The organism is Photobacterium ganghwense, from assembly GCF_003025595.1.
GTDB classification, from domain to species: Bacteria; Pseudomonadota; Gammaproteobacteria; order Enterobacterales; family Vibrionaceae; genus Photobacterium; species Photobacterium ganghwense.
Genome location: NZ_PYMI01000003.1, coordinates 519,043 through 749,728, shown reverse-complemented (window position 1 = coordinate 749,728; position 230,686 = coordinate 519,043). Strand labels below are relative to the sequence as shown.

The 230,686-nt window shown below is 50.1% G+C and carries 182 protein-coding genes, 7 tRNA genes, 2 pseudogenes and 2 riboswitches (2 of these 193 running past the window's edge); of the genes and pseudogenes, 82 read left to right on the top strand and 109 right to left on the bottom strand.

What is annotated here, in order from left to right:
- Positions 1–221, bottom strand: the 5' portion of a protein-coding gene (locus tag C9I92_RS13785; protein ID WP_053061824.1) for a hypothetical protein. 109 nt of this gene lie to the left of the window's left edge; the window shows 221 of its 330 coding nt (coding positions 1–221); the start codon lies at positions 219–221; the stop codon falls past the left edge of the window.
- Between the two features lie 231 nt (positions 222–452).
- Complete coding sequence (locus C9I92_RS13780; RefSeq protein WP_242551862.1) at positions 453–830, bottom strand: hypothetical protein; 378 nt, start codon at positions 828–830, stop codon at positions 453–455.
- A 244-nt stretch (positions 831–1,074) separates the two neighbouring features.
- On the opposite strand from C9I92_RS13780, the gene C9I92_RS25795 reads away from it, so the two are divergent.
- Positions 1,075–1,209 (top strand): hypothetical protein, encoded by a 135-nt coding sequence (locus C9I92_RS25795; RefSeq protein ID WP_282958009.1) that lies wholly within the window; start codon positions 1,075–1,077, stop codon positions 1,207–1,209.
- Between the two features lie 183 nt (positions 1,210–1,392).
- Here C9I92_RS25795 and C9I92_RS13770 read toward each other — a convergent pair whose 3' ends face one another.
- From C9I92_RS13770 to C9I92_RS13750, 4 genes are all read right to left on the bottom strand, one after another.
- Positions 1,393–2,016 carry an HAD family hydrolase gene (locus tag C9I92_RS13770; RefSeq protein ID WP_047885359.1) on the bottom strand — a complete coding sequence of 208 codons (624 nt, stop codon included), beginning with the start codon at positions 2,014–2,016 and terminating at the stop codon, positions 1,393–1,395.
- A 481-nt stretch (positions 2,017–2,497) separates the two neighbouring features.
- Positions 2,498–3,277 carry a carbon-nitrogen hydrolase family protein gene (locus tag C9I92_RS13760; RefSeq protein ID WP_084712558.1) on the bottom strand — a complete coding sequence of 260 codons (780 nt, stop codon included), beginning with the start codon at positions 3,275–3,277 and terminating at the stop codon, positions 2,498–2,500.
- 147 nt (positions 3,278–3,424) lie between these two features.
- A complete protein-coding gene (locus C9I92_RS13755) occupies positions 3,425–3,919 on the bottom strand; it encodes a GNAT family N-acetyltransferase (protein ID WP_047885356.1) in 495 nt (164 codons plus the stop codon).
- A 76-nt stretch (positions 3,920–3,995) separates the two neighbouring features.
- The gene (locus tag C9I92_RS13750; protein WP_047885355.1) at positions 3,996–4,838 is read right to left on the bottom strand and encodes a PhzF family phenazine biosynthesis protein; all 843 of its coding nucleotides are present in this window, start codon (positions 4,836–4,838) and stop codon (positions 3,996–3,998) included.
- 443 nt (positions 4,839–5,281) lie between these two features.
- Here C9I92_RS13750 and C9I92_RS13745 point away from each other — a divergent pair, with 443 nt between their 5' ends.
- Entirely contained in the window at positions 5,282–6,817 is a 1,536-nt protein-coding gene (locus C9I92_RS13745) for a Na+/H+ antiporter NhaC family protein (RefSeq protein WP_047885354.1), read from the top strand.
- Positions 6,818–7,043: 226 nt separating this feature from the next.
- Here C9I92_RS13745 and C9I92_RS13740 read toward each other — a convergent pair whose 3' ends face one another.
- Positions 7,044–7,811: a transporter substrate-binding domain-containing protein gene (locus C9I92_RS13740; protein ID WP_242551879.1), complete on the bottom strand. Its 768-nt coding sequence runs from the start codon at positions 7,809–7,811 to the stop codon at positions 7,044–7,046.
- A gap of 253 nt (positions 7,812–8,064) precedes the next feature.
- The gene (locus tag C9I92_RS13735; protein ID WP_242551861.1) at positions 8,065–8,778 is read right to left on the bottom strand and encodes a response regulator transcription factor; all 714 of its coding nucleotides are present in this window, start codon (positions 8,776–8,778) and stop codon (positions 8,065–8,067) included.
- An 857-nt stretch (positions 8,779–9,635) separates the two neighbouring features.
- A riboswitch (glycine riboswitch) is annotated at positions 9,636–9,762 on the top strand.
- Between the two features lie 27 nt (positions 9,763–9,789).
- Positions 9,790–9,894, top strand: a riboswitch (glycine riboswitch).
- Positions 9,895–9,995: 101 nt separating this feature from the next.
- Here C9I92_RS13735 and C9I92_RS13730 point away from each other — a divergent pair.
- Entirely contained in the window at positions 9,996–11,381 is a 1,386-nt protein-coding gene (locus C9I92_RS13730; protein WP_047885351.1) for an alanine/glycine:cation symporter family protein, read from the top strand.
- Positions 11,382–11,584: 203 nt separating this feature from the next.
- On the opposite strand, the gene C9I92_RS13725 is transcribed toward C9I92_RS13730, so the two are convergent.
- The 3 genes from C9I92_RS13725 to C9I92_RS13715 all read right to left on the bottom strand — a co-directional run bounded on the left by C9I92_RS13725 (position 11,585) and on the right by C9I92_RS13715 (position 13,606).
- The gene (locus tag C9I92_RS13725) at positions 11,585–11,998 is read right to left on the bottom strand and encodes an ester cyclase (RefSeq protein WP_047885350.1); all 414 of its coding nucleotides are present in this window, start codon (positions 11,996–11,998) and stop codon (positions 11,585–11,587) included.
- A gap of 141 nt (positions 11,999–12,139) precedes the next feature.
- Positions 12,140–12,772 (bottom strand): hypothetical protein, encoded by a 633-nt coding sequence (locus C9I92_RS13720; protein ID WP_047885349.1) that lies wholly within the window; start codon positions 12,770–12,772, stop codon positions 12,140–12,142.
- A gap of 159 nt (positions 12,773–12,931) precedes the next feature.
- On the bottom strand, positions 12,932–13,606 hold the full coding sequence (locus C9I92_RS13715; RefSeq protein WP_047885348.1) for an HAD family hydrolase: 675 nt from the start codon (positions 13,604–13,606) through the stop codon (positions 12,932–12,934).
- A gap of 410 nt (positions 13,607–14,016) precedes the next feature.
- Between C9I92_RS13715 and C9I92_RS13710 the strand changes: the two genes are divergently transcribed.
- Positions 14,017–14,322: a high-potential iron-sulfur protein gene (locus C9I92_RS13710; RefSeq protein WP_047885347.1), complete on the top strand. Its 306-nt coding sequence runs from the start codon at positions 14,017–14,019 to the stop codon at positions 14,320–14,322.
- Positions 14,323–14,441: 119 nt separating this feature from the next.
- Here the strand turns inward: C9I92_RS13710 and yegD are convergent, their stop codons facing one another.
- A complete protein-coding gene (yegD, locus tag C9I92_RS13705; protein ID WP_047885346.1) occupies positions 14,442–15,794 on the bottom strand; it encodes a molecular chaperone in 1,353 nt (450 codons plus the stop codon).
- A 164-nt stretch (positions 15,795–15,958) separates the two neighbouring features.
- On the opposite strand from yegD, the gene C9I92_RS13700 reads away from it, so the two are divergent.
- The 3 genes from C9I92_RS13700 to C9I92_RS13690 all read left to right on the top strand — a co-directional run bounded on the left by C9I92_RS13700 (position 15,959) and on the right by C9I92_RS13690 (position 20,107).
- The gene (locus tag C9I92_RS13700) at positions 15,959–16,582 is read left to right on the top strand and encodes a thiol:disulfide interchange protein DsbA/DsbL (RefSeq protein ID WP_047885345.1); all 624 of its coding nucleotides are present in this window, start codon (positions 15,959–15,961) and stop codon (positions 16,580–16,582) included.
- 666 nt (positions 16,583–17,248) lie between these two features.
- The gene (locus C9I92_RS13695; RefSeq protein WP_047885344.1) at positions 17,249–19,399 is read left to right on the top strand and encodes an adenosylcobalamin-dependent ribonucleoside-diphosphate reductase; all 2,151 of its coding nucleotides are present in this window, start codon (positions 17,249–17,251) and stop codon (positions 19,397–19,399) included.
- 18 nt (positions 19,400–19,417) lie between these two features.
- Entirely contained in the window at positions 19,418–20,107 is a 690-nt protein-coding gene (locus tag C9I92_RS13690) for a TSCPD domain-containing protein (protein ID WP_047885343.1), read from the top strand.
- A gap of 81 nt (positions 20,108–20,188) precedes the next feature.
- Here C9I92_RS13690 and C9I92_RS13685 read toward each other — a convergent pair whose 3' ends face one another.
- Positions 20,189–20,986 carry a hypothetical protein gene (locus C9I92_RS13685; RefSeq protein WP_047885342.1) on the bottom strand — a complete coding sequence of 266 codons (798 nt, stop codon included), beginning with the start codon at positions 20,984–20,986 and terminating at the stop codon, positions 20,189–20,191.
- Positions 20,987–21,755: 769 nt separating this feature from the next.
- Here C9I92_RS13685 and C9I92_RS13680 point away from each other — a divergent pair.
- The gene (locus C9I92_RS13680; protein WP_047885341.1) at positions 21,756–23,414 is read left to right on the top strand and encodes a putative transporter; all 1,659 of its coding nucleotides are present in this window, start codon (positions 21,756–21,758) and stop codon (positions 23,412–23,414) included.
- A gap of 115 nt (positions 23,415–23,529) precedes the next feature.
- On the opposite strand, the gene C9I92_RS13675 is transcribed toward C9I92_RS13680, so the two are convergent.
- The 3 genes from C9I92_RS13675 to C9I92_RS13665 form a co-directional block, all read right to left on the bottom strand.
- On the bottom strand, positions 23,530–24,276 hold the full coding sequence (locus C9I92_RS13675; protein WP_047885340.1) for a glucose 1-dehydrogenase: 747 nt from the start codon (positions 24,274–24,276) through the stop codon (positions 23,530–23,532).
- A gap of 126 nt (positions 24,277–24,402) precedes the next feature.
- Positions 24,403–24,654 carry a hypothetical protein gene (locus tag C9I92_RS13670; protein WP_047885339.1) on the bottom strand — a complete coding sequence of 84 codons (252 nt, stop codon included), beginning with the start codon at positions 24,652–24,654 and terminating at the stop codon, positions 24,403–24,405.
- 197 nt (positions 24,655–24,851) lie between these two features.
- Positions 24,852–25,394 (bottom strand): hypothetical protein, encoded by a 543-nt coding sequence (locus C9I92_RS13665; protein WP_053061822.1) that lies wholly within the window; start codon positions 25,392–25,394, stop codon positions 24,852–24,854.
- Positions 25,395–26,143: 749 nt separating this feature from the next.
- On the opposite strand from C9I92_RS13665, the gene C9I92_RS13660 reads away from it, so the two are divergent.
- The gene (locus tag C9I92_RS13660) at positions 26,144–26,779 is read left to right on the top strand and encodes an outer membrane beta-barrel protein (protein WP_047885337.1); all 636 of its coding nucleotides are present in this window, start codon (positions 26,144–26,146) and stop codon (positions 26,777–26,779) included.
- A 148-nt stretch (positions 26,780–26,927) separates the two neighbouring features.
- Here C9I92_RS13660 and C9I92_RS13655 read toward each other — a convergent pair whose 3' ends face one another.
- The 8 genes from C9I92_RS13655 to pcp all read right to left on the bottom strand — a co-directional run bounded on the left by C9I92_RS13655 (position 26,928) and on the right by pcp (position 37,133).
- Positions 26,928–28,757, bottom strand: coding sequence for a M3 family oligoendopeptidase (locus C9I92_RS13655; protein ID WP_047885336.1), 1,830 nt, complete (start codon positions 28,755–28,757; stop codon positions 26,928–26,930).
- A gap of 39 nt (positions 28,758–28,796) precedes the next feature.
- Positions 28,797–29,585: a vitamin B12 ABC transporter ATP-binding protein BtuD gene (btuD, locus tag C9I92_RS13650; protein WP_169776028.1), complete on the bottom strand. Its 789-nt coding sequence runs from the start codon at positions 29,583–29,585 to the stop codon at positions 28,797–28,799.
- Between the two features lie 13 nt (positions 29,586–29,598).
- Complete coding sequence (btuC, locus tag C9I92_RS13645) at positions 29,599–30,591, bottom strand: vitamin B12 ABC transporter permease BtuC (RefSeq protein ID WP_047885335.1); 993 nt, start codon at positions 30,589–30,591, stop codon at positions 29,599–29,601.
- Between the two features lie 143 nt (positions 30,592–30,734).
- Complete coding sequence (astE, locus tag C9I92_RS13640) at positions 30,735–31,778, bottom strand: succinylglutamate desuccinylase (protein ID WP_053061821.1); 1,044 nt, start codon at positions 31,776–31,778, stop codon at positions 30,735–30,737.
- A 290-nt stretch (positions 31,779–32,068) separates the two neighbouring features.
- Positions 32,069–32,365 (bottom strand): integration host factor subunit alpha, encoded by a 297-nt coding sequence (gene ihfA / locus C9I92_RS13635; RefSeq protein WP_047885334.1) that lies wholly within the window; start codon positions 32,363–32,365, stop codon positions 32,069–32,071.
- Between the two features lie 481 nt (positions 32,366–32,846).
- Complete coding sequence (pheT, locus tag C9I92_RS13630; RefSeq protein ID WP_047885333.1) at positions 32,847–35,234, bottom strand: phenylalanine--tRNA ligase subunit beta; 2,388 nt, start codon at positions 35,232–35,234, stop codon at positions 32,847–32,849.
- Positions 35,235–35,252: 18 nt separating this feature from the next.
- Positions 35,253–36,236 carry a phenylalanine--tRNA ligase subunit alpha gene (pheS, locus tag C9I92_RS13625; protein ID WP_047885332.1) on the bottom strand — a complete coding sequence of 328 codons (984 nt, stop codon included), beginning with the start codon at positions 36,234–36,236 and terminating at the stop codon, positions 35,253–35,255.
- A gap of 195 nt (positions 36,237–36,431) precedes the next feature.
- Positions 36,432–37,133, bottom strand: coding sequence for a pyroglutamyl-peptidase I (gene pcp, locus C9I92_RS13620; protein WP_047885331.1), 702 nt, complete (start codon positions 37,131–37,133; stop codon positions 36,432–36,434).
- Between the two features lie 362 nt (positions 37,134–37,495).
- Here pcp and C9I92_RS13615 point away from each other — a divergent pair, with 362 nt between their 5' ends.
- Positions 37,496–37,762, top strand: a complete 267-nt coding sequence (locus C9I92_RS13615; RefSeq protein ID WP_047885330.1) for a YiaA/YiaB family inner membrane protein — start codon at positions 37,496–37,498, stop codon at positions 37,760–37,762.
- Between the two features lie 11 nt (positions 37,763–37,773).
- Complete coding sequence (locus C9I92_RS13610) at positions 37,774–38,217, top strand: hypothetical protein (protein WP_047885329.1); 444 nt, start codon at positions 37,774–37,776, stop codon at positions 38,215–38,217.
- 305 nt (positions 38,218–38,522) lie between these two features.
- Here the strand turns inward: C9I92_RS13610 and rplT are convergent, their stop codons facing one another.
- The 4 genes from rplT to thrS all read right to left on the bottom strand — a co-directional run bounded on the left by rplT (position 38,523) and on the right by thrS (position 41,693).
- Positions 38,523–38,876, bottom strand: coding sequence for a 50S ribosomal protein L20 (rplT, locus tag C9I92_RS13605; RefSeq protein WP_007469869.1), 354 nt, complete (start codon positions 38,874–38,876; stop codon positions 38,523–38,525).
- Positions 38,877–38,915: 39 nt separating this feature from the next.
- Entirely contained in the window at positions 38,916–39,110 is a 195-nt protein-coding gene (gene rpmI, locus C9I92_RS13600) for a 50S ribosomal protein L35 (RefSeq protein WP_047885328.1), read from the bottom strand.
- A gap of 96 nt (positions 39,111–39,206) precedes the next feature.
- Entirely contained in the window at positions 39,207–39,758 is a 552-nt protein-coding gene (gene infC / locus C9I92_RS13595) for a translation initiation factor IF-3 (protein WP_084712557.1), read from the bottom strand.
- A 3-nt stretch (positions 39,759–39,761) separates the two neighbouring features.
- Positions 39,762–41,693 (bottom strand): threonine--tRNA ligase, encoded by a 1,932-nt coding sequence (gene thrS / locus C9I92_RS13590; RefSeq protein ID WP_047885326.1) that lies wholly within the window; start codon positions 41,691–41,693, stop codon positions 39,762–39,764.
- 364 nt (positions 41,694–42,057) lie between these two features.
- On the opposite strand from thrS, the gene hutC reads away from it, so the two are divergent.
- From hutC to C9I92_RS13545, 9 genes are all read left to right on the top strand, one after another.
- Entirely contained in the window at positions 42,058–42,765 is a 708-nt protein-coding gene (hutC, locus tag C9I92_RS13585; RefSeq protein ID WP_047885325.1) for a histidine utilization transcriptional repressor HutC, read from the top strand.
- Positions 42,766–43,098: 333 nt separating this feature from the next.
- The gene (locus C9I92_RS13580; protein ID WP_047885324.1) at positions 43,099–43,485 is read left to right on the top strand and encodes a hypothetical protein; all 387 of its coding nucleotides are present in this window, start codon (positions 43,099–43,101) and stop codon (positions 43,483–43,485) included.
- Between the two features lie 303 nt (positions 43,486–43,788).
- The gene (gene hutI / locus C9I92_RS13575) at positions 43,789–45,027 is read left to right on the top strand and encodes an imidazolonepropionase (RefSeq protein WP_047885323.1); all 1,239 of its coding nucleotides are present in this window, start codon (positions 43,789–43,791) and stop codon (positions 45,025–45,027) included.
- Positions 45,017–46,030 carry a formimidoylglutamase gene (hutG, locus tag C9I92_RS13570; RefSeq protein ID WP_047885322.1) on the top strand — a complete coding sequence of 338 codons (1,014 nt, stop codon included), beginning with the start codon at positions 45,017–45,019 and terminating at the stop codon, positions 46,028–46,030. Before hutI ends, hutG begins: the two co-directional genes overlap by 11 nt.
- A gap of 83 nt (positions 46,031–46,113) precedes the next feature.
- Positions 46,114–47,814, top strand: a complete 1,701-nt coding sequence (hutU, locus tag C9I92_RS13565) for a urocanate hydratase (RefSeq protein ID WP_047885321.1) — start codon at positions 46,114–46,116, stop codon at positions 47,812–47,814.
- Between the two features lie 25 nt (positions 47,815–47,839).
- Positions 47,840–49,372: a histidine ammonia-lyase gene (gene hutH / locus C9I92_RS13560; protein ID WP_047885320.1), complete on the top strand. Its 1,533-nt coding sequence runs from the start codon at positions 47,840–47,842 to the stop codon at positions 49,370–49,372.
- Between the two features lie 214 nt (positions 49,373–49,586).
- Positions 49,587–50,456 (top strand): fructosamine kinase family protein, encoded by an 870-nt coding sequence (locus C9I92_RS13555; protein ID WP_047885319.1) that lies wholly within the window; start codon positions 49,587–49,589, stop codon positions 50,454–50,456.
- A gap of 357 nt (positions 50,457–50,813) precedes the next feature.
- Positions 50,814–51,467 (top strand): hexitol phosphatase HxpB, encoded by a 654-nt coding sequence (hxpB, locus tag C9I92_RS13550; RefSeq protein WP_047885318.1) that lies wholly within the window; start codon positions 50,814–50,816, stop codon positions 51,465–51,467.
- Positions 51,468–51,816: 349 nt separating this feature from the next.
- Positions 51,817–52,020 carry a CPXCG motif-containing cysteine-rich protein gene (locus C9I92_RS13545; protein ID WP_047885317.1) on the top strand — a complete coding sequence of 68 codons (204 nt, stop codon included), beginning with the start codon at positions 51,817–51,819 and terminating at the stop codon, positions 52,018–52,020.
- A gap of 147 nt (positions 52,021–52,167) precedes the next feature.
- Here the strand turns inward: C9I92_RS13545 and C9I92_RS13540 are convergent, their stop codons facing one another.
- The gene (locus C9I92_RS13540; protein ID WP_047885316.1) at positions 52,168–52,785 is read right to left on the bottom strand and encodes a riboflavin synthase; all 618 of its coding nucleotides are present in this window, start codon (positions 52,783–52,785) and stop codon (positions 52,168–52,170) included.
- Positions 52,786–53,020: 235 nt separating this feature from the next.
- Here C9I92_RS13540 and C9I92_RS13535 point away from each other — a divergent pair, with 235 nt between their 5' ends.
- The 14 genes from C9I92_RS13535 to C9I92_RS13470 all read left to right on the top strand — a co-directional run bounded on the left by C9I92_RS13535 (position 53,021) and on the right by C9I92_RS13470 (position 64,260).
- Positions 53,021–54,844, top strand: a complete 1,824-nt coding sequence (locus C9I92_RS13535; protein ID WP_047885315.1) for a diguanylate cyclase domain-containing protein — start codon at positions 53,021–53,023, stop codon at positions 54,842–54,844.
- A gap of 232 nt (positions 54,845–55,076) precedes the next feature.
- Positions 55,077–56,447, top strand: coding sequence for an MATE family efflux transporter (locus C9I92_RS13530; RefSeq protein WP_047885314.1), 1,371 nt, complete (start codon positions 55,077–55,079; stop codon positions 56,445–56,447).
- A 115-nt stretch (positions 56,448–56,562) separates the two neighbouring features.
- On the top strand, positions 56,563–57,663 hold the full coding sequence (locus tag C9I92_RS13525) for a DUF3080 domain-containing protein (protein WP_047885313.1): 1,101 nt from the start codon (positions 56,563–56,565) through the stop codon (positions 57,661–57,663).
- Positions 57,664–57,755: 92 nt separating this feature from the next.
- The gene (locus C9I92_RS13520; RefSeq protein WP_047885312.1) at positions 57,756–58,016 is read left to right on the top strand and encodes a DUF5062 family protein; all 261 of its coding nucleotides are present in this window, start codon (positions 57,756–57,758) and stop codon (positions 58,014–58,016) included.
- A 66-nt stretch (positions 58,017–58,082) separates the two neighbouring features.
- Positions 58,083–58,883, top strand: a complete 801-nt coding sequence (locus C9I92_RS13515) for a ParA family protein (protein ID WP_047885311.1) — start codon at positions 58,083–58,085, stop codon at positions 58,881–58,883.
- 448 nt (positions 58,884–59,331) lie between these two features.
- Positions 59,332–60,450, top strand: a complete 1,119-nt coding sequence (locus tag C9I92_RS13510) for a NapC/NirT family cytochrome c (protein ID WP_242551859.1) — start codon at positions 59,332–59,334, stop codon at positions 60,448–60,450.
- Positions 60,451–60,452: 2 nt separating this feature from the next.
- On the top strand, positions 60,453–62,939 hold the full coding sequence (gene torA / locus C9I92_RS13505) for a trimethylamine-N-oxide reductase TorA (protein ID WP_047885309.1): 2,487 nt from the start codon (positions 60,453–60,455) through the stop codon (positions 62,937–62,939).
- A gap of 545 nt (positions 62,940–63,484) precedes the next feature.
- A tRNA-Val gene (locus C9I92_RS13500) sits at positions 63,485–63,561 on the top strand.
- A gap of 27 nt (positions 63,562–63,588) precedes the next feature.
- A tRNA-Val gene (locus C9I92_RS13495) sits at positions 63,589–63,665 on the top strand.
- 37 nt (positions 63,666–63,702) lie between these two features.
- A tRNA-Val gene (locus tag C9I92_RS13490) sits at positions 63,703–63,779 on the top strand.
- A gap of 28 nt (positions 63,780–63,807) precedes the next feature.
- Positions 63,808–63,884, top strand: a tRNA-Val gene (locus C9I92_RS13485).
- 37 nt (positions 63,885–63,921) lie between these two features.
- Positions 63,922–63,998, top strand: a tRNA-Val gene (locus tag C9I92_RS13480).
- Positions 63,999–64,047: 49 nt separating this feature from the next.
- A tRNA-Val gene (locus tag C9I92_RS13475) sits at positions 64,048–64,124 on the top strand.
- 60 nt (positions 64,125–64,184) lie between these two features.
- Positions 64,185–64,260: transfer RNA gene (locus C9I92_RS13470), tRNA-Val, on the top strand.
- 108 nt (positions 64,261–64,368) lie between these two features.
- Here the strand turns inward: C9I92_RS13470 and C9I92_RS13465 are convergent.
- Both C9I92_RS13465 and C9I92_RS13460 read right to left on the bottom strand, forming a co-directional pair.
- Entirely contained in the window at positions 64,369–64,773 is a 405-nt protein-coding gene (locus C9I92_RS13465; protein WP_047883594.1) for a bactofilin family protein, read from the bottom strand.
- An 8-nt stretch (positions 64,774–64,781) separates the two neighbouring features.
- The gene (locus C9I92_RS13460; protein ID WP_047883593.1) at positions 64,782–65,732 is read right to left on the bottom strand and encodes a M23 family metallopeptidase; all 951 of its coding nucleotides are present in this window, start codon (positions 65,730–65,732) and stop codon (positions 64,782–64,784) included.
- Between the two features lie 237 nt (positions 65,733–65,969).
- On the opposite strand from C9I92_RS13460, the gene C9I92_RS13455 reads away from it, so the two are divergent.
- Positions 65,970–67,145, top strand: coding sequence for an efflux RND transporter periplasmic adaptor subunit (locus C9I92_RS13455; protein ID WP_047883592.1), 1,176 nt, complete (start codon positions 65,970–65,972; stop codon positions 67,143–67,145).
- Positions 67,145–70,393, top strand: a complete 3,249-nt coding sequence (locus tag C9I92_RS13450) for an efflux RND transporter permease subunit (protein WP_084712443.1) — start codon at positions 67,145–67,147, stop codon at positions 70,391–70,393. The genes C9I92_RS13455 and C9I92_RS13450 overlap by 1 nt, the downstream gene beginning before the upstream one ends.
- Before the next feature lie 309 nt (positions 70,394–70,702).
- On the opposite strand, the gene cydB is transcribed toward C9I92_RS13450, so the two are convergent.
- Together cydB and C9I92_RS13440 are read right to left on the bottom strand one after the other, a co-directional pair.
- On the bottom strand, positions 70,703–71,701 hold the full coding sequence (gene cydB / locus C9I92_RS13445) for a cytochrome d ubiquinol oxidase subunit II (RefSeq protein WP_047883591.1): 999 nt from the start codon (positions 71,699–71,701) through the stop codon (positions 70,703–70,705).
- A 350-nt stretch (positions 71,702–72,051) separates the two neighbouring features.
- Positions 72,052–73,458 (bottom strand): cytochrome ubiquinol oxidase subunit I, encoded by a 1,407-nt coding sequence (locus tag C9I92_RS13440; RefSeq protein ID WP_047883590.1) that lies wholly within the window; start codon positions 73,456–73,458, stop codon positions 72,052–72,054.
- 244 nt (positions 73,459–73,702) lie between these two features.
- Here C9I92_RS13440 and C9I92_RS13435 point away from each other — a divergent pair.
- A pseudogene (locus tag C9I92_RS13435) lies at positions 73,703–74,950 on the top strand (NADH:ubiquinone reductase (Na(+)-transporting) subunit B).
- Between the two features lie 263 nt (positions 74,951–75,213).
- Here the strand turns inward: C9I92_RS13435 and C9I92_RS13430 are convergent.
- Complete coding sequence (locus tag C9I92_RS13430; protein WP_047883589.1) at positions 75,214–77,208, bottom strand: GGDEF domain-containing protein; 1,995 nt, start codon at positions 77,206–77,208, stop codon at positions 75,214–75,216.
- 770 nt (positions 77,209–77,978) lie between these two features.
- Here C9I92_RS13430 and C9I92_RS13425 point away from each other — a divergent pair.
- Together C9I92_RS13425 and C9I92_RS13420 are read left to right on the top strand one after the other, a co-directional pair.
- A complete protein-coding gene (locus tag C9I92_RS13425; protein WP_047883588.1) occupies positions 77,979–78,908 on the top strand; it encodes a carbamate kinase in 930 nt (309 codons plus the stop codon).
- A gap of 333 nt (positions 78,909–79,241) precedes the next feature.
- Entirely contained in the window at positions 79,242–80,549 is a 1,308-nt protein-coding gene (locus C9I92_RS13420) for a YjiH family protein (protein ID WP_047883587.1), read from the top strand.
- 162 nt (positions 80,550–80,711) lie between these two features.
- On the opposite strand, the gene C9I92_RS13415 is transcribed toward C9I92_RS13420, so the two are convergent.
- Positions 80,712–83,174, bottom strand: a complete 2,463-nt coding sequence (locus C9I92_RS13415) for an ATP-dependent helicase (protein WP_047883586.1) — start codon at positions 83,172–83,174, stop codon at positions 80,712–80,714.
- A 341-nt stretch (positions 83,175–83,515) separates the two neighbouring features.
- Between C9I92_RS13415 and C9I92_RS13405 the strand changes: the two genes are divergently transcribed.
- The gene (locus C9I92_RS13405; protein WP_047883584.1) at positions 83,516–84,622 is read left to right on the top strand and encodes a phosphoribosylaminoimidazolesuccinocarboxamide synthase; all 1,107 of its coding nucleotides are present in this window, start codon (positions 83,516–83,518) and stop codon (positions 84,620–84,622) included.
- An 87-nt stretch (positions 84,623–84,709) separates the two neighbouring features.
- Here C9I92_RS13405 and C9I92_RS13400 read toward each other — a convergent pair whose 3' ends face one another.
- The 9 genes from C9I92_RS13400 to xsc all read right to left on the bottom strand — a co-directional run bounded on the left by C9I92_RS13400 (position 84,710) and on the right by xsc (position 95,481).
- On the bottom strand, positions 84,710–85,591 hold the full coding sequence (locus tag C9I92_RS13400; protein ID WP_107193860.1) for a cache domain-containing protein: 882 nt from the start codon (positions 85,589–85,591) through the stop codon (positions 84,710–84,712).
- Positions 85,592–85,637: 46 nt separating this feature from the next.
- Entirely contained in the window at positions 85,638–86,978 is a 1,341-nt protein-coding gene (locus C9I92_RS13395) for a TRAP transporter large permease (protein ID WP_047883583.1), read from the bottom strand.
- Positions 86,979–86,999: 21 nt separating this feature from the next.
- Entirely contained in the window at positions 87,000–87,557 is a 558-nt protein-coding gene (locus C9I92_RS13390) for a TRAP transporter small permease (protein ID WP_047883582.1), read from the bottom strand.
- Between the two features lie 119 nt (positions 87,558–87,676).
- Positions 87,677–88,585: a TRAP transporter substrate-binding protein gene (locus C9I92_RS13385; RefSeq protein ID WP_373689495.1), complete on the bottom strand. Its 909-nt coding sequence runs from the start codon at positions 88,583–88,585 to the stop codon at positions 87,677–87,679.
- Positions 88,586–88,935: 350 nt separating this feature from the next.
- Complete coding sequence (locus C9I92_RS13380) at positions 88,936–90,435, bottom strand: NAD(P)/FAD-dependent oxidoreductase (RefSeq protein WP_047883580.1); 1,500 nt, start codon at positions 90,433–90,435, stop codon at positions 88,936–88,938.
- A gap of 61 nt (positions 90,436–90,496) precedes the next feature.
- Positions 90,497–90,910 carry a nuclear transport factor 2 family protein gene (locus tag C9I92_RS13375; protein ID WP_047883579.1) on the bottom strand — a complete coding sequence of 138 codons (414 nt, stop codon included), beginning with the start codon at positions 90,908–90,910 and terminating at the stop codon, positions 90,497–90,499.
- Between the two features lie 635 nt (positions 90,911–91,545).
- Entirely contained in the window at positions 91,546–92,523 is a 978-nt protein-coding gene (locus tag C9I92_RS13370) for an FRG domain-containing protein (protein ID WP_047883578.1), read from the bottom strand.
- 21 nt (positions 92,524–92,544) lie between these two features.
- Positions 92,545–93,585: a YeiH family protein gene (locus C9I92_RS13365; RefSeq protein ID WP_047883577.1), complete on the bottom strand. Its 1,041-nt coding sequence runs from the start codon at positions 93,583–93,585 to the stop codon at positions 92,545–92,547.
- Between the two features lie 84 nt (positions 93,586–93,669).
- On the bottom strand, positions 93,670–95,481 hold the full coding sequence (gene xsc / locus C9I92_RS13360; protein WP_047883576.1) for a sulfoacetaldehyde acetyltransferase: 1,812 nt from the start codon (positions 95,479–95,481) through the stop codon (positions 93,670–93,672).
- Between the two features lie 230 nt (positions 95,482–95,711).
- On the opposite strand from xsc, the gene C9I92_RS13355 reads away from it, so the two are divergent.
- From C9I92_RS13355 to C9I92_RS13345, 3 genes are read left to right on the top strand one after another with little or no spacing between them, the layout of a single operon-like run.
- A complete protein-coding gene (locus tag C9I92_RS13355; protein WP_047883575.1) occupies positions 95,712–95,975 on the top strand; it encodes a hypothetical protein in 264 nt (87 codons plus the stop codon).
- A complete protein-coding gene (locus C9I92_RS13350; protein ID WP_047883574.1) occupies positions 95,959–96,939 on the top strand; it encodes an AAA family ATPase in 981 nt (326 codons plus the stop codon). Before C9I92_RS13355 ends, C9I92_RS13350 begins: the two co-directional genes overlap by 17 nt.
- Positions 96,936–98,675 carry a cobaltochelatase CobT-related protein gene (locus C9I92_RS13345; protein WP_047883573.1) on the top strand — a complete coding sequence of 580 codons (1,740 nt, stop codon included), beginning with the start codon at positions 96,936–96,938 and terminating at the stop codon, positions 98,673–98,675. Before C9I92_RS13350 ends, C9I92_RS13345 begins: the two co-directional genes overlap by 4 nt.
- A gap of 119 nt (positions 98,676–98,794) precedes the next feature.
- Here the strand turns inward: C9I92_RS13345 and C9I92_RS13340 are convergent, their stop codons facing one another.
- The gene (locus tag C9I92_RS13340) at positions 98,795–99,553 is read right to left on the bottom strand and encodes a sulfite exporter TauE/SafE family protein (protein ID WP_047883572.1); all 759 of its coding nucleotides are present in this window, start codon (positions 99,551–99,553) and stop codon (positions 98,795–98,797) included.
- A 252-nt stretch (positions 99,554–99,805) separates the two neighbouring features.
- On the bottom strand, positions 99,806–100,846 hold the full coding sequence (pta, locus tag C9I92_RS13335; protein ID WP_047883571.1) for a phosphate acetyltransferase: 1,041 nt from the start codon (positions 100,844–100,846) through the stop codon (positions 99,806–99,808).
- A 174-nt stretch (positions 100,847–101,020) separates the two neighbouring features.
- On the opposite strand from pta, the gene C9I92_RS13330 reads away from it, so the two are divergent.
- The gene (locus C9I92_RS13330; RefSeq protein ID WP_047883570.1) at positions 101,021–101,848 is read left to right on the top strand and encodes an IclR family transcriptional regulator; all 828 of its coding nucleotides are present in this window, start codon (positions 101,021–101,023) and stop codon (positions 101,846–101,848) included.
- A 263-nt stretch (positions 101,849–102,111) separates the two neighbouring features.
- Here C9I92_RS13330 and C9I92_RS13325 read toward each other — a convergent pair whose 3' ends face one another.
- Complete coding sequence (locus tag C9I92_RS13325; protein WP_047883569.1) at positions 102,112–102,669, bottom strand: DJ-1/PfpI family protein; 558 nt, start codon at positions 102,667–102,669, stop codon at positions 102,112–102,114.
- 585 nt (positions 102,670–103,254) lie between these two features.
- Between C9I92_RS13325 and C9I92_RS13320 the strand changes: the two genes are divergently transcribed.
- Positions 103,255–105,123, top strand: a complete 1,869-nt coding sequence (locus C9I92_RS13320; protein WP_047883568.1) for a methyl-accepting chemotaxis protein — start codon at positions 103,255–103,257, stop codon at positions 105,121–105,123.
- 91 nt (positions 105,124–105,214) lie between these two features.
- Here the strand turns inward: C9I92_RS13320 and map are convergent, their stop codons facing one another.
- From map to C9I92_RS13260, 12 genes are all read right to left on the bottom strand, one after another.
- On the bottom strand, positions 105,215–105,991 hold the full coding sequence (map, locus tag C9I92_RS13315) for a type I methionyl aminopeptidase (protein WP_047883567.1): 777 nt from the start codon (positions 105,989–105,991) through the stop codon (positions 105,215–105,217).
- Complete coding sequence (locus C9I92_RS13310) at positions 105,984–106,190, bottom strand: ParD-like family protein (RefSeq protein ID WP_047883566.1); 207 nt, start codon at positions 106,188–106,190, stop codon at positions 105,984–105,986. The genes map and C9I92_RS13310 overlap by 8 nt, the downstream gene beginning before the upstream one ends.
- A gap of 183 nt (positions 106,191–106,373) precedes the next feature.
- Positions 106,374–107,921, bottom strand: a complete 1,548-nt coding sequence (locus C9I92_RS13305; RefSeq protein ID WP_047883565.1) for an alanine/glycine:cation symporter family protein — start codon at positions 107,919–107,921, stop codon at positions 106,374–106,376.
- A gap of 360 nt (positions 107,922–108,281) precedes the next feature.
- Complete coding sequence (locus tag C9I92_RS13300; RefSeq protein ID WP_047883564.1) at positions 108,282–109,475, bottom strand: efflux RND transporter periplasmic adaptor subunit; 1,194 nt, start codon at positions 109,473–109,475, stop codon at positions 108,282–108,284.
- 194 nt (positions 109,476–109,669) lie between these two features.
- The gene (locus tag C9I92_RS13295) at positions 109,670–112,783 is read right to left on the bottom strand and encodes an efflux RND transporter permease subunit (RefSeq protein WP_047883563.1); all 3,114 of its coding nucleotides are present in this window, start codon (positions 112,781–112,783) and stop codon (positions 109,670–109,672) included.
- Between the two features lie 471 nt (positions 112,784–113,254).
- Positions 113,255–114,703: a decarboxylating NADP(+)-dependent phosphogluconate dehydrogenase gene (gene gnd / locus C9I92_RS13290; protein WP_047883562.1), complete on the bottom strand. Its 1,449-nt coding sequence runs from the start codon at positions 114,701–114,703 to the stop codon at positions 113,255–113,257.
- Positions 114,704–114,715: 12 nt separating this feature from the next.
- Complete coding sequence (pgl, locus tag C9I92_RS13285) at positions 114,716–115,438, bottom strand: 6-phosphogluconolactonase (protein ID WP_047883561.1); 723 nt, start codon at positions 115,436–115,438, stop codon at positions 114,716–114,718.
- Positions 115,435–116,934, bottom strand: coding sequence for a glucose-6-phosphate dehydrogenase (gene zwf / locus C9I92_RS13280; RefSeq protein ID WP_047883651.1), 1,500 nt, complete (start codon positions 116,932–116,934; stop codon positions 115,435–115,437). The genes pgl and zwf overlap by 4 nt, the downstream gene beginning before the upstream one ends.
- A 228-nt stretch (positions 116,935–117,162) precedes the next feature.
- A complete protein-coding gene (locus C9I92_RS13275) occupies positions 117,163–118,755 on the bottom strand; it encodes an ABC transporter ATP-binding protein (RefSeq protein WP_047883560.1) in 1,593 nt (530 codons plus the stop codon).
- A 35-nt stretch (positions 118,756–118,790) separates the two neighbouring features.
- Positions 118,791–119,813, bottom strand: a complete 1,023-nt coding sequence (locus tag C9I92_RS13270; RefSeq protein WP_047883559.1) for an ABC transporter permease — start codon at positions 119,811–119,813, stop codon at positions 118,791–118,793.
- Complete coding sequence (locus tag C9I92_RS13265) at positions 119,813–120,898, bottom strand: microcin C ABC transporter permease YejB (protein ID WP_047883558.1); 1,086 nt, start codon at positions 120,896–120,898, stop codon at positions 119,813–119,815. Before C9I92_RS13265 ends, C9I92_RS13270 begins: the two co-directional genes overlap by 1 nt.
- 3 nt (positions 120,899–120,901) lie before the next feature.
- Positions 120,902–122,713: an extracellular solute-binding protein gene (locus C9I92_RS13260; protein ID WP_047883557.1), complete on the bottom strand. Its 1,812-nt coding sequence runs from the start codon at positions 122,711–122,713 to the stop codon at positions 120,902–120,904.
- Between the two features lie 790 nt (positions 122,714–123,503).
- Here C9I92_RS13260 and fusA point away from each other — a divergent pair.
- Entirely contained in the window at positions 123,504–125,591 is a 2,088-nt protein-coding gene (gene fusA / locus C9I92_RS13255; protein WP_047883556.1) for an elongation factor G, read from the top strand.
- 247 nt (positions 125,592–125,838) lie between these two features.
- Here fusA and C9I92_RS13250 read toward each other — a convergent pair whose 3' ends face one another.
- From C9I92_RS13250 to C9I92_RS13210, 9 genes are all read right to left on the bottom strand, one after another.
- Positions 125,839–126,519: a Crp/Fnr family transcriptional regulator gene (locus tag C9I92_RS13250; protein WP_047883555.1), complete on the bottom strand. Its 681-nt coding sequence runs from the start codon at positions 126,517–126,519 to the stop codon at positions 125,839–125,841.
- A gap of 438 nt (positions 126,520–126,957) precedes the next feature.
- Positions 126,958–127,689 carry a nucleoside phosphorylase gene (locus C9I92_RS13245; protein WP_047883554.1) on the bottom strand — a complete coding sequence of 244 codons (732 nt, stop codon included), beginning with the start codon at positions 127,687–127,689 and terminating at the stop codon, positions 126,958–126,960.
- A 2-nt stretch (positions 127,690–127,691) separates the two neighbouring features.
- Entirely contained in the window at positions 127,692–128,441 is a 750-nt protein-coding gene (gene pnuC, locus C9I92_RS13240; protein ID WP_047883553.1) for a nicotinamide riboside transporter PnuC, read from the bottom strand.
- 168 nt (positions 128,442–128,609) lie between these two features.
- On the bottom strand, positions 128,610–129,410 hold the full coding sequence (locus C9I92_RS13235) for a DUF4922 domain-containing protein (protein ID WP_047883552.1): 801 nt from the start codon (positions 129,408–129,410) through the stop codon (positions 128,610–128,612).
- A 444-nt stretch (positions 129,411–129,854) separates the two neighbouring features.
- Positions 129,855–131,030, bottom strand: a complete 1,176-nt coding sequence (locus C9I92_RS13230) for an amino acid permease (protein ID WP_047883551.1) — start codon at positions 131,028–131,030, stop codon at positions 129,855–129,857.
- Positions 131,031–131,506: 476 nt separating this feature from the next.
- Positions 131,507–132,589, bottom strand: coding sequence for an efflux RND transporter periplasmic adaptor subunit (locus tag C9I92_RS13225; protein ID WP_047883550.1), 1,083 nt, complete (start codon positions 132,587–132,589; stop codon positions 131,507–131,509).
- Between the two features lie 15 nt (positions 132,590–132,604).
- A complete protein-coding gene (locus C9I92_RS13220) occupies positions 132,605–136,018 on the bottom strand; it encodes an efflux RND transporter permease subunit (RefSeq protein ID WP_248827360.1) in 3,414 nt (1,137 codons plus the stop codon).
- A 353-nt stretch (positions 136,019–136,371) separates the two neighbouring features.
- Positions 136,372–136,830 (bottom strand): YeeE/YedE family protein, encoded by a 459-nt coding sequence (locus C9I92_RS13215; protein ID WP_047883549.1) that lies wholly within the window; start codon positions 136,828–136,830, stop codon positions 136,372–136,374.
- 9 nt (positions 136,831–136,839) lie between these two features.
- Positions 136,840–137,253 carry a YeeE/YedE family protein gene (locus tag C9I92_RS13210; protein WP_047883548.1) on the bottom strand — a complete coding sequence of 138 codons (414 nt, stop codon included), beginning with the start codon at positions 137,251–137,253 and terminating at the stop codon, positions 136,840–136,842.
- 154 nt (positions 137,254–137,407) lie between these two features.
- Between C9I92_RS13210 and C9I92_RS13205 the strand changes: the two genes are divergently transcribed.
- Complete coding sequence (locus C9I92_RS13205; RefSeq protein WP_047883547.1) at positions 137,408–137,608, top strand: YgaP family membrane protein; 201 nt, start codon at positions 137,408–137,410, stop codon at positions 137,606–137,608.
- Between the two features lie 62 nt (positions 137,609–137,670).
- Complete coding sequence (locus C9I92_RS13200) at positions 137,671–139,374, top strand: FAD-dependent oxidoreductase (RefSeq protein WP_047883546.1); 1,704 nt, start codon at positions 137,671–137,673, stop codon at positions 139,372–139,374.
- A gap of 149 nt (positions 139,375–139,523) precedes the next feature.
- On the opposite strand, the gene C9I92_RS13195 is transcribed toward C9I92_RS13200, so the two are convergent.
- Positions 139,524–140,633, bottom strand: a complete 1,110-nt coding sequence (locus tag C9I92_RS13195) for a hypothetical protein (RefSeq protein WP_157038300.1) — start codon at positions 140,631–140,633, stop codon at positions 139,524–139,526.
- Positions 140,634–140,946: 313 nt separating this feature from the next.
- Positions 140,947–141,333: a DUF805 domain-containing protein gene (locus C9I92_RS13190; RefSeq protein ID WP_047883648.1), complete on the bottom strand. Its 387-nt coding sequence runs from the start codon at positions 141,331–141,333 to the stop codon at positions 140,947–140,949.
- A 160-nt stretch (positions 141,334–141,493) separates the two neighbouring features.
- On the opposite strand from C9I92_RS13190, the gene C9I92_RS13185 reads away from it, so the two are divergent.
- The gene (locus C9I92_RS13185) at positions 141,494–141,859 is read left to right on the top strand and encodes a YcgJ family protein (protein ID WP_053061709.1); all 366 of its coding nucleotides are present in this window, start codon (positions 141,494–141,496) and stop codon (positions 141,857–141,859) included.
- Positions 141,860–142,032: 173 nt separating this feature from the next.
- Here the strand turns inward: C9I92_RS13185 and C9I92_RS13180 are convergent, their stop codons facing one another.
- On the bottom strand, positions 142,033–142,941 hold the full coding sequence (locus C9I92_RS13180; RefSeq protein WP_047883545.1) for a LysR family transcriptional regulator: 909 nt from the start codon (positions 142,939–142,941) through the stop codon (positions 142,033–142,035).
- A gap of 153 nt (positions 142,942–143,094) precedes the next feature.
- Between C9I92_RS13180 and C9I92_RS13175 the strand changes: the two genes are divergently transcribed.
- Both C9I92_RS13175 and C9I92_RS13170 read left to right on the top strand, forming a co-directional pair.
- Positions 143,095–144,783 carry an L-lactate permease gene (locus C9I92_RS13175; protein ID WP_047883544.1) on the top strand — a complete coding sequence of 563 codons (1,689 nt, stop codon included), beginning with the start codon at positions 143,095–143,097 and terminating at the stop codon, positions 144,781–144,783.
- A gap of 172 nt (positions 144,784–144,955) precedes the next feature.
- The gene (locus tag C9I92_RS13170) at positions 144,956–147,799 is read left to right on the top strand and encodes an FAD-binding and (Fe-S)-binding domain-containing protein (RefSeq protein ID WP_047883543.1); all 2,844 of its coding nucleotides are present in this window, start codon (positions 144,956–144,958) and stop codon (positions 147,797–147,799) included.
- Positions 147,800–147,894: 95 nt separating this feature from the next.
- On the opposite strand, the gene C9I92_RS13165 is transcribed toward C9I92_RS13170, so the two are convergent.
- The 6 genes from C9I92_RS13165 to C9I92_RS13140 form a co-directional block, all read right to left on the bottom strand.
- Positions 147,895–148,170 (bottom strand): hypothetical protein, encoded by a 276-nt coding sequence (locus C9I92_RS13165; protein ID WP_047883542.1) that lies wholly within the window; start codon positions 148,168–148,170, stop codon positions 147,895–147,897.
- Positions 148,171–148,341: 171 nt separating this feature from the next.
- On the bottom strand, positions 148,342–149,058 hold the full coding sequence (locus tag C9I92_RS13160; protein ID WP_053061708.1) for a DUF2799 domain-containing protein: 717 nt from the start codon (positions 149,056–149,058) through the stop codon (positions 148,342–148,344).
- A 254-nt stretch (positions 149,059–149,312) separates the two neighbouring features.
- Positions 149,313–149,561 carry a DUF3297 family protein gene (locus C9I92_RS13155; RefSeq protein WP_047883541.1) on the bottom strand — a complete coding sequence of 83 codons (249 nt, stop codon included), beginning with the start codon at positions 149,559–149,561 and terminating at the stop codon, positions 149,313–149,315.
- Positions 149,562–149,854: 293 nt separating this feature from the next.
- Complete coding sequence (locus C9I92_RS13150) at positions 149,855–150,244, bottom strand: HIT family protein (RefSeq protein ID WP_047883540.1); 390 nt, start codon at positions 150,242–150,244, stop codon at positions 149,855–149,857.
- A 284-nt stretch (positions 150,245–150,528) separates the two neighbouring features.
- Positions 150,529–151,416 carry a PhzF family phenazine biosynthesis protein gene (locus tag C9I92_RS13145; RefSeq protein ID WP_428838590.1) on the bottom strand — a complete coding sequence of 296 codons (888 nt, stop codon included), beginning with the start codon at positions 151,414–151,416 and terminating at the stop codon, positions 150,529–150,531.
- A gap of 46 nt (positions 151,417–151,462) precedes the next feature.
- Entirely contained in the window at positions 151,463–152,455 is a 993-nt protein-coding gene (locus tag C9I92_RS13140; protein WP_053061707.1) for an alpha/beta hydrolase family protein, read from the bottom strand.
- A gap of 112 nt (positions 152,456–152,567) precedes the next feature.
- Here C9I92_RS13140 and C9I92_RS13135 point away from each other — a divergent pair, with 112 nt between their 5' ends.
- Complete coding sequence (locus C9I92_RS13135) at positions 152,568–152,747, top strand: hypothetical protein (protein WP_047883538.1); 180 nt, start codon at positions 152,568–152,570, stop codon at positions 152,745–152,747.
- A 424-nt stretch (positions 152,748–153,171) separates the two neighbouring features.
- Here C9I92_RS13135 and C9I92_RS13120 read toward each other — a convergent pair whose 3' ends face one another.
- Together C9I92_RS13120 and C9I92_RS13115 are read right to left on the bottom strand one after the other, a co-directional pair.
- Entirely contained in the window at positions 153,172–153,984 is an 813-nt protein-coding gene (locus tag C9I92_RS13120) for a DUF2971 domain-containing protein (RefSeq protein ID WP_047883537.1), read from the bottom strand.
- Positions 153,985–154,176: 192 nt separating this feature from the next.
- Positions 154,177–154,410, bottom strand: a complete 234-nt coding sequence (locus C9I92_RS13115; protein WP_047883536.1) for a hypothetical protein — start codon at positions 154,408–154,410, stop codon at positions 154,177–154,179.
- A 94-nt stretch (positions 154,411–154,504) separates the two neighbouring features.
- On the opposite strand from C9I92_RS13115, the pseudogene C9I92_RS13110 reads away from it, so the two are divergent.
- Positions 154,505–155,518, top strand: a pseudogene (locus C9I92_RS13110) (IS110 family RNA-guided transposase).
- A 363-nt stretch (positions 155,519–155,881) separates the two neighbouring features.
- Here C9I92_RS13110 and C9I92_RS13105 read toward each other — a convergent pair.
- The 6 genes from C9I92_RS13105 to C9I92_RS13070 all read right to left on the bottom strand — a co-directional run bounded on the left by C9I92_RS13105 (position 155,882) and on the right by C9I92_RS13070 (position 165,188).
- On the bottom strand, positions 155,882–156,313 hold the full coding sequence (locus C9I92_RS13105) for a hypothetical protein (protein WP_047883535.1): 432 nt from the start codon (positions 156,311–156,313) through the stop codon (positions 155,882–155,884).
- A gap of 392 nt (positions 156,314–156,705) precedes the next feature.
- Positions 156,706–158,253, bottom strand: coding sequence for a long-chain-fatty-acid--CoA ligase (locus C9I92_RS13095; RefSeq protein WP_047883534.1), 1,548 nt, complete (start codon positions 158,251–158,253; stop codon positions 156,706–156,708).
- A 693-nt stretch (positions 158,254–158,946) separates the two neighbouring features.
- Positions 158,947–160,134, bottom strand: coding sequence for a nucleotidyltransferase family protein (locus tag C9I92_RS13085; RefSeq protein ID WP_047883532.1), 1,188 nt, complete (start codon positions 160,132–160,134; stop codon positions 158,947–158,949).
- Positions 160,135–160,813: 679 nt separating this feature from the next.
- Positions 160,814–162,031: a NupC/NupG family nucleoside CNT transporter gene (locus C9I92_RS13080; protein WP_047883531.1), complete on the bottom strand. Its 1,218-nt coding sequence runs from the start codon at positions 162,029–162,031 to the stop codon at positions 160,814–160,816.
- 288 nt (positions 162,032–162,319) lie between these two features.
- Positions 162,320–163,243, bottom strand: a complete 924-nt coding sequence (locus C9I92_RS13075; protein ID WP_047883530.1) for a LysR family transcriptional regulator — start codon at positions 163,241–163,243, stop codon at positions 162,320–162,322.
- 316 nt (positions 163,244–163,559) lie between these two features.
- A complete protein-coding gene (locus tag C9I92_RS13070; protein WP_047883529.1) occupies positions 163,560–165,188 on the bottom strand; it encodes a methyl-accepting chemotaxis protein in 1,629 nt (542 codons plus the stop codon).
- A gap of 379 nt (positions 165,189–165,567) precedes the next feature.
- Between C9I92_RS13070 and C9I92_RS13065 the strand changes: the two genes are divergently transcribed.
- The 4 genes from C9I92_RS13065 (at position 165,568) to pstB (ending at position 169,038) form a co-directional block, all read left to right on the top strand.
- Positions 165,568–166,386: a phosphate ABC transporter substrate-binding protein gene (locus C9I92_RS13065; RefSeq protein ID WP_047883528.1), complete on the top strand. Its 819-nt coding sequence runs from the start codon at positions 165,568–165,570 to the stop codon at positions 166,384–166,386.
- A 100-nt stretch (positions 166,387–166,486) separates the two neighbouring features.
- Positions 166,487–167,398 carry a phosphate ABC transporter permease subunit PstC gene (gene pstC, locus C9I92_RS13060; RefSeq protein ID WP_047883527.1) on the top strand — a complete coding sequence of 304 codons (912 nt, stop codon included), beginning with the start codon at positions 166,487–166,489 and terminating at the stop codon, positions 167,396–167,398.
- A gap of 5 nt (positions 167,399–167,403) precedes the next feature.
- Positions 167,404–168,270 (top strand): phosphate ABC transporter permease PstA, encoded by an 867-nt coding sequence (gene pstA, locus C9I92_RS13055; RefSeq protein WP_047883526.1) that lies wholly within the window; start codon positions 167,404–167,406, stop codon positions 168,268–168,270.
- An 18-nt stretch (positions 168,271–168,288) separates the two neighbouring features.
- Complete coding sequence (gene pstB, locus C9I92_RS13050; protein WP_047883525.1) at positions 168,289–169,038, top strand: phosphate ABC transporter ATP-binding protein PstB; 750 nt, start codon at positions 168,289–168,291, stop codon at positions 169,036–169,038.
- Positions 169,039–169,294: 256 nt separating this feature from the next.
- Here pstB and C9I92_RS13045 read toward each other — a convergent pair whose 3' ends face one another.
- Entirely contained in the window at positions 169,295–170,224 is a 930-nt protein-coding gene (locus C9I92_RS13045) for a LysR family transcriptional regulator (RefSeq protein WP_047883524.1), read from the bottom strand.
- Between the two features lie 157 nt (positions 170,225–170,381).
- On the opposite strand from C9I92_RS13045, the gene C9I92_RS13040 reads away from it, so the two are divergent.
- Both C9I92_RS13040 and C9I92_RS13035 read left to right on the top strand, forming a co-directional pair.
- Complete coding sequence (locus C9I92_RS13040; protein WP_047883523.1) at positions 170,382–171,521, top strand: efflux RND transporter periplasmic adaptor subunit; 1,140 nt, start codon at positions 170,382–170,384, stop codon at positions 171,519–171,521.
- 3 nt (positions 171,522–171,524) lie between these two features.
- Positions 171,525–174,707 carry an efflux RND transporter permease subunit gene (locus tag C9I92_RS13035; protein WP_084712440.1) on the top strand — a complete coding sequence of 1,061 codons (3,183 nt, stop codon included), beginning with the start codon at positions 171,525–171,527 and terminating at the stop codon, positions 174,705–174,707.
- Between the two features lie 200 nt (positions 174,708–174,907).
- On the opposite strand, the gene C9I92_RS13030 is transcribed toward C9I92_RS13035, so the two are convergent.
- The gene (locus tag C9I92_RS13030) at positions 174,908–175,237 is read right to left on the bottom strand and encodes a hypothetical protein (RefSeq protein WP_047883522.1); all 330 of its coding nucleotides are present in this window, start codon (positions 175,235–175,237) and stop codon (positions 174,908–174,910) included.
- A gap of 163 nt (positions 175,238–175,400) precedes the next feature.
- Here C9I92_RS13030 and C9I92_RS13025 point away from each other — a divergent pair, with 163 nt between their 5' ends.
- The gene (locus tag C9I92_RS13025; RefSeq protein WP_047883521.1) at positions 175,401–177,038 is read left to right on the top strand and encodes a mechanosensitive ion channel family protein; all 1,638 of its coding nucleotides are present in this window, start codon (positions 175,401–175,403) and stop codon (positions 177,036–177,038) included.
- A 225-nt stretch (positions 177,039–177,263) separates the two neighbouring features.
- Positions 177,264–177,710: an META domain-containing protein gene (locus C9I92_RS13020; protein WP_242551858.1), complete on the top strand. Its 447-nt coding sequence runs from the start codon at positions 177,264–177,266 to the stop codon at positions 177,708–177,710.
- Between the two features lie 170 nt (positions 177,711–177,880).
- Here C9I92_RS13020 and C9I92_RS13015 read toward each other — a convergent pair whose 3' ends face one another.
- Together C9I92_RS13015 and metE are read right to left on the bottom strand one after the other, a co-directional pair.
- The gene (locus C9I92_RS13015) at positions 177,881–179,500 is read right to left on the bottom strand and encodes a diguanylate cyclase domain-containing protein (protein WP_047883520.1); all 1,620 of its coding nucleotides are present in this window, start codon (positions 179,498–179,500) and stop codon (positions 177,881–177,883) included.
- Positions 179,501–179,671: 171 nt separating this feature from the next.
- A complete protein-coding gene (gene metE, locus C9I92_RS13010) occupies positions 179,672–181,963 on the bottom strand; it encodes a 5-methyltetrahydropteroyltriglutamate--homocysteine S-methyltransferase (RefSeq protein ID WP_047883519.1) in 2,292 nt (763 codons plus the stop codon).
- 287 nt (positions 181,964–182,250) lie between these two features.
- Between metE and metR the strand changes: the two genes are divergently transcribed.
- A complete protein-coding gene (gene metR, locus C9I92_RS13005) occupies positions 182,251–183,162 on the top strand; it encodes an HTH-type transcriptional regulator MetR (protein ID WP_047883518.1) in 912 nt (303 codons plus the stop codon).
- Between the two features lie 173 nt (positions 183,163–183,335).
- Here metR and C9I92_RS13000 read toward each other — a convergent pair whose 3' ends face one another.
- Both C9I92_RS13000 and C9I92_RS12995 read right to left on the bottom strand, forming a co-directional pair.
- Positions 183,336–183,524 (bottom strand): DUF4250 domain-containing protein, encoded by a 189-nt coding sequence (locus C9I92_RS13000; RefSeq protein WP_047883517.1) that lies wholly within the window; start codon positions 183,522–183,524, stop codon positions 183,336–183,338.
- A gap of 144 nt (positions 183,525–183,668) precedes the next feature.
- Positions 183,669–184,337: a hypothetical protein gene (locus tag C9I92_RS12995; protein ID WP_047883516.1), complete on the bottom strand. Its 669-nt coding sequence runs from the start codon at positions 184,335–184,337 to the stop codon at positions 183,669–183,671.
- A 303-nt stretch (positions 184,338–184,640) separates the two neighbouring features.
- Here C9I92_RS12995 and C9I92_RS12990 point away from each other — a divergent pair, with 303 nt between their 5' ends.
- From C9I92_RS12990 to glpC, 4 genes are all read left to right on the top strand, one after another.
- Positions 184,641–185,813, top strand: a complete 1,173-nt coding sequence (locus C9I92_RS12990) for a GGDEF domain-containing protein (protein ID WP_047883515.1) — start codon at positions 184,641–184,643, stop codon at positions 185,811–185,813.
- A 326-nt stretch (positions 185,814–186,139) separates the two neighbouring features.
- Positions 186,140–187,843: an anaerobic glycerol-3-phosphate dehydrogenase subunit A gene (gene glpA, locus C9I92_RS12985; RefSeq protein ID WP_047883514.1), complete on the top strand. Its 1,704-nt coding sequence runs from the start codon at positions 186,140–186,142 to the stop codon at positions 187,841–187,843.
- Positions 187,840–189,228 carry a glycerol-3-phosphate dehydrogenase subunit GlpB gene (glpB, locus tag C9I92_RS12980; RefSeq protein WP_047883513.1) on the top strand — a complete coding sequence of 463 codons (1,389 nt, stop codon included), beginning with the start codon at positions 187,840–187,842 and terminating at the stop codon, positions 189,226–189,228. The genes glpA and glpB overlap by 4 nt, the downstream gene beginning before the upstream one ends.
- Positions 189,225–190,436, top strand: a complete 1,212-nt coding sequence (glpC, locus tag C9I92_RS12975; protein ID WP_047883512.1) for an anaerobic glycerol-3-phosphate dehydrogenase subunit GlpC — start codon at positions 189,225–189,227, stop codon at positions 190,434–190,436. Before glpB ends, glpC begins: the two co-directional genes overlap by 4 nt.
- A 177-nt stretch (positions 190,437–190,613) precedes the next feature.
- On the opposite strand, the gene C9I92_RS12970 is transcribed toward glpC, so the two are convergent.
- Positions 190,614–191,828 carry an MFS transporter gene (locus C9I92_RS12970; RefSeq protein WP_047883511.1) on the bottom strand — a complete coding sequence of 405 codons (1,215 nt, stop codon included), beginning with the start codon at positions 191,826–191,828 and terminating at the stop codon, positions 190,614–190,616.
- Positions 191,829–191,923: 95 nt separating this feature from the next.
- On the opposite strand from C9I92_RS12970, the gene C9I92_RS12965 reads away from it, so the two are divergent.
- The 4 genes from C9I92_RS12965 (at position 191,924) to C9I92_RS12950 (ending at position 197,923) form a co-directional block, all read left to right on the top strand.
- Positions 191,924–192,793: a LysR family transcriptional regulator gene (locus tag C9I92_RS12965; protein ID WP_047883510.1), complete on the top strand. Its 870-nt coding sequence runs from the start codon at positions 191,924–191,926 to the stop codon at positions 192,791–192,793.
- 314 nt (positions 192,794–193,107) lie between these two features.
- Entirely contained in the window at positions 193,108–194,652 is a 1,545-nt protein-coding gene (locus C9I92_RS12960; RefSeq protein ID WP_047883509.1) for a methyl-accepting chemotaxis protein, read from the top strand.
- 145 nt (positions 194,653–194,797) lie between these two features.
- Positions 194,798–195,004 carry a hypothetical protein gene (locus C9I92_RS12955; protein ID WP_047883508.1) on the top strand — a complete coding sequence of 69 codons (207 nt, stop codon included), beginning with the start codon at positions 194,798–194,800 and terminating at the stop codon, positions 195,002–195,004.
- 537 nt (positions 195,005–195,541) lie between these two features.
- Complete coding sequence (locus tag C9I92_RS12950; RefSeq protein WP_047883507.1) at positions 195,542–197,923, top strand: YgiQ family radical SAM protein; 2,382 nt, start codon at positions 195,542–195,544, stop codon at positions 197,921–197,923.
- Between the two features lie 153 nt (positions 197,924–198,076).
- Here C9I92_RS12950 and C9I92_RS25435 read toward each other — a convergent pair whose 3' ends face one another.
- The 3 genes from C9I92_RS25435 to C9I92_RS12940 form a co-directional block, all read right to left on the bottom strand.
- Complete coding sequence (locus tag C9I92_RS25435; protein ID WP_047883506.1) at positions 198,077–198,235, bottom strand: hypothetical protein; 159 nt, start codon at positions 198,233–198,235, stop codon at positions 198,077–198,079.
- 70 nt (positions 198,236–198,305) lie between these two features.
- Positions 198,306–200,138 (bottom strand): sensor domain-containing diguanylate cyclase, encoded by a 1,833-nt coding sequence (locus tag C9I92_RS12945; protein ID WP_047883505.1) that lies wholly within the window; start codon positions 200,136–200,138, stop codon positions 198,306–198,308.
- A 248-nt stretch (positions 200,139–200,386) separates the two neighbouring features.
- Positions 200,387–201,142 (bottom strand): DUF2884 family protein, encoded by a 756-nt coding sequence (locus tag C9I92_RS12940; RefSeq protein ID WP_248827358.1) that lies wholly within the window; start codon positions 201,140–201,142, stop codon positions 200,387–200,389.
- A gap of 177 nt (positions 201,143–201,319) precedes the next feature.
- Between C9I92_RS12940 and C9I92_RS12935 the strand changes: the two genes are divergently transcribed.
- The gene (locus tag C9I92_RS12935; RefSeq protein WP_047883504.1) at positions 201,320–201,799 is read left to right on the top strand and encodes a LabA-like NYN domain-containing protein; all 480 of its coding nucleotides are present in this window, start codon (positions 201,320–201,322) and stop codon (positions 201,797–201,799) included.
- Between the two features lie 237 nt (positions 201,800–202,036).
- Here the strand turns inward: C9I92_RS12935 and C9I92_RS12930 are convergent, their stop codons facing one another.
- On the bottom strand, positions 202,037–202,717 hold the full coding sequence (locus C9I92_RS12930; protein ID WP_047883503.1) for a cation efflux transmembrane domain-containing protein: 681 nt from the start codon (positions 202,715–202,717) through the stop codon (positions 202,037–202,039).
- A gap of 188 nt (positions 202,718–202,905) precedes the next feature.
- Here C9I92_RS12930 and C9I92_RS12925 point away from each other — a divergent pair, with 188 nt between their 5' ends.
- The 3 genes from C9I92_RS12925 (at position 202,906) to aqpZ (ending at position 205,748) form a co-directional block, all read left to right on the top strand.
- Positions 202,906–203,784: a LysR family transcriptional regulator gene (locus C9I92_RS12925; protein ID WP_047883502.1), complete on the top strand. Its 879-nt coding sequence runs from the start codon at positions 202,906–202,908 to the stop codon at positions 203,782–203,784.
- A gap of 161 nt (positions 203,785–203,945) precedes the next feature.
- On the top strand, positions 203,946–204,815 hold the full coding sequence (locus tag C9I92_RS12920) for a UDP-2,3-diacylglucosamine diphosphatase (RefSeq protein WP_047883501.1): 870 nt from the start codon (positions 203,946–203,948) through the stop codon (positions 204,813–204,815).
- Between the two features lie 237 nt (positions 204,816–205,052).
- On the top strand, positions 205,053–205,748 hold the full coding sequence (gene aqpZ / locus C9I92_RS12915; RefSeq protein WP_047883500.1) for an aquaporin Z: 696 nt from the start codon (positions 205,053–205,055) through the stop codon (positions 205,746–205,748).
- A gap of 124 nt (positions 205,749–205,872) precedes the next feature.
- On the opposite strand, the gene ydiJ is transcribed toward aqpZ, so the two are convergent.
- On the bottom strand, positions 205,873–208,938 hold the full coding sequence (ydiJ, locus tag C9I92_RS12910; RefSeq protein ID WP_047883499.1) for a D-2-hydroxyglutarate dehydrogenase YdiJ: 3,066 nt from the start codon (positions 208,936–208,938) through the stop codon (positions 205,873–205,875).
- A 285-nt stretch (positions 208,939–209,223) separates the two neighbouring features.
- The gene (locus tag C9I92_RS12905; protein WP_084712438.1) at positions 209,224–210,735 is read right to left on the bottom strand and encodes a bifunctional NUDIX hydrolase/phosphatase PAP2 family protein; all 1,512 of its coding nucleotides are present in this window, start codon (positions 210,733–210,735) and stop codon (positions 209,224–209,226) included.
- Positions 210,736–210,921: 186 nt separating this feature from the next.
- Here C9I92_RS12905 and C9I92_RS12900 point away from each other — a divergent pair, with 186 nt between their 5' ends.
- The 5 genes from C9I92_RS12900 to C9I92_RS12880 all read left to right on the top strand — a co-directional run bounded on the left by C9I92_RS12900 (position 210,922) and on the right by C9I92_RS12880 (position 218,760).
- Positions 210,922–212,589 carry a VRR-NUC domain-containing protein gene (locus tag C9I92_RS12900; protein ID WP_084712437.1) on the top strand — a complete coding sequence of 556 codons (1,668 nt, stop codon included), beginning with the start codon at positions 210,922–210,924 and terminating at the stop codon, positions 212,587–212,589.
- 312 nt (positions 212,590–212,901) lie between these two features.
- Complete coding sequence (locus tag C9I92_RS12895) at positions 212,902–213,729, top strand: pirin family protein (RefSeq protein WP_047883498.1); 828 nt, start codon at positions 212,902–212,904, stop codon at positions 213,727–213,729.
- Between the two features lie 345 nt (positions 213,730–214,074).
- Positions 214,075–216,189 carry a TonB-dependent receptor plug domain-containing protein gene (locus C9I92_RS12890; protein WP_053061705.1) on the top strand — a complete coding sequence of 705 codons (2,115 nt, stop codon included), beginning with the start codon at positions 214,075–214,077 and terminating at the stop codon, positions 216,187–216,189.
- The gene (locus C9I92_RS12885; protein WP_047883497.1) at positions 216,186–216,767 is read left to right on the top strand and encodes a YfiR family protein; all 582 of its coding nucleotides are present in this window, start codon (positions 216,186–216,188) and stop codon (positions 216,765–216,767) included. The genes C9I92_RS12890 and C9I92_RS12885 overlap by 4 nt, the downstream gene beginning before the upstream one ends.
- On the top strand, positions 216,751–218,760 hold the full coding sequence (locus C9I92_RS12880) for a sensor domain-containing diguanylate cyclase (RefSeq protein WP_047883496.1): 2,010 nt from the start codon (positions 216,751–216,753) through the stop codon (positions 218,758–218,760). The genes C9I92_RS12885 and C9I92_RS12880 overlap by 17 nt, the downstream gene beginning before the upstream one ends.
- Before the next feature lie 91 nt (positions 218,761–218,851).
- Here C9I92_RS12880 and C9I92_RS12875 read toward each other — a convergent pair whose 3' ends face one another.
- Both C9I92_RS12875 and C9I92_RS12870 read right to left on the bottom strand, forming a co-directional pair.
- Positions 218,852–219,346 (bottom strand): DUF2947 domain-containing protein, encoded by a 495-nt coding sequence (locus C9I92_RS12875; RefSeq protein WP_047883495.1) that lies wholly within the window; start codon positions 219,344–219,346, stop codon positions 218,852–218,854.
- 256 nt (positions 219,347–219,602) lie between these two features.
- Positions 219,603–219,824 carry a hypothetical protein gene (locus C9I92_RS12870; protein ID WP_047883494.1) on the bottom strand — a complete coding sequence of 74 codons (222 nt, stop codon included), beginning with the start codon at positions 219,822–219,824 and terminating at the stop codon, positions 219,603–219,605.
- A 309-nt stretch (positions 219,825–220,133) separates the two neighbouring features.
- On the opposite strand from C9I92_RS12870, the gene C9I92_RS12865 reads away from it, so the two are divergent.
- Complete coding sequence (locus C9I92_RS12865) at positions 220,134–221,729, top strand: long-chain-fatty-acid--CoA ligase (RefSeq protein WP_047883493.1); 1,596 nt, start codon at positions 220,134–220,136, stop codon at positions 221,727–221,729.
- Between the two features lie 126 nt (positions 221,730–221,855).
- Positions 221,856–222,662, top strand: coding sequence for a DUF3108 domain-containing protein (locus tag C9I92_RS12860; RefSeq protein ID WP_047883492.1), 807 nt, complete (start codon positions 221,856–221,858; stop codon positions 222,660–222,662).
- Here C9I92_RS12860 and C9I92_RS12855 read toward each other — a convergent pair.
- The 5 genes from C9I92_RS12855 to C9I92_RS12835 all read right to left on the bottom strand — a co-directional run bounded on the left by C9I92_RS12855 (position 222,628) and on the right by C9I92_RS12835 (position 225,979).
- The gene (locus C9I92_RS12855) at positions 222,628–222,879 is read right to left on the bottom strand and encodes a hypothetical protein (RefSeq protein WP_047883491.1); all 252 of its coding nucleotides are present in this window, start codon (positions 222,877–222,879) and stop codon (positions 222,628–222,630) included. The genes C9I92_RS12860 and C9I92_RS12855 overlap by 35 nt on opposite strands.
- Before the next feature lie 47 nt (positions 222,880–222,926).
- Positions 222,927–223,478, bottom strand: a complete 552-nt coding sequence (locus tag C9I92_RS12850) for a gamma-glutamylcyclotransferase family protein (protein WP_047883490.1) — start codon at positions 223,476–223,478, stop codon at positions 222,927–222,929.
- A 124-nt stretch (positions 223,479–223,602) separates the two neighbouring features.
- Positions 223,603–224,538 (bottom strand): 5-oxoprolinase subunit C family protein, encoded by a 936-nt coding sequence (locus tag C9I92_RS12845; protein ID WP_047883489.1) that lies wholly within the window; start codon positions 224,536–224,538, stop codon positions 223,603–223,605.
- Entirely contained in the window at positions 224,520–225,242 is a 723-nt protein-coding gene (gene pxpB / locus C9I92_RS12840) for a 5-oxoprolinase subunit PxpB (protein ID WP_047883488.1), read from the bottom strand. Before pxpB ends, C9I92_RS12845 begins: the two co-directional genes overlap by 19 nt.
- Positions 225,239–225,979 carry a 5-oxoprolinase subunit PxpA gene (locus C9I92_RS12835; RefSeq protein ID WP_047883487.1) on the bottom strand — a complete coding sequence of 247 codons (741 nt, stop codon included), beginning with the start codon at positions 225,977–225,979 and terminating at the stop codon, positions 225,239–225,241. Before C9I92_RS12835 ends, pxpB begins: the two co-directional genes overlap by 4 nt.
- A gap of 552 nt (positions 225,980–226,531) precedes the next feature.
- On the opposite strand from C9I92_RS12835, the gene C9I92_RS12830 reads away from it, so the two are divergent.
- On the top strand, positions 226,532–228,142 hold the full coding sequence (locus C9I92_RS12830; protein ID WP_047883486.1) for a BCCT family transporter: 1,611 nt from the start codon (positions 226,532–226,534) through the stop codon (positions 228,140–228,142).
- 310 nt (positions 228,143–228,452) lie between these two features.
- Here the strand turns inward: C9I92_RS12830 and C9I92_RS12825 are convergent, their stop codons facing one another.
- The 4 genes from C9I92_RS12825 to C9I92_RS12810 all read right to left on the bottom strand — a co-directional run.
- Positions 228,453–229,235 carry a transporter substrate-binding domain-containing protein gene (locus C9I92_RS12825; protein ID WP_084712435.1) on the bottom strand — a complete coding sequence of 261 codons (783 nt, stop codon included), beginning with the start codon at positions 229,233–229,235 and terminating at the stop codon, positions 228,453–228,455.
- Positions 229,236–229,292: 57 nt separating this feature from the next.
- Complete coding sequence (locus C9I92_RS12820) at positions 229,293–229,706, bottom strand: SRPBCC domain-containing protein (RefSeq protein WP_047883485.1); 414 nt, start codon at positions 229,704–229,706, stop codon at positions 229,293–229,295.
- A 63-nt stretch (positions 229,707–229,769) separates the two neighbouring features.
- Positions 229,770–230,219: a hypothetical protein gene (locus C9I92_RS12815; RefSeq protein WP_047883484.1), complete on the bottom strand. Its 450-nt coding sequence runs from the start codon at positions 230,217–230,219 to the stop codon at positions 229,770–229,772.
- Positions 230,220–230,425: 206 nt separating this feature from the next.
- On the bottom strand, positions 230,426–230,686 hold the 3' portion of the coding sequence (locus C9I92_RS12810; RefSeq protein WP_047883483.1) for a GNAT family N-acetyltransferase. Its footprint extends 171 nt past the window's final position; the window shows 261 of its 432 coding nt (coding positions 172–432); its start codon lies beyond the right edge, outside the window; the stop codon is at positions 230,426–230,428.

Sequence of the window (230,686 nt, the reverse complement as noted above, 5' to 3'; positions counted from 1 at the left end):
TCATGCATATAAGCCAGTGTGTCTTCATCTTTTACTGAAAAATAGCTGTTGTTGTCGCAAACAATTCGGATTTTACCGTCGTCGCCCTGCGAATAAGAACGCACCTTGGCACCGCACAAGGTATAACTGACCTCGACGTAGTGATCCGCACGCTCATCGATAGATTGTGAACACCCCGTTACCACCAGCGGCAAAAAAAGCATACTCAGCAGTTTTTTCACAGCTATTCTCCTGTTTTCGTACGCAGTACACCTACTTATCAGTGTAGCGTCACCACAAAAAAGTGATGACATTTTGTACCCGTCACCAAGTACCCGTCACCAACCAAGTACCCGTCACCAACCAAGTACCTGTCAACAGCAAGGCTCTTCACTTGGGTAACGATGAACAAGGGCGGAACTGAAAATACAAGTAGTGACTGTGAACACAGGCAAGAGGGTTAATTTTTCTGACTAACCGTGCATCGACTTTTTTCTGCCTTTGGGTTCATCAATCCGACGCCGGTGCCAGATCGAATAATGCCGCAGTCCGGCCGGACCATGCGCGACGATGACGGACATCAGAATCACAACGACATAAAGCGCCGCTTTTTCCTCGGGGAGAATAAAGAAGCATGAAAGTAACCCAAGCTTCACCAGAGTGAGCACGCCTTTCAGCTGAATCAGCCATAATCGGGATTGCATCAATTCAAAGGTGATCAACAGGATCCCAGTCACCATCGCCATGATCCACCAGTGTATCCAGACTGCTTTTTCAAGCCCGTACAGGATCCCTCCTGCACTCCCCGCAACGCCCAGAATATGCAGAGCGCGTACTGCAGTTTTACTCAACCTCTGAATCCAGAATCGGGTTTCAGATAAGCCGTACGATGCTGACGGTTCCGTTTCTGATGTTGTGGACGAAGATGTTGTGGACGAAGAGCTTGCAAGTGAAGCCCTTGTGGTCAATGGTTTTATACGCGCAGGTTCTCTATAGGAAGAATTTGAACTTGAAGTGCCTGTAATCGAAGCATCTGTACTTAAAGAATCTGCACTTGAAGAAGCAGTCTGTGAAATATCAGTACATGGCGTATCAGTGTCAGAGCCTGAAATTTTCGCGGCAGGCATGTCGCTGCTATTGGTACAGGAGCGATTAGAACAGGTGCTGTCCGTGCTGGTGCTGCGCGAACCGTTATTACGGCCTTTGCTGTTTGTATGGGGTCGATTGTAATTGTTCATGGCTATCAGGGTATTCCGACGAGCATTAAGAATACCCTTTATATTACTATGTGTAATTCGTTTTATGCCTGAGTGCTTCGTGAATCTCCGTATTGGCGCCTTATGTCTCTTTATAGCCAGGGAGCGGCATGAATGACTCAGTCAAAAAGCAAACCATAGAAATAGACATCGTTTCTTACAGACTTCCGACCAACTCAGCTCGTGGTTTCGCTCGGGTCAGCGTTGTGATTTTACCGTCGACGACCAAGTAACAGTCCATCCCAGCCGACAACGCAGCGGATTGTCCTAATGCTGTATCTTCAAAGACCACACACTCATGTGGCTCCAAACCGATACGCTTGGCAGCTTCCAGGAAAGTATCCGGATCCGGTTTATAGTTCACAACATCATCGGATGTCACTAAGGCATCCAGCAACGGCAGAATCCCTGTTTGACGGAGTAATGGCTCGGCATTCATCATTGCACATCCCGTCCCTACCGCGATTTTCTTGCTGTCTTTGTGATCCAGCAAAACTCGGTGTGTCGCCGGAATCAAATCGCCTTGCTCATCCAGTTCTGCAAAAAAGGTGGATTTGGTTTTGGCCAGTCGTTCAACATCGAAATGCTGACGGAAACGGCGGTTAATTTCTTGAGCCGTGCGTAACGTCGGCATCCCGCCAAGACTATAAAACCACTCTCTGTCGAATGGAATTTCATGAATTGCACAGGTTTTTTCCCATGCTTCGAGGTGGGCAGGCATGGAGTCAATGAGCGTGCCGTCCATATCAAAAATAATGCCTTTATAGCGTGATAAATCCATAGTGCTCCTTGTTTTTTATAAGCGGTCTCTCTTTAATGTCACTGTCATTTTTGACAAAATCACAAGTCGTTCTCCGGTGCTCTGTCATCGGGAAAATAACGTCAGGGGTCAGGCGATGTACTATCAACGCCTTGTAATGTTCTAACAGTTACTGTCCAGGTTTTCCAGAGAAGAGGCGCTTGGCAGCTTGAAAAGCAACCCTTGCTTGCTCCCTCCATCCCCCCATCCTTAACCGTGACCTTTTCTTACTCTCGTCTTGTGTTCCCTTGGGGCCGGGCTTCACTGTATCTCTACCTTGTTTCACTTATATTGCAACGTGGCCCAATCTTTTGTCGGGCCTGCCTTAACTGAGCTTCTTGAACTGACCACCTTCTTTAACTTGGCTTCTTTCGCTAAGCTTCCTTTACCGGCCTTCCTCATCGCGTTTTCAGATGCGGAATGAATCGGCTTGCTATTATTGGATTGATGAAAAGCCAAGCCATTAAACACGAACTGCAAAAGTTTTCTCATTGAGGTCAAAAACACCGACAGCAACCTCATCACGAGGCATGGTATATAAAGTTTCACCATCAGAACCGTAGATGCGGCTACCTCCCATGCCTTTTATACCCGCATCGTTTACCGAGCACGGCCAGTTGCATTGAATAACCACGCTCTGTAAGTTCCTCGCAATGGATGAAGCGCCAGCAAAATAGCCGCTTTGGCTAGAACCATCATCGCTCCCTTCGCCGTCACCATGGCAGATGTAAGATGGCCAAAGGATAAAGTTCAACGGCGCATGACCGACAGTAGATATAAACCACTCATGATCGTCAGCTTCCCGGCACATAAATGATGTGACGTATGATGAACCCAGTTTGATGATATTCCTCGCTGTCCCCGCAGAGAAAATGCGTGCTTCACTGGGCGTCAATCCAACTTTGTCCCAACGGGTCAGGCATTTTCCTTCTGCGGATATGGCCAGATAACTGTTGTATATGGCTGACTCGACCGTGACCGGTGCACCGATAAAGGCGTTTACCTGATACTTTCGGCACGCCTGAGCAACTAAATTGATGGCGTTATCAACGGTATATTTATCAGACTGAGCGATAATATTCCGATGGAAACCACTCAAGCTCAGTTCCGGGAAAACCAGATAATCTAGATCTTCGTGCTGCGCTATGTACTGACAAATCGTTGTGCTATTTTCCTCTGTCGTCCACTGCATTGGCATTTGGACAATACCTATTTTCACTGAATCTCTTCCTTGTGATTTCATGTTTTTACTTTTTTCACTGCAACAAAACTGTTATGAATAAACAACTGAACGAAAAAGCGGTGTCCGAATAATACGCCCCCACAAGTAAACAGACGCCAGTATCAAACTGCACCGCGTTTACTCACTATCAGTAATGCCCTGTGATTGCTACCACCGTTTTTCAAAAAACTGAACCTGCATACCGTCAAAAATTCCGGTTTCTCTGGCAACAAAACCCAGCCTCGCGAGTATGTGTTTTGAGCGCACATTATCGTGTTCGGTTAACGCCAGTATGCGGGAATAACCAGCTTTTTTGGCAGATTCAAGCACGACCTGAGAGGCTTCCGTGGCGTAGCCATTCCCTCTGGCTGACCTTGCCAGCCGATACCCCAGTTCGACACACGGTTCCCCTTGGTATTCAAATGCCTCAAGTCCACAGTAGCCAATTAATTGGCCTGTCGATTTTTCGATCACCGCCAGTTTGCCTGTGCCGTGTAACGTGTAGGCATTCAACAATTGCTCAAAACGCAACTCGGCCTGTGCTGTTGTCATCGCACCCGACGGCGAATATGCCATAAACTCTGCATCTCCCAATAAAGCAGTCATGATCGGTTGATCCGGCCTTTCAAACTGTCGCAGCAATAGTCGAGGTGTGTGGATCATTCTTGTGTCCTTACTGAGTCATGTTTTTGTAACGTGTCGGCGTCTCTACTGCACAAACGATACGAAACGTTCGCCGTTAAAACAGATCGATTTCTGCCCGCTTTTTGACGAAGGATGACAATAAAACAGATTCTGAGCCTGATTTCTTGACCCGGAAAGCGCCGCCGCCGCTGGATACCTGGCGAACATTTAAGGTGTCTGCTTTAAGCCTGTCAAACCAGTATGGGGCCAGTGAACAGTGCGCCGAACCTGTTGCGATATCTTCCGGTATGCCAATTTTAGGGGCAAAGTAGCGTAATACATATTCATCAGGGGCACCCTGTGCCGTCACGATAAATGCGTGGTAAGGGTCAATGTCAGCCAGGCTTGAATAGTCGGGCACAAAATTCACAACGTCTTCTTCGCTGTTCACCACCACCACCAGATCTCTGGTTGTGAACACCTCTTGCGGTGAGGCATCCAGATTGACCGACAGCTCAGCCAGTTCGACATATTGTGCTTGCCAGGCCGGTAGCTCAATCTGATAGCGTTGATCAAATCTCGCTACGGTCAGGTTGCCATATTTACATCGCAACTGGGCAAGGTTGTCCCCCCAATGTTCCGCAATCGCGGCTCCCGCTCCCAGGCTGCCATGACCGCATAAGTTGATCTCTCCAGTCTGTGAAAACCAACGAATCAGGTACGCGCCGGAATCTGCCTCTGCTTCTGAATTAATCCCGACATCCTCCATCGCCTTTACACTACCATTCACTGCGTCAAAATGGTCCGCAATGACAAAAGCTGTAACCGGTTGGGCAAGCCGAGTGGCAATTTGAAGTAATGCCGTATCATCCAACCATGAGTCTAACATCACGACACCACACGGGTTGCCTGATGCGTTTTCACCGCAAAAGACATCATAAATAAATCCCTTAATGATTACTTACCTCGTTTTCTCTCTATGTCTCTTAATTTTCTCAAGTTATCCACTTTCTATTTAGCAGATTCTCGACCGTAGTTCGTCAGCCCTTGTATTCTGTTATCACATAGGAAGTGAATATAAATCAAGCATATAACCAACAATCTCACTCTCTATTTTTTATCTCTCGTCTCTCATGCCTTTTTCATCGTTGTTCACTTGAGCCGTTTAGCGCTCTCTTGGCAGACAGATACCTCAGCACATCAAGATGTACAAAAAACAAACAAATCATTTATGACTTTATGCTGTTCACTATGGTCTTTGGGTTGCTATCTGCTGTCCCCTGGAACTTTTTTGTTAAAAAATTTCTCACTCAGGGTATACATTCAGATTTTTTAAATTTATATTCACTTTATTGATGTATTTATTTTCCCGAACAAGCCCGCGACAGACAGGAAGGTTTTATGGCGCAACCAGAATTTAGCTCACTCATACCCATCATCATTACTCTCACTCTCTCTTTGAGTACACGAAACGTTGTTATTGGCCTGTTTGGTGGTGTATTCAGTGGCGTGGTGATGCTGAATGGTTTTTCACTGCTGGATAACTTCGGTGTCATGGTGAAGGGCCATCTGGTGCCTCAACTCACTGACAGCTATAACGCTGGGGTCATTGTACTGCTTGTCTTTATCGGGGGATTTGTTGCGCTGATGGAACAATCTGGCGGCGGATACGCATTTGCCAAGAAAGTGACGCACTGGGTCAGCACAAAGTGCCGGGCACAGATTTCATCCTGGCTCGGCGGCATTTTCATCTTCTTTTCTGACCTTGGTACGCCACTGATTGTCGGCCCGGTCTTTCGTCCGCTGTTTGATAAGCTGTCTCTTTCTCGTCAGAAGCTGGCATTCATTATCGACTCGACCGCTTCTCCGGTGGCTATTCTGATCCCTTTCATCGGTTGGGGGGTTTACATCATGGGTCTGCTGCAAAAAGAGTTCACGGCCTTGCAGTTGGAAGTGACCGACTGGGATGCCTTTATTCAGGCTATTCCCTTTCAGTTTTACGCGTTTCTGGCTATTGGCATTGTTCCTCTGGTTGCGATTAAAAAACTCGATTTCGGCCCGATGGCCGTGGCTGAAGCCAATGCCAAAGCCGGTATTCAAACCGGAGCAAGTACGGAAACCCTGAAACCCTTTACGCATAAAAATGCAAAAGCCTCTTTTGTGTTCGCACCACTGATTGTCATGGCATCAGTACTGCTCATTATGCTGGTTCCTCTGGGGTTTCCCTTCCAGAAAGTCTCGGGGTCTTTTTTTCGTGCCGCACTATCCAGTGCCTATTTCTTTGCGGCAATGACTGTGATTATCCTGATGGCGTATTACGGAGTGCGTAAATGGCAGGACGGTATCAGCGTGTACCTGAAAGGCATGAGCAATATGATGCAGGTAGCTGTCGTGCTGATTCTGGCCTGGACATTAAGCAGCATTGGCAAAGAACTGGGCGCGGCCGCCTACATTGCCGAACAGGCTCAGGCCGGATTTCCGTACTGGCTGGTGCCTGCTGTTGCCTTCCTGCTGTCTGCGATTATCTCTTTCGCGACCGGATCGTCATGGGGCACCTTCGCTATCATGATGCCTCTGGTTATTCCTACCGCAGTGGCGATTGATGCACCTTTATTTGCCTGCATTGGCGCGGTGTTGTCAGGTGGGTTATTTGGTGACCATTGCTCGCCGATTTCTGAAACCACAATCTTGTCCTCGACCGGCTCCGGGTGTGATCAGTTTGAACACTTTAAAACTCAGTTGCCGTACGCATTACTCAATGGTGGTATTGCCCTTGCCTGTTTCATCGTCGCCGGGGTGTTTGCAAATCCGTTAGTGCTTGGTATCGCATTAATCAGCCAGCTAGTTTTCGTCTATGTGTTGGCTAAATGGCATCAACACCATACCGAATTATCGCACACCACTACCCAGTCGGAACTGACGAGTGATAACGCCTAGCTAACTCGTGCAACTATGGTTCAGCAAACGGGAGTTCAAAAAGCTGGAGTACAGCAAAGATAAAGAGGACAAGACAGTGATCTGAGCTTGTTAACGCTCTTCCTTCAAAAAATAATCGCCACGTTAATTCGTGGCGATGACTTTCATACGGAGTGATGCGACAAGCGTTTTAAACTCAACCACGTAAAATCGCCAACCAGATTTCAATGAATACAGTTAGCCGCACTTATTTCACATCCAGTTTGACCAGCCCCCACTTTTGCGCAATCCGGTCAAAAAATCCCTGTGTTTTTTTCAACTCAATCCAATGGTTGACGAAATTAATCCACGCCTGATCATCCCGGGGCAATAACATGGCGATAGGTGTCGGACGCCGCATTCCATCCACACGTGCTATCGCCAGCTGTGGATATTGGCTGACCAATGTCGCCGCTTCGATGTTAGAGGTAATAATGGCGGTCGTTTTATTTTCCAGCAGAAACTGATGCATGTCAGAAGGACCATCGACGCTGTGCTGCCTGGCATTGGGCAGCAGATCTTTCACAATATTTTGCTGTACCGTACCGGCCTGAGACGTCACGATCACTGACGAGGAATTAAAGTCTTGCCATTGACGAAAACGAGGGGTGTTGGTTTTTTGGATCACCGGAACAAACGCCAGATAAAAGTAGGTATCACTATAGCCTGCCACTCTGGCACGATGCATATTGAGTGAAGCACTTCCTGTCATGTCATATTTTTCTGTCACCACACCGTGAACCAGTGTTTTCCAGGTAGTTGGCACGTATTCAACCGTCACCCCCAAATCTTTTGCCAGCTCAGTGGTGATGTCGATATCAAACCCTCGGTAGAAATTTGTGGCAGGATCACGCATCGTCATCGGGTTCCAGTCGCCGGTTGTGCCAACCCGCAACACACCACGATCTATGATTTCGGTCAGCCGACTTGACGCTGCGAAAGCAGAGACTGACGCCAATGAAAACATCACAAGCATTGCGCTGATTAACAATCGGACAGACCTTACTCTCATACCACCCTCTGATTACAACCAAGGATAAAGTTAAAGATAGCAGTAATTTGCGCTTCGTCTGGTAACTTTTTGCTCTACAGGGAGGATGTCTTAATTATGGTTCAGCCCTTCGATATAAGTCCGGACATACTCTAACGAAGCGCTGATAAGAAAGAAAAAAGCAGTCCGACTTGCGGACTGCCATAGCAATAATCGGGATATGTCAGGTCAGTTGATATTATGCATTCAGATTAAGCTTTCTCATTCTGAACTCACCAGGGGAGCAACCCATGTGTTTTTTAAAGACGCGAGAGAAATATGAAACATCTTTAAAACCGGCAGAATGTGCTATTTGAGAGATCTTTTCTCGGTCTGAACTTAATAATCCACACGCCAGATCCAGTCGCTTTTTAATAATGTACTGTTTTAGAGTGACTCCCATTACACTGTGAAACAACCGGGAAAAATAGGTTGGAGAATAATGACAAGCATTGGCCAGATCTTCCTCCCTTAACGGCGCACTGATGTTCTCTTCGATAATTTTCAGTGCCGGGCGAATGGACAGTTCCCGTTGCTCAAATCCCTGAACAGGTTCAGGTTTCACATTGTGCGTATGCAAGCGACTGAAGCAGGCATCTATCTCCTGTTTGCTGGCACTGGCTGCCAGTACATCTTCGCCACCCGCACGCAACACATTGAGGGCAAGGTCAGCATCAAGTGAATGATACACCACCACAACCTTCGCTTGTGGGAACCGACTTTTGACAGATCGAAGCAGCTCAAAGCCGTTGGATGTCGAGTCGATTACTTCCAGAAAAATCAGCTCCTGGCCGGTCATCGTCGACAATAGCTCAAAGGGAGATACATCAACCACGTCATGTGACAATTTGAGGTTTTCTTTGGCCTCTGCCACTTTATCGTAATGACTACAACTAACCCATATCACGAGCATTTACCTTATTCTTGATCTATGTGTACATACAATTGCGCATGCATCAAAACTCTCCATGTCGTAAATGATGAAAGTCACTTTGTTATATTTTTATAGCCGTCAAAAAAGTGACCACCTATGGATAATTAACGTCTAAAAAAACCAATAATGCCAGATGACAGAGTTGTTGCATCTTTAAGGCTATGCGTGAAGGATGTTCTGCTATTGCCCTGAGTTCAGTCAGTTATTTTCGCTTTCCTTGATAAATCCTCTCTTTTTCTATGTCATTTTTCTCTAATCACATGACACTTATATTTCAAAATAATCTATAAACATCAGTAGAAAGTGGTTGTTATTAAATATTATTCCTGACTTCCAGGTCTCGTCTACGCCGCGAAAAACAAGCAACGAAGACATATTTGCAAGATTAAGACCATCTCATGCTACACATATGCGCAACTGGTTGAGCATAAGATAAAACCCAAAAGGTGACACTGTCACCCACATTGAACTTTTTGTGAGCTTGTTTTTTACGCGAGCAGTACCTTTCATTGGTATATTACCTTCGCACTAACGCCCCGACATGACATCAATACTCCCTCAATATCCACTCAATCCGCCCTCAACACGCCTTAGCAGAGCGTTGAGAAATGACCTCGGGAGACCAGATGCCTTATTGCTCTCCATACAACGCCGCCAGTTCGAGAGCCACGATTGAAACGCTCACCCTGCTATGAATTGTGCAAAAAACAGCCGATAGATTGTCACTTACCACACAATGACTCTATTTCAATCTAAAAAAGCCCTTTTGAGCCGTATTTTTTTGAAGACAATCCCATTTTTATCCATTAGTATGAATCCGCAAATTTCGTGTTCCTATGAAGACAGCAGGAGAGTGGCAAGCACTAAACGTGTAAGCCCGCCGAAGAAGTAAGCAACTATGCCGTTTGTCGTCCCGATGAACTCTGGTTGTAAATCTTTCAGGCACCTTACTGATCGCCCTGAGCGAGTAGCAAGGTATGGACTGTTGTTGGAGGAGCCTCTGGAGAGATCCGTTAAATCGGACGCCGAAGGAGCAAACCTGATGCAAACACTGCTGAAGGTGAAACTCTCAGGCAAAAGGACAGAGGAGATAAGATCAGCAGCACAGAGTCGATTTTTCGCATTGTTCTGTCACCTTACCGAAGGGAAAAACTGTTGTTCTTTATCTCTTCCTTTGATGTTTAAAGGTAAAGAGAATGAATCCGCTTTATAACTTCCTACAATCTATTGATAACTTTATTTGGGGACCTCCCCTGCTTTTGTTGCTGGTGGGTACCGGTTTGTATTTAACAATCCGTTTAGGCCTGATCCAGATTCGCCACCTTCCTCTTGCGCTACGCTACCTGTTTAAAGGCGATAAAAACAGCAAAGCAGCGGGTGATGTATCCAGTTTTGCCGCCTTGTGTACTGCCCTTTCCGCCACGATTGGTACGGGGAACATCGTCGGTGTTGCCACTGCCATTAAATTGGGTGGACCGGGTGCACTCTTCTGGATGTGGCTGGCTGCTCTGTTTGGTATGGCAACCAAGTACGCTGAGTGTCTGCTGGCCGTGAAATACCGCGAGACTGATGCCAATGGCCAGATGATTGGCGGTCCGATGTACTACCTAGAAAAAGGTGCCGGACAAAAATGGCTGGCGAAGCTGTTTGCGCTATTCGCGCTGGGCGTGGCCTGTTTCGGTATTGGTACTTTCCCGCAGGCGAATGCCATTGTGGATGCGGCTGAGCTGTCGTTTGCAGTGCCCAAAGAAATTACCGTTGTTGTGCTGACACTGTTGGTTGCGACCGTAACGTTAGGCGGTGTGAAATCCATTGCCAGCGTGGCCAGCAAAGTTGTGCCATTTATGGCCATCTTCTATATCGTTGCCTGTCTGATTGTACTGGTGTCGCAATACAGCGCCCTGCCGGATGCAATTGCTCTGGTTATCAGTTCCGCCTTTACCGGCCATGCTGCAACCGGTGGTTTTGTCGGTGCCGGTATCATGCTGGCGATTCAGTCTGGTATTGCCCGCGGTGTCTTTTCCAATGAATCAGGTTTGGGCAGTGCTCCAATGGCCGCTGCCGCAGCTAAAACTGATTCGTGTGTTAAGCAGGGCCTGATCTCAATGACAGGTACCTTCTTTGACACCATCATCATTTGTACCATGACCGGTTTGACACTGGTGGTGACTAATGCCTGGCAGAGCGATTATGCGGGTGCGGCGATGACCAGCTATGCGTTCGCGAGTGGGATGAACTCCAGCTTCATTGGCCCGATGATGGTCACTGTGGGGCTGATGTTCTTTGCCTTCACCACCATCCTGGGCTGGAACTACTACGGCGAACGCTGCGTGACTTACCTGTTTGGGGTAAAAGCCATTCTGCCGTACAAAATGTTCTTCCTGATTCTGATTGCTTCCGGCGCTTTCCTGAAACTGGATATGATTTGGCTGATCGCCGATATCGTGAACGGACTGATGGCCATTCCGAACCTGATTGGCCTGCTGTTACTGCGTGACGTGATCATCAGCGAAACCCGTCAGTTCTTTCAGCAGTTATCGGCTACAAGCACAGAATCCGACGCTGAGCTGCAAACAGTGTAATTCCCAAGGGAGCACTGAAGACATTCGTTAGTTACATGTCTCTTTTTATGGCATGCACCAAAACGGCACCCAAAGGTGCCGTTTTTTATTTGGGGCATTGTTTAACCCGCGTCTGACCTGCTCTCACAGCACGCAAGCAACCTCAGTCATCTGTAGCCTTTGCGATACTCGTTCCGGCAGTACAGTCACTTGTCACTTGTCACTTAGTCGAGGTAACGGGTTAATTGCTGATACAGGTCAAAACTGCTGTCTTCAAGCCAGCAGTCAGTGATCAGTCCACCACACTTTTTGAAGTACACCATCCCGGTCATCTCAACTTGCTGTTTTTTCGCCGGAATGCGCACCCAGCCACCGCTGTAGGTTGCATTGCAGGAATACAATACCACCGTTTTGTCCCCCTCCTGAATCACATCACGGATCACAAAATCGACATCACGGAAGCGCTGGCACCAGATAGCGACAAAGTTCAGATATTCCGAGTGGCTTAACGTGTAAGACTTACCGCCTGGAAGATGAAAGTGAAACGGCTCAGCCGCCAATTGCTGCAACCATTCCCCGTCTGCATTTGCCCAAACGTCATGAAACCAATGAAGTATCCATTGTCTATCCTCATCCATGTGATACTACTCCACATTGTTTTGGGGCCCTTATAATGGATTAGCATAGTTTTGTGGTACTTTGCCACCTAATCCCGCATATTTTTGTCATAATGACGGACATTTCAGAGACAATTTCAACCAATAGGCTCAGTCATCGAACTAAATAGATAATCGCTCTTGATGAACTGCCAGCCAGCGTCTCGCCCGATTATCGTCCGTCGTTTTGGCCAGTTGCCGAGCACGTTGTTTCCACTCCGCACGCTCCTTTTCAGGCAGACGGGTAAAGACCACCCCGCTCAAATCCAGCGCAGTTTCTATCGCTACCTGATCGTACCCATGTTGCCGCGCTTCTTGCCAGGCTTTCTCCAGTAACCAGGCAGCTGCCTGAGTATCTTTTTGATAGGCCATCAACCGTGCTTTCTCACGCCAGTAATACACCTTCGCTCTTGGCTGTGCATGTTCCAGATACTGGCTTGCCTGATCCAGATAGAAGTTTGCTTCATCAAACTGTTGGCGTAGAACAAAAGTCCGGGCGATTTGACTGAGTAATTCGCTGAAAAAGGTTTTGTCAGCACTGGCCGCTGCCATATTGAGCATGGCAAAAAAGGCGGATGCCGTCAGCGCTGGCTCATCTTCGTCCCAAAGTGCCATATAATCCGGAAAATTGAGGTCAGCATAACGATGACAATACGGCAGTTGCTCCTCTACCGCTTTAACGCTAATGCTGAAGATAAAACCCGTTGAGAACAGAAGTGTAATAACGAAAGAGTGAATGGGACGCCAAGCTTGCATGTAAACCCCACGAAACGATAGAAACGCTACTATAAAACGATTTGTTTCGTGGGGGACTTTCAACATCCAGCCAGGTCTTGATTCTGGAAGGCTCTTCACATCGTGGGTGAAGCCAAAATCATGTCACGGTTACAGACCGTGGTCGTAAAGCGTGATGCACTAAGCGCACTGCAGTGACAGTTGCGAATAAACGGCCTGATAGTGAGCAAGATTAGGAATGTGGTTGCGACTGTAAGTCCCTCCACCAACTTCTACAAAGTCATAGCCCAGCTCCTGAGAGGCATGCCGGCTTTGAGTTCCTTGCCCAAACACTACGCGACGGCTGAATACCTGCCCGGAGTCCTGTTTGGAACGAAAAGCGGCCAATGCCATGATCTCTGTTCGGTTGAGCGCATCTGACGATGAAGCCATTGTCATGTTAGCGATATCCAGCCCGGCAGCACGAAGCTTCAGACGCGCCACTGATTCCCACGCGCCGGTTGCAATCGCAACATAAGTATCTTTGCGCTCACGAATGTTCGTCAAAAAATCCTGAGCACCCGGACTCACCACCAATGCCTGAGGCTTATCGCCCATTGCCGCATTCAGCCGGGCGAGATAACAACTTTCAACTTTACGATGAACCAGTGTCCGGCTCTCTCTGATTTGATATTTCATCATCAATTCATCAAGCCGACCGGCATCCGTCAGGCTTTTGTAATGCGCCAACTCATCATCTGATTCAAATTCAGGCCGGAACCCCAGAACATCTTCCACAGCCTTCGAGTAACAATCCAGATCGACACTATCGGATTTCACCAATGCACCATCAATATCAATCAAAAACAAGTTCATTACTCATACACCTTTTATTCTGAAACGACCCGTGTCGCTCACCCTGCGTGAGCCAATTCTGATCGCGACAAGATCATGCACTTGTAAACAAAATGTTTCAAGCAATAAATTGATAGTTTGTGTAAATCTTTCCGCCTATCAATCTATTTATTATCAGTGACTTATGTTTAACCCCATGATCGAGATCATGGACTGAACGGTCTTTATACAGTCGTCAACCGTTCTTTATTAACCCTAATCTAGCGTGAAAATGTATCAAAATTGTTAAATTCACATTCATTTTTCTTGACTGTTAACACGCCCGCTTTGACAAAACTCGTCTAGGATGAGAACGACCAATAATAAAAAGTAATGTCGTTTAAAAGATCGTCGTTTTAAAGCACGTCGTGATACAAACAAAGGAAGCAATCATGAATAGAACATCAAGCCGTCGCGGCTTTCTAAAACTCAGTCTTGGCAGCCTGATAGGGATCACTATTGGTAATCAGCTGCTGGTAAAACCTGCTCGTGCAGAAGACCTCCCGCACCTGACCTCCGATGACCCTCAGGCAAAGGCATTAAAATATGTCGAGCAAGCACCTGACAGTGAAAAACACTGCGGTAACTGTGCTCTGCTGCAAGGTAACGAGGGAGATGAATGGCGGCCTTGTGCCCTGTTCCCGGGTAAAGCCGTTAATGTGAATGGCTGGTGTTCAGCCTGGGCCAAAAAGCCGTAAATGAGCCCGTTTCCCGAAATCAACAAGCCTGGTGAAAACCAGGCTTGTCTTTATCTCACGGCGATGAGTGTTGTCCCTGCCCGGCTTGTTAAATTACCGGACAATAGCAACTGCTTAACTCATCGAAAGCAGTGTTCTGCCCAGCGGGCAAGACCCGCCGTAACCGAACCAAAGTAACTGCCACTGACAACCGGCGTTCCCGGCAACAACTGTTCGATACATTGGCGCAAAACCGGCGAACGGGCGGTTCCTCCCGTCATGTATACCACATCAGGCGTTACACCACTTTGCACCATTGCCTCTTCCACCAACTTGCTGATGTGGGCTTTCGGCGCTTCAATCGCGCTTGCCAGTTCATGCTGAGAAACATCCACATGAAGCTGATCAGACAGATACCCGAGATCAATACGATTCAGTGCCTGCTCTGATAATGCAATTTTGCATTCTTCAGCATTGCGCACCAACTGATAACCCAGGGTTTCATGATAAACCCGAATCAGTTTGGCCAGTTTCTCAGGTTCAGCAGCATCACGGCGCAGCTGATCAAGTGTCTTGAAGTTGGCTGATCCGTAAAAGTCTGACTGGGCAACTACATTGTTGATTGCAATCGGGTTCCAGAATTGGCTGACCGGCATGTCGATGCCTTTTTTGGTCTGACTCCCCATGCCCAGTAATGGCATAATCTGGCGAAATGCCAGATAAATATCCAGGTCGTTTCCACCAACCCTCAAGCCACTGTGAGCCAACAGGCTCGACTGACGTTCAGTTTTTCCCGCCCAGCTTGGTCCCATCTGGATCATCGAGCAATCCGTGGTTCCCCCGCCGATATCGACCACCAGCACCGTTTTATCTTCGTTTAGCGTGCTTTCATATTCCAGTCCTGCCGCTACCGGCTCAAACTGGAAAGCAATGTGTTTAAATCCGGCACGCTCAGCCGCCCGACGCAAAATAGTTTCAGCCTGCTGGTTGGCTTTCTCGCCACCGGTTCCCTGAAAGTTAATCGGACGGCCGATCATGGTGCTGTCGATACTGGCCGACAAACTCCGCTCTGCCTGCGATTTGATGTTAGCCATCATGGCGCAGACTAGATCTTCAAAAAAACTGATCTGAACATCCTGCAGACCATTCGCGCCGAGGAATGATTTGGGCGACTTTACGTAATACACTTCTTCCGGATCCGCGAGATAGAGATCCAACGCCGCCTGTCCGAACAGCAAGTCGCCTTTCTCAACCTCTATGTCCTCATCGCGGTTCATGTTGATCGCGCGACGCAACACCTGCTCACCAATCGAATCAGCCGGGCTGATACCCATGAAGCGGTAGAGGTACTCGCTTACCGCTTCCCGAGTAGGCGCACACAACGTCGAAGGGATAAAGGTGTTCTCGCCTTCTAACGGCAGCAGCGTCGGCTGACCGTTTTCCATAACAGCCACTGAACAGTTTGCCGTTCCGTAATCAAAACCGATAAACATCGTATCCTCCGCGCTGATAAAAGCGGGCGATCATACTGCATCTGTCGGAAACTGCAAACAGGATGCTAATCTGACCGTAAATTCACAATAATATTGATATATTTTCGCGTTTTACCGCTTAATATCGGCCATAATTACATTTTCTTTCTGATTAATGGAAAACTATGAAAAAGCACCTTACTCTCATTGGTTTTATGACCGCCCTATTCATCGCGGTGGTTGGTTGCAGTGAGCAGAACATTCCGCAGGAAGGCGTGAAATACACCGTTGTCAAAACCCCAACACCCGATGCCGCCAGCGTGGTTGAAGTGTTTTCCCTGGGTTGCGGTCACTGCCGAAACATGGAGAAAATGCTACCGGACATTCAGAAACTGGCTGGCGTTAATATTGAACAAGTTCATGTCACGTTCAACCAGGGGGCACAAGTTGCTGCCTACATGTATTACACAGCGTTCATCCAGACTGACGGTAAGCCGAGCCCTGAACTGAAAGAAGATCTGTTCCGTTTTATTCAGGAAGACAGCACCGCGTTGAGTGAAGATGAACGCCAGACTGCGTTAAATGCCATTTTCGATAAATACAAGCTGCAAAGCCCGTTTCAGCTTTCAGAGTCTCAGCGTGAAGAAGTCTATCAGCACCTGACTCAGGCCAACCAACTGGAAGCCAACGCCGGCATTACCTCGGTGCCAACATTCCTGGTGAAAGGGAAATATCTGGTGCAAAACAGCGAGCATGAAAGCCTGGAAGATCTGGCGAATACCATTCGCTACCTGTCTGAAAAACAGTAACTCGCGTCAGAGTTACTCCGGGTTAGGTTCATTTCAGATAGTTTTCTGATCTCACCGAAACAGATAACCAGCGGTCCCATTACGGCCCAGTGACTTTCATATCTCTGGGCCGATATTCCTTCCCTGCTGTTACTCTTCTCGACTGATGTTGCTCTTCTCACTGCTGCGTTTATCTATGCTTGTTTTCGGTTATTTCACCTTTATCTGCCCCTTATCTTTCAAACCTCAATACTCGGGGGGACATTCTGCCTGCGGCATTCATTCAGAGACATACCGGGGTGTACACAAACGGCCTAACAGCAAACACATCAAGCACACCTGTTCAGTCCCGTTATGGCCTATACTCTCAACGACTTGTGAACGACTTGTGGCAATTTCTCTGCGATGCGCATTTTTCCATCTGATGTCGTTACAATACGTCACAATTTTTACGAGTTATATACAACGATTTAATCTAATAAATTCTGCTGTTTTAACGTTTAGTTACATTGCTTGATTATCACCCTGTCAAGACTTGAAGATCATCAGTGTAAGTGGTTTGATCTGCCGCTTGCCAAAATGGTCCACGCCGCGACACTGCTGCGTGAATCCCATATTAAACCGGTTGTTCATGCGGTTTGAGATGGGATGGCAAGACACTACGACAAACATTAAGGTGCATTCATAATGGCGAAAACCCCTACGGCTTCGACAGTCTCTCAGGCAATGGATATTGCGTACCAATCGACGTCAATGGAGATTTGGGACAGCAAATATCGTTTGAAATCAAAGCATGGAGATGCGATCGATGTCACGCTGGACGACACATTCAAACGTGTCGCGCGTGCGTTAGCCGATCTTGAAGAAAACAAGGTCAAGGAACACTGGTACAACGAATTCCTGTGGGCGTTACGTAACGGTGCGATTCCGGCGGGTCGTATCACTTCTAATGCCGGTGCATTCGAGCACAAACCGGCAACGTCAACGATTAACTGCACCGTGTCCGGTACCATCGAAGACTCGATGGACGACATTCTGAACAAAGTACACGAAGCAGGTCTGACCCTGAAGGCCGGTTGTGGTATTGGCTACGACTTCTCTACCCTGCGTCCGCGCGGTGCTTTCGTCTCGGGTGCTGGTGCCTATACGTCCGGCCCGCTGTCTTTCATGGATATCTATGACAAGATGTGTTTCACCGTGTCTTCTGCTGGCGGTCGTCGTGGCGCCCAGATGGGCACCATGGATATTCGTCATCCGGACATCATCGACTTCATTCGCGCCAAACGTGAAGACGGTCGTCTGCGTCAGTTCAACTTGTCGCTGCTGATCACCGAAGACTTCATTCAGGCAGTCAAAAACGATCAGGACTGGCAGTTAATCTTCCCGGTCACCGCGAAAGAGGCCAAGCAGGATAAACTTGATCTGCACAACGACGAAAATATTGTCTGGGCGGACTGGCCGACCAAAGAAAATCTGGTTGAAGATGAAGAAGGCCGTGTCGCGTGCAAGGTTTACCGCACCATGCCTGCACGTAACCTGTGGAATGTCATCATGACCTCCACTTACGACTATGCCGAACCGGGCTTTATCCTGATCGACAAAGTGAACCAGATGAACAACAACTGGTTCTGCGAAGAAATTAGAGCTACTAATCCATGTGGTGAACAGCCGCTGCCACCTTACGGCGCCTGTCTGCTGGGCTCGGTGAACCTGACCAAGTTTGTCCGTGAACCTTTTACTGATAATGCGCATTTTGACTGGGATACTTATCGTCGTGTCGTGGCGATTTTTACCCGCATGCTGGACAACGTCGTTGAAATTAACCAGCTGCCGCTGGAAAAACAGCGTCACGAAATCAACCATAAGCGCCGCCACGGTATGGGTTTCCTGGGACTGGGCTCAACCCTGACCATGCTGAAACACAAATACGGCAGTGCTGCCTCTGTCGCCTTCACCGAACAGGTCGCGCAGGAAATGGCCCTGACCGGCTGGAAAGAAGCATTAAGCCTAGCGAAAGAGAAAGGCCCGGCACCGGTAATGGACGAAGAGTTCGAAGTCACCGCTAAGATGATGCGTCTGCGCCCTGAAATGGCGAAAGACGGCATTAACGTCGGTGATAAAGTCAAAGGTAAGGTACTGCACGCCAAATACAGCCGTTACATGCAGCAGGTCGCTGAAGTCGAGCCGCAACTGGTCGAAGAACTGGCGAAAAACGGTGCACGCTTTACCCATCACAGCTCAATTGCGCCAACCGGTACTATCTCGCTGTCTCTGGCAAACAACGCCAGTAACGGCATTGAGCCAAGCTTTGCGCATCACTACACCCGTAATGTCATCGTGCCGGGTAAGAAGTCGAAAGAAAGCGTAGATGTGTACAGCTTCGAACTGCTGGCTTACCGCCAGTTGATCAACAAAAAAGCCATGCCGTACACCACAGAAGAAGAATTCCAATTACCAGACTACTTCATCACGGCTGATGACATTACCCCAAGCCAGCACGTTGAAGTGCAGGCAGCGGCGCAGCGCTGGATTGACTCTTCGATTTCTAAAACCGCTAACGTCCCGACCGATTTCCCGTTCGAAGACTTTAAAGACATCTACATGGATGCCTACGATAAAGGTCTGAAAGGCTGTACAACGTTCCGTTTCAACCCGGAAGTCTTCCAGGGCGTTCTGGTTAAAGAGAAAGATCTGGAAAACACGACCTACGTGTTTACGCTGGAAGACGGCACCACCTTTGAAGCCAAAGGTAACGAGCAAATCGAATATGATGGCGAGATTCACAGCGCCGCAAACCTATACGATGCCCTGAAAGAAGGCTACTACGGTAAGTTTTAAGAGACAGGTTCAGAGAAAATGACCAGAAAAATTGACGGTAAAATCGTTGCCTTCAAAGTAAAGAGCCAGGAGCAGGAAGCGCCACAAGCCGCTGCCCCAGCTCAGCCTGCAGTAGAAGTTGAGCACATGCATGAAGACATGCAACGTCCTGAGAAGCTGTTGGGTACGACTTACAAACTGAAAACCCCGGAACACATTTCAGAGCACTCACTGTTTATCACGATCAATGACGTGGTTCTCAATGAAGGTACCGAGCACGAAGTTCGCCGCCCGTTCGAAGTGTTCATCAATTCTAAGAGCCTGGAGCACTTCCAGTGGATTGTGGCACTAACACGTATTATGTCAGCAGTGTTCCGTAAAGGTGGCGACTGTACTTTCCTGGTGGAAGAGCTGCGCTCAGTCTTCGACCCACGCGGTGGCTACTGGAACAAAGGAAAATACGTACCGTCTCTGATTGCTGAAATCGGCAATGTGATTGAGCAGCACCTGACAGAAATCGGCATGCTGGGCAAACCAGAAGTCGACGAGCACCAGCAGGCGTTTCTGGAAGCCAAAAAAGCAGAACTGGAAGGCAAAACAGAAGAAGTAGAGGAAAGTGGTAATTTTCCGCCAAGCGCAACCCTGTGTTACAAATGCCATAACAAGTCAGTCATCGTCAAAGACGGTTGCCAGACCTGCCTGAACTGTGGTGATTCCAAGTGCGGCTGAGTTAAACCAGACCGCCAAACGTAATAATAAAAAGCTGCCTTTGGGCAGCTTTTTATTTAGGTGATGCCATTTTGGAAAATATTATTGCTCAAAAACAGTTCCGACATGCGTCTGATAAGCTAACACGTGAAAATATATCTTTTCATCCATAAGGTTTACTGGCTTGATAGTTGTGTCCTTACCAAACGTGTTAAATTCGACAACGCACTTGCTATAACTCTCCTTGAGTTCTGAAATACGCTTTCCAAATAACGTCAACGCTGGAATCTCAAAGGGTGCGGTCAACTCTTGGTAATAACTGGTAGCTGGGAAAAAGAGCTCGCTATTGCCATCTGCAGCCGTACAAGTCATATATCTCACGTCGATGTCATAAACAAAGTCGCTATTATTGTTCCAATGAATGGAAAGGTTGTCCGTCGTTTGATCAGAGGAAACCCATACCCCATCAACAAGCTTAGGCAGCCTGTCAACAATCCCCTGCGCAACAACCGTATCATTTCGCCACCAATAAACCTCATAGCTGCTGGCATCGCTAGGTAATTCGTCATATGTATCGGCAGTCGCTGGGCTATGATGAACTGTTGGCTTATAAACCTGCCCCTGTGCATGGATTTCCAATTTATCGGGGGCGTGTAAATAAACCTCAACGCCATTCATATGAGCAAAATCTGACTTAGCTGTTAATTTATATTGTTCACCCACTTCCAACCAAACGTTTAACGTAAGGTCATCTAAGTTATGTGCGCATGACATCTCTGGTATATTTCCACACCGCTCTTGAACCACAGTCGTGGGTGTATCGTTATTGGAGCCGCCGCCACCTCCACCGCATGCAGTCAATACAACCAATGACAATAGCGAAATCAAAGACTTCTTCATTCCAGTAATTCCATTTAACCCTATGAAAATATGGGCTAATTATACTTACTGCTATTTACATCAGCTGAGTTATTAATATGAAGTGACTCGCATTACTGACACTAACAAACTTACCTGCAATGATGATAAGCGTGAGTCGCCTTCTCAGAACCAACTGTTAAGAGCTAACAGCAGTATGGAAATTATTCCGGCTCTGGCCATCGACAGCCTGCGCAACCTGATAAGCGAGTTCGACTCCCTCCCGTCATGGCATAACAAACAAAAATAACCGCAATAATTACAAGGCAATAACATCTTGTTTTCATGCGAAGGAAATAACCGCTCAAGTGCACAGTTTTCCTCTTTGCCCCTTAACACCTGATTTTCACAGGGGTATTTTGGTTTTCAGACAACAGGTTAAGCCCGATACAGATATACTGCATTGATAACGTTCTCACACTTTGCGTTCTCAATGTTGTATGACGAATGTTTTGGCTCCACCAGCCGTAGACACAACTCCCTAACCACTTCTCCCGTTAGCGGAACGGGATCAGTTCTTACCGAGTTTTACCGCCTACCCCTGGCGCTCCAAGCTACTCCTCTCGGGTACAACCCACCGCAACAGGACGAGCGTATTTCGCAAGGGATAATTTAGCCAAACGACAACACCCACACTGCCGTGAGCAACTGGCCTGAACATTATCAGATAAGGTGCATCCAGAGTATGCACCCGCCCTTCCTCGTCCTGTTATTGGTGAAAAAGGATTTTCATAAATCAGGAGGCTCTCTTATGAGTGACATTGCACTTTCAATCAGCATTCTTGCGCTGGTGGCAGTGCTGGGGCTATGGTTCGGAAACCTGCGCATCTGCGGGGTCGGACTGGGGATCGGCGGAGTGCTGTTTGGTGGCATTCTGGTCGGGCACTTCACCGATACCTGGGACATAGCACTGGACACCCACACCCTGCACTTCATCCAGGAATTTGGCTTAATCCTGTTTGTCTATACCATCGGGATACAAGTAGGACCCGGCTTTTTTTCTTCGTTACGCAGCTCCGGCCTGAAGCTCAACGCGTTTGCGGCCTTGATTGTGCTGCTCGGGTGCTTGGTCACCATTGCCTTGTATCTTATTTTTGATGTCCCATTGCCGGTAATACTCGGCGTGTTCTCCGGTGCTGTCACCAATACCCCGTCACTGGGGGCTGGACAGCAGATTCTGACAGAACTGGGGGCGCAGGAAAGCATGCTTGATATGACAGGGATGGGCTATGCCGTCGCCTACCCGTTCGGGATCTGCGGAATCCTGCTGACCATGTGGGTGCTGCGGTTGATCTTCAGAGTCAACATAGACCAGGAAGCAGATCAGTTCGAAGAAACAAACGGCCACAAGAAATCCAGCCTGCATACTCTGAACATTGCGGTCAAAAACCCAAACCTGAACGGTTTGATGCTTCAGGAGGTTCCGGCATTAACTGAAGGTGATATTGTCTGCTCACGGCTGAAACGTGATGAATCCCTCCACATTCCAAAGCCCGATACGCGCATAGCGGTCAACGATCTGCTCCATCTGGTCGGGGAAAAACAAGCGCTCGAAAAAGCCCGCCTTGTCATCGGCGAAGAAGTGGATACCTCGTTGTCTACACGGGGAACCGAACTTCGTGTCCAGCGTCTGGTTGTGACAAATGAGATTGTGTTAGGCAAAAAAATCCGCGACTTGGATTTGAAAGAGAAATACGACGTGGTCGTATCCCGGTTAAACCGTGCCGGGGTCGAACTGGTGCCAACCAGCCAATCGACTTTGCAATTTGGTGACATTCTGAATCTGGTTGGCCGCCAGGAAGCGATTGAAGCAGTTAGCGGTATTGTCGGGAATGCCCACCAGAAGCTCCAACAGGTTCAAATGCTACCCGTGTTTGTTGGCATAGGCCTTGGCGTGTTACTGGGTTCTATTCCCTTCTATCTGCCAGGTTTTCCAGCAGCAATCAAACTTGGGTTGGCAGGTGGTCCGCTCATTGTGGCCCTGATTCTGGCTCGAGTTGGCAGCATCGGTAAGCTCTACTGGTTCATGCCACCAAGTGCCAACCTGGCACTACGTGAAATCGGAATCGTGCTGTTTCTGGCTGTAGTCGGGCTGAAATCCGGCGGCGGATTTATCGACACGCTCATTAATGGCGATGGTCTGAGTTGGATGGGCTACGGCATACTCATCACCTTTTTGCCGCTAATGGCTGTCGGGGTGATTGCCAGAATGTTTGGCGGACTGAACTACCTGACAATTTGCGGCATGCTTGCGGGCTCGATGACGGATCCACCGGCACTGGCTTTTGCAAACAGCCTGCACAGCAGCAGTGGTGCCTCGGCGCTCTCCTATGCCACCGTTTATCCTCTTGTAATGTGTTTGCGTATCCTCTCTCCGCAACTCCTTGCCCTGCTACTTTGGGCACTTTGAAATGTTGCCAGGCCACTTCTCCGGCCTGGCCTTTTTTAACGGCTAACGGCTTAAACTTTACTCTGTCTTGATGCTTTCACGTTACGTGCCTGCCAGTGAAATTGGCCGCAGCCCGTTACCGGCCACCAGCAAGGTCAATAAACGTGCCCGTAACGTAAGACGCTTCATCGGATAACAGCCAGGCAATCGCTTCAGCCACCTCCTCCGGAGTACCTCCACGTTTCATCGGGATCATCGGACTCAGGCGTTCCACTCGTCCCGGTTCCCCGCCATCAGCATGCATCTCCGTATAAATACATCCTGGACGCACACTGTTAACCCGTATTCCCTCACTGGCCACTTCCAGCGACAATCCTTTGGTGAGAGCATCCATCGCCCCTTTCGACGCGGCGTAATCTATGTACTCAAACGGCGCACCTAATCTTGACGCCGCAGAGGACACATTCACGATCGAGCCACTGACCAATCGCCCTTTTTGCATCCGTTTAACGGCTTCACGACAACAAAGAAAACAACTGGTTACGTTCGTTGTCATTACCTGATTGAATCGTTCAACATCGATATCGACTAATCGAGATTGAGTGAATAAAATACCGGCATTGTTGACCAAATGAGTCACCGGCCCCAGCGCCCGCTCTGACTCATCAAACAGGCGAATCACATCCTGCTCATTGGCAACATTGGCCTGCACCGCTATCGCCTTACCACCGGCCTTAGCAATTTCTTCCACGACATCATTTGCATGTTCAGCTTTATCACGATAGTTAACACAGACTGAATAACCTTTTCGCGCCAGTAATTTTGCTGTTGCCGCCCCAATTCCTCGACTGCTGCCAGTAATAATGACTACTTTCTCACTCATAAATCGTCCTTGTTTTCGATGATAAAAAGGGAATACAAAAGTCTGTAAGCAGAATAACATCTATTTAATAAGATCTTCTATTTTTCAATGCTTTATAAGCAGTTTTACATTTTTACATCCCGACCATTAACCATGCACAGGTTTCTCTCGGGTCGACAAACCATTGTCATGCAAACATTGAGTGACTTGTGTCATTAACTCACTTGCTTTGTTGATATAGCCCGCTGACGCCTTCGAACCAAATTGTGATTCATATCGCCCGACGGAAATCGCCATACCCATGTACTCAGACACTAACTGGATATTCTCATCATATCGACAGTGGTGTTTAACGGCGATGACCTGCTCTGGTGAGGCAGGTTCTCCGGTGTTTAACATATATTCATATTCTTTTTACTCTCTGTGGCGTACCCAGTCAGCAGAATCATGGTTACAGCCAATATCAAACGCATTTGTACTTTTCCTGTTCTGTATTCAGATATTATCAATCGCGATTGATGATCAAAAATAAAGGCATATGATAATGCTCATATGCCTTTTAACGTCATCTGAAAATTGCGAACTATTTCTAACGCTTAGTTTGTTTGAATCAAACCAGAAAACGCAGGATTATTCACTGCAGTCTTGATGAGATCCTGTACTGCCGGCGTCAGGGCATCCGCTGTGGCATTACAAGCAGTAATGGCATCAAAACCACTTTTGAACGTATATTTATTGCTCACAGACATCGAGTTACCGTTTGACGAATTTAATACCACTCCAATATCCCAATACCCATTTGTCAGACCAGATGTTGATGAAAATTCAATATTGGTGATTTCACCCGTTATTTGGGTGCCATCAGTTGAATAAATATTTGCCATCTTGAATTCATCATTGATTGCTTTGGTGATAAATGCTGGAATGGTTAAACCATCAGCAGGCTCAATAGGCCCCATCAGGCGGCAGTTCGCGCTAAAATTCGACGTTTGTGTAAGCTCTGTAACACGAGCTTTAGCACCATCAAAAGTTTTAAGTTTTTGAATATTATCAACAGACGTTGAGTAACGTGGAGGCTGCATTGTAGAACACGCCGTCAGCGCCAAAGTGCAGACAGTTACAACAGCCATTTTTTTCATCGACATTTCTTTATCCTATATGAGTTTTAACTATTTTATATCAGTATCAGCTAATTAATTTATTGCTCATCCAATACCAGAAAGCATTATTTTTAAGTTATTAGCCTGAATTATGAGGAGGTATTAAATCGCTATAGAAACAACATTGAAAGCATAAAATTGAGTCACAAGCCACTAAATGACTGTCTTATGAGCTTATTCACATTTTCAAAATTTGGCCAATGCGATGTTAAGATCTAATTTTTAAATTATGAATCTAACTCATTCAATTTATTACATTAAGGCATCACTTTAAACAATAAATTCTTATAGGGAATTAGTCGAACACAATGTTTGCAATGCTTATGATGAATATTATTAATACACTGCTTTATCCATTTTTCATCATTAAAATCTGCGATACTCCAACCACACCTCAGACCAAGTAATGAAAACTTACATATAACAGGTACTCTTAGACGAAGACGAAGACGAAGACGAAGACGATAGTAAGTTAGACTATAGCCCCTAATAATGCGCTTCAAAATTAGCAGTCTGAGATTTACTTCCTATCTCCGAAACCACCTCGATATGCCACATAAATCATACATAAGAGCAAAAATTAGCCACTTAATAAAACAATGGTCAAAATTTTATTGCACACTATTTTATTTATGATTACTATCCTGCCAACAACATCAACGGTGAAATGCAAACATCAATTAAACACCGTTCACTATTGAATGAATATAGAAAAATAAGGTAAAAAAATGAAAAAGGTTATGCTTCTTCCGCTTGCTGCACTTCTGACAACCACTTTTGCCGCTCAGGCTGACAATGGTAACCTGACCCAGAACTTCAACTACATTTCTGGTGGTCTGTCTCACAGTGAGTTAAACGAAGATATCCACACTTCTGTAAATTTCAACGATTCTACAGACAGCATGACAGGTCTTTATCTGCGTGGTAGCTGGAACTTTACGGGTAATGTGTTTGTTGAAACGCGTGGTGAAGCACTGGTAAAAGATGACCTGACCGTTTCTCAGGGCCTGCTGGGTCTAGGTTACTACTTCCCGATTAACAATGATCTGACTGTGTACGGTCTGGCTGGTCTGTCAACAATCACTGTTGATTACGACGTGAACTATTTTGGCCACTCAGTTAATGTCAGCAACGATGACAGCGGCTTTACCGGTGAAGTGGGTGCACGTTACCAGGTAATGAATAACTGGACAGTAGAGCCTGCAGTACGCTTTGCCAACTATGATGAATCAATGACTGAACTGCGTCTGGGTAACAACTTCAAAGTATCTGAGCACATGAGCCTGGAAGCCAACCTGGCTCACCGCGACTTTGACGTGTTGAAAGAAACGAACTTCCAACTGGGTGCACGCTACAGCTTCTGATCACGTCGGTAAGACAATCAAAAAAGCAACAACATGTACTTAGCAACAGCCCGGGTAACTCCCGGGCTGTTTTTCTTTCTGCTAGTCTGAGTTTACACAAAACATCAGAAACGAAAATAGAGAATGAAGAACGCTAAAAGGCTGACTGTTATTTACTCTCTGTCTGATAAGCTGCCAGTAACCTTTCGAACTCGTCGATCTGTTTCGCTACCATATCCACACTCTGCTGCCAGAATTCTGGCTGGCGAATGTCCATGCCCAAGTGTTTTTCAACTACCTCTTCAGCCATCATAGAGCCGGTATCACGCAGTAAGGCTTTGTAGTCTTCATAGAAATGTTCACCTTTCGCAGCACGTTGCGCATAAACACCTTTACTGAACAAATAGCCGAACAGGTATGGGTAATTGTAGAAACTGATGTCAGCGATACTGAAATGGAGCTTGCTGGCCCAGAACATCTCACTGGTTTCGTCCATTGCATTGCCATACCAGTCACGCCAGGTCTCAGACATTAACGCCTTGAGCTGATCCGGAGTGAACTCCCCTGCCGAACGCTGATCATAAAACGCTTTTTCGAATTCGTAACGCACCGGGATATTAATAAGCAGGGCCAATGCCGACTGGGCTTCTTCCCATAGCATCAACAGCTTGTCCTGATCGCTCTGGGCTTTATCCATTAATGCATCGCGAACCACGTTTTCAGCAAAGATCGATGCGGTTTCAGCCAGCGTCATTGGATATTGCGTTTTTTGCAACGGCATATCACGCATCACCCAGTTATGGAAAGCATGGCCAAGTTCATGTGCCAGTGTCAGCACATCGGACATACTTCCACCCCAGGTCATAAACACCAGCGGCGTACGGGTATCGGCAAGTTTGGTACAGTAAGCCCCCAAGCGCTTGTTTGGCTGTGGCGCGGCATCAATCAGCTTGTTTTCGACCATCATATCGACAAACTCGCCCATTTCCGGATTCACTCCAGCAAAGGCTTCACGAATAATGTCGATACCTTGCTCAAAACTGTATGTCTGACCGTCATTCGAGGCCGTAGTTTCTGTCGGCGACTCTGCCGACAGCAATGCCGGCATAGAGGCAAGCTCATCCCAGGGCTTCAGTTTCTCAGTCCCAAACAGACGCGCCATCAGCAAACCGGCTTTCTGCCCGATTGGGCGGCTGTCTTTTGCTACATTCATCATAGAATCCAGCGTCTGTTTCTGGATGCAGCTAAGATGCAAGCTTGGATCAAGAAAATGTACCTGCTCGGTATGACTGCGTTTGTCATACTCAGTCAGACGCGCACCGGCCAGGGCATTCAGAATCGCCGCAAAACTTTCCTGATGAACCGTCATCGCTTCTGAAATCGCGCGCCAGGCTGGTTCACGACGCAGGCTGTCTCCGCCATACAAAAGGCTGGCCGCCTGTGACAGCCCCATGGTTTCTTTTTTGCCATGAGGCAAAGTCAGGGTAACCGACAAACTGCCGGTGATGTTGTCATACAACCTTCCCCACGCTTCACGTCCGTCCTGATCCAGAGCTGTCATCAACTGCTCTTCTGCGATGGACAGCTGACGATTTTTCAGCATACGGGCACATTCCAGTCTGAAACGCCATTCCTCGATGCCGTAGGTTGTCATCAGCAGGTTGAAGTCACTGTCTTCAAGATTAACGATTGCCTGGTTATACGGTGTGATGGCCTGCTCTAGTTGTGACAGCAGCTTGTTGACCTTACCCATCACTTTCTTGGCAGCAACATCAGATGCATCCACAGAGAGCAGGCAGTTCACATATGTAGACAAGGTATGAATTCGCAGCTTGACACTGGCCAGAAGTTTTAGGGCACCAGCCAGCCCTTCCGGCGTCCCGGTTTCAAATTTTACCAGTTCAGGCAATTTTTCTTCCGCGAAGGCCAGATCCTGTTGGATCTTCGGATCATCCAGATCACGATAAGCAATGGAAAGATCCCAGCTCGGTATTGTCATTTTTCCTCCTTGACGATCCGGGTAACACCCGGAACCCTATTAATCATTAAACAGCAGACAGGCGCGCCCATCATGCTCTATACGCTGAATACGGGTCGCAAACACCTGCTCCAGCATCTCAACCGTCATAACTTCTTTGGGCTGCCCCTTGGCAACACAGGAACCGTTGTTCAGTAGCAACACTTTGTCAGCTTCGCGCAGAGTACGATTTAAATCATGATTGGCCATCACCACAGCTATGCCCATGTTGGCCACTTTACGGATCAATTTGTACATCACCGCTTCCTGGCCGATATCCAGCGCTGCCGCCGGCTCATCCAGCAACAGAAGCCGAGCATCCGGATTGAGATCCGGCCACACCTGAAGACACGCCGCCGCCAGCCTTACCCGTTGCCACTCGCCGCCTGAAAGCTGCTGAATACTTCGGTTCAGTTTGTCTCTGATTTTCAGCGCGGTACAAATTTCGTTAACAGCCGCTTGCGCATGCTCTTCATCAACCTGCCCAATCGCCGAGAGAGAAAGTGACAGATAGTGATACACCGCCACAGCAAAAGCGGGCCGGTCCTGTTGAGAAAGATAGCTCCTGTTCCGGGCCAGTGTGGCCAAATCAAACTGCACTAGTGCTTTCCCGGAGAACTGAATCTCTCCCTGGTAATCAACCAGCCCCGATAGCATGGCAATGGCGGTACTTTTACCGCTGCCGTTCGGCCCAATTAAATGCACAATTTCCCCGGCTTTCACGTCAAAAGAAACCGGAAGTAAACGATGTGGCATAGCCAGATTGTGCGCCTGAATCACCACAGATGCATGTGTTTGAGATAACGTCATCAAGCTTATTCCATCAATCTAGCTGAGATCGGAGCAACATCCAGATAAACAATGGCGCACCGAGCGTTGTAATCACCACCCCCACTGGCAACTCGGCTGCCGGAAGCAGCACTCTGGCCAAAGTATCTGCCAGTGCCAGTAACAAAGCGCCAAACAAAGCCGAGAGCGGCAACAGAAAGCGATTTTCCGCCCCCAGTGCGAGCCGGAGCAGATGCGGCACCACTAACCCGATAAACCCAATAATGCCCCCAAGGGCAACGGAAGCGCCGACTAACAGGGATACAATCAGAATCAGACGCCAGCGAAATGCCGCGACATCCAGCCCCAGTTGTCTGGCCTGGTTTTCGCCCAGCATCAGTAAATCCAGCTTTTTGCCCTGCAAGCAGAGCCAGACAAGAACAGGCATCATCGCGACCAGCAGCACCAGTTGCGGCCAGCTCACACCGGCGACACTTCCCATCAGCCAGTACATCAGCATGCGTAAATTCAGATCATCACTGAAGTAGAAAGCCCAGGTCACCATAGCACCGGATAAAATCCCAAGTGCAACACCGATCAGTAATAGCCGTGCCGTTGACACTTTGCGTCGCTGAGACAACCCGACCAGAATAAGCGTAAAACAGAACGCACCAACCATTGCCGCTGCCATCATGATCAATGGCGTCGGTGCGAGTGGCAGAGCAAATAGGACGACAACCAAAGCCAGGCTGGCACCACCGGAAATGCCTAATACGCCGGGTTCTGCCAGCGGATTCCCCAGTAATACCTGCAACACAGCTCCAGAGGCCGCCAGAGAGGCACCAATCGCCAATGCCGCCAACAAACGGGGAAAACGTAATTGTGTCAGTAACTGCTGTTCCAGCAGACCGTCAGGTGACCACGGCCAGATAAAAATTTCACCGACCGCAAGGGAAAAAAAGCAGGCCGCCAGTAGCAAGACGCCTGCTATCAAGATTGCCAGTCGCCATCTGGACTCGTGGCGAACTCTTAGTTCATTCAGTAGCATCAGGAGTACACAATAATGAGGTTTAAACCAAACTGACCAGCCAGTTTGGTATTACCATACTCGCTCAGTCAGGAAATGGAAAGCAACCCTCACTAGCCCAATGATTATTCAGACAAAAGTGACTCCGATTTAATCAATCCGACTTACTTCACGGTGATTTGCTCACCCAGATTCACCTCTGTTTTACGCACCAGCAGACAAGCTCGCTGACCCAGAGCAACATTGGCATTCGGAAAGACAACGGCTTCTCCGCCTTCTAACGCGAAGTATTCAACCCCTTCGTCACTGCCAAGCAGCTTACCTTGATCGAAAAAGGTGAAGTTAGCCTGATCATTCGGGAAGTTCAGCTTAAACTCATCGGTCTGTTTAACCAGGGTCCGAGTGACCTTATAAATACTTAGCAGATCACCCTGCCAGTGGTATTCAACTTGCGGTACGGTCACCAGCTCCAGCATTGCCTGATCAAAAGCGGCCAGACGCTCCAGGTCATTTTCACCAAACTTCGCCACTTTCCCCAATTCTACCGTCAGTGCTTGAGCAGAAAATTTCTCCGCGCTGAACCAGCTAAACGTCGAAGACGAGCTGCTTGACAGCAGTACCGCTTCTAACTCAGCACGCTGCATAAATGAAAACAGGGCTTTGCTGCGGGTAGGATTTTCCGTAAATGGACTAACGGCAAAAGTATAGTGCTCTGAATCGCGAATCGCACAGTGTAGATCCAGATGCCAACGTGAAGCCTGTTGGCGATCAGGGTGAGAATAGAAATTAATAACCGCTTGCTGCAATTCGTTTGCACGCAGGCAATCAGGATTTTCTGTTGGATTTTCGGTATTGAACAGTCGGTTCATGTTTTCGACCACAAACCGCTTGTGCAGATTGATCGCCTCAGGATGGCCAATAATCAGCAATAAACGGTGGGCAGGTACCAGACCATCAACCAGAATTCGTCGTGCCAGTTGCTGAACCAATTCAATCGGGCTGGTTTCATCACCGTGAACCCCTGAAGACAGCACGATATCTTTTGTATCTTCAGCGAGGTCCGGCGGGGTGATTTGCAAAATCCCTCGCCCAAGAAGCTCACATTTTACACCGCTGGCGGTATGCCACTTTCCTGTTTTTACTGACAGCTCCATATTCAGGCTTGCTGCCAGAAAGTCTCCGCTTTTCACCAGCTTTAACATTCCCATTGAACTTCTCCCTGTTAATCAGTATTTCTCAATCGGGATGCCGACATTTTAGCGCTCTCCCCTTGTAAATCAAACCGCAGAAAAACATATATTTAACATCAACATCACACATCTGATGCGTTTTAAGTAAATTTAATCAGAAAAAGCGCTGTAATTGGAGGTAGGCTAAGAATTTTTCGCTAACCTGAAGTGGAAATGTGGAACGAACAAGTGAAGCAAATAACAGGCAAAGAAAAACCCAGGTAAGTTCTACACACCTTACCTGGGTTCTTATCATCCGGTCCCGCGTTTTACTCTTTGATTTCGATATTTTCTACGCGAGCTTTCAGTTTTTGACCTGGTCGGAAAGTCACAACCCGGCGGGCAGAAATCGGAATATCTTCACCCGTTTTTGGATTCCTTCCAGGACGCTCATTTTTGTCACGAAGGTCAAAGTTACCAAAACCTGATAATTTAACTTGTTCGCCACACTCAAGCGCCTTTCTGATCTCTTCGAAGAAGACTTCCACCGTATCCTTGGCGTCCCGTTTGCTTAATCCAACATTCTCAAACAGGTTCTCAGCCAAATCGGCTTTTGTGAGCGCCATAGATAATTCCCTCAAGACTATGTTGAATGGATCGCAGCTATAACAAGGGCTATACCTGCAGCGTATTAGTCCAGTAAGACCCTGTGCGTCAGAAAACTGGAGGACGTTTTCGACACTGGATATCCTAGCTAGAGACAAGTTTATGCCAACTTCCTGATTTCCGCCAACTTTTTTAAGTGAACTTGCTGTCAAATTATTGATTTTTGCATGTGCCAAACCGTCAAAAACATGCATCAGGTTGTGCTTTAGATGAATGGATAGCAATAACATTTGCTGCAAAGTTGATAATTTACAAAATATCCAACTATCAATTTATGGACATATAGGAATAACCGCTAACTATCAAAAAGTTAGATAAATTAGAGTTAGATCAAAAAAAGCAGCCCCGAAGGACTGCTCTTGATAAAACAATTACTTAAAACATCATGAAGGCTGGTTGTTAATCGATCGATGAACACCCCTTCGCGATGCTGGATTTGCATTAATCGCGCAGGCTGGCACCAAATTGCTCAGACAGTGCTGTAACAATCTTCTCAACCGCTGCGGCAATATCGGCTTCTTCCAGGGTACGTTCTGCTGACTGCAGTGTCAGAGCAATTGCCAGGCTCTTCTGACCTTCTTCAATGCCCTTACCGCGATAAACGTCAAACAGGTTAACGTCTTTCAGCAGCTCACCACCGTTAGCATTGCATGCCTCAAGAATGTCACCAGCTGCAATGTCTTCATTTACAACAACCGCGATATCACGACGGTTAGATGGGAACTTAGACAAAGCTACAGCTTCCGGAATCACACGAGAGTCGATGGCTGACCATTCGATTTCGAACACGATCGTACGGCCATTCAGACCAAACTTGCGCTCCAGTTCAGGGTGAACAGTACCGATCACACCCACTTCTTTACCGTCAACGATGATGGCAGCAGACTGACCTGGGTGCAGTGCAGGATGTTTAGCCGCCTTGAAGCTGTATGCTTTCTCGTTAGAAGTTAGTTCCAGAATGGCTTCCAGGTCGCCCTTCAGATCGAAGAAATCAACGGTGTTCGTCGCGATATCCCAGTGTTCTTCACTGCGAGTACCTGCGATAACACCTGCCAGCATCGGCTCCTGACGCATGCCATTTTCAGCAGACTCACAAGGAATGAAACGCAGACCGTATTCGAACAGGCGAACACGCGGCTGTTGACGTTTCTGGTTGTGAACTACGGTATTCAGCAGCCCTTGAAGCAGACCAAGACGCATTGCTGACATTTCTGCCGAAATCGGGTTTGGCAGTACCAGCGGCTCAACATCCGGTACGATCAGCTTTTGCTGCTCAGGCTCGACAAAACTGTAAGTGATCGCTTCGTGGTAACCACGATCAACCAGCAGATGACGAACACGTTTCAGAGGCAGGTTGGCTTCCTGGTGATCGTGCATCTTCAGTGCAGCAGCCGGAGACTGATTCGGAATATTGTTGTAACCGTAGATACGGCCAACTTCTTCAATCAGATCCTGCTCAATCGCAATGTCAAAACGCCAGGTTGGCGCAATCGCAGACCAACCTTCTTCGGTTGTCGCAACAGCCATACCCAGACGCTCAAGGATTTCAACCACATCTGCATCAGCAATGTGGTGACCCAGCAGGCTGTCCAGTTTTGCACGGCGCAGTGATACAGTATTTGCCTTTGGCAGGTCTGCGTCAGATTCAACCGCGACCACAGGGGCCACTTCGCCGCCACAAATCTCAACCAACAGCTGAGTGGCTCGCTCCATCGCGCTGTGCTGCAGTGCGTAATCCACACCACGCTCAAAACGCATAGAAGAATCAGTGTGCAGACCGTAGCTACGCGCACGACCACGGATATGGTCAGGTGCAAAGAATGCACACTCAAGCAGCACATCTTTTGTTTCGCCAGTAACACCAGACGCTTCGCCACCAAAAATACCGGCGATTGCCAGTGCTTTGTTGTGGTCTGCGACAACCAGTGTATCGGCGTTCAATTCTGCTTCTGTACCGTCCAGCAGAGTCAGCTTCTCGCCTTGCTCAGCCATACGAACGACGATGCCACCTTCGATCTTCGCCAGATCAAATGCGTGCATTGGTTGACCTTGCTCCAGAAGCACGTAGTTAGTGATGTCTACAACAGGGTCAATTGAGCGAATACCACAACGACGCAGTTTTTCTTGCATCCATAGTGGTGTTTCCGCCTGAACATTTACGTTCTTGATGATACGGCCCAGGTAACGAGGACACGCTGCTGGCGCTTTCACGTCAATCGAGACGGTGTCATCGATAGAAGGCGCAACTGCATCAGCTTGAGGCTCAGTCACGTCTGCACGGTTCAGTACGCCCACTTCACGCGCCATGCCACGAATGCTGAAACAGTCAGCGCGGTTAGCCGTCAGGTCAACGTCAACAGTTACGTCATCCAGACCCAGGAACGCACGGAAGTCAGTACCTATTACTGCGTCTTCTGCCAGCTCCATGATGCCATCAGACTCAACGTCAATACCCAGTTCAGTGAATGAACACAGCATGCCGTGAGAAGGCTGGCCACGCAGCTTCGCTTTTTTGATTTTGAAATCACCCGGCAGTACTGCGCCAACAGTCGCTACAGCCACTTTCAGGCCCTGACGACAGTTTGCCGCACCACAAACGATGTCCAGAAGCTCTTCTTCGCCCACGTCAACTTTCGTTACACGCAGTTTGTCAGCATCCGGGTGCTGGCCACATTCAACAACGTGACCCACTTTTACGCCAGTGAAAGAGCCGGCAACAGGCAGCACGTCGTCTACCTCAAGGCCAGCCATAGTAATTTGGTGAGTCAGTTCGTCAGTAGTAATCGCAGGATTTACCCACTCACGAAGCCATGATTCGCTGAATTTCATTGTGTCTAAACCTCTGGATTACTTGAACTGTTTCAGGAAACGAAGGTCGTTCTCGAAGAACGCGCGCAGATCGTTTACACCATAACGAAGCATGGTCAGACGCTCTACACCCATACCGAATGCAAAACCAGAGTATTTCTCAGGATCAATGCCTACGCTGCGCAGTACGTTCGGATGAACCATACCGCAGCCCAGAACCTCAAGCCACTTACCATTTTTACCTTTCACGTCTACTTCTGCAGAAGGCTCTGTGAACGGGAAGTATGACGGACGGAAACGGACTTCCACTTCTTCCTCGAAGAAGTTACACAGGAAGTCATGCAGAATGCCTTTCAGCTGTGCGAAATTTACATTCTCGTCTACCAGCATACCTTCTACCTGATGGAACATTGGGGTATGAGTCTGGTCGTAGTCGTTACGGTATACACGGCCCGGTGCGATGAAACGAAATGGTGGCTTACCATTTTCCATCGTACGAATCTGAACCCCTGAAGTGTGAGTACGAAGCATCAGATCTGGGTTAAAGAAGAAGGTATCGTGATCCGTACGTGCAGGGTGATCTGCGGCAATATTCAGCGCATCAAAGTTGTGGAAAGCATCTTCAATTTCAGGGCCAGACTCCACATTGAAGCCAAGTTCACCAAAGAATTGCTCGATACGTTCAACCGTACGGGTAACCGGGTGCAGACCACCGTTTTCGATGCGGCGACCAGGCAGAGTCACATCAACCATTTCTGCGGCCAGTTTCGCTTCCAGCTCGGCACTTTGCAGTGCGTCTTTACGCGCTGCAATAGCCTGCTGTACAGCACCTTTCGCTTTGTTGATTTCCTGACCTGCTGAGCGACGCTCTTCCGGTGGAAGTTTGCCCAGGCTCTGAAGTTGAAGAGTCAGTTCGCCCTTCTTGCCCAGATATTGGACGCGGACTTCGTCCAGAGCGACTAATGATTCAGCCTGCTCAATAGCTGCCGTTGCGTTGGCAATAATCTCGTCTAGATGTTGCATCGTTTCCTCATCCACCTACAGGTGGCGTCCTTTAGGGAGATATAAATTCGCGTAACGATACATACTAAAGAAACATGCGTCTAAATCCAAATCCAATCGCACTAAAAGCGTGGGATTGGGCGAAAAAAATCGTCTTTAGCCCATTGATCCCGCGATTGTTATTGGGTGTCCTATTAAAGGCTCATTTCACCGGCATTAATGAAGATTTCCCCCTTGTGACCGGATGTCGTCACCTGTCACCGCAGCACAGACAATTGCGGCGCAGATTCCCTCCGTCATCTGCGTCAGCGTCAGTGAAGGTTTGTGACCATCACCCATGGTCTGCTCCGGCAAAAAAGGGACATGTACAAAGTCGGCCCGAATGTGCAGATCGCTCTGTTCTGAACGCGATAGGTTACGGTTGAATTGAGCCAGGTAGTGCATGACGCCATAAAACAGGTGGTTACATACAAAAGTGCCGGCGCTGTAAGAAATCTCAGCCGGGACACCTACCCCATTCACCGCCTGCACCATGGCTTTAACGGGCATAGTTGTAAAATAGGCGGCCGGTCCATCTGTCACCACAGGTTCATCAACTGGCTGGTTACCGGCATTGTCTTCAATACGAAAATCATCAAGATTAATAGCCACTTTTTCGAAGCTAATGGCTGGACGCCCCCCGGCCTGCCCCAGCATGATCACCATATCCGGCAGATACTTTTCGATAGCAACAATACATTGCTCAATTGCACTGCGACGTACCACAGGCAGCTTTTGGGTAACAAGAACCACGCCAGCCTGATGCAGCCTGGACTGCGCTTCCGGTTGGGCTAACTGCTCAAGAATCAATGCTGATGGATTAAGTGCTTCTCCGCCAAAAGGTTCAAAACCTGTCACCAGCACCTTTCTCTTCGTCATGTTGTCTGCCTCTGTCACTGTGGATAATCGTTCGCTTGCCACCCTCACATCCTTTTAAACCTGATTCGATCATGCAGGCATCATAATCAGACGCAAAGTTTGTCGAAAATCCAATGACATAAAACCGTGAGTCTCATCGCATGATCTCAATCCAATCGTTCTGTTTAAACATTTTATTAAAAACAATGTTGCATTAACCGAAATATACCACTAAATTAAAAACACTGTTCGATTGATGAGTTATGTATTCCAACTCTCTTAACTATTCGTTTTGTTTCAATGTGATAACCGAATGACTATGAGGCTGTAAGTCTTGGTATCACTCACCAGACCCTAAAAGTTAATGCATAAGGAGCAATACAATGAATACACAAGAAAAATACTGGTTAATTTATGCCAAAGCGACATTTCTGATTGCCGTTGTGGCGATGGTCATCAGCATCATCAAATTACCCGGCGACCTGCTGATTAAAGGTTACTACAGTATCTGCAGCCTTTTCCTGGTCAGTGCGACCATTACGCTGAGTAAAGCGGTACGTGATCAGGTTGAGTCAAAACGATTAATGAACAAACTTGAAGAAGCCAAAACCGCGCAACTGTTAAACGATTTGGATGAAAGCCGACTATAACTTTGTTTGTGATGAACACGCATTTATATTCCCTTATAAAACAACAGCGGCAGCTTCGGCTGCTGCTGCGCCAACTCAACCGCCAAAAGCAACAGCTTGAAGGAAAACAAGCTCAAGTGGCCCAAGACATTTTTAGCCGCGAGTCCGCTATTGAATCTGCCTTGGAGCCAGCTCCCCAAACAAATACAAGTTCAACCAGCTTCATCAAGATGATTGAACAAACAATGACAGCTAAACATCGCCTTGCTCGGTTAAGAGGCAGAGAAAAAGCGTTGCTAAAACAGATAACCAAGACAGAAACCCAATTAAAGACAACGCACGATCTCATTAAATTAGGTTGCCTACAGCAACGTCGTACCATCCCAACGGCTCAGAGCTCTCTGACACTGGTTCTGGAAACTAAGCTTGAATGCTGCCTATTACAGAATGCGGCGCTACTAGCGCGTTTTATGTAAGTTCTATCTATCAGTTTTTTATCAGTAAAGGGAGTGCGTGATGAATGACTGAATACAGTCCGCAGCAAAACGGTAAGGATACAAGCGGCCTGCTTTACCGGCTTATCAGAGCGATGCGTAGAAGTTTAGACCGACGCGTAAAAACATCGGGTAAAAAGAAGAGATGAAACTCAGGGGGAGCGGAACTGCTCAGGGAAAACACAGCAGAGATAACTGAATGCTTAATGCTGCTCTGCCAGTTGTACAAAGCACAAAAGAAAAAAGGAGAGCCGAAGCTCTCCTTTCCTCATCAAAACTGACTGAAATTACAGTGCAGCTTTCGCTTTTTCAACTAGAACAGTGAAAGTCGCTTTGTCGAATACAGCGATGTCAGCAAGGATCTTACGATCGATCTCGATAGATGCTTTCTTAAGACCATTGATGAAGCGGCTGTAAGACATACCGTTCTGACGAGCTGCAGCGTTGATACGTGCGATCCACAGTTGACGGAAAGTACGTTTCTTGTTGCGACGGTCACGGTAAGCGTACTGACCAGCTTTAGTAACTGCTTGGAAAGCTACGCGGTAAACACGTGAACGTGCACCGTAGTAACCTTTAGCTTGTTTAAGAACTTTTTTGTGACGTGCACGTGCTTGTACACCACGTTTTACGCGAGGCATAGGAGACTCCTAACTAAATAAATTTATAACTAAAAACGATTAAGCGAACGGAAGCATACGTGCAACTGCTGCCACTTCACATGCAGGAAGGATAGCGTTTGGACGAAGCTGACGCTTGTTCTTAGTAGTACGTTTAGTCAGGATGTGACGTTTAGTCGCGTGCTTGTACTTAAAACCACCAGCAGTTTTCTTGAAACGCTTAGCAGCACCTTTGTTGGATTTCATCTTAGGCATGATGAGACTCCGCATTGTTGATTGTTAATAACATAGTAATCAGGCGAACAAAAAGCGCTGCGGTTAAGCAGCGCCTTTGCTACTTGAATGCCGTAATTACTTCTTCTTAGGGGCAAGCATCATCGTCATTTGACGACCTTCAACCTTATTCGGGAAGCTCTCAACAACCGCTAGGTCGCCAAGGTCATCCTTAATTCGGTTAAGAAGCTCGATACCAAGACTCTGGTGGGCCATTTCACGACCGCGGAAACGCAGTGTGACCTTACCCTTGTTGCCCTCTTCCAAAAAGCGAGTCAGGTTGCGCAGTTTTACCTGATAATCGCCTTCGTCTGTACCAGGACGGAATTTAACTTCCTTAACCTGGATTTGTTTTTGCTTTTTCTTTTGCTCTTTAGCAGCCTTGCTCTTTTCGAACAGGTACTTGCCATAGTCCATCACACGACAGACAGGTGGCTCGGCATTAGGGCTGATTTCAACCAGATCCACACCTGCTTCATGAGCAGTAGTAATTGCTTCTTCGATGGAAACAACACCAATTGATTCGCCATCGAGACCAGTAAGACGAACTTCACGTACGCCACGGATTTCGCCGTTGATACGGTGTGGGTTTTGCTTTACTGGTGCTTGTGTTCTTCTTCCGCCTTTAATACCTTAGTCCTCCAAAACGTTGAGCTTGCGACTGCTAATCTCTTGCTGCAGGTAAGCAACAAGATCGTCAATCTTAAATTTACCCAAATCTTTACCCTTGCGAGTACGTACCGCTACTTCGCCTGCTTCGACTTCTTTGTCACCGCAGACAATCATGTAAGGTACTCGCTTCAAAGTATGTTCGCGGATTTTAAAGCCAATTTTCTCATTTCTCAAGTCTGCGTTGACTCGAATTCCACTTTTTTGCAGTTTTTCGACCACTTGTTGTACATATTCAGCCTGACTGTCCGTGATATTCATCACAACGGCCTGCTGAGGTGCCAACCAGGTCGGGAAGAAACCTGCATACTCTTCGATAAGGATACCGATGAAACGCTCAAGAGAACCAAGAATCGCACGGTGAATCATAACCGGCGTGTGACGCTCGTTATCTTCACCTACGTAAGTTGCGCCAAGACGCTCAGGAAGTGCGAAGTCTAACTGAACTGTACCGCACTGCCAAGCTCGATCTAGGCAATCATGCAAAGTAAATTCAATCTTAGGACCGTAGAACGCACCTTCCCCTTCCTGAATCTCGTAAGGAATCTCCATAGATTCTAGCGCAAGTTTCAGATCCGACTCAGCTTTATCCCACATTTCGTCAGAACCTACACGCTTCTCTGGGCGAGTAGACAGTTTCACAACGATGTTGTCGAAACCAAAAGTCTGATATGTGTCGTAAACCATCTTAATACAAGATGTCACTTCCTGCTGTACCTGAGCTTCAGTACAGAAGATGTGTGCGTCATCCTGAGTAAAGCCACGTACACGCATAATGCCGTGTAGTGCGCCTGATGGTTCGTTACGGTGACAAGAGCCGAATTCCGCCATACGCAGCGGCAGATCTCGGTAAGACTTCAGACCCTGGTTGAAGATCTGAACGTGACCCGGACAGTTCATTGGCTTGATCGCGTATTCACGGTTCTCAGAAGACGTGGTGAACATCGCATCTGCATATTTGTCCCAGTGACCTGAACGTTCCCACAGAACGCGGTCCATCATCAGCGGACCTTTCACTTCCTGGTAACCGTATTCGTTCAGTTTGTCACGAACGAAAACTTCCAGATCACGGAAGATAGACCAACCGTTGTGGTGCCAGAACACCATACCCGGAGCTTCCTGCTGCATGTGGAACAGGTCAAGCTGTTTACCCAGTTTACGGTGGTCACGCTTAGCGGCTTCTTCAAGACGAGTCAGGTGCGCCTTCAGGGCTTTCTTATCGTGGAAAGCCGTACCGTAGATACGCTGCAACATCTTGTTGTCGCTGTTACCACGCCAGTAAGCACCGGCTACGTTCAGCAGAGTAAAGTGCTGACAGAAGCCCATATGTGGAACGTGTGGACCACGACACATATCGACGTATTCTTCGTGATGGTACAGGCCAGGACGATCATCGCGAGATACGTTTTCATCCAGGATTTCCATCTTGTATGGTTCGCCACGTGATTCAAACGTATCACGCGCTTCCTGCCAGCTGACTTTTTTCTTAACAACTTCGTACTTTGTCTTCGCCAGCTCCTGCATACGCGCTTCGATCTTTTCCAGATCTTCTTGCGTCAGCGACTCGTCCAGATCAATGTCGTAGTAGAAACCGTTGTCGATGGTCGGACCGATAGCCATTTTGGCTTGCGGGTACAGCTGTTTCAATGCGTGGCCAAGAAGGTGCGCACAAGAGTGACGAACGATCTCAAGACCGTCGACTTCATCTTTAACGGTGATGATTTCAAGGCTCGCATCTTCTTCGATCAGATCACACGCATCAACGCGCTGACCATTCACACGACCGGCGATGGTTGCTTTAGCAAGGCCAGGACCGATTGATGCTGCGACTTCCATAGTTGAAACTGGGTTGTCGAAATGACGCTGACTGCCGTCAGGAAGAGTAATTACAGGCATGTATTTATCCTTTAACAGTGGTCTTGCACACCAAGCAAGACATGTTCAATTTAAACGTAAAGCTTTGATAAGCTTAATGAGTGAAGGCCAATTACACCGATACCGCAATACTGAGCAATATCCCAATGCAAAGGCAGAGCGCCACTATAACAAACGCCTGTCACAGAATGCAAAGCCAGAGCGGAAATAATTAGACATAATTTCACCCTTATACCCACGAAAGACGTAATGTTATTATTTCTCAACAAATCAAGTCACTTTTCAGTTACATAGCCATGACAAACGCCCCACTTCGAGGCATTATTACTTGCTATAGCGAAAGAAACTTGCTTTCATTTGTATAGGCAATTGGAAAGTTACAGTTATGGCTCAGTCACCGCGTTACCTTCAAATCAAGCAATACCTATTAGATAAGATCCATTCTCGGCAATGGCCGCCGGGATATAAGCTGCCGACCGAAATCATGTTGTCGGAGCAATTCTCCGTCAGTCGGATGACCGCCAATAAAGCGATTCGCGATTTGGTGAACGAGGGCTTACTTGAGCGTACTCCTCGCCTGGGCACCTTTGTCTGCCATAAAAAAGCAGAATCGCCGCTAATGGAAATTCGTAATATTGCTGAAGAAGTGAAGAATCGAGGCCATGCTTACTCCAGTGATGTGATTCTGCAATCAACGATTAAAGCCACCGATGAGGTCGCTCTCAGGCTCGGGGTCAGGCACGGTACCGAGGTGTACTTTACCCAAATTGTTCATTATGAAAATGACGTCCCTATTCAGCTTGAGGAACGTTGGGTAAATCCTGACTATGCGCCGGACTACATCTCACAGGACTTCTCCACTCAAACGCCGAACGAGTATCTGGTACAAGCCTGTCCGCTGAGTGATATCGAGCATACCGTTGAGGCCTTGCTGCCCAACAAGCGTATCGCGGATTTACTGCACATCAGCCCGCAATCCCCCTGCCTGTTACTGAACCGCCGTACCTGGAGTAATAAGAACCTGATCAGTACTGCCCTGCTCTATCATCCGGGGAATAAGTACAAGCTCAGCTCCAGAACCAAGGTGGTTTAAGTACTGCGATTCAAACATTGCGATGCCTTTTTGTGCGGTGACTGATGCAAAGAATTGGACAGAACGGAGTCAATGACTTTGTGTAATAGCAAAACATCAATGCATGGCAAAAGTGCACAGATCGCCTAAATGAATATCGGGTCTTGCTCGAGCCGATCACATTCGTTCGGTCATTTATACTCTGCAATGAGTACCATTTTACGTTAATGGTACTTTGATTAGTTGATTGCACAAGAAATAGGATACAAAGACATGTAATAATGACGTGTCGTTATACGCAGTCAATTAAACGAATACACTTTGATGAGTATTTGATGAGTAAGAGTTATCCAAATGTCTAATGTCGTTCAGTTCTCGATGTTCAGTGGTAGTAAGAAGAGCAACACTACCCCACCCAAAAAATCACTTAGCCCTAAAGCTTCAAGGGAACAGGCTGCATTGAAGCAAGACAACCGCTGTTACTTCTGTGGTATGCATAAAGAACCGAAAGAGCTTAACTGGCTTGATAAGATTGGTTTTAAAGCAAAGGCTCATGTTATCTGTAGTACGTGCAACTCTGCTGCTAAGTCACGGTCAATGGATGAACTACGGATAATCCTTGCGCTGAAGGCTATGGATTTCAGAACGATTAAGATTCAACAGTACCTTGAGTTAAGAGAAAAAGGCGTTCAGATAGACGGTGTACGTGACTACAAGTTCTACTTTGAAACTGTTGAGTAATTAGAGTTAGGGGATAATGGCAAGCCAAAGACCCCTATTCACATGCCTTCCTCCCTTTCAACCGCCACCTTGCAAACTACAGCACCCCATTTGACTATCCTCCTTGACGACATTTCCTCCCAAACTCGATGACAGCCACGTTTGGCGGGCTTTCATCCTGGTCATAAAGCACTATCAAAATTGCGTTAGTATCGATTTATTGCCATTTTGATCACATTTCATTTACACAATCTCTTGTCTTTGACCCTATTGTTGACTAATAATTTGTATATACATAAACAACCACCTTACCAGAGCATGTAAATGGACAGAGTGCTGACAAACCTGAAGATGGTCACCATGATGCCGGACACGGGCTACCAGATCATTGACAACGCTATGATTGGAATCGAGCAAGGCAAAATCGCCTTTGCCGGTCATGCGGATCACTATGACTGCCACGGCCATCCGGAAGTGATTGATTGCCATGGCGCACTGGTTACCCCGGGGCTGATTGACTGTCATACCCATCTGGTGTTTGCCGGTAACCGCGCAAATGAGTTTGAGCAACGCCTGAATGGTGTGCCGTATGAAACCATTGCCAAGGCCGGTGGCGGCATACTTGCCACCGTCAATGCAACACGCAATGCCTCAGAAGAAGAACTGTATGAACTGGCTTGCGAACGTCTGCAAGGTCTAAAAAATGATGGTGTAACATCGGTAGAAATTAAATCCGGTTATGGCCTGACACTGGACAGTGAACTGAAAATGCTGCGCGTGGCGCGCCGAATAGGCCAGCAGGCTGACATCAAAGTGTCCACAACTTTGCTTGCCGCACATGCTCTGCCACCGGAGTTTAAAGATAATGCCGATGGTTATATCGACCTTATCTGTCAGGAAATCATTCCTGTCGCGGCCAAAGAGCAATTGGCAGACGCCGTTGACGTGTTCTGTGAAGGTATCGGCTTCTCGACTGCCCAGTGTCAGCGCGTTTTCGAGGCGGCTAAGCAACATGGTCTGGCCATTAAAGGTCACACAGAGCAACTGTCCAACCTTGGCGGTAGTGCGATGGCGGCCAGAATGGGCGCGCTGTCTGTAGATCATATCGAATACCTGGACGAGCAAGGCGTTGAGGCACTGGCTCAGCACGGCACCGTCGCCACGCTGCTCCCTGGGGCGTTTTACTTCCTGCGGGAAACTCAGCAGCCGCCAATTGAAGCACTGCGTCGCCATCAGGTGCCAATGGCCATTTCCACCGACTTTAATCCCGGAACGTCGCCACTGGCCTCACTGCGCGCCATGATGAACATGGCTTGTACGCTATTCCGCCTGACACCGGAAGAGACCCTGCGCGGTGTCACACAGCATGCTGCACAGGCATTGGGCGTCAGTGATAGCCGCGGCCAGATCAAAGTAGGCATGGATGCAGACCTTGCCGTCTGGTCTGTCAGCCACCCTGCCGAACTGTCATATCGAATTGGCGTTCCGGATCTGAAATTCCGGGTGGTAGACGGGCACCTCTTTTTCCAACCAGCAGTAACTGGAGCACACCATGGCCGTTGATATGCATGTCTGGCAAGGCCGGACTGATCCTGAAGATGGCGCAAAAGGCTTGCGCTGGCACCAGAAAGTGCAGCCGGCTGACCAGGCTAATGAACAAGGCATCATGATTTTGGGCTTCGCCTGCGATGAAGGCGTATCACGCAATAAAGGCCGCACAGGCGCCTATGACGCCCCAGTCGCCATTCGCAAAGTCCTCGCTAACCTTGCCTGGCACCACCAGGAGCCAGTCTACGACGGCGGCGATATCAGCTGTAATGACGGCAACCTTGAACTGGCCCAGCATCGTCTTGGTGAAGATGTCTGCCATGCCCTGCGCCAACGCCATAAAGTGATGGTGTTCGGCGGTGGTCATGAAGTGGCATGGGGCTCGTTCCAGGGGATCGGCAACTACCTGCTGCAAAAACAACATGCGGTTGACAGTTCAGATAATGGTGAACCAAGAAAGGCCCCGCGCATTGGCATCATCAATTTTGATGCGCACTTTGACCTGCGTAACCCGCCAGCGGGCACGCAATCTCAGAAAGGCAGCTCAGGCACACCGTTCCACCAGATTGCCCGCTTCTGCGAAATGAACAACTGGCCGTTCCGTTACGCCTGTCTGGGTCTGAGCCGGACCAGCAACACGCAGGCGTTGTATGAAAAAGCAGACGCCCTGGGCGTGCTGTACCGCGACGATGAAGACATGACGCAGGCTAATCTGCCGGACATTCAGGAGTCTCTCGGTCAGTTTATCGACCAATGCGACTATCTGTATCTCACGATCGATCTCGACGTGTTTCCGGCGGCGACAGCACCGGGAGTCAGTGCTCCTGCCGCTCGCGGCGTGTCATTCGACATTATTGAGCCACTACTGAAAACCATTCTGGCCGCGAAAACGCCACAGGGTAACAGCAAAATTCTGGTGTTCGACATGGCGGAATATAACCCGCGTTTCGACATCGACAACCAAACCGCTAGGCTTGCCGCCCGACTGGCATGGACCGTCGCCCGCAACCTGCGATAAGGACTTTTGAGTTAATCAATTCAACGACAGAACGCTGCCCACTCATACCATTACATAACGGGCAGCTTTGCAAGGAGAGCCACATGACACAATCGACATCCCACACACATTCGCGTCTGGATGAGAGCCGTACTATCAAGGCCCCAACGGGTACAACACTGAATGCGAAATCCTGGCTGACTGAAGCCCCGCTGCGTATGCTGATGAACAACCTGCATCCGGATGTGGCAGAGCACCCGCATTCACTGGTGGTTTACGGGGGTATCGGCCGTGCAGCGCGTAACTGGGAATGTTACGACAAGATTGTCGAAGTGCTGAAGCGTCTGGAAGACGATGAAACACTGCTGGTGCAATCCGGTAAGCCGGTTGGTGTATTCAAAACACACAGCAATGCACCACGTGTCCTGATTGCCAACTCCAATATCGTGCCTCACTGGGCGAACTGGGAACACTTTAACGAGCTGGATAAGAAAGGCCTGATGATGTACGGCCAGATGACAGCAGGCAGCTGGATCTACATCGGCTCTCAGGGCATTGTTCAGGGCACCTACGAAACCTTCGTGGCAATGGCGAATAAACACTTCAACGGCGATGCATCTGGTCGCTGGATCCTGACCGGTGGTCTGGGTGGCATGGGTGGCGCTCAGCCGCTGGCTGCAACCATGGCGGGTTTCTCAATGATTGCTGTCGAGTGTGATGAAAGCCGCATCGATTACCGTCTGCGTACCGGTTACGTTGACTGTAAAGCAACAACTCTGGACGAAGCTCTGGCGATTGTCGAAGAAGCCAAACAAACCGGTAAACCTGTGTCTGTCGGCCTGCTGGGTAACGCTGCTGATGTGTTCCCGGAAGTCGTGCGCCGCGGTATCGTACCTGACTGTACCACTGACCAAACTTCCGCACACGACCCGCTAAACGGTTACCTGCCTCAGGGCTGGTCTATGGAATACGCGGCTGAAATGCGTACTCAGGACGAAGCCGCGGTCATGAAAGCCGCAAAAGAGTCGATGGCGGTTCAGGTTCAGGCGATGCTTGATCTGCAAAAAGCCGGCTCAGCAACAGTTGACTATGGTAACAACATCCGTCAGATGGCACTGGAAGAAGGCGTTGAAAACGCATTCGATTTCCCGGGCTTTGTCCCTGCTTACATCCGCCCGCTGTTCTGTGAAGGCGTTGGGCCGTTCCGTTGGGCAGCCCTGTCTGGTGATCCGGAAGACATCTACAAAACAGACCAGAAAGTGAAAGAGCTGATCCCTGATAACCCGCACCTGCACAACTGGCTGGACATGGCTCGCGAACGCATCCAGTTCCAGGGTCTGCCAGCGCGTATCTGCTGGGTAGGTCTGAAAGACCGTGCCCGTCTGGGTAAAGCGTTCAACGAAATGGTCAAAAACGGTGAGTTGAAAGCGCCAATCGTCATCGGTCGTGACCACCTGGATTCAGGTTCAGTATCCAGCCCGAACCGTGAAACTGAAGGCATGATGGACGGCTCGGATACCGTTTCCGACTGGCCACTGCTAAACGCCATGCTGAACACCGCATCAGGTGCGACCTGGGTATCTCTGCACCACGGCGGCGGCGTAGGTATGGGCTTCTCGCAACACTCTGGTATGGTTATCGTGTGTGACGGTAGCGATGATGCCGCAGAGCGTGTAGGTCGTGTTCTGCGCAATGACCCGGGCACAGGCGTAATGCGCCATGCCGATGCCGGTTACGACATCGCTATTAAGTGCGCCGAAGAGCAGAACCTGGATCTGCCAATGATTCCATCTACTCAGAAATAATCTTCGATAACCATAAGGACGTAGTATGTACCAGCTAGAAATTCAACCAGGCAAGTTGTCCCTAAAAGAGCTTCGTAAAATCAGCCGTCAACGCGTGACACTGTCACTGGCCAATTACGCTTATGACGACATGCTGACCAGTACTCAGGTTGTCGATAACATTATTAAAGAAGACAAAGTCGTTTACGGTATCAATACCGGGTTTGGCCTGCTGGCCAACACCCGTATCGCGGTGGAAGATCTGGAAACCCTGCAGCGCAGTATTGTACTGTCTCACGCTGCCGGTATCGGTGAGTTCATGGACGACTGCACAGTACGTCTGATGATGGCACTGAAAATCAACAGCCTGGCTCGTGGCTATTCCGGTATCCGCCCACTAGTTGTCGACGCACTGATCACACTGGTGAACGCAGAAATCTACCCGTGCATTCCGAAGAAAGGCTCAGTGGGTGCATCTGGTGACCTGGCACCACTGGCTCACATGAGCACCGTGCTGCTTGGCGAAGGCCAGGCACGCCATAACGGCGAGATCATCAGCGGTGCAGCAGCACTGAAAATTGCCGGTCTGGAGCCGATCACACTGGCGCCAAAAGAAGGCCTGGCTCTGCTGAACGGGACGCAGGCTTCTACCGCGTTTGCCCTGGAAGGACTGTTTGCGGCAGAAGATCTGTACGCAGCCGGTACTGTCTGTGGCGCCATGTCCGTTGATGCCGCGCTGGGCAGTCGTCGCCCGTTCGACCCTCGTATTCACCGTGTCCGCGGCCACCGTGGCCAGATTGATGCGGCATCAGCCTACCGCCATCTGCTAGATATGGACAGTGAAATTGGCCTTTCTCACCAGCAGTGTGAAAAAGTGCAGGATCCATACTCACTGCGTTGCCAGCCACAGGTGATGGGCGCTTGTCTGCAGCAAATTCGTCACGCTGCAGATGTGCTGGAAGTGGAAGCTAACTCAGTGTCTGATAACCCGCTGGTTTTCGCTGAAGACGGTGACATCATCTCCGGTGGTAACTTCCACGCGGAACCTGTTGCGATGGCAGCCGATAACCTGGCTCTGGCGATTGCAGAAATCGGCAGCCTGTCAGAGCGTCGTATGGCCCTGCTGATCGACAGCAGCCTGAGTAAACTGCCACCGTTCCTGGTAGACAACGGCGGTGTTAACTCCGGTTTCATGATTGCTCAGGTCACCTCTGCGGCACTGGCAAGTGAGAACAAAACCCTGGCCCACCCTGCGTCGGTTGACAGCCTGCCAACCTCAGCCAACCAGGAAGACCACGTTTCAATGGCCACTTTCGCTGGTCGTCGTCTGAAAGACATGGGCGACAACACCCGTGGTATTCTGGCTGTTGAACTGCTGGCCGCGGCACAGGGTCTGGATTTCCGTCATCCAAACCGCAGCTCTGAGCGTCTGGAACAAGCTAAAGCGATGTTGCGTGCACGCGTGAGCTTTTACGATAAAGACCGCTACTTTGCACCGGATATCGAGAAAGCCAACCAGTTGCTGGCTGAAGCTCAGTACAACAACCTGATGCCAGAAGAGCTGTTGCCGAGCCTGTAATCTATTCGTAGATTCTTTCATTTCTTCCTATAAAGCCGGAGTTTTCTCCGGCTTTTTTTCTGTTAGTCACACTCCAAATGTCTCTCTGTTTCACTTTTTTGTCAGTGCCAGATGTAAAACCTTGATAGATACCCACTTCTTGCACGGCTAAATGGGCTACTATGTTGAGTAGGCAACAGCCTCACCAACAACGTGAAGTGACGTGGAGGATGCTATGTGGCAAGCGATTTCTCACCAACTTTCTGATGTTTTGGACAGACCCTTCAGGATCATTGAAAAGGAGCCCGTCGAAGGCGGTGATATCAACGAATGCTACTGCATTGGTGATGGTAATGAACGCTTCTTTGTGAAGATGAATGACCGTGATCAGCTCTCGCTCTTTGAAACCGAGGCGGAGAGCCTGCATATCCTCAACGAAGCTGACTGTATTCTGGTTCCCCGCTGTATTCACCTCGGGACCAGCAAAGACAAATCGTTTCTGATCCTCAATTATCTTCCCACCAAAGTGCTCAATAACGAATCCGGCTTTACACTCGGCCAGAAACTGGCGCGTCTGCACGCCTGGGGGGATCAGCCCGAGTATGGCTTTGATATCGATAACTATATCGGACTGACACCACAGCCCAATAACTGGCGTCGCCGCTGGTGCCGATTCTTTGCTGAGCAACGTATTGCCTGGCAACTTCAACTGTGCAATGAAAAAGGTATCTCGTTTGGCAATATTGATACCATCACCGGCAAAGTGATTGAGCTATTGATGAACCACCAGCCCAAACCATCCCTCCTTCATGGGGATCTCTGGCAGGGAAATGCGGCCGTCACCGTGAATGGGCCGATCATCTTCGATCCGGCCAGTTACTGGGGCGATCGGGAATGTGACATTGCGCTGACAGAACTGTTCGGGGGTTTCCCTCCCACCTTCTATGAGGGGTATCAGTCAGTCTGGCCGCTGGATGAAGACTATGAATCCCGCAAGCCGCTATATAACCTGTACCACATTCTCAACCACTGCAATCTGTTCGGCGGCACATATATCGCTCAGGCAGAGCGCATGATTGATGAACTGGGGTTACTCGAAGGTTAGTCCAGCCTTCCCCTAACGTCGGTATTCTTTGACTGTGTTACCGGATAACGCCGATGCAATTATGCATCGGCACTGGTACGCCAAGAATGTGGGCCAAAAGCTGAAAGGCTTGCTCTCGCCTTTCAGCTCTGCTCTTTCTACTACCCCGTTATCTACTACTCAGGTCTATATACCACTCAGATCTGCTTAGGTCTGGCTACTCGGTGCTTTCTATTCTGTTCTTTCTGCTCTGGCATTTCGTACCCTGACATCCCTTCTGGATTTGTGTTACTTTTGGTGCTCTGAATGACAAACCGGCAAGCTGACCGGCCTGCCCGATTTGTATGGTGTTATCGAGCCCACAAGGGAACATGTCTCATGTTACAAGCTGCAGTATTTGATATGGACGGCCTGCTGGTCGACTCTGAACCTTTCTGGCAACGCGCTCAGGTGGATATTTTTTCCTCTGTCGGAGTCAGCATTACCCTGGAAGATACTCACAGAACGATGGGCCTGCGCATCGATCAGGTGGTTGAATACTGGTATCAGCGACAACCTTGGCAAGGCCACGATGTTCCGACAGTCACAGAGATGATTGTCTGCCGGGTTGAGGAGCTGATCAAAGAGCACAAACCCATGCTTCCGGGTGTGCTGGAAGCCATTGCGACCTGTGAAGAAATGGGACTGAAAATCGCGCTGGCATCGTCATCGCCGATGCGGTTGATCCAGTCAACGCTCGATTCACTGTCGCTAACCGGTAAATTTCAGGCCGTACTGTCTGCCGAACACTTGCGCTTTGGGAAACCCCACCCGGAAGTCTACATTAATGCTGCGGATGCATTAGGTGTGATGCCGCAAGCCTGTGTGGCGTTTGAAGATTCAGTCAACGGCCTACTGGCCGCGAAAGCCGCACAAATGAAAGGGATCGCCGTGCCTGATGCCGCTTTCGCCCATGACCCGCGCTGGGCAATTGCCGATCGCAAACTTAACTCGCTACTCGAAGTAAATCAGCAGCTTTTCGCTGCTATCTAACTTGCCCCACCGTCTGTTTCAGTGTGCAATGTATCTCACCCGATATGTTGCACATTTCCACCGCGCCACTAACCAGAGAAATTGTGGCAAACATGACCTATTATTTACAGTATCGGTAAGGTAAAAACCTTAAAGATTTGGGATTTTTCATAAACTTAACTCAGATCTGCTTTCCGCTGCCCCAAAACTTTTCAGCGGGTCAAAGTTTCCGGTTAATTTGAGGCAAAAAGGAATCGCCACCGCTAGAGTATGTGTTGTGAGGGCAAGGCAAGCCTCGACATATCCGGTTTGCAAAAGTTAAGTATGACTTTTGCTCATAATGTGCCTGGCACGCTTCAAGGAGTAGAAAATGAAGAACTTTACTGAACAATCTGTAATTTGCCCGCATTGTGGACACAATATTCGAATCACCCTTGATGCCAGTGCCGGTAGTCAGGAGTTTTATGATGACTGTCCGGCGTGTTGTCATGCCATTCACCTCAACATGCAGGTGGATGAACTCCATAAGACCATTCACTTATTCGTGGATGCAGACGACGAACAAATATTCTGAAAAAAATCCCTGCTACAAAGCAGGGATTTTTTTTGCGAGTACGTCGCCACTCTCTGTTTAGCAGTTAAGCTGCTTATCTGCTTATCTGCTTATCTGCTTAATAATGAGGACGGGAGCGATAGGTTGACCAATCGCAAATAACGGGGTTTATTGCCCGGCATCTTTAGTCGCCAGATAGCGCTCGACAGTATCGACTATTGCCTGTGTCTGCGGATCAATTTCCAGGTTCACTTTCTCGCCAACCTGACGCTGCCCGAACAAGGTACGCTGCAATGTTTCCGGAATCAGGTGTACACAAAAACGCCCTTCTTCGACCGTACCGATTGTCAGTGAGCAACCATCAATCCCGATATAACCTTTGCGTAGAATGTACTTTTGATACATCTCCGGAATAACAAACCAAATGGTGCAGTTATTCGGCGTCACCTCGATCTCACTGATCTCTGTCGCCACATTGATGTGGCCTGACATAGAGTGTCCGCCAATTTCATCACCAAACTTCGCAGCACGTTCGATATTCACCCGATCGCCAACCTGCAACTGGCCGAGATTGGTCACCGCAAGAGTCTCCTGCATCAAATCAAATGCTACCTTGTCACCGTCAATACGGGTGACAGTCAGGCAGCAGCCGTTATGCGCCACAGAAGCACCAATCTCCAGACCGGCACGCATCGGCTCATCAAGCTGAATCACATGGGTCTGAAAGCGATCTTTTTTATCAATGGCCACAACTTCGGCCGTTCCCTGAACGATCCCGGTAAACATAGATACTCCTCATGAATCGTACTGATACTGTCTGGCCACCACCATATCACAATTCAGACTGGGGATTAGTCGCCTCTTTATACAATTAACCGAGATGTAAACCATTACCTTAAATCTTTTTACAATCTGATTTGAACTATCATTGGTAAACACTTATTCTCAGCCCTGATAATGTCAAAAAAATGCCACCAGCCATCACTTACAGTCATTGCCATTAGTCACTAAAAGTATTTCTATGACGAAGACGTTCACTTACAACCTGACGTTCAAGCTTCAAATGATGCTGATGACACTGCTGGCAATGACAGCTTTGCCCATTGTCATGCTCTGGTATCACAACTCGGAAAAAGTGATGTTCCAGACCATTGAGCGGTTATATCAGTACTCCAGCGCCAACCTGAAAGAACGGCTTGATGAACAGTTTCAGGACGCCAGGCAAATTTTCGAACAGCAAACCCGCATTCGTCAGGAGCTGATTAACATTGTGGCTGACAGTAGTCTGTTACTTGACCACATCGTGACCATGCTCAACCACCACTACAACGTCGACTATTACTACTTTGCCAATCCTCAGGGCGGATTGCTTTCATTTGGCTATAGCAACGGCGGTTTTACCCTTCTTCAATCGGCACAGGAAAAAGCCGGGCCGCTCAACAGTTTTACTACTAATTTCAACGGGCAAAAGCGCCAGTTTACTGCGATGCGAGGCTTTTTCGATGCCAGAGAAAGAGACTGGTACAAAGACTCGCTGAAAACCGACCAGCCGGTTTGGAGCAAAATGTATCCGGGAGCGGTCGATACCAGCTTATTGGGAATCAGCCTGACCAAAGCCTTTCGTGATGAAGCCGGAAAACTGTTAGGCGTTTGGGGCGTTGACCTGACTTTAAACTCGCTGATTAAAGAGCTGAAAAGTAACAAACTCAGTGATAACGGTGAAGTGCTGTTATTCAATAATGACGGGCAGATTCTGGCCAGTACCGACAAACGCCACACCCTGCAAAACGGCCAGTTGCCGAGCATAAATAAACAAGCGACACCGGTTATTTCTCAACTTCTTCGACAGAATACCGCCAGCACCGACACCGTCAAACTGGTCGATACCGGTCAACAACAGTGGGTAGCGCTGACCAGCTATTATCAGCTGGCACAAAACAATGTGATTAATATTCTTTTCTATTCGCCACTGTCCGACTTTTCCCCCCCTCTCAATACCGTAAAACGAGCGGGCCTGCTGTTTACAATTGTGATCAGTCTGCTGGCACTGTTTATCGGGGCGCTGGCGACCCGGCATGTTCTCAAACCCATTCACCAGTTGATTCTGGCCACCCGCCGTATTCGTGAAGGGGACTTGCATACCCGCATCCCTCTGAAACGGAGAGATGAAGTGGGCCTGCTGGCCGACAATTTTAATCAGATGTCGGATCATCTGGTCAGCACCCTGCAGGCGCTTCGGGCCGAGCAGGATAAAACACTGCGATTGAATGCCTTGCTGGAAGAGCAAAATCACAGTCTGGAAACACGAGTGGCAATCCGTACCCGCGAGCTGAAAGCCGCCAACCAGAAGCTTAAGCATATGGCTTACAGCGATTACCTGACCGGCATTGCCAACCGCCGGTCATTCTGGGAACGTCTTGAAAATGACAGCCAATGTCAGCCTGGTTGGTTACTGTTGATGGACCTGGATAACTTCAAGCGAGTCAACGACCAATACGGCCACCATATTGGTGATAATATTCTCAAACACTTTGCTCAGGTTTGCGACGGCATTCTGCGCCACAACCTGGAAGATTCCGAGGCCTTGTTTGGTCGTATCGGGGGAGAGGAATTTGCTATCTGGTTGCCGGGTATTGATGACGATACCGTGCAGCAACTGTCTTCACAGCTGATGGATGGCCTCAAAAAATGCCCTTATCTGCACAACGGGCAATCGATATATGTTTCCACCAGTATCGGTGCCAGCTACTGTCAGCAGGACCCACATCAGGCCTATGCAACGGCGGATCAACGACTCTATGACGCCAAAGAGAAAGGCAAAAATCAGGCTGTGCTTAGCTCTTAGCTCTTAGCTCTTAGCTCTTAGCTCGTCACATTCAGGGGCACCACAACCGTGTTCTTCCACCCGAAATTCCCGTGGCACAGTGCGATAAATGTACTATAAGTAACAGATAGCACTGATAAAATCCGATATTAACTCAGTTGTTATTAACGCTTTTTCTGGCCCAGATAATTGTCTCTCCCCCTTTTCCCGTTATAATCCACGCGTTTTCCCTCTACCTGTCAGGAGCCTTCACGTGCAAAACTACCGGCGCGAAACGCGTCATCTACTCAAACTTGCCATTCCCGTCCTGATTGCTTCTGTCGCGCAGACATCCATGGGATTTGTAGACACCGTGATGGCCGGTGGCGTTAGTGCTACCGACATGGCAGCCGTTTCCGTGGCAGCCAGCGTCTGGTTACCGGCCATTCTGTTCGGTGTGGGTCTGTTGATCGCACTAGTGCCCATTGTTGCAACGTTAAACGGTTCAGGTAAAAAAGACCGTATCCCGTTTGAAGTTCAACATGGTTTCTTCCTTGCCACTCTGGTATCGGTGCCAATTATGCTGGTGCTGTATAACGCCGGTGTGCTGATTGACATGATGGATGTGGAGCCGGAACTGGCCGACAAAACCATCGGCTACCTGCATGCAGTTCTCTTTGCCGTACCGGGCTTCCTGTATTTCCAGACCCTGAAGAGTTTCGCTGAAGGGGTATCACTCACCGTTCCGTCGATGGTGATCGGCTTTATCGGTCTGGCTGCCAACATCCCGCTGAACTGGATTTTTGTTTACGGTGAATTTGGTGCACCAGCAATGGGGGGGATCGGTTGTGGTGTTGCCACTGCCATTGTCTACTGGCTGATGTTCGTGGCCATGCTGGTATACATCAAACTCAACAAGAAGCTGAACAGTCTTGGGCTGTTTGCTCACTGGCACCGCCCGCAGGTCAAAGCGATTGCCCGCCTGTTTAAACTGGGATTGCCGGTTGCGGCGTCTATTTTCTTTGAAGTGTCACTTTTTGCGGCCATTGCCTTGCTGATATCACCGCTGGGCTCCATCACCGTTGCAGCCCATCAGATTGCCAGTAACTTCTCATCGCTGATCTTTATGATCCCAATGAGTCTGGGTGCCGCGTTGAGTATCCGGGTGGGCTTCCTGATGGGACGGGAAGATCTGGAAGAAGCACGCATCGCCAGCCACTGCGGTCTGGCGGTGGCACTGATCATTTCCGTCATCACGGCAGTATCAACCATCGTGTTCCGCGAGCAAATCGCCATGATGTATACCGATAACCCGGAAGTCATCATGATTGCCGGCCAACTTCTGTTTCTGGCCGCGATTTATCAGTGCACAGATGCAACCCAGGTGGTCGCGGCGGGTGCACTGCGTGGCTATAAAGACATGCGAGCCATCTTTATTCGCACCTTTATTGCCTACTGGATTCTGGGTCTGCCGACCGGCTACGTGCTGGGTATCACAGACTGGATCGTAGCGCCAATGGGGCCTCACGGCTTCTGGATTGGTAACATTGTCGGCCTAAGTGCAGCAGCCTTCATGCTGGCTTATCGCCTTCACTGGGTACAGCGTCAGGACGACGAGGCTCAGCTCGCGATGTCTATGCGATAACGAGATAATGACAACACAGGCGGCCACCGTGCCGCCTGTTCTTTTTGCCATAATTACCGATAAGATAAATCCGGTACACCCTGATTGGCCAGTGTTCATTGTGTAAGGATTAACTTTGCCCTCGCACCGACCTGTTTCGCGAAAAATCCTGTTGACCGGCGTGGTCACTATCATCAGCGCAGCATGGCTGTATGGCTGCGAGCAAAACACGGCCATTAACGGCTTTGAAACCTACCACCAGCGCCTGGCGAAAGTGCTCGATACCGATCCCCTCGCCCCCTCCCTGACTGATCCGCTTGCTTTTCCTGCGACGCGTTCTTTATTGATACCTGTCGAAGAAATCCGCGTGGATCTGCTCGATGCTTATGAGCTGAGAAAATGCGGGCTGTTTCACCTGATTGCCGAACGCAACTCCATTCTGGGTAAAGTCCAGGATAAAACCCGCCAGCTCCGTTATGAGCTGCTGCTTCTGAACGGCCTGCAGCATTGCCTTGACACACTCCCGCAGGACAATGATTTACTGCCGATGTTAACCCGTTACTCCAGCCAGAAACGCGCCCAGCTCCCGTTGCATACCTGGAACATGCTGACGACAGGTGAAGAGTGGCGCCAGCAATTCACCGCTTACCCCCATCCTTTCCCTCTCGGCACCTTTTATGGTTTTGATGAAGCGTTAGCAGCATTCACGTTTGTACAGTCGATCCTGAGTCAAAACAACATAAACAAAAATGAATTGGCACTGGAGTCTTCAAAACTCGCCGCCAAGCAAGCTGACACTTTATTAACTCATCAAAAACAGATTCACCCCTACCACTACGTCGCACAGCTGGAATATTCCCTTCAGTTTGCCACGGAATGGCTGGACACCAGCACCCGCCTGCTGGAGCAGAATGAAAGCCGCATTTTATGTGGACCGAACCGGAACCAACAAAAAGCCGAATACCTGCAGAACGTGTTCTACAAGTTTTTCGTGGCTGACATTCAGCCCTATCTGGCTGAACTTGATTCCCAGTACCGGCAGATACAACCGGTACTGGCAACGTTACTGACAAAACCCGGAGCCCCTGAAACCGGGGCAAACACCGTTCTGGCCCGATACCGCCAGTATTATGTAGACGGTGAGCTGCACGCCGCCTTTCGCGCAGCCACGCTCAACCATGTCAAATTCTGGCAGCGCACATTCAAACGATGCAACATGAAGATTGGTGCGCAATAAAGCCGACAAACCACAAAGAATTCCATCACGCTCCTACTCAATACCGAACGATTCTCCTAGTATGTACAAACACTTCCTCATCGGAGACGACCGTGAAAAAGCACAAAAACGAAGCAAAACTGTTAAAGAAGGCCCTGGAACTTGGCTTCGCGTTTGCTAAAAAACAAGGATTTGCTGATTTGGATAAATCGGTCCCGTCCACAGACCGGGTGGAATGTATTTACCGCTTGCTGGTACAGGCAAAACAAATCACCCCCCTCGCGGTTGATCAGGAAGATGGCCCTAATATGAAACATAAGCTGGTGCTGTGGATTTCCCGATTATTACCGCCGGATCACGAGTTACTGAAATAGCCATTGCGACGCATAACCGGCTGAAGTATGGTACAAAAAGGAACCAGACCAGGACAGGGAAATAATATGCGTCGTGTCATCTTTAATCAGAAAGGAGGCGTCGGAAAATCCAGCATTGCTGCCAATCTCGCCGCTCTCAGTGCTGCAAAAGGCTTTCGAACCTTGTTAATCGATTTGGATGTTCAGGGAAACAGCAGCCACTATCTGGGACACGATGCTTCAGACAGCAAAGATCGCACCATTGCCGATTTGCTCAACCAAACCGTTGGCTGGTTTTCCGTTTCCACGCCAGTCAAAGATTTTCCGCAATCCACCGCTTTTGACAATCTTTACCTCATTCCGTCCAGCCCCAAGCTTGATAAGATTGAGGCCGAATTAGAACGCCGCTACAAAATCTATAAGCTGCGTGATGCGCTGGATGAATTAGAAAAGCAATTTGACCGCATTTATATCGATACGCCACCCAACTTTAATTTCTATAGCAAAGCAGCGCTGATTGCCGCCCACAAACTGCTCATCCCATTTGACTGCGACAGTTTTTCTCAGCAAGCATTGATGACGCTACTGAATAATGTCGCAGAACTGCGTGATGATCATAACCCGTCGCTGGCCGTCGAAGGGATCATCGTCAATATGTTTAATGCCCAGGCTAATTTCCCGACAAAGATCATTGAAGATCTGCGCGATCTGGATCTGCCGATATTGGAGCCTTACCTGCCATTATCGGTGAAAATGAAGGAATCGCACTATCACCAAAAGCCGCTGCCGCATTTGCTGCCCAACCATAAACTGACCAAGGCTTTTGAGCAGCTCTACACGCAGTTGGAAGCCGAGACTCTGGTCGAGGGTACAGCAGCCTCGAATTAGGCACTGTTGTTCTAACGTTCTATCTCAAAATCATCAAGCATGGTGTTGGCACTCGTTGTTCACGAGTGCCTTTTCTGCATCATCTCGCCACACTACCCCGTCCATTCATTTCCTGTCACCTCTTGTCATATTCCCAAACAAGACCGGAGCCAGATTCTTCCGATGGCATCTCATTCTGTTGCGTTTTTATTTGTCAAGATGGCTCATTAGTTACACTTTTGTCTTAAAATCGCTACAGCCAACACAATTAGCACACAACTTAGCCACCTCTCCTAAAATAAAAATCAACCCAACCCATCAACCACTTACACCCATGTAACACGAAAAAATTATTTTTATTCATGGCGTAAAAAAAGAAGGCGCACCTAGCCAATTAGAGGTATAAACCCCTAGAATTTTTCAGTGTATTTCAAAATGTATCTAAAGGTTAATAATGACAATTGGAAAGATGAAACGAAGTACCTTGATCTGGCTACTGGCCATCGGGGCTTTACTGGGTGTAATTGCATTGGCGACCACTGCTGTGGTGATGCATAAAACCAGTTCGACTGAATTTTGTGTCTCGTGCCATTCCATGCAAACACCCCTTGCTGAATATCAGGGCACTATCCATTTCCAGAATAAGCACGGGGTGCGTGCCGAATGTGCAGATTGCCATATCCCCAATGATACGCTGGGCTATGTGGTGACCAAGGTACGTGCGGTTAAAGACATCTATCATGAAATCGCCGGTACACTTGATACCGACGCCGATTATGAAGCCCGCCGTCAGCACATGGCTGAAACGGTGTGGAGCCAGATGAAAGCCAATGATTCCGCTACCTGTCGCAGCTGCCATGAATTCACGGCAATGACGCTGCTCGATCAGCGCCCGGCTGCGCGTGAAATGCACCAATCTGCCATCGCCAACAACGAAACCTGTATTGACTGCCATAAAGGCATCGCGCACCTGCTGCCGGATACCTCAGATTCAGCACAATCAGGTGCCGCAGAGCTGGCCAAAGCAGCGCAATCCGCTTCCAAAACGGCAGCAACGCTCTACACCTATGAAACCACACCTTTTTACCTGGGTGAAACCGAAAGCCATAATCAGGGTAACCTGCTGCCAACGACTCAGCTTTCTGCCGTATCTCGCAGCCAGAACCGTATTGAAGTCACCGTGACTGGCTGGCAGCAAGACGGGGTTGATGCCGTGATTTATGCTGCGCGTGGTAAACGCATCCTGAGCGCACTGCTGGGCGACGACGCCAAAGCGGCCCTGAAAGTGGGTGAGTCTTTCACCGATGAATCCACCAATATTACCTGGCACCAGGTCAGTCTCACTGTGTGGCTGGATAACGGAAAGTTACTGGATAACGACAAACCACTGTGGGATTACAGCTCACAGCTGATGTCTGCCAACTGTACCGGTTGCCACGGCCTGACACCGCTCGATCACTTCAATTCCAACCAGTGGATCGGTGTAATTAAAGGGATGGAATCCCGTACCTCCCTGACCAAGGAACAAAGTCGCATCCTGACTCAGTATGTCCAGAAACACGCCAGCGATATGAAGGGAGGCGAATAACCATGAACAAACTTATGACTCAAGAATCAAAAACCGTATTAAGTCGCCGTCGTTTTCTGCAAGGACTTTGCGCCGTAGCCGCTGTACCTGCCGTTAATGCCCTGCTACCGAAAACCGCGCTAGCACGCGCTATTGAAGAAGCGCTACCGCAGTTCAAGTACACCAAAACCGCCCATGAAGGCGTTCTGACGGCTGCCCACTGGGGAGCGTTTCAGGCCATCGTCAAAGACGGCAAAATGGTCGACACCCTGCCGGTTGACGATGATCCGGCACCGAACGAATTGATCAAAATGGCCCCCTATCAGGTACACGCCACCAACCGCGTGAAGTACCCGATGGTACGCCGCAGCTACCTCGAAGGCGGGCCGGGAGCAGGCAAAACCCTGCGCGGCAACGATGAATGGGTTCGTGTTCCATGGGATAAAGCCATTGAGCTGGTCGCCGGCGAGATCACCCGCCTGCAGGAAACGTACGGGCCATCCTCAATTTATGCTGGTTCCTACGGCTGGAAAAGCACCGGCATGTTCCACAACAGCCGTACCCTGTTGCACCGTCTGATGAACCTGAGCGGTGGTTTTCTGGGCTATGCCGGTGACTACTCTACCGGTGCTGCACAGATGATCATGCCGCACGTGATGGGCTCGATGGAAGTGTACGAGCAGCAAACCGCCTGGCCTGTCGTGGTTGAAAGCAGTGAGCTGGTTGTGCTGTGGGGCTTTAATGCCATGGTGACCCTGAAAAACGCCTGGAACGTTCCGGATCATGAAGGTCAGGCAGGTCTGAAGGCCCTGAAAGACAAAGGCACCCGCGTTATTACCATTGACCCGGTTCGCAATGAAACCGTGGAGTACATGGATGCCGAGTGGATTGCCCCGCGTCCTTACACCGATGTCGCAATGATGATGGGTATTGCCCACACTCTACTCAGCGAAGACCTTCACGATAAAGATTTTATCAAGTACTACACCACTGGCTTTGATAAATTCCAGGCTTATCTGACCGGCGACGCCGACGGTGAAGCCAAAACGGCAGAATGGGCCGCCGAGATCTGTGGCATTGATGCCGACGTGATCAAATCACTGGCGCGCGACTTTGCGAAAAACCGCACCATGCTGATGGCTGGCTGGGGCATGCAACGCCAGCAACACGGCGAACAACCAAACTGGATGCTGGTGACTCTGGCAGCAATGCTGGGACAAATCGGCTTACCGGGTGGCGGTTTTGGCTTCAGCTACCACTACTCGTCAGGTGGCAGTCCAACAGCCAAAGGCGGCATTCTGTCTGGCATTAATGCCGGTACTGCGCCGAAAGGCTCACCGTCACCTATCCCGGTTGCCCGTATCGCTGAAGCGATTCTGAACCCGGGTAAATCAATCCAGTTTAATGGCCGCACTGTCACGTATCCGTCAATCAAGATGGTCTATGTCGCCGGTGGTAACCCGTTCCACCAGCATCAGGACATCAACACCCTGCTTCAGGCCTGGCAGACACTCGATACGATTATCGTACAAGAGCCGTACTGGACAGCCTCAGCCAAGCATGCGGATATCGTGCTACCGGCAACCACCAGTTATGAGCGTAACGACATCGACATGGGTGGCGACTATTCGCAGCGTTATGTCTTCCCGATGCACAAAGTCGTCGAGCCACAGCATGAATCAAAGAATGATTTCGACATTTATGTCGCGCTGGCGGAAAAACTGGGCGTGAAAGACGCCTATACCGAAGGCAAAAACGAAATGCAGTGGCTGAAAGAAATGTATGACGGCATGAAAACTCAGGCTCGTACGAACCGTGTACCGTTACCGCCGTTTGAAATGTTCTGGGATGCTAACGACTATATTTCTTTCCCGATTCCGGAAGCCAGTAAGCAATGGGTTCGCCATGCAGAATTTCGGGATAATCCGCTGCTGAACCCGTTGGGGACACCGTCAGGTCGCATTGAGATTTACTCAGACACCATTGCCAAAATGGGTTATGAAGACTGCGCACCGCACCCGAAATGGTACGCGCCGCGTGAATGGCATAAAGCAGAGATTGCTGCCAAATACCCGCTGTCGCTTAACACCGCACACCCGACACAGCGACTGCACTCTCAGTTGGATAATACCCCGCTGCGTGAAAAATATGCCGTCGCCAACCGGGAAGCGATTCTGATCAACCCGACCGATGCCAAAGCGCGCAACATTAAAGACGGTGATCTGGTTCGCGCATTCAATGACCGTGGACAGATTCTGGTTGGCGCAAAAGTCACAGAAGACATCCGACAAGGTGTGGTACGGATTTGCGAGGGTGCCTGGTACGATTCCGCCACACCGGGACAGGCAGGTGGCTTATGCCGCAACGGCTGTGTGAATGTCCTGACTTTCGACCAGGGTTCGTCTCAGCTGGCACAGGGTAACTGTGGTCAGATGGCACAGCTCGACATTGAAAAGTATCAGGGTAAGGCGCCGGTCAACCTAGCTCATCAGGTGCCACTCAACGCCTGAGCCGTTATGAAGCGGTGATTTGTCGACATTTCCACGTAAAACACTGCCGACTATTTTCTTATCTTTCCCAAGCAGGTCATTCAGTGGCCTGCTTTTTTATCTCGCCGCTCTCTCCTTTTCACCATTTCCTCTCCACCTTATTCACCATTTGACCTTTCCGCTATCCTCACCTGTCTTTTGTACAGCCATTTTCTCCCTCTTGATTCACCGTCAGGATGGCCGACATCACGCGATTTTCTCTAACTGAAACCACGTCATTAGCACTGGGTACGCACGATCTGTGACAGGCTCCACAATATTTCGTTTAGTTATCAGCACCCTACTACCAGATTTACCCACCGCTTGTGAACATTGCCTGCACGGTTTTTCTTTTAAATGACACCCCACTGCCTATTATTTCGGCCACATTTAGCCCTGCACGCTCAAAGCATAAGCAAACAGGCCAAGGGAATGAAAAAAAGCGAACTCAAACACTTGCGCCAATGATCATCACTCGTTAATATTCGTGTCGTTCTTAAGGAGTGAGTCATTCCTAAGTTCACAGTACGTCCGTAGCTCAGCTGGTTAGAGCACCACCTTGACATGGTGGGGGTCGGTGGTTCGAGTCCACTCGGTCGTACCAGTTTTCGTAATCGAAACTGAAAAATTTGCGTCTGTAGCTCAGCTGGTTAGAGTATCGCCTTGACATGGCGGGGGTCGGTGGTTCGAGTCCACTCAGACGCACCATATTTTGATATGAGTCTTAGTACTGATATCACAGGATGCGACCGTAGCTCAGCTGGTTAGAGTACCGCCTTGACATGGCGGGGGTCGGTGGTTCGAGTCCACTCGGTCGCACCATCTCTTGATAGAGAAACTGTTATAATCTGCGTCTGTAGCTCAGCTGGTTAGAGTATCGCCTTGACATGGCGGGGGTCGGTGGTTCGAGTCCACTCAGACGCACCATATTTTGATATAAGTCTTTGCACTGATATCACAGGATGCGACCGTAGCTCAGCTGGTTAGAGTACCGCCTTGACATGGCGGGGGTCGGTGGTTCGAGTCCACTCGGTCGCACCATTTAAACATGAAAGTTTGATCAACCTCTTAGGTTTGCTCAAAAACCCTTGCGTCTGTAGCTCAGCTGGTTAGAGTATCGCCTTGACATGGCGGGGGTCGGTGGTTCGAGTCCACTCAGACGCACCATATACCAATTATTGCACTATTCGTAAGTTGTCCTGACAACTTTATCCCAAGCAATAATTCGGGCGATTAGCTCAGTTGGGAGAGCACCTCCCTTACAAGGAGGGGGTCACTGGTTCGAGCCCGGTATCGCCCACCACTTTCTGAAAAGCCTGTACTTAGTACAGGCTTTTTTCTTTTTGACTATTCCACTGATTCCAGTACGGCCTTTGTTCGCGCAATATCTGTTACGGCGGCATTCAACCGCCTAAGAGGCAGACTTAGCACTTTTCTGAACGGGTTTTCTGTTCGCCGCCACTGACACCAAATCTTTGGCCTCAGCCCTGGCTAATTCATCGTTCTCTCTTGCGGACTCTGAATTGTCAGTATGCGTCGTCTTCCCTCGCAGCATCACCACCTGCTGGCTTTCCCCGGGATGGGTCGTACCCAAAAATTTCCCACCTTGCTCGATGCTCAGGTTATCGCAATAGATATCCCCTTTCACAATCCCCTGATTGAGAATTTCGATAACATTGGCATGGCAGCTCCCTTCGACCTGGCCATTCACGACAATTCGATCAGCCCACACTTCTCCCTTGAGCCGACCAGAACAGCTAACGACAACTCCCTGCTCCGATTTTAAGACACCGTGAACACTGCCATCCAACTGCATATCTGACGCTAACCGGAACTCACCATGAACTTCACATCCTTTTGCGATGACAGTTGTAGTTGTCTGCTCACCCGCAGAGTGACGCTGTCGACTAAATAAGCCCATTTCACTTTACTCTCTTGATCAAAAATGTGTTCAAAGTTATCCATTCCCCACTGCACAAATGGCTGGGGATTGAGTGCCCGCCCGACAAAACGCACTTCGTAATGCAAATGCGGGCCGGACGATAAGCCGGTGTTGCCGGAATAGGCAATGAGATCCCCTTTAGTAACAAAGTCACCATGGCGAACCGCAAAGGACTTCAGGTGGGAATAAGAGGATGTGAAACCGAAAGCGTGCTGCAGCCGGATGAAATTTCCATAACCTTTTTGGCTGCTCCGGACCGTTTCCACGACGCCATCAGCCGTGGCATAGACCGGCGTCCCTTTTTTAACAGCAAAATCGAGCCCCCGATGCATTTTGCGTTTTCGGGTAACCGGGTGAACTCTTTCGCCAAACGGGGAAGACTGACGGGCATTAACAACCGGGAGGCCATTAGGAATAGTGTCCAACATGGCCAGTCGCACCGCCGAGTTAATGGCTGCCACATCCAGCCGTCTTTCGAGCGAGCTTTCTTCTGGCGATCCGACACCCAGCACATGTTCCAGCTCTCCCAAACGCTCAGCGACATAGGCCAGACGGTTTTCCCGCTCGTCCATCTCATTTTCAAGTTCGGCTTTCAGCCGCTTCAGGGAAACCAGCTCACCGTTCAGCGATTCAGATTGTTGTACAAGCGCTTTTTGCTGACTTTGTGCAGAGTTAAGCAAATGATTCAGATAGACCAGGCTACCCGCCACACTCAGTGTCAACGCCAGACAGGTGCCTGCCACCCAGCGCAGTCGCAGCTGAGTTTTGCTGCAAAGATGAAAATGCCGCGATCCATTAATTGACGATACCGAGATTGTGATCCGTTCTTTCATAGGCAGTCTGCGTTAATGACTCACCTCACTTCAGTGCGACCGGAACTATGATTTATTTAAACGGTATTCAAGACAGGTATCGATAAGGCGAATTAACAATGCAAATAATTGCTGCTATTATATGCACTTACTTCAGTATAAAGTCTGATGGCCGCTTTTTTTCGTTGGCTGTTCAAACAATTGAACGGCATTGATAATGACGCAGGTTAATTACCCGCTTACTAAGGACAGTAACCGATGCTCTCTGTAAAAAAGCTTCTCAACCGCAAGCCGTGGATTCTCTCCGTCATTATCCTACTGTTACTCGGTGCCTGGCTGATTAGCGGAACACTTCTCCCTGGTTCCGGATCTGGGTCTGCCAACAATGAGGCGTCTGATGCGACAAGCGATGCCCCAACGGATACCAGTAAAACCCCGCCACTGGCCAAAGTGGTAGTCAGCCCGTTTGAGACTCAAACAGTAACCCGTACCCTTTCACTCTATGGCCGAACAGCACCGGATCGGGAAGCCAAACTGGCCGCCGAGGTATCAGGAACCGTTGAACAACTGCTGGTACAAAAAGGACAACGGGTAAAGGCCGGGGATCCACTTGTCAAACTCGACAAAGCTGACCGGGAGCTTCAGCTCCAGCGTGCCAATGCCCTGCTGAAAGTCCGTAATCAGGAGTACTCCGCAGCGCAGTCATTACGCAAACGCGGGCTACAGGGAGAAGTGGCGTTCAGTCAGGCTGAAGCTGCCCTGATTGAAGCCAAGGCAACGGTTCGCAGCCTGCAAATTACCCTGAACAACACAGTTATCTATGCCCCATTTGAAGGCATTGTCGAACATCTGCTGGTCGAGAAAGGTGATTATCTGGGCATTGGCGATCCGGTTGCGACCATTGTGGATTTAGACCCGCTGGTGATCAGCGCAGATGTCAGCGAACGCCATATCGAAAAAGTATATAAAGGCCAGCTGGCCTACGTTGAACTGGTCTCAGGCCTTACAACGGAAGGCAAGTTACGCTACCGCGCAACCGTTGCCAATGAAACCACCAATACCTACCCGATTGAAATTGAAATCGCCAATCCGGGTATGACCCTGACGGCCGGTGCCAGTGCCAATCTCGAACTGAAACTGAAAGACGAATCTGCCATCAAGATTCCCCCTTCTATGCTGGCCCTTGATGAAGCCGGAAATCTGGGTATTAAAACGCTGACTGATGGCGATCTGGTGAAGTTTATTCCCATTGCGATTGTGAAAGTTGAACCCGATGGTGTCTGGCTGGGTGGCACGGCGCAACACGTTGAAGTGATTACTGTCGGTCAGGGCTTTGTCCGCGACGGTGACACCGTGATTCCGGTGCGGCAAACCGCATCGCTGACCGCACCAGATCAACAACCAGGCACACAGATTGAGCAAGGGAGCAAATAATGTATTCCATTATTGATGCGGCACTCAGCCGCTCACGCACCATGCTTACCCTGCTGGTCATGATTTTGATTGCCGGCCTGATCACCTATCGCCTGATCCCGAAAGAGTCGAACCCGGACATCACGATTCCGATTATTTATGTCTCGGTAACGCATCAGGGTATCAGCCCGGCCGATGCCGAGCGGCTATTAGTCCGTCCGCTGGAACAAGAGCTGCAAGCGGTTGAAGGGGTCAAGGAGATGACCTCAACCGCTGCCGAAGGCCATGCCTCTGTTGTTTTAGAGTTTGCCGCAGGCTCGGATCTGAACGAAGCCCTTACTGACGTGCGAGAAGCCGTTGATCTGGCCAAAGTAAAACTGCCGGATGACAGTGATGAACCTACGGTCAATGAAATTACCCTCGCCAGCGAAGAGCCGGTGTTATCAATGGTGCTCTACGGCAGCGTCCCGGAGCGAACCACCATCAAGATCGCCCGCGATCTGAAAGATAAACTGGAGAGCTTCCGTCAGATCCTGGAAGTCGACATTGCCGGTGACCGTGAAGACGTGGTGGAAGTACTGGTCGAGCCCTTGCTAATGGAAAGCTATGGCCTGGATCAGGAGGATGTGTTTAACCTCGTCGCCCGAAATAACCGTGTTGTTGCCGCAGGCTTCATCGATACCGGTTATGGCCGCTTCTCCGTCAAAGTGCCTTCGGTGTTTGATTCACTGAAAGATATTCTCGAACTGCCAATCAAAGTGGATGGCAGCAAAGTCGTGACCTTCGGCGACATCGCCACCATTCGCCGCGCGTACCGGGATCCGGAAAGTTTTGCCCGCCTGAACGGGGAAACCGCAGTCGTGCTGGATATTAAAAAGCGGGCTGGTGAAAATATCATCGAAACCGTGGAAATCGTCAAAACGGTCATGGCGGAAGCGCAGAAACTTGACGAATGGCCGGATAACCTGCTGATTGAATACACCTGGGATCAATCGAAAGACGTCAATATTATGCTCAATGATCTGCAGAATAATATTCTGTCTGCGATCATATTGGTGGTGGTCGTCATCCTCGCGATCTTAGGTTCCCGAACAGCGCTGCTGGTCGGCATCTCGATCCCCGGATCGTTCCTGACTGGATTATTGATCCTTGCGATCAGCGGACTTACCGTCAATATCGTCGTGTTGTTCTCTTTGATCATGGCCGTCGGGATGCTGGTCGACGGCGCGATCGTGGTTACCGAGTATGCAGATCGGCGGATGCAAGAAAACATCCCGCGTAAACAAGCTTATCAGGAAGCTGCAAAACGCATGGCGTGGCCAATCACAGCCTCAACGGCAACCACTCTGGCAGCCTTCGCACCACTGCTTTTCTGGCCGGACACGACCGGTGAATTTATGCGTTACCTGCCGCTGACCCTGATCGCAACCCTGTCTGCCTCACTGGTGATGGCGCTGTTGTTTGTCCCGGTTCTCGGCAGCGTGATCGGTCGTCAGCAATACATCAGCCAGAAAGATGCGCAGCGTAAAATTGCCCTTGAGAACGGTGATTTTAAACAGGCAAAAGGGATTACCCGGCTGTACCTCGACACACTGGCTATTGCCCTTCGCCACCCCATCAAGATTCTGCTCAGCTCATTGCTGCTGGCCGTGGTCGTGGGGGTAGCGTACGCCAAAGCCGGACTGGGTGTGGTTTTCTTCCCGGATGTGGATCCGCCGTTCTTCACTATCAAGGCCCGCTCCCATGGCGACTTATCCATTTATGAGAAAGATGCCCTGATGAAACAAATTGAGCAGCGCATCATCAATACAGAAGGGGTCAGCAGCATTTACACCCGTACCGGCGGTCAGGATCAAATCGGTCGGATTCAGGTCAACCCGCTGGACTGGCAAGAACGCCCGCCAATCAAAGACATCATCGCAACCATGCGGGAAAACACCGAAGATCTGGCCGGTATTGAACTGGAATTTAAGTACCCTCAGGCAGGCCCACCGAGTGAGCATGATTTGGTCATAGAAGTCTCCGGGCGAGACGCCGACAGCATGGCTGCCGCGGTGCTACAGGTACGAAACTGGATGGAATCTCAGGAAGCATTTACCAATATTTCGGATTCTTCCGATAAAAACGGCATCGACTGGGAAATCAAAGTCAACCGTGATGATGCAGCCCGCTTCGGCGGGGATGCGACACTGGTCGGGAACACGGTGCGCTTCGTGACAAACGGGCTCAAAATCGGGGAATACCTGCCTGATGATACCGATGACGAGGTCGACATTCTGGTGCGTTACCCGGCCTCATCACGTGATATCGGTCGGTTTGATGAACTGCGGGTCAAAACCCATTACGGCATGGTACCCATCACCAACTTCTCCAGTATCGTCCCGTCTCCGAAACAGGGCACCATCAATCGCATTGATGGCAAACGCATTCTGGAGGTAACCGCAGATATGGCAACAGGCTACAACCTGAGTCTGCAATTACCGCTTGTACAGGCGGCGATTGCTGAAATGCGCATGCCATCCGGTACCGAAGTAAAGGTTCGGGGCCAAAATGAAGATCAGGAAAAATCATCAGCCTTTCTCGAGAGCGCCTTCCTAGTTGCGCTGGCCGTTATGGGGCTGATTCTGGTGACTCAGTTCAACAGTTACTATCAGGCTCTGCTTATCCTGAGTGCGGTGTTGTTTTCAACCGTCGGGGTTTTCCTCGGATTACTGGTCTTTCAGCGACCGTTCGGCATTGTTATGTCCGGTATCGGGGTAATTGCGTTGGCGGGGATTGTGGTGAATAACAATATCGTGCTGATAGACACTTATAACCAGCTTCGTAAACAAGGCGTGGCCAAATCCATCGCTATCATGCACACCGGTGCGCAGCGTCTACGTCCTGTGATGCTGACCACGATCACCACGGTGCTCGGCTTGATGCCAATGGTGCTGGAAATGAATATCGATTTGACGAATCGTCAGATTGAGTTTGGTGCACCCAGTACGCAATGGTGGTCGCAACTGGCTACCGCTGTTGCGGGTGGGCTATCTTTCGCAACGGTGCTGACTCTGATCCTGACTCCCTGCCTGCTGATGCTGGGCAGAGAAAAAGGACCATTGGAAAGTGACCAGAATGAGCAGCAACCGGATACCCCAGATGTCGCCAAACCGTCAGCAACTACCAGTGACACTGGTTCCGGCAGCGAAATTCCTCAGCCTCGCGCTGGATCGGATTCTCATCCGGTCAAGCACCCGCAGTCTGAAGAGGAAACTGAAAAGCTGTAAGAGGCGCAACAGCAGGACTGAATAGATAGGAACATAATAACCGCCTGAACACTCGTCGCCCCATCCTTACTTTGTTAGTTTGGCTGGGGCAACTGTTTACTCTTAGCTCAATAAACATAGCGCATTAAACTTAGCTCACTAGACGTCACTTACTACGCTTAACTCACTAAAAATCTGGATCAGACTCAATTAAGACTCAAGCCGCCAGAAACACCCACCGTATCAACACAGCCACCAGCCCAATAACCAGAATACCCCCGAGATAAAGCACCACAAACCACAGCCAGCGTTTGGCGCGTACATTGTTCATCAGTGATACCCCTCATCTTCATTAAGTCTGCCCCGGAACACATAATAAGAGTAGGCGGTATAAGCAATAATCAATGGCAGCAAGAAGACTGCCCCGCTTAACAGGAATTTCAGGCTGGTGTCCGGCGCGGCAGCCTGAACATAAGTCAGGCTATGCGGCACAATAAACGGATAGGTACTGACGCCGAAACCCAAAAACGCCAAAAAGAAAAGGCCCAGACTCGCCAGATACGCCTTTACCGGCATGTGTTCAATCAAATCTTTAAACAGCAAATAAGCCAGATAAATCGACAATGCCGGGATCAGCAAAAACAGCAATGCCTGCGGAAATGAAAACCAGCGGTCGGCGATAAAATCATTGCGAATGGGCAACCAGATACTGAGAATGGCCACCATCCCCACCATAATAATCGCGCTGCGTTTTGCAGTGACGTAATACCGGGACTGATAATGTTCCGGCATTTTGATCAGCAACCAGCAGGCTCCAAGCAGCACATAAGCGGCAACAGTGAGGAAACCGCAGTACAGGCTAAACGGGGTAAACCAGTCAAACCACCCGCCGCTATACTGACGATCCACGACTTTCACGCCCTGCAGCAGGGTACCCAGCATCATGCCTTGCGTGAACGTGGCCATCAGTGAACCAATAAAGAATGAACTGTCCCAGAGGAACTGCCCTCGCTTGGTTCTGAAGCGATATTCAAATGCCACACCTCGAAAAATCAGCCCTAACAGCATCATGATCAACGGGGCATACAAGGCAGGCATCACGACTGAATAAGCCAGCGGAAACACCGCAAACAGCCCACCCCCACCTAATACCAGCCAGGTCTCGTTACCATCCCAAACCGGCGCCACACTGTTCATCATCAGGTCACGCTCTTTGGTGGTTTGGGCTGATAGAAACAGGATACCAATACCCAGATCAAACCCATCAAGGATCACATAGGCAAATACAGCGATGGCGATCAGGATGTACCATATCAATGCATAATCCATAACAACTCCCGCTCTTACAATCCGGTTAGCTCCAGATGTCTCCTGATTGTGACATCCCGGAGTTTGAAGCCTTGAGCCTGAGCTCTGGCCTTGGTGCCTCTAAGCCTCTAAGCCTCTAAGCCTCTAAGCCTCTAAGCCTCTAAGCCTCTAAGCCTCTAAGCCATGCAAGTTTTTAAGCCTTACTTTTTCTCACTGTTAAAGTTTTGCCACTTTAGAGCCAGTGGCACTTCATTCCATTTCGCCATATTCCACAGGGCTGACATGCAGCGAAGCTGGATTCCAAATGGCTACACTCGTCTTAGCCACAGTGAACAAAACCCACCCCATACAACTCAGCCCGCCGCTAACTGCTAAGAAGATAAATGATTGGATGAGCCCATAGCACGCTTGCTTTTCTCAATGTCAGCCTCCGTTTCCGGCACGCGCGCTTTAGGTGGCTGTTCATATTTCGTCGGCGGCTTGCGCATCAGACGCAGGATATAAAACATCCCGGCTCCAAATACTGAAAAATACACCACCACAAAAGCAGCCACGGACACGCTGATCGCCGAGGCATCAACCGGTGAGGCCGATTCAGCGGTACGTAACAGGCCATACACAGTAAAAGGCTGTCGACCGACTTCCGTCGTGATCCACCCGCACAGTAAGGCAATAAAACCGGCCGGCGCCATGAGTAAACAGCAACGGTGGAAATTGGTGTGGTAGAAGAGTTCTCCCTGTTTACGCAGCCAAAGGCTGTAGAGGCCGATGGCCAGCATCATGAAACCAAGTGCCACCATCACACGGAAGCTCCAGAACACAATACCAACCGGCGGGTGATCCGCCTCCGGAAACGCATCCAGCCCTTTGACTTCGCCATTCCATTCATGCGTCAGAATGATGCTCCCGAGATGCGGGATCTGGATTTTATAGTCCACCTCTTTGTTTGCCTGATCCGGGATCCCAAACAGAATCAACGGCGCACCCTGATGGGTATCAAAGTGCCCTTCCATCGCGGCCACTTTGGCAGGCTGATGCTCAAGCGTGTTCAAGCCATGCAGATCGCCGACAAAAACCTGTATCGGCGTGACGAGTGCTGCCATCCACATGGCCATCGAAAACATGGTTCTGGCCAGATGGTTGTGCTGAGAACGCAGTAGATGATATGCCCCGACTCCGCCGACCACAAAAGCCGTCGTCAGGAAGGCTGCCAGCACCATATGTACCAGGCGGTAAGGAAAGGACGGATTGAAAATAACCTGCCACCAGTCAACTGGAATAAACTGACCAATTTCGTTGACATCATAGCCAGCGGGAGTTTGCATCCAGCTGTTTACCGCCAGAATCCAGAAAGCGGACATCAGGGTTCCCAGCGCCACAATGAGAGTGGCGGCGAAATGCAGCGTTTTTCCTACACGGTTCATACCAAACAGCATCACCCCAAGAAAACCGGCTTCAAGGAAAAACGCGGTGAACACTTCATAGCCCATTAAAGGCCCAAGCACCGGCCCGGTTTTATCAGAGAAGACGCTCCAGTTTGTACCAAACTGGTAGCTCATCACGATCCCGCTGACCACCCCCATCCCAAAGCTGATGGCGAAAATCTTTATCCAGTATTGATACAGCTCGATGTATTTGTGCTTGCCGGTTTTCAGGTATAACCCTTCCAGCACGGCTAGATAGCTGGCAAGACCAATCGTAAAGGCGGGAAAAATGATGTGGAAAGAAACGGTAAATGCAAATTGAAACCTTGCCAGATCAACAGCTAACTCACCCATAATGTCTCCTTACATCCTCGTAGCCTGCGCTACCACCAGAGGAATAAGAATTAATGTGCCTGCTTGCTTGGAGTCTTACGTTCAGATTACAAGTATGGTTCATCCCAGCCAAACGGGGATTTTTAACCGGACGGCAGTGATCGTTTCTGCCAGATTTGCAGTTCAATACTTCAGGATAAATGAATTGCTCACCACTCAGCCCATTCCTATCCAATTTACATGCGGTAAAACGTGAGGGCTAACTATGAGCATCAAATCCTTTCTGGAAAACATGGAACCGGCCTTTAAACCCGGTGGCAAATACGAAAAATGGCACGCCTTGTATGAGGCCGTTGCGACCATTCTGTACACGCCGGGACTCGTCACCCGACAGCAAACCCATATTCGGGACAGCATTGATCTCAAGCGCATTATGATCATGGTCTGGCTGGCCGTATTCCCCGCTCTGTTCTGGGGACTCTACAATATTGGGCATCAAACTATTTTGGGGCTGTCGAGCCTGTATTCTGCCACAGACATCAACGCACTCGCTGCTGAAAACTGGCGCTACGGGCTGACTATGGCTCTGGGCGGCAGCTTAACCGCAGAAGCGGGCTGGGCCAGCAAAATGTTACTCGGCACCATGTACTTCATCCCGATTTATGCGGTTGTTTTTGTCGTTGGTGGATTCTGGGAGGTGCTTTTTGCCTCGGTGCGAAAACATGAGGTCAATGAGGGATTTTTTGTCTCTTCGATGCTGTTTGCCTTGATCGTACCGCCAACCCTGCCATTGTGGCAGGCCGCCATCGGGATCAGTTTTGGTATCGTGGTCGCCAAAGAGATATTTGGGGGAACAGGCCGAAACTTTCTGAATCCCGCTTTAGCCGGGCGAGCCTTCCTCTATTTTGCCTACCCGGCCCAGATTTCCGGTGGTCAGGTATAGACCGCTGCGGATGGCTTTTCCGGTGCAACGGCCCTGTCACAATGGGCTGATGCTGGTCAACCCGCGCTAATCCACAATGTAACCGGTGAACCCTTAATCTGGATGGATGCTTTCGTTGGGAATCTGCCGGGCTCAATTGGTGAAGTCTCCACATTATTTCTGATGCTGGGCGGTGCCTTCATTCTGTTCATGGGCATTGCCTCATGGCGTATCGTCACCGGGGTCTTCCTAGGGATGGCCGTTACCGCCACGCTGTTGAACCTAATTGGTTCAGACTCTAACCCGATGTTTGCCATGCCTTTCTGGTGGCACATGGTACTGGGAGGGTTTGCATTCGGGATGTTCTTTATGGCGACCGACCCGGTTTCCGCGGCATTCACCGATAAGGGAAAATGGGCCTATGGCTTGCTGATAGGCGTTATGACGGTCTTTATTCGGGTCATCAATCCTGCTTATCCGGAAGGGATTATGTTGGCGATTTTGTTTGCCAACCTGTTCGCACCACTGATGGATAATCTGGTTGCCAGAGGCAACATAAAGCGGAGACAGCAGCGCCATCTTGGTTCATAGACGTTTCAGCGTAGTCCTTAGATGGTTCAACTACCCTGAACTAAAATACATCCGTGCCAGTTGCCAATGGGCTCGCTGGCACGTTTCGGGGGTGGCTGAATACAGTCAGTTGCGGGACGACTTCACAGCCGCAGCCGCAGCCGCAGCCGTTTCAACACTCCGATGAACAAGCATAGAAGTACACTCCGGCAGCGGCTGGTTCCATCAAACATTGTCAGAACCAGAAGTATATCCAAGCCCAGATCAACACCTTATTCTGAAAGCTATGGCGTTCGTTTCTCGTGCTCTAACTCGCTGAACTGGTAGCCATTTCGCCCACTTCGTTTTACCTCGTACAAAGCTTTGTCAGCCCTGACAAGCATTTCACTCCAGTACAGCGACAGTTGAGTGGGTTCATTGGTATATACCGCCCCCATAGAGATAGTCACAGGTAAATCAGTGCAACTGAGTTCAAAATCTTTCGAGCGGACACAATCCAGAATTCGAGTCAAACAGGCATCACATTCTTCAGGCTGACACGCCATAACCAGCACAAACTCTTCACCACCCCAGCGAACGACAATGTCGTTTTTACGCACCGCTTTTCTCAGTCGATTGGCAATCTCCACCAGCACCTCATCACCGACCTGATGTCCCAGTTCATCATTGATTTTCTTGAAGTGATCAATATCAATAACTGACACCAGATACCCGTACTGGAATGAGGCTTTGGACTGACGATTCAGCCACTGTTCCAAAAATCGGCGGTTGTGAAGCCCTGTCAGTGCATCTTGATTCGTTTGTGTCAGCAACTCAGCGTTAAACTTCTCTAACAATCGCTTTCGCTTTGTCACCATCCGATACCGACGATACATCACGTACAGCACTATGATGATCAACCCTGTGCCTAGGCGTAAAATGTCTTCGCTTGCTTTCTTTTCAGCCAGACGTAATTCCACCAATTCTTTCTCTTTTTTCAGCAACTGAATTTCTTTTTCATTCACATTGGCATCAAAGCGCTCTTGCAGGGCATAGAGTTCTTTCTGCCTGATATCAAAAAGGAATTTCTTGTTGTCTTCAGAAAAACGTTTATAAAATGCCAGTGCCGTTTCAAACTGACCTTTTGACTCATAGATTTTTGCCAACGTCAGGTAGGTTCTGCTCTTACGCAAAACGTCATTTTCCGCTTCATAGATGGACAACGCCGTTAAGCCATGTTCAAGCGCCAACTCCTGCCACCCAGAAGAAAGATAGTTGTCTGCCAGACTTTCATGACAAAGCGCGATATTGAGTTCATTCCCACCGCTATACCCAGATGCCAGCTCAAAACATTGATTTGCAGCCTTTAGTGCCGCTTCCTCATTACCAGTATCAAGATAGTACGAGGAAAGATTCACCAGAGCATTAAGTTGCACACGTAGAGAGCTGACTTTATCGGACAATTCAATTGCCCGATCAACATGCATTTTTCGGCGTTGAATGTTATCCAAACCTTGTTCAATCTCCGCCGCGTTAATGTGCAACACCGACTCGATGATCGGGTGAACGCTACCTTCCTTGTCGTATCGATCAAATGCCCTACTAATGTACGAGTCGGCCTGATGCCACTCTTCCATGTTGATATAGAGAGATGCAATGTTTGACAGGATTAGGATCAATTGTTGCTGATCACCGCATTGTTCGAAAGTCTGGTAGGCCCTCTCATAGTTCGTCAATGCTGACTCGTAAGCCCCCAAATCAACGTCAATATTGCCCAACCACTTCAGACTTCTGGCATACAGGTGTCTATGGCCCTGCTTTAATGCTGCATCACGCACGCTTTTTAGTTTGACTTGTGCCAGTGCAAACTCGTTTTCATCAACCAAAATGGTCGCTTCACGATACTCAACTTCCAGTTTCAGCCAGCGAGAGCGAGACTGGGCCGCAAGCTTATCCAGAGCTTCCAGGTACTGATTAGCTAATTCACGATTGCCGTTACCCGACTGTTCTATCCGCAACTTTCCTAACAGGAGTAATGCTTTAGCCATGAGGGAGGCAGGCATCGCCTTGACCGCGTTATTCGACTGCGGCAATAACTTAATAGCAGCGCTCGGGTCTATCTGGCTTAAAAGATAAAAATTCAGGTATTGTTGTTCACTGGCGTCTAATTTTTTAGACAAATCTTTTAGACAAGTGGAATTTGCATCAACGGTAGCGCTGACAGAATATGAGCAGTTCAAAAAAATGAAAAGCAGAATGGTTTTTAATGAAAAGGAAAACAAACGCTGAAAGCTAGACATACTCAAAATTCATATGATTGTTACTCTTCCCTGCCTAAGCTTCCTTAAAGAAAGCGTATTTTTATCAAATTTTCGAGAAAAAATACATTATTTTTTGAAAGCAAATTCCAACAACTATTGATGACCTATCACCGAACTCCGAAGAACACGATAATGATAATGTAGATAAATTTATCATTCACCTCGTTCATAGCCAGTCCCAGATCAGCTTCTAAATAGACAGAGTAAGCGCTAAATTAAAAATAACACTATTAATAAAAATAATTATCGTCTGTATTTCTTGCGTATCGGTTCCTGGTTTAGACAACAAGGTATTCAATTATAAATACCCCATCACCGATTTCTAAGTCCAAGTTCACCCCGTTATCATCAGGAAAAACATTGATTGAACCCAACTATACGCAACATTAATTTAACAGCTAAATTGAGGTATATTTAATGTTCAGTTTTTACATGTGATCGCGTTATCAGTTTTTTCATTAAAGAAACCGGAAATAATATTCGATTTGCTCGCATGGGTATTGTTAATAATTACTTATATTAAGTCCTGTATAATTTCTTTATCGGATAATTAGGCAGTGCTTTACTGATTTTTAAATTTGATTGAAAAATCTCTGGCACAAAAACAAGATAATTATCACATTTAGCCCGCCATAAATTCTCTAACCTACGTCTAAATCGCCAAGAGCGATAAATAAAAAATACCCTATATCAAATAATAAAAAGCAAATACGGGCTGGAGATTCACTCCTCCCGGCGGAGATACGATCATGCGCATAGTACTAGCTCTGGGCGGCAATGCCCTGTTGGCGAGAGGCCAGGCATTAACAGCAGAAAACCAAAGAGAAAATATCCAAAAAGCGGCAGCGAGTATCGCGGCCATTGCCCGTGAGCACGAAATTGTTATCGTGCATGGCAACGGCCCTCAAGTCGGCTTATTAATGGAACAAAACAGTGCTTATCAGGAGTACTCTCCGGAAACAACACCATACCCAATGGACGTATTAGGTTCGCAGACATGTGGTATGGTGGGCTATATGTTGCAACAGGAACTGCGTAACGTTGATCCGTCCCTTGCAGTGGCAACACTGGTCACTCAAACCGAAGTCAGCAAAGATGATCCGGCATTTGCCAATCCGACTAAATTTGTTGGCCCGGTATATACCGAAGAGCGTGCCAAAGAATTAATGGCATGTTCCGACAAAATCTTTAAAGCCGACGGTAATTACTTCCGCCGCGTCGTGCCTTCACCGCTGCCAAAAGCCATTGTTGAAAAGCAACAAGTTGAAACGCTGTTAAAAGCCGGTAACGTCGTGATTGCCTGTGGCGGCGGCGGTGTGCCAGTATGCCGTGAAGGCGAGCGCCTAGAAGGCGTGGAATGTGTGATTGATAAAGATCTGACTGCGGAACTGCTGTCAGAAACAATCAATGCCGATCTGTTTATCATTCTGACTGACGGTTCCATTTTCCGTCACTATGGCAAGCCGGATCAGGCTGAAATGAAAGTGGCAACGCCGGAAGGCCTGTCTCACTTCAGCTTCCCTGCGGGCTCTATGGGACCAAAAGTGGATGCGGTCTGTAAATTCGTCAACAGTGGCCGCGGTAAGGCTGCTATTGGCTCCCTGTTTGATCTGGATAAAATCCTGGTCAATGAAGCTGGAACGCTCATCCAGCAAGGCGAAGGGATCGAATATTACTGATGCCTGCGCGGCATCCCCTTCTCCGACATCTCGTCATCAAAGCTCATCGACAAAGCCCCTTCGGGGGCTTTTTTTACATCCAGTGGTGCTGATTGATTCCGCTGTTTTCCTTTTATCATCTATACAATTAAACTCGCTTCCCGATTCCTTCACTTACACTCCTCAGACCACAACTCAAAGCTAGCCTCCAGAAACCTGACACGTAGATACTGCAAAGCCGCACCAAAAAACTAGTCCATAAAAATTAGCCCATACAGATCACGAAATTTAAACAAACCCATAACAAGCCACTTTTTTTGTATATACATTTATATCAATTAACAAGGAGGTAACATGGAGCAGTACAACGACACTTCTCAGGTACAGACCAAACAGTATGGACGTTTGTTCGGTCTGAGCGCGCTGGGCATCTTCATCTTTTTCATCCCGGTCAGCTTTAACGGCAAGACCAGTATCCCGCTTGATCACCTGGTTAGCCTGCTGAAAAGCTGGTTGGGCGCAGGCACCAGCTGGTACGCATTAGCGATGATTGTGGCTGGCGCGGTGTACCCGCTGGTCACAAAAAGCTGGCGTAACAGCATGACTGATAGGGTATTTCTGGGGCTGAAATGGCTAGGGGTTATTGCCGCGGTACTGGCGGTCACCGGCGTTGGCCCGGCGGCACTTCAGGCACCGGATATGCTGCCATTCCTGTTCAACAAACTGGTGATCTCTGTCGGCTTAATCGTGCCGATTGGCTCGGTCTTTCTGGCTTTTCTGGTCAGTTACGGGCTGCTTGAAGCCATTGGTATTCTGGTACAAAAACTCATGCAGCCTATCTGGCGCACACCGGGGCGTTCTGCCATTGATGCTGTAGCCTCATTTGTCGGCAGTTATTCCATTGGCCTGCTGATTACTAACCGGGTATTCACTGCCGGCCATTACTCGGCACGGGAAGCGGCAATAATCGCGACAGGGTTTTCCACCGTGTCAGCCACCTTTATGGTGATCGTGGCGAAAACACTGGGACTGATGGATATCTGGAACGTCTACTTCTGGGCAACACTGGTGATCACTTTTATCGTTACCGCTATCACAGTCCGTATTCCTCCCCTGTCAACCATGGACAACCATGCGACTCACCGTGAGCCTGATTGTGAACCCGGTAACCGAATCAAAACGGCGTTGGAAACCGGGCTTGCAGTTGCAGAGAAAGCACCTAGTCTGACTAAAAATATCATTGAGAACTTGAGAGATGGCCTGATCATGACGATCAGCATTCTGCCGTCCATCATGTCAGTGGGTCTGATTGGCTTACTGGTTGCCAAATACACGCCGGTTTTTGACTGGCTGGGGATGGCATTTTATCCGGTGACCTACCTGTGGGGCATTGAAGACGGTGCCGCACTGGCTCGTGCCAGTGCCTCCGGTCTGGCTGAAATGTTCCTGCCGGCATTGCTGATGGCAGACGCCGACATCATCGCTCGTTTTGCTGCAGGCGTGGTCTGTGTCTCATCCGTGCTGTTTTTCTCTGCGTCGATCCCTTGTATTCTGGCCACGCGTATTCCGTTGTCGGTCGCGAAGCTGGTCGTGATCTGGTTCGTCCGGACATTCCTCAGTCTGTTTCTGGCGATTCCGACCGCGATATTCCTGGTCGGTTAACGCCAGTCACATGCCCTAACCTCAACTAGCATCCTAGAGTGCAAAAACAAAACGCCCTGAACTGTCTGTTCAGGGCGTTTGCTTTATCTTTACCACCCGGTGTTTTCTGGCCTTTGTTCACGGTTCACGGTTCACCGTTCACCGTTCACCGTTCAATTTGGCTCAGCGCCGCACCCGGGTTCTTGCGTTGGCAGCAACGATCAACCGGTTTACCAGCACCTTTTTCTTGGTCAATGCCGTCGAATCCAACTCACGGATAATCCGGGCGATTTCGCCATCCAGATATTTGGCATTTTTTGTTTTAACCATGGCGGTGATCACTTTTTCCGCATTGTCCGGTAAGGGCTGCGCCAGCGCCCACTTCAGGCTATAAGATTCATCCTTCCCACTGTCATTCCCGTGGTTATCGCTGTTGTTAGCATTGGAGCCATGACGATGATTAGGCAGCGCAGTTTTGTGAAATTTTTCAGGCACGACCACATCCTCTTCGCGCCCGAGACGACGGCAGTACTCTTCAACCACCGGGCTTGAGTAATACGGCAGCTCCCCCTCGTGGTACAGTTTCGGGCCAAGCTGAGTCGCGATCGGTACTTTGGCTTCCAGCACAAAACGGCTGGCATTCGTGGCTTTGACAGCACTCATGCCTTTACCTGTGTGGTTGACACTGCCCGATGGCATATCTGTTTTGGTGTAATAAACACTCGCCTTTTCTTTTGCCCGGGTCAGGGCTACGTAAGCCAGTCGGCGCTCTTCCTCAATATCCGCCCCCATACTGCCGGACGATTTATTCATATAAGGAAAAGCGTCTTTATCCCAGAACGGCAAGTAGACCTGTTTATATTCGCATCCTTTGGCCCGAAAGATTGTGGTCAGTTGCACACTGCCCTCATTCCCTGCCTGAGGTGCAACAGCTTGAGGTGAGACCGCCTGATTTGCCATAGCCTGATTGCCCATAGACGATGACGGGTTACCGGTTAACGCATGAGATCGGGATTGCTGCAGATAATACTCAAAGTATTGCAGCGCCTTCTCACAGTTCTGATCCATCGACTCCAGCACTGTCGTCACACTGTCGAGCCGTTCCACCGCTTCTTCAATTTCCGAAGCGGTCGCTTCAGTTTTCCAGATCCAGCTGTCGAGGCCGCTTTCTTTGCGGTACTGCAAAAAGACCTCCGCAGCTTTGAAACTGCCTTTTCGCATCAGGCGTGTCAGCAGGTCAATCCGCTCTGTCAGGTTTTCCAGTTTCAGGGTCGGGTTTGCTTTTTCATATCGCCCCAGAAACGTCATCCAGCCCTGCGGTTCCATTCCTGCCAGTTGCTCACACAGTGGTCGCAGCAGCTTATTCGGAACATAGCAATGAGGAAACGAAAACAGGCTGAACAATAGCGACGCTCGCTGGTTAACCTCCCAGCCGGAATAACGACCGGTCGCCAGGTTCATTAGCTCCATCAGCAGTTTTACTTCCCGACTGTTTGCCAACACTGACGGCACCGGCATCTGGTATGGAAGATTCTTACTGAGAAATGCCAGCTCAAACAGCAAGGTCTGCGACCAGCGCCGCACCAGAATCGCCACATCCGACGGTTTACCGCCTTCCGACAGGTACTGCTGAATCGACTGAGCAATTTCACCAACCTGACGCGATGAACCACACTCCACAATCTGCGTATCCGTCACGCCCTCACCAGACGTGGTCAGAAATTCGCTGAAACGCTGCTTATTGTTGGCAATCAGATGGCTGGCGGCCAGAGCCAGACTGTGCCCGAACCGGAAGGTCTGGGACAAGGTGTAAACGGTCGCCGGCGCAAAATCCTGCTCAAAATTCAGCATGAATTGCGGCGCGCTGCCACGCCATTTATAGATACACTGATCGACATCACCCACGGCAAGCAACTGGGTTGCCGGCCCCAATAATTGCTTTAGCAGTCGGTACTGAGCGGTATTAATATCCTGAAACTCATCAACCACCACCATGTTGCATCGCTGGTGATACTGCTGCCGCAAAACCTCGTTGCCTTCGAGCAACTTGACGGTTTCCACCAGCCAGTCATCAAAGAACAGGATTTTTTGTTGCTTTCTGAGCGATTCGAATTTCTCGTACGCATCAATAATAAACAGATAGTCCCGGTTGATTTCTGCCAGCTTAAACACCTCGTAAGGTGAAAGCATGTACGCTTTGACCAGCCCGATAAAACTCAGCAACAGCTCAATGGTTTTGGGGTCTTTAATCACTTGCTGACGCTGATAGGTTTTCTCCAGCCCGGCCAGCTCGCGCAGAACACCTTTGACCAGTGATTTGTCACTTTCCCCGCTCTGGTAATCAATCCGGTAACCGGTTTCGCGCAAAAAACCGCTCTGGTTCAGGAAACGCAGGCAGAAACTGTGGAACGTATGCACCGGTACCGGCACATCAATACCTTCAGCCCTGAGTTTGGCCTGAAAGTCAGTGCGGATATCGCGGTTAAACATCAGAACGAGCATCTGGTCAGCAGACACATGCTGTAGTTTTTCGCCGATCAACCCAACCAGCGTGGTCGTTTTGCCCGTGCCAGCGCCGGCAATACATAAGGCATTGCCCTGCTGATGGTGAATAAAGGCGGTCTGTTCTGAAGTAAAGCGGGTCATAGCAAATCAGGTCGGCAAAAAGGCCCATGATTCTGCCATATATCACGCAGGGATGACGAATAAATTTCAGCACGTTGAAAGCAGTTCAAACAATAAACCGGAAAAATACCGGAGCCTTTCAGCTCAAGTTCGTGCTGAGGTAGCCCGTGTTACTGGTGTATTTTTTCATGACCGACCCGCTGGCATCCCGCTGAAAAATAAATTTGCGCAAACGTTTGCTTTTCTTGCTGAAAGCCACACAAAGTTCTGATATTATCGCCAGCATCTTAGGGTGTGGCCCTGATAGCGGCCCGGTGACACGGTCCGTGCCCTTCATTTAACTTTCGAAATAGGAATTCGCCATGAGCCTTGCTGATCAAGTTCTCGCTGTTAATGATGACCTGCCAATCCGTACAGATAAACCTGTGCACAGCGGTAAAGTCCGTTCTGTTTACTGGTTAACAGAAGCGGATAGTCGTCGTCTGATCAAAGAAAAAGGCTACAATGTTCAACCGGATGCGCCGCTGGCCATCATGGTGATCAGTGATCGTATTTCTGCCTTTGACTGCATCTGGCACGGTGAAGGTGGCCTGAAAGGCGTACCAGGAAAAGGTGCAGCCCTGAATGCCATCTCCAACCACTGGTTCCAGCGTTTCCGTGACAATGGACTGGCAGACAGCCACATTCTGGATATTCCGCACCCATTCATCTGGATCGTACAAAAAGCCAAACCGGTAAAAGTCGAGGCGATTTGCCGTCAGTACATTACCGGTTCTATGTGGCGTGCCTATGCCAATGGCGAGCGTAACTTCTGTGGTATTGAACTGCCGGAAGGACTGGAAAAAGACCAGAAGCTGCCTGAGCTACTGATGACACCATCAACCAAAGGGATCCTTACCGGTATTCCGGGAGTACCGGAAGTCGATGATGTAAACGTGACCCGCGCCGATCTGGAAAACAACTATGCGGCGTTCAACTTCCGTTCACCAGACGACATCAGCCACTACGAAAAACTGCTGCGAGATGGTTTCAATGTGATCAGCAAGGATCTGGCTGAACTGGATCAGATCTTTGTCGATACCAAATTTGAATTTGGTTACGTCACAGATGCCAATGGCGCAGAAAAACTGATCTATATGGATGAAGTGGGCACACCTGATTCATCCCGTATCTGGGATGGCGCGGCGTACCGCAATGGTGAAATCGTGGAAAACTCGAAAGAAGGTTTCCGCCAGATGCTGCTGAACCACTTCCCTGATCCGGACATCCTGTTGAACAAAGACCGCATGGAAGAACGTTTTGCGCTGGCACGTGACAACGACCTGCCGGTTGATGCCATGATGGAACTGTCACGAGTGTACACCGGCATTGCTGAGAAGATCACCGGCGAAAAAATCGTACTGAGTGAAAACCCGAAAGCTGAGATCGTGGACATTCTGCGTCGCGAGTATGACCTGATCAACGATTAATTTCGGATTAGCCATGGTTCTTGCGCTCTTCAGCGCAAGAACCATATGAACCCGAATGGCGACGACAATCCGCTCAAGCGGGTGTTGTTACTCGTTACCCTTGTTGTAAAACCCTACCCCTACCAGCTTGTTATCCAGCACGCGATAATAGGTATGCTTGGTTTCAACGTTGCCCGTCGTCGGGTTTTGCCATTGATACACCAGCTCGCCTTTTCCGTTCTTCCTCGCTTGATCCAGCATTTCCGTAATCACCGGTTTGCCATCCGGACTCAACACGTCAACATGCGATTGCCCGACGAGTGACGGAGTTGCGCCATGAGCAATAAACTGCCCTTGCTGCATATCCAGAACAAAGACATATAAATCGTCTTTCACAAACGGGCCTTGCGGCTGATTAAACTGCTCAATGGCCTCCGGCTCATTGTTCACCATCGCTTTCACGGCTTCATCCAGAAAGTGACGAGCCTCATAATCCGTCGAGCGGGAAGGATAATAACCAACGGCTACAATGATATCCCCCTCCCTGACGAAAAAGGTGCGTTTCGCCTCGCCGCGGCTGTCGGTCGGGTTGGTCCAGTGGTATTCAATGACCCCTTTCCCAGCCTCGACCGCCGTTTGAATCATTTCCCGGAAAAACGGCTTACCAAACACATCGACTGTGTCCAGCACCGTGTCGCCGGCCAGCACGGTAGACGACCCGCCGCTGGCAAGAAACCGCCCGTCAACACGCAAGGCGTATACATACAGCTCCTTATCAATAAAGTTGGGGTTGGCATTAAAATCTGTAACAGCATCCGCTCCCTGTTGTTCGATATGCCGTACCGCTTTGTTGAGCAGTACCATGGCACGTCGTTCATCTTTACTCAGGACATGCTCCACTTCGGCTGTGTTGGCCCACGCAATCGCCGCCACGGCCAGTATCAGCAGAGCCATACTCCCTTTCCACGCAAGCGACATTGTTTTAATCATTGTTTCGCTCCCAATTAAATATGTATTTGTACCTGTTGGTTGCCGGTCAGTAGCCGACGACAGACGGCAACCAGAGTGTCAGCTGCGGGAAAAACGCGATCAGAAAGACCCCAACCACCGACGCCATAACAAACGGATGTATTCTTGCGGTAATCTGCTCCACCGTTGACCCGCCGATCCCCGATGCCACGAAGATGTTTTCCCCCAACGGTGGTGTCGCAAAGCCGATCGACAGTGCACACACCACCACGATACCGACGTGTGTAGGGTCTGCACCCAACATATACATGATGGGCAGCAGTACCGGCACAATAATCATGATGGCGGCCAGCGTTTCCATAAACATCCCGACAAACAGCAGCATCAGGATGGCCAGCGCCCAGACCATGTACATGTTGTCGGTCAGACTGAGCAGCGATTCTGCCACCACAACCGGTATTTTCTGTTCAATCAGCAGACGACCGAATACCGTCGCTGCAAACAGGATCAACAGTACGCGTCCGGTAATCCAGGTCGTCGTGGTTAGCGACTTAAAGATACTTTTCACTGCCAGTTCGCGATGCAGGATGAACCCGACAAACAGGGAGTAAAAAATCGCCACAATCGCCGATTCAGTAGGGGTAAACAGACCGCTGTAAATCCCTCCCAGAATCAGGAAAGGTGCCAGAATCGACCATATGCCACGCTGCAACGTCACTTTAATATCAGTGACTGACCAGGTTTCCGTCAGGCCTTTGTACCCGCGCTTTTTCGCAATCAGGTAGTTCGTGAAAATCAGCGTGGACGCCATAATCAGCCCCGGAATCACCCCGGCGACAAACAGTTTGGGAATCGACAGCGACGCAAACTGGCCGTGCTGGGCAATCGCTTCCGGTGGCGGCATCAGCCCCATTGCCGAAATCCCGAAGATCACGATCGGAATCGACGGTGGAATAATGATTCCCAGCCCGCCAGACGCGGCGGTCACCGCTGAGGCATAGCTGCGTTCATAATCACGCTTCACCATTGCCGGAACCATCAGCATCCCGACCGCTGCCGTGGTCGCCGGGCCCGAGCCCGAAATGGCCCCGAAGAACAAACATGCACAGACCGTGGCAGCCCCTAGCCCGCCGGTCACAGGGCCGGCCAGACTTTCGGCAATATCAACCAGCCGTTTAGAGATCCCGGCCGCCTCCATTAAAGCACCAGCAAGAACAAATGCCGGCAGCGCCATCAGCGGAAAGTTACCGACTGAAGTGAACGCAATCTGCACCAGGGCAATCGGGTTTTTATCCAGAATCAGGTAGGCCGCCATCGAGGCGCCAGCCAACGACACCGTAATCGGTGCTCCCAAAATCAGCAGCACCAGAAAGCCACCGAACAGGATAAGGGTTAAATAGTCTTCCATGAGATTCCTCCTCCCTCGCCGTTACTGCGCAGCCGTTTGCCGGATGGATTGTTGCTGCTGCATTTTTTGCAGCTCCTTGGTTTCCGGATCACTGGCTTCTACGCCTTTGAACAGGCGCTCATAGTTGTTCCACAAAATGCGGACTGTCATCAGCGAAAATGCGATAGGCAGGATCAGATAGAAGTATTTCATTGGGATCCCTGTGGTCTGCGATTTCCAGAACAGGTTCATTTTGTTGAAGACAAAATCGTAGCTGAGGTAAACAAAGTAGAGGTTAAACGCGGCCCAAATCAGATCGGCGATGGTTTCACTGATGGTTTTGACAATGGGCGGAAAGAACTTGAAGTGAAAACTGACCCGGTTATGAGCTGACATTTTGGCAGCGACAACGGCCCCGAGATAAGCAAACCAAACAAACATGTAGGTCGCGATTTCGTCTCCCCAGGGAATGGAATATTCAAAAAACTGGCGGACAAGGATTTGGGTGAACAGCAGGATTACAAACGCAGCCAACAGTAGACAGCAGGTGTATTCCTCAACATTGTTGAGATGCTTGCGGATAGAGTGCATGACAGACATATAGCCTCCGGAAAAGGGACTCCCGCTGCCTGCCGGTTGATTCACCCGCGTTCACTCGGTGACGGGGCGCAATCAGACAGGCAGCGGGAGCTGATCATCAGCGTGACATAGAAAGGCGACTAGCGGCCCAGCACTTCAAGCGCAGCATCCAGTTTTTCTTTGCCACCAATGCTGGCGTAGTACTTCGGCCAGACTGCGGTTGTGACCTTTTCCATCCATTCCTTTTCGCCATTGGCTGGGTCGGTAAACACCATGCCTTTCGCGGCTAACTCATCACGGATTTTCTGCTCGGTTGCCTGCAGGTAATTGAAACTGTGCTCAGTGGCTTCCTTGCTGGCAGCCAGAATCGCCTGCTGCATTTCCGGAGATTGCTGCTGGAAAACGGATTCACTAATAATCAGAGGTTCCAGAGAGAAAATGTAGCGAATATTAGTGACATATTTCTGCACTTCGTCGAACTTCATCGCATGGATGGTAATGTAAGGGTTATCCTGACCATCGACCACGCCCTGCTGCAAACCGGTGAAGGTTTCTGACCAGGCCATTGGTGTTGGGTTAACCCCCCATGCCTGATAAGAAGAAATCATAATTTCATTACGCGGTACCCGAATCACCAGCCCTTTAAGATCTTCTGGCGATTTCACCGGGCGCTTGGAGTTTGTCAGCACCCGGAAGCCGGAATAGGCCCAACCGATAATTCGCACCCCGGCATCGCGGATAGTGTTTTCCACCAGCTGCTGGCCGACTTTACCCTGCGTCAGCAACTTGGCCTCATCGGCACTCTGAATCACATACGGCATGGTGAGCAGGCCAACGGAAGGGGAAAACGGCGTCACGTTATTGATCGCCACGACAGAAAAATCGAGTAGCCCGATAGCGGCGTTATTGACGGTGTCCTGCTCAGTACCCAGTTGGCTGTTTGGAAACAGGTCCACTGCGGCTTTTCCGTCGGTTTTTTCTTTCAGCAGATCCGCAAACTTGCTCCCGAGCTCATACTGAGTCCCACCGGCCGCATCGCCCAGCGCCATTTTAAAGGTTTTCGCCAGAGCCAGTGGAGAAGCAACCGCCAGACTGACGGCAGCCACGAGAGGAAGTAATGCTTTCTTATTAAACGTCATAAAATATCCCTTCTGTCATGTCGCAGATTCATTTCGCAATCAATGACCCAGGTACAGCATGGCAGTGAGCCACCTGGCCATTTACATGTTCACGTTTGATAAACCAGTTACAGATAACTCATTGTTCGAAAAATTAATTTCCGATCATTCAGTCGCCCCAGCGGTTTAGGCTGCATGTCGGGCAGGTGTGCTGTCTTTCTTTAATTCTTCTGTTGTGTGCTCTGTTTCCGTATACGCATCTTCAATGGTTTCATTGCACGTCACATTTCATCTTTCAGGTGGTACCAGCGATAAAGAAAACGCTGACCAAACCGGCGGAATGGCGCAAAGGCTTCCGACTCGACCATCTCCCGCACATTCGGGAACGGCAGGCGTGACTGGAAAATCGGTAAGTCGAGCTGCTGTGCATCTCCGGCGATCCACTGGGCCAGACGCTTACCAGCCTGGGCTGAGTACATCACCCCGTTGCCGCCATAACCCATCGCGTAGTAAATGGATTCTTTCGGATTCGGCTGATAAATTCGTGGCATCATGTCGTGACTGACATCGACCCAACCCCACCATGAATAGTCCACCTGAATGCCTTCCAAGGCGGGGAACTTACGAGTCAAATCGGCTTTGAGCATATCCTCATATTTCTGGTTCGGTGCCGCACGGCCGGTAATGGCGCTACGGGTTCCGATTTGCACCCGGTTATCCGGCAGCAGGCGATAATAGTGACGTAACACCCGGGTATCGGTGATCACTTGGTTGGTGCGGAACTGGCAGGCATCAATTTCCGCATCAGTCAGTGGCCGGGTCACCATCGAGTTGGACAAAATGGGTAACAACCGGTTTTTCAGCTCGCGGTGCAGCCCCTGAGACGTGTACCCGCCGGTCGCCACACCCACCGCACGAGCCCGGACAATACCTCCCGGCGTACGAAGATGATGAACACCATTCTTCGTTTCCCAGCCGATGACCGGACTGGCCGGATGCACGGTTGCCCCTAGGGCACGGGCTTTTTTCAGGTAACCAAATGCCAGCTTACCGGGATGAATCCCGATGCCTTCCGGTTCATGCATTGCCCCGCAGGCTTCCTGATCCCCGACAAACTGTTTTTTCACCGTGTCGGCATCCAGGATCTGGGCATCGTAGTTGAACGTTTCCCGCAGTAACTTAGCTTCTTTTTCCAGTTGTGGCATGACGCGAGGTCGGTGAGCGACATACAGGTGCCCTCCCGGCTGCGGATCACAGTCGATGTCCTGGATAAGGGATTTGAAGGTTGCCATCCCGTCCAGACACTCTTCGTGCATCTTTATCGCAGTATCTACCCCCCAGCGCTGAATCCATTGTGAGCGTTTCAAGCGTCCCGAAGCGCATTGCGCCTGGCCGCCATTGCGGGTACTGCATCCCCAGCTGGCGCGGTTAGCTTCCAGCACAGTGGCTTTGATACCGTATTGCTCCGCCAGGAAAATGGCCGCGGTCAGGCCGGTAAAACCGGAGCCGATGATCACCACATCGACATCGACATCGCTGGTGATCGGGCCGTCATCGGCTGGCGGCTCACCCGCGGTGCCGACCCAGTACGTCGGAGCATAATCGCGTCCCTGCCCCGGATTGGCGGCCACTAGCGGATCGTAAGCCGGGTCATACTGATCTCGTGCCGGGGTGGCTTGTTTGTCATTACCGTCCGGGGTGGCTTCTTGCCGGTTAGCCGCCGCACTGGATGACACATTGACGTCAACATCCTGTTCTTGTTTATCCGCCAGTACACTCATTTCACACTCCTTCTCTTCAGGAACAGACTCACCGTTCGCGGTTGTTATCACTCAGCGGCTGTCATTCGGAAAGTTGTGATGGGCGGTCTTTACGAAACGCATTTTTCACCTGAATTTTGCCGTCTTTCAGTGTGAACACGTCAACCATGCGAGCTTCGATACGGCTGCCATCCGGTTTGGTGGCGCAAAACGTAGACTCGGAAATGGCACGGTCTCCGCTGACGAAGTGATCACCATCCAGCCAGGCGGCATCCGGAAAGTTTTTCCAGACCTGCTGAAAACTCTCTCGAACCGCGTCACGGCCTGAGAACGTGCTACCGAATACTTCAGGGCCGGCCGCAGTATGAAACACACAGTCATCGGTGACAAAGCTCATCAGTGCATCGATATCATGGTTGTTCCAGGCGGCACTGAAGGCTTGTAAAAACTCCACACTGACTTGATCGTTCAACATTTCCTTTGTTTGTGTGCTCATAGTGCTTTCCTTCTCAATTAACAAGTAACATAATAGATTTTTCGTATGGGTTTGATATTCAGTGGGTAACAAGCCGTTTGAAGACTGAAACCCAAACTGATGAACAAAGCCGGTGCATCTTCTTCGTTCGGTGTTTCTTTTTGGGGCACCAACCGGGAGCATTGTTCGTATAACTCGCCAGTATTCTGCTTTTTGAAACCCACCAAACTAGTAACATAAATTTAACTTAAAGTTAGCCCCGACTATGGTATTGTTCAAATTAAATTTCGTAATTTGAGACAAATAATTCCACAAAATAAAATTTAATAACAAAGCTCGCTATTTGATTCATCCTTTCTGCCGCAACCATTCCAAGCTACTGCAACTAATGCAAAATCACGGCCACTTCAGGTATGAATTTCTGAGCTGTTTCGTCCCGTTTCTACGTACGTGGCGATGCCAATGGTTATTCAGGTCAATGCAAGAAGAGTCGTACCTATATAAAATAAATGGTCTTACCTATACGAATGACCTTACCTATACAAATAGCCTCAACAATAGATATGCATTAATATCATTCGCTGCTGACCAGTCGCTTCTCAGATCCGTCCTCTTTCCCATCTTTGGCGTTAAACGCTCTCAGATACCGAACACATTCAGTCGAAATCAAAATCGCTGCTGTAACGCTTGCGGTATTGACGCAATCCCCCCTGAGGTTCATGCCGATAAGCAGCCGACGACGAGGCTGTCTGCCTGGCCGATGACAAGCGGGAAAAGGCGGCTGCGGTATCCTGTCCCATCATTTCATTCTTCATCAGAGGCAGCTCCAGCCCCTGAGCGGCACCTCCACCAGATCGACTCTCAGGCTCCAGCAAACTGTTCAGGTGCTGACACAATCCGGCCAGACCCGGTGACACTGAGCGCTGATCAATACCGTGGCTTGCCAGCTCTGCCAGCAAAGAGGTTTTCATCGACGGCAGAATTGGCAGTTCCACCAACCGCCCCTGCGAGATCGCTTCTTTTTCCAACGGCACAAATCCCGTTTGTGTTTCTGCCAAATCTGCCGACTCAGCCGACCCTGCAGAGAGCGACGGGTGAATGGTGTACCAGCTTTTCTGCGCCGCAAGTTGGGGATGCGTAGCATGGTCAAATGTTGGTGGAAACACCCGGGTTTCGGTCAATTCAAACGGGTCACTATCGTAATCAACGTCGTTTAGCTTGCTGGCATTCAGCAAGTAAACATAGGGTTCTGCCCCGGCTTTCTGGCACGCAAACCAGAGCGCAATGAGCGGATTACTGCTCCACTCCAGCAACCGGGTTTTCAGCCCGAACTGCTGAGCCTGCGCCAACAGGTGCCAGTAAGGTGAAGGGGTCGATGTCATGGAATGGGTGCCAGCAGCCTCGTGATAACGCCCCGCCACCTCGACATCTTCCCCACCGTAGTGGCGAAACATGTCCAGTACCTGACGTTCGGTATCGAGAGTTGCGGCGTGAGCCTGCCGGGCAATGGCCGGTAACAGCGAGCGGCGGCGGTTCGGCTGGCCGCGAAACAGCGTTAGCTCGTGCTCGCTGCTGTGTTCCCGTATTGCAGCCAAAAAGCCGGCAACAGAACGGATATAGGTTGATGTCTGCATATCAGTACTCCTGTCAATCAATCACGCTGTCCATAGCCGGGTCATGAAGACCACCGACAGCATATATGCCGCAATAAATACCGCGTTCCCAAGCAATAACGCGACGGGTTGCCAACCCAATTCTGCCAGCTTTTCAAAGGATGTTTTCACCCCCAGCGCTGCAATGGAGATCACCAGACACCACTTAGAGAGATCGGAGCTGACCGCCACTACCGATGCGGGTAACATGCCCAGGCTGTTGAACGCCACCAGAGCTATGAACACCAGCAGAAATCCAGGGACCAAAGGCTGCTTGCCTGCTTCGCTGCCACCAGCAGCCGTACGGGCGTTGTGAAACACCAGCATCAGAATCACCACCACCGGCATTAGCATCGCGACCCGGAACATTTTGGCCAGCGTGGCGGCGTCGCCCACATCGGTCGAGATCATGAATCCGGCCCCGACGACCTGTGCCACATCATGGATCGCGCCGCCTAAAAACAGACCGGCTTCAGACGTGGTCAACCCCATCGCAGTTACTATCAGCGGATACAGCACCATGGCAGCGGTGGAAAATGCGGCCACTCCAATCGCGGTAAGCAACGTAAAATGCTCATTTTCCTTGCCCTGCGGCAGCGTCGATGAAATTGCCATTGCGGCAGAGATCCCACAGATACCGGTTGCGCCACCTGACAATAATCCCAGCATTGGCGGCAGCTTTAGTAACCGGGCCAGCAACAGGCTGAACAGAATGGTCAGCGCGACAGCCCCAGCCAGCGCCACCACTCCCACAGTACCAATCGCGTGAACATCACTGATAGCAATGCGCACCCCCAACAACGCCACACCAATCCGCACCAGCTTCTTGGCTGCGACTTCAATGCCGGGCAGGCACTTGCCGTTGTCAGCCAGAAAATGAAATGCCATCCCGATTAACAGCGCGTACAGAAACTTGGGGCCGCCATATTGCGCTGACACAAAAGACGCTGCGGCAGCAATCACTGTGCAAAACATCAGTCCGGGAACGAGACGGGTGAAAGCATCGAAGCGGGAACGGGGATGGCTGAGGGTGTTTGTGGTCATCTGGAAGTCCTCAACAAAGGAAGAAAAATGCCTGGCCCCAATTGAATCAGGGCAACTGTGAGCCAGGCGAAGTGTCACCAAGGATTAAACGTAATCTTTGTATTTATCCAGGAAACGTACCGGCTTAGACAGTGCATCACGGCGGAACGGGTCGCCCAGCTCCTGTGTACACATAATCTCAATGACCGTGGTTTTCCCTTCGTTCATTTGCATGTCGATGGCCTTTTGCAGGGTTGGGCCGACATCTTCCAGGCGGTCAACCGTGATACCTTCTGCGCCCATCGCACGGGCAATCTCAGCAAAGCTCTGGTTGTCCAGTTCACCGGCCACAAATCGACGGTTGTAGAAATCAACCTGATTTTTCTTCTCTGCGCCCCACTGGCGGTTATGGAACACGACGGCAGTAACCGGAATGTTGTGGCGAACACAGGTCATGGTCTCCATCAGACTCATCCCCCAGGCACCGTCACCGGCATAGGAAATGGCTGGTCGGTGCGGAGCGGCCACTTTGGCCCCGATAATGGTCGGGAACGCGTAACCACAGTTACCAAAGCTCATGGCGGCGAAGAAGCTGCGTGGCTTTTCAAAACGCAAGTAGCTGTTAGCAATGGAGTTAATGTTGCCGATATCGGTAGACACCATGACATCGTCCGGCATCGCTTTTTCCAGTTCGCGCAACACTTGACGCGGATGCAGGTACTCGCCCCCGGAGAATGGTTTTTCACCGGCATTTTTCTCGATCATATCCAGGCTGAACTGATCACGTTCATGGGTCCAATCGTCCAGTTCTTTTTCCCAGATTTCTTTTTCAGCCTGTACTTTGCTGAAACGTTCGTCTTTGGTGGCATCACAAGCCAGAGCGCGCCCTTCCAGACGATCGGCCAGTGCCACTGCCGCTGCCTTGGCATCACCGCAAATACCGACGGAAATTTTCTTCACCAGACCCAGCATCTTATGGTCAGCATCAATCTGGATGATCTTGGCGTCTTTCGGCCAGTAATCCATCCCATGCTGAGGCAGTGTACCGAATGGCCCCAGACGCGAGCCCAGTGCAATCACCACATCAGCCTGAGAAATCAGTTTCATCGCGGCTTTCGAGCCCTGATACCCCAGAGGACCACACCACAGCGGGTGGCTGGCCGGGAATGAGTCGTTGTGCAGGTAGCTGTTCACGACCGGCGCACCCAGACGCTCAGCCAGTGCTTTACACTCTTCAATTGCATCGCCCATCACCACGCCACCACCGGAAATGATGACCGGGAAGCGCGCTTCGGCCAGCAGGTCAGCCGCATCGTTCAGGCTTTGTTCACCACCGGCACCACGCTCCAGACGGGCAGGTTTTGGAATTTCACAGGTGATTTCGCCATAGAAGTAGTCACGCGGGATATTCAGCTGCGTCGGCCCCATTTCACTCATGGCACGGTCAAAACAACGCCCGGTGTACTCAGCCATACGCGACGGGTGCGTCACATGCCCCTGGTACTTGGTAAATTCCTGGAACATCGGCAGCTGATTACATTCCTGGAAGCCACCCAGCCCCATGGTATTGGTTCCGGTTTCCGGGGTCACAATCACCACCGGGCTGTGCGCCCAGTATGCCGCGGCAATGGCGGTCACACAGTTACTGATACCCGGCCCGTTTTGCCCAATCACGACACCGTGATTGCCGGATACCCGCGAATACCCATCAGCCATGTGAGCGGCGCCCTGCTCGTGGACAACCGGAATCAAGCGAATGCCGGCCGGCGCAAAAATGTCCATCGCATCCATAAATGCTGAACCCATGATGCCGAACATGTCGGTCACCCCATTTGCCACCATGGTTTCAACAAATGCTTCTGACGGGGTCATTTTTGTTGGTCCTTCAACGGCCTTGCGTGTATCGAGTTCACTCATAGCTATCTCCTTGATGATGGAACTTTAAATGTTAAGCAACACTAAATATTAAATACCGGAACCATTTGTCTCGTTATTAACAACTCCATCTAAACCTAGACATACATTTTCAAGCCGTCAAACAAATTTCACTTTTTGATTAAAAAAATTCCGAAAAGTGATATTTTGATAGCAAGGTTGCACTATGATTATTTCGGGATCGCCGCTTTCGCGTTAACAATGAAACCCGCGTGACGCCTGATGTTTGCTCACTCCAGGCCTGTACAAGAACAGCTTTCGGGGGATACGCAAAAACAACAGACCACCGCGCAAGCCAGAAAAAAGCAAAAGCAGAAATAGACGCAGAAGCACATGCAGAAACCGTTGCAGAGGCGTTTACAAAAATCAGCGAGACAGCCACAAGCCAAGGCCGATCACGCCGTGCGGGATCAGCAAGCCAATACAAACAGATCGGTAAAATTCAAGGAGAAAATAGAGATGGAAATAGCAGTTAGTCAGCCGGATATTGAAGTGTCAGTCAGGGACGTGTTCGGAATTGATACCGATCTTCGGGTGCCAGCCTTTTCGGTGCGTGATGATCATGTACCTGATATCGATCCGGCCTACCGATTCAACCCGGAGGTCACCTTAGCGATTCTGGCCGGGTTTGCTCAGGATCGCCGAACCATGGTGCAAGGCATGCACGGTACAGGGAAATCCACGCATATCGAACAGGTCGCGGCACGATTAAACTGGCCTTGTGTAAGAGTGAACCTGGATGGCCACCTCAGCCGGCTGGATCTGGTCGGGAAAGACACGATCACGCTGCGTAACGGTCAACAAGTCACAGAATTTCAGGAAGGGATCATTCCGTGGTCGTTACAGCGCCCTGTCGCGCTGATTTTCGATGAATATGACGCTGGCCGACCAGACGTCATGTTTGTGATCCAGCGGATCCTTGAACGTGACGGTAAATTCACTTTACTGGATCAAAACCGGGTCATTCAGCCACATCCGGTCTTTCGCCTGTTCGCCACTGCCAACACCGTTGGCCTTGGCAATCTGTCCGGGCTCTATCACGGCACTCAGGTACTGAACCACGCTCAGATTGATCGCTGGAACATTGTAGCAACCCTGAATTATCTGCCTGCCGAGGAAGAACTGGCCATCGTACTGGCTCGTGTGCCCGAGAAAAACACCGAATCGGGTCACCGCTTACTGCGTCAGATGATTGCCGTGGCTGAACTGACCCGCAACGGATTTGCCGCTGGCGACATTTCGACCCTGATGTCACCGCGAACCGTCATTACCTGGGCAGAAAACTGCAAAATTTTCGGCAATCCTGCACTGTCTTTTAAGCTCTCTTTTCTGAATAAATGCGATGAGTTAGAGCGCCCGGTCATTGCGGAATACTTCCAGCGCTGTTTTGATCAGGAACTGGACGCCTCCTGGGCGCTCAGTGAGGAGCGAACTGCATGAAGCCATATTCCCGAGCGCAACAAAAAGCCACGGAACTTTGCAGTGCTGGCGCCCGTGCTCTGAGTGGCGAACCAGGCCTACATGTTCGCGGCAACCGGCTGTATCGGCAACATACCCCCTTGCCCATTCCTGCCGTTCATTTGCATCCCGCTCCCCCTGTCCAATCTGGCGATGAAGCCACGCCCTTCATGATCAAACGTGGTCAAATGGATGCTATCGCGCTGCATTTGCGCTATTCCAATCGCCCTCTTCATAGGCAGTTAGCCCCACAGCCTCCCGTTGCCCGACTGATTTTTGATCTGCTGGAACAATTTCGTATTGAGGCCATTGTGCCGGACCACCTGCCGGGTGTACGCACCAATCTGGCCCGACATTTCAGCCACTGGGCGCAACTGACTTTCCAGTCAGGTCTGACGGAAACCCAGATTGGAAACTTGCTGTATACCCTGGTTCTGATCACCCGTTCGCGGTTACACACGATTCCAGTGCCTGAGTATGCCGAATTCGCCATCGAGGCAACACGCGCGGCCATTGTGCCGGTTATCGGCACCGATCTGGCCGGATTAAAACGCCAGATACATAACCAGGAAAAGTTTGCCATCCATGCCTGTGCTATTGCCGACACTATCCACGCGATGATCGATGCCGAGTTGGCGCAGCAGGCCGAGAACAGTGACGCTTCCCAACCGGACAATCTGCTGGACAAGGTGTTAGCCGCCTTTCCACTGCTTCTTAGTGACGAAGCCCTTGCCGATGAAACCCTCAGCCTTGCCGCCAGCGGTGAGAGCAAAGCCTTTACGCAGCATCATCAGCGTTATCAGGTATACACCCGACAGTATGATGAAGAAGTTCAGGCATCCTCGCTGGTGCGCGATGCCCTGCTGGTTGAATTTCGGGATAAACTCGACGAGAAAATACGCAATCAGGGTATTAATTTGCGCCATCTTTCACGTCAGTTAGCAGCCGCTCTTAATCCGCCACAGCGCAATGGCTGGACGTTTGGGGAGGAAGAAGGCCGGATTGATGGCCGCCGACTCAGCCAGCTTATCAGCTCGCCATCGGAACGTAGGCTGTTCTGCCAGGAGCGTTATCCCCCTACCGCGAACGCTATCGTCAGTTTCCTTATCGACTGTTCCGGCTCGATGCGCGACCACAGTGAAAAAGTGGCTTTGATGATTGATGTGATGGTCAGGGCACTGGGTATGGCGGGTATTTCCAGTGAGGTGCTGGGATTTACCACTCAGGCATGGAATGGTGGCCGGGCTTACAGCGACTGGTTACGTCAGGGGCGTCCTGCTTATCCAGGCAGACTGAGTGAGATCCGGCACCTTATTTTCAAACCCGCAGAACGCCACTGGCGGCATGCCCGCAAAGAAATGGCAGCTTTGCTCAAAGCCGATTTATTCAAAGAAGGCATCGACGGCGAGGCGGTGGAATGGGCCTGCCAGCGGTTACGAGCCCGCCCTGAGGCACGGCGATTTCTTTTGGTACTTTCGGATGGTTGCCCAATGGATACAGCAACCAACCTGACTAATGATAAGTTCTATCTTGATAATCACTTGAAAGCGGTAGTGGAACAGCAACAGCGCCAGGGAGATGTGGCCGTGCTGGGAATTGGGCTCGGGTTAGACCTCAGTCCCTACTACCGACAGAATCTCGCTATCGGTGACAGTCTTGAGGTCAACAACCGCTTGTTGGCAGATATCGTGACACTGCTTGCAGGGGCACGCCGGTAGCCAATGGCTACTGGCTACTGGCTACTGGATAGTGGATAGTGGATAGTGGATAGTGGATAGTGGATAGTGGATAGTGGATATGAGCTACCGGGGCGCTTGCAGTGGAGCTAATCATCCGATTAAGCCCATGAAGAGAAAGCAATAACCAGCAAATAGAGGCCAATCAGCATCAAAATACCAAACACCATCCGCCGCATGGCCTCTGCACTGAGCGGCGGCGGAAATTGCCGGGCCAGGTACGTACTAAGGGTTACGACCGGAATAGCGATACCCGCCAAGATCAAAATTTCTGTGTCCAGCTTGCCCTGAACCGCGATAAAGACGCTGCGAATCGAAGACGTAAACGCAAAGCTGATCAGCAGCAAATTCCGGATAGTTTTAATATCAAATGGCTGGCGATAAAACTGATAGATCAGCGGTGGGCCCGCCATACCAAACAGGCCACCAGCCAGTCCGGAACCAAAGCCGCTGACCACAAAGCTGGAACGGCCCGACTGCCGTTGTCCGGGTTCAGGGCGCATAAAAAAATTCACCGCACTGTAAACAATCATTGAGCCTAATAGCCCTTGCAGCAGATTGGTCGCCGAGTCACTCAACATATCCAGCAGCCAAACCCCAGCTGCAATTCCGGGTAGCACGCCCAATACCACAGAAAAAACCACCCGCCAGTCTGTCTGGCGGGCTACCCCCGGCAGAGCAACAGCACAGTTGACCAGTGTGATCAGGCTGACCACCGCAGCAATCACAGCCACGGTGGTCAGTCCCAACGCGCTGGATGCGCCAACAACAATTATTCCCATCCCAAATCCGGTGACGGTCTGAAAATACGTTCCCACCATGATTATGGCGAGCAAGGTAAACAAGGTTTCGATGGACATGATGCCTGACTCTCACTCAGATACTGCAACCAGAGACCGATTGACTTGGATTTTCACCGAAATGGTACGGCAGATTGCCTTGATGCTAATGATGCTAATTACAATGACACACTTGTACTGACGCCCCAGTGCCCGGCGCCATGACATCAGACCCAGTTGTTCATCCTCCGAGCCCGTGACTCAGAGGATTATTTCATGTGATGCCTTTTTAAGGGCTAACACAAAGAATCTGGTAATGAATCCCCTTAGAAATTAGCCATGAGATTCTGTTAATGCTCGCTCCGGCACCGCCTGCTGATTTGCCTGCGCCTGTACCGCCGTAACGGCAATCACGTTGAAAATGTCGGAAATACTGCATCCGCGAGACAGATCATTGGCCGGTTTGGCCAACCCTTGCAGCAGCGGTCCCACTGCCACCGCCCGGCCAACCCGCTCAGCCAGTTTGTAGCCAATATTGCCCGCTTCAAGATTGGGGAAAATCAGCACATTTGATCGCCCTTTCACTTGCGATTCCGGCAGTTTTCGCGCCGCAATTTCTTGCACAATAGCTGCATCGAGCTGCACATCACCATCAATCGCCAGCTCCGGTCGACGCTGTTTCACCCGTGCTGCGGCCTGTACCACCTTATCGACAGCCGCATGGCTGGCACTGCCACTGGTAGAAAACGACAACATGGCTACTTTGGGCTCTTCCATCAGCAAGCCTCGCGCACTGTCAGCGGCAGACAAGGCTATATCTGCCAGCTGCTCGGCATCGGGATCAACCACCAGACCGCAATCGGAAAAGATGACACCGCCTTTCAGGTCATGAAAGGGCTCGCACAGCATCATCAGAAAAAAGCTCGACACCAGCTTACACCCCGGCGCTACACCGATAATCTGAATTGCACTACGCACCACCTCGGCCGTGGTCAGCACAGCTCCGGCCACCGACCCATCTGCCATCCCCTGTCGTACCATCAGGTTGGCAAAACAGAGCGGATTCATCACCGCGTTTTCTGCCTGCTCGCGGGTCATCCCTTTGGCTGCACGCAACTGGAACAACGCGTCGGTGAGTTCAGCCCGCCATGGCGAACTGGCGGGCTCAATCAGTTCACAATGGCTAATATCAATGTGTTCCTGTGCAGCCAGCGCCTTCATGCTCCTTACGTCACCGACCAGACTGATTGTCGCAATCCCTTGCTCAACAGCCATCGCTGCCGCTTTAAGCACTCTCGGATCATCCGCTTCACTGAGCACAATGCGAACCTTGTCCTGTCTGGCTTTTTCGATGATGCGATTCATTGCCTTCATATGTGCCTGCCTTATGGGTCTCACCACAAAAACAACAAATAATGAGACGATATATTCCGATTAACGATATTTAATTTGAATATTAATTGTTCACCTGTTTATCGTCAACGAATATTCAAAAAAACGGTATAATTGCTATTATGTATTTAGGATACATAAGGAAATCAAAGCAATATGACGAGTACAGTGAAAGATAAACCGACCCTGACACCAGCGCGTGTGGAGGGAGACACCCCGACGCTGCGCCTGTTTTCTCTACTGGAAGTCATTGCTGAGAAGGATGAATTTTTCTCTCTGCAGAAACTGGTCGAGGAAACAGGGCTGCCCAAGCCGACCCTGCACCGGATGCTTCAGCAACTGGAAAATGCCGGCATTATTCAGCGTGATGGTGATGAGCGACACTACAGTTCAGGTGTAAGACTGCGTCGCCTTGCTGAGCGGTTACTGCTGAACAGCACCACTCACAGCGCACGCCATGCTGTGCTGCGTAAGCTGAAAGAAGAAGTGGGTGAAAGCTGTAACCTTACCGCCCTGTCAGGTGGTGAGGTCATTTATGTCGATCGGGTTGAAACAGAAGCTCCGCTGCGGTTTTACCTGCACCCGGGCTCTCGCGTGCCGGTTCATTGTTCGGCCACGGGCAAATTATTTCTGGCCAACATGACCCCGTCACAGCGACGACGTCTGCTCAAAAATGTTGAGCTGACCCAATACACGGAGAAAACCATCTCGGATTTTGATGCGCTGGAAACCGAACTTGAACACATAAAACGGAACGGTTTTGCTACCGATAATGAAGAGTTTTTACCGGGCTTATTCTGTGTGGCGGTACTAGTGCCAGCAACATCCGGGCGCTCAAATCTAGGGATTGCGATACAAGCCCCCATTATGCGCTTAAAGCCGGATCAAGCCCTGAATTTCTTGCCCGCGTTGCAACGTGCGGCGGATGCGCTGGCAAAAATCGAAGCTGAAAGCTGGCCGGATTCCATTTTAGATAGCGATTGAATATGCGTCGTGCTGCCAAGCACGTATGATCCAGCCCCAATCATATCCAGCCCCGAAGGAATAGTCAGTTCGGGCTTGGATTACGCATATTCAGCCGCCAGGTCAATCCTCGGCTTTGGCTTTGGCTTTGGCTTTGGCTTTGGCTTTGGCTTTGGCTTTGGCTTTGGCTTTGGCTTTGGCTTTGGAGTCAGCACCTGCTCAGGCAACTAGTCAATAACAGCTGGTATCGCCTCAGCAATCGTCCCGGCTATCAGTGCCTCAAACTACGCTTGTTGGCCAGCCGGGATCAGCTGACGCTGCACTTCACGGCGTTTATCTGCATCATACAAGCGTTCTGCTATCCAGCCGGTCAGGTACATTGAAGACAAACAGCCACCAGCTGTTGCAATATTGCCCTCCACCACCAGCGGTTTATCCAGCACATCCACGCCCAATTTCACAAGGCCCGCCTTGGCATCCGGATGTGTGGTGGCCTGTATCCCGTCCAGTAATCCTAAAGCCTGCAAAATATAGGCTCCCGCGCAAATTGAGCCGATCAACTGACGTTTCGGATCCAGACGGAAGGCAGACAGAAATGCCTCATCCGCCAAAGCGGCAGGGACACCTTTGTAACCACTGGTAAACAGCACCACGTCAGCCTTGTTAGCGTCATCAAGTGGCCCGTCTGTTTTGACCGCCATACCCAACGCAGAATGATGCTGAGGTTTTGTGCCAAGCACGCTCACCGTCCAGTCTTTCTGTGAACGGCCGAGAACATCTCGCATCAGAAAAAAATCAACATCCGTAAAATCATCAAAAATGACGATGGCAATCTGGTACATGTCCCTTCCTTTTACTGACTTTAATTGGTTTTACTGGCTTTAACTCTGCTTGGGGCTGACTTAACTGTCCTTAACCGGATTTAGCCGCTTGGATTTCGGTTGATTTCTTGTCTCTGGACATATGGGAAAAAGGCGTCAGCAAGTTTGATTGCCACACGTTCGTTGTCCAGCACTTTTATTGTCCACGTTCAGCATCAGCCCGCGAGTTGCTTCACGAACCACACTATGAGCGACAGCTCACCATTCACCAAGCACGGAATACAGTGGATTGCAAAATATGAGATATAAAACAATACACATAACAATCCTGGGCATTCATCAACCATGACAGTGCCAAAAGTTGCCCATGTTATGGTCAAATAGCCACGCCTGACAAAATCCCATAACAGGTCAAAAAACAACCACGAATCACTTTGTTACATATCAGCACCAAACACAAATGCTGTGCGTATCGAGACTGAGGTGAAAATACGCCGTTAAAATCAAGATCTAGATCACATATTCCGAAAAGCGATATTAACAATTTTATTACCAGGCCGACACAATGCTTAGCACATGCATTTATCTGCGCTTTTGAGGGATCTAATGAAGTTCAGTCATAAAGTGGTCGCGACAGCCTCAGCAATTATGCTGGCTGCATTGTCGCTGCTGTCCACGAATCAATATTTCACTACCAAAAACCATATTCAGACACTGGTCATGCGCAGCATGGATGAAATCATCACTGGGATGAGCAACACAGTGGATGCCAAACTCACCAGCAGTCTTTCACTGGCAAGCTATGTGACCAGTCTGGTCAGTCAGGATCTCACCAGTGAAAACATTCACACTGTGATTGACCAGCCTGTTGTCAGAGACGCTTTTCTTCTGACCGGCCTCGGTTTCGAGCAAGACGGAAGTTTCACCAGTAACGATCCAAGCTGGGATCCCGGCGCAGGTTGGGAGCCACGTGCCCGCCCCTGGTATATCGAAAGTAAGCAGGCCAGAAAACTGATCGTGACCGCACCGTATTCCGATGCAGTTTCCAATGAGATTCTGGTCTCGATTGCCAGCCCGATGATTCATCAGGGACAGTTCGAAGGTTCGATTTTCTTTGACATGAGCCTGAGCGATCTGGCCAGTCTGGTTAATCAGGTATCATTGTTTGATGCCGGTTACCTGTTCATTGTCGATAAAGCCGGCACAGTGATTGCGCACCCGGATGCCAAACTGAACGGCAAACCAATGGGCGATTTTCTGGGTACTCACCAGATTTCCGGTGATGCACAACGCTTCGACATGAACGGGCAATCAATGGTGCTGTCCTTTACCCAGATTAATGGTCAGGACTGGTACATCGGTGCCCTGCTGGATGAAGACCAGGCATTCGCGGCAGTCAATGCCCTTAAAAATGAAGCTATGATTTATTCCGTTGTGTCGTTGATCGCCGGGATCATTGCCCTGTTGCTGTTGATCAAGATCCTGATGAAACCGTTGCGTGAACTTAACGCTGCGATCCAGGATGTCGCCTCCGGTCACGGTGATCTGACCCGCCGTCTGGATACGAACACTGACGCCGAATTTGCTGAGCTGGCAACCGGCTTCAATGCGTTCACCGAGAAATTGCAGACACTGATCCTCCAGTCTAAATCGCTCAGCCGTGAGATTCTGACCGGGACCGAGCAGTCAGCAAGCGGTGCACAGGAATCCGCAGAAGCGATGTCCATTCAGCTCAGAGAGCTGGATCAACTGGCCACCGCAATGCACGAAATGGCAACCTCGTCGGTTGAAGTCGCCAGCAATGCTCAGAACGCAGCGACTGCCGCACAGCAAGCCGATGAAGCAGTGAAAGACGGCAGCCAGGTCGTATCCCACACGGCAGAAGCCATTTCGGCGCTGTCCAGCCAGATCGATCAGGCCGTTGAAGTGGTCCGTCAGCTTGAAGTATCGACCGGCAATATCGAGAAAATCCTGAAAGTCATTAATGAGATTGCGGATCAAACCAACCTGCTAGCGCTGAATGCCGCCATTGAAGCCGCCCGCGCTGGTGAATCCGGTCGTGGTTTCGCCGTCGTGGCAGATGAAGTTCGCACCCTAGCCAAGCGTACGCAGGAATCGACCACTGAAATCCGCCAGATGATTGAACAGCTGCAAAGCGGTGCCAGTTCAGCGGCTGAAGTCATGGGACTGAGTAAAGAGACAGCAGCCGAAACGGTCGTGAAATCTAACGAGGCCGACGAGGCACTGATTCGTATCAGTACGGCGATTCAACAGATCAATGATATGAACCTGCAAATCGCTTCTGCTGCCGAAGAGCAGAGCCTGGTCGCAGAAGAAATCAACACCAACACTTTAAATATCAAAGAGCTGTCGGTGCAGGTGGCCAACGCGGCGGAAGACACCAACAAAGCCATGGGCGAGCAAATAAGCAGGGTTCGTGAACAGGACGATGTCATGAACAAATTTATCGTCTGAGTACCCGTATTGTTTTTCACGTAACAAAAAGCCACGGCATCTGCCGTGGCTTTTTTATCGGGCGTGCTCTCAACTCATCTTGAAGCAGACGTCAGCCCTGCTGTTCGTGTGCACGCAAGGTTAGCACTTCATACCCGTCAGCCGTTACCAGCACCGTGTGTTCAAACTGCGCCGACAGCTTCTTATCGCGTGTAATCACCGTCCAGCCGTCTTTTTTCGTTTTGGTTTTTTCTGTCCCGGCATTGATCATCGGTTCAATCGTAAAGGTCATCCCTTCCTGCAAGACCAGCCCGGTATTTGGCAGCCCGTAGTGCAGAACTTGCGGGTCTTCATGCATTTCACGGCCAATGCCATGACCGCAATATTCGCGTACCACGCTGTAACCCTGTTTTTCAGCATGTTGCTGGATAGCGTGGCCGACATCTCCCAGTCGGGCACCCGGTTTCACGACTTTGATCCCTTCCCACATCGCTTCATACGTGGTTTTCACCAGCGCTTTTGCTATCGGCGTCGCATCAGGCATGACATAGGTGGTGCTGGAATCTGCAATAAAGCCATTCTTTTCCAGTGTTATGTCGACGTTAATGATGTCTTTACTGGCCAGCTTTTTCCGCTCACTGGGAACACCATGGCACACAACTTCGTTGATCGAAGTATTCAGCGAATACTCATAACCGTACTGCCCTTTGCTGGCAGGCCGGGCTTTCAGTTCATCGGTAATGAAGCGCTCGACAACATTATTAATGTCCATGGTCGTAATGCCCGGCTGGATATAGTCATCCAGCATCGCAAACACTTGCGCCAGCAAACGGCCGGACTCACGCATCAGCTCCGCTTCTTGCGCTGTTTTGATCGTGACATTATTCATTAACGACACCTGCCAGATTCACGTCTTGGCTGGCCAGTAGCTGACGAACCAACTCATTATAAGTCAGGCCCGGATTCATCTCAGCCAGCATACCCATTTTGATCCAGAACTCAGCCTGGGCATTGATAGAGCGCGCCATCACCGTACTGGCTTTACGGATCTCTTCATGCAGCTCATCTGAAATTTTCACAATTCCCATGATACACCTTGAATACGTTTTATAAATGTAATGTATATTAATCATATAAGATGTGCAACTGGTCGTGTCTCTTCAGTCACGAGCAACGCAGCCTGACCGACTAGCTCTTCTGTCAGTGAACCAAAGAAAAAGGCCAGCTTTCGCTGGCCTTTTAGTGACGTTGTCTGTCAAATTTTCAGTGGGTTACGCCGTTGGCTTAACCTGCTCACCATCCAGCTCTGTGGCTGCTTCAGTGGCAGTGTTCTGCTCTTTACAACGCTCTTCCCAGTAATCCGCATTCTTGATGCCCAGCTGAACAGGGTTGAAAGTGAAATCTTTCACACCGGCTTTCTGCTGTACTTCATAGTCTTTCAGAGCAATCAGCGCTGGTTTAGCCATGAAGAAGATAATCAGGATACCGACAATGTTCAGCCATGCCATCAGGCCTACACCCACATCACCCATTGCCCACGCAAGGTTTGCTGTTTTCACCGTACCGTAGAACACCGCAACGGTCAGTACGATTTTAAGAGCAAACATCATACCCGGAACTTTCACTGTACGGCGGATGTAAGCAATGTTGGTTTCCGCAATGTAGTAGTAAGCCAGGATCGTGGTGAATGAGAAGAAGAACAGTGCAAAGGCGATGAATGGTTTACCGAAACCAGGCATTGAGTTTTCAATTGCCAGCTGAGTAAACATTGGACCGTTCGCGCCGATATCTGCCGCCAGGTTCTGAATCAGGAACATGCCTTCTTCACTGCCGTGTACGTTGTAAGCACCAGTGATGATGATCATGAACGCCGTTGCAGAACAAACCAGCAGTGTATCGATGTAGATAGAGAACGACTGAACCAGACCTTGTTGTGCAGGGTGCTGAACATCCGCAGCCGCAGCGGCATGTGGACCTGTTCCCTGACCGGCTTCGTTCGAGTAAACACCACGTTTAACACCCCACCCGATTGCCGCACCGAAGCCGGCCATTGGTGTGAATGCGTCACCGACGATCATGCTGATAACCGTTGGAACCATGTCAATGTTCAGCAGGATGATAACGAACGCAACGATGATGTAAGTCAGCGCCATGAACGGAACCACAATCTGGGTAAAGTGCGCGATACGCTTCACACCACCGAAGATGATGAAAGCCAGAATCACAGACACAAACGTACCCGTCATGATTTTCGCCAAGCTGATAGTACCAATCGTGGTATCAATCATCGGGCCGCTGCCAAAGGCAGTTTCAATCGCATTACCGATACTGTTTGACTGAACACCCGGCAGCAGCACACCACAAGCCAGGATCGTTGCCAGAGCAAACACCCATGCATACCATTTCTGCCCCATGGCTTTTTCGATGTAGTAAGCCGGACCACCACGGAACTGGCCTTCTTCATCTTTTTCTTTGTAGATCTGAGCCAAAGCAGATTCAGTATATGCAGTCGCAGCGCCAAGGAAGGCAACCACCCACATCCAGAATACAGCACCTGGACCACCGAAGCCGATTGCCGCAGCAACACCGGCAATGTTACCAGTACCTACACGTCCAGAAAGAGAAACGGCTAGTGCTTGAAAAGAGGAAATACCCTCGTCTGAACTTTTTCCTGATAACAGCAGGCGCCACATCTCGCGAAAATGACGGATCTGCACAAAGCGGGTCATGATGGAGTAAAACAAACCGGCACCCAAGCATAGATAAATCAGCACCGGGCTCCAAATTATTCCATTGAGAAAATCTACTAACGACTGCATTAAAAAACTCCCTGTATGTTTGGTTAATGCTTCGTCAGTATAATAAGCAGAATGTAACTTAAATGTTAAGGTTTTTATTTTATCACTCAATTGAACGTGATCACCAGCACGATGCACATACAATTTATTAACAAGCAATTCCTCACTCTTTGAAAAGACGATTTTTCAGACATTATGACTAAAAAAGAGAAAGTTCAGCCCTTATTGAGTGTTCAAAAAACAAGCAATCGAGCCAAATTTTCTCTTCCTGTCACAATTTTTCGCTACACAATTCACTAAAAAGCGTGATGCATACCATTTCAACATCCGTACGTAACAAATAAACCTTCACATGAATCGCATAAAAAATCACATCGTTGTTCAACTGCCTGACATCACCTCAACCTGCTGACCATCCGTCAGCCCTGAGGCTCCGCGTACAACCACCTGTTTTCCAATGCCGATTTCGCCTTTCACAGCAACTTTACCGTCAAGACTGTAAAGCACATTAACCGGCACCTCTCGTACTGTCGTTTTGTCGTCGTCCCCTTTGGAGGCAACAAACAACGCCGTTCCACCCGCCTGCGATATCACGGCATCACGAGGAACCAGCACGCTGTCTTCAGCAAACTGGCCGGGAATCGCAATGCGCACCGGTTGACCAACCGTCAAGGAGGCATTCTCCGGGTGCAGTCGCATTTCAATCAAACGAGACCGTAAGTCTGCACCCGCACTCTTTGTGTTCAGCGAGGCCGTCAGGGGCTGATCGCCGGCAACCACTTTCAATGCCGTGCCCGTTGTCAGCTTTTCCGTCACTGCGATGGGTACTTGTAACCGAATCTCCTGCAGGCGGGTATTTACCAGATGAATCAACGCTTCCCCTTGATTGACGTATTCCCCGCCCGATTTGAACACGTCATTTACCGTTCCGTCGAAAGGTGCCACCAATCGGGTACGTGCCAGCTTCTCTTCGATGAGATCCACTTCCAGACGGGCGTTTTCCAGCGCTATACGGCTAATTGACAGCTCATGGCGCGCTGTAGCCTGCTCGGTTTCAGAGATATTGCGCCGCGTCGCCAGCTTATCCAGCCTCACCAGTTCCGTTTCCTGATGACTCACAACCGCCTGAGCCCGTTTTGCCGCCACCTTGGCAATTTTCAGCTCCAGCGCCAGTGCATCAGCATTGACTTCCGCCATCACTTGTCCTTGCTTCACCGTTTGGCCGAATTCAACCAATCGGGTTAATCGCCCGGTTGTTTCCATACTCAGCCGGGCTTCCTGCTGACTGCGCACTGTTCCGCTGTACCAGGTGACTGGCGCATTCTGCACTTTTTCGACCACCGCGAGCGCCACCGGTTTAGCCGCCTGCGCTGAAAACGCGGTTAATCCCATGGCTCCCAACGCCATGACCAGCCAGGCACCCCGGGGCAACCTTGACTTCATCGTTTGGCGGGACTTTCTTAACCAACCCAGCCCTGCCGGGCGGGAAAAAGTGGCTGGGCGATACCGAACACTGAAGCTCTGGCGACAGTGGTTTTGGCTTTCTTCCAATTGTGTGCTGATTACGTGTTTCATAAATCGCTTTCCGTCCTTGGTGCCGCATTCTTGGGGTCAGGTCACTGATTACCATCGCCTAACAGCTCACCAGACAATGCATCATTGATAAAAATTGGCTGGCTTCAGGAACCGAGCGCAGCGCTCAATCTGCCAGTGGTGTTTTTCCCACTGCTGGTTCAGGCTAAATGTGATGACGCTGAGCCCCTTCTCTTTTAATAGGTGTTACGTCTTATCATGTGTTCCGCCGCGTCACGTTCGTGCATTACGCCTTTCCCCATTCGCAGTAACGCTGGCAGCAGAATCAGTGTGAACAGCGTACTGACCAGCATACCGCCGACAATCACCGCAGCCAGACCACGGTAAATCTCACTACCGGTGGCCGGACTTAAAAGCAGCGGTAACATCCCGAATACGCTGGTCAGAGTCGTCATAAAGATCGGGCGAATACGCCGTAACAATGCGTCCTCCACCGCCTGATCCCGGGACAGTCCGGCTTTCTCACTGTTTCTGGTCTGGTGCACCAGCAGGATGGCATTATTGACCACCAGCCCCAGCAGGATCACAAAGCCAATCATCGTCAGCAAATCCACCGGCTGATCCACCAGATAGTGCATCACCTGAATGGCGACCACACCGCCCACCGTGGCCAGAGGCAAAGTCAGAATCACCAGCAACGCATCGCGCAGCGCGCCAAACAATCCCCACAGAAGCAGCAGTAAAATGCACAGTGCAAAAGCAAAAATCGCCAACATATTATTTATGGCCTGCTTGAGACTGTCAGCGGTTCCGTAGAATTCAACCGTGCCGCCGGGTGGCAGGATGTTTTCAATCTGCCCCATGACGCTGCCCTGCATCTCTTCCATAGCCGATTCCAGCGTCATATCTGAATCCGGGACAACTGACAGCACCAACGCCCGTTTGCCATCAATCCGGTCGATAGACTGCGGGCCCAGCACGGTTTCAACCCGGAGCAATTCCCCCAGCGGCACAATCGCTCCCGACGGTGTTGCCAGTGGGATGGCACTCAGCTCATCCGGCGAGGTCACTTTCTGGGTCAGCAACACCATATCGAGTTGCTCACTGCCGTCAAAAAAGTTGCCGAGCATCATGCCAGTGCCCAGCGAGCGAATCACAGCAGGCAGATCACCCCGCCCCCAGCCGACTTCCGCCAGACGGCGGTCATTGGGAATCAGACGCAGTTCCGGCGCCGTAAACTCCAGCGAACCATTAACCCAGACCTGGGCTTCCGGCATGGCCTTCTCAATCAGTGCTTTCGCTTCTTTGGCTGACTGAAACAACGAGGCCATGTCATTGGCTTTCAGCATCACGTCGATGTTTTTACCTGAGCCGAAGTTGCCGAACAGCGAGCCCTGGCGGGCAAAGGCTTCCACATCCGGCAGGCCCACGGTAATTTTGTCCCGTACCAGCGCTTCCAGCTCTTTAATCCGGTTTTGATCAACCGCCCTCACCCCCATCACCGCGCCGCCCGGCCACATGATGAAATAGTAGTTTTTCAGTGCTGGCTCCTGCTCGCCGTTCATATAAGAACGCAGCCGCTCGACCATGGTATTCATCACCTCATCGCGCACGGTGTTAATCCCTATGCCCGGCGCAATGGAGAACCACACATCGACGGCATCACGCTTCACATCGGGCAAATAATCCATTTTGGGCATGCCAAGGCGGGTCAGTCCCAATGGCAACGCAAGCAGTATCATCACGACCAGTCCCCGCCGCAGCGGTGTGGCTGTCAGTCGCATACTCATGCCAGCCATCTGTTTCCACATCGTCACATAGCTGTCACTCAGCGCGCTGTCCGTCAGCCAGCGCGATGCCGCCACAGGCAATACTGTCACTGCCACCAACAGCGACATCGTGACCGCCACTGCAATGGTGATCGCCAGATCGGCAAACAGCTGACCTTCGACATCGTTGAGCATCAGAATCGGCAGGAAAATCGCCACCGTCGTCAGAGTTGAGGCCAGAAGAGCACTCCAGACCTGTTTCGTACCCTGCTCGGCCAAGTCTTCGCGCTGATGCAAGTCATCCTCTGAACCGGTTTGCCGCTGCTGAGTCTGTTTTTCCCGCAACCGAATAATGTTTTCCAGCACCACAATTGCCGCATCGAGCACCATACCGACGGCAAACGCCAGCCCGGCCAGTGAAATGACATTAAGGGTGCGGCCTGTCAGTTTGAGTACGCATACCGTCAGCAGAATGCTGACCGGAATGGAAAGAGCAATGATCAGCGTGGCTCGCGCCTTGCGAATAAAGCCCCATAAAATCGCCACCGACAAAAAGACGCCAAACATCAGGTTGCCGCTGACCATGTTCAGTGCCCGTAGGATAAACACTGAGGCATCGTAAGACATTTCCAGCTGGATACCGTTTCGGATCAACACTTCGTCATTCAGGGCTTGCATCTCTGCTTTGACCCGCAGCAGGGCTTCGAGGGCATTCGCGCCACTCTCTTTATTCACCGACATGTTAATGGCCGGATTACCGTTCTGCACCCGAAGCGTTCGCGATTCAGCACGGCGAATCTCAACGTCTGCCAGATCCCGCAGATAAACAGGCAGTCCGTCACGCCATGCGACCACCATGTCGCCAAATTCGTTGATACTGTAACGCCCGGCAAATCTCAGCTTGTACTCTTTCCGGCCTATATCCAGCTGTCCGGCAGAGGCATCTCTTCCGGCGGAAATTCGCTGAACCAGTTCGGGGACCGTGATCCCCAGCTCTGCCAGCCGGTATGGGTCAAACCGGATTTCCACCTGACGATCACTCTCACCATTGACCTCAACCTGCGATACCCCTTCAATCGCCATCAGCCGAGGTTTAATCTGGCTGTCAACCATATCCTGATACGCCACAATCGGTGTGTTATTGCCGGGCAGTTGCTGCAGAAACAGTGAAGTCAGGGTGTCATTGCTCGAACCGCTGTGCAGAAACGGGCCGTCGATATCACCGGGCAGATTAGACGCCTGATTGATCCGGCTGATGACCTCAATCATCGCCTTTTCCATGTCCGTCCCAAGCTCAAATTCAAGCCCGATTTCCACCCTGCCGTTTCCGGCTTCAGTAAAAATGTGCTTATTGCCGGAGAGCCCCTGCAGCACCTGCTCCAGCGGCTCAGCCACTTCCGATTCCATTTCTTCGGCCGCAGCGGCGTGCCAGTACACCGTGATGGCTAACTGGGGACGGGTAATATCGGGAAACAGCTGGATGGGTAAGGTTCGAATACTGAGCAGCCCGAACAGGACGGTCAGCGCTACGGCGACAGCGATCACTGCCGGCCGCGCTATGGCATAACGAGTAAGAAACATAACTTCCTGTCTGTCTAGTGTTCGCTGATAGCATGCTCTGTGGTTTTCGGAGCACGCCTGCAGCGGCTTTGTGTTGTGTATTTGTCTTTATGTCTTTATGTATTTATGTATTTGCGTGTTGTGTCTTTTCGTTTGGCGCTACTTTTGATCGTGTTTTTGAACGTGTTTTTAAATGTGCTTTTGAGTCATCAGGCTGCGGAGAATGAAAAAGACATTTGGGAGTTCGGCTTACCTGTTCCATGGCAAACACCGACGTTTAATGCAACACTTTTCAATCAAACTCATCACATTTAAGCAACACAAGATATCAGACGAAGTCAGTGATGACAGGGTTTTGCTTGTCTTTTTTATAAAAAGTGCAGGGATTTTAACGAGATAATGATTGGGGAATGAGTGAAATGGGTCAAAAATGACAAAAGCGCAGACCCAGGGCCTGCGCTTTTTGAGGGTAAAATCAATCCTGAGGATTAATTACACATCGTACGTTGTCGATGCCGTGTTACCGCCTTTACCCGTCCAGTTGGTGTGGAAGAACTCACCACGTGGCTTGTCAGTACGCTCATAAGTGTGCGCACCGAAGTAGTCACGCTGTGCCTGCAGCATGTTCGCTGGCAGACGAGCAGTGGTGTAACCGTTCAGGAACGTCAGGGCAGAAGACATACATGGCATTGGCAGGCCTGCTTCAAATGACTTCGCGACCACTTTACGCCATGCTGGCAGACAGCCTTGCAGGATATCTTTGAAGTATGGGTCCAGACCCAGGAATGCCAGCTCAGGATTCGTATCAAAAGCATCACGGATGTTACCCAGGAATGCGCTGCGAATGATACAACCACCACGCCACATCAGCGCTACGTTACCGTAGTTCAGTGACCAGTTGTTAGATTCTGACGCTTCACGGATCAGCATAAAGCCTTGTGCGTAAGAGATGATCTTTGACGCCAGCAGTGCCTGACGCAGCGCGTCCAACCACTCAGCCTTGTCACCGTCGATGTGGCTGATTGGGTTATCAAACAGCTTTTCGGCTTCTTCACGCTGATCTTTCAAAGAAGACAGGCAGCGCGCAAACACAGATTCAGTGATCAGTGTCAGCGGAATACCGTGATCCAGGGCGTTAATGCCTGTCCACTTACCAGTACCTTTCTGGCCTGCGGTATCCAGAATTTTCTCGACCAGCGGCTCGCCGTCTTCGTCTTTGTAACCCAGAATTTCAGCCGTGATTTCTACAAGGTAGCTGTCCAGCTCAGTTTTGTTCCACTCAGCAAAGATCTGCTGCATCTCATCGTGAGACATACCCAGACCTTCTTTCATGAAGTGGTACGCTTCGCTGATCAGCTGCATGTCACCGTATTCGATGCCGTTGTGAACCATTTTCACGAAGTGGCCAGCGCCGTCATTACCTACCCAGTCACAACACGCTTCACCTTTGTCGGTTTTCGCAGCAATCGCCTGGAAAATCGGTTTTACGTGTGGCCATGCTTCAGGATCGCCGCCCGGCATGATAGATGGTCCGAAACGCGCGCCTTCTTCACCGCCTGATACACCGGCACCCACATAGCGGATACCTTTTTCACGCAGTGCCGCAACACGACGGTTAGTATCAGGGTAGTTAGTGTTACCACCGTCAATGATGATGTCGCCTTCATCCAACAGAGGAACCAGGTTGTTGATGAACTGATCCACCACATCACCTGCACGCACCATCAGCATGACTTTACGCGGCGTTGCCAGTTGGCTCACCAAATCTTCAAGAGAAGTTGCACCGACAATGTTGGTGCCTTTTGCTGCACCGTTCAGGAACTCTTCCACTTTCTCAACGGTACGGTTGTAGGCAACCACTTTAAACCCGTTATCGTTCATATTCAGGATCAGGTTCTGACCCATTACTGCCAGTCCGATAACACCAATATCAGCTTTCATTCTAACTTCTCCTTATGCCAGCTCTTTGGCTGCTTCTGAATCTAAATACCACTCGGTAATGCCATCTTTCGCGATGACTTTTGCTGCAGGATACTGCTCTGCAGCCGGGGCTTGTTCAGCAATTTCTTTAATGACCGGGGCTTTACTTGCACCCAGTACCAAATAGGTAATACGTTTGGCGTGTGCCAGCAGGTGGGCGCTTTTCGACACACGGATCTGACGTGATTCCGGATGAGCCGCAATAATCGCAATCTCTTTGGACTCGTAATCAGTCTGGCCCGGGAACAGAGACGCCGTGTGGCCATCGGTACCCATACCCAGCAGAATCCAGTCAAACTCAGGCACACCGTCTTTGTGTGGAATGACGTCCAGCATCTCTTCGGCGAAACGCGTTACTTCCGTTGCTGCAAATTCTTCGCCACGAATGCGATGAATGTTCTGCGCCGGAATCTCGATGTGATCAAATAACAGGGCTTTCGCCTGACCGTAGTTACTCTGCTCGTCTTCAGGTGCCACGCAACGTTCATCGCCCCACCAGAAGTGCAGGTTCTGCCAGTTGATAGAGGTGGCGTAAGCAGAGGCTGCCAGGAACGAAAACAGCTGCGAAGGCGTGCTGCCCCCCGACAGGGAGATATGAACCGGACGGCCCAGTTCACTGTATTCCTGCATGCTTTTCGCCAGCGCTTCAACAACCTGCTGTGAGCTGTCAAAAACGTGGTAGTTCATCTTACTCATAGTTCACAATAATCCGTATTGGTCAGGTTCTTACATGGGAAACGCCATTCGCGATTATCACGCGCCAGAAGCTCGTCTGCTTCTTTGGGTCCCCAGGTACCTGCAGCATAACCGTAAAGGTGCTCAGGATTTTCTTTGTAGTCCAGGATCGGCTGAACAAACTGCCAACAGGCGTTCACGGCATCTGAGCGGGCAAACAGGGTGGCGTCCCCTTTCATTGAGTCCAGCAGCAGACGCTCATACGCTGTCAGCATATGGGTTTCTTCCAGGCTTTCGTAATGGAAATCCATCGACACTTCTTTCGCGTCAAAGCCCGCACCTGGTTTTTTCAGGCCAAAGCTCATCAGGATGCCTTCATCCGGCTGGATACGGATAATCAGTTTGTTTTCCGGTGCGTTAGCGCCAAATACCGGGTGCGGGGTCTTTTTAAAGTGGATCACCACTTCCGTCACCCGTGTTGGCAAACGTTTACCCGTACGGACATAAAAAGGAACGCCGTTCCAACGCCAGTTGTCGATAAACATTTTCAGGCCAACGTAAGTCTCGGTACGGGAATCTTCCGCTACGCCCGGTTCTTCACGGTAACCGATCAGATGATCACCACGAACCTCAGAAGCGGTGTACTGACCAAGTACCAGGTTGTTATGCAGATCAGTTTCAGACAGCGGTTTAAGGCTCTTGAAGACTTTCATGACCTCATCACGCATGGAGTCTGCATTGATAGCGGCAGGGGGTTCCATGCCAACCATCGCCAGCACCTGAAGCAGGTGGTTCTGGAACATGTCACGTACCGCACCGGCACCGTCGTAGTATCCGCCACGCTCTTCCACGCCCAGGAATTCAGCAGCGGTGATTTCAACGTAATCAATAAAGTTACGGTTCCACAGCGGCTCGAACATACCGTTGGCAAAACGGAATACCAGCAGGTTCTGAACGGTTTCTTTACCCAGGTAGTGGTCGATACGGTAGATTTGGTGCTCTTGGAAGTGAGCGTGAAGGTCTTTGTCGAGTTGCTTAGCGGTCGCCAGGTCGTAACCAAACGGCTTTTCTACAATGAGGCGCTTCCAACCATGATCTTCTGTATTCAGACCGTAGTGAGCTAGACATTGCGGGATCACGCTGTAAAGACTTGGCGGTGTCGCCAGATAGAAGGTGGTGTTGCCGCCTGTCTGATAAGCCTGTTCAATATCTTCAAGACGATTTTTAAGATTGGCGTAATCTTCAACATCTGAAGTATCAATGGCTTGATAGTGCAGACGCTGACAGAAAGCATCAAGTGTTTCCGGATCCACTTTCTCGTTCGCGGTAAGGGACGCTTTCAGCTTTTGCTGGAATTCCTCATCCGAGTAGTGTGTGCGGCTTACCCCTAAAATTGCAAACTCTTCAGATAGCAATCCGTTCGCATAGAGGTGGTAGAAGGCTGGGATCAATTTGCGTTGGGTCAAATCCCCTGACGCCCCGAAGATGACGATACAATTATTTTCAGGCTTAATCATAATGCTTTCCCACTCGCCTGAATCCATCAGGACAAGTAATTCATTTTATTAGTGTTGCGAATGTTATCACTAAGAAAAAAAAGTAACAGTCGATTTTACCTATGAGAGCGATAGGTAAAATCTAAATCTGCTCATATTTTAGTCGGCAGTGACATTTGCGCCTTTTGGGCGCCCCATTATGCGGCAGAACTGACTGTATGCCTAGACTGACGTGGCAGGTATTACCACCTAAGTGGTCGATAAAGAGACAAGATGGCGGGTATAAGCATGTTGCGGCTGTGAAAATAAGGTTTCCGTGTCCCCCTGCTCCACAACTTGCCCGTTTTTCAAGACTAACGTGTAGTGGCATAAAGATTTAACCACACTTAAATCATGGCTAATAAATAGGTAACTGAGCCCGTATTTTTCCTGTAGGGATTTTAAAAGCGACAGCACTTGAAACTGAACCGTGCGATCCAGCGATGAAGTCGGCTCATCGAGCAAAATAAATTCAGGCTTTAATACTAACGCGCGGGCAATCGCAATGCGTTGACGCTGCCCGCCGGAAAATTCATTCGGGTATCGGTGGCGAGTTTCTGGGTCAAGCTCGACCTCGCGCATCGCCTCACAGATTACCCGGTCTTCCTCCTCTGAGGACAATGCAAGGTGTACTTTCAGCCCTTCACCGATGATCTGCGCAACAGACATCCGCGGATTAAGCGCCGAAAAAGGATCCTGGAATACCACCTGCATTTTACTCCGGTACGGAAGCATACCTTTGCGACCTAACCGAGAAATCTCGTGACCATCAAACCGGATCACACCTTCGCTGCTGAGCAACCGTAAAATCGCCATCCCTGTGGTCGATTTACCCGACCCGCTCTCTCCGACCAAACCAACGCTGTGCCCGCGGCGCAGCACAAAACTCACATCCGTCACGGCTTTGATATGATCCTGTACCCGCTTAAGAACGCCGCCTTTGATAGGAAACCAGACCCGCAGTTTTTCGATTTCGAAGACCGGTTCAGCATTCCCCTTCACCGGCACAGGTGAACCGGAAGGATCGGAATGGATAAGTTTGATGGTGTAAGGATCTTGCGGGTTATCAAAAATCTCGCTGCGGCTGTTGATTTCCACCACCTTGCCCAACTGCATGACCGCGACCCGATCGGCAATTTTTTTCACGATGCTGAGATCATGGGTAATAAACAACATCGCCATACCCATTTCTTTTTGCAGATTTTTCAGCAAGTCCAAAATCTGTGCCTGCACCGACACATCCAACGCTGTGGTTGGTTCATCGGCAATCAGTAAGTCCGGTTCGTTAATCAGTGCCATTGCAATCATCACGCGCTGGCGCTCACCGCCGGACAACTCATGAGGATAAGCCTGCAGCCTTTTCTCCGGATCGCGTATCCCGACTTTCTGCAGCCACTCCAGTGCCAGCTTTTCTCCGGCCTGTGGCCGCATACCGCGGTGAATGGCCAAGGTTTCGCACAGCTGGCGACCAATTTTGTGTAACGGGTTAAGTGACATCATCGGTTCTTGGAAAATCATGCCGATATAATTGCCGCGTAACTGACGCATGTCCCGTTCACTGCAGTGCAGCATGTTTTTCCCGTCGTACAGCACCTCCCCGGACAGATACCGGGCACTGGCTTTGGGCAACAACCGCAAGATGGCATTGGCCGTTACCGATTTTCCCGACCCGCTCTCCCCCACCAGAGCCAGCGTTTCGCCGCGCCGCAAGGTCAGACTGACATTGTCCGTTACCTGCGACACCGTTTTGCCGCTCTGAAACCCGACCGACAGATCTTTAATCGTTAACAGTGCTTTGGTCATAATTCTCATCTGACATAGTTTATCGCTGCCATGAATTAACTTTGATGGTGGGGGTCGAAGGCATCGCGTACCGCCTCACCGACAAACACCAGCAAACTCAGCATCAGCGACAACACCACAAAAGCAGACAATCCCAGCCAGGGAGCCTGCAAGTTGGCTTTCCCCTGCGCCAAGAGCTCCCCTAATGAAGGGGAGCCGGCTGGCAAGCCAAACCCCAGAAAATCCAGTGACGTCAATGTAGTCACCGAGCCACTCAGAATAAACGGCATCATGGTTAACGATGCCACCATGGCATTGGGTAACATATGCCGCAGCATGATGCGTCCGTCACCGACTCCCAGCGCTTGTGCCGCCCGCACATAATCAAAGTTCCGGCAGCGCAAAAATTCCGCCCGCACCACCCCAACCAGTCCCATCCAGCTAAACAGCACCATGATCCCCAGCAGCCACCAGAAATTCGGCTCGACGAAACTGGACAGGATAATCAACAGGAACAAGGTCGGCATCCCCGACCAGACTTCAATAAACCGCTGACCGAATAAATCTGTCCAGCCTCCGTAATAGCCCTGGCACGCGCCGACAATCACGCCGATAATGGTGGAGATAATGGTCAGCGCAAATCCAAACAGAACGGAGATTCGAAACCCGTAGATGATTCTGGCCAATACATCCCGCCCCCGATCATCAGTGCCGAGCCAGTTCACATGATCCGGCGGCGAAGGTGCCGGTCCCTCCAGGTTATAGTTGATGGTATCGTAGCTAAAGCGGATAAGCGGCCAGTAGATTTTGCCATCGGCTTCTATTAACTCCGCCACATAAGGGTCGGTGTAGTCAGCCTCAGACTGAAACTCTCCTCCAAAACGGGTTTCCGGATACGCGGTAAAAACAGGAAACAGCCACGCCGACTGATACCGAATCAACAGCGGCTTGTCGTTGGCAATAAACTCTGCGAAGAGACTGACGACAAACAGCAACAGAAAAAACCACATTGACCAGTAGCCGCGTTTATGTGCCCGGAAGCGCGCCCATCGCTCTCTTGTCAGAGGGTTCACAGCCATCAGCGTGCCTCAAAATCAATGCGTGGATCCACTAGGGTATAAGTGATATCCGAGATAATATTCAACAACAGGCCGAGCAGCGTCATGATATAGAGCGAGCTGAAGACCACCGGATAATCCCGTTGAATCGTCGCTTCAAAGCCCAGTAACCCAATGCCTTCCAATGAGAACATGACTTCAATCAGCATCGCGCCGGTAAAGAAAATACTGATAAAAGCCGCCGGGAACCCAGCAATGATAATCAGCATGGCATTACGAAACACATGCCGATACAAGATGCGCTGTTCGTCCAGCCCTTTCGCCCTGGCGGTAACGACATACTGCTTATTAATTTCATCGAGAAAGGAGTTTTTAGTCAGCATGGTCAGCGTGGCAAATCCCCCTATAACCATGGCCAGGATGGGCAACGTCAGGTGCCAGAAGTAGTCAGCAATTTGCTGATACCAGGCCAGCTCGTGGAAGTTGGCAGACACCAGCCCCCGCAGCGGAAACCAACTGACGTAATTGCCGCTGGCAAAAAAAATGATCAGCAAAATGGCAAACAGGAAGCCCGGAATGGCGTAACCGACGATCACCACCGCACTGCTCCAGACATCAAACCGGGAGCCGTGCCGGACAGCTTTGGTGATCCCGAGCGGTATTGAGACCAGATAAATGATGAGGGTGCTCCATAACCCCAGCGAAATCGACACAGGCAGCCGCTCAATAATCAGATCGATGACATTTCCGCCCTTAAACAGACTGTCTCCGAAATTGAAGGTGACGTAATTTTTGAGCATGTCGAAGTAACGCTCATGCAGCGGCTTATCAAAACCAAACTGTTTTTTTATCGCCTCCACCACTTCCGGATCCAACCCGCGCGAACCGCGATAACCGGATGCCTTTTCTGCCGGCTCGGGCGCGCCAACTTCTTTCCCGCCACCGGAAAAGCGCTCCATGATACCGGAGCCGTGCCCTTCCAACTGCGCCACAGCCTGCTCCACCGGCCCGCCGGGCGCAATCTGGATCACAAAAAAGTTAATGGTGATGATCGCCCAGAGGGTCGGAATCACCAACAATAAGCGCCGAATAATATATGCGGTCATACGCTAGCGCCGTTTTTCCGGTAGCTTGGCAACTTTGGCGGGATCAACCCACCAGGTATCTTTACCGAGCGCATATTTGGGTCGAATGGCTGGCCGCGAGAATTTATCCCAGCTGGCGACCCGAAACTGACTGATGTGCCATTGCGGAATGACGTAGAAATTCCACTGCAACACCCTGTCGAGAGCCCGTCCCAAATCCAGTAACTTGTCCGGGTTCTCCTGATTCTCGGCAATCTGTTCAGTCAGGTAATCGATAGCCGGATTCGTGACCCCGGCAGTGTTATAAGTACTGTCTAAAAACTTGCTGTTCCAGGCGATCAGCAAATTAGGGCTGGGGTAAGCATTTGCACTGTAGCCAGAAGACACCATGTCAAAATCCCGATCGCGTACCCGCTTAATATACTGGGTGGTATCGACAGTCCTCAGCCGCATATCTATCCCCAGTAGCTTGAGATTTTTCTGAAACGGAATCGCGATACGTTCTGTCGACGGACTGTACATCAGCAGCTCAAAGGTGAATGGCTCTCCGGATTTCACGTTAGTCATCACCTTATCCCGCACCTCCCATCCTGCTTCTTTCATTAGTACCAGCGCAGTACGCAACTGGGAACGGATACGGCCAGAGCCATCGGTCATCGGCGGCTGGTATTCCTCGGCGTACACCCTTTCCGGGATTTTCTCTTTGACCGGGGCTAAAACAGCCACTTCACCGGCAGACGGCAACCCTTTGGCTTCGTAGTCGGTATTTTGAAAATAACTGCGGGTCCGGGTGTACTGCTCATAGAACAGGGCCTTATTCATCCACTCAAAGTCCATGGCATAAGACAGTGCCTCGCGAACTTTCGGATTATTGAACACCGGACGCTGAATATTAAAGACAAACGCCTGCATCGCCTGCGGTATCTGATGCGGAATTTCTTCTTTTACAATAAAGCCTTTGTCAAAGTTGGGGCCTTCATACAGGGTGGCCCAGAATTTAGCGACGTTTTCTTCCCGGATGTCGTATTCCCCGGCTTTGAATGCCTCTAGGGTGACAGTTTCATCCCGGTAGTAGTCATACCGGACAGTCTCGAAATTATTGCGCCCCACATTAACCGGTAAATCTTTGGCCCAGTAATCTGGCACCAAGGTGTAGGAAACGCTTTGTCCCGGCTTGTAGTCACTGATTTTATAAGCACTGCTGCCCAGAGGTGGAGTGTTCAGCGGCTCACTCAGATCTTTATCCTGCCAATAATGCTTCGGTAATACATTCATTCCCTGCACCAACGCCAACAGAATCTCGCGATTCGGTTTGGTCATCTCGATACGGGCAGTCAGTGTGGACTTGGCGATAACCGATTTAACATCCTTGAAGTAAACCTTGTACTGCGGAACTCCCTGCGCCATAAATTTATCGAACGTAAAGGCCACATCCTCAGCGGTTATCGGGTGCCCGTCATGGAAACGGGCGGCCGGATTGATATCGACCTCCATCCAGGCATAGTCATCACTGTACCTGACTTTCTCCGCAATCAGAGGATAGGCGGTATCAATTTCGTCGGCGGCAGAATAAAAGAGGGTATCGTAGATGGTGTCGCTGCCAGCGGCTGACACCCCCCGCGAGGCATAGCGGTTAAAACTGTCAAAGGTCCCGACCTCGGCATAGACTACATTGCCGCCTTTGGGGGCCTGTGGATTCACATAATCAAAATGCGTAAAGTCCGGCGGGTATTTGGCGGTGCCAAACCCAACCAGAGCACGAGATTCAATGACGTCAGCCTGTGCGGCACCGGTCAGCAAGCCTATCATCAATACCGCCAAGGTGGTCTTTAACATCCATCCCTCCCTGTACATGACCTGACCTGACAAGCTGTTTTTGCCGCCTCGTAAACAAACAAGCCGGTACAACATCTTCATTTACGGCCAGATTTAAACGTCAGAAAAAGTCAACTTGGTATATTTTTACGATAGGCTACGATCCGGAAACCGACAAATTCCGCCGGTGTTCTCTGCGTTTTCTCTTCCTTTCATTCTTACAGTCTGAAACATCCATTTACCGTAGGTTACGTATAAAACCGGGTGAACACGTACCTTTTCGGCCTTCTGAAAAACCAGCTTGTCACAGGTAAACAGAGGTGCAAACACAGGAAGTTTCTTGTCTTATAGGGGCATGACGCCAGCAGTAATACCCAGCAAGAGTCTCGGGTTGCATGGTTTCAGTGATACATAGCATGAATATATGATGACGCCGAAAAACTGCTGCTTTCACGACTGGTAGGCAAAGCGGATAACAGCTAGAATTAAGCCGATTTGTAAAGTGACGGCAATGGGTCGATTCGCTGATAAAAGTGGATTTACGGCATCATGCTGCCTGTTAAACAGGCCATCAAGCGATGGAAAACACTCACATGTCAGCACGGAGTAGGATTGCACATGCCAGATAACACAAAATGTTATGGCAGATATCCCAGTGGATTTATTGAGCGTTTGAGCCGTAAATCCTGAAAAGACGGAGCAAAAACAAGCAAATGTTCATTTTATCGTAAATGAACTATGTCATGTTTGTCTAAATCAGTGATATACTCCCCCACCGAATAGTGACAGTAATTGTTTATAGAGAAAAACAATGACAGATTTATCTAAATACAGAAACATTGGTATTTTCGCGCACGTTGATGCGGGTAAAACTACCACTACTGAACGTATCCTTAAGCTGACTGGTAAGATCCACAAGATCGGTGATACTCACGACGGTACTTCTACTACTGACTTTATGGAGCAGGAAGCAGAGCGTGGTATTACAATCCAGTCTGCAGCAGTGAGCTGTTTCTGGAACGATCACCGTCTGAACGTAATCGATACTCCGGGACACGTTGACTTCACAGTTGAAGTATACCGTTCTCTGAAAGTACTTGACGGTGGTATCGGTGTATTCTGTGGTTCAGGCGGTGTTGAACCTCAGTCTGAAACTAACTGGCGTTACGCGAACGAATCAAACGTATCTCGTCTGATCTTCGTTAACAAACTGGACCGTATGGGTGCGGACTTCTTCAACGTAGTTGATCAAGTTAAAAACGTACTTGGCGCGACTCCACTAGTTATGACTATGCCAATCGGCCGTGAAGAAGACTTCGTAGGTGTTGTTGATATCCTGAACCGTAAAGCATACGTTTGGGATGACTCTGGTCTGCCAGAAAACTACGAAATCCAAGACGTTCCAGCTGACATGGTTGACGAAGTTGAAGCTTACCGTGAAGAGCTTGTTGAAACTGCTGTTGAGCAGGACGACGACCTGATGGAAGCTTACATGGAAGGTCAAGAGCCTTCTATCGAAGAACTGAAGCGTTGTATCCGTAAAGGTACTCGTGACCTGGCGTTCTTCCCTACTTTCTGTGGTTCTGCGTACAAAAACAAAGGTATCCAGCTTGTTCTGGACGCAGTTGTTGACTACCTGCCAGCTCCAACAGAAGTTGATCCTCAGCCACTGACTGACAAAGAAACTGGTGAGGCAACTGGTGAAGTTGCAACTGTATCTGCAGACGAACCATTCCGCGCACTTGCGTTCAAGATCATGGATGACCGTTTCGGCGCCCTGACTTTCGTACGTATCTACTCTGGTAAACTGGCTAAGGGTGACACTATCCTGAACGCCGCTACTGGTAAGACTGAGCGTATCGGCCGTATGGTTGAGATGCAAGCGGACGACCGTAACGAGCTGACTTCAGCACAAGCTGGTGACATCATCGCTATCGTTGGTATGAAGAACGTTCAGACTGGTCACACTCTGTGTGATCCTAAGCACGAATGTACTCTTGAGCCAATGATCTTCCCAGTACCAGTAATCTCTATCGCTGTTGCTCCTAAGGACAAAGGCGGTTCTGAGAAGATGGGTATCGCGATCGGTAAGATGGTTGCAGAAGATCCATCATTCCAGGTTGAGACTGATGAAGAAACTGGCGAAACTATCCTGAAAGGTATGGGTGAACTTCACCTGGACATCAAGGTAGACATCCTGAAGCGTACTTACGGCGTTGACCTGGTTGTTGGTCAGCCACAGGTTGCTTACCGTGAGACTATCACTAAGCCAGTTGAAGACAGCTACACGCACAAGAAGCAGTCTGGTGGTTCTGGTCAGTTCGGTAAGATCGACTACCGCATCAAGCCAGGCGAGCAAGGTTCAGGCTTCAAGTTCACATCAACAGTTGTTGGTGGTAACGTTCCTAAAGAATTCTGGCCTGCAGTAGAAAAAGGCTTCCAAGGCATGATGAACACTGGTCCTCTAGCGGGCTTCCCTGTTCTTGATGTTGAAGTTGAGCTGTTCGACGGTGGCTTCCACGCAGTTGACTCATCTGCAATCGCATTTGAAATCGCAGCGAAAGGTGCATTCCGTCAATCTATGCCTAAAGCTGGTCCACAGCTTCTAGAGCCAATCATGCACGTTGACGTGTTCACTCCTGAAGATCACGTTGGTGACGTAATCGGTGACCTTAACCGTCGTCGTGGTATGATCAAAGACCAACAAGCTGGCGTGACTGGCGTACGTATCAAAGGTGACGTACCTCTGTCTGAAATGTTCGGCTACATCGGTTCTCTGCGTACAATGACTTCTGGTCGTGGTCAGTTCTCTATGGAGTTCGCACACTACGCTCCATGTCCAGCGAACGTTGCTGAATCAGTAATCGCTGCTCAGAAAGAGAAAAACGCTAAGAAGTAATTGTTAAATTACTTTAAGTGTTAAAAAACCCGGTTGTTTCGGCAACCGGGTTTTTCTTTGTCTGAATGATAGTCTCGTTGCGTTTCGAACCCGCCTTCATGGCATGTGCACTCATGCAGTCCAAGCAGTCCAAGCAGTCCAAGCAGTCAGGTTAATACTGGCAACAAAACATAAGGTACCAAGGCTTAAAATGACTGATATGCCAAGCTAAAGAACAAATAACGACTCAGCCTCCTTTCTTTCACCGCTATTCAAAGGTATCCAGAAATCGCTTTAATGCTGCCATATCCTTCACTCTAAGTTCCTGGCCCTGCTTTTCTATCAGATTCTTATCTATCAGCTCTTTGACTGCCCGGCGATAAACCCGACTAGATGTGCCAAACCGCTCTGCTTCAAGCCCGGATTTTTCAAACGCACCTAGCAATACACTTTCCTGCTGACGATGCCATAAGTCATAAGCAATGTTATAAGTAATTGGGTGCAAAAGGCGATGAGTCGATATTGCCAGTGAATCCTGATAATCAAACGCCAGTGCACTGGCAAAAAACAGTGAAAACTCAGGGCGCTCAGTCAGTAAGTCGGCGACCGCCTGCAGACTGATAACATCCACTTCAATTTGCTCTTCTGCTACCACACTCCATTGGCAAAGGGTACCGTTAAATAATTCCATTTCGCCAAAAATATGGTAATCACAATCAACTTCCCCCAGCTGAAAACGGCGTCCGTTCACCGCAGACATGTTGATGGAGACCTTCCCTCCAGACACAAGATACAGGCTCTCTACTACCTGTCCCTGTCTTAGAAGCACATCACCTGACTGGAAATACTGGCTGGCAATACGGCACCGATAAAACGCCTCACGAAATGCAGGATAAAGTGAGTTTAAATGCTCAGTAAACCGCCCTGTTGAATAAGGTTTTAATTGCATAGATACACAGCAAATGAATATTTGTAGAAAAGATACTTTGCATGCTAGCGAAACCACTCCGCTGGCACAATGATCTCAGTCGGTCACAATCACTACCTCGCTTACCTCAAGCCCTAGCCCTTCATAGCTCGGAACTCAAGCAGTCAAAATAAAAACCAGACAAAATAAATCAAAACAGAGGAGAGAAACACATAAGGGAAAGAAACAAAAAATTCAGCACGAGGGGAATGCATTGGAAGCTGTGATTTTTGTTCATGACCATAAACGGCCTGGAAAAACACGCCAGATAAAAAGAAAGCCCGACACAGAGTCAGGCTTATTTTTACCAGCGTTAAGCCGCTATAGCAGAGCAAATCGGCAACTTATTCGCTTCGCGGAGCATTCTGCTTTCAAAAGTCAGCAGGCTTATACTCATCTCATGCCACTAATCTCGTGCCACTAAGGCTGCGAAACCAACGCATGCAGGGCCGCTTTAACGGCAATTTGTTCACCCCGCATCAATTGGTCATCGTCATTGGCATACTGGCTCACGCCTTCCTGGACATCCTGCTGATAAAGCACCACATTATTTAGTATTGATGCCACTTTCAGCCCCCGCAGCTTACCCACCGTTAAAAGTGCCGACGTTTCCATGTCTGCGCCAAGCACGCCTTTCTGGTGCCAATAGCGGCAGATATTCTCTTCCTCATCGGTATAAAAACTATCATGAGAACGAACGATTCCCCGGTGGAACACAGCGCCACTTTGCTGCAGATACGATTCCAGAGCAACCAACAAGTGTGGATTAGCCACTGCAGGAAATCCGGCGTCAACGTACGCTTTCGAGCCCCCTTCGTCCCGGACCGCTCCTTCTGCCACAATCACCTCTCCTAACCCAATATCTGGTTGCAACGCCCCGGCTGAGCCTACCCGAACCAGATACCTGGCACCACACTTCACCAGTTCTTCAAGCGCGATAAGTGCTGACGGTGCGCCAATTCCAGTACTGCATACGGTGATCATTGTGTTCTGATACTGTCCCTGCATCACACGGTATTCGCGGTTTTCAGCCAGTAATTCAGGATTATCCAGCAAGGCAGCAATACGGTTGACCCGATCAGGCTCACCACAGACAATCACACGTTCCGATACCTGCTCAGCACTAACTGCGATATGGGGTTGTTTACTCATAGTCATACCGAAGCCTCAGGCGCCGCCTGTTGCGAGGGTTGTTTTTCTTGGTTCTGTTTCGCCGTTTTCATCCAGGCTCGGGTACCGTTTGCTGCAATAAATAGCAAAATCGCGTATTCCAGAGACAAGGCATACACACCCTGTGCCGCATAGATACCAACGCTGATTACGTTAATCACCACCCATAGGATCCAGTTTTCAACGTACTTACGAGTCATCAGGATCTGTGCTACAACCGACAATACCGTCATGGTCGAATCCCAAAACGGAAACGCATCCGGTTCCAAGACTGGATGAGCTAACTCAGCCCCAAACAGGTTGAGTGTATTAACGGCCAGTTTAGCCAGCATCGCAAAAAACGGATCAATATAGAGTGTCAGTAAAGCGATAGAACACGCACTGATTACTGCGGTTCCCAGCAGCTTCTGCTTGCTCAACCAACGAACCTCCAACCGCTCCCCTGTATCAGAAGCAGGTCGGGTCCACGCATACCAGCCATACACATTGGCGCAAAAGAAAAACAACTGAAGCAACAGGATGCCGTACAACTGGATTTGATAAAAAATAATGGCGAAAAGCGTGACATTAATTAACCCGAACAGGTAATTAATGGTTTTTTCCTGACTGGCGTACCAAATGCACAGTAAACCGAATACGGTACCAATCGCTTCGATCCACGACATCGCGTAACCACCACCTATAGGGATAGTTACCAGAGTATTGTTGATATCAAAAAAAGCGGTCAAGTCCATCTCATTACCCTTTTGTTATTGGAATAAAAACAGGTGCTATTGTAAACAGCACCTGTTTGAAAGGATGAGGACATTTGTCCGCCCGGGTTTGCCGGAGGTCATAAATCAGCACATTTGTGCTTTCTGATTGATATCGAGCTGATATAGAGTGGCATTTCGCTTTACTGACTAGATCTCGCTGACAGCGCCACAATGGGTTAGGTAGTTCATCAGACCATATTCTTTCAGCCATGCCAGTTGCTCCTCTCGCTTAACCAGGAAACGGCCGCTGTAATTAATACCGTTTGCAAACACACCTTCAATATTGTTGGTAGTGCGTGGCAGTACTAACATCCATTCCCGGGTCAATAACAGGTTATATGGTCGACATTCCCCCTTGGCATCTGGCCCAATATCCAAAGCCGCCAGAGCATGTAAATACATTTTATGTAAAGTGCAGGCATCAAACGCATCCATCAGATAACGCTCGTGTTTGAAAGGTAACTGACCGCTTTTAATCCTCGCTGCTAGCGGGATGTCTGTTTTAACCAGCTGCATATGACGATGAGCCTGACTGGCTCCGGCGACAGGGCCACAATTATAAAAGCCCAGTACGTCGTCCTCATCAAACCCGAGTATCCAGGCTTCAAAATCCGCGATCGTCAGTGCGGAAACCTGAGGGATAAACGCTTTGGAGCAAATCAGCAAATGGGGTGAAAGCACAGGAAACTTATTTAGCAGACACACATAGTTTTCACCGGCCTCGGCGACATACAAATCAGGTTCATAAGGTAAAAACGGGTTCACTTTTGCTTGGCTATCAATCGAGGCTTTACTCGCAATCGGCTTTTTCCCCGCATTGGCCGTCACAACATGGCCCAAAAAGCGAATATTGTCTTCCTCAATGACCAGAGCCTCAGTAGTGATCGGCATCAGCTCACCTAGGGCCAGCGCACGGGCAGCAACGCCCTCAGCCTTGTTCCAGAACATGCTTTCTATCCTTTTGTGTCTTATGCCTTCACTATACTCGTATTTTTAAAGCCTTATCTACCTTGATGCGAGGTAAAAACCTGCCTTTTTAGGCTGTAGCACGTTTATCTCATTTATCCTCTTTTACAGGGTCACAACCAAGATCAATGGTGTATTTTTAAGTTTACACTTTGAGATTTTACCTCTAAATCGATGTTTGCGCAGGGTATAGCCGCACCATATGAAAGTTTGTATTATCACTGCCATTGGATTTGCTGCTTTACCCTATTCCCTAAAGTACTCCAAAAGCAGCATGGAATCTTTGTTTGGTCACTGAGATTTCTATCGGCAATTTTGTTTGGTCGCATCTTGCCACTCCAAGCCAATAAAAAAGGCGTTTACCTAAGGTAAACGCCTCTTTCCACGATGCTTTTTGTTAGTATTTTGTTAGGTTTTATCGCCCAGTTAGATCAACTCGGCACCCAGCAGAAAACACCCGAACAGGAAGCTCAGTCCCATAGCCAGTTGGCCACCGCCTACCTGATAGATCATGCCGTTGGTATCTACCATGAAGTTTGATTCATCCTGTCCACGCAGTTTCACTGTCATTGCCATCGGAATGAAAATGGCCAGGAATACCAGAATGATGCCCGCGTAACCCAGTACAGCCAGGAACTTGTCCGCCGCGGCCAAGGCGCCAACCAATGGCAGAATAAAAGTGACGACATAAGTGACAGCTCGGTTCTGGCGTAAAATATCGCGGTTCTGATCAAACAGTGCCATTGCCACCCCCAGGAAAGACGTCAGCAGTGCCAGGCCGGTAAAGACCGACAGAATGACTTTGATCATGCTGTGTTGTGCACCCAATGCGGAGATAAGCTCAGAAACACTTGCAAAATCAACCATTTGTTCTGCACTTAGGTTGCCCATTGCTGCATAAAGCCACAACAGGTAACAAACCAGCGGAATCGATGAACCAAAGATCACCATGTTACGCAGCTCAGTATGGCTGGCGTCTTTGTTGTAAGTAACCAGAGAAGGAATCACCACCATAAAGCCGAAGCTGGTGAACAGGACTGAACTGGTTTTAACCAGAGCCACTTTGCTGTCACTGGTTGCAGTCATCAGGTTATCCAGAGAAATACCCGGAACCAATGAAAGCAGAGTCAGACCCAGCATCACCACCATAATGGCAAACAGCACACGGTTGATTTTATCGATAACAGCTGTACCAGCCGCCACCACTGCACCGGCAATCACGGTAAAAGCTATCTGGCTCTGTGTATTACTGACTTCAACATTCACACCTGCCAACAGTTTGTTGAGCAAATCCCCGGCACCGATGATATACGCCATCAGCAAACACACTAACAAGGCATATAACAGGCCATTCGTGACCAGTTGACCGCCCTTACCCAGCGTTTTACGGGCTATGGTATTCATACCAAGGCCGCCACCAGCTTTAATGCTGGCTTCCAGCAACAATAAGGCTGCATAGGTTGTACCCAGCCAGATCATCGCCATAAACAATGTGCCCCATACCAGACCAAACTGGGCCAGTACCATCGGGATGGCTAACATACCTGCACCAAGTGCAGTCCCTGCAATGATTAGAGAACTTCCAAGTAACTTCAGTTTCACAATGCTATCTCTTCTGTTGTGTCTGCTCGCCGCCAATAAATGACGCGACAATCCATTAATATTTATATAAGTGACTGATTTTTATGTATAAAAAATACAGCAACGATCAGTATAGGTGGTTATTTAAAAAACTGACCAAGTTGTAAAGCAGATACGCGACCGTAAAACTGGAAACTTTTGGAAGGAAAAGTGTAAAGAAAAGCGTTCGCTACGCGATGAGAGGTATGACTGAGGACAGGAAGCTGTGCGCATCCCGCAGACTGATTGTTCATTTATCGTACTCCAAAAAACGATATATCCCTGCATGTCAGGTATTCATCCAATGAATACCCTTATTTTGTTTGGTCAAGTAGCAACTTATATAGCTGAAGTACAAATCACAACAACCACAATTGAAATCTTAGATTCCAATTATGGCTGCCGTTGAGTGGTGGTTTATGACTTACCAGAAATAGCTCAGGAAGGATTGGCTGGTGTTAGTTTGCCATTTTACCGGGATGAGTGAGTAACACAGTGTCTACAGTGAGGCCTTTACGCACAACGACACTGTCGGCCTTATACGGGCGTGTTTCTATCAGCCTGGGCACGACTCTTTCCTCTTCAACAATTTTCACATATTGCAGCTGTCCGATACGATAGAGGCTTGATTGTGGAATCAGCAATACAGCCTGTTCACCTGTTCGAATTGTCACCCGGCCAAACATCCCGGGGTAAAGCTGCCTTTCCGGCTGAAGTGCGAATAAGGGTAAAGCCAGTTTAACAATCACACTGCGTGACCCGGTATCGGATGCCGGCGTGATCTCTTTTATTTCCCCTTCCAGTTCCTGTTTGAGAGCAGGCAATACCATCGGCCACCGCTGGCCCAGTTGCAATAAATGCCGCTCGCTGGCCGGTATCGAACTTTCCAGCATCAGCGTTTGCGGATTATACAAACTCAGCATGGCAACGCCGGGGGATGCAATATCCCCTTTGTGTACATTCTTCTGGGTAATGACTCCATCAAAAGGAGCCGCAATAATGCTGTAGCCGTAAGTGGTTTGTGCTTCTTCCAACGATGCCTGCTGCCGTTTCAATTCAGCCTGCGCGGTCTGAAGCGTACTCAGGGCATTATCCAGTTGTGATTGTGCCACCAGTTTCCGCGCCATCAGCGACTGCATCCGGTTATATTCTTTTCGGGCAACATTCAGTTGTGCCTGTGCACTGGCCAGTGCCTGCTCGGTCTGCCGTACTCTCGCATCCAGATCCAGGTTGTCCAGTCGTAACAGAATATCACCAGCCTTAACCTTGTCCCCCACATCCACCAGCACATCAGCCACCTGCGCAGTGAGACGGGCCGACAATGTCGCTTGCTGATCTGCCACTATGGTTCCGGTGTAACTTTGCTGAACCGGGATTTGCGTCATACTGACTTTGACAGTTTCACGACCGGCAAGCGGCTCCCCGGGTAGTGCCTGGTTCTCCGTTCCCAATTTAGTGACAAAGCCACCGGAAATGGCGAAAAATAATACGCCGAGCGCGGTAAACGCGGCGACTGTCAACAGACCTTTTTTCCTGTTCATTCTCCGACTCCTTCCTCAGCCACTGGTCACGGCTTGTTCTTCATTGCTTTCCACATTTTGCGCCGGGTCAGTATTCCGCTTGGCTTCTGGCTCATTTTCGCCGAGGCCAGGAGGCAGCCCATGGCCCGGCTGATTAACATATGCCAGGTGATAGACCACCGGAATCACTAACAATGTAAATAATGTTGAGGCCGAGATACCAAAAATTATCGCCCACGCCAGCCCGTTAAAAATCGGGTCCAGCGTAATGACCACATTACCGAGCAGCGTGGTCCCTGCGGTCAGCAGTATGGGGCGCATCCTGACGGCACCCGCCGTGATCAACGCCGACTGCAGTGCCATGCCTTCTCGCAGAGACTGATGAATAAACTCAATAAGTACCAATGAGTTACGAACAACAATCCCGGCAAGTGCAATCATCCCAATCATCGCGGTTGCGGTAAACAATGCCGGATTCGGAATGCCGTTGATTTCCGTTGTACCTACATTATTGAGCAGCCAGAACCCCGGCATAATACCGATAACAGTCAATGGTATGGCCAACATGATGATTCCCGATACCGCAGGCAGCCCGGTTTGCAGCACCATTACAATAAACACCCCGAGCAACGCAGCACCATAGGCAATCCCGAGATCACGGAAAACATCTAACGTAATTTTCCATTCCCCTTCTCCATTCCAGACAACGCTGATGTCTTGAGGTAGTGTCCAGGTATCACCTCCTCCATTGCTGAGGTAAGTCCGCTCAGTCAGAGAGCGTATCTCGGTTGTTGCACCAGCCGACACATTGTCTGTGGCCTGCAAATCAGTCATCACATCCACCACGACCTCAGCCGGCACACGTCCCACCGCTTCAGCAAACACATAGACGACGGGTTTGAGGTTTTTACGCATAATCGGCTGCAATGCGCTGACTTCAATAAACTCACCCAGTTCCGACAGCTGCACTAACGGCTGGCCGGCATCCACCACCCTGCCATGCTCCACGCGCTTGGCAATACCCGGCATCCCGCGGACATAAAGGTTCTCCAGCACACTAAGATCATCACGCTGGTTGCGCGGCAGGCGAATAGTGATAGGCAACGGATTAATTTCATGCTCGTCCTGCAGATAACTGACGATCCCCCCCACGTTCGCAGCGGCCAGCGTCTGGTTGATATCGTTCACCGACACACCGGATAACGCGGCTTTTTCCTGGTCTACTTTGAACTGCCAGGTCATCAACTCGCCTTGAATCGTGGTATCTGTCTCTGCTACCAGCGGTTCTCTGGCTAACCTTTCGGCTACCCGGCGGGCGGCTTCCTGAAGCTCTGAATAAGATGTGTGAGGTTGGCCGTAAACTTCCGCGACAACAGTCGCAATCACGGGAGGCCCCGGCGGCACTTCTACCAGCTGAATGTCCGCCTTATGCCGCCTGGCTATGGTCGTCAAATCGGCACGCAGCCGTGTAACAAGTTCATGAGACTGCTGCTGACGTTGATGCTTTTCGGCCAGTACAATACGCAGTTCCCCCTGATGTGGTTGACTTCGCATGAAATAGTGCCGAACCATCCCGTTGAAATCCATCGGCGAAGCAATTCCTGCAAAACCAGACACTGAAACCACTTCAGGCACCGACTTCAAGTAATCTGCAAAATCAGCCATCGTATTCGATGTCTGCTCTACACTGCTGGTTTCAGGCATGTTCAGCACCAGTTGGAATTCGTTCTTGTTGTCATAGGGCAGGAGTTTCAGCGGGACAATACGCAGCGCAGGTAACATAGCCGCCAGGACGAACGCCAGCCCAACCGCAATCAGGAAAATCACACTGTTGCGCTTTTTCGACAACAGCGGAGCCAGCACCCTTGCGTACACCCGATAGAGCAAGGTGTTTTCCACCTGATAAGCACCGGACTTCTGCGCGGTGTTAAGAATATGTTTTGCCAGCCAGGGAGTAATGAGAAACGCCACCACTGTACTGAACACCACACTGACCGGCACGTTAAATGCCAGCGGCGCCATGTATGGCCCCATCATTCCGGTAATAAAAAACATCGGCGTAAAAACGATGATGATCGCGACCGTCGACATGAGCAACGCGCTGCGAATTTCACTCATTGCCAGCGCTATCGCCTGAGATTTCGCGAGCCCTTTGCGTTTCAGAAAGCGTTCAATGTTATCGATACTGGCAATCGGGTCATCGACAATCAGGCCCAGCGCCAGTATTAAGGCAAACAACGTCACCCGGTTGATGGTGTAGCCAAACGCCAAGTCCATCGCCAGTGCAGCACCATAGCTGATCGGAATTGCAATACCGACGACAATGGCAGCCCGCCAGTTCAGAAACACCCCGACAAACACGACAACCGTCAGAATAGACAGTCCGAGGCTCGACACCAGATTGCCGACTTTTTCATTGGCTGTGTCACCGTAGTTACGGATCACAGACACTTTCACATGCGGCGGAAACTGGCTGGCAGCCATGTCGTTAAGTAATTCCACGACATCGTCGGCCACCCAGACAGCATTGCTGCCTGCCTGTTTGGCAATCGAAAGGAACACGGCCGGATAAGGTTCGCCAGGTAACTGAGCCTGCAGATTTGCCGACGAATTCTCCTTCACATTTGCGGATGAGCTCGCCAAGTGTCCGGTCTGAACTGCCGCCGGGCCCCAGCTAAACCAGGTTTGATTGTCCGCTTCTTCCGGCCCATCTGTCACAGTGGCGATATCGCGTAAATACACGGGATGTCCGTTAATGACGTTCACGACCGTGTCAGCCACATCCTTGGCGCTTTGCAGGAACTGGCCGCTTTCAAGCTGGAAAACCTGCCCTTGTTGATGCACCGTACCCAATTGCTGATGCTGATTGGTCAGCGCAAAGGCCCGCTGAATGTCTTCCACCGTTGTCAGTCGGCTCGCCATGGCCTGTGCATCCAGGGCAATCTGAATCACACGCGGGCTTCCCCCGACTACGGCCACTTTATTGGTGTTATCCAGAGCTTGCAGTTGATTCACCGCCTGCTCGGCAATACGGCGTAATTCTGCATTGCCCACCAGCTCAGGTCGGGTACTGTACAACGCCGCAACCAGAATCGGCACATCATCGATTTCTATCGGTTTGACAGACCATTGCGTAACTGAAGGGGGAACTAAATCGAGGTTGGAGTAAATCTTGTTGTAGAGCTTGATCAGTGCTTCTTCCCGTTGTTCACCAACGTAAAAGCGCACAATCACCTGTGCTGCGCCCTTCATAGAGGTTGAGTACACATCCTCTACCCCGTCTATTTGGGTAAGCAGCTTTTCAAGTGGCTGAGTGACCTGATTTTCAACCTGAGAGGGTGTCAGTCCCGGTGCCTGGATGAGCACATCGGCCATCGGCACGATAATTTGCGGGTCTTCTTCACGCGGAGTCAGCCACAGGGCTGCAGCTCCGGCAATCAGAGCCAGCATGATTAAAATAGGGGGGAATAAGCTATTGAGAAACCGGCCGACAATGCCTTGCCTGACCGGTTGTTGCTCACTTGGTGCATTATGACGACGGCCTTCGTTACCTGAGGCCTGCCTGACTTTACCTGTCATCGTCTTCCCCCCTCTCTTGCCATTTCGGCCACACCTTCACTGTGCCAGCGCCATGTAGGCTGCCGTTTTGGTTCCGCGCTGGTGCCGACTTCAGATTTCGGTTTTAGCGCAGGTTTCAGTTCCGGTTTCAATGTCATTGCCGGTTACATGGCTGACTATATGCCGAATGCTCTGCCGATTAACACGAATTCCGGCATCTTTGGTCTAGATTAGTCCAGTCAACGCTATTGGGCTGTTATCTCTACAACTTTTTCCCGTTTTGATGCCCAAATTGTGCTCAACACAATGCCCAATATCATACTGACAACAAACACCAGCATTTCAAAACTGCCACCAGACAGAGATGTTAAAGCGGGTCCCGGGCAGATGCCGGCGATTCCCCATCCCAGACCAAACAGCACCGAACCAGCAATCAACCGGCTATCAATGTCTTTCTTCTTACTCAGGTGAAACGTCTGTTCACAAACCGGCTTTGGTCGCTTACGGATGATCAAAAGATAGGCTGGCGCAAATACCAGCAATGCCCCACCCATGACAAAGGCCAAGCTTGGGTCCCACTCTCCGGCCAGATCCAGAAAACCCAGAACATTCACCGGATCAACCATTCCGGACACCATCATCCCCATGCCAAACAGAACACCGGAGAACAAAGCAATCAAACTTGAAACCAAACGTGCAGACATGTGGACCTCTTACAGATGAAAGCGTACAAACACAGTGGCAATGGCCGTTGCCATGAACACCATAGTGGCAACCAGTGAACGTTTAGAGAAACGTCCCATTCCGCAAATACCGTGCCCGCTCGTGCAGCCATTGGCGAGTTTAGTACCGATACCCACCAGCAACCCGGCTACCGCCAGTAACCCCAGAGAGGAAACCGGCAAGGCCTGAGGCAAAGAAAAGCCCATAAGCGGTGCGCACAACCCTGCGGCCACCATGCCGATGACAAACAGAAGTCGCCACGACACATCACCCTGTTGCGGTTTCAAAATGCCGCCCAGAATGCCGCTGATCCCAGCCACCCGGCCATTAAACAGTAACAAGATAGTTGCGGATGCTCCCAACATCATTCCACCGAATAAGGCATGCCAAGGCCACGTTTCCATTTATCTCTCCAAGCAGGTCTATGATTAATTCTGCTTAAGAGGTTACCGGACCACCACTTTTAGTCAATACTAATTTAGCTAAAAATACATTAGACAATGCTAATTTTTAAAATTATAGTAAGGCTAACTGAAACGGATATCGAGGAGTATGAAAATGACGTTAGAAAATGCAGTGCGTGTTTTTGCCGGAATAATGGTGCTCCTGTCCGTCGCCTTGACTTTATGGGTCCATCCTAATTTCTTCTGGCTGACCGTGTTTATAGGTGCAAACCTTATTCAAAGTGCCTTTACGGGCTTTTGCCCGGCAGCCATGATCCTCAGCAGGCTGGGGTTTTCTAATGGTCCGGTCAGGTAAACCTGTTTAACACGAGCCGGCATGAGGCCGGCTTGTTCAATTCTGTATTAATGGAGCGAATGATGACAAAAATTCTGATTGTCGGTGGGGTCGCGGGAGGCGCATCAGCAGCGGCACGAGCAAGGCGTCTGAGTGAAGACGCTGAAATCATCATGTTCGAACGTGGTAAATTTGTATCTTTTGCGAACTGTGGTTTGCCATACCACATCGGTGGGGATATTCAGGACCGCAGTAAACTGCTGCTTCAGACACCGGACAGTTTCCTGGCACGTTTCAATGTGGATGTCCGAGTATTCAATGAAGTCACCGGTATCAATCGGGAAAACAAAACCGTCACGGTTAAAAACCTGATTGACGGTCAGGAATACACCGAAAACTATGACTTTTTGCTGCTGAGCCCGGGCGCTGGGCCGATCGTTCCGCCAATTCCCGGCATCAACAACCCGCTGACGCACTCCCTGCGTAATATCCCGGATATGGATAAAATCATCCAGACTCTGCAAATGAACAAACCCGAGCATGCCACGGTTGTCGGCGGCGGGTTTATTGGTCTGGAAATGATGGAAGCCTTCCACCAGCTGGGGATTCCAACCACCCTGATTGAAATGGCCGATCAGGTCATGACCCCGGTCGACCGCGAAATGGCCGGTTTTGTTCATAACGAGATCCGCAACAAAGGCATCGATCTGCGTTTAGGCGTGGCGTTACAGTCCGTAGAATTTGTTCCCAGCACTTCTGTGGCCAACCGCAATGCCGGTGAAACGGATGAACATCAGCACCTTGAAGGAGAGCTGAATCTGACCCTGAACAACGGTGACACCCTGACCACTGATATTCTGATCATGGCAATTGGTGTCCGCCCGGACATCAAGCTGGCACAGGATGCCGGTTTGCAGATTGGCAGCACCGGCGGTATTTACACCAACGAATACATGCAAACCAGTGACCCTGCGATTTACGCTGTGGGCGATGCGGTAGAAGAAACCGATTTTGTCACCGGCAAGCCAACCCTGGTTCCTTTAGCGGGACCAGCGAACCGTCAGGGACGCATTGCAGCAGACAATATGCTTGGTCGCCAGGAAACCTATCAGCGCACACAAGGCACCGCGATTTGTAAAGTGTTTGATATCGCGGTCGGCTCAACTGGTAAAAACGAGAAGCAGCTTCAGCGTGAAGGGCTGGCCTATGAAAAGGCATATGTCCATACCGCCAGCCATGCCAGCTACTACCCCGGCGCAGAAGTGGTTTCACTGAAGCTGTTGTTTGACCCGCACAGCGGCAAAATTCTGGGCGCTCAGGCGGTCGGTAAAGACGGTATCGACAAGCGTATTGATGTTCTGGCGGTGGCGCAGCGCGCAGGTATGACCGTCGAGCAACTGCAGCACCTGGAGTTAACCTATGCTCCGCCATACGGCAGTGCGAAAGACGTGATCAACCAAGCGGCATTTGTCGCGACCAATATCCTCAAAGGTGACGCGACGCCGATTCATTACGACGCGATCGATCAGCTCAGTGATGATCAGATTCTGCTGGACGTTCGTAATCCGGGTGAGCTAAGCAATGTCGGCTATATCGATGGTGCCATCAATATCCCGGTTGATCAGTTACGTCAGCGTATGGACGAGCTGCCAAAAGACAAAGAAATCGTGATTTACTGTCAGGTGGGTCTGCGAGGAAACGTTGCGTATCGTCAACTGGTAAACAATGGCTATAAAGCCTGTAACCTGATTGGTGGATACCGGACCTGGTTAACGGCCAAGCAATAATTGCCCCGAACCGCCACTACCTCGTCCCCTACTAACCACATGATGGCAACGAATACTGCAGTTGGCAGTTTAGGTTAAGTGACGGGGAAGAATAAAAAGGCCTGATGCATATGCATCAGGCCTTTTTGCCATTATTAATGGTATTGGTATCAGCTTTTACTGCCTTTGTACTTATCGTCAGACTTTCCTTTGCCCTTGTTGTCATACTTCCCGCCAGAGCTATCGTCTGAGCTGTTATCGTACTTGCCGCTGTACTTGTCATCCCCGTATTGATCGTCGGAACTGTCGTCGTACTTATCACTGTACTTGTCATCGCCGTATTTATCATCGGAGCTATCATCGTACTTGTCGCTGTACTTGTCATCACCGTACTGATCATCGGAGCTGTCGTCGTACTTGTCACTGTACTTGTCATCGCCGTACTGATCGTCGGAACTATCATCGTACTTGTCATGATACTGACCATCTTTGTAATAATGATGGCGATACCAGTCATACGGATACTTAGGCTGGAATTTTTTCAGGTCCAGCACTAAGAGGCAGTCAAAATAGATGCCATCACCGACACTCTCGTAATATTCAGAGCGATCAACTAAACAGGATGCACGCACCGATCCTTTGTGCCAGGCGTAATCACCACTGGTTTTGATGATCCCGTTTTTATCATTAGACGCCCCGGTAAAATGGGTGATGGTATACCCGTCATAGGTCTTCGTTTCCTGCAGAACGGGCTGAACCGTTGTTTGCCCCCGAGTAACCACCAGACCTCCCGACAGATACAAGAATGTCGTACCAATCAGTTTCGAACCGTCACCTTCTGAGGTCACTTCTGACCAGCATTCAGTGGCACTACCAATTACGTCACCGGATATGATCTCTTTCACCTCAAGATCAAAACAGTAAGCAGAATCGGGCTTTTTATCCCCGTCGTAATCCGGGACTTCCTTTTCGTACATATAACCTTTACCGGCCACACGCAGAGCTAACCGTTTGGCCGAATCATCATCACTGTAATCGTCGCTTCCGTCAGAGGTGGTTTCATAATAGGTGGTGGTCGTCTTACCGTTGTAAGTGGTCGTCATTGATTCAGTATAAGTCGTGGAATGCCCTCCCCCGTTTCCGTAACTGCTTTTTTCATAACTACTTTTGTCATAACTACTATTGTCGCCACTGTCGTATTCACTTCCTGAAGCCAAGCCTTGACTCGCATAACTGAGGCAGCATGCCGTCAGTGCGAGCGTTATTTTGTTCATTCTCATCGTTATACTCCACATACTTCTGTGGTATCACGGAACAATGTTTAGCCAACAGACGGGGCATCTCACCAGCACTACGACAATGTCTCACTGGCGAGATACACCTGAGTAACGGGATAAGTGTAGATGACTTAAACTGGCCTTCACGGCGGACTCGTCGCCTGTCTCGCAAGTTAAAACGATGCTGATTCATAACGTTGAAGGTGATTTTCACACTTGAAACGGTTCTGAATTTCGCATCGTATTCTTACAAATAAGACAAAAGTGGCATAAAAAAGCCCGGCATCAGCCGGGCCAGATACGTTTAATCTGTGATTCAGAGATGCATGTGCCCTTCCCGACTTTTCTTCGGATTGGGACCAAATTCGTTGCTGTCCGCCTGGCTGTCCTGAACAAAGAAATACAGCAGAACCAGAAAACCGATCACCGGCACCAGACCAATCAACATCCACCAGCCACTTTTATCAATGTCATGCAAACGACGCACACCAACAGCAATTGAAGGCAGTAAAACAGCCAGAGAATAGACAGAACCAAGTAACCCGGCTCCTTCTGCCGAGCCTGGAGTACCTAACCGGGTATCCACCCAGGACAGCACCACACTGATCACGATATTGACCAGGAAGAAATACCAATACTCTTTACGTCGTGCTCGTCCTTTAAAAACCGCATACTTCTTAAGCACATAAAGATACCAGTTCATAATTTCATTCATTGCATTCATCCACTTCTTACTGATGGCTGTGTGCTAAAAGTATAATCTGAATCAAGGTTCTTAATTCTCTGATCTCATACATTGTTTCGTCATATTTTTTGTAAGCTTTTTGATGAACCGATTAGCTTTGATATCAGGTGAGTCCACTATGAAGATTCTTCCTCTTCTCCTTCTTCAGATTGCATTGTTTGTGGGTTTTGGCTGGGTGCAGGCAACACCGGAACTTGGCGGTAGTGTTTATTCGCCGGACAAGGGCGTCATTTGCGACAAAGTTTCAGGTTTTTGTGTGGATCAGTATGGTATTTCGATGGGGTTTACTAAAGAGTTTCTGGGTCAGGACGCTGAAACAAAACTGATGGAAAAAATCAATCAGGCCGGAACAGAGAAATTTGACGCTGCCCGCTACACCTTCAGTAATAGTGTGTACTGCGATTCTGAGCAGCGCACCTGCTTTGAGGACTACGATTCCGATAATCTGGCCTCCGATTATATTCAGATTCTCTTTCCGGAATAAAACGCCCCTCAACCCCACCAGCGATCCAGCACACCACTTCACAGCGGTTTTGTCTTAAGTATTGGCAATAGAGTGTTGGCAATCGTGAATGCAGCTCGCCCCGTCCACTGGCGATAAATAGCCTGCCAACGACTAATATCAGCCGTTGGCAGAGCAAGTCTCTCGACATGTATTTAGTGGCAGAAGTAGTGGCTGATTTCCATGTAACGCTTTCTGATGTGTTCGATCAGCAACTTAATCTTCTGCGACGGCTGGCGGGTATACGGATAGACAGCGTAAATACCCAGCCGCTTGCCCACCTGTTCGGGAAACAGGTCAATCAGCTGCCCGCCCATGATGTCGTGGTAGACCAGGCAACGCGGCACATACGCGATCCCGTACCCTCCCAGAGCGGCTTTTCGTAATGCACCGGCATTATCCGTTGAGAAACTGCCGCTGACATGGAGCATATAGTTACCCTGTTCACCAATGAATTCCCACTCCGATGCGCCTGTCATCTGGTAAGCATACTGTAAGCAGTTATGCCGGATGAGATCCTGCGGCCGCTCCGGACGACCATTCCGGGTAACATAAGATGGCGCGGCACAAATTACCCATTGGGAGTCAAGCAGGTGGCGAGCGATCAGGCTCGAGTCTTCAAGATACCCGGTCCGGATCACCAGATCGAAACCATCTTCAATCAGATCGACAAAGCGATTATCCAGCGACATATCGACGGTAATTCCGGGATGTAATGTACAAAATTCCGCCACTGCATCTGCCAGAACTAGGTCGCCGGAGATCGTGGGTACAGACATCTTGACATGACCGCTGACTTTTTCGCCATATCCGCTCACGGCATCGAGCGCTTCCATCGTGGCTTGCTTCACATTTTTCGCACCCTGATACAGTACCTTCCCGGCCTCGCTGACCGTGAGTTTACGGGTGGTCCGAAACAGCAGTTGTACCCCGAGATCTTCCTCAAGCCGGGCGATTCGCTTGCTAACCACTGAATTTGTAAGGGAATTTAACTCTGCCACTTTGCTGAAGGACCCATGTTCCACTACCTGGGCAAACAGGATCAGGTCGTCTGTCTTAGCCATCATTTATCCATTTTTGGAAGAAATCTTTTTCATTATTTCCCTATATCAAATAAAAGGAAAGATTTAATGTCACAGCCGGTTAACAATTATGAAAATAAGCATAACAACCACTGACTACGTGCAAAAAAACAACAATCCGAAGGATTAGAGAGCATGAATGATACCCTACTCGCTTTAATCGCCTTTTCACCCATCGCCGTTGCGGCGGTGTTACTGGTTGGCCTGAACTGGCCAGCCAAGAAAGCCATGCCAGTGGCTTTCCTGATGACCGTTGTCATCGCACTGTTCTGCTGGGACATGTCCCTGAACCGCGTATTGGCTTCCTCCCTTCAGGGACTGACCATTACCGTGTCTGTTCTGTGGATCGTCTTCGGCGCGATTTTCCTGCTGAACACACTCAAACACACCGGAGCTATCACCACGATTCGCAACGGGTTTACCGACATTTCCAGTGACCGCCGCATTCAGGCCATTATCATTGCCTGGTGTTTCGGCTCATTCATTGAAGGTGCATCCGGATTTGGTACGCCTGCTGCTATTGCCGCCCCCCTTCTGGTTGCAATCGGTTTTCCGGCATTGGCAGCGGTCCTGATGGGCATGATGATCCAGTCTACCCCAGTGTCATTCGGTGCCGTGGGCACCCCGATTCTGGTGGGTGTGAGCAAGGGCCTGGATACACACAATATCGGAGAGACGCTGGCGCAAAACGGTGCCAGCTGGGATATCTACCTGCAGCAAATCACCACTAACGTTGCTCTGATTCACGCCACTGTCGGTACGCTGATGCCGGTACTCATGGCGATGATGCTGACCCGCTTTTTCGGTAAAAACAAAAGCTGGACAGAAGGACTGGATATTCTGCCGTTCGCGTTGTTTGCCGGAGTCGCCTTTACCGTGCCTTATGCCCTGACCGGTATGCTGCTTGGCCCTGAGTTTCCGTCTCTGATTGGGGGATTAATTGGTCTGGCGATTGTAGTCACTGCAGCGAAGAAAGGCTTTCTGGTTCCAAAAAGTCAGTGGGACTTTGAATCAGAAGACAAGTGGCCTGCTGAATGGTTGGGATCACTGAAGGTTGAGCTGAAAGAGACCAAAACGCCGATGAGCCTGACTATGGCCTGGGCACCGTATGTGCTGCTGGCTGTGGTACTGGTTGCCAGCCGCGTCAGTACTGAGTTCAAAGCCGTGCTACAAGGTATCAGCCTGTCTTTCAACAACATTCTGGGTGAAACCGGGGTAAGCGCTGCGATTCAGCCACTGTACCTGCCGGGGGGCATTCTGGTGTTCGTCGCTATCGTTGCCGCACTGGTACAATCCCGTCAGGTCAAACCGCTGGGCGAAGCGTTCGGTGAGTCAAGCAAGACCCTGATTGGTGCCGGCTTCGTGCTGATTTTCACCATACCAATGGTACGTATTTTCATCAACTCCGGGGTCAATGCAGCGGATCTGGCAAGTATGCCGGTCACAACCGCGCACTTTGCCTCCAACATGGTTGGCGACTTTTTCCCGGCACTGAGTGCCACCATCGGTGCGCTGGGTGCGTTCATTGCGGGTTCGAACACAGTGTCCAACATGATGTTCAGCCAGTTCCAGTTTGAAGTCGCGCAGGCGCTGACGGTATCAAGTGCCGGTATTGTGGCCCTTCAGGCTGTCGGGGCGGCCGCCGGTAACATGATTGCGATTCACAACGTTGTTGCCGCCTCTGCCACAGTGGGTCTGCTGGGTCGCGAAGGTGCCACCTTACGTAAAACCGTTATCCCAACGTTTTACTACCTCGTGGTGACGGGCGTCATCGGCCTCACCATCATCTACGGCATGCAATTAACCGATGCCCTGATGAAATAACGCCTCTACGCGAAGGGCCGGCAATCTAAGCTGGCCCTGAGCCATTGAGGTGCCCCGTATCGCAATCTGAAACAATAACAATGAAGAGACGGATTGCGAATCGTATGATAATAAAATGTGATTATTCAACAGTGTCTCATTCTTGCCGATGAGCGCTGATTGAGGAAATACCATGAGCAAAAATTACGCATTATTGGAAGCCCAACTCTCCACATTCATCGAACGCGAACGCATCGTTACCGAAGAAGCCAAACGGCTGGCCTACGGTACGGATGCCAGTTTTTATCGCTTGATTCCGCAAATTGTCGTCCGGTTGAAAAACCTGGACGAAGTCATTTTTACCATCAAGGCCTGTCGCGAGCATGACATCCCGTTTACCTTCCGCGCGGCAGGAACCAGCCTTTCCGGTCAGGCCGTCTCTGACTCGGTGCTGATCACCCTGACCGATGACTGGCGCGGCCACGACATTCTGGCTGACGGCGAGAAAATTCGCCTGCAACCGGGCGTTATCGGCGCGGATGCCAACCGCTACCTGGCTCCGTTTCAGCGGAAAATCGGTCCGGATCCGGCATCCATCAACACCTGTAAAATCGGTGGTATTGCCGCGAACAACGCCAGCGGCATGTGCTGTGGTACGGCGCAGAACTCATACAAAACTGTCGACAGCATGAAGATTGTATTCACCGACGGCACCATCCTGGATACGGCCAGCGAAGACAGTATTCAGGCCTTCAGACAACAGCGACCGGATATCATTGAGGGCGTTGAGAAGCTGGTGGATGCAACCCGTAACAATCCCGAACTGGCCGAGCGAATCCGCCATAAATACCGCCTGAAAAACACCACAGGTTACGCCCTGAATGCACTGGTGGATTATTCTGATCCGATCGAAGTCATTGAGCACCTGATGATCGGCTCTGAGGGAACGTTGGGCTTTATCGCTGACATTACCTACAACACTGTGATTGAGCATCCGCATAAAGCGTCTGCCCTGTTGGTATTCGACAACATTGAAGCCGCCAGCCAGGCGGTGTCGGTGCTGGCGAAAACACCGGTTTCTGCCGTCGAAATGATGGATGGCCGCGCGTTGCGCTCCGTAGCGGATAAACCGGGAATGCCGGACTACATCCGCGAGCTGGATCTCGAAGCCGCAGCCCTGCTGGTTGAATCTCGCGCCGGTTGTCAGCATTCGCTGGATGAGCAATGCCAGACAATTATGGCTTCACTGGCGGATTTTACGATTATCCATTCCACCGCCTTTACTACCGATGCCGCCACCGTAGCCACCCTGTGGGCTATTCGTAAAGGCATGTTCCCGGCCGTTGGTGCCGTGCGTGAAACCGGAACGACCGTCATCATCGAAGATGTGGCTTTTCCGGTTGATCATCTGGCAAACGGTGTCCGCGAGCTGCAACAGCTATTTGATCAGTTCCAGTACAATGAAGCCATCATTTTTGGCCATGCGCTGGAAGGCAACCTGCACTTTGTTTTCACTCAGGGCTTTGAGCGCCAGTCTGAAGTTGAACGTTACGGTCAGTTCATGGACGCGGTGGCAGAGTTAGTCGCGGTTAAGTATCAGGGTTCCCTGAAAGCAGAGCACGGTACCGGTCGCAACATGGCACCTTATGTTGAGCTGGAATGGGGCAAAGACGGCTACGCGCTGATGAAACAGATTAAATCGCTGTTCGACCCGCAAGGCTTGCTCAACCCTGGCGTGATCATCAATGAAGATAAACACGCACACATCAGCAACCTCAAACCCATGCCGGCTGCCGATGAGTTGGTCGACCGCTGTATTGAGTGTGGATTCTGTGAGCCGGTTTGCCCGTCGCGGACTCTGACCTTGTCTCCTCGCCAGCGTATTGTCTTATACCGCGAGCTGCAGCACCGTGAGCGTAAATATCTGGCGGGTAATGGCCGCAAGCCGCCAGTCGATGAACTGCGCAAAGTGTTTGAATATCAGGGCTTGGACACCTGTGCCGCCACCGGCCTGTGTGCCGAACGTTGTCCGGTGGGTATTAACACAGGCGATCTGGTGAAAAAGCTGCGCATTGAAAAATACCAGCGCTTTACGCCAATTGCCCGCTGGACGGCCGACCATTTCTCAGCAACAACCAAAATGGTGACAGCAGGTCTGAAGGCCAATCAGGTTGCGCAGAAAGTGTTTGGTGAAGGCGCCGTCAGTGGCATGACCAACGGATTACGCAAACTGACTGGCGGCAGTACCCCACAATGGATTCCGGAAATGCCAACAGCAAACCGCCACCCCTTTGAAACGGAAGCCGCGAAGACTCACAAGCACACCGGAAATACCACGAAAAAAGTGGTGTACGTGCCCTCTTGCGCCACCCGAACCATGGGGCAACAGCAAGATGCTCAAGATCAGCGCCCACTCACCGAGGTCACACTCTCCGTGCTGCGCAAGGCTGGTTACGAAGTAATTATCCCGAAATCCATCAGTGAGCAATGCTGCGGCATGCCGTATGACAGCAAAGGGATGAATGAGCTGGCAACACAGAAAGTGACCGCCCTTGAGCAAGTGATCTGGGATACCAGTGAACAAGGTGAGTTACCAGTGCTGATGGACACCAGCCCATGCGCTAAGCGGAGTATTGAAAACTTTACTCGCCCTTTGAACGTATACGAACCCGCAGGATTTACCGCGGAGTTCCTGCTGCCACACCTGACGCTGACCCCGGTGCAAGAGACCGTAATGCTGCACGTAACCTGTAGCTCCCGGCGTATGGGTCTGGAAAACCAGATGCTGAAACTTGCCCAATCATGTGCCACTGATGTGGTTCTGCCAGAGCACATTCAGTGTTGTGGCTGGGCTGGTGACAAGGGCTTCACTACGCCGGAACTGAATCAGGCTGCTGTCAGCCCGCTGAAAAAGCAGGTGCCTGAACACTGTAGCCGCGGATTCAGCAACAGCCGCACCTGTGAAATTGGCTTGTCGCACCATAGCGGCATCCCTTACCAGTCTATCCTGTATCTGGTCGATGAGGCAGCTAGCTAAGCCATAACAGAAGCCACCGCAACACTCGATTAAACCGCCCTTTAATGGGCGGTTTTTATGTCAGACTTTTTTATCAGGCATTTGACTTACAAAACCTAGAGGTTGATGATTTTGTTTTGACGGACAAACGTTGGGATTTCAAGCGGTTCTTTTGTACCACCGAATGACGCGTCATAGCTTTGCTCTGCAGTTTCACTTTGATCGACTATGGCTTTAAGCTCCTCAAAACTGACACCAAAAAAGCGAGAGGCCCTCATTAATCCATTGATATATTGCTTTTTCTCTGCCTTTTTAATCCCTTCAAAATCTGACATCAGATTGTACTGATTAATCTCATCTTTTAGGTACGATAAAAATTCAGACTTTTCCATATCTCCCCTCATTTTATGATATCCCGACTCACCTGAAGCACTTACACAACCCCAATTGAAACCCTAATACTGGGTTATTCCAATACACACGTAAGAGATATGCCTCAGAACTGCCTGTGTATATAAAATTTAACCGTGATTAAACCCGTTAGTGACTCAATCCAATCGCGACTAGAATAAATCAGCAATATGTTTGATGTTTTGTATCGTGTTATCGGTCTGAACTAACGTTTCATAATAGTTCTGTTTATCTCTTAAAGTCGCCAATCGATTATTCAGTTGTAAACGGTGAGACGCAGATATCGAATCTATCGCCAACTCCTCATTGATACCGGCTATCTCACGGACGACTTTATGCAGCTCAAGCTCTAATTCATATCGGCTGACATCGTTTTTAACTCGCTTCAGCTCTGCTTTAGCCGATTTTAGACCTGTTGTGAACGTCTGTCTTTCATCGGCAGGCGTCGATTCATCATCCAGCTTTGATTTGTAATAACTCACATTGTCTTCAATTGAGCGTAAGTAAGCACTGGCCTTTGCCAGGTTATAATACGGCGTGTAACCCGCTAAAAATTCGTTCGCTAACTCGGCTGGGCAGACATTTTCATATTCTTTATTTGCTTGACCAACGAGAATACCATTATTGTATGAACAATAAGATTTCAGGCCATCACTTCGACCATTGTTATAACGCTGAGCATCAACCGCTACACCATATTCAGCACAATCTTTACTGTAAGTAGCAGATTGATTTTTCTTGCCTTCCTGACCGTCAGCTAAACCAATCTGATACCAGTCCCCCAGCTGACATTCTTCTTCACTGAGTGAAGCACACCCGGATAGACTCAGCAACGCAACGCTGGTAAGCAATAAATGGAATTTATTCACTATTTTAAATTTCCTTATAAAACCCTGAATGACGCTCCCCGATACAAAGTAACAAAATAATGGTTATTGATATCGAAAATTCAGAGAAACAGAGCCAATAGTAAATCACTTAAAGCGCATACAATAAAGGACTCAATTTAACAGCAGGAAAAAATATCTGAAAGGAATTGGGGGTAAATGAGGGGGAGGAGGTAAACACAATACATAGAGCATACGTTGCTCTATGTATTGTCTATAAGCAGTAAAACTACGGCTTACTTATAGAACGCTTCCACTTCGCCTTTCAGCGTAACAAGCATTGGGTTACCGTAACGGTCTTTTGCTTTCGGTGAAGGGATTTTTACCCAGCCTTCACTGATGCAATATTCTTCAACATCACTACGCTCTTTACCATTAAAGAGAATACCAATGTGGTGCTCGAAGCATTCAGCCACGAAGTGTGGACTGCGAGGATTACCCGACAGACGATCCGGCAAAGCTGGTTTTGCGTTGTTTTCGCTCATTTTTTAACCTAGAAAGCTAGAATAGATATGTGATTTGTCATTTTAGTCAATGCGAGCCATACGCTCAACAACCTTAAGCAAAGTGAGTAGTACTTTTCACTCCTGCCGCTAGCCAATGGCACTTCGCCAACGTTGGTTAACCAACGCTAATCAACCAATGGCAAAGAACCTGGACAGGTGACTATGCTCGTCTCTGACTTATCGCGCAAAGCAAACCAAAACCCACTAACTACACCATGCCAGTACCGCTTCTAAACCGCCTTTGTAACAAATAAGTCACCTAGACGTTTTTGTTATAAGTTCACCAACGTTTGGCGTAATTTATCAACTGACTGCACGCCAAGTTCACTGCATACCCATCCAAACTGATCATCTTTGAATCTAGGAAATATATGCAAATGGTAGTGAGATAAGTCATTGAAGAATCCATTATTCTGGATAAATGAGATTCCATCAGGCTGGAAAGCAATTTCAATTCGTCGATAAAGATCTTTAGCCACTCGATTTATTTCTAAGGCAATGTCTTCTGGTAAATCAATAAATGTTTCATACGCAACAACCGGACAAATGAGGATATGCCCAAAGTTTATAGGATCATGATCAGCAAATGCGATGACATGTTCAGATTCATACACTATGGCTGCATCAATTTCGCGAGATACAATTTGTTCAACAATAGTCATGACTTTCCTTGTTCGACTTTATATAGATAACACCAGCAGACAGGTGTTCTTTGCTAAATCAGACAAAATTTACTAGAGAATTTGAAGTCACTATCGCCTTCCCATGCCTCATCAATAAAATGTGACTAACGCTTCTTTGTTCGTAATAAAACATAGCGCACGGCTTAGATAGAGTATCGCCAAACCGCCTAACACATCTCATGATGTCATCATGCAATCCAACCAGATGGCTCATCTGTGCCTGCTAAAACAAAGAGACATCCATTATCTGATTGGATAGCTGGTTATACGGTAATTTTCTGCAGCCCAAACTCACGAGCAAAACCACCAACCATCACCTTGATAATATCCTGCTCGTTCGACTCGACGGACGCTGTAATTCTTGAAACACAACCCATTGCCCGACCTTGCTCAAAAGTAAAACTATTCGAACGCTCGCCATCATAAAGGTGCTTGGTTAGATAGCATGCCAATGCTCCACTCGCACTCCCCGTTGCTGACTCTTCCGGGATACCAAACAAAGGAGCAAAATTCCGGCAACTTGCCGTCAGCCCGCTGTCTTTTTCGCACAATTCAAAAGCATGAACACTAACAAAACCATGTTGTTTACAAAATTCACTGAGTAAATGTTCATTCACTTGGATGTTATCTAGATACCCATGTGGCACAGGAACAACAATATCAGGTAAACCGGTTGAAATAACCTCAATAGGTAACTGAGTAGACTCTAAAACTGTCGAGTCAATTCCAATTAACTTTGATATCACCTGGTAACCAAACACCGCAAGGTATTCAGGTAACTTCTGCTCCATCACTATATGTCCAGTAGACTCTATGGTTACCGCAAGTAAACCGGCCTTAGTCCTTTGAACATATCGCCCTTCAGTCACCATTCCTTTCTGATACATTGTTGAAAATGCGGCTAACGTCGCGTGACCACAGAAATCAACTTCACCTGTAACAGTAAAAAAAGACAACTCAAAGTCGACTTCGTCATCTTGAGACACAAATGCCGTTTCAGAATAGCCAACTACTTGCGCGATCTTTAATTTTTCTTCATCAGACAGATTCTCTGCGTGCAACACAACACCTGCCGGGTTTCCTCCGGTTCCATTGGCAGTAAAGGAATTAACCAAAAAAGCTTCAACTTTCATTAAACGTAAATTCTCCATAAAACGGGTAAAGTCCACAGTACCTCTTGAGGCGCTTGCTATGTTTTTATTTCAGCACTCCCTTGAGGTAATCCACAATAATTGTACCTAGCTTTTCTTGGAACTCTTCGCGATTGAAACCGTTAGGATCCTCTGCAATCAGGCCAAGTTCTGATTTGAGAAAATCAGGGAATGATGTCAAAAATGAGTAGTGACCAGCATTAGATATCATTATGCTAATAAGTTTCTGTTTATTGGGAAGACCTTTTTCAATCACATCAGCATTATACGGCTCTGTCACCTCTTTATCATTCTCTGCCTTCAGCAATAAAACTGGAATGTCGACATCATTTAGAGAACCTTCCGTAGAAAACAATATCCCCACTGGAGCCATTATGATTATGGCCTTAATTCTTGGATCTTTTGTACTTTTTATAACCGTTTTCATCATAGAGCCATCACGCACAGGCGTACAGTATGGATCAGTGAGCAAAGGGTTATTCTTGCATATTTCAATCAGGCTACTAGTGTCTCCAACACCTCCTGCTGCTGCGATAGTGGCATACCCTCCGACAGAGTGCCCCAATACCGCTATTTTATCCGAATCAATGTAAGTATTTAGCCCTGATGTATTAAGAAGCTTATCAATTGCTAAAGTTATATGCTTAGGACGGTTAGTATAATTAGTGACAGAACCTTCTAATGTATTATCCATATAATTGTTCTGAGGATGCAGCGGCATACCAACAATGAAGCCACTCTTTGCCAATGAGATAGCAATATCCTTGTAGGATAAATTGCTCCCACCGGAACCATGGGACACTATGACTAACGGATATTTGCCCTTTAGAATCTCTCCTTCCACAGCCACATTGAGTTTGAATGGACCTAACTCAACCACTTTTGGCTCAGAACTAGTTGGATAAAATACAACCATCGGAAAACCATTATTTTCAATAGATGAAGGCACATTCGCGTAATCAAAACCGACTTCATACGCATTAGAAAAAGGAGAAATAATTATTAACAGCACAACAAACAAGCGAAAAACAAATCTCATATTTTTTCCTAGACTTCCTTATTAAGATAAAAACATAACGAATGACATGGACTCCCCCTCATCAGGCTCTGCCACATAGGGTAATGTCTGACGACTGTCCTTGGAGGTCACCATGTCACTATCAATTTATGGCATTGATTTAGCCAAACATTCGTTCAGTATCTACGGCGAAGATGAGCAAGGCAAGGCACTGACCCATAAAACAATAACTCGCTCAAAAGTCCTTTCGACCTTTACCAATATCCCGCCAGCCATTGTCGCTCTGGCAGCCAAAAAAGCTCGGATAATATGATCGCTACTCAGTAACGGCACCGAATACCAACCCATATAAAGCCAAACTAATTTCTAAAAGAATAAATAGCTTCACCGGGTCATGGCAATAGCCAATGATGATGTAAGGTTAAGACCTTTTTGCGGGAAAACCTGATAATGCGGCGGGCACTGTAGATGCCTTCTAACGAATGAGGAACTGCAACCGCGTAGTATCATCAGGGTCATGGCATCAAAAGCCAGTAAACAGACCGAATGTTGAGCGGCAGTCCCAAACCTTGCATTACCTGACGCTGTTGTTGACAACCAGGGGAGTCCATGTAGCCGCGTTAAGGGGCGCCGGCACGCACTACAAAAGTGACCGCATCACACCTTACAACTAAAGCCAACGCAAATTGAAAATGCCACGCGTGCCAAGTCCCTCTTTAACGCTTGTTAGTTGCGTTCTAAATTTTGTAGTCAGAAACTTCTAAGTTCCAAGTCCCTTCCTTACGACGTACTAATTGAACATTTACACCACTTGATTGCCAAGCTTTACGGATATTAAGGTAATCATCTTCATTCATACCCAAACGGGTAACATTGCTGTAGCTAGAGCAACCTAAGAATGCTTCAACTATTGATTCTTTGGGAATTGATAAGCAATATAGTGGACGCCCCAGAATTGTTACTTGATTCCATTTTCCTGCTTCATTCTCAAACTCACATGCTGAGTAACGAGATTTCTGAGAGCCATTAATATTTTTTACAACTCTCACCTCCTCTTCGTATCCCCATGTTAAATCTTTCAAGAGAAATGCGTTTTTAAATAGATCGTAATTATGATGTCTGAAACACTTATATTCTGTACCTACAGACATTAGTGACTCAGCGCTTGAAGTCGCGAGCTTATTTTGTGGCATGGTTGATGTGTAAACTATCTCACCATATTGGGCAGGAATTACACATGAGTTTTCATCCAGTAAGTTAGCCTTTTTCATATCAATGCCAATAACTACACCTCTGTGATCATCACCATAATGTGACCACATCAGAGGATTTAGCGGGTTGCGCGTAAGAGACAACACCCCATAATTACGACTTAGGCGATTGCGGTGCGGGTTTTTCTGTAGCTTACTACTCAATGTATCTGATTCTTCAAAACAGATAGCTGTACCTTCAAATGGATCATTAAGGTCTTCTAAACAAGAAAAGCCTATTGAGCTATTCTTCATTACCTTCGAAGCAGACTGAAATGACATATATTTATAAAGAATCATGATTAACCTATTTCATCGAAGCAACTAACGCCCGCTTAAATGGTGAGCAACGCTACCACGACACTCAATTATTGCACCGTAAACACAAAATCCAAATCAAACCAAAACCGCCGAGCGTTGCGAATCCGTCTTAAAGCGTTTATTAGCATTCAGCCCCAAGTCATGCGATAAATCTTCTACGCTATTAAGTAGTTAACTTTCTACTGTCTTTTTACCGCACTTTTCACAAACGAGGTGACGTTCAAACTCATCCATAGAGGCAACAAATGCACCAAGAGCCCAACCTTTAATCGCACCTGCTATAAATTCCTTAAGTTTTTGATTTTTGGTACCTTTGAAAGCACTCTGTTTTCTTACCAAGATAACTACGTGATGAGTATCCATACCACAATCCGAACAGTAACGAACTTCTGTTTTGTGAGACATTTTTTACCCCATGAATGCTAACGAATGACATGGACTCCCCCTCATCAGGCTCTGCCACACTGGGTAAGTCTGACTACCGACCTTGGAGGCCACCATGTCACTATCAATTTATGGCATTGATTTAGCCAAACATTCGTTCAGTATCCACGGCTAAGATGAGCAAAGCAAGGTACTGATCCATAAAACAATAACTCGCTCAAAAGTCCTTTCGACCTTTGCCAATATCCCGCCAGCCATTGTCGGAATGGAAGCCTGTGGAGCCTCTCACTATTGGGCTCGAGAGCTCACTAAACTTGGGCATACCGTTAGGATAATGGCGTCAAAATATGTGGCGCCTTTCAGGACGGGGGCCAAAAGTGACCTCAACGATGCCGTCGCTATCTGCGTAGCTGTCACCCGTTCTTCAACGCGCTTCGTTAAAATCAAATCACCTGACCAGCAAGCTATTTTGCTGCTACATCGAGCCCGTGATAACTGGGTTCATGAGCGAACAGCCTTACTTAACCAACTACGAGCAATGCTGGCCGAGTTTGGTATTATCGCCCCAAAGGGTCGTCATGCTATACAAAAAGCCATTCCCGAAGCACTTGAAAATGCTGAAAACCAACTGCCCGACTTAGCAAGAGCTCTCCTCTCCGATAGTTACGAGCACTTACTCAATATCAATCAGCGAATCGCTGACCAAGAGCGCTGCTTTGATATGCTAGTTTCACGTAGCCATAATGCACAGAAAATCATGAAAGTGGCTGGCATTGGCCCTATTACCGCCACCGCCGTCATAGCAAGCATCGGTAAAGGTGAGCAGTTCGACAAAGGGCGCGACTTTGCTACTTGGCTCGGGTTAGTACCGTCACAATATTCAACTGGAGGGAAGCCCCGGCTTGGCCGAATAACCCAAAAAGGCGATAAGTACCTCAGGACATTATTGGTTCATGGTGCCAGAGCTGTTATCTCCGCCATCGGTAACAAGACTGACCGCTTGAGTTTATGGTGTAAAAACTTGGTCAAACGGCGAGGCTTCAAGCGGGCCATTGTGGCACTGGCCGCCAAAAATGCTCGGATAATATGGTCGCTACTCAGTAACGGCACCGAATACCAACCAATATAAAAGCCAAACTGTTTTCTAAAGGAAGAAATAGCTTCACCGGGTCATGGCAATAGCCAATGATGATGTAAGGTTAAGACCTTTTGCGGGAAGACCTGATAATGCGGCGGGCACTTAGATGCCTTCTAACGAATGAGGAACCGCAACCGCGTAGTGTCATCAGGGTCATGGCGTTGAACACCAGTAAACAGACCGAATGTAGAGCGGCAGTCCCAACTTTATAGTATATAAAGCAGTTGTTAACGACCGGGGGAGTTTATGTACCTGCACAATAAAGTGCACCCCGCTGAACCAACCAACACACGAACTTCATACCCAAATTACCGAGTGTAACGCGTCAACCTTGATTGCTTTTTTCACCAGTTGTCACTTGACATCATCGATAAATACCCACTCATCATTACTTTGCTTAACTAGTATTAAATTGAAACCCTCAAATTTAGTCTCTGCTGTAGGATTTTCAACTGGGTACTTTTTTGCATGAATACCCGCATACCGCAACCCCATTTTCTCAACAGTGGGTTTAAACTTTGGCCAAATTAGTTCTGCTTTCTTTCTTAATTCTGTTGGTTCTAGGCTATCAGAACGATAATTGAGTATGAGAACCCAAGCTTCTGTTTCCGTAGCGTATATCTTAGCTAAGCCCTCAAGTTGTATTACCTCGCCTGTAGATAATGTTAGAGGCTTTGTTTTCTCTCTAAAACCAAGGCTCATTACTTCGCTTTTTGTACCCGCATAACCGTGAAGCGAGCCGCTTATTAATATTAAAAAAACTAACTTCTTTATTAACTTTTTCATTTGTTTCCTTTATCGTTTAGCGAATGACACGCCCCCTCATCAGGCTCTGCCACATAGGGTAATGTCTGACTACCGTCCTTGGAGGTCGCCATGTCACTATCAATTTATGGCATTGATTTAGCCAAACATTCGTTCAGTATCCACGAAGAAGATACACAATACAATGTGTTGACCCACCAGACGATATCACGCTCTTAAGCTCTCTCGAACTTTGCCAATATTCCACTATGCATCGTTATAATGGCAGTGTCGTGATAATAATTTTGATTTAATATTTTTGTTATAAAAAAGCTCTCATGTGAAATGGATATTGGAAACAAAACAGCCAGCCCAGGCTAGCGATGCCCATGCTGGCTGTTTTAATTTAGGCTTTATAGTGTACAGATATAGCCTTAGGCGGTGACTTCTTTGATTTCAGCCTTGAGTTCACGTTTAAGGATTTTACCCGTTGCACTCATTGGTAGTTGTTTCCGAATTTCGACAAAACGCGGATATTTGAACGCGGCAAACTGCGCTTTACCCCAGGCTTGCAACTCGTCGGCTTCAATTTCCTGCCCTTCTTTGAGCACCACATACGCCTTAATTTCTTCGCCGTATTCCTCATTCGGAATCCCGATTACTGCAACCATGGCTACCGATGGATGTGTCATAAAGACTTCTTCAATCTCACGTGGATATACATTAAAGCCGCCACGGATGATCATATCTTTCACCCGATCTACGATGTACATGTTGCCAGACTCATCGAACCGGCCAATATCACCGGTGTAGAACCAACCATTTCGAATTGCCGCTTCCGTCGCGTCCGGGCGATCCAGATAGCCTTTCATGATGTTATGGCCACGGACAATGATTTCTCCTTCCTCACCGATTGGGAGTGTTTTGCCTTCAACATCGACGACTCGCACTTCTACCCCCTGAACTGGCTGGCCGACAGAACCGGGAATACGCTCGCAGTCTAAGTGATTAAAGCATGCAATCGGGCTGGTTTCAGATAAGCCATAACCTTCCAGAATAGGGACGTTAAAGCGTGATTCAAACGTACGAATCACTTCCGTCGGTAATGATGCGCCACCACTTACTGCGATACGCAGGGAAGAAACATCATAGTTAAGCTGAGCATGAATCAGGCCGATATACATCGTCGGCACACCCGCGAAAATGTTCACTTTGTGTTTTTCAATCAATTCCAGCACGTGGTTTGGCTCAAAGCGCGGAACCAGCACTAGTTTCGCCCCACTCAGCACTCCGGCATTTAAGTGGACGGTCTGACCAAAAGTATGGAACAGAGGCAAGGTAATGAGGTGTACTTCACTGCCCTGGGTCGCCATGATATTCTGCGCCACCATCGCGTTCATCACGATGTTATTTTGAGTCAGCTCCGCACCTTTTGGCAGCCCTGTTGTGCCTGAGGTATAGAGGATAACGCAGGTATCATCAGCTTCACGCTGCACATAGTCTTCCAGTGGTTCGACATCATGAATGAAACTGTTAAGTGTCGGTTGCCCTTCAAACTTGTGCTGCGTCTGATCCAGTGTCATGACAATCATGCTCTCACAACTGTCTACCGCACCAAAGGCAGCAATCCCTTCACGAGCCATAGGCAGATCCGGCGTGCCTTCAAAACAGAAGTAAAATTTGGCTTTGGAGTCTTCGAGGTGATATTTAATTTCGCGTGATTTCAGTAACACATTTAGTGGCACGGCCACAGCACCGGCCTTCTGAATACCGTAATACACTAAAGGGAAGAAAGGCAGATTAGGACAACTCAGAGCAACCCGATCTCCTGCCTGAATACCATTTTGAATCAATGCATGGGCAATTTTTCCTGCAATCGCATCAAACTGCGCATATGTAATTTCCGTTTCTCCACACACCAGAGCAACCTGGTTGGGTTTACAAGCAGCATTCCTTTGTAGCGCAGCAGCAAGATTCATCATATGGGTTCACCTTTTGTTTTCTTCACGTGTCGGAGACAGGATTAATACATTTGTTTTAAATTGATGTTTTATCCTAATTACCCATATCAGCCTTACAGATGTCAACTAAAGGAAGCTACGATGTTAAGAAATTGTGATCAGCACAAAAATCATTTGGCAAAATGCCCAATATAAAGCATGTGAAATGCCGCCAGTTTGGCATCAAAGAAACTAATAAAACGCAGATTCACAGAATTATCACACGATCTATTACTCAAGAATGTAAACGTAACGACATTCTCATCGGAATGATTTCGCTATTATTTCTTTGCGAACAGCTCTGTTTATATGCATGGCACCGTTTAAAACACATGCTTTTTGAACCTATCGTCAATGAAATCGATTTACAAAATGGTGGGAGGGTAATCTCAGTCAATGTCGTGGATGTTCAGATTAACAGATGAACAGACAGCACTGCCTGACTAACCAATACGTATGCGCACGAGAACATGCGAAAAGGTGCGAGTGCGCGGACTGACAAGCATGCTTGCAAAGAAGCTATCTGAAAATGAAAGCAGTCTGAAAAAGAAAGCTGTTTGAAAAAGAAAGTTGTCTAATAAAGAACGCTTTCTGCGACGCTTCCGATTACAGACATACTTATCGATCTACATGAATTCCAGTTCAATCCCCGCCACCCGCTTAATTCCGGCATTGCTATTTAGTCAGAATTTCTTCACTGTCTTCAGGCGGCTTGCTGGAGACAAAAACCGGCATGTTGCCAATGGCCCCAATCATAGGTTGCACCTGTCGGCGATCTTTGAGCCGCTGTACGGCATCCAGTTCAGCGAGCGACTGAGTATAACCATCATGACTAATAAAGTAGTCGCCAAAAACTGTTTTGTTTTCGACGTAAGCCGACGGCGTCACATGAATGTATTCGCCAATCAGGCTTTTTTTCACCACCGCGCCTTTTTCAACTTTGCAGTTTGCGCCAATCACAGCAGGACCTTCAATAATTGCGCCCGGCTTAATGTCACAGCCGCTACTGATGATCACCGGGGGCGTGATATTGCAGTCTGCCGGATTGAAAACGGTATTAATGCCCACCCAAATGCCCGGCTTTATCTGAGTGCCGGGAATCGGATAACCCGGAACCTTGCCATTCAGAATATCGCTGGTGACCGTCCAGATATCGCTGATATTACCAACATCCAGCCATTGGAAATTCATGCTGGTCGCAAAGAAATTGATGCCGCTTTCAACCAGTTTCGGGAATAACTGACCGCCAATATCATACACTTCACCAGGCGGGATAAAGTCGAAGATAGCCGGTTCAAAAATGTAAATGCCGGTATTAATCTGATTCGAGAGGGCGTCTTCGACTGCCGGTTTTTCCTGGAAACTGATAACCTTGCCGTATTGGTTCGTCACCACGACCCCGTATTTCGACACCTCTTCCGGCTCGACCTCCCGGGTAATAATCGTGGCGATACCACCGGATTCTTTATGGCGACGCATTGCTTCGGTCAGATCAAGATCGATCCAGGCATCACCACAGACCACCACAAAGGTTTCGTCGAAAAATCCGGAAAAGTCCTGAATTTTGCGCATCCCGCCTGCAGATCCCAATGCTTTACTGACGAATTTGCCGTCTTTAAATTCCCCTTCATAGGAATATGACAGCTGCACTTTGAAATGATGGCCATCACCAAAATAATTTTCGATGACCTCTGCAAGATGGCTGGTATTGATGACGATCTTGTCGATACCATGAGTAGCAAACAGTTGAATCATGGACTCCATGACCGGCTTGCCAAGAATGGGAATCATAGGTTTTGGAATGGTATGTGTAATAGGTCTGACACGGGTTCCCTGTCCTGCCGCAAGAATCATTCCCTTCATGCTTTACTCCTTGTTGACATGAGTCCTTGTTGACATGAGTCCTTGTTTTCCTTGGAGTGCGTAGCTGTTCTTAGCAACATGATTATCATATATATACAACCTAACATCTATTCGATAACGCAACCATGCAACAAGACAGCCATGCAACAAGAAAGCTATGCAACCACACCCCCACACTGAAAAGTGTAGCCATCTCTTTTCGACATTGGCTAATTTCATCCATAACCCATTTTAGTAAAGACCTATTGCCCTTCAGTCAGGCTGCAATTCATCCCTTGCCTTTCAGCTGGGATACGAGCCCTCTAAACGCATGCAAGCGGATAAGCGGATAAGCGGATAAGCGGATAAGCGGATAAGCGGATAAGCGGATAAGCGGATAAAGATAGTGAACTCTGATACCTGCGGATATAGACCAGATTTACACGAAGTGATCATTACGGTGCGGTCAACACCCTAAAAAGGAATTTTATTGGGTGAATGTCACAACATTTCAAGATTGAGACAATTCCTGAGAAAGGCTTGGCTATAGTTTTAATGTGTCCTTAGGTCTTATGATGTAGCAACAAAGCAAAAACAGAGTGCCGGAGCACTCTGTTTTTTTATATTCAATTCAAGGCAATACAGATTTTATCCGGCAGTTCTGCACCCGGTTATTCTGCCCTGACTTTTCTGCGACTCATCAGAATGACAGGAAGATACCGGCCAGCGTTGCGCTCATCAGGTTTGCCAGAGTCGCAGCGAAAATCGCTTTGAATCCCAGCCGAGCAATATCTGGTCGACGACTTGGCACCACGCCACCCAGACCACCCATCAGCATCGCAATCGACGTCAGGTTCGCAAAACCACACAGCGCAAAAGTCACTACGGCTTGAGAGTGTTCACTCAGCTGCTGCTTCACATTCATCAGGTCAGCAAAAGCCACAAATTCGTTCACCGCGATTTTTTTACCGATCAGGCTGGCTGCCACTGTCGCTTCAGACCAAGGCACACCGATCAACCAGGCAACAGGTGCAAACAGATAGCCGAAAATCAGTTCCAGACTCAGGTTGTCCACACCGGTCCAGTCGCCGATATGGCCAAGGCCGCCATTGATCAGGGCGATCAAGCTGATAATCGCCAGCAGGCTGGCACCAACGGCCATGACAATTTGCAGACCGCTCAGCGCGCCCTGAGTCGCTGCATCAATAATGTTGACCGGAGCGTCTTCATCGTCATCAGCTACATCATCCTGATCACGCAGTGATTCTGTTTGTGGAACAAGGATTTTTGCCATCATCAGACCAGCCGGTGCAGACATAAAGCTGGCGGCAATCAGGTAACTGATATCCACACCCAGCCCGGCGTAACCTACCAGGGTACCACCAGCTACCGACGCCAAACCGCCCACCATTACGGCAAACAGCTCTGAACGGCTCATTTTCGCCAAATACGGGCGTACTACCAGCGGCGCTTCAACCGAACCCACAAAAATGTTGGCAGTCGCTGACATAGATTCAGTACGGCTGGTGCCCAGCACACGTTGCAACAGACCGCCAATCGAGCGGATCACAAAGCCCATGACGCCCAGGTAATACAGCACAGAGATCAACGCGGAGAAGAATACGATAGTCGGCAGCACGTTCACCGCAAAGATGAAGCCCAGTTTAAACTGTGCCAGTTCACCAAACAGGAACTCAGTACCAATACGACCGTAGTCAATAATACCGGATACCGCAGTGGATACACTGTTCAGGATTTCACGCCCTACCGGTACATACAGGATAAAACCGGCAAAAATCAGCTGAATGGCAAAAGCGCCACCCACTGTGCGCCAATTAATCTCGCGCCGATTTTCAGAGAAAAGAACTGCAACCGCAAAAAGCGTAATAATGCCCAACAGGCTGACCAGATAATTCACGGCCAAACTCCACCAATTTGTTTGTTAAACGATTGCGGCGGCATTTTATGGAGATATAAAAATGTGACAAGGTTCAAATTGTTAATGCAATTCACAGTTTGCATACATTTCAGCGGGCAATGATGAGGAATACAGCAAAAAAAGCCGGGAAACGCCAGATTGGTGCGCAGAGGGGATACTATTGTTCCCTATGGTGACAATAGCATCCTAGAAAGAGATGAAAAAATCGCCGCACAAAGCGTTGCGCAAACGATAACTCGCCGGAAAAATACCAGGAAACCGATTGGCTCAGTTGTTGAGTACTTTATCCCAGTACACGGGTTCCCCGATGTGTTGTTTGATAAAACGGATGAAAGCATCCACTTTTTTAGGCAGGAACTTATGGCGCGGATAAACCGCGTAAAGTGGCATGTACTGTGACAGCTCCCAATCCGGTATTAGTCTGACCAGTTTTCCTTCCCGGAATTCTTTATCCAGCAGATAAGTCGCCAGATACCCTACGCCGTGACCTGCCAGCGTGGCATCCAGAATGGCATCGGCAGAATCAACCCGGTAATTACCGGAAACTTTTACCTGCAGATTTTGGCCGTCCTGACGGAAATGCCAGAGGTTATCCTTTCGCTCCCGGCTGTAATAGGTGATGCAGTTATGTTCCACCAGCGCTTCTGGGGTATAAGGCACACCATGTTTCGCCAGATAATCCGGGCTGGCTGCCAGCACGAAGTGGCAATCCGCTAAATGGCGGGCAACAAACCCTTCCGGCGGGGAATCTGTCATTCCAATCCAGAGATCCAACTGCTCCGCAATTAAGTCGACCCGGTGATCAAACAGGCTCATTTCCAAATCCAGCTGCGGATACTGTGCATGAAATTCGGCAATATGCGGCGCGATATGGTGCCTGGCAAAAGACTGCGCAATCCCGACCCGCAAAATCCCCTGCATCGAGTCACTGCGCTCAAGCAACTCACTCTCTGCTTCATTCACCTCATTCACGATATTGGCGCAACGCACAGCAAATCGTTCACCGGCTTCTGTCAGTGCGAAAGAGCGGGTTGTCCGCTGAACCAATTGCACGCCCAGACGCTCTTCCAGTTGCTGAATCTGCTTACTGACCTGCGTACGGGAAATATCGAGCAACTGCGCCGCCTTGGTAAAACTACGCTGGTGGGTAAGCGCGTTAAAGACCACCATTTGCTGTACTTTTTTAATCATTCTGGAATGTTTGGTTTTTGGAATAGAACACAGTCTTTGAAACCGCTTATAAGAAATATTGCTTCAGCCAGCCACTTGGTAACAGCCAGCATACCCAGAGCTGTAGCCGGAGCTATACCCATAGCTATACTCAGAGCCATGCCCGGCACTGTATAGCTACAAGTCTAGCCGGATTCGCACCTGAGCGCTGTAACCACAGGAAAAGAAACACATAATGCCCTTTTCGCCAGAAAAAAGAAAAGGCCTGTGTCATACAGGCCTTGGGCTATTCGTTTTTCTGCCGAGCAGGTTGTTCCCTCAGGCAGGAAGGAGATGTTTAGATGCGGAAGAAAGCCAACTGTTGTTTCTGTTGCTCGGCCAGCTGTGACAACTCGTTACTGGCCATCGCGCTCTGGCTGATACCGGCAACGTTCTGACTGACGATTTCCGACATGTTAGTCACGTTACGGTTGATATCCTGAGTCACCATCGACTGCTGCTCTGCCGCTGTCGCCACCTGGGTGTTCATGTCGCTCATCTGCTGTACCGCAGTAGTGATCCCCATCAACGCGTCATTTGCCTGACTGGCCAGCAGCTGATTGCGTTCAAGCATTTCCAGGCTTACCTGCATGCTGTCATTTGCCTGGTTCGACTGCAGTTGCAGCTCTTCAATAATGGACTGGATTTCTTGCGTTGAGTCCTGAGTACGCGCCGCCAGCATACGCACTTCATCAGCCACCACGGCAAAGCCACGGCCTGATTCACCGGCACGGGCCGCTTCAATCGCCGCATTCAGTGCCAGCAGGTTCGTTTGCTCCGAGATACCGCGAATCACTTCGATTACTTTGCTGATTTGCTCAGACTGATCTTTCAGGCGAGTCACTACCCCAGCTGCATCTGACAGTGTGGCAGACATCTGCTGGCTGGCAGCATTGCTCTCTTCGAAGACGTCCAGACCCTGACGCGCCAGTGAATCGGTCTCTTTAGCTGTCGCATCGGCGGCAGTTGCTGTATCGCTAACGTTATCAGCCGTTGATGAAAGCTCGTTCACCGCCGATGCCACCTGATCAATTTCATTCTGCTCAGACTGCGCATTGGCTTCCGACTGCGTCATTACCGCGGCCAATTCTGTGGCGGCTGCAGCAACGTCTTCACTGATGCGGATCATCGAATCAACCGTGCTGTGCAGCTGCTTCACCGTTACATTGACATCACTGCTCAGCATCGCCAGTTCGTTGGTACCGTCCTGCTCGGCACTGACCGTCAGGTTACCCCCGGCCACTTCACGCATCACTGCCTGCAGTTTGATGATCGGATTCACAATCAGCCCTGACAACCACCAAGCCAGCAGGAATACAATGACGAACACCGCAGCAATCCCCATGGTTGCTGCTGACATCAGCGCACGATTGTTCTCAGCACTTTGCTGCATGCTGCGCGCCGCATACTCATTGACATGGGCAGACAGCTGATTGATAGCACTCACCATGTTATCGCCGATAGTGCGGTATTCATTGATGAACTGGTTAAACTCTGCCGTAGACACTTCACCGTGATCGAAACGATCCAATAAAGAAACCGCCTGCTTGGAGAAGTCCATGTAGGCACGAATTGCATTTTCGACCTGCTTGGCTTCATTACGGAACTCGGGTTCTTTTTCCAGAACCTGAATATCGGAGCCCAGCTCTTTCACGGCACCGTTGATATTACGCAGGAATTCTTCACGGCGCTTCGCGTCGTAAATGGCGTAAACGGCATGGATACGCAGTGGGTAAACCTGATCGTCAATGCGCGCCAGGGTATCTTTATACGTCACCAGTTTGGTCGTGTTCGTTGCAATCACGCCCTGTTCGGTTTCCAGTTTAAATTTTGTAGTAAGCAGCGCCGCGAACAGCACGACTACCATCAGCATAACAGGCAGCAGAACCTGGTATCGGATAGATAAATTTTTCAGAGAAAATTGCATGACAGCCTCATAACAGAGAATCACCTGCGTCCATGCAAGCAAGGAAATTTCGTTGGAATTTTTGATGCGGGAAATATAGATCTACGTCACAAAAATGTCCACATAATAAACATCTAAATTTCAAGGCGATAGAAGCAATCTCACCGTCAAAATAACTGTTACTGATGTCATTAATTTGACAGCGTATTTTTTTTGCCTATCAATCATTGAGATATAAAGAAGCGACCATTTTCCAGAAATGCTAATGAAGAATTTATGAATCGCGTCATACAGTGTTCAAAGTTCTGAAACATGATTGTCATATTTCTTTTCTAACCTTTGCCTCGTTCATTCAAAACCGACTGGCATTTAACAGCCAAGCATTTTAAGGATTAGGAAAATGAAAACTAAGGTTATTGGTGCACTCGCTCTGGCAGGTTCAATGGTGTTCAACACTGCAGTTGCAAACGAAACTATCTCTGTTGTTGGTTCGAGCTCCGTATCACCTATCATGGAAGTTCTGGGTGAGACCTACGCAAAATCTCACGATGTCACCATCGAAGTTCAAGGTCCTGGTTCATCAGCAGGCGTACGTGCTGCGCACGACGGTTCTTCTGACCTGGGCATGAGTTCTCGTGACCTGAAATCTTCTGAGAAAGCGGACTTCATCAAAGAAGTGGTTATCGCTCGTGACGGTATCGCAGTGGTTGTACACAACAACAACACCGTTGATAACCTGACTAAAGAAGAAGTCGCTAAAATCTACAAAGGCGAAATCACTAACTGGAAACAAGTTGGCGGTGAAGACAAGCCAATCGTTGTTGCGACTCGTGATACCGCATCAGGTACTCGTGGCGCTTTCGAAGACATCATGTCTCTGAAAAAGAAAGTGAACGGTACAAGTGTTTCAGCTATCTCTCAGCGCGCACAGGTTGCCAGCGGTAACGGCCAGCTGAAAACTATCGTAGCCAACAACCCGTTTGCTATCGGTTACATCTCACTGGGTTCTGTAGACGGTTCAGTTAAACCACTGTCTATCGACAGCCACAAACCATCTGTAGAAGCCATCAAAGCGGGTGAATACGGCGTACAACGCCCATTCCTGGTGGTTTACAAAGAAGGTCGTCCTTCAAAAGCTGCACTAGACTTCCTGAACTGGGTTCAGTCTGAAGAAGCTCAAAAGATTGTTGCTGACAAAGGCTTCATCTCTGTTCACTAAGTTCTGATTACTTTTCCGGTCATCGTCGATGACGATGGCCGGTTTTCTGATTTCTCGATATCTGGTTCGGATTTGTGGATCAGTATCTGGAGTAACACATATGACCATCGCAAATAACATAGAACAATCAGCGAAAGGATCATCGCTGAAAGCCAAAGATAAAATCGACTGGCGTGAACTGTTCTTCAAGTACCTGTTTCTGACCAGTGCCGCTCTAGGTATCTTGTCGCTTATCACTATCGGTTACTTCATCTTCCGTGAAGGCTACGCTGCATTCGCCCACGCTGGCATCGCGGGAATCGTACTGGGGAATGACTGGCTGCCGCCTGCCCTGTTTGGTATTGCACCAATGATTGTTGCCTCGGTTGTCTCGACAGCTGGCGCGGTCATTGTAGGTGTGCCTATCGGTGTACTGACCGCGATTTTCATTGCTGAAGTGGCCCCTAAACGTCTGGCAGATTTGATTCGCCCTATGGTTGAACTGCTGGCAGGTATCCCATCGGTAGTTTACGGCTTCTTCGGTCTGGTTATCATCGTCCCGCTGATTCAGGACGTGTTCGAAGTACCGGCAGGTAACACAGTGCTGGCCGGTATCATTGTTCTGGCGGTGATGATTCTGCCGACGGTCATTACCGTTTCTGAAACCTCTATTCGTGCCGTGCCACGCAGTTACAAAGAAGGCTCTCTGGCCCTTGGCGCGTCGCACATGTTTACCATTTTTAAGTTGCTTGTACCGGCTGCCCGCTCAGGCATCATGACCGGCGTTATTCTGGGTGTTGCCCGTGCGCTGGGTGAAACCATGGCCATCATCATGGTAATGGGTAACTCACCAGCCATGCCACAGGGTCTGTTGGATTCTGCCCGTACCCTGACGGCGAATATCGCGATTGAAATGTCATATGCAACCGGCATTCACGCCAGTGCCCTGTATGCGACCGGTATTGTTCTGCTGGTTTTCATCATGATTCTGAATGGTGCGCTGCTGTACCTAAACCGTGAGCGCGCGAGGTAATTACGATGGCTCTACAAGCAACTAACCCAAGTAAGCAAAAGCTGAAAGACAATATTTCCCTGGCCCTGATTTGGTCAGCAGCCACCATCACTGTTGGTTTTCTGTTGTGGGTCGTGTGGTACATCCTGAGTAACGGCCTGTCGCACGTTGACTGGAACTTCGTCACCAGCAATTACACGACAATCGGACAAGAGTCCGGCATCTGGCCAATGATTGTGTCAACCCTTTACATGGTTGCTGCATCGATTGCTGTCGCTGCTCCTATGGGCATCATGACAGCCATCTACCTGACGGAATACGCCAAAGTCGGCAGCCGTCTGGTTAAAGTGATCCGATTCTGTACAGAATCGCTGGCTGGTATCCCGTCGATTATTTACGGTCTGTTCGGTATGACCTTCTTCGTCGTGGTACTGGGCTTTGGTTACTCAATCCTGTCAGGAGCCCTGACCCTGAGTATCCTGATTCTGCCCGTTATTATCCGTACAACGGAAGAAGCGCTGATGGCAGTGCCACAAACGTACCGCGAAGGCTCTTACGGCCTGGGTGCTTCAAAAATTTACACAATCTGGAGACTGATTCTGCCAAGCGCAATGCCTGGTATTGTCACCTCTATCATCCTCAGTGTAGGTCGTGTCATCGGTGAATCTGCGCCGGTATTCATGACAGCAGGTATGGTTGCCCGTATCCCAGAGAGCATGTTTGACTCCGGGCGTACGCTGACTGTTCACCTGTATAAGCTCACGCAGGAACTTTACACGGTTCACGAATGGAACCAGGCCTATGCCACGGCCACCATTCTGATTGTGGTTGTTCTTGTAATTAACCTGATTACCAAACTGATTGCGCAACGCTTTAACACTGCGACTTACTAATTCTGAGGAAGTAACACCATGAACAAATTCAACATTGAAAACCTGGACCTGTACTACGGCGAAAACCAAGCACTCAAGAAAATCTGCCTGCCTATTCCAAACCGTCAGGTTACGGCACTGATTGGCCCGTCAGGTTGTGGTAAATCGACCCTGCTGCGCTGCCTGAACCGCATGAACGACCTGATTGAAGGCGTGAAAATTGACGGCAAACTGACGATGGACGGCGAAAATGTGTACGGCAACATTGATGTGTCTCAGCTGCGCATCAAAGTCGGCATGGTTTTCCAAAAGCCAAACCCGTTCCCGATGAGCATCTACGAAAACGTGGCTTACGGCCTGCGTGCACAAGGTGTGACCGACAAGAAACGTCTGGACGAAGTGGTAGAAAAATCTCTGCGCGGCGCGGCACTATGGGATGAAGTGAAAGATCGCCTGAAGTCACACGCGTTCGGCCTGTCGGGCGGTCAGCAGCAGCGTCTGTGTATCGCTCGTACAATTGCGATGCAACCTGAAGTGATCCTGATGGATGAACCAACATCAGCACTGGACCCAATTGCAACCAAGAAAATTGAAGACCTGATGGAGTCACTGAAGAAAGACTTCACCATTGTTATCGTTACCCACTCCATGCAGCAGGCGCGCCGTATTTCAGACCGCACCGCCTTCTTCCTGATGGGTGAACTGGTTGAGCACGACAGCACACACGCACTGTTCAACAATCCACGTGACGATCGTACCCGTGGCTACGTAAACGGTGATTTCGGTTAATGTCGATTTACTTCCTTCGCAAGTAAGTCATGCAGTTTTGTACAGATAATAAAAAGCGATGGTAACTATATTGCCCCCATGGAATGGGGGCCTTTTTTTATCTGCGAAACCTTATACCTACCAAAGCCACATCAATTCTTTCCCATATAAATTCTTTAGCCATGCCTGAGCAATACCCACAACCAGGCAATACCATACCAAGGCAATGGCACGCAGGCTGTACCGTTCACTTTTCTTTGCCGCCGAGTTTGCACGCTTAGATAGGCATTCCCCGAATATCCGCTTCAACCGCCGGGCAGGTCGGCGAAAATTCAGCTTCCGACAGTAGAAAATCAATAAAGGTTCTGACCGCCAGCGACTGGTGCTTGCGTGACGGATACACCAGCCAGCCGTAGCTCATCCAGGGCTCAACATCTTCCAGCAACCGCACCAACATACCCCGCTCCACGTAGTAATCCGCCAGCTGCTCCGGGATCAGAATGATCCCCCTACCCTGCAGACAGGCCTCGACGATCAGGGGAATGCTGTTCATGATCAAATCGCCGCCGACTTCAATCTCTTTGCCGTTGCCAATCGGCATCCGGTTGACCAAATTCCCGTTCGGATAACGGAACAGAATGAAGTTATGACTTGGCAGTTCTTGCGGCGACGTTGGGTGGCCATGACGGGCAATGTATTCCGGCGTGGCGTAATACCCAAACGAGGCAGACTTGAAAGGACGGGCAATCAGGCTGGAGTCTTCCAGCTTTTGGCCAATCCTGAGCGCTACATCGATATGGTTTTCAATCAGGTTCGATTCTTCCGAACTGCTGATCACCTCCACACTGACTTTGGGATACATGTCCATAAAACGGAAAATGGTACGGCCGACTTCCATCAAGCCCGGCAGTGGCAGCAACTGAACCCGTAAGTGGCCGGACACTTCGTACACCGGCGCGGTAATTTCCTGAATGCTCTGCTCCAGCTCAATCAGAATCGATTTGGTTCGGTCATAAAATTTCTTGCCGGCTTCCGTCAGTTGCATCGAACGGTTATGACGGTGAAACAGCTGCACCGAGAGCTCTTCTTCCAGCGATTTTACACGCCGGCTCAGGTTGGACTTGGGTAAGTCAAAAATTTCCGCCGCCCGGATCAGGCTGCCGGCATCCACAATCTGATGAAATAACTTAATGTCTTCGGTTTTCATAACGTTGTCTCTGTTCACAGTCCCTGACTATTGTAAAGCAGTTTACCGCTTTTTAGTGTTCCGCAAAATGGAACTTGTCTTTCCAAATTGTCCGGTTAATCGAAACCCAGACTAAATGTATAGTTTGCGAAAATTGATAACAACAGGAATCACTTACATGAAACCGGCCTCTTTCAGCCTTTTGGCGATTCTGCTGTCTTCGGCTCTGACCGGATGTGACAGTGCAGAAAGCGCTATTCAGCCCTCACCGGTTGTTCGCCCGGTGAAACTCATGACCATTGAAGACATGGCGCAGGCGCAGGTACGGGTGTTCCCGGCCAAGATTGCAGCCAGTCAGCAAGCGGATCTCGCTTTTCGTATTCATGGCGAGCTGGTGAAGCTTGATCTCAGTGAAGGCCAGTACGTGAAAAAGGGCCAGCTGTTGGCCAAGCTGGATGATCGTGATGCCAAAAACGCACTGCTGAATGCCGAAGCCAGCCATGAGCTAGCCGCCGTGGATTACGACCGCAAGAAAGAGCTGTTTGCCCGTAAGCTGATTTCCAAAGCCGAATACGATACCGCCCGTGCCACCCTGAAATCGGCACGCGCGGCCCTCAATACCGCACGCGATCAGCTGGCCTACACCCGTCTCGAAGCCCCTTTTTCAGGCACTGTCGCGCGGGTCAATCTGGACAACCATCAGATGATTCAGGCCACCCAGAAGGTACTGACCCTGCAAGGTAACAGTCAACTGGATGTCAGTATTCAGGTGCCGGAATCACTGCTCCTCTCGCTGAAAAACAACAGTTTTGACGACACATTTAATCCCAAAGTCCGTTTCCAGGCTCCAAAAACGCTGGCCATTGAGAGCGGTTTTACGCCGACGGTTTTAACCAGCGGAACAGTGATGACCTACCCGGTTCAGTACAAAGAGCACGCCAGTACCGTCAGTCAGGGCAGCCAAACTTATGAAGTGGTATTTAGCCTGATTCCGCCAAAGGATCTCAATATCCTGCCGGGAATGAGCGCAGAGCTGATGCTCGACATGACAGCCCATCAGGGTGAACGTCAGGCCATCACAGTATTGCCGCTGAGTGCGATTGTACGCAGTGATAACGAACAGATTACCTCTGTGTGGCGCTATAACGCAGAAAGCGGCAAGCTGGAATCCGTCCCGGTGACTGTCGGTCAGCTTCGAGCCAACGGAATTGAAGTGCTGTCCGGGCTGACCCCGGGAGATGAAATTGTCGAAGTCGGCGCCAACGCCCTGAAAGACAATATGACCGTGAAGCCGCTTCGCTGGGAACGAGGCGTGTAACCGATGAATATTGCGCATTACAGCATTAAAAACAAAGTCATCAGCTGGATGTTTATCCTGCTGATGCTGATTGGTGGCGGCATCTCGTTTACCGGTCTGGGGCAACTGGAATTTCCGGAATTTACCATCAAACAGGCCTTGGTGATCACCCCGTATCCGGGTGCTTCTCCGGAGCAGGTGGAAGAAGAAGTGACACTGCCGCTGGAAGACGCCATACAGCAGATGCCGCAGATCAAGCATATCACGTCAATTAACAGTGCCGGTCTGTCACAGATTGAAGTGGAAATGCAGGACAGGTATGACGCCCGTGATTTGCCACAGATTTGGGACGAACTGCGCCGTAAGGTGAATGATACCGTCGCGTCACTGCCACCGGGCACGGTACAGCCGCAAATCATTGACGACTTTTCCGACGTGTTCGGCATTCTGCTGAACCTGCGAGGTGACGGCTACAGCTATCGCGAACTGGAGAACTTTGCCAACTATCTGCGCCGGGAACTGGTACTGATTGACGGGGTAAAAAAAGTCTCCGTGGTGGGTGCGCCTGAAGAGCAGGTCGTGGTTGAAATCAGCCAGGAAAAACTGGCAGCGCTTGGCCTGGATCAGAATTACATCTACAGCCAGATTCAGACCCAGAACGTGGTCTCCAATGCCGGACGAATCCGGGTCGGTGAAGGACGCATCCGTATTCACCCAACCGGTGAATTTACCGATGTCGCGGAAATGAAGCGCCTGCTGGTCAGCCCGCCGGGCAGTGACCATCTGGTCTATCTGGGTGATATCGCCTCGGTGTACAAAACGGAAACGGAAACACCGTCGCTGCTTTACCACAGCAACGGCGAGCAGGCGCTGTCGGTGGGGATCTCCTTTGTCAGCGGCGTCAACGTGGTTAACGTCTCCCAGGCTATTGGCGACAAAATTCAGCAACTGGAATCGCAAATGCCGGTCGGCATGGTGCTGGATACCGTCTATGACCAGGGTGCTGTGGTCGATGCGTCGGTCAGCGGCTTTCTGATTAACCTCGCCGAGTCCATCTTGATCGTTATTGTGGTCTTGCTGGTTTTCATGGGTCTGCGTTCAGGCATCCTGATGGGCGTGGTACTGCTGCTGACCATCTTTGGTACATTCATTGCGATGAATGTGCTGGGCATCGAACTACAGCTGATTTCGCTAGGAGCATTGATCATTGCGCTCGGGATGCTGGTCGACAATGCCATCGTGGTCACCGAAGGGATCCTGATAGGCATCCAGAGAGGCCAAACGCGTCTGGAAGCTGCCGAACAAGTGGTCAAGCAGACCCAATGGCCGCTGCTGGGTGCCACCGTCATCGGTATTATCGCGTTTGCCCCGATTGGCTTATCGCAGGATGCGACCGGTGAATTCTGTAAATCGCTGTTTCAGGTACTGCTGATTTCCCTGTTTATCAGCTGGATCACCGCCATCACCATCACGCCGTTCTTCTGTCACTTGTTGTTCAAAGACGGTGAAAGCAATGGCGAGCCGCAGGAGCTGTATCAGGGCTGGTTCTTCAATCTATACCGCTCGCTGCTGACGCTGGCCCTGCGCTTTAAGATCCTAACGCTGGGTCTAGTCGTCGCTATGCTGGTCACGGCTGTCATCGGTATGGGTCACGTGAAAAATGTGTTCTTCCCGCCATCGAATACGCCGATTTTCTTCGTCGATATCTGGATGCCGGAAGGCACCGATATTCTGGGTACGGAGAATTTCGTCAGCCGCATTGAGCAGGATCTGCTGCAGTTTGAAGCGGAAAACCAGGTCGGCATGAAGCAGCTGACATCCGTGATCGGTCAGGGTGCCCAGCGTTTCGTGCTGCCTTACGCGCCGGAAAAAGGCTATGACGCATTTGCCCAGCTGATGATTGAAATGGACAGCCTGGAGCAACAGTATGAAGGCATGCCTAAGCTGACGGCTTATCTGCGGGAAAATTACTCGGATGCCGAGTTCCGGGTGAAGTTTCTGGAAAACGGGCCGTCTCCGGCCGCAAAAATTGAAGCCCGCTTCTACGGTGAAGACCCAACGGTATTGCGCCAGCTAGCCTATCAGGCAGAGCAAATTCTGCAGGCCGAGCCAAGCGCCGAAAACATTCGCCACAGTTGGCGTAATCAGGTCGCAGTTGTGCGTCCGCAACTCAATATGGCGCAGTCACGGGAAGTCGGTATCAGCAAGCAGGATCTCGACAATGCAATGCTGATTAACTTCAGCGGTAAAGCCATCGGAGTATATCGCGAACAAACGCATCTGATGCCGATTCTGGCCCGCGCACCGGAGCAGGAACGGTTAGATGCCAACAGCCTGTCCAAACTGCAAGTCTGGAGCTCGGAAAACAGCACATTTGTGCCGGTCACACAGCTGGTATCATCCTTTGATACTGAGTGGGAAAACCCTATTGTGATGCGCCGTGACCGCAAACGAGTACTGACGGTGTTTGCCGATCCGGTGCTCGACAGCGGTGAAACTGCAGACTCGGTATTCCGCAAGGTTCGCGCTGACATCGAAGCGATTCCCCTGCCGGATGGTTACTCGCTGGAATGGGGCGGCGAATACGAAACCTCGCGAGATGCGCAGGCCAGTATTTTCAGTTCGCTGCCGCTGGGGTACCTGTTTATGTTCCTGATCACCGTACTGCTGTTTAACTCGGTACGTCAGCCGCTGGTGATTTGGTTTAACGTTCCGCTGGCGATCATTGGTATTGCCTCAGGTTTGTTGTTATTTGATGCGCCATTCAGCTTTATGGCCATGCTTGGCATGCTCAGCCTGAGCGGCATGGTGATCAAAAACGGAATTGTGCTGGTTGATCAAATCAACGCCGAAGTGCGCGAAGGCAAAGCCGCGTATCAGGCTGTGTTTGATTCTTCTGTCAGCCGGGTAAGACCGGTGGGGATGGCTGCCATTACCACCATGCTGGGGATGATACCGCTGATTTTTGACCCGTTTTTTAAAGCCATGGCGGTCACCATTATCTTCGGTCTGGGGTTTGCAACCTTGCTGACGCTGGTTGTCCTGCCGGTCAGCTACGCACTGCTGTTCCGTATTAAACATCAGCCTGCGGGACAGGTGACAACACCATGTTCAAAACAAGGTGTTCATGCCGCCAACACCGCTGGCTCAAGCAGTCCAGCTTCAATGTCAACGTCAACCGAGGCAAACGTGCTGGACACACAATAAACACTGTTTTTTCTCGCTCGTGTCACGACGACACATCATGTGTATTTTTGCCCGCTAAGGATAGCGGGCTTTTTTTGTCGCAGTTTGCGGCCTTCTGCGATCATTTCCGAACTTTATCAGTGAATTGAGTCAATTCGGCCATCAAAACAAACAAGGTTTCCCATCCTCACTTTCTGCTCAAACGTCACCTGAGCCGAGCATCACTCCACCAACCGAATGCGCACGGTATCTGTTTCTAGGTCAAACGGCCGACTTAACAAGCGGTTATACATCAGCAATGCCGGCGTCACTTTATATTGCAACAAAGCATCCAAATCCTGCCAGTGCTGCCAGCGTTCAACAATGCATACCGTGTCAGTTGTTCCTTCCCTGAGGCCAAATTCATAAGACAGGCAGCGATAGTGCAAGGCATCCGGTTTGCCGAACTGCTCCAGCAGTTCCAGACACTGACGGGCATGGTCGGTATCTTTGCAGCGCAACGTGACAATATGGATCAATGATCCCCGCTCAATACCTGTTAACTCATCCATCGCGGATACTCCTGCTCGATGCCATTTGCCTAACTGGTATTCACTATAGTCAGACTCAACAGGATTACCTGCTCATATCACACCTTCGCCAAATTATTACATCGAAATCACCGCTCTCCCTTTATGATTGTTTATAGCGTTCAGCTTGTTAGAGAGGTTTTTCATGCGTTGGCTTTTATTTCCCTGCTTACTGCTCAGTTTCTTGGTGCTGGCTGAGCCGGAAGCCGCTTCCCCTTCCAACGAATTTGAGCGAATCGAAAAACTGGAACAGGATATCAACCAGCTGTACCGCGAAGCGCAAAATCAGAGTGGTACCGCAAGAAATATCATCGACATGCAGATGCTCAAGAAAAATGAGGACATCCGCAACGAGCTGGAAGACCTGATTCCAAAACGAACCGATGAGAACACCCCCACCCTGCTCAAATTTGTCAGAGTACAGGTCGACTACCTGAAAATGGCCATGACATTTCTGCTGAAACAGATCAATAAGATGCAGAGTGAACTGGATGCCGCCGATGCCGAACAACGGCTCCTGATGCAGAAAACACTGCATGAAGTCACCCGCTTCTATCACCAGATCATGCAAGAACAATGGGTTAACTTCCAATGGCTGAGAACGCTCGGTCATCCGCTGGACAAAGCAGAATCGGCACTGATTGACACCGTCAGTCAGCGCATCGATTTTGTCTCGGCCAAGCTGACCTTTGACCACCAGCAAGAGACAATGCTCACCAAACAGATTAAAGCGGCGGCAGAGGCTGAAAAATCATCGCTGCAAATCCAGCATATTCTGGCCCAGCGTCAGGTCGTCAGTGACACCGAAGAGCTGAAAAATCTGGTGGCGCTGGCGCGGGACATGGGGCTTGATACCACGGAGATGACCAAGCAGCTGTTTGAGGTTACCGGGGATCTGACTAACGAATTGATGAACACCAAAGTGCTGGTTTCGCTAATTTCCGGCTGGACCAAAAACCTGAAGGACTGGGTATTCCAGAATACCCCTCAGGCGCTGTTCAAACTGTTCATCTTCATGGTGATTCTGTTCATTTTCCGGCTGCTGAAGCTGCTGACCCGACGTATCGTGACCCGCGCGGTATCTTCGCCGACCCTAAAAATGACGCAGTTGATGAAGGAGTTCTTCATCTCCATGAGCGGCAACATCGTGTTTGTCATCGGCCTGCTGATTGCTCTGTCACAAATTGGCCTGAACCTGGCCCCGGTTCTAACCGGCTTCGGGGTGGCTGGTGTCATCATTGGTTTTGCCCTGCAAGATACCCTGTCTAATTTTGCTTCCGGCATGATGCTGCTGATTTATCGACCGTTTGACGTGGATGACTATGTCGAAGCGGGTGGGACATCCGGCAAAGTGAGCCACATGAGCCTGGTTAACACGACCATCAAAACCTTTGATAACCAAATCCTGATCGTACCGAACAGCAAGATCTGGGGGGACACCATTAAAAATATCACCCATGAGCGGGTAAGGCGGGTCGATATGGTGTTTGGCATTGGCTACAACGACGACATCGAAAAAACCGAACGGATTTTACACGACATCCTAGACAAGCATCCGGCCGTATTGCGCGTTCCGGAAGCCAATATCAGGCTGCATACTCTCAATACGTCGTCGGTAGATTTTATTGTCCGCCCCTGGGTCAAGACGGAAGATTACTGGGATGTGTACTGGGATGTGACCCGCGAGGTCAAAATGCGGTTTGATCGTGAAGGCATTTCGATCCCCTACCCGCAGCAGGATGTTCACCTACATATGGTCAGTGAAGAAAAAAATCCAAAATGACAAAGAGTTAACATCACTATACTGGTTTTTAGTCTATGATACTTTCTGTATAAGCAGACAATTGCAACGGATTGCAATGTCTGGCAGGCGGCTAAAATGCATTCAGACCTGTTTATTTTATGGACGACAATTAAAAAACATCGTACAATTTTTTACGAACTGCCAGCTTTCGTTCAGGTTCCCTATGCTTAACTGGCACAAATCGTTACTGTTTGGAAAACAACTATGATCAAAAAACGTTATCTGACGGCCCTTGCGCTTCCTGTTATTCTTGCTGCATGTTCTACAACTGTTAAACAACCGGTTGAAACAACAATGATCTCTGCAAATGACCTGGCGACTCACCAATGGGTTCTGACAAAAGTCGATAACAAAGCACTGGAACTTCAACAGCCTTTCAAAGCGCCAACGCTACAGCTGAATGAAGAACTGGGTGCGAGTGGTCACGCGGGCTGTAACCGTTACTTCGGTCAGGCAGAACTAAAAGACGGTAAATTGCGTATTGAGAAAATGGGCATGACCATGATGGCGTGTCAGGATCCGGCGATGAAGCTGGAGCACACTGTCAGCTCAACGCTGATGGAGTGGAGCACGGCCAGCATCAACGGCAACGAGCTGAGCCTGACTGGTGCAGAGCACAACCTGACGTTCACCCGTACTGACGTTAAGTAATCTTACGTTACGAATGAAACGAAAAACTCCTGCTACAGCAGGAGTTTTTTTATGTCTGCAATTTACCCAGCAGTTGGTTTACTGGTTGACGCTGTTGTTGACGCGGTTAAAGAAGAAACCGGTTCAGGAAGAGCCTGAATCAAGAAAATCCACCCTTAACCTAAACTTGATTAGCACAGACTCGATACCGACGCCGATTGCGGTCTGCCGACACGAATGGCCCGAACCTGATTGCGTCCGGCACTCTTAGCCTGATACAAGGCGGAATCCGCCAGGTTGAATACCGAATCCCGGGTCTGTGCGTCCAGACTTTCCAGCGACACCACGCCCACCGAGACCGTCACAACATCCGAGGTTAACGACCCCTGATGCGCGATAGCCAGCCGTTCCACCACACTGCGGCACTGTTTGGCGACCACTTCACCGTTATTGGTATTGGGCAGAATGATACCGAACTCTTCGCCTCCGACCCGAGCTAGCATATCTGCCGGCCGTTTGAGTACCCGGCCGAGTTCTTCTGCCACCAGCTTGAGACAGCGATCTCCTGCCTGATGGCCATAGGTGTCGTTAAAGGCTTTAAAATGATCGATATCGATCAACATCAGCGCCAGTGGCCTGTCCTCCCGACGTGAGCGGGAAAATTCCCGGTGTAACGTCTCATCAAAGTAACGACGATTAGCGATGCCGACCAGCACGTCCATCTTGGTCATGCGTTCCAGCTTTTTATTGATGTCATCAAGCGCCTGATTTTTCTTTGCCAGCGTCGACACCATTTCACGGTTTCGCCGCATCAGTATAAAGCCGTAGAAAATCACCAGACCAAACAAAACGGTACCGACGATAAACACAACCAAAGGCAGACGGGTTCGCTTGTCAGCAACATAAGAGGCAGACGGCGTCGCTTCAATAAACCACTCTCGTCCTCCGAGGGTCAGCACCGGACGCGTGACATTGAAATCTTTCTGAGCCAGCTGCTCTTCCGTGGTCAACGAGCCCTGCTGATACAACAGTTGATTGTGTGGATCGGCATTGACGTCCAGCAAACGAAAAGCCATCAGGCTTGCATCCTGAGGTTGCATGGTCGATTGCAGGATTGCCGTCAACCGGAACACCCCCATCACAAAGCCGCGCAGTGTCTGGCGGCGATCCGCCACGCTTTGCGGCGAGACAATGTGGTAAACCGGCAACAACATCAGCAGACCGGCATGATCATCCGTTGTCTGAACCAGTTCAATACGTTCTGAAAACTGAAGTTTACCGCTGTCGCGTGCCCGATTCAGTGCATCCAGGCGTCGTCCGTTAGAGCCGACATCAAACCCCAGTGCTCGTTCATTACCTTGCAATGGTTCAACGTAAATCACCGGGTAATACAGGCTGCGTTCGGAGACCGGCACCATTTCACCACTGGCTACCCGCTCGGTAACATGAAAACCCGGCCAGCGTGCACCAAATTGTTTTTCCAGTGCCGGCAGGCCCTCCGCTTCCACTTTGGGTATCCATTCCAGCGCCTGAATATGGGCATGACGGGATAATGTTTGCGCCGCAAGCTGACTGAAATCCGGGTAATCGAGCAGACCGTGGTTATCATACGCCGCTTTCAGACTGTATATTGCCTCGATATTCAGCTCGACAGCCTGTGTCAGAGCGGCTGCCTTAGACTCTACATCACGTTCAAATTCGCGCTTGATATTGGTTGTTTCTAAACGGTAAAACAACCCATACAGCGCACACGACAGCGCAATGCCGATAATCACAGCTAACACAGTAACAAGATACAGTCGACGCTCCATGATGACCTTTACATTGTTCGTTACGGTTACTTAATTAAAGTCAATACTGATTATTTTTCAAATCCTTGTACTTAAATGGCTGAAAGACAGGCACAAAAAAGCAAAAAAGAGCGCCTAAGCGCTCTTTTTGATAATTTCATATATTCACACAGATGAGTATTACCCTATCCGTTATACGGCTTTTGCCTGCCACTGCTCACGCAGCTGTTTCGCGGCTGCCACCATGTTGCCCAGGGCCGCTTCCGTTTCCGCCCAGTTACGGGTTTTCAGGCCGCAGTCCGGGTTAATCCACAGACGCTCTGCCGGAATCAGTTGCTCCGCTTTTTCTACCAACTGCACAATCTGCGCCACATCAGGAATGTTCGGAGAGTGAATATCATACACACCCGGACCGATTTCATTCGGGTACGCAAACTCTTCAAAAGCTTTCAGCAGTTCCATATCTGAACGCGAAGTCTCAATAGTGATCACGTCTGCATCCAGTGCCGCGACTGACTTGATGATGTCATTGAATTCGCTGTAACACATGTGGGTATGGATCTGCGTTTCAGGCTCGGCACTGGCAGCTGAAATTCTGAACGCTTTCACGGCCCAGTTCAGGTATGTTTGCCACTGGCTCGCTTTCAGCGGCAGACCTTCACGGATTGCAGGCTCATCAATTTGAATAACCTTAATGCCGTTTGCTTGCAGGTCAGCCACTTCATCACGCAGCGCAAGGGCAATCTGGTTCGCGATATCTTCACGGGACAGATCTTCCCGCGGGAAAGTCCAGCCCAGAATTGTCACAGGTCCTGTCAGCATGCCTTTTACCGGCTTTTTCGTCAGCGACTGAGCATAGGTTGTCCAACCAACTGTCATCGCTTCTGAGCGATAAATATCAGATACAATCACCGCCGGTTTCACGCAACGGGAGCCGTAGCTTTGTACCCAACCGAAACGGGTGACGGCAAAACCTTCCAACAACTCGGCGAAGTATTCCACCATATCATTACGCTCTGCTTCACCGTGTACCAGCACATCCAGATCCAGTTTTTCCTGACGGGCAATCGCATCGGCGATGTGTCCCTGAATCGCCTGAGTATAGTCCTGCTCTGACAGGCGACCGGCTTTGTAGTCACGACGCTGAGTCCGGATTTCCCCCGTCTGTGGGAAAGAACCGATAGTCGTGGTCGGCAATAACGGCAGTCCCAGCGACTGACGCTGCAGACGCGCACGCTCTGCATACGGCAGTTTACGTTCAGCCAGCGCATCAGTGATTGCTGCGCTGCGCTGACGTACCTGAGGATTATTTACCCGCTCACTCGCAGCACGAGCTTTGATTGGGGCGCTGTACCGCTCACATTCTTCCTGCGCAACCACACTGCCGTCCAGAGCTTGAGCCAACAAGGTGATTTCACGGCATTTCTGCTTGGCAAAAGAGAGCCACTGACGCACTTCCGGGTCCAGATCTGTTTCCAGATCAAGGTCGATTGGGCTGTGCAACAGTGAACAGGACGAGCCCAGCCACAGGCGATCCCCCAGCGCCGCTTTAACCGGCTGCAAACGAGCCAGCAGAGCGCTCAGATCAGCACGCCAGACGTTGCGGCCGTTGATTACCCCGGCAGACAGTACCCAGTTTTCCGGCAACGCATCGACAATCTCATCCAGCTGAGCGGGTGCCGCCGACAAATCCACATGCAGACCATCAATCTTCAGCTTGGTGATGTTGTCCAGATGATGGGTAATATTATCGAAGTACGTGGTCAGCAGAAGCTTCGGACTACCATGCAGAACCTGATAAGCCAGGTTGAACGACTCAGACCACGCCGCAGGCAGCTCGAGCGCCAGTACCGGCTCATCAATCTGCACCCATTCCACGCCGAGCTTGGCCAGCTTACTCAGGATCTGCTGATAAGCCGTCAGCAAACGCGGTAGCAGTGACAAGCGATCAAAACCCGCTTCTTTCTCTTTACCCAGCCACAGGTAAGAAACCGGTCCCAGCAGCACAGGCTTCACGGCATGACCGGCTTGTTTGGCTTCGGCTACTTCTTCAAACAACTGCTGCCAGCTGACAGTGAACTCGTCATCGGCGCTGAATTCAGGGACCAGGTAGTGGTAGTTAGTGTTAAACCACTTGGTCATATCTGCCGCTGCACATGAACAGCCAGTCGGTGCTTTACCACGGGCAACCCGAAACAGGGTATCAAAATCCGGGAAGCCTTTACGGTGTCGTTTTGGCAGGTGACCAAGCAGCATGCTGGTGCCCAGTACATGGTCGTACCATGCAAAATCACCCACAGAGACAAAATCCAGACCGGCACCAGACTGATCCCCCCAGTGACGATGACGCAGCAGGCTGCCGACTTCTTTCAGTTCTGCCTGGTCAATATCGCCCTGCCAGTATTTTTCCTGAGCAAATTTCAGTTCACGCTGGCTGCCGACTCGTGGGTAGCCAAGGATATGTGTGGTGGTTTTCGTAGTCATAATGATTCTGTCCTTGTTATCGAAATATCGCGGTTATCTGGTTAACGCAACCATTCATCTATCTCAGGTATCTCAGGCATCGCGTTGTTGAGGTAACAATGACTGATGGACAGGGAATCGGGCAATGTCTATTGCCTAAAGTTAATGTTGAACAAATTTCATATTGATTTTGGGTTTTATTATGTTATTTAGCCGTCTAGATGTTTACACCGCCATGATTAACCAGTACATTGGCTGAACATGGAAACCGGCCTGATACAGGCGGGTATGAGCAGAGGGAAAGCCCATTGATTGAAATTAAACATTTGAGAACCCTGACCGTTTTGCGGGACACCGGTTCACTGACCGCCACTGCCAACACCCTTTGCCTGACACAATCTGCCCTTTCCCATCAGTTGAAAGATTTAGAACAACGGTTAGGCAGCCCGCTGTTTTTGCGCAAGACCCGCCCTGTCAGGTTTACCGCCGAAGGAGAAATTTTGCTGCGTCTGGCTGACGAGGTAATTCCCCGGATTGCCAAGGCCGAGCATGAACTGGCGAGCCTGAAGGAAGATGTCAACGGACGGCTGCACATGGCTATTGAATGCCATTCCTGCTTCCAATGGCTGATGCCGGCACTTAAGGAATACCAGATTCACTGGCCAAGTGTTTCTCTCGATTTCTCCTCCGGTTTTGGGTTCGAACCGATTCCCGCCCTGAGCGCCGGGGAGTTGGATCTTGTGATTACTTCAGATATCCAGCCACGCAGTGAAATCCACTATGAGCCGCTGTTTGATTTTGAAATGCGCTTAATTGTGTCCCCTCAATCTCCCCTTGCAGATAAAGCCTGCATTGAGCCGGAAGATCTGGCGGAGCAAACCATGCTCAGCTACCCGGTTCAGAAAAACCGGTTGGACGTGGTTAAACACTTTCTCCAGCCCGCCGGTATCGAGCCGAGCCACTGGAAACAGGCTGACAACACCTTGATGCTGATTCAGATGGTCTCTGCAGGATTGGGCGTTGCAGCACTGCCTAACTGGGCCGTGTATGATTTTGCGCGGCAGGGATTAATCGTCAGCAAGCCGCTCGGTAAGGGGTTATGGCGCCGCCTGTTTGCGGCTATCCGGGCATCGGAACGTGAGCGTCACTACCTGACGGCATTTTTTGCCACGGCAAAACAGCAGTGTCAAACGCATCTGGAAGGAATTAAAGCCGCCTGAGCATTACATTAGTGGCGGAGAATCACATCAGTGGCGGAGCACCGTCGTGACGGCAAGCGGCTCTGTGAAAGGTGCATTGAAGGTAAATCTTGATGCTATGCGATAAAGCCAGCCCGGAGTTGAAGCTGGCCATAGTCTGAAACCAATACAGAATTACCGGTTATTTGACCAAGTTATTTGAATTGATTATTGATGGGGTCGTAACGGAAGCCCATCAGCTCCATCTTGGCATTCAGTTCTTCAGAGTCGAGCTCATAACGGCTGGCCAGCTCTTCAAGTGTGGAGCACTCCAGCCGCAGCTTTTCATTGACGATACCGAGAACAATATGACCATCCATGCGCAATAAGTTGTTAATCTCCATGCCTACCCCCTGGTGACGTTCAGCTACTCAGTAAGCTTTTTTACCTAGTAAGCATAGACACTGAGAGACGGAATGAAAAAGCCCCGCCTCACAGTTATCACGTCCGCTTTCACTTCGAACTGAATTCACCGGCTTAGATCATGCTCAGAGCAATACCAGCTGAAAGTTCGCGGACACCACCAGCAACGCGCCAGCCATAACCAGCTGCCATTTGTTGACTGTTTTTCCGCTGAGCAGGTGGAACGCCCACACCAGCAAGCCAATTACCAGCAATGCCAGCGACGCGATCATTGGCTGAATCAGCGTCTGAAGCTGCGCTTCATCCAGTCGGCTTGCCATCCAGAGCAGACAGAGAACACTCACCATCGCACTCGCGAACCCGGCAAACGGCAGCAGACGGTGGAAAGCCTGTAGTCGGGTACGGGCATGCGTCAGCAGAATATGTGCCACCATCGAACCGAACAAGGCAGTCGCCATCAGGCTGAGGGCAATCACCGGCAGTGACATGCCAACCATCACGGCTACCCACACCACAACCGCCAGTACATTTGCCAGATAAAATACTTTCAGCGGCCCGGCATCACGGGTTTTCCCGGTTTTGACCTGCATAGTGAAGTAGCCCACTGCCGCCAGAGGCAAAACGGACAGCGGCTGCGAAAAGGCGGCAATCAGCCAACCAGCCAGCAGAACAGGTAGGGTTTTATGGACACGACCACGCTGACCCGGGCAGATTTCCCCTTTGGTCAGCACCAGAGAAAAAATCAATTGCGTACCCAGCAGCGCAGGAATTAGAAAGATCAATGCGGCATTCATAAGTTGTGGTCTGAAACTAAGAGTCAAAAGTGGCGGCGATCATAGCAATTCCTCATCACGATACCAAATGCCAATGCACGGAATAGATTTTGAACTGCGCATTGATGGCTTTTCGACTAACCACTCAGTTGCATAAAATTCTGTACTGCCCCGTATTTTTTGAATAAGTAGCAAAATTTACACTATGTTTTTGGATCAACATCACTGCACAAATATGCTTGATGGTGAATAATTCGCCTTCACGGAGAAAAACCACAAGCAGTGCGGTTATTACACGTCACCTTAACAATGAGAAGCAACGGAATGCATGAAGCGCCTGGCCAACTGCTAAAGACAATCAAGCTTTATATTCCTGATCTCTGGAGTGCCAAAGCGCATTCTGCCAGCTTTCGTGAAACACGGAGTGGTTACCTGCGCAGCCGGATCACTATGCTGGCTTGCGTGTGGGGCGTTCTGGTTATTGCATGGATTCCGTTTGATCTCCTGTTTCTGCCTTCAGGCCACGGTGAAGCCATTGCCCTGTCCCGCGCGCTGCTGGGAGCATTTCTGTTCGCCCTTGCCCGCGCCAACCACCAACAAACTTCTCTACGCCACGCCCAACTGTGTATGAGCCTGCTGGTAATCGGGCTGAACCTGTTTTACCTGCACGCCGTGTGGCAACTCGATTTTCCACTGGTGTACAGCGGCTTTATTTACGGCTATACCCTGCTGCCGATTATTCACGTTGCTGTCCTGACCATTCTGCCCGTCACCCTGAAAGAAAGCCTGGGCCTGCTGGCAATTACCGCCGCGACCCAGCTGTATGTCGACCAACAGGCCGGACGGATTTTCACCCCGGAAAACCTCGCCGATTACTGGCTGCAAAATGTGCTCGCGCTGATGGTACTCTGGTCACAGCTCTCCAAGCTCTACATGTTAATGCGCCTGTACCGGCAGGCAACGTTGGATCCACTTACCGGGGTATACAACCGACGGATGCTGCTGCAGCAGGCGCAAAAAAGCCTGCAGCTGTGCGACATAAAGAAGCAACCTTTCTCGGTGCTGATCTTCGACATCGATAAATTCAAGCGTATTAACGATACCTGGGGACACAGCACCGGTGATAAAGTGCTGCGTGGTTTTGCTACCTTTTTACAGGGCAACATCCGAAAATCGGATCTGTTTGGCCGCTATGGTGGTGAAGAGTTTGTGCTGTTTCTGCCCAACTGCAATGCTGACAATGCCCAGCAAATCGCCGACCGCATGCTCTCGGCCATCCGTCAGCTTGATTTACCGACAGGCTATGACCAGTCCACTCTACATATCACCACCTCAATTGGTATCGCCTCCTATACCAACGGCGACACGCTCTCTTCCATGATGGAAAGGGCCGACCGTGCCTTATACGAGTGTAAAGATTCCGGGCGCGACTGTGCCCGCTACCACTCCGTGGGCTACCGTTATGCTGGTGACGAACGCCGCAAAGCAGTGGCTTGAAGCACTGCGACACAGACTTATCAGGTAATACTCATCACTCATCATTAAATGCTCGCAAACGCCCAGCCATGCCTGTTTTCATCCCATATTCGGAACAAATACTTATTTTGATTGCGCTATTGCGGGCAAACACCTGCTCCTAAGTGTCACTTTTTTGTGATCATACTCTTATAATTACCATTAAATTTTCGTTTGAACGCTCGAACGCTCATTAGTCTGCTTTTGATCAAGAAAGTCCGACGTATTCCTTGGCATATTATCCTTATGGAAAATAAGGATTCGTTCCTTTTCTGATATTCAGAACAGACAAATAAGCGAAAACGAACATGACTAGTTGGTTTGAAACAGATGTTGTGATCATCGGTGGCGGTGCAACAGGGACAGGTATCATGCGTGACTGTGCCTTACGGGGCATTCGCTGTATTCTGGTCGAAAAAGACGACTTAGCGTCAGGCACTACCGGCCGAAACCACGGCCTGCTCCACTCCGGTGCACGCTATGCCGTCACCGATCAGGAGTCCGCCCGGGAGTGTATTCAGGAAAACCGCATTCTCAAGAAAATCGCCCGACACTGCGTGGAAGATACCCAGGGGCTGTTCATTTCACTGCCGGAAGATGACCTTGCCTTTCAGCAAACCTTTATCAGCGCCTGCCAACAGGCCGATATTGATGTTGAGCAGCTGACACCACAGGAAGCGCTGCGCTATGAACCCAACTGTAACCCCAACCTGATTGGCGCGGTAAAAGTACCGGATGGCACCCTCGACCCGTTCCGTCTGGCGGCCTCCAACGTCCTTGATGCTGTTGAACACGGCGCTCGCTTATTTAACCACACGCACGTTACCGGCCTGATCCGCAACGGTGCTCAGGTGTGCGGTGTGAAATGTCTGAATCTCAAAACCGGTCAGGCGTTTGACATTCATGCCAAACAAGTCGTTAATGCAGCCGGTATCTGGGGCCAGCAAATCTGTGAATATGGTGATCTGTCGATCAAGATGTTCCCAGCCAAAGGATCATTGCTGATCCTTGATTACCGCATCAACAATCTGGTGATCAACCGCTGCCGCAAACCATCAGATGCCGACATTCTGGTACCGGGCGATACCATTTCACTGATTGGCACCACCTCCGAGCGGATCGATTACGACAAGATTGATGACTTGCATGTCACTCATAAAGAGATTGATATTCTGCTGGAAGAAGGCACCAAACTGGCACCAATTATGGCGAACACCCGGGTACTGCGTGCCTACGCCGGGGTGCGCCCGCTTGTCGCCGTGGATGGCGATACCAGCGGACGCAATATCAGCCGCGGTATCGTGCTGCTTGATCATGCTGAACGCGACGGTCTGGACGGTTTTATCACCATTACCGGTGGTAAGCTGATGACTTATCGCATGATGGCGGAATGGGCGACCGATCTGGTTGCCAAAAAACTGGGCAACACCACCCCGTGCACCACACATGAGCGCCAGCTCCCTGGCTCAGCTCAGCACGCAGTCAAAAAATCACACACCGCCAGCCTGGCAAAACCAGTGTACCAGTCGGCGTATTACCGCCATGGTGAACGCGCCGAGAAGTTCCTGAGCAATGACAAGAAAAGCCAGGCGGTAATTTGTGAATGTGAAATGGTCACCTGTGGCGAGGTGGAATACGCCATTAAAGATCTGGATGTACATAACCTGGTTGACCTGCGCCGCCGCACCCGCATCGGCATGGGGCCTTGTCAGGGTGAGCTCTGTTCATACCGTGCCGCCGGGCTGTTTTCCGAATACGGCAATCAATCAGGCAATGCGTCAAGCCACCTGCTGAGCGATTTTCTGGAAGAACGCTGGAAAGGCATTAAACCTGTTTTTTGGGGCGATGCGCTGCGTGAAAGTGAATTTACCTACTGGATTTATGAAGGCCTGTTTGGCGTCAGCGACCTGCCGGAGCAACAGCCACCACACATCAGCACAAACGGCCAGCAGCCAGCCACTGACCATACAGATTCCATCCGCCGCCCAGCTCACAACGAGGAAACAGCATGAATTTTGACAGCATTATCATTGGTGGCGGTGTTGCCGGCCTCAGCTGTGCCATTCGCTGCGCGGAAGCGGGACTAAAAACGGCTGTGATTGCCGCAGGTCAGAGCGCCCTGCACTTCTCTTCCGGCTCTGTCGATGTTCTCAGCCGCCTGCCAGACGGGTCAGCCGTTTCACAGCCGTTTGCGGCCTTCGAGGCGCTGGCTGCACAGGCACCAGAGCACCCTTACAGTTATCTGGGGGCTGAGCGCACTCAATCGGCCCTGGCTTGGTACACCGCAATGATGGCCGAGTGCGGTGTGTATCTTGACGCGTTACCTGACGGTCAGAACCACGCGCGAGTAACCCCAATGGGAACGTTTCGCGCCACATATCTGTCACAACAGAGCACTTTCCTGTTTGATTTACAGCACCCGGCTCAGGGGCTGTCATCCGTGGCGCTGGTGACCATTGATGGTTTCCGTGACTTCCAGCCGCAGCTAGCTGCGGACAACCTCGCCAGACACCCGGCCTTTGCCGGAGTCGCCATTAAAACCGCGGCCATTGAGCTGCCGGGGTTTGAAACCATGCAGCGTAACCCGTGTGAATTCCGCTCAATTGATGTGTCACGGGTGCTGCGGGATGAAAGCAAGCTGCATGTCTTCGCGAAAACCATGATTCAGCAAGTCGGCAAAGCGGATCTGGTCATTCTGCCGGCGGTGTTCGGTAACGGGGATGGCGCGGCAACCATCAAACTGCTGGAAGGGCTGACCGGTTTCCGGATTTGTGAAATCCCGACGATGCCGCCTTCCCTGCTCGGTATCCGGTTGGAAGAGGCCATGAAATCTCGCTTCAAACAGCTGGGTGGTCTGCTGCTGACCGGTGATGAAGTAACCGGCGGTGATGTGGAAAACGGCGAGCTAAAACGCATCTATACCCGTCATCACGAAGACATGCCGCTGTGCGCGTCGACGTTCCTGCTTGCCTCCGGCAGTTTTTTCAGTCGCGGCCTGCATGCTGACCGCAAACAGATGAAAGAGCCGGTTTTCGGGCTGGATATGGCACAACCGGATCTACCGCGTGAACAGTGGTATCAGGATCAGTTCTTTACCCGTAGCGGCCACCCCTTCATGAAAATGGGTGTGCAGTGCAACCCGGCCTTAAACCCTTCCCGCCGTGGCGAGACGATTGGCAACCTCTTCTGCGCTGGTGCCATTCTGGCTCACTATGATCCGGTGAGCGAAGGCTCCGGCTCCGGGGTCGCCATTACCACTGGCTATCAGGTCGCCGAAGCCATGATCCGCCAGTATCAGCTGCGCAATGGCCTTGCTCTCAACGAACATGTTTCAAACGAACAAGATGTAAAACAACCAGATTCACCACAACCAGTACCAGAAAGGACACCCGCATGAGCCTAGTGAAACGAGATACCAGCTTTGATCAATGCATCAAGTGTACTGTTTGTACCGTTTACTGCCCGGTCGCCAAAGCGAACCCTCAGTACCCTGGCCCAAAACAATGCGGGCCGGACGGTGAGCGTTTGCGTCTGAAAAGTCCGGACTTTTACGATGAAACCCTGAAGCTGTGCACTAACTGTAAGCGGTGTGAAACCGCCTGTCCGTCCGGGGTAAAAATCGGTGATATGATTGCGGTGGCGCGTGATGAGCACGGTAAAAAAGCACTGAATATCAAGACCATTCGGGATTTTGTACTGAGCCATACTGATCTGATGGGCTCCGCTGCTACACCCTTTGCCCCAATCGTGAACACCATTACCGGTATGAAATCGGTGAAAAAGATCATGCATCACACAATCGGGGTGCATGACCACAAAACCCTGCCGAAATACTCACACGGTACATTCCGGCGCTGGTACAAGCAAAACTGCACCAGTCAGGCGTTGTACCCGGAGCAGGTTCACTACTTCCACGGTTGTTACGTGAACTACAACCACCCTCAGCTGGGGAAAGATTTTATCAAGGTCATGAATGCCATGAGCATTGGCGTTCAGCTGGTAGAAAAGGAAAAATGCTGCGGTGTGCCGCTGATTGCCAACGGGTTCTTCGATAAGGCGAAAAAGAACGCCCGCCTGAACGTGAACAGCTTTGTCGAAGCAGTTGAAAAGTATGATGCTCCGATTCTGTCGACCTCTTCAACCTGCTCGTTTACCCTGAAAGAAGAGTATCCGCATGTCCTGAAAGTCGACAACAGCCAGGTCGCCAACCGCATTGAGTATGTGACCCGCTACCTGCTCAAGCAGTTTATGAATGGCCGGATGCCGAAGCTGAAGCCTGTAAACAAAAAAGTGGTGTACCACACACCGTGTCACCTGGAACGCACCGGCGGCAGCCTGTACACCATCGAGTTGCTGAAAATGATTCCGGGGCTAGAGCTGCAGGTACTGGACAGCCAGTGTTGTGGCCTGGCCGGGACTTATGGCTTTAAAACGGAAAACTATGACACCTCGATGGCCATCGGTAATGATTTGTTTCGGCAAATCAACCGGGCCAAAGCGGACTTTGCCATCACGGACTGCGAAACGTGCAAATGGCAGATTGAAGAAAACAGTGAGCTGGAAGCCATTCACCCGGTTTCCCTGCTGGCGATGGCATTAGCCTGATAACCCTCATCCCGGACGGTTCGTTCCCCGATAAACCGTCCGGGATATTTCTTGCTACTTGCTACTTGCTTTGTGTTTAACTGCTTTTTCTACTTTTCTACTTTTCTACTTACCTAGGCTGCCTCTATTTGTGAATGCTCTAACTGAGTGTTTTAGCTAGGGGCTTAACTTAGAGGCTTAATTAATTGGCAGTTCATTGCCGGTCGGAGTCTGATTAGACTGTTTTGCCAACATAAAACACAGCAGCAAAAGAATCAGATACAACACACTGCCTCCGGCTATCACCCCATGCCAGCCATAATGCTGCCAGCAGTAAATCAGATAGAACCCACCCAGGCTGCCCCCCGCGTAATAGTGAACCAGATACAACGCCGTGGCCGTGGCCTTGGCCTTGGCCGATTTTGCCCGCTGGCTTACCCAGCCATAAGCCAGTGAGTGAGTAAAAAAAGCCCCTGAACTGATTAACAGCAAACCGACCACAATGGCAGCTATCGACTCTAGTGCTGCAACCCACATCCCCACAGCACTCACCACTGTTCCCAACACCATACCCGGAATGGTGCGGAAATGCTGGGTCCAACGCCCGCTGAGCTTGGCGGATAATGTGCCGCTCAGGTAACAGAGAAAAATCATGGATGCCCAGCTGACCGGTACCGAATAAGGTTCAGCGACCAACCGGAACCCCATAACGGTATACAGGTTCACAAACAGGGCGAAGTTGACCCCGCCAATCAGCATCGCAATCCGTAGCACCGGGTTACGTAAATGGTGAAATACACTGAGTGTCTGCTGCCGCAACTGGCCGGTAGACGGCGTAAAGTGCGCCTGCTTCGGCAACAGGAAATACACCAGAATCGCTACCAACAGGCTAAATACTGCCATCACCAGCGCCGCGCCCTGCCAGCCAAACTGTTCAGATAAAAAACCGCCGCTGATACGACCAATGATACCGCCCAGCGAGTTTGCGCTGATATACCCGCCCACGGCCAGCATCAAGGCTCGCGGAGTAAACTCTTCGGCCATGTATGCCACAGCCACAGCCGCAAAACCCGCCAGCGCGGCACCCATGAGAGCCCTCGCCAGACTGAGCGTCAGCAACGAATCGGCCATGACCATCAGACTGCCAATCACCGGTACCATCGCCAAGCTGATCAGCATGACTTCCCGGCGACCTACCCGCTCAGACCAGACTGCCCAAGGTACCAGAGTCAGGGCAAGGGCAAACGTGCTGGCCGCCACCAGCCAGTTCACCTGGGTCGCGCTGGCGGAAAACGTGTCAGCCATCATCGGCAGCATCGGCTGGAATAAGTAAAGATTACAAAATATCAGGAACGACCCTAGACATAGCGCGAAGCTGGCTCGCCGGTATGCTGCGGTTTTAATATCAATCATGACCACACACTCAGAGGAAGGAACTGAGAAAACAGTAGCAATTCCTTAACGATAGTGAAAATATATTAAAACTATCACCTTCATAAACAATCGATATGGATATCCGACAACTGACCTATTTCGTGGCCGTTGCTGAAACACGCAACGTTACGCAGGCGGCAAAGAAACTGCACATCGCTCAGCCGGCGCTGAGCGTTGCGATCAAAAAGCTCGAAAGCCAGCTTGACCTGACCCTGTTTGACCGCAAAGACAGACGCATTATTCTGACGCCAGAAGGTGAAGTACTGCTACACCATGCCCGTCTTATCCTGCAACAGGTCAATGATGCCAATACCGCCCTGAAAGAACTGAAAGGGCTGGCAAAAGGTGAAGTGCGCCTCGGACTCCCCAGCATGCTTGGCTCTTACTATTTCCCGGAAATTCTGATGGGCTTTAAAAGTCAGTATCCGGATCTCAAACTGACGATTGTGGAAGCCGGTACAGAGTCCATCCGCAGGATGTTGCTGAGTGGCGAGCTGGATCTTGGCATTATTCACTGTCTGGAAACCCCGGATAGCCTGGAGACAGAACACCTGCTCAGCTCGCAGATGGTCGCCGTCGTCAGCGAGGACAACCCGCTTGCCCAGCAAACCAGTCTGGATTTCGACACCTTTTTTGCTCAGGAACTGGCAATGTTCAAACCCGGCTACTTCCACCGGGAGTTCATAGATCGCTTTTGCCAGCAACACCACTTCACGCCCAATATCGCATTTGAAACCAACCTGCTGCCGTTGATCCTGAAAATCGTCCGACGCGATTTTGCCATTACGGCACTGCTGGAAATGGTGACTCAGCATGAAAGCGGTCTGGTGCCCTTGCCGTTTAGTGAACCGGTGTACCTGAATATCGCCATTGCCTGGCGTAAACACGGTTATTTGTCCCTCGCGGATCGGGCGTTTATGGAATTTATGAAAAAAGCACGCTGAGTGTGTCACCCCAAAAAAAGTTGTCCCGGCGGCGGCTGAATAGTTAATACCGGCAACGAAATGGCCGCCCTGTTCTACAAGTTTTTTGTTCAAATTGGCCAGAAGTGACGGCAGATCACTGGCACCTGTTTTGTCAGGAAAGCCAGATGCCGCTGCCTGCAAAAAATTACCACTCCTGTCCTGTTCGCATCTACAGTTGATAATGCACGGGATAACCCGATGGAACAAAAAGAACAATAAGATGGACTGCTGACTGACGGTTCACTGCCAAGGTGTTCTCCGATGACCAGCTTTTATGTAGAAGAGGGACAACCATGAGAAAGAACCGTCATGTGACTAACCGTGAGGTGGTGCTTGATCAACAGGCTCAACTGGTGACAACCACAGATTTACAGGGTGTCATCACCTATGCCAATGAAGAGTTTGTCAGTGTCAGCGGTTATCACGCTGATGAACTGGTCGGCCAGCACCACAACATTATTCGCCACCCTGACATGCCTCGGGAAGCGTTCGCTGATCTCTGGCAACACCTGAAAGAAGAAAAACCCTGGCGTGGCATTGTCAAAAACTGCTGTAAAGACGGCAGCTACTATTGGGTTGATGCCTATGTCACCCCACTTTACGATAACAACCGGTTGAGCGGCTATCAGTCAGTCAGGCGTAAACCCACCCCTGAGATGATCACCACAGCCACCCGCATTTATCAGCAACTCAATGCCAGAAAGAATCCCTACTCATTTTCCCTTAAACCTCCGGTCAAACTGGCTCTGACCACCCTGCTCACCATCAGCTCACTCCTGGCGTCGCATTTTTACCTGACTGAGTATCAGGCATTAGCAGGTTTGATCCCACTGGCCATGGTCTTCATTCTGTTTCGAGAAGAGCTGTTCAGCACCCCGAGTTTCTTCCGCCAGCTCAGTCAGAGTTATGACAGTCTGACCCGCATCATATACAGCGGCGACAGCATGAAGTCGATCGCGGATTTTCACTTACAGCTCAATGACGCTCGCAACAAAACCGTTCTCGGACGGATTGATGATGTCTCTCAGACCCTGAAAGTGGTGGCAGACAACCTGACCCGAGAAACGGAAGAGATGCGGGAGTCCATCACCCAGCAAGACAGCGACACCCAGATGATTGCCTCTTCCATTACTCAACTGTCAGCCGTCGCCAGAGAAATTGCGCAGAATACCCAGCTGACCAGCGAGAAAGCCATGATTGCCCAGCAACAGTGCGCTGATACCACTCAGGTGCTGGATGTCACTCAGAACAATATCAACGAACTGGCCATCAAGACCGAAAATACGGCGCAAACCGCCAAATCACTGGTCAAAGTGTCTGATCAGATCGAAACCATGATGATGGAAATTCAGGGCATAGCAGAACAAACCAACCTGCTGGCATTGAATGCGGCCATTGAAGCGGCCCGCGCCGGTGAGCAAGGCCGCGGCTTTGCGGTAGTTGCAGACGAAGTACGGGCGTTGTCACAACGAACCCATGGCGCTACCGAAAAAATTCAGGCCAGCATCGAAGACATTAACGCCACCCTGACCCACTGGCAGTCAACCACCCAGATCAGCATCGCCAAAACTCAGGAATGTGTCGATAACACCAACGCCACCGCCGAGAAAATCCGGGCGGTAGTCGCGATGGTCGATGAGATTGCCGAAATTTCCACCCAGATTGCCACCGCCGCGGAAGAGCAAGGCACAGTATCGGTCGAAATCAGTAACAACGTACATCAAATTTCTGATACTTCCAACCGAAACCTGGCGCGCATGGAAACCATGAAGCAGGGTGCCGGTATGTTGAAAGAAAAAATGATGATGCTGGAAGGGCTTGGCAAGTCCTTTGGATAAACCGGGCTGGCTACCTTCCCGCTTTTTTATCACCTCCTCCCTGTTGCCGATTCCCCGGTAACAGGGAAAGCAAAAGCAAAAAGTTGCGTTTCCACCATATGCATCCACACTGATAATGCATCTATCAACTGATGAGGATCAGAGCATGGCTAAAGATAAAGATTTAGTGAACTTTGGTGAGGAACATGAGCTGAACAGTCGCCTGAAGAGTATGGGCAAACGGCAGACTCAGGACAATCGCAACAAGCTCAAAGAGTTGGGAACACAGGTCAAACAGGAATTAGGCAAACGCGTGCTAACTCATGATGAACTGCGAAGCGCCATGGAAGCCCATAAAGAAATGTTCGAGTAGCCTCTTTAGGGTGTAAACCCGATACACCCGCCGTTGATTCACCGCTTATACATCGACTTGGCTAAGTACATTCATTGCCACATTAACGGCTTCAGCTATCGCGACAATAATACGACGTCTACCGCGCCCTCAACGAGAGCAAACCGTCCTCGTTACAGGGCGCACATTTGCCCAAAAAAGATAAGAAAAAGAAATTTGTAGCGAGCCTCCCTCTCCTTCGGTTCGTCTTTTATTCATGCCCGGCAAATCTTCTGCACATCCCAACCAGCCTCAGCGCGTTTGTTAGTAGGCGAGCATTGTTCCGTCACACCCGTCAAACCGACGTATAGTTAACTGACTGCGAAATTATCTGGTGCGAAGCAGCTCTGTAAGTTGGTTTTCATGACTGCAGAAAAAACCGTAAAAACCACACTTAACGCCAGAGAAAAACCGTAAAAATAATAGGTTTTACCGGCTTTCAACCCCTTACAGATTAAGGGCTAGATAGTTGTTTTGCGAGGGGCTATAATTCCCGCCTTCAAAATTTGAGGTCAATCTATGCGCACTGAAGTAACACCTATTAACAGCTATCCGAAATACTGGGCGGAATGCTACGGCACAGCCCCTTTCCTCCCGACGAGCCGGGAAGAGATGGACGCCCTAGGCTGGGATAGCTGCGATATCATCATTGTTACCGGTGATGCTTATGTTGACCACCCGAGTTTTGGTATGGCTGTGATTGGCCGGGTACTGGAAGCGCAAGGCTTCCGCGTCGGTATTCTGGCTCAGCCGGACTGGAACTCAAAAGAACCGTTTATGGCTCTGGGCAAGCCAAATCTGTTTTTCGGTATTACCGCCGGGAACATGGATTCCATGATCAACCGCTACACCGCTGACCGTAAACTGCGTCATGATGATGCGTACACCCCAAATAACGAGGGTGGCAAACGTCCTGACCGCGCAGTACTGGTGTACTCTCAGCGTTGCCGTGAAGCCTACAAAGATACTCCGATTGTGTTAGGGGGTATTGAAGCCAGCCTGCGTCGTCTTGCGCATTACGATTACTGGTCTGACAAAGTTCGCCGCTCGGTACTGTTTGACGCCAAAGGGGACATCCTGCTGTTTGGTAACGCCGAACGCGCCCTGATTGAAGTCGCGCACCGTCTGGCTGATGGTGAAGATATCACCACCATGACCAACATTGCCGGTACTGCCGTTATTCTCAAAGAGCTGCCAGCCGGTTACAAAGAGATTGACTCCAGCCGTATTGAGAAACCGGGCAAGGCAATGCCGATGCCAAACCCTTATGCGACGGAAGAAACCTGCGCGACGAACAAAGACGCCAAAGCCGAAGAAAAAGCAGCCGCTGTGGCTGAAGCCAAGCCATTCACGATTCAGCCATCGCGTCATGACTCAAAAACCACGGCTGTGCGCCTGCCGTCTTACGAAAAGCTGCGTAATGACCGTATTTTGTACGCACACGCCAGCCGAATCATGCACCTGGAAGCGAACCCTTACTCTTCCCGCGCGCTGATTCAGCGTCACGGAGATCGCGAGCTGTGGGTAAACAAGCCGCCAGTTCCGCTGACAACGGAAGAGATGGACTTCGTCTTCGGCCTTCCTTATGCCCGTGTTCCTCACCCGATGTACGGCAAAGCGAAGATCCCGGCGTATGACATGATCAAAACCAGTGTCAACATTATGCGCGGCTGTTTTGGCGGCTGTTCGTTCTGTTCGATTACTGAGCACGAAGGACGGATTATTCAGAACCGCTCTCATGAGTCGATCCTCAACGAGCTGGAAGAAATCCGCGACAAAGTACCGGGCTTTACCGGCACGATTTCAGATTTGGGTGGCCCAACAGCCAACATGTACCGTCTGGGATGTTCTGATCCGAAAGCCGAAATCAACTGCCGTCGTCCGTCATGTATCTTCCCGGATATCTGTAAGAAGCTGGATACCGACCACAAACACACCATTGACCTGTACCGTAAGGCACGTCAGGTGAAAGGCATTAAGAAGATCATGATCGCCTCAGGCGTGCGTTATGACTTGGCCATTGAATCGCCGGAGTACATCCGTGAGCTGGTAACCCACCACGTCGGAGGCTACCTGAAGATTGCACCGGAGCACACCGAGAAAGGAACTCTGGATCTGATGATGAAACCGGGTATGGGTACCTATGACCGCTTCAAAGAGCTGTTTGACAAATACAGTAAAGAAGCCGGTAAGAAACAGTACCTGATCCCTTACTTCATTTCGGCGCACCCGGGTAGTACTGACGAAGACATGCTTAACCTGGCCTTGTGGCTGAAACAAAACGATTTCCAGTGTGACCAGGTACAGAACTTCTACCCGTCTCCGATGTGTAACGCGACGGCGATGTACCACTCTGAAACGAACCCGCTGAAGCGCGTGAAATACAAACAGCGTGAAGATCTGTTTGTTGCCAAGGGCGACCGTCAGCGCCGCCTGCATAAGGCGCTGCTGCGTTACCATGATCCGGCAAACTGGTCGCTGATCCGTGAAGCGCTGCTTAATATGGGTAAAAAGCACCTTATCGGCAGCCGCCCAGAGTGTCTGGTACCGGAAGAAGGCAGCGATGCCGAACTGACGCCAGCGCAACGTCGTGGCTCCAGCCGCCACGGAGCGAAGCGTTTTGCGACCAAACACCCTAACCAGCCGGATATCCGTAAAGACGGACAGCGTGGTCAGGGCAGCAGTCGCCAGGGGCAATCAGCTCGAGGTGGAGACAGCCAAGCCCGTAGCGGTAATGGCCCAGCTCGCGGCGGTAACGGACCAAAAGCCGGTAACAAGCCAGGCGCTTCCAAAGGTCAGGCACAAGGCAATGGCCAAAAGCCAAAGAGCAAAGGTTCGTTCAGCGGAAAACCATCATCCCGCAACGGCAACGGTAAGCCGGCACGAGCGAAAGCACGGTAATCGGCCCGAGTTTTCGGCATCCGTTCGATCACACCAATAAGCAAACAGCCCGCACGATGCGGGCTGTTTCTTTTTGGAATTAACGACCTTGGGTTTTATTTAGCTTTCCGCTCACGGGATGGGTGAATACGTAAATCTCGCATCCGTTTAGCATCAATGTCGCATCAGTTCAGAGGCCATTAGTATCACCACCAGCACGACAATGATCGCACCAAAAACCAGTACCACTTTATGCTGGGTTTTCTCATCGAGGTACTTTACAGCCAAGCCACCGAGCAGCAGCAAAATGACAATCACCGCCAGTTTTAACATCTCTGCCCCTCTAAAATGCGTTCCGTATCTTTAGCTTAGCAAACCGTCCGCCCGAATTTTGCAAGCCGGATCATACTTCAACCTGTGTCATCAGCGATAATTCGGCATACAGTTCAGGCCGGAAATACACCAGCTGATTTTTACCCTGCGCCTTCGCCCGGTACAACACCCGATCCGCCCGGGCTATCGAGATTTCGACATTCTCGGCCACTTTCGCAACACCGATACTCACGGTAATACAGCAGCGTTTAGTCCCGTTGGCGATCAGGGTACTGGCAATGGTTTTACGCAACCTTTCCAGTTTCTGCACCACAGCCTGCTCATTCGGCACCGTCAGCAGCACTGCGAACTCTTCTCCCCCGTAACGCGAAACCACACTGTGCTGGTCAAAACTGTCTTTCAGCACCCCGGCAATACTCAGAATGACCTGATCACCAAACAAATGCCCATGGGTATCATTGATACGCTTAAAGTCGTCGATATCGATCATCGCCAGATAGTAGCAATCAGAGCCGCGACACAGTTGATGGTTGATCTGTTCACGCAGATAAACCTTATTCATCAGGCCGGTCATCGCATCTTTGCTTTGAATGCGCTGGCTCAACATGACGTGATTAAGCGCACTCTGCGCGTAGTTCTGAACAATTCCGGCAAATAACGGGAAGAAAAAGCGCACGTTGTGGACATACAGCAAACCAATCAGCTGGTTTTTCTGCGTCAGCGGAATACGGATACACGGCTGATATTGCACTATTTCGTGTTCAAATCCGGCCTGCTCGTGCGGTGAGACCAGGCGAATCCTCTGCAGTTCTCCTTTCAGAGCCACCACAACCTGCTTTTCTGTGATAACGATCGTGCCATCCGCCGACTCATATTCCTGATTATAGGCATCATGAATGAGCAAGGTGATCCCATTACAGGTCACCAGATCATTCACCATATCCAGCAAATGAGCGGTCAATTCCGAGGGGGTGCTGACATCGTTCAGGTGGCGTCCGTCAAGGTTAATCCGGTACGTGATATAGCCAACCAGCACCAGAATCGCAATCATCCCGACCAGACCGGCAGAAACCGCACCGAGACTCAGGGTACGCTTGATAAGATCTGCCACACTGGTGCCGGACAACACGATCCAGTCATATGATGGCGTAATATCGTACACACTGAATTTAAGCTGGCCATCATACTGATAAGAGCCAATATAGCCACTTCGATGGCCGTCCTGGATTGTCTGGAGCATAGCAGGGGTGACGCTCACCGATGGTGTGCCGACTCTGCTGGGGTCCGGGTGCATCACAATCCGGCCGGTCTGAGCTTCCACGGCGTACACGTAACCACTGTTCAGGGTTTTTAACAGCGACAGATTTTCATACAGGCTGTCAGCATCAACTTCCAGAATCAGGCGGGCATCGTGATCGCCTTCAACGGTAATCACGCGAACCAGAGCCACAGACCACTGTTCGGTACTACTGCTCCAGTAAATCGGAGTGATATAGGTTTCGCCGGGAGCCGCATCGGCATTAAACCACGGCCGCTGCCGGACACCTTCTTCGGCATCCACAATCTGAAAACCGCCGGTTGCATAAAAACTGCCCTTCACCAGCACACCAACCTCCAAAAACTTGGGCTGGTTATCGACCATTTCCTGCGCGGCAGCAATCAGGTGATCAGTATCCCCGCTGTATTGCCACAATCGTTCCAGCAGAAGGAGATGCGCTTCTGCTGAAGAAAAATGCTGCTCGAGATATTCTTTCGCCAGATTCACATTCGCGCTTGCCTGACGAATCGCCTCATCCTTGGTGTGCTTGTACTCTGCGTATCCTACATAAACTAATAAACCGATAACAAAGATAAAAATAGGGAGAATAAGCTTAATTAACGTTTTCGGCTTTATTTTTCTCATCGGTTCTTAATAACCTGCTTCATATTTCTTTTGTGTGGTATTTCAACTTATTGCTGGCGCATATTATCCACAAAATATGAAAAACTGCTTTGATATGTTCAAAGTAGCCTATCAATTAGTGACATATCCCACATTCAGAACGTTAATTACAGGATGGTCATTAAATAAAAAAACACAGGCTGCGAATATTCGCAGCCTGTGTTATCAATAGAACAAACTTTATATTAACAACAAAGACAGTCTCGTTATCAGATCTCGAACATCGGATAATCTTTCAGCGCTGGAATCTTTTCATGTAGCGCCTGCTCTTCCTGAGCCAGTCCCTGCATGGAGTCACACACATTTTCCGCTTTTTCGGCAACATCCGCACTGCGTATTTTAATTTGATTTTCCATACTGGATTTCAATTCCGACATTTTATTTTGAAACTCAGTGAAATTCAGTTCACCATCTTTCATTTCTTCTTTTAATGCCGAAAACACCGCAGACATTGACGCACCACTTAAACGTTGCATCACCTGTTCAAACTCTTCTTTCCAGCTGGTTTCAGCCGTTGTAAAAATATCTGCCGGCATTACAAACTGATCATCCTTGTAGAACTTTTCCCGCGCTTTGAGGGTATATTCGTCCACCAGTTTGTCGACTTCCGTAAATGCCTCATTACTGTCGAAAGCGGATGCCAGCTCGGCAATAACCGATTTAGCCATGCTGCTACCTTCTTCCGCAACCGCGGCCACCTGTGGCAAATATTGCTGAACATGCTGGCTGTAAGCTTCAACAGCTTTTTGCTGGGCATCATCCAGGGTGACTCGTTGCCCATTGATGTACAGCTGATAATTTTCATCAATCAGCACTTTCGGCTGTTGTTCCTGATACAACGAAACGGTGTTGTCGACAATATGAATATCATTCCTGACATCCACCGGGCACGTTTGTGCCTGCGCGCCAAACGACGCTCCTATGACAACCAGAGCCAACATTGAATGCTTAATAGCCATTTCCATAACAAACCGCTTTTTACCTCAAGAATGAACATAATGTCATAAGTTTTACCGCAGTCAACATGCGCTATTTTGCCAGTGATTTTCGCCGGAAACGTAAAGAAATAGTCAGAATGTAAGGGTTACCCTTAATACAGATAGGTATATACTAGCGATTGAATTTGCTAACAGACTAATACCGTGGAAAAAGTAGCCATTTTCGTCGATGTCCAGAACATCTACTACACCGTCAGAGATGCCTATGGGGCTCACTTTGACTACAACGCATTCTGGGCGGAGGCCACCCAAGACCGCACCGTGGTAGCGGCCTACGCATACGCCATTCATCGTGGCGATGAAAAACAACGCCAGTTTCAGAATATCCTGCGTGGAATCGGGTTTGAGGTGAAACTGAAACCGTTTATTCAGCGCAGTGACGGCTCCGCCAAAGGCGACTGGGATGTGGGCATTACCATTGATGTGCTGGAACACGCGCCTGATGTCGACCGTATTATTCTACTTTCCGGTGACGGTGACTTCGACCTGCTGGTTGAAAAGGTACAGTCAAAGTACGGCATTGATGTTGAGATCTATGGTGTACCCGGTTTAACGGCCACTTCACTGATCCAAACTGCGCATGCATTTCGCGAAATCGAAGAGACACTGCTGTTGCAACGGTAGCTGGCTGGGCCGGTTCAAATGGCCGAGTGAAACGAGTGAGAAAAGAGATCGCGCAGACATCCAAGGCTAAATCAGAGTCAACAAAAACATGGGGAGCCTTTAAGGCTCCCCATGTTGATCCTGCTTATCATGACGTGCGTCGGAATGACCGCCTTTTTTCCAGTGTAGCGTGAACTGTTGCTATTAAGTATCACTATTAACAGGAGTGATGTTTGCTCAGTGGCCAGGAGAGATCCCTTAACCGTTCTGCCAGTTGGCTGACATACTCAGCTCATACTGCTCACGACACCTCTTCAGTGCGCCCGCCATCATCTTCAGCGGTACAATCACGAAATACAACGATGCAACTACCACCATCGCCGGGTCGGCGTACACCGCGTATTCTTCCATCCCCACATAGGTCAGCAGAGACGCCACGATAAAGCCAGCCATCACGGCGGCACTGATCACCGTATCCATCAGCCATTGTTTAGACTCGGCTGTCACCAGCGCAGATTGAGCTTTCTTGCCATAGCGCACCATCACCATGTAGGAAGCGATACAACCCACTACGTTTACAACCCCAAACAACAGCGCCAGACCGGCATCAACTTCACGGCCGCCAGATATCATTGCCGATACTGCCGAGCTGAATGAGAGCGCACACATCAGTGCAATAACCAGCCCTTTAAATGCAATTACACCGGGCTCAATCATGCCAAGACGCGGGTTCTTACGCGCTTTTGGTGAACGGATATATGACGCGGCTGCCAGCGAAACAAGGGTAAGCGCCAGGCTGACCAGCGAGTACGCCCCGTCGAACACAATCACCAGCGAGCCCATCCATAAACCGAGCCCGATACCCATCAAGGCGAAAAATAAGGCAGAAATTGTAGAGAACTTTAATAGTTTTCGTTCTAAAGATACATTGCATAGCATATAAACCTCGATGCTAACGATTTTTCGTCAGCTTTTATTCGATTTTGTGGAACTGAAACTAATCATAGCGGGGGTTTTCACATGGTGATAATCACTCAGCGACGAGTTTTTCGTCGCAAGACTCGACAAGGGTGGGTTTTTCAGCAGACAATGTGTTTTGATATAAACAGTTTTCGAGGTTCAGCAAGGTGAAAGTCAATCAACTGGCCATGTTTCTTGCCACCAGCGATACCGGCTCGATTGCCGAGGCAGCACGTAAACTTGGTAAAAGCCGTACCACCGTCAGTTCGTCCCTGAGCGCGCTGGAAGATGAGCTGGGGGTTCAGCTGCTGGAACGCACGGGAAACCAGGTCACGCTGACAGCGGTAGGTGAAGCAATCAAAAACGACTGTGAACGCATGGTGATGATTGCCGGGGATATCACGGCACGCTGCGACCAACATATTAAGGGGGTGGAATCGGTGCTGCGCATCGCCCGGGATGACGCGCTACCGGAGTCATTCTGGCGTCAGTTAATCCACGACATGAGCCAGCATTTCCCCAACACCAGCGTGTCGGTCTATATGGCACCGCCACCGGAGTTGGATGACATGGTCGAACAGAACATGGTCGACATTGCCTACTGCCTGCTTCCGTTCACCCGCCGTATGACCAATAACCACCACATCAAGCTGGGTGAAATCAGAATGATGACCGTGGCCCATAGCGCCCACCCGCTTTCCAAACTTAGTCAGGTGGTGAACTCAGATTTGGCCCGGTACACCGAATTTACCCTGTCGGCCATTGATGACGAGGGCCTTCACGCGGTATCTCCGGCTTCAGGGAATTACATTGCCTTGCCCTTTTATGAGCACCTGCGCAACGCCGTGCTGGACGGAACCGGCTGGTCAAACGTACCGTCAGTGCTGATTAACCCGTATCTGCGGGACGGCAGCGTCAAAGTACTGAATCACGATCAGGCAATGAAATGGCAGTCCTACGGGATGATTCAGAATACTTACAATCAGCAAGGGGGAATCACCCGATGGCTGGCGAACCAGCTGGAACAGTATCTGAACGAGGCCTGATGACTAGCTCTTAGCTGATGGCTGATGGCTGATGGCTCAGCATCAGGTGACATAAGGATGTCACGATAAAACAACGAAACGGTCACCTTAACTGACTAGCGTAAACTCAGAACGGATGATGAATACATTGTCCCTGTCCTGACAGCTAAATGGTAAACACTATGACCGTTTTCTCTCATCGTACACTTTGGCTATCTGATATTCATCTGGGCAACCGCGACTGCAAGGCTGAGTTTCTGGTGCATTTTCTGACCCACAACAAGGCCGACACCCTGATTCTGGTCGGTGACATCGTCGACTTATGGTCACTTAAAAACAAGCACTTCTGGCCGGAGAGCCACAATCAAATTATCCGCCTGATACTCAAACGGGCTGAGCAAGGATGCCGGGTTATCTATATTCCCGGCAATCACGACGGAGCCATCCGCAAATTTCTCGCCTATAACCTCGGCGCGGTAGAACTTTACGATCAGTACACCCACACCACCGCATCCGGCCGTCGGATCCTGGCGCTGCACGGTGACCAATTTGACAGCCTGGTTTGTCACAGTCGCTTCTACGCCATGATCGGGGATCTGGGATACGACGCCCTGCTGTTTATCAACCGCTGGTGGCACCTGTACCGCAAACTGCGGAACAAACCTTACTGGTCATTGGCCGGATACCTGAAAGCCAGGGTCGAGCAAGCCAATCAGGCCATTGAACGCTTTTCCCGTGCTGCGGTAAATTACGCCCGGCAGCAGGAGGTCGACGGGATTATCTGCGGCCATATTCATCACCCGGATATTGTCGATATCGACGGAATACTCTACCTCAACGATGGTGACTGGATTGAAAGCTGTACCTATATGGCGGAATCCCATCAAGGGGAAATTTCCCTGTCACGCTGGACAGACAAACCCCACCGTCTGGCCAGTCACAATGGCTTTCGGGTGGATAAACCGGCTCCTCACCATCGACCAGTCCGACAACCAGAACCGGCGGGCGACCCCATTCTGACCACCCGACGCAAAGCGGATAAAGTCGCCTGAGTATGCCAATCAACCAGACACATACGCACGTGAAGCTGAGTACCTGATGCTCAGTTGTAGCAAGTGTGAAGCAGCATGAAACGACCTGATCACTATACTCAATGCACAAAAGCCAATGCATTAACATCGTTGAATTAAAGGCATTGCTTAAATGTCATTGCTTAATCGTCATTGTTTAATCGTCTTTGCTTAACAAGCATTGCACACCGTCAATGAAACGGATCAGAGGGATTTCACATGCTAAAGAAGCTTATCGCTGAACTGATCGGCACGTTCTGGCTGGTACTGGGCGGTTGCGGCAGCGCGGTCATCAGTGCCGCATTTCCTGACGTCGGAATAGGCCTGCTCGGAGTGGCTTTTGCCTTTGGTTTAACCGTGGTTACCATGGCATACAGTATCGGTCATATCTCCGGTTGCCATCTGAATCCGGCCGTGACTCTGGGGCTATGGTCCGGTGGCCGCTTCCCTGCCAGTGAAGTCATTCCCTATATCATCGCACAGGTGTTGGGGGGCATTGCGGGTGCCTACGTACTCTACTGTATCGCCAGTGGTCAGCCCGGCTTCGACTTGGCCGGAGGGCTGGCTTCAAACGGTTATGGCGATCACTCCCCTGGGGGATACAACCTGATATCAGCATTTCTCAGTGAGTTTGTCATGACCTTCATGTTCCTGATCGTGATTCTGGGCGCGACACACAAACTGGCCACCCCAGCCAATGCCGGGCTGGCAATAGGCCTGGCGCTGACTTTAATCCATCTGATCAGCATTCCGGTAACCAATACGTCCGTCAATCCGGCGCGCAGCACCGGTCCTGCGGTACTGGTGGGTGACTGGGCTCTCAGCCAGTTGTGGTTGTTTTGGGTAGCCCCCTTACTCGGCGCGTTAATCGCCGGTTGGGTGTACAACTGGCTGTCCCCTAATCCGGACGACTAACTCTACCTATTAAATAAACGGGAAACAAAAACGGAAATTAAAAAAAACGGGAAGCCGAAGCTTCCCGTTTTTATCATCGTTATTTAACCCACTTTGAGGGTCAAAACGGGCAAATCATCGACCGTTAGGCCAGACTCACCACTTGCAGTAATGCCTGAACCGGGTGCTTCATCTTGATATGTTCAAAACGTTTTACCTGACTCCGGCAGGAATAACCGGTTGCCATACAACGTTCAGGATCCAGCTGAGCCAGATTCGGCTGCCAGCTCAGGGCATACACCCCTTTTGACACCTCAAGCTTGTCCTTCTCATGCCCGAATGTCCCTGCCATCCCGCAGCAACCGACAGAAACCGGCTGCAATACTGCACCAAAGTGGCGGAAAATGGTGGCCCACTCTTTTTCAGCATTCGGCAGTTTGGTCTTTTCCGTACAGTGCGCAAACAGGTACCAGTTGTCATCCTGCCGGGATGATAGTGCATCCAACTGCGGCAGCAGCGGCATCAACCATTCATGGGCTGTCAGCACCGCAAACTCACCACGCTTCTCGCCCAGCATCTCGTTGTATTCATCGCGGTAACACAACACCAGCGCCGGATCGACCCCGACCAATGGAATGTTCAAAGCGGCCAGCTGATTCAGAAAATCTGCGGTATTACGCGCGGTTTTAGCAAACTGGCGCAGGAAGCCTTTCACATGCTGCGCTTTCCCGTTAGGCTTAAACGGCACCAGCAGCGGTTTTTTACCCAGTTTTTCAGCCAGCATGACAAAGTCCCGAATGACTTCCGCATCGTAGAAGCTGGTAAACGGGTCTTGAACAATCAGCACATAGTCTTCTCGTTCTCTCTCTGACAATGCCTGCAGCCAGGTCAGGTCAAACCGGGTGGCATGGTGTCCGTCCAGACTTTCGGTCAGAGTCGGCACCGACAGTGGCGGCATGTCTACATAACCGACCGTGTTGGCTGTCAGGGTTTTCATCCACTGTGGACGCATGATGGCGTTAAAGGTCGCTGGCGCTTTGGCCATCACCGGCAGATAGCTTTCAACATACGCCACCAGATAATCTTTCACCGGACGCTGGTAACGGCTGTAATATAGATGCATGAAGCGTGAGCGGAAACTCGGCACATCCACTTTGATTGGACACTGGCTGGCACAGGCTTTACAGGCCAGACAGCCATTCATGGCTTCCATCACCTCATGCGAAAAGTCATAGTCTTTTCGGGTCGCCCCAAAGGTATTTTTGAGCCGGTCGATGATCTCTTTCACCGTTGGCGTGCGGCTCATCAGATCCTGCTCCAGTGTCACCGGATCGATCCCCTGCTGAGCCAGCTGACGCAGCCATTCACGCACCAATCCAGCACGGCCTTTTGGTGAGTGACGACGATCGGCGGTGATTTTCATCGAAGGACACATCGGTGAGCTGGTGTCATAGTTGAAGCACAAGCCGTTGCCGTTACACTCCATCGCCTGCTTAAAGCTATCGCGAATCTTCACCGGAATCTGGCGGTCAAAGTAACCGCGTTTCTGACCTTCCACTTTGACCAGTTCGGCATCACTGTCCAGCGGGGTACAGATTTTACCCGGGTTCATCCGGTTTTCCGGATCAAATGCGGCTTTGATGCGGCGCAGTTCGGTGAACAATTCCTCCCCGAAAAATTCAGGGCCGTACTCAGAACGATAACCTTTACCGTGTTCTCCCCACATCAGGCCGCCGTATTTTGCGACCAGCGCCACCACCTGATCCGAGATGGTTTTCATCAGCAGCTCTTGCTGGGGATCACACAGATCCAATGCCGGACGAACGTGCAGCACACCGGCATCCACGTGGCCAAACATGCCATAGTCAAGGTTGTGACCATCCAGCAACTGGCGGAACTCCACGATGAAATCAGCAAGGTTTTCCGGCGGGACACAGGTATCTTCAGCGAATGCGACCGGTTTTTTACTGCCTTTAGCCGCCCCCAGCAATCCCACCGCTTTTTTACGCATGGTGTAGATTTTCTGAATCCCGGCCAGATCGTCACAGACCTGATAACCGATAATGCCGTTTTGCTTCTCAGCAATCATCTCGTCCAGTCGCGCACACAATGCCGCAACCAGACGCTGGTTTTCTTCCGTGTCCTGACTGGCGTACTCCACCATGTTGATACCGAGCATTTCCTGCCCCGGCACTTCTGCCAGTAAATCGCTGACGGTGTGCCAGACAATGTCTTGCTTAGCCAGGTTCAGGACGCGCGAGTCCACCGTTTCCACAGACAGGGCCTTTGCTTCCACCATCATCGGGGCGTTGCGCAGCGCAGAATCAAAGCTGTCGTACTTAATGTTGACCAATACCCGCGATTTCGGAATTGGCGTCAGGTTCAGTTTTGCCTCGGCGATAAAAGCGAGTGACCCCTCAGCGCCGCACAGTAAACGGCCGATATCAAAACGGTTCAGCTCGTCGTCAAACACGTTTTTCAGGTCGTAACCGGTCAGAAAGCGGTTTAACGGCGGAAACTTATCGAGGATTTGCTGGCGTTTATCCCGACAAACCTGCTCGGCCAACTTCAATGCACGGTTGGCCAGATCACTTCCTTCCGGTAAACGTTGAATCGCCGCCGTTTCCAGCGCCTCCGTCTCCAGTACGGAGCCATCTACCAGGACGGCTTTCACCGAGAGCACATGATCGGAGGTTTTACCGTATTTCAGGGAGCCTTGCCCGGAGGCATCAGTATTGATCATGCCGCCAATTGTGGCACGGTTACTGGTCGATAAATCCGGAGAGAAAAAGAAGCCATGCGGACGCAGGGCATCGTTGAGCTGATCTTTAATCACCCCGGCCTGAACCTTAACCCAGCCCTCTTCCGGGTTAATTTCCAGCACCTTGTTCATATGGCGGGAAATGTCGACCACCACGCCCGGTGTCAGGGACTGGCCGTTGGTACCGGTACCGCCACCACGGGCGGAGAAGGTAACAGAGCGAAACTCAGCGTCCTGGCCAACCCGGCCAAGCGTGACTAAATCCTGTTCATCTTTTGGGAAAACAACGGCCTGAGGCAGCTGCTGATAGACGCTGTTATCAGTGGCAACTGCCAGGCGGCTGGCATAAGATTGTTCGATATCCCCGCGAAATCCGGCATTTTCTAATGCGCGCAGGAACGACAGAACCACATCATCGGTACTGTCTTGATGTGTCAGTGCAGGTAACATTGCTCTCCTTGTCCAGTTTTCCGACGTATCCTACGACGACTGGCCTCTTTGATAATTATCGGTTCGGGCAGGTCGCCCTTTGCTCTCTACCCTGTGACCGAAAGGTCTGGATAGTCACACTTTACCCCAGTGTTAAAGGGAAAAAAAGCACGAGCCACGCTGCTTTAGCCAGCTCGTAGCAGAATAATACATGGCGGATAAATCAGCGGTCTGGATGATGGCTGTCTATTGAATGAATGTTCATAAAACGAACAGCCATAAAATCATTGTTCATGAAAAGGCCGTTCATTGGTCGCGATCGTCAGGCGCGGGAAAATCAGACTCCGACGATGTAGCCAGCCTGCGTCGAATAAAAGCCGCCCCGCCGATCAGCCAGGCGCTGATCGCCGCGGCACCACATCCTTTTATCGTTAATACAATAAGGCTCACGGTCTGCTGATAAGAGACATAGTTAATCAACCGGTACAGTCCAAACGCCACCAAAGAAATGACCACAAATGCAAGCAGGGTTCGCCCCAGCGAAAGCCTCGTTTTCGGCTCGGTACGGGTGGCATATTCCACTGACAGGAACACCCCCAGCAGACCTCCGAAAATATAGGCAATTTTCGGATCCAGTGTGTAGCTGGCGACAACTCCCACCATGATGGTGGCAAACAACCAGAACCAGCGATTACCCGCAAGCGTTAACGCAGAAACGGAATCTACCCGCCACCAGGCAAATAACGGAATGGTCAGCCCCAGAGCCAGGAGAATACTGACGACGATATCACTGAAGAAATTCACGCCAAACCATACCCGAGCCACACCCAAGCCGCTTACCAGTATCACCACCAACAGCGCCGACAGCACTTTGCCAGCAGCTTTCAGCTTGTGGCTGCTCAGTTGCCAGACCGACATCCAGACCAGCGTCGCCAGCAGCACGTGCGAACTCGGAAAACCGAATCCATTGGCATCAATTTGTTGTAATTGTGGCATCGCAAAATATGGCCGCGGGGCGGTGACGCTGAAATTCAGCAACAATGTCGTAAACAACATCATCACCAAAGCAAACAGCCAGACGAGCAGGTAACGGGTGGGACAAAGACTGGCGATCAGCAATACCAAAAAGACAATGAAAAGCGGCTCTCCAGCAAGATTCAACGCGGAGGCCAGCCCTCCAAAGAGAGACTGGATTTCAGCGGGCCAGCTAGCAACCGCCTGCTGAAAGGTGAGAATCGTCTCCAACTCATACTGATTCATCAGATTCAGCTGCCGGGCGAGGCTGTCATAAAGATCGATGTCACTTTCAGGGGTCGCATTCAGCCAGCCGGTCAGTAACTCAATATCTTTCTGATAGCGGTACTCGGACGCCGGCAAGGTCATCGGGTCAATTAGATATACCCGCTTAACTTCCGTAGCAAAATGGCGCGAGAACCAGGAAGCCACAATCGGATGATCGTACTTGTCTTTGAACGATGAGACCAGGATGGGTTCCTGTGCAACACAGGCATAAATGGCAGCCCTGCCCCGGTTCTGAATCAGGTCCCCAACGTTTACCCGAATCCCTGTTTCTTCCAGCGTTTCACGGGCAGCCGCCTGCTGCGGGGTCTCCCCTTTGTCGATATACCCACCAGGAAGCGAAAACTTCTCCGTGATCACTTCTGCCAGCATCACCAGCTGATCCTGATGGCGGATAACGCAAACCGCTCCCACCAACTTATTCGGATCGGTTTCACTTGCCTTTACGACCGGCACAGAGGCACCGGCTACGCCATGCAGGCTGAACAGGCTTAGCCAACCCAAGAGAATCCAATGCATTACGCCCCAATTTTTCACAACAGGATCAACCTATGATTTATGCCGCAGAAACAATGACAATGATAGCACCTCGACGTATGCTAAGCTATTGAGATAGCTTAGATATTGCACAAACATTTGCCATAACATTACACTCATAGCTAATGTGTGTATTTCTTTTTATTTTAGCGATTTATCTGAACCTGCATGAAACAGCCAGCCCTAAACATGACGTCCCAGCCCATCCTAAAAGCGGATTATTACCGGGATAACTTTTTGGTACTGATTCGCCACGTTCGCCAGCAATACAGTGATCTGCTGACTGAAACAGAGCACCACTGGCTGGACACGTTTGATGCCCTCAGCCTTGACGGACAATTGCTGTACATTCGCCTGCTATCTCGAAAAGGGCCGCTGTTTCGCCAGCAGAAGCTTCACTATCAGGAAATCAGCAGCATACCGGCGGCCTGTGACGAACTGGTGATGGCCGGATTTATCATTCGACAGCCTGAACACGGGTCAGCAGAGCAATTGGGGGCCCTGTTCACCAAACCTGAATTACTTGAGCTGTTTCCGGCACTGTCCCCGGTTAAGCAAGCAAAGAAAAATGACTTACTGACCGCATTGCACGCCTTCCATCCGGATATTAGCGACTTTGGCGAGCCTATCCTTGAAGTCTGCCATACCGAGTTTCTGAGCGTACTGCTGTTGTGCTTTTTTGGTAACAGCCATCAGGATCTCAGCGAATTTGTGTTGGCCGACTTAGGGCTGTATCGCTTCGAATCCTACCGCATTGACCGCTTTCAGCGACTTTTCACCCAGCGGGAACAAATCGACCAGTGGCTGGCACTCAGCCAGCTGGCTGATGAGTATCAGGACGCGGCACAACGCAAAGACAGAGAGCAGATTCTGGCCTTAAGCACTCAGCTTCCAGCCCGCGTTGACTGGCCGCCGCTGGAGCGAAAACGCCAACGGCTCATCAATCAGCTTGCCCGCGACATTGAACGACTCGGCGTCACCAACCCGGATCACCTGCCGCTGGCGTTGTCATTATTTCAACAAAGCGAATTGCCGCCGTCTCGTGAACGTCAGGTGCGGATTCTGGATAGATTGCAGGAAATAGAACAGGCTTTGCCTTTGGCGCTGGCCATGGCGGAGGATCCCGTCAACGAACAGGAAGGGGAAGTGGCCGACACCCTGCTACGACAACTGCGCCGTAAGCAAGGTCAACGCACAACTCCCCGACGAAAGCCGGTATTTGACGAAGTACAGCTCACCTTGCCACAACAGGCGCAACGGGTTGAACTTGTGGTGGCAGAGCATTACGCCCGGCGAGGATGGACCGCCTGCTATACCGAAAATGCCCTGATTTGTGGTTTATTCGGGCTGGCCTTCTGGGACATTATTTTTGCCCCCATGCCCGGTGCGTTTCTCAACCCGTTCCAGCGCTCTCCCAGAGACATGTACCAACCGGAATTTGCCGAACAACGCGAAACACTGATTGAGGCCCGCTTACACCACATCGCCAATGGTCAGTGGCAACAGTGGCTTGCGGTCTATCGTGAAAAAGAAGGGCTGACCAACGATTGGGTCAACTGGACACTGCTGAGTCGTGAACTGGTTGAGCACAGTGTCGCCGCTTTTCCGCCCGATGCGCTGGCACAGCTGTTTCAGCGCATCCTGTTCGACCCCAAAAGCAACCGCAGTGGTTTCCCGGATCTGATTCTGTTCAAAGAAGACCGCTATTGCTGGGTGGAAGTCAAAGGACCCGGCGACAAGCTACAGAGTAATCAGATTCGCTGGCTGACCATGTTTCAGACCCTGAAAATACCGGCGCAGGTCGCTTATGTCAGCTGGGCCGACGCCACTGATTGAAACATGAATTGAAACATGAATTGATACATGAATTGATGCATGATTTGATGTACGGATTGACACATGGATTAACGGCCTGAAGATGAGATAAGCACCAAGAGAGAATGTATAGAAAAAGGACTCCAGCAATGAAAACCAACATAAACCGACAGTAAAAACCCGCACCACCAACAAGCATCGGGACAATGTCAGCGCTCCGTAAAAAAGTACCGTGAGCGTGGTTTCCACCTTGGTGGATTCTGTGGGTAAGGTCTAAGATTTAGGGTATATCAACGTGAGCAAAAAACTATCCTAAGTTGCTGGTGGCCGGTGATGAGACACACAAGAAAAGTAACCAAAATCCGCTTTGGTAAAAAAGATGGGTTACTCACCGCTTTTATTGAAAAATCTGAATTAAATCAACTCGATCCCTTTGTCTTATGGGACCATTTTGCTGCCAGTGAAGTCATCCATTCCACCGGCCTGGATTACCACGGCCACTCGGGCGTTGATGCACTCAGCTACCCGGTCATCGGTAAAATGCGTCATCACGACTCCGCCGGTTGTCACACCACCCTCGCCAGCGGCGATTTGCAAATCATGACGGCCGGAAGCGGCATCATCCATAAAGACATCATGACGCCGAACAATGGTCAGGTGGAATCGTTCAGCCTCTGGACGGCCCTCCCCGCCGGTCAGAAAGAGATGACCAAACCGGAAAGTTGTTATTTCCATGCCCAAGATCTGCCTATCATTGAAGAGCATGATTCCACCACCAAAGTCATCGTAGGCACTTATCAGGCGCACTCCAGCCCGGCACACTGCTCAGTGCCACTCACCTACCTGGACATCATGCTGGCTCCGTTTGGCGTGTGGTTTTACACTCCGGATACCGAGCAAACCTCCGGATTCGTGTTTATCCGCAGTGGCAGTATTTACGTCGCGGGCAGCCAGCTGTTCTCACGCCAGATGGCCACGCTGGAGAAAGCAGCCCTGCCTATCGAAGTCCGGACCGGTAAGGTCGGAGCGCAGTTTTTTGTGGTGTTGGGCAAACCGCTCCATCAACCTTTTTATGCTTCGCCCAGCTCGATTCACTCCAGTCAGGAAAATTTATCGAAAGCAGAGCAAAATATTTTGCAGCTCATGGCAACCCGTAAATAACGCTGTCCGCAGCAGCCAAAACTTGACAGCCATCACAAATCTGTAATTTATTTTTAGTACTGCTGCACGTCTGGTCGAGGCGTTCTTTTGTGTCAAATCAAACTCATGTGTACGGAATTGCACCGTACTAGCTCATTCATATGTCACATCACACATAAATACGGTGCCCGGCCGACAAACTGAGAGCCAAATCTCCCTTCCCCAAAAGGTATTCCCAGCCATTTTCCATACCTCCTGAGAATAAAAACAAACACTTCAAATTTAAGTTTAACTACTTAAAAAATAAGGACTTTAATCATTCTTTGTTAAACTGAATGCAACTTTGTTTAACCTGTAATTTCAATCATGCCACCATCCAGCACCCCTTCTGGCCATCGCTGCTGCCATACATTGTGGGCCTGCCTGCTGCCTGCGCTGTTTGCCGCGTCCAGTGCATCCGCAGATGAGCTGGATCAACTGCTGTCCATGAGCCTGGAAGAGCTGGCCAATGCCGACATCCGCATTACCTCGGCAGCGAAAAAACCCCAGGCACTCAATGAGGTGCCGGCAGCGGTTTATGTTATTTCTCAGGAGCAGATTCGCCGCAGCGGGGTCCGCTCGGTGGCCGAAGCACTGGCATTAGCACCGGGCGTTCAGGTAAACAAGATCTCGACGTTTAACTGGCAAGTCTCAATGCGTGGCCTGAACGAAGTACTGTTTAACAAGCTTCTGGTCATGATTGATGGCCGCAGTGTGTTCAGCCCTCTGATGTCAGGTACCTACTGGCACACTATTGATACCATTCTGGAAGACATCGAGCGCATCGAAGTGATCCGCGGTACCGCCGGGACGATGTGGGGCGGTAATGCCGCTAACGGGGTGATTAACATCATCACCCGAAACAGCCACCAGACACCGGGTCACTTTATCGAAGTCGCCGCCGGAGAAAACCAGTATCAGGAACTCAGCTATCGTTACGGATTCAGCCTGAATGACCACTGGGCAGCCCGTTTTTATGCCAAGGGCGTAAAAAGTGATTATTACAGCGACTGGAACGATGCGTGGCAGAACCTGCGGGGAGGATTCCGGGCCGATTATGATGGCAGCGAGCGGGAAATCACACTACAGGCCGGGGGTTTTGAAACCCGATCCAGTCATGACTGGACAGTGGCAGACTTTTACCGCCCTTCAGACAGCATCTATTCGCCAGCCCGCCTGAATGTTTATCACCGCGGAGCCTACGCCAGTGTCGACTGGCTGGAACACGGCGAGACAACCAGTTATGAGCTGCATCTGTGGCTGGATGCCAATGAGACCAATGAGCCCTCCGCGGAAGCAGAATTCTATACCTTCGATCTGGATACCCTTGCCCATCACTCCCTGGCTGCCGGGCATAGCCTGACGCTGGGCGGTGGCGCCCGGGTTATCCATCGCCGGACCGAGCCGTATCCGGGCGATTTTCTTCGCCAGACCGAGCCATGGGGACGGTTCAGCCATGATCCGCGAGGAACCGATGTTATCCTGAATGCCTATCTGCAGCTGGATTCGCAACTGACGGAGAAGCTGACGGGTTTGCTCGGAGCCAAAGTTGAACACTTCTCGATTAACGATGCCACGGAATTCCAGCCGCAGGCGCGGCTGCTTTATCATGTCAGTCCTCAGCAACAAGTGTGGCTGGGAGCCGGACGCGGGGCCGTCACCCCCTCATTTGTCGACAGCAAAACCGACGGCTATATCCTGGGCCAGGTAGAAGTACAGAACAACGCAACCGGGGCCAATACCGTCCACCCGATGTTGATAAGTACCACGGCCAATCCGGATATGGACACCGAAACGGTCACCACGGTAGACATCGGGCACCGAATCTCCCCCACTGCAGAGCTGGCCATTGACAGTACGTTGTTCTACAGCCGCTTTAAAAATCTGCGCATGCTGGATGATATGGCCATTCAGTGCGTTTATGGCCTGTGCACTGATGGAACGCAGTTGCCACACGGTATGTTTGTTATCGGCAACAGTTACAGTGACGCGCTGGATGCCGAGAGCTACGGCTTCGAAACGGCAGTTCGTTGGTCCCCTATGCCTGTTTTTACGCTCAATACCAGCTACAGCTACATTCGGACCAAAGCAGACTGCCAGGGTTACAGCAGTTGCGAGCCGGATGCCGACACCGGCTATCGCCTGAACCATGAGCTGCAACCAGCGCACTACCTCTCGGTACAGAGCCTGTGGGACATCACTCCCGAGTGGCAACTGGATCTCTGGTACCGCTACAAAAGCGCCGTTTCCACCAGCAATGATTTTTACCGGGCACCGTCTGTCAGTACCCTGGACCTTCGTCTCGCCTGGCAGGCAACGCCCCACTCGCCCCAGATTGAGCTGATTGTCGATGCCTTGGGTAAAGGTCACTATCGGGATTTGCCGACAAAAGCCAAACTGGAAGACAGCATTACATTGAGGGCGGCGTGGAACCTACTATGAGCACAACATCGCTCCGACGGTCGTCCGGGCTCCTCACCATACTGGCACTGTTTCTGCTGATGACACTAAACCCTGCCCGCGCAGATCACGCAATGACAGGCAGCTTTGCCGTGCACAAGATCAAAGCCGTGTATATCTATCGGCTGGCCAGTTTTATCCGGTGGCAAGTGCCGGAGGATCACGTCGCCCGCTACTGTGTGCTGGGGCGTGACAGCACGACCGTCACGCTGCAGAAACTGTTCACGGACAAAGATCACCTTGGTCAGTTTCGCAGTGTCGGTAACCTGACGGATGCCAGTAAGCAGTGTGATTTGCTCTACATCACGGCACAAAAGCTACCGGTGCTGCAAAGTATTCCTCAGTATGAGGGCCTGCTGACCATCAGTGACAGTCCACAGTTTCTAGCCTTGGGCGGTATGATTGAGCTGCGGGCTGTTGGTCAGCAAATCAAACCCGTACTGTCGCCCCACCACCTCGAGAAGGGCCGGTTATCGGTAAAATCTCAATTGCTGCGGATCGCTCTGCTCGATGATGCCTACCCGGTTGCACAAGGAGGCCAACATGAAAAAATGGATTGATAGCCTGCCACTGAATCAGCGGCTCGGATTCCCGTTGATGCTGTTTATTCTGCTCGTTTACCTGGGCTTTCAAATCATCAGCTATCGCAGCTACATAGCCATTGAGCGGGACAATCTGGTCAACCGGACGCAAATTCTGGCCAACGGTATCGCCATGAACCTCACCGCCCCAGTGCTGTTCAATGATTCCGAAGCTGCCAGAGAGATCCTGACCACCTTTCAGGCCGATCCGCTTATTAAGGCGGTACGGCTGGAACTCCCCAATGGCACCTTGTTTTCACAGTACACCCGCGATTTAGCCTCTCAGGCCTTTCCTTCCGGTATGCTGATTCGGTTGGATAAACACGACGTGGTGTTTAGCGAGCACACCCTGTATCTCCAGATTCCGGTGTTGCTGGAAAAAGAGAACATTGCCCACATGCACATTTCGGTGTCACTGGCATCACTTCATGCCATTCAGTGGACACACTTAAAAATCAGTCTGCTGCTGTTTTTCGGTTTGGTGGGAGTCAGCACTTACATCATCAGCCGTCTGCAGCGCTGGGTGATCAAGCCAGTGTCCCAACTCAATGCCGGTATTCGTGATGTCATTAAAGGCGAAGCGCATCAGCCGATTACGCCAGTCAGAAGCAGCCGGGATGAGCTCAATGAACTAACAGAAAGCTTCAATACCATGGTGGACACCATTTCTGAACGGGATGCCGCGCTACGCCTCGCCCTGCGCCAGCTCCGTGAGGAAAAATCCATTGCTGACGACATCATCGAAACCGTTCAGCACGGCCTGGTGGTGGTCAACCAGCGTGGTGAAATCACCAAAGCCAATGCCGCCTGCCAGACACTTTTCCAGTCAGCCTTTACCCACCATGACTGGCCTTCGCTGATCGATATGCTCGCACCGGTTGAGCGTGAAGCTTTTCAGCGGCTGCTTGATGACGCCCTGAGCCACCCACGCCAGATTGATCACCTGATTGTCGAGGGTGCCCAGTCTAACGGCGAGATCCGCACCTACCAGATTGTCAGCAGGCCATTGCACAGCAGGCTACAAACGTTGTTTGCGATTGAAGATATTACCGCAAAACACTCCGCCGAAAGGCAGCAGAAACTGGCTGCCAAGGTGTTTGATAACAGTCAGGATGCCATTATCCTGATCGACAATCAGGGCCGCCTGACCATGGTCAACAGCACGTTCCATCAGTTGACCGGGTACGATCAGCAAAGCGTAATGGGGATGCATTTCAGCCAACTGGTGGTGGCTGAAGAATACCGGCAGTTACAGGCTATTATCGGCACTGCCCTGCAAGACAGCGGCCAGTGGCAGGGGGAAATCAATGCCCGTGGTGCCAAAGGGGAACCGCTGCCGTTGTTCGTCCGGATCACCCGCATTTCCGACACCCACAAACCGGGACGTCAGACCGTGGTGGTGGCCTCTGATCTGCGCTCAATGAAAGAGATTCAGCGGCTGGAATACATGGCTAACCACGATCCGCTTACTAATTTGGCCAACCGGGTCAAACTGCATCGCAGCTTGCAGGCTCTGCTCGAAGCGCCGTCACACGAAGAGCACGGGTTCGCGGTACTGTTTCTGGATCTGGACAATTTCAAAGCCGTGAATGACAGCCATGGCCATGTAATTGGCGATCAAGTATTACGCATCGTAGCCGAAAGGCTGCGGCGGGCCATTCGCAAAGGTGACTTGGTCTCCCGGCTCGCTGGGGATGAGTTTGTCATTCTTCTTTCTCCTCCGCTGACCGAAGCGAATGTCAAAGCCACCAGCCAGCGGCTGTTTGAGCGACTGAGTCAGGTCATGAAAGTTGGCGATAAACGTATTACTGTCGGCGTCAGCATCGGCTGTTATTACGTCCATCCACACAGTCAGGAGTCTGCGGATGATATCCTGCGGCGCGCCGATGAAGCAATGTATGACGCCAAGTTGTTAGGCAAAGGTCAGATGGTGGAATTCAACCAGCCGGAATTAGATGCAGAAACTGGCTAAAGCAAGGCAAAAGGACTGAGCCAAAAAAAACACGCTGTCACTCAATCGCGACAGCGTGTTTTTTTAATGTACGGCGTGGCGGTGAGTCGTGTTACTCGCCGCTCGGCGTTCTATCCGGGCGATGACCAATCTGGAAAGTACCGTTAGATTTAAACCAAACAGCCTGCTTTTTTTTGCGTCCCAACAGCAGTGGGCCATCATCGAAAAACAGGAAGTTTTTCCAGTTGCGTTTAAAGACGCCCCACTTGGTTTCAACCACATTGTACTTTTCGTAGCAGAAGAATACCGTCGTGTTATCTTCCCAGCTCAACTCTGCCGAAATGGCATCCGGCAAATCGATATCGTCACCGTCCCAGGCACTCTGCCAGTCAAATGACTGAGACCAGATTTTCTGATCTGCGGGCCAGTCACCCTTTTCAAAGTGATCAGCATCCGGGCTCTGACTGCTGACATGCTCGCGCCACAGCTGGGCTGAACGCGCTTGAGTGAATGGTTTGATTTGCGCCAAGTCATCGGCTTCGACAGGCATAGAAGCGTGAGTGAAGATCCACTTACGGGAATAGCTATCCAGTTCTACGTAGTTCATGCATCGACCTAAAATTTTGAGACCGGGGGAATGTACCTGAGTCGATTGCCGATCGCCAGTGTTTCTCCGTTTTAATCCTTTCGTCATTGATTTTGCCAGTGTTAACACCCCATAGTGATGACAGCAAACACCGCCCATAAAAAATGCGGGCAGAGTGAACTTGCCCGCATCATCAGAGAAGACTCTGGCGTATCGCCCGATACTGTCCTGTTTTGACCATTCAACGATCAAAAATGGCCAAATCAGGTCAGAACCATTACTTTTTCAAGCTCCACAAATTGCTGACCCAACCGCCGACTCTGTCATCGTAATGACATCCGCTGAAGTGGTGTTCAACCAAATTAGTATCCTGACTATCGCGAGATTCCAATAACTGAGAGATGTGGCAGGCCATCGGGTCACCACCGGTCATCAGGCGCCGACGAGTCGCGACTTTTTTGATGATTTGCAAACGATAAGCCGAGTTCATTTTCTTCATCTTTCCACACCTCTGTCAGTTAAACCCCACTAAAAATAGGACCCGGCTAAAATATCGTCAAATTACCGCCATCAAAGCGTCATAAACATGGTGTAGAGCGCGAAGCTTCCTTCTTCTTTGTTTTCATCACGTTACCTACATTCATAAAACTGGCACATAGACACCGTACCAGTCTCGTTGCTATCTGACTGAATCTATGAATAAAAATATGTCGAAAAAATCATGTGAAATTTTAATTTCACAAAAAATCCGTCAGCGCGGCGTCAGCTATATTAGAATGAGCCAAAATCATTAATGACAAAAAAGACAATGTACAATCTGGCGACACTTATTGAACGTAATGCGAGCTTTCGTGGCGACCGTACCGCGCTCATTTTCAATGACGAGAAACTCGATTACCGTACCCTCAATACGCTCATTAACCGTGCGGCGAACCACCTGCGCAACCTCGGCGTCAAACCCGATGATAAAATCGCGCTGTCATGCCCGAATAACCCGGCTTTTGTCATCGCGTACTACGCAATCCAAAAAGTCGGAGCGGTCACCGTCCCGCTGAATGTCATGCTGAAAGGCACCGAAGTGACCTATCATCTGGACGACAGCGATGCCATTGCCTTCATCTGTTACGAAGGCAACAGTGCCCTGCCGAGCGGTGAATACGGCTACGAGGGCTTCTCTCAGGCTGAGCGCTGCCAGCACTTTATCTGCATTCCCAGCGGCTCTGAGCTGCAAATGGCACTGCCGACGGAGCAACCGAACGAGCAGTCGGCACCCACACACAATGCTCCGCAATACCACAATTTCGGTAGCTGGCTGACCGACACCGACAACGATCACTTTGAAGCGATTTTCCGCCGTGCCGAAGATACCTGCGTGATTCTTTACACCTCCGGCACCACCGGCCGGGCCAAAGGCGCAGAACTGACCCAGAGCAACATGCTGTGTAATGCCCAGGCATGCCAGGCTTTGCTGAACCAGAAAGGCACAGATGTCAGCATGGCCATTCTGCCGCTGTTTCACACCTTCGGTCAGTCACTGATCTTGAACACCTCGATGCTGGCAGGCAGTGCTCTGGTTCTGATCCCCCGCTTTGTGCCGAAACTGGTCATTCAGCAGATGTACGAGCACAAGGTCACCCATATTGCCGGCGTTCCCACGATGTTTATCGGCTTGCTGGCCTTTGCTGAAAAACACGGTGGAGAAGACATCATCGAGATTGCCAAGCACCTGAAAGTGGCCATTTCCGGCGGTGCCTCCATGCCGGTTGAAGTGCTGAAACAATTTGAAGAGAAGCTCAATGTCCCGGTGATTGAAGGCTACGGCCTGTCCGAATCGTCTCCGGTCGCCGCGTTCAACCACCTTGAGTTTGAGCGTAAGCCCGGCAGTATCGGCCAGCCACTGGCTGGGGTGTCGATGAAGGTTATCGACGATCAGGGCAACACCGTTCCGGCAGGGGCAGAAGGCGAGCTGCTGATCCGTGGTCACAACGTGATGAAGGGCTACTATAAAAAGCCGGAAGAGACAGCGAAAACAGTGGTTAATGGCTGGCTGCATACCGGTGATATCGTCCGGATAGACGAGGAAGGCTATGTCTACGTGGTGGATCGGCTAAAAGAAGTGATCATCCGTGGCGGCTTCAATATCTACCCACGGGATATCGAAGAAACCTTCATGGCCCATCCGGATATCCAGATGATTGCCGTCATTGGCGTACCACACAAATCGTACGGAGAGGAAGCCAAAGCATTTGTCATCCTTAAAGACGGTGCCAAGGTCAGCGCAAAAGAACTGGTTCAGTGGGGTAAAGCCCGCCTGGCTGACTATAAATACCCTCGCCTGATTGACATCGTTGAAGAGTTACCGATGACAGCAACCGGTAAAATCCTGAAACGTATGCTGAAATAATCTCACCTTTCAGCCCGGCATTGGCCGGGCTGAGTTGGCACAACACCTTTCGCCTGCTAATTTAAATACAGTTGCTCAACGCGCCAGATAACGGCTCAGGCCGCTGGTTTTCTACGAGGTGTTTGCGTGAAACCATTATTATCAGCGACTAGCGCCGCATTTTTAGCGGGTGTTTCTTTTTTTGCAGCCGGCCCTGCGCTTGCCGAGCCGCCCAAAAATTTTCATCAGTGTACCAAGACACTCACTTACCAGCTGTATTTCAATAACCTGAGAATTGGCCAGCTCAGCCGCACGTTGCGCTGGCAAGATCAAGAGGCCATCGTTAATTCTTACAGTAGCATCAATGTGCTGGCGACCAAGACCCGCTTCAAACAGTCCAGCGAGGTATACTGGTCCCCGCAGCACCAATCTTTCCTGTCAAAGGGGTTCGACCGTAATATCAGCGGTCTGATGGACGGCACGACCCGCGCCAGTTTTTCCCGGGATGCGAAGAAGTCGACCGTGAGCAATGACGGGGAGAAGCTGACCTTTCAGAGTAGCGACAAACCTATCCTGGATGTGGATGCTATTGGCAGCCAGATGCGTCTGGATCTGATTGAGGGTAAAACCTTTTTCGACTACAAAATGCAGGAGTCGGATGACGTCAGCCATTACTACTTTCAGGTGAAGGGGCAGGAAACCATTGATTCCAATTTCGGTCCGGTCAGAGCCATTCGGGTTGAACAAATCAGAAAGAGCGACAGAAAGCTGGTGATGTGGTTTTCGCCGGATGTGGACTATCAGCTCGTTCGTGCCACTTACCAACGTAAAATTGTGGATGTGAAAGCCGTACTGCTGACCAAAAACATTAATTGTCCGCCCGGGGTAAATACCCTCAGCCAGACAACAGCCAGCAGTGCTACTTCATCGACACTTTCCCCCCCACCATTTTAAGGGCGGGTGCGCCACGAATTAGGGTATCCCGCGCAAAATGCACACCGCATTGCGGGCATACCCCTTCCTCGACCGTGAAATCTTTGACGATACGTTCTTTAAAGCATTTCACCAGCGCCCCTTTACCGCCCTTGCGATACTTGAACAGCTGGGTGCGGCACCCGGCGCAGAAAATATCGACGGTTTTAGTTGGCCCTTTTTTATTGGGTTTTGCCATAACGAACGTTGCCAGTCAAAAAATCAGTAAACAGAGGTAAAAACGAATTAGCGAATAGCCGCCAACAGCCGATCAATATGGGTAATATGACTTTCTTCTACCCCGGCATGGTTGCCATATTTCGGCTGCAGGCGATCATTTTCCAGCGGATGGTGCCAGCCTATAGTGGTATCCACAAACGTTTGGGCAAACTGCTCGGAAATCGCCAGGCATCCGGCCAACACTGTGTCGACATAAGTCTGCATGATCGGCTGAACGGCACAAGGGGCCATTGGTGACTCTTTGGTGTACACCCAAATTGGCTGGTTAGTATCAATCGGCTGCGTGGTTCGAAGTTGCAGCGGGTCAAGCGCTATACGCTGATAACCCCGCTCGCGAATATCAAAACTGGCTAACGCGGCGTCATCCACCCGAACCAAAACGCCGTTGCACTCACCTTCGCCCGGCATCGCCACCAGCGGCGCAATGCGGTAACTGTCATCGACTTTTCCCCAGTGTCGCTGCAATCCCTTGACGGTGGCGGGAATAGCGGCCTGAGTTTGCCCTGTCAGCCTGCGTGAATGGGCGTTGTTTAAGCTTCCATAACCAAAGATGTACATACGGCTCCTTTATCGTAAACGGGGTGTGACCGCTTCCCGGGGATATAAAAAGGGAGCGCATTGTGCCCCCTTTCACAGCCCCCCAAGCGGCTGAGCCGCCACCATAGCAATTTCATCAGACAAATTACAGTCCGAAAAAGCGTGAAAACGCGATCCACTCCTGCTGTACATCATCCAGATTTGCCCGGCGAAATGTCACAGTCGTCCCCGGCCGGGCTTGAGCCAAACGCGGGAGGTCCATGCGGGCCACACACCCTATCTTCGGATAACCGCCGAGAGTCTGACGATCATTAAACAGTACAATTGGCTGGCCGTTTGGCGGAATCTGTATCGCGCCAAGGGCGATGCCTTCCGAGATGATCCCGTCCATCGACGGGTACACAGCCGGCCCGCTCAGACGACAACCCATCCGATCAGTTTCCTGACTAACGGTGTACTCGCTGCTATAAAACCGCGCTTTTTCAGCATCATGAAAAGCATGATGCTGGTAGGATTCCACCACCCTGAGGCTAACCGGCCCGGCATAATCCGGTACGAACCGCGCGGCGGCCTGCCGTCCGGCTAGCTCGTTTACTGGCGCAACCTGCGCATGATTCAGATGCAGGCGATCCCCGGCCGCTAGCGGCTGCCCGGCTTTTAATCCGCCAATTTGATTACGTACCACTGCCGACCGACTGCCCAGAACGAGAGGCAGATCCAGTCCACCACGCACAGCCAGATATGCCCGCAGACCGCTTCGTGCATAGCCGAATTTAAGGGTCTGCCCTTGCTTGGCCTGCACACATTGCCAGTTCTCAATCGCTTCCCCGTCCAATGTAAGCGGCATTGCAGCTCCCGTGACCGCAAACAGGCAATCGGACTGAAACCGAATCTCAGCTTGCCCCAACGTGATTTCCAGTACCGCAGCACCCGCCTCGTTACCCACCAGATAATTGGCCCAGCAACTGGCATGTAAATCGATAGCGCCTCCCTGACTGAGCCCCTGATCTGCGACACCAAACCGACCGAGATCCTGAATCAGCGTCAGCATTCCGGGATGAATTATGTCCAGTCCGGCCATATTTCACCTCCTTGAGAAAGAAATGCCTGACGGGTGATCGGCGCAAACTTGACCGTATCGCCAACCTGAAACGGCGTCATCGGTTGCTGATCTGGCAGGAAAAGTGGTTGAGGGCAGTTACCAATGATTTGCCACCCTCCCGGCGAAGCGGCGGGATACACCGCCGTCTGATGGTTGGCAATGCCTACACTGCCCGGCGGAACACGTTTTCGGGGCTCCGCATGACGAGGCGTGGCAATACTGTCATCAACCGCCGCGAGGAAGGCAAATCCCGGCGCAAAGCCAATGGCACACACGGTATAGCTCTGCTGATAGTGACGCTCAATCACCTGCTCGATACTCAGCCCGCTCCGCTCCGCAATCGCGGCTAAATCCGGCCCCACTTCCGGCGCGTAATACACAGGCAGGGTGATCAGGCGAGAACCGGCAGACTTGGCGCGGCTTGCCCGTCCGGCAGAAGCTGAAGCCTCAACCAATGAGACGGATTGCGCCATCAGTTCCTCCAGTTCACCGAACGTCATACGCAGAGGATGGTATTCAATAAGAATGGAGGTGTACGAGGGAATCACTTCTCTGATCCCCGGATGCGACATCAGCCGGAGATGATCAACAACCTTGCCAATCAGCGGAGTCAGAGCCAGATCTATCTTGTCACCGAAATAGAGAATGGCGTTGGTTTCAGATACCGGCTGCAAGCCTCTCATGAACGGATGTCCTCGTGCAGCGTTTTCACGACGGCAATCGACTCCTCATTATCGCCGTGCACGCAGACCGTATCGGCTTGCAATGCTAACGAACGACCGCTGACCGTTGTCACCTTCCCGCTCGTCAGCTCAGCAACCTGCTGGCGAATACGCTGACTGTCATGGTACACCGAACCCGGCTGGCTTCTGGCCACCAGCAGCCCCTGTTCGTCATAGGCACGATCTGCGAACGCTTCCATGATAAGCGGCACCCCTTGTGCCTCAGCTAACGCCTGATAGCGCGAGTTATCTGCTCTGGCCAGAATCATCAGCGCCAGCGGCTTAGCACGGTGACGGTTCATTCCGGCCACCGCCTCCAGGATCGCCAGATAAACCTCTTCGTGGGCCATCATGTCGTTGTACAGTGCGCCATGGGGTTTGACATAACTCACCGTGGCATCCTGCAACCGGCAAATGGCGTCTAAAGCACCGATCTGATAGGCCACCAACCGGGTAATAGCCGGCGAGGTATGTGGGATATGTCGGCGACCAAACCCTGGTTTATCGTCATATCCCGGATGCGCCCCAATCATTACACCATGCTGTTTCGCCAGAGCCACGGTCGCGGCCATATGATCCGGGTCCGAGGCATGAAAACCACAGGCAATATTGGCCATGTCCACCCAGGGCATCACAGCCGCATCATGCCCCATCTGCCAGCTTCCGAAGCTTTCACCCATATCACAGTTCAGTTTCATCCTGTCTTCCCTGTATCTGATTTCTGCTCTCTCAACTTTATTCACAGAACCTAATTCAATCAATAACTTGAAGAATAGTATTCATACACTGACGTCACAATTTAGTCGGCACAACCCACCACCAACCCATCATTTCCTGCGACAGGCTCTCCCCAAGAGCTGTCCCGTACACAGTTCCAAACACAGTTTCCTTCTCAGCTTTTGTGTCAGTTTATGTTTCAGCCCTTGTCTACCCCTGAAAAACAACCAAAAGCAAGCCAATTCAATTCAATTCAATTCAATTCATCCCAAACCAAATGGTTCGTACACAATACTTGTATTATTTAATGGTATCGGCATCAAAATCGACACCGTCACCAGCAACCACTACAACCCAAAGAAAACGCTGGTTAACTCAACCCAAAAAGCGGGAGGCTTGTCTCAAAACCACGGTAATGATAACATTCTCGCCACATTTAACTATTTAGAGGTCTAATTAGTTTGTGTTTTCAGAGTCATCCCATAGCGCTGATTCGACAGCAAAGCTTTGAGGACAAAACTTTTAAACAATGTATGGATAACTCTTTTAAGAAGTACAGTATAGAAACAACCGATTATCAGGTCGGACAGGACAATATTCAGAAATGGGGGTTCGATGTCCATAACCCGGTTTTTGGTATCAGTGCCGGTCTGATCCTGCTATTCCTCGCCGCCCTGCTGGCGGTCGATGCCAACACAGCCAAGGATGCGCTCAATGGCGTCAAAATGAGTATCATCGAAAACTTCGATCTGCTTTTCATGTGGTCAGCTAACTTTTTTCTGTTGTTCTGTTTCGGGCTGATCCTCTCTCCCTACGGGAAAATCAAAATTGGCGGTGTGGATGCAAAGCCTGAACACTCCACCTGGTCGTGGCTGGCGATGCTGTTTGCCGCTGGTATGGGTATCGGCCTGCTCTTCTGGGGTGTCGCTGAACCCACCGCGTATTTTACCGACTGGTTCGGTACGCCGTTGAATGTCGAACCCTACTCTGACGAAGCCCGCCAGCTGGCAATGGGCGCAACCATGTTCCACTGGGGAGTCCATGGTTGGGCCATGTATGCCATCGTCGCCCTGGCTCTGGCCTTTTTTGCCTTTAACAAGGGCCTGCCATTATCGATGCGTTCTATCTTCTATCCGCTGGTAGGAGATCGGGCCTGGGGCTGGATGGGTCATGCTATTGATATCATGGCAGTGCTGGCGACTCTGTTTGGTCTGGCGACCTCTTTGGGTTTGGGTGCTCAGCAGGCCACCAGCGGCATCAACCATGTTTTTGGCCTGAACAGCGGGCTGGGAATGCAGATGGCGGTGATTGCCTTTGTCACGGTGCTGGCCATTATTTCTGTGGTGCGCGGGATTGATGGCGGGGTGAAAATTCTGAGTAACATCAACATGCTGTTTGCTCTGGCACTGCTAATTTTCGTGACGGTGATAGGTTTCGATGTGGTTTCTGTGGCACTGCCGGACACCATTCTGGGTTACCTGCAGAATATCGTTCCGCTGAGCAACCCGCATGGTCGTGAAGATAGCACCTGGATGCACGGCTGGACGGTCTTCTACTGGGCATGGTGGATTTCCTGGTCGCCATTTGTCGGCATGTTCATTGCCCGGGTGTCGAAAGGCCGGACAGTGCGAGAGTTCCTGATTGCCGTTGTCTTTATTCCAACCCTGATGACCCTGATTTGGATGGCGGTGTTTGGCGGGATTGCCATTGATCAGGTCGTAAATAAGGTAGGTGAACTGGGTGCTAATGGCCTGACAGATATTTCACTGACTCTGTTCCATGTGTACGATGCGATGCCGTTTGGTTCGGTGATTTCCGTTATCTCGATTGTGCTGATCATCGTGTTCTTCATCACCTCCTCGGACTCCGGTTCGCTGGTGATCGACAGCATTACGGCCGGGGGCAAAGTGGACGCGCCGATTCCACAACGTATTTTCTGGGCCTCCGTTGAAGGAGCCATTGCCGCTGCCATGCTGTGGATTGGCGGCACCGAAGCCTTGCAGGCATTGCAGTCAGGAGTGGTGACCACAGCGCTGCCGTTTGCCTTTGTGCTCCTGCTGATGTGTGTCAGCCTGCTTAAGGGTTTGCGTACGGAAATCAGCGTATATGGCCAGCAGCCTCTCGCCGATCAGCGTGCAGACTGATGTTTCGCCCTGGACGATCTTGGCTAGAGAGTGAGTGGTTATGAGTGGTATCACAAGCTCCGAGTGCTAGGAAAAACTACGAGTGCTAGGTAAAAGCTCCGAGTGGTCAGTCAAACTCGAGCCTTGAGAGTGCTTACCTGAAGTGCCTACCTGAGAAAACAAAACGGAAAAGGCCAGCGTTATTGCTGGCCTTTTCAGATAATAACGATTAGCGGGTTAACGAGGCAATGCGTAACAAAGCAATGTGTGACAAGGCAATACGTCTGCCGCTATCGTTTCGTCCTTGTCCGTGATTTTTATGTCTGAGAATTCAGTTCACGGCATAAATATCGTATGAGAAATACTGGCTGGCGATCTTCTGGTGAATGCCTTTCTCATGCAGTGCCGTGATGCCACGATTCAGCAGCTCTGCCAAATCCTTATCCTGCTTGCGGACGGCAATCCCCACGCCACGGCCGAACCATTTTTCTTCAGTAAACGACGGCCCGGTGAAATGAAACGCATCCCCGCCCGGTTTATCCAGCAAACCGCTCTGCAACCCAATCGCTCCGCCGAAAACGGTGTCAATACGCCCTGCCCGCAAGTCCATGAAGGCTTCATCAAACGTACCGTAGCGGACAATATTCACATCCGGGTGCATTTCAGACAGGTACTTGTCACCAATCGTGGCGCGCTGCACGCCGACTTTCAGCCCGCTCATACCGGCCTGTGTAAATTCAATGCTGCGATCCGCTTTGGTCACAAACCGGGTCGGCACTTTGGCGTAAGGAATGGTAAAGCGGACTTTTTGTTCACGCTCAGGGGTAATCGTCATCGCGGCGATGATCGCATCATGCTTACGGGCCAATAATGCCGGAATAATGCCGTCCCAGTCTTGCGCGCGTATCGTACATTTCACCTGAACTTCTTCACATAATGCCCGTGCCAGATCCACTTCAAACCCAGCTAACTGACCATCCTGTGTAGTCCAGCTGAACGGTGGATAAGCCCCTTCCACACTGAACTTGATCTCTTTCCATTCTTTAGCGGCAGCCTGCCCGGACATTGCCAGCGCAATGCCCAGCAGCCCTGCTTTTACGATGCCATGCTTCATCATCTTTCTCCTTGTTGTTGTTAAATCTTCCTTGAAAACGAGATCGCCTACCGGGTATTAAGCCTTGCCACCCTCAACAAACCGTTTGAAATTCATCAGAATGCTATGCCAGCCATCGCGCTGCTGTTCGATAGTATGGGTTGATTCCGCGTCAAAGGTTTCCGTCACTGTGGTCGCTTCCCCGTCAGCCTGAAACGTGACAGCCACTTTACGGCCGTCATCCATCACATAACCAAGTCGTTCCGGTGCCGAGATCAGAGTAAAAGTGCCTTCAAAATCAAACCCCATACTGCCGTCTTTGGCTTCCATCCGGTGACGAAAGCGGCCTCCGACCGAGAGATCGACTTGGCTCTGAGTGGTGTGCCAGTCTGCCGAAGCAGCATTCCATTCCACAATACAGTCCGGGGAGTTCCAGGCGTCCCAGACAGTTTTAATGTCACGGTTGATCGTGGTCGTCACTGTGATATCCATAGCGTCCTCCTTTGCAGTAATAACAGACACTATAGTCGATAGTTATGGACGTGCGAGGTCGCGTTACTGAGCGTCGTCACTGCCTGTTGGCTTTTCCCCTGAATGCCCCGTGTTTCCTCTCATTTTCCGGCTGTGGTTGAGCTCAAACGCTTTAACGATAACGTAAGCAATCAAGGCAAAAATGAAAAAGACCAGCAGCATCCAGGCAATGGATTGCAACGACTCAATCACCGTCCGGTAGATTTCCAGCACCCAGCGGTTAAGGGTCAGTTCCGGCGGCGTAAAGTTTTCCGATGGTGGACGCAAAAAACTTTCCAGATAGTGAATTCTGACGCCACCGGAAATACCGACCACATAAATGGCGAATTTAAGGTATTTGGTCCATGCAAAGGCGATATCGTCTGCCACGATACGCTCCAGTATCCCGTCAATCGGCTTGGCAAAAACCCGGGTGACGATGTAGCAGACAACAAATGCAATCAGGAAGGTAACAACGAGCAGAGAAAGGAACATGATGAACTCCCGGTTAATCAGCACAACTCTGAAGATTCAGACGCCTTTTTTGTCAAACGCCTTTATTGTCAGACGCCCTTATTTTCAGAAGCCATTAATTTTTCAGACATCTTTATTTTAGACGCCTTTTATTTTCAGACACTTTTGCAGCCAGGGTGTTCAGCTTCGCACGCAAAGCAATGCACCGCACTGTCATCCATTGATAATTAGCCAAGGTACTCATAACAGTGTGCGGTTTTTATGCGACGGAATCCTAATGACTCATAAAACTGATGGGAAACGGTGCGCTGAATATTGGATCGCACCACCAATCGCTCCAGTCCGGCCTCCTGTGCCCACTGCAGCGCAGCCTGAACCAGCTGACGCCCTGCGCCACTTCCTCGATATCGGACATCCACAACCAGCCCCGTGATTTCTCCTTTGAAACCCGACTCCAGCGTCAGCCGCTTTTCCGCCACCAGCCAACC

What these genes read in the sequence shown, in the direction of transcription:
- C9I92_RS13210 (WP_047883548.1), bottom strand. Translation starts at nt 137,253, where the DNA reads ATGGAAACGTGGCCTTGGCATGCCTTATTCGGTGGAATGATGTTGGGA.
- C9I92_RS13000 (WP_047883517.1), bottom strand. Translation starts at nt 183,524, where the DNA reads ATGGAGATTAACAACTTATTGCGCATGGATGGTCATATTGTTCTCGGT.
- C9I92_RS13385 (WP_373689495.1), bottom strand. Translation starts at nt 88,585, where the DNA reads ATGGCGCTGGGCGATGCGGCCGGTGGGACTCAGTATGAGCTCGGGAGC.
- C9I92_RS13195 (WP_157038300.1), bottom strand. Translation starts at nt 140,633, where the DNA reads ATGAGAATGAACAAAATAACGCTCGCACTGACGGCATGCTGCCTCAGT.
- C9I92_RS13320 (WP_047883568.1), top strand. Translation starts at nt 103,255, where the DNA reads ATGAAGTTCAGTCATAAAGTGGTCGCGACAGCCTCAGCAATTATGCTG.
- C9I92_RS13180 (WP_047883545.1), bottom strand. Translation starts at nt 142,941, where the DNA reads ATGGCTAAGACAGACGACCTGATCCTGTTTGCCCAGGTAGTGGAACAT.
- C9I92_RS13715 (WP_047885348.1), bottom strand. Translation starts at nt 13,606, where the DNA reads ATGAACTTGTTTTTGATTGATATTGATGGTGCATTGGTGAAATCCGAT.
- C9I92_RS13120 (WP_047883537.1), bottom strand. Translation starts at nt 153,984, where the DNA reads ATGATTCTTTATAAATATATGTCATTTCAGTCTGCTTCGAAGGTAATG.
- thrS (WP_047885326.1), bottom strand. Translation starts at nt 41,693, where the DNA reads ATGCCTGTAATTACTCTTCCTGACGGCAGTCAGCGTCATTTCGACAAC.
- C9I92_RS13310 (WP_047883566.1), bottom strand. Translation starts at nt 106,190, where the DNA reads ATGGGAATTGTGAAAATTTCAGATGAGCTGCATGAAGAGATCCGTAAA.
- C9I92_RS13325 (WP_047883569.1), bottom strand. Translation starts at nt 102,669, where the DNA reads ATGTACCAGATTGCCATCGTCATTTTTGATGATTTTACGGATGTTGAT.
- C9I92_RS13095 (WP_047883534.1), bottom strand. Translation starts at nt 158,253, where the DNA reads ATGATGAATCTTGCTGCTGCGCTACAAAGGAATGCTGCTTGTAAACCC.
- C9I92_RS13725 (WP_047885350.1), bottom strand. Translation starts at nt 11,998, where the DNA reads ATGGATGAGGATAGACAATGGATACTTCATTGGTTTCATGACGTTTGG.
- C9I92_RS13375 (WP_047883579.1), bottom strand. Translation starts at nt 90,910, where the DNA reads ATGAGCACACAAACAAAGGAAATGTTGAACGATCAAGTCAGTGTGGAG.
- C9I92_RS13105 (WP_047883535.1), bottom strand. Translation starts at nt 156,313, where the DNA reads ATGAAAAAGTTAATAAAGAAGTTAGTTTTTTTAATATTAATAAGCGGC.
- C9I92_RS12835 (WP_047883487.1), bottom strand. Translation starts at nt 225,979, where the DNA reads ATGAAACTGAACTGTGATATGGGTGAAAGCTTCGGAAGCTGGCAGATG.
- C9I92_RS13430 (WP_047883589.1), bottom strand. Translation starts at nt 77,208, where the DNA reads ATGTCTAGCTTTCAGCGTTTGTTTTCCTTTTCATTAAAAACCATTCTG.
- C9I92_RS13135 (WP_047883538.1), top strand. Translation starts at nt 152,568, where the DNA reads ATGTCACTATCAATTTATGGCATTGATTTAGCCAAACATTCGTTCAGT.
- pheS (WP_047885332.1), bottom strand. Translation starts at nt 36,236, where the DNA reads ATGCAACATCTAGACGAGATTATTGCCAACGCAACGGCAGCTATTGAG.
- pheT (WP_047885333.1), bottom strand. Translation starts at nt 35,234, where the DNA reads ATGAAATTCAGCGAATCATGGCTTCGTGAGTGGGTAAATCCTGCGATT.
- pgl (WP_047883561.1), bottom strand. Translation starts at nt 115,438, where the DNA reads ATGAGTAAGATGAACTACCACGTTTTTGACAGCTCACAGCAGGTTGTT.
- C9I92_RS13580 (WP_047885324.1), top strand. Translation starts at nt 43,099, where the DNA reads ATGTCTAATGTCGTTCAGTTCTCGATGTTCAGTGGTAGTAAGAAGAGC.
- yegD (WP_047885346.1), bottom strand. Translation starts at nt 15,794, where the DNA reads ATGTTTATCGGTTTTGATTACGGAACGGCAAACTGTTCAGTGGCTGTT.
- C9I92_RS13170 (WP_047883543.1), top strand. Translation starts at nt 144,956, where the DNA reads ATGAGCAAAAATTACGCATTATTGGAAGCCCAACTCTCCACATTCATC.
- pxpB (WP_047883488.1), bottom strand. Translation starts at nt 225,242, where the DNA reads ATGAGAGGCTTGCAGCCGGTATCTGAAACCAACGCCATTCTCTATTTC.
- C9I92_RS13185 (WP_053061709.1), top strand. Translation starts at nt 141,494, where the DNA reads ATGAAGATTCTTCCTCTTCTCCTTCTTCAGATTGCATTGTTTGTGGGT.
- C9I92_RS13150 (WP_047883540.1), bottom strand. Translation starts at nt 150,244, where the DNA reads ATGACTATTGTTGAACAAATTGTATCTCGCGAAATTGATGCAGCCATA.
- hutC (WP_047885325.1), top strand. Translation starts at nt 42,058, where the DNA reads ATGGCTCAGTCACCGCGTTACCTTCAAATCAAGCAATACCTATTAGAT.
- C9I92_RS13695 (WP_047885344.1), top strand. Translation starts at nt 17,249, where the DNA reads ATGGCGAAAACCCCTACGGCTTCGACAGTCTCTCAGGCAATGGATATT.
- aqpZ (WP_047883500.1), top strand. Translation starts at nt 205,053, where the DNA reads ATGCTAAAGAAGCTTATCGCTGAACTGATCGGCACGTTCTGGCTGGTA.
- C9I92_RS13035 (WP_084712440.1), top strand. Translation starts at nt 171,525, where the DNA reads ATGAATATTGCGCATTACAGCATTAAAAACAAAGTCATCAGCTGGATG.
- ydiJ (WP_047883499.1), bottom strand. Translation starts at nt 208,938, where the DNA reads ATGTTACCTGCACTGACACATCAAGACAGTACCGATGATGTGGTTCTG.
- C9I92_RS12880 (WP_047883496.1), top strand. Translation starts at nt 216,751, where the DNA reads ATGAAAAAATGGATTGATAGCCTGCCACTGAATCAGCGGCTCGGATTC.
- C9I92_RS13660 (WP_047885337.1), top strand. Translation starts at nt 26,144, where the DNA reads ATGAAAAAGGTTATGCTTCTTCCGCTTGCTGCACTTCTGACAACCACT.
- C9I92_RS13245 (WP_047883554.1), bottom strand. Translation starts at nt 127,689, where the DNA reads ATGAGTAAACAACCCCATATCGCAGTTAGTGCTGAGCAGGTATCGGAA.
- btuC (WP_047885335.1), bottom strand. Translation starts at nt 30,591, where the DNA reads ATGCTACTGAATGAACTAAGAGTTCGCCACGAGTCCAGATGGCGACTG.
- C9I92_RS12945 (WP_047883505.1), bottom strand. Translation starts at nt 200,138, where the DNA reads ATGAGAAAAATAAAGCCGAAAACGTTAATTAAGCTTATTCTCCCTATT.
- C9I92_RS12850 (WP_047883490.1), bottom strand. Translation starts at nt 223,478, where the DNA reads ATGTACATCTTTGGTTATGGAAGCTTAAACAACGCCCATTCACGCAGG.
- C9I92_RS13020 (WP_242551858.1), top strand. Translation starts at nt 177,264, where the DNA reads ATGATCAAAAAACGTTATCTGACGGCCCTTGCGCTTCCTGTTATTCTT.
- C9I92_RS13395 (WP_047883583.1), bottom strand. Translation starts at nt 86,978, where the DNA reads ATGGAAGACTATTTAACCCTTATCCTGTTCGGTGGCTTTCTGGTGCTG.
- torA (WP_047885309.1), top strand. Translation starts at nt 60,453, where the DNA reads ATGAACAAACTTATGACTCAAGAATCAAAAACCGTATTAAGTCGCCGT.
- C9I92_RS13365 (WP_047883577.1), bottom strand. Translation starts at nt 93,585, where the DNA reads ATGACCACAAACACCCTCAGCCATCCCCGTTCCCGCTTCGATGCTTTC.
- C9I92_RS13770 (WP_047885359.1), bottom strand. Translation starts at nt 2,016, where the DNA reads ATGGATTTATCACGCTATAAAGGCATTATTTTTGATATGGACGGCACG.
- C9I92_RS13165 (WP_047883542.1), bottom strand. Translation starts at nt 148,170, where the DNA reads ATGGAAAAGTCTGAATTTTTATCGTACCTAAAAGATGAGATTAATCAG.
- C9I92_RS13190 (WP_047883648.1), bottom strand. Translation starts at nt 141,333, where the DNA reads ATGAACTGGTATCTTTATGTGCTTAAGAAGTATGCGGTTTTTAAAGGA.
- C9I92_RS13085 (WP_047883532.1), bottom strand. Translation starts at nt 160,134, where the DNA reads ATGAAGGGAATGATTCTTGCGGCAGGACAGGGAACCCGTGTCAGACCT.
- map (WP_047883567.1), bottom strand. Translation starts at nt 105,991, where the DNA reads ATGAATAATGTCACGATCAAAACAGCGCAAGAAGCGGAGCTGATGCGT.
- C9I92_RS13735 (WP_242551861.1), bottom strand. Translation starts at nt 8,778, where the DNA reads ATGCTCGTGATATGGGTTAGTTGTAGTCATTACGATAAAGTGGCAGAG.
- C9I92_RS13030 (WP_047883522.1), bottom strand. Translation starts at nt 175,237, where the DNA reads ATGGATGAGTTAACAGGTATTGAGCGGGGATCATTGATCCATATTGTC.
- C9I92_RS13425 (WP_047883588.1), top strand. Translation starts at nt 77,979, where the DNA reads ATGCGCATAGTACTAGCTCTGGGCGGCAATGCCCTGTTGGCGAGAGGC.
- C9I92_RS13390 (WP_047883582.1), bottom strand. Translation starts at nt 87,557, where the DNA reads ATGTCTGTCATGCACTCTATCCGCAAGCATCTCAACAATGTTGAGGAA.
- C9I92_RS13400 (WP_107193860.1), bottom strand. Translation starts at nt 85,591, where the DNA reads ATGATTAAAACAATGTCGCTTGCGTGGAAAGGGAGTATGGCTCTGCTG.
- C9I92_RS13610 (WP_047885329.1), top strand. Translation starts at nt 37,774, where the DNA reads ATGAACACGCATTTATATTCCCTTATAAAACAACAGCGGCAGCTTCGG.
- C9I92_RS13270 (WP_047883559.1), bottom strand. Translation starts at nt 119,813, where the DNA reads ATGGCTGTGAACCCTCTGACAAGAGAGCGATGGGCGCGCTTCCGGGCA.
- C9I92_RS13720 (WP_047885349.1), bottom strand. Translation starts at nt 12,772, where the DNA reads ATGCAAGCTTGGCGTCCCATTCACTCTTTCGTTATTACACTTCTGTTC.
- C9I92_RS13760 (WP_084712558.1), bottom strand. Translation starts at nt 3,277, where the DNA reads ATGAAATCACAAGGAAGAGATTCAGTGAAAATAGGTATTGTCCAAATG.
- C9I92_RS13330 (WP_047883570.1), top strand. Translation starts at nt 101,021, where the DNA reads ATGACGAGTACAGTGAAAGATAAACCGACCCTGACACCAGCGCGTGTG.
- hutI (WP_047885323.1), top strand. Translation starts at nt 43,789, where the DNA reads ATGGACAGAGTGCTGACAAACCTGAAGATGGTCACCATGATGCCGGAC.
- C9I92_RS13300 (WP_047883564.1), bottom strand. Translation starts at nt 109,475, where the DNA reads ATGAAACACGTAATCAGCACACAATTGGAAGAAAGCCAAAACCACTGT.
- C9I92_RS13665 (WP_053061822.1), bottom strand. Translation starts at nt 25,394, where the DNA reads ATGAAAAAAATGGCTGTTGTAACTGTCTGCACTTTGGCGCTGACGGCG.
- C9I92_RS13305 (WP_047883565.1), bottom strand. Translation starts at nt 107,921, where the DNA reads ATGCAGTCGTTAGTAGATTTTCTCAATGGAATAATTTGGAGCCCGGTG.
- C9I92_RS13675 (WP_047885340.1), bottom strand. Translation starts at nt 24,276, where the DNA reads ATGAGTGAGAAAGTAGTCATTATTACTGGCAGCAGTCGAGGAATTGGG.
- C9I92_RS13220 (WP_248827360.1), bottom strand. Translation starts at nt 136,018, where the DNA reads ATGCTGGCTCTGATTGCCGGAGCTGCAGCCCTGTGGCTGACTCCGCGT.
- metE (WP_047883519.1), bottom strand. Translation starts at nt 181,963, where the DNA reads ATGACTACGAAAACCACCACACATATCCTTGGCTACCCACGAGTCGGC.
- C9I92_RS13655 (WP_047885336.1), bottom strand. Translation starts at nt 28,757, where the DNA reads ATGACAATACCGAGCTGGGATCTTTCCATTGCTTATCGTGATCTGGAT.
- C9I92_RS13515 (WP_047885311.1), top strand. Translation starts at nt 58,083, where the DNA reads ATGCGTCGTGTCATCTTTAATCAGAAAGGAGGCGTCGGAAAATCCAGC.
- rpmI (WP_047885328.1), bottom strand. Translation starts at nt 39,110, where the DNA reads ATGCCTAAGATGAAATCCAACAAAGGTGCTGCTAAGCGTTTCAAGAAA.
- C9I92_RS13740 (WP_242551879.1), bottom strand. Translation starts at nt 7,811, where the DNA reads ATGCTTGTGATGTTTTCATTGGCGTCAGTCTCTGCTTTCGCAGCGTCA.
- C9I92_RS13070 (WP_047883529.1), bottom strand. Translation starts at nt 165,188, where the DNA reads ATGCAATTTTCTCTGAAAAATTTATCTATCCGATACCAGGTTCTGCTG.
- glpC (WP_047883512.1), top strand. Translation starts at nt 189,225, where the DNA reads ATGAGCCTAGTGAAACGAGATACCAGCTTTGATCAATGCATCAAGTGT.
- C9I92_RS13380 (WP_047883580.1), bottom strand. Translation starts at nt 90,435, where the DNA reads ATGAGTGTACTGGCGGATAAACAAGAACAGGATGTTGACGTCAATGTG.
- zwf (WP_047883651.1), bottom strand. Translation starts at nt 116,934, where the DNA reads ATGATTAAGCCTGAAAATAATTGTATCGTCATCTTCGGGGCGTCAGGG.
- C9I92_RS13730 (WP_047885351.1), top strand. Translation starts at nt 9,996, where the DNA reads ATGAATCCGCTTTATAACTTCCTACAATCTATTGATAACTTTATTTGG.
- C9I92_RS13450 (WP_084712443.1), top strand. Translation starts at nt 67,145, where the DNA reads ATGTATTCCATTATTGATGCGGCACTCAGCCGCTCACGCACCATGCTT.
- C9I92_RS13115 (WP_047883536.1), bottom strand. Translation starts at nt 154,410, where the DNA reads ATGTCTCACAAAACAGAAGTTCGTTACTGTTCGGATTGTGGTATGGAT.
- C9I92_RS12815 (WP_047883484.1), bottom strand. Translation starts at nt 230,219, where the DNA reads ATGTTCCTTTCTCTGCTCGTTGTTACCTTCCTGATTGCATTTGTTGTC.
- C9I92_RS12960 (WP_047883509.1), top strand. Translation starts at nt 193,108, where the DNA reads ATGAGAAAGAACCGTCATGTGACTAACCGTGAGGTGGTGCTTGATCAA.
- C9I92_RS13045 (WP_047883524.1), bottom strand. Translation starts at nt 170,224, where the DNA reads ATGAAAACCGAAGACATTAAGTTATTTCATCAGATTGTGGATGCCGGC.
- C9I92_RS12930 (WP_047883503.1), bottom strand. Translation starts at nt 202,717, where the DNA reads ATGCTATGCAATGTATCTTTAGAACGAAAACTATTAAAGTTCTCTACA.
- C9I92_RS13670 (WP_047885339.1), bottom strand. Translation starts at nt 24,654, where the DNA reads ATGTTAAACACCGGAGAACCTGCCTCACCAGAGCAGGTCATCGCCGTT.
- C9I92_RS12855 (WP_047883491.1), bottom strand. Translation starts at nt 222,879, where the DNA reads ATGGCAAAACCCAATAAAAAAGGGCCAACTAAAACCGTCGATATTTTC.
- C9I92_RS25435 (WP_047883506.1), bottom strand. Translation starts at nt 198,235, where the DNA reads ATGTTAAAACTGGCGGTGATTGTCATTTTGCTGCTGCTCGGTGGCTTG.
- C9I92_RS13690 (WP_047885343.1), top strand. Translation starts at nt 19,418, where the DNA reads ATGACCAGAAAAATTGACGGTAAAATCGTTGCCTTCAAAGTAAAGAGC.
- C9I92_RS13175 (WP_047883544.1), top strand. Translation starts at nt 143,095, where the DNA reads ATGAATGATACCCTACTCGCTTTAATCGCCTTTTCACCCATCGCCGTT.
- cydB (WP_047883591.1), bottom strand. Translation starts at nt 71,701, where the DNA reads ATGGATTATGCATTGATATGGTACATCCTGATCGCCATCGCTGTATTT.
- C9I92_RS13700 (WP_047885345.1), top strand. Translation starts at nt 15,959, where the DNA reads ATGAAAAAGCACCTTACTCTCATTGGTTTTATGACCGCCCTATTCATC.
- C9I92_RS13265 (WP_047883558.1), bottom strand. Translation starts at nt 120,898, where the DNA reads ATGACCGCATATATTATTCGGCGCTTATTGTTGGTGATTCCGACCCTC.
- pnuC (WP_047883553.1), bottom strand. Translation starts at nt 128,441, where the DNA reads ATGGACTTGACCGCTTTTTTTGATATCAACAATACTCTGGTAACTATC.
- C9I92_RS13540 (WP_047885316.1), bottom strand. Translation starts at nt 52,785, where the DNA reads ATGTTTACCGGGATCGTTCAGGGAACGGCCGAAGTTGTGGCCATTGAT.
- C9I92_RS13225 (WP_047883550.1), bottom strand. Translation starts at nt 132,589, where the DNA reads ATGAACAGGAAAAAAGGTCTGTTGACAGTCGCCGCGTTTACCGCGCTC.
- pcp (WP_047885331.1), bottom strand. Translation starts at nt 37,133, where the DNA reads ATGACGAAGAGAAAGGTGCTGGTGACAGGTTTTGAACCTTTTGGCGGA.
- C9I92_RS13615 (WP_047885330.1), top strand. Translation starts at nt 37,496, where the DNA reads ATGAATACACAAGAAAAATACTGGTTAATTTATGCCAAAGCGACATTT.
- C9I92_RS13405 (WP_047883584.1), top strand. Translation starts at nt 83,516, where the DNA reads ATGAGCCTTGCTGATCAAGTTCTCGCTGTTAATGATGACCTGCCAATC.
- C9I92_RS13465 (WP_047883594.1), bottom strand. Translation starts at nt 64,773, where the DNA reads ATGCAGTTGGATGGCAGTGTTCACGGTGTCTTAAAATCGGAGCAGGGA.
- C9I92_RS13340 (WP_047883572.1), bottom strand. Translation starts at nt 99,553, where the DNA reads ATGTCCATCGAAACCTTGTTTACCTTGCTCGCCATAATCATGGTGGGA.
- C9I92_RS13745 (WP_047885354.1), top strand. Translation starts at nt 5,282, where the DNA reads ATGGCGCAACCAGAATTTAGCTCACTCATACCCATCATCATTACTCTC.
- astE (WP_053061821.1), bottom strand. Translation starts at nt 31,778, where the DNA reads ATGGGAATGTTAAAGCTGGTGAAAAGCGGAGACTTTCTGGCAGCAAGC.
- C9I92_RS13535 (WP_047885315.1), top strand. Translation starts at nt 53,021, where the DNA reads ATGACGAAGACGTTCACTTACAACCTGACGTTCAAGCTTCAAATGATG.
- C9I92_RS12885 (WP_047883497.1), top strand. Translation starts at nt 216,186, where the DNA reads ATGAGCACAACATCGCTCCGACGGTCGTCCGGGCTCCTCACCATACTG.
- C9I92_RS12990 (WP_047883515.1), top strand. Translation starts at nt 184,641, where the DNA reads ATGCATGAAGCGCCTGGCCAACTGCTAAAGACAATCAAGCTTTATATT.
- C9I92_RS13015 (WP_047883520.1), bottom strand. Translation starts at nt 179,500, where the DNA reads ATGGAGCGTCGACTGTATCTTGTTACTGTGTTAGCTGTGATTATCGGC.
- hxpB (WP_047885318.1), top strand. Translation starts at nt 50,814, where the DNA reads ATGTTACAAGCTGCAGTATTTGATATGGACGGCCTGCTGGTCGACTCT.
- C9I92_RS12940 (WP_248827358.1), bottom strand. Translation starts at nt 201,142, where the DNA reads ATGGAAATGGCTATTAAGCATTCAATGTTGGCTCTGGTTGTCATAGGA.
- C9I92_RS12970 (WP_047883511.1), bottom strand. Translation starts at nt 191,828, where the DNA reads ATGATTGATATTAAAACCGCAGCATACCGGCGAGCCAGCTTCGCGCTA.
- C9I92_RS13140 (WP_053061707.1), bottom strand. Translation starts at nt 152,455, where the DNA reads ATGAGATTTGTTTTTCGCTTGTTTGTTGTGCTGTTAATAATTATTTCT.
- pstB (WP_047883525.1), top strand. Translation starts at nt 168,289, where the DNA reads ATGAACAAATTCAACATTGAAAACCTGGACCTGTACTACGGCGAAAAC.
- C9I92_RS13345 (WP_047883573.1), top strand. Translation starts at nt 96,936, where the DNA reads ATGAAGCCATATTCCCGAGCGCAACAAAAAGCCACGGAACTTTGCAGT.
- gnd (WP_047883562.1), bottom strand. Translation starts at nt 114,703, where the DNA reads ATGAAAGCTGATATTGGTGTTATCGGACTGGCAGTAATGGGTCAGAAC.
- C9I92_RS13460 (WP_047883593.1), bottom strand. Translation starts at nt 65,732, where the DNA reads ATGAAAGAACGGATCACAATCTCGGTATCGTCAATTAATGGATCGCGG.
- C9I92_RS12830 (WP_047883486.1), top strand. Translation starts at nt 226,532, where the DNA reads ATGGATAACTCTTTTAAGAAGTACAGTATAGAAACAACCGATTATCAG.
- hutU (WP_047885321.1), top strand. Translation starts at nt 46,114, where the DNA reads ATGACACAATCGACATCCCACACACATTCGCGTCTGGATGAGAGCCGT.
- ihfA (WP_047885334.1), bottom strand. Translation starts at nt 32,365, where the DNA reads ATGGCGCTCACAAAAGCCGATTTGGCTGAGAACCTGTTTGAGAATGTT.
- C9I92_RS13025 (WP_047883521.1), top strand. Translation starts at nt 175,401, where the DNA reads ATGCGTTGGCTTTTATTTCCCTGCTTACTGCTCAGTTTCTTGGTGCTG.
- xsc (WP_047883576.1), bottom strand. Translation starts at nt 95,481, where the DNA reads ATGAGTGAACTCGATACACGCAAGGCCGTTGAAGGACCAACAAAAATG.
- C9I92_RS12890 (WP_053061705.1), top strand. Translation starts at nt 214,075, where the DNA reads ATGCCACCATCCAGCACCCCTTCTGGCCATCGCTGCTGCCATACATTG.
- C9I92_RS13065 (WP_047883528.1), top strand. Translation starts at nt 165,568, where the DNA reads ATGAAAACTAAGGTTATTGGTGCACTCGCTCTGGCAGGTTCAATGGTG.
- C9I92_RS13370 (WP_047883578.1), bottom strand. Translation starts at nt 92,523, where the DNA reads ATGCAGACATCAACCTATATCCGTTCTGTTGCCGGCTTTTTGGCTGCA.
- C9I92_RS13555 (WP_047885319.1), top strand. Translation starts at nt 49,587, where the DNA reads ATGTGGCAAGCGATTTCTCACCAACTTTCTGATGTTTTGGACAGACCC.
- C9I92_RS13295 (WP_047883563.1), bottom strand. Translation starts at nt 112,783, where the DNA reads ATGTTTCTTACTCGTTATGCCATAGCGCGGCCGGCAGTGATCGCTGTC.
- C9I92_RS12920 (WP_047883501.1), top strand. Translation starts at nt 203,946, where the DNA reads ATGACCGTTTTCTCTCATCGTACACTTTGGCTATCTGATATTCATCTG.
- C9I92_RS13260 (WP_047883557.1), bottom strand. Translation starts at nt 122,713, where the DNA reads ATGTTAAAGACCACCTTGGCGGTATTGATGATAGGCTTGCTGACCGGT.
- C9I92_RS13275 (WP_047883560.1), bottom strand. Translation starts at nt 118,755, where the DNA reads ATGACCAAAGCACTGTTAACGATTAAAGATCTGTCGGTCGGGTTTCAG.
- btuD (WP_169776028.1), bottom strand. Translation starts at nt 29,585, where the DNA reads ATGACGTTATCTCAAACACATGCATCTGTGGTGATTCAGGCGCACAAT.
- C9I92_RS13235 (WP_047883552.1), bottom strand. Translation starts at nt 129,410, where the DNA reads ATGTTCTGGAACAAGGCTGAGGGCGTTGCTGCCCGTGCGCTGGCCCTA.
- pstA (WP_047883526.1), top strand. Translation starts at nt 167,404, where the DNA reads ATGGCTCTACAAGCAACTAACCCAAGTAAGCAAAAGCTGAAAGACAAT.
- C9I92_RS13350 (WP_047883574.1), top strand. Translation starts at nt 95,959, where the DNA reads ATGGAAATAGCAGTTAGTCAGCCGGATATTGAAGTGTCAGTCAGGGAC.
- C9I92_RS13455 (WP_047883592.1), top strand. Translation starts at nt 65,970, where the DNA reads ATGCTCTCTGTAAAAAAGCTTCTCAACCGCAAGCCGTGGATTCTCTCC.
- C9I92_RS12865 (WP_047883493.1), top strand. Translation starts at nt 220,134, where the DNA reads ATGTACAATCTGGCGACACTTATTGAACGTAATGCGAGCTTTCGTGGC.
- C9I92_RS12995 (WP_047883516.1), bottom strand. Translation starts at nt 184,337, where the DNA reads ATGAATGCCGCATTGATCTTTCTAATTCCTGCGCTGCTGGGTACGCAA.
- C9I92_RS13200 (WP_047883546.1), top strand. Translation starts at nt 137,671, where the DNA reads ATGACAAAAATTCTGATTGTCGGTGGGGTCGCGGGAGGCGCATCAGCA.
- C9I92_RS13685 (WP_047885342.1), bottom strand. Translation starts at nt 20,986, where the DNA reads ATGAAGAAGTCTTTGATTTCGCTATTGTCATTGGTTGTATTGACTGCA.
- C9I92_RS12955 (WP_047883508.1), top strand. Translation starts at nt 194,798, where the DNA reads ATGGCTAAAGATAAAGATTTAGTGAACTTTGGTGAGGAACATGAGCTG.
- C9I92_RS12900 (WP_084712437.1), top strand. Translation starts at nt 210,922, where the DNA reads ATGAAACAGCCAGCCCTAAACATGACGTCCCAGCCCATCCTAAAAGCG.
- C9I92_RS13415 (WP_047883586.1), bottom strand. Translation starts at nt 83,174, where the DNA reads ATGACCCGCTTTACTTCAGAACAGACCGCCTTTATTCACCATCAGCAG.
- C9I92_RS13205 (WP_047883547.1), top strand. Translation starts at nt 137,408, where the DNA reads ATGACGTTAGAAAATGCAGTGCGTGTTTTTGCCGGAATAATGGTGCTC.
- pta (WP_047883571.1), bottom strand. Translation starts at nt 100,846, where the DNA reads ATGAAGGCAATGAATCGCATCATCGAAAAAGCCAGACAGGACAAGGTT.
- C9I92_RS12875 (WP_047883495.1), bottom strand. Translation starts at nt 219,346, where the DNA reads ATGAACTACGTAGAACTGGATAGCTATTCCCGTAAGTGGATCTTCACT.
- pstC (WP_047883527.1), top strand. Translation starts at nt 166,487, where the DNA reads ATGACCATCGCAAATAACATAGAACAATCAGCGAAAGGATCATCGCTG.
- C9I92_RS12845 (WP_047883489.1), bottom strand. Translation starts at nt 224,538, where the DNA reads ATGGCCGGACTGGACATAATTCATCCCGGAATGCTGACGCTGATTCAG.
- C9I92_RS13145 (WP_428838590.1), bottom strand. Translation starts at nt 151,416, where the DNA reads ATGGAGAATTTACGTTTAATGAAAGTTGAAGCTTTTTTGGTTAATTCC.
- C9I92_RS13440 (WP_047883590.1), bottom strand. Translation starts at nt 73,458, where the DNA reads ATGGGTGAGTTAGCTGTTGATCTGGCAAGGTTTCAATTTGCATTTACC.
- C9I92_RS12820 (WP_047883485.1), bottom strand. Translation starts at nt 229,706, where the DNA reads ATGGATATCACAGTGACGACCACGATCAACCGTGACATTAAAACTGTC.
- C9I92_RS13680 (WP_047885341.1), top strand. Translation starts at nt 21,756, where the DNA reads ATGAGTGACATTGCACTTTCAATCAGCATTCTTGCGCTGGTGGCAGTG.
- C9I92_RS12870 (WP_047883494.1), bottom strand. Translation starts at nt 219,824, where the DNA reads ATGAAGAAAATGAACTCGGCTTATCGTTTGCAAATCATCAAAAAAGTC.
- C9I92_RS13155 (WP_047883541.1), bottom strand. Translation starts at nt 149,561, where the DNA reads ATGAGCGAAAACAACGCAAAACCAGCTTTGCCGGATCGTCTGTCGGGT.
- C9I92_RS13545 (WP_047885317.1), top strand. Translation starts at nt 51,817, where the DNA reads ATGAAGAACTTTACTGAACAATCTGTAATTTGCCCGCATTGTGGACAC.
- hutG (WP_047885322.1), top strand. Translation starts at nt 45,017, where the DNA reads ATGGCCGTTGATATGCATGTCTGGCAAGGCCGGACTGATCCTGAAGAT.
- C9I92_RS13215 (WP_047883549.1), bottom strand. Translation starts at nt 136,830, where the DNA reads ATGTCTGCACGTTTGGTTTCAAGTTTGATTGCTTTGTTCTCCGGTGTT.
- C9I92_RS13755 (WP_047885356.1), bottom strand. Translation starts at nt 3,919, where the DNA reads ATGATCCACACACCTCGACTATTGCTGCGACAGTTTGAAAGGCCGGAT.
- C9I92_RS13075 (WP_047883530.1), bottom strand. Translation starts at nt 163,243, where the DNA reads ATGATTAAAAAAGTACAGCAAATGGTGGTCTTTAACGCGCTTACCCAC.
- rplT (WP_007469869.1), bottom strand. Translation starts at nt 38,876, where the DNA reads ATGCCTCGCGTAAAACGTGGTGTACAAGCACGTGCACGTCACAAAAAA.
- C9I92_RS13710 (WP_047885347.1), top strand. Translation starts at nt 14,017, where the DNA reads ATGAATAGAACATCAAGCCGTCGCGGCTTTCTAAAACTCAGTCTTGGC.
- C9I92_RS13040 (WP_047883523.1), top strand. Translation starts at nt 170,382, where the DNA reads ATGAAACCGGCCTCTTTCAGCCTTTTGGCGATTCTGCTGTCTTCGGCT.
- C9I92_RS12965 (WP_047883510.1), top strand. Translation starts at nt 191,924, where the DNA reads ATGGATATCCGACAACTGACCTATTTCGTGGCCGTTGCTGAAACACGC.
- C9I92_RS13420 (WP_047883587.1), top strand. Translation starts at nt 79,242, where the DNA reads ATGGAGCAGTACAACGACACTTCTCAGGTACAGACCAAACAGTATGGA.
- C9I92_RS12895 (WP_047883498.1), top strand. Translation starts at nt 212,902, where the DNA reads ATGAGACACACAAGAAAAGTAACCAAAATCCGCTTTGGTAAAAAAGAT.
- C9I92_RS13510 (WP_242551859.1), top strand. Translation starts at nt 59,332, where the DNA reads ATGAAACGAAGTACCTTGATCTGGCTACTGGCCATCGGGGCTTTACTG.
- hutH (WP_047885320.1), top strand. Translation starts at nt 47,840, where the DNA reads ATGTACCAGCTAGAAATTCAACCAGGCAAGTTGTCCCTAAAAGAGCTT.
- fusA (WP_047883556.1), top strand. Translation starts at nt 123,504, where the DNA reads ATGACAGATTTATCTAAATACAGAAACATTGGTATTTTCGCGCACGTT.
- C9I92_RS13250 (WP_047883555.1), bottom strand. Translation starts at nt 126,519, where the DNA reads ATGCAATTAAAACCTTATTCAACAGGGCGGTTTACTGAGCATTTAAAC.
- glpB (WP_047883513.1), top strand. Translation starts at nt 187,840, where the DNA reads ATGAATTTTGACAGCATTATCATTGGTGGCGGTGTTGCCGGCCTCAGC.
- C9I92_RS12905 (WP_084712438.1), bottom strand. Translation starts at nt 210,735, where the DNA reads ATGCATTGGATTCTCTTGGGTTGGCTAAGCCTGTTCAGCCTGCATGGC.
- C9I92_RS12825 (WP_084712435.1), bottom strand. Translation starts at nt 229,235, where the DNA reads ATGAAGCATGGCATCGTAAAAGCAGGGCTGCTGGGCATTGCGCTGGCA.
- C9I92_RS12950 (WP_047883507.1), top strand. Translation starts at nt 195,542, where the DNA reads ATGCGCACTGAAGTAACACCTATTAACAGCTATCCGAAATACTGGGCG.
- glpA (WP_047883514.1), top strand. Translation starts at nt 186,140, where the DNA reads ATGACTAGTTGGTTTGAAACAGATGTTGTGATCATCGGTGGCGGTGCA.